175 protein-coding genes (1 of these 175 only partly in view) are annotated in these 179248 nt (G+C 73.3%); 94 read left to right on the forward strand and 81 right to left on the reverse strand.

Annotated elements, in window-relative coordinates; genetic code table 11:
* Positions 1-89 carry the 5' end (the start) of a phytoene desaturase family protein gene (locus tag DZA62_RS20135; protein WP_116950707.1) on the reverse strand. 1045 nt of this gene lie to the left of the window's left edge, so only the first 89 of its 1134 coding nucleotides appear in the window; the start codon lies at positions 87-89; its stop codon lies off the left edge, out of view.
* Positions 90-92: 3 nt separating this feature from the next.
* The gene (locus DZA62_RS20140) at positions 93-593 is read right to left on the reverse strand and encodes a YbaK/EbsC family protein (protein ID WP_198663996.1); all 501 of its coding nucleotides are present in this window, start codon (positions 591-593) and stop codon (positions 93-95) included.
* Between the two features lie 108 nt (positions 594-701).
* Between DZA62_RS20140 and DZA62_RS20145 the strand changes: the two genes are divergently transcribed.
* Complete coding sequence (locus DZA62_RS20145) at positions 702-1217, forward strand: SAV_6107 family HEPN domain-containing protein (protein ID WP_198663997.1); 516 nt, start codon at positions 702-704, stop codon at positions 1215-1217.
* A 601-nt stretch (positions 1218-1818) separates the two neighbouring features.
* Positions 1819-2772, forward strand: a complete 954-nt coding sequence (locus tag DZA62_RS20150) for a proteasome assembly chaperone family protein (protein WP_116950709.1) — start codon at positions 1819-1821, stop codon at positions 2770-2772.
* A 3-nt stretch (positions 2773-2775) separates the two neighbouring features.
* On the opposite strand, the gene DZA62_RS20155 is transcribed toward DZA62_RS20150, so the two are convergent.
* Positions 2776-3804, reverse strand: a complete 1029-nt coding sequence (locus DZA62_RS20155; RefSeq protein WP_116950885.1) for a M48 family metallopeptidase — start codon at positions 3802-3804, stop codon at positions 2776-2778.
* Between the two features lie 93 nt (positions 3805-3897).
* Between DZA62_RS20155 and DZA62_RS35825 the strand changes: the two genes are divergently transcribed.
* From DZA62_RS35825 to DZA62_RS20170, 3 genes are read left to right on the forward strand one after another with little or no spacing between them, the layout of a single operon-like run.
* Positions 3898-4944: an efflux RND transporter periplasmic adaptor subunit gene (locus tag DZA62_RS35825; RefSeq protein ID WP_157987790.1), complete on the forward strand. Its 1047-nt coding sequence runs from the start codon at positions 3898-3900 to the stop codon at positions 4942-4944.
* Entirely contained in the window at positions 4941-5663 is a 723-nt protein-coding gene (locus DZA62_RS20165; RefSeq protein WP_116950710.1) for an ABC transporter ATP-binding protein, read from the forward strand. Before DZA62_RS35825 ends, DZA62_RS20165 begins: the two co-directional genes overlap by 4 nt.
* Positions 5660-6859 carry an ABC transporter permease gene (locus DZA62_RS20170; protein WP_116950711.1) on the forward strand — a complete coding sequence of 400 codons (1200 nt, stop codon included), beginning with the start codon at positions 5660-5662 and terminating at the stop codon, positions 6857-6859. The genes DZA62_RS20165 and DZA62_RS20170 overlap by 4 nt, the downstream gene beginning before the upstream one ends.
* A gap of 171 nt (positions 6860-7030) precedes the next feature.
* Here DZA62_RS20170 and DZA62_RS20175 read toward each other — a convergent pair whose 3' ends face one another.
* Positions 7031-10045 (reverse strand): S8 family serine peptidase, encoded by a 3015-nt coding sequence (locus DZA62_RS20175; RefSeq protein ID WP_157987791.1) that lies wholly within the window; start codon positions 10043-10045, stop codon positions 7031-7033.
* A gap of 178 nt (positions 10046-10223) precedes the next feature.
* Between DZA62_RS20175 and DZA62_RS20180 the strand changes: the two genes are divergently transcribed.
* From DZA62_RS20180 to DZA62_RS20195, 4 genes are read left to right on the forward strand one after another with little or no spacing between them, the layout of a single operon-like run.
* Complete coding sequence (locus DZA62_RS20180) at positions 10224-11159, forward strand: ABC transporter ATP-binding protein (RefSeq protein ID WP_116950713.1); 936 nt, start codon at positions 10224-10226, stop codon at positions 11157-11159.
* Positions 11156-11965: an ABC transporter permease gene (locus DZA62_RS20185; protein ID WP_198663998.1), complete on the forward strand. Its 810-nt coding sequence runs from the start codon at positions 11156-11158 to the stop codon at positions 11963-11965. The genes DZA62_RS20180 and DZA62_RS20185 overlap by 4 nt, the downstream gene beginning before the upstream one ends.
* Positions 11966-11998: 33 nt before the next feature.
* The gene (locus DZA62_RS20190; protein WP_232827556.1) at positions 11999-13216 is read left to right on the forward strand and encodes a sensor histidine kinase; all 1218 of its coding nucleotides are present in this window, start codon (positions 11999-12001) and stop codon (positions 13214-13216) included.
* Positions 13213-13818 carry a response regulator transcription factor gene (locus DZA62_RS20195; RefSeq protein ID WP_198663999.1) on the forward strand — a complete coding sequence of 202 codons (606 nt, stop codon included), beginning with the start codon at positions 13213-13215 and terminating at the stop codon, positions 13816-13818. Before DZA62_RS20190 ends, DZA62_RS20195 begins: the two co-directional genes overlap by 4 nt.
* Before the next feature lie 236 nt (positions 13819-14054).
* Here DZA62_RS20195 and DZA62_RS20200 read toward each other — a convergent pair whose 3' ends face one another.
* Positions 14055-15437 (reverse strand): DNA polymerase IV, encoded by a 1383-nt coding sequence (locus DZA62_RS20200; protein ID WP_116950716.1) that lies wholly within the window; start codon positions 15435-15437, stop codon positions 14055-14057.
* A 155-nt stretch (positions 15438-15592) separates the two neighbouring features.
* Here DZA62_RS20200 and DZA62_RS20205 point away from each other — a divergent pair, with 155 nt between their 5' ends.
* From DZA62_RS20205 to DZA62_RS20220, 4 genes are all read left to right on the forward strand, one after another.
* Complete coding sequence (locus DZA62_RS20205; RefSeq protein ID WP_116950717.1) at positions 15593-16003, forward strand: universal stress protein; 411 nt, start codon at positions 15593-15595, stop codon at positions 16001-16003.
* Positions 16004-16020: 17 nt separating this feature from the next.
* Positions 16021-16593 (forward strand): HhH-GPD-type base excision DNA repair protein, encoded by a 573-nt coding sequence (locus DZA62_RS20210; RefSeq protein ID WP_116950718.1) that lies wholly within the window; start codon positions 16021-16023, stop codon positions 16591-16593.
* A gap of 5 nt (positions 16594-16598) precedes the next feature.
* Positions 16599-18203: a SpoIIE family protein phosphatase gene (locus tag DZA62_RS20215; RefSeq protein WP_116950719.1), complete on the forward strand. Its 1605-nt coding sequence runs from the start codon at positions 16599-16601 to the stop codon at positions 18201-18203.
* A 62-nt stretch (positions 18204-18265) separates the two neighbouring features.
* Positions 18266-19840: an RNA polymerase sigma factor gene (locus tag DZA62_RS20220; protein ID WP_408619275.1), complete on the forward strand. Its 1575-nt coding sequence runs from the start codon at positions 18266-18268 to the stop codon at positions 19838-19840.
* Positions 19841-19897: 57 nt separating this feature from the next.
* On the opposite strand, the gene DZA62_RS20225 is transcribed toward DZA62_RS20220, so the two are convergent.
* Together DZA62_RS20225 and DZA62_RS20230 are read right to left on the reverse strand one after the other, a co-directional pair.
* On the reverse strand, positions 19898-20287 hold the full coding sequence (locus DZA62_RS20225) for a hypothetical protein (protein ID WP_116950721.1): 390 nt from the start codon (positions 20285-20287) through the stop codon (positions 19898-19900).
* Between the two features lie 71 nt (positions 20288-20358).
* Positions 20359-20934, reverse strand: a complete 576-nt coding sequence (locus DZA62_RS20230; RefSeq protein WP_116950722.1) for a dihydrofolate reductase family protein — start codon at positions 20932-20934, stop codon at positions 20359-20361.
* Positions 20935-21042: 108 nt separating this feature from the next.
* On the opposite strand from DZA62_RS20230, the gene DZA62_RS20235 reads away from it, so the two are divergent.
* Positions 21043-21783 carry an arginase family protein gene (locus DZA62_RS20235; protein WP_116950723.1) on the forward strand — a complete coding sequence of 247 codons (741 nt, stop codon included), beginning with the start codon at positions 21043-21045 and terminating at the stop codon, positions 21781-21783.
* Here the strand turns inward: DZA62_RS20235 and DZA62_RS20240 are convergent.
* Positions 21780-22562 carry a GNAT family N-acetyltransferase gene (locus DZA62_RS20240; protein WP_157987793.1) on the reverse strand — a complete coding sequence of 261 codons (783 nt, stop codon included), beginning with the start codon at positions 22560-22562 and terminating at the stop codon, positions 21780-21782. The genes DZA62_RS20235 and DZA62_RS20240 overlap by 4 nt on opposite strands.
* Positions 22563-22629: 67 nt before the next feature.
* Here DZA62_RS20240 and DZA62_RS20245 point away from each other — a divergent pair, with 67 nt between their 5' ends.
* On the forward strand, positions 22630-23226 hold the full coding sequence (locus tag DZA62_RS20245) for a rhomboid family intramembrane serine protease (RefSeq protein ID WP_116950725.1): 597 nt from the start codon (positions 22630-22632) through the stop codon (positions 23224-23226).
* Here DZA62_RS20245 and DZA62_RS20250 read toward each other — a convergent pair.
* Complete coding sequence (locus tag DZA62_RS20250; protein WP_157987794.1) at positions 23180-23605, reverse strand: hypothetical protein; 426 nt, start codon at positions 23603-23605, stop codon at positions 23180-23182. The genes DZA62_RS20245 and DZA62_RS20250 overlap by 47 nt on opposite strands.
* Positions 23606-23664: 59 nt before the next feature.
* Here DZA62_RS20250 and DZA62_RS35830 point away from each other — a divergent pair, with 59 nt between their 5' ends.
* Both DZA62_RS35830 and DZA62_RS35835 read left to right on the forward strand, forming a co-directional pair.
* On the forward strand, positions 23665-23961 hold the full coding sequence (locus DZA62_RS35830; protein WP_157987795.1) for an ArsR/SmtB family transcription factor: 297 nt from the start codon (positions 23665-23667) through the stop codon (positions 23959-23961).
* Positions 23958-24368: an SRPBCC family protein gene (locus DZA62_RS35835; RefSeq protein WP_157987796.1), complete on the forward strand. Its 411-nt coding sequence runs from the start codon at positions 23958-23960 to the stop codon at positions 24366-24368. The genes DZA62_RS35830 and DZA62_RS35835 overlap by 4 nt, the downstream gene beginning before the upstream one ends.
* A 14-nt stretch (positions 24369-24382) precedes the next feature.
* Here DZA62_RS35835 and DZA62_RS20260 read toward each other — a convergent pair whose 3' ends face one another.
* Complete coding sequence (locus DZA62_RS20260; protein WP_232827545.1) at positions 24383-24655, reverse strand: DUF7455 domain-containing protein; 273 nt, start codon at positions 24653-24655, stop codon at positions 24383-24385.
* A 211-nt stretch (positions 24656-24866) separates the two neighbouring features.
* Between DZA62_RS20260 and DZA62_RS20265 the strand changes: the two genes are divergently transcribed.
* The 8 genes from DZA62_RS20265 (at position 24867) to mnhG (ending at position 33777) form a co-directional block, all read left to right on the forward strand.
* Positions 24867-26966, forward strand: a complete 2100-nt coding sequence (locus tag DZA62_RS20265) for a DNA gyrase/topoisomerase IV subunit B (protein WP_116950728.1) — start codon at positions 24867-24869, stop codon at positions 26964-26966.
* A gap of 158 nt (positions 26967-27124) precedes the next feature.
* Positions 27125-27529 carry a hypothetical protein gene (locus tag DZA62_RS20270; RefSeq protein WP_116950729.1) on the forward strand — a complete coding sequence of 135 codons (405 nt, stop codon included), beginning with the start codon at positions 27125-27127 and terminating at the stop codon, positions 27527-27529.
* A 91-nt stretch (positions 27530-27620) separates the two neighbouring features.
* Entirely contained in the window at positions 27621-30527 is a 2907-nt protein-coding gene (locus DZA62_RS20275) for a Na+/H+ antiporter subunit A (RefSeq protein ID WP_116950888.1), read from the forward strand.
* The gene (locus tag DZA62_RS20280; RefSeq protein WP_116950730.1) at positions 30524-31003 is read left to right on the forward strand and encodes a Na(+)/H(+) antiporter subunit C; all 480 of its coding nucleotides are present in this window, start codon (positions 30524-30526) and stop codon (positions 31001-31003) included. Before DZA62_RS20275 ends, DZA62_RS20280 begins: the two co-directional genes overlap by 4 nt.
* Positions 31000-32589 carry a Na+/H+ antiporter subunit D gene (locus DZA62_RS20285; RefSeq protein ID WP_116950731.1) on the forward strand — a complete coding sequence of 530 codons (1590 nt, stop codon included), beginning with the start codon at positions 31000-31002 and terminating at the stop codon, positions 32587-32589. The genes DZA62_RS20280 and DZA62_RS20285 overlap by 4 nt, the downstream gene beginning before the upstream one ends.
* Complete coding sequence (locus DZA62_RS20290; RefSeq protein ID WP_198664001.1) at positions 32586-33164, forward strand: Na+/H+ antiporter subunit E; 579 nt, start codon at positions 32586-32588, stop codon at positions 33162-33164. Before DZA62_RS20285 ends, DZA62_RS20290 begins: the two co-directional genes overlap by 4 nt.
* Positions 33161-33433: a monovalent cation/H+ antiporter complex subunit F gene (locus DZA62_RS20295; RefSeq protein WP_116950732.1), complete on the forward strand. Its 273-nt coding sequence runs from the start codon at positions 33161-33163 to the stop codon at positions 33431-33433. The genes DZA62_RS20290 and DZA62_RS20295 overlap by 4 nt, the downstream gene beginning before the upstream one ends.
* A complete protein-coding gene (mnhG, locus tag DZA62_RS20300; protein ID WP_116950733.1) occupies positions 33430-33777 on the forward strand; it encodes a monovalent cation/H(+) antiporter subunit G in 348 nt (115 codons plus the stop codon). Before DZA62_RS20295 ends, mnhG begins: the two co-directional genes overlap by 4 nt.
* A gap of 14 nt (positions 33778-33791) precedes the next feature.
* On the opposite strand, the gene DZA62_RS20305 is transcribed toward mnhG, so the two are convergent.
* Positions 33792-34274 carry a GNAT family N-acetyltransferase gene (locus tag DZA62_RS20305; RefSeq protein WP_116950734.1) on the reverse strand — a complete coding sequence of 161 codons (483 nt, stop codon included), beginning with the start codon at positions 34272-34274 and terminating at the stop codon, positions 33792-33794.
* A gap of 61 nt (positions 34275-34335) precedes the next feature.
* On the opposite strand from DZA62_RS20305, the gene DZA62_RS20310 reads away from it, so the two are divergent.
* Positions 34336-35184, forward strand: coding sequence for an LLM class F420-dependent oxidoreductase (locus DZA62_RS20310; protein ID WP_232827547.1), 849 nt, complete (start codon positions 34336-34338; stop codon positions 35182-35184).
* Here the strand turns inward: DZA62_RS20310 and DZA62_RS20315 are convergent, their stop codons facing one another.
* From DZA62_RS20315 to DZA62_RS20350, 8 genes are all read right to left on the reverse strand, one after another.
* A complete protein-coding gene (locus DZA62_RS20315) occupies positions 35185-35814 on the reverse strand; it encodes a response regulator (protein WP_116950736.1) in 630 nt (209 codons plus the stop codon).
* Positions 35811-37076 (reverse strand): sensor histidine kinase, encoded by a 1266-nt coding sequence (locus tag DZA62_RS20320; protein ID WP_198664002.1) that lies wholly within the window; start codon positions 37074-37076, stop codon positions 35811-35813. The genes DZA62_RS20315 and DZA62_RS20320 overlap by 4 nt, the downstream gene beginning before the upstream one ends.
* 4 nt (positions 37077-37080) lie before the next feature.
* Positions 37081-37821: an ABC transporter permease gene (locus DZA62_RS20325; protein ID WP_116950737.1), complete on the reverse strand. Its 741-nt coding sequence runs from the start codon at positions 37819-37821 to the stop codon at positions 37081-37083.
* Positions 37822-37831: 10 nt separating this feature from the next.
* A complete protein-coding gene (locus DZA62_RS20330) occupies positions 37832-38734 on the reverse strand; it encodes an ABC transporter ATP-binding protein (protein WP_116950891.1) in 903 nt (300 codons plus the stop codon).
* 293 nt (positions 38735-39027) lie between these two features.
* Complete coding sequence (locus DZA62_RS20335; RefSeq protein WP_116950738.1) at positions 39028-39528, reverse strand: beta-class carbonic anhydrase; 501 nt, start codon at positions 39526-39528, stop codon at positions 39028-39030.
* A gap of 10 nt (positions 39529-39538) precedes the next feature.
* A complete protein-coding gene (locus tag DZA62_RS20340) occupies positions 39539-40459 on the reverse strand; it encodes a sucrase ferredoxin (RefSeq protein WP_116950739.1) in 921 nt (306 codons plus the stop codon).
* The gene (locus DZA62_RS20345) at positions 40456-42198 is read right to left on the reverse strand and encodes an MFS transporter (protein WP_157987797.1); all 1743 of its coding nucleotides are present in this window, start codon (positions 42196-42198) and stop codon (positions 40456-40458) included. The genes DZA62_RS20340 and DZA62_RS20345 overlap by 4 nt, the downstream gene beginning before the upstream one ends.
* Positions 42182-42898: an LppX_LprAFG lipoprotein gene (locus DZA62_RS20350; RefSeq protein ID WP_157987798.1), complete on the reverse strand. Its 717-nt coding sequence runs from the start codon at positions 42896-42898 to the stop codon at positions 42182-42184. Before DZA62_RS20350 ends, DZA62_RS20345 begins: the two co-directional genes overlap by 17 nt.
* A gap of 215 nt (positions 42899-43113) precedes the next feature.
* Here DZA62_RS20350 and DZA62_RS20355 point away from each other — a divergent pair, with 215 nt between their 5' ends.
* Positions 43114-44700 carry an MFS transporter gene (locus DZA62_RS20355; protein WP_116950741.1) on the forward strand — a complete coding sequence of 529 codons (1587 nt, stop codon included), beginning with the start codon at positions 43114-43116 and terminating at the stop codon, positions 44698-44700.
* A gap of 6 nt (positions 44701-44706) precedes the next feature.
* Positions 44707-45306: a TetR/AcrR family transcriptional regulator gene (locus tag DZA62_RS20360; RefSeq protein ID WP_116950742.1), complete on the forward strand. Its 600-nt coding sequence runs from the start codon at positions 44707-44709 to the stop codon at positions 45304-45306.
* Positions 45307-45485: 179 nt separating this feature from the next.
* On the opposite strand, the gene DZA62_RS20365 is transcribed toward DZA62_RS20360, so the two are convergent.
* Genes DZA62_RS20365 through DZA62_RS20400 form a run of 8 tightly spaced genes read right to left on the reverse strand, consistent with a single transcriptional unit; the run spans position 45486 to position 53229 of the window.
* Positions 45486-48008: a DNA gyrase/topoisomerase IV subunit A gene (locus DZA62_RS20365; RefSeq protein WP_116950743.1), complete on the reverse strand. Its 2523-nt coding sequence runs from the start codon at positions 48006-48008 to the stop codon at positions 45486-45488.
* Between the two features lie 55 nt (positions 48009-48063).
* Positions 48064-48660: a hypothetical protein gene (locus DZA62_RS20370; RefSeq protein ID WP_157987799.1), complete on the reverse strand. Its 597-nt coding sequence runs from the start codon at positions 48658-48660 to the stop codon at positions 48064-48066.
* A gap of 26 nt (positions 48661-48686) precedes the next feature.
* Positions 48687-49271, reverse strand: a complete 585-nt coding sequence (locus tag DZA62_RS20375; protein ID WP_116950745.1) for a hypothetical protein — start codon at positions 49269-49271, stop codon at positions 48687-48689.
* A gap of 56 nt (positions 49272-49327) precedes the next feature.
* Entirely contained in the window at positions 49328-49906 is a 579-nt protein-coding gene (locus tag DZA62_RS20380; protein ID WP_116950746.1) for a hypothetical protein, read from the reverse strand.
* Positions 49907-49949: 43 nt separating this feature from the next.
* On the reverse strand, positions 49950-50540 hold the full coding sequence (locus DZA62_RS20385; RefSeq protein ID WP_116950747.1) for a hypothetical protein: 591 nt from the start codon (positions 50538-50540) through the stop codon (positions 49950-49952).
* Positions 50541-50576: 36 nt separating this feature from the next.
* Positions 50577-51155 carry a hypothetical protein gene (locus DZA62_RS20390; protein ID WP_116950748.1) on the reverse strand — a complete coding sequence of 193 codons (579 nt, stop codon included), beginning with the start codon at positions 51153-51155 and terminating at the stop codon, positions 50577-50579.
* A 9-nt stretch (positions 51156-51164) separates the two neighbouring features.
* Positions 51165-52532 carry a sensor histidine kinase gene (locus tag DZA62_RS20395; RefSeq protein ID WP_116950892.1) on the reverse strand — a complete coding sequence of 456 codons (1368 nt, stop codon included), beginning with the start codon at positions 52530-52532 and terminating at the stop codon, positions 51165-51167.
* A gap of 19 nt (positions 52533-52551) precedes the next feature.
* The gene (locus tag DZA62_RS20400) at positions 52552-53229 is read right to left on the reverse strand and encodes a response regulator transcription factor (protein WP_116950749.1); all 678 of its coding nucleotides are present in this window, start codon (positions 53227-53229) and stop codon (positions 52552-52554) included.
* Between the two features lie 146 nt (positions 53230-53375).
* Here DZA62_RS20400 and DZA62_RS20405 point away from each other — a divergent pair, with 146 nt between their 5' ends.
* The 7 genes from DZA62_RS20405 (at position 53376) to DZA62_RS20435 (ending at position 61693) form a co-directional block, all read left to right on the forward strand.
* Positions 53376-54572 carry a LolA family protein gene (locus tag DZA62_RS20405; RefSeq protein ID WP_116950750.1) on the forward strand — a complete coding sequence of 399 codons (1197 nt, stop codon included), beginning with the start codon at positions 53376-53378 and terminating at the stop codon, positions 54570-54572.
* Positions 54573-54785: 213 nt separating this feature from the next.
* Positions 54786-56234: a uracil-xanthine permease family protein gene (locus tag DZA62_RS20410; protein WP_116950893.1), complete on the forward strand. Its 1449-nt coding sequence runs from the start codon at positions 54786-54788 to the stop codon at positions 56232-56234.
* A 4-nt stretch (positions 56235-56238) separates the two neighbouring features.
* Positions 56239-57114, forward strand: coding sequence for an FAD binding domain-containing protein (locus DZA62_RS20415; protein WP_116950751.1), 876 nt, complete (start codon positions 56239-56241; stop codon positions 57112-57114).
* On the forward strand, positions 57111-57611 hold the full coding sequence (locus DZA62_RS20420) for a (2Fe-2S)-binding protein (protein ID WP_116950752.1): 501 nt from the start codon (positions 57111-57113) through the stop codon (positions 57609-57611). The genes DZA62_RS20415 and DZA62_RS20420 overlap by 4 nt, the downstream gene beginning before the upstream one ends.
* Positions 57608-60013 (forward strand): aerobic carbon-monoxide dehydrogenase large subunit, encoded by a 2406-nt coding sequence (cutA, locus tag DZA62_RS20425; protein WP_116950753.1) that lies wholly within the window; start codon positions 57608-57610, stop codon positions 60011-60013. The genes DZA62_RS20420 and cutA overlap by 4 nt, the downstream gene beginning before the upstream one ends.
* Positions 60010-60666, forward strand: coding sequence for an SRPBCC family protein (locus DZA62_RS20430; protein ID WP_116950755.1), 657 nt, complete (start codon positions 60010-60012; stop codon positions 60664-60666). The genes cutA and DZA62_RS20430 overlap by 4 nt, the downstream gene beginning before the upstream one ends.
* A gap of 127 nt (positions 60667-60793) precedes the next feature.
* A complete protein-coding gene (locus DZA62_RS20435) occupies positions 60794-61693 on the forward strand; it encodes a carbon-nitrogen hydrolase family protein (protein WP_116950756.1) in 900 nt (299 codons plus the stop codon).
* Here DZA62_RS20435 and DZA62_RS20440 read toward each other — a convergent pair.
* Complete coding sequence (locus DZA62_RS20440; RefSeq protein WP_116950757.1) at positions 61680-62489, reverse strand: MerR family transcriptional regulator; 810 nt, start codon at positions 62487-62489, stop codon at positions 61680-61682. The two genes, DZA62_RS20435 and DZA62_RS20440, sit on opposite strands and share 14 nt — an antisense overlap.
* A gap of 59 nt (positions 62490-62548) precedes the next feature.
* Positions 62549-63427, reverse strand: coding sequence for an LLM class flavin-dependent oxidoreductase (locus DZA62_RS20445; RefSeq protein ID WP_157987800.1), 879 nt, complete (start codon positions 63425-63427; stop codon positions 62549-62551).
* 87 nt (positions 63428-63514) lie between these two features.
* On the opposite strand from DZA62_RS20445, the gene DZA62_RS20450 reads away from it, so the two are divergent.
* The 3 genes from DZA62_RS20450 to DZA62_RS20460 are packed head-to-tail and all read left to right on the forward strand — an operon-like array spanning position 63515 to position 65661.
* Positions 63515-63853: a winged helix-turn-helix transcriptional regulator gene (locus DZA62_RS20450; RefSeq protein ID WP_116950761.1), complete on the forward strand. Its 339-nt coding sequence runs from the start codon at positions 63515-63517 to the stop codon at positions 63851-63853.
* A 43-nt stretch (positions 63854-63896) separates the two neighbouring features.
* Positions 63897-65108, forward strand: coding sequence for an SLC13 family permease (locus DZA62_RS20455; protein WP_116950762.1), 1212 nt, complete (start codon positions 63897-63899; stop codon positions 65106-65108).
* A gap of 13 nt (positions 65109-65121) precedes the next feature.
* Positions 65122-65661, forward strand: coding sequence for a universal stress protein (locus DZA62_RS20460; RefSeq protein WP_116950764.1), 540 nt, complete (start codon positions 65122-65124; stop codon positions 65659-65661).
* A 61-nt stretch (positions 65662-65722) separates the two neighbouring features.
* Here DZA62_RS20460 and DZA62_RS20465 read toward each other — a convergent pair whose 3' ends face one another.
* Positions 65723-66913, reverse strand: coding sequence for an MFS transporter (locus DZA62_RS20465; protein ID WP_198664004.1), 1191 nt, complete (start codon positions 66911-66913; stop codon positions 65723-65725).
* 67 nt (positions 66914-66980) lie between these two features.
* On the opposite strand from DZA62_RS20465, the gene DZA62_RS20470 reads away from it, so the two are divergent.
* The 4 genes from DZA62_RS20470 (at position 66981) to DZA62_RS20485 (ending at position 73159) form a co-directional block, all read left to right on the forward strand.
* Entirely contained in the window at positions 66981-68057 is a 1077-nt protein-coding gene (locus DZA62_RS20470; RefSeq protein ID WP_198664005.1) for an ArsR/SmtB family transcription factor, read from the forward strand.
* Positions 68048-70117 carry a hydantoinase/oxoprolinase family protein gene (locus tag DZA62_RS20475; RefSeq protein ID WP_116950766.1) on the forward strand — a complete coding sequence of 690 codons (2070 nt, stop codon included), beginning with the start codon at positions 68048-68050 and terminating at the stop codon, positions 70115-70117. Before DZA62_RS20470 ends, DZA62_RS20475 begins: the two co-directional genes overlap by 10 nt.
* The gene (locus DZA62_RS20480) at positions 70114-71967 is read left to right on the forward strand and encodes a hydantoinase B/oxoprolinase family protein (RefSeq protein ID WP_116950767.1); all 1854 of its coding nucleotides are present in this window, start codon (positions 70114-70116) and stop codon (positions 71965-71967) included. Before DZA62_RS20475 ends, DZA62_RS20480 begins: the two co-directional genes overlap by 4 nt.
* A gap of 316 nt (positions 71968-72283) precedes the next feature.
* Positions 72284-73159 (forward strand): MHYT domain-containing protein, encoded by an 876-nt coding sequence (locus DZA62_RS20485; protein WP_198664006.1) that lies wholly within the window; start codon positions 72284-72286, stop codon positions 73157-73159.
* Here the strand turns inward: DZA62_RS20485 and DZA62_RS20490 are convergent.
* Positions 73123-73857, reverse strand: coding sequence for a carbonic anhydrase (locus DZA62_RS20490; protein ID WP_157987801.1), 735 nt, complete (start codon positions 73855-73857; stop codon positions 73123-73125). The two genes, DZA62_RS20485 and DZA62_RS20490, sit on opposite strands and share 37 nt — an antisense overlap.
* A 24-nt stretch (positions 73858-73881) precedes the next feature.
* Between DZA62_RS20490 and DZA62_RS20495 the strand changes: the two genes are divergently transcribed.
* Positions 73882-75063 carry a CaiB/BaiF CoA transferase family protein gene (locus tag DZA62_RS20495; protein ID WP_116950772.1) on the forward strand — a complete coding sequence of 394 codons (1182 nt, stop codon included), beginning with the start codon at positions 73882-73884 and terminating at the stop codon, positions 75061-75063.
* Positions 75064-75433: 370 nt separating this feature from the next.
* On the opposite strand, the gene DZA62_RS20500 is transcribed toward DZA62_RS20495, so the two are convergent.
* Together DZA62_RS20500 and DZA62_RS20505 are read right to left on the reverse strand one after the other, a co-directional pair.
* On the reverse strand, positions 75434-75904 hold the full coding sequence (locus DZA62_RS20500; RefSeq protein ID WP_116950774.1) for an NUDIX hydrolase: 471 nt from the start codon (positions 75902-75904) through the stop codon (positions 75434-75436).
* Positions 75901-76998: a M48 family metalloprotease gene (locus tag DZA62_RS20505; protein ID WP_198664007.1), complete on the reverse strand. Its 1098-nt coding sequence runs from the start codon at positions 76996-76998 to the stop codon at positions 75901-75903. The genes DZA62_RS20500 and DZA62_RS20505 overlap by 4 nt, the downstream gene beginning before the upstream one ends.
* A 113-nt stretch (positions 76999-77111) precedes the next feature.
* On the opposite strand from DZA62_RS20505, the gene DZA62_RS20510 reads away from it, so the two are divergent.
* From DZA62_RS20510 to DZA62_RS20535, 6 genes are all read left to right on the forward strand, one after another.
* Positions 77112-78086 carry a carbamate kinase gene (locus DZA62_RS20510; RefSeq protein WP_116950778.1) on the forward strand — a complete coding sequence of 325 codons (975 nt, stop codon included), beginning with the start codon at positions 77112-77114 and terminating at the stop codon, positions 78084-78086.
* Positions 78079-79188 (forward strand): barbiturase, encoded by a 1110-nt coding sequence (bar, locus tag DZA62_RS20515; protein WP_116950780.1) that lies wholly within the window; start codon positions 78079-78081, stop codon positions 79186-79188. Before DZA62_RS20510 ends, bar begins: the two co-directional genes overlap by 8 nt.
* Before the next feature lie 231 nt (positions 79189-79419).
* A complete protein-coding gene (gene fmt, locus DZA62_RS20520) occupies positions 79420-80349 on the forward strand; it encodes a methionyl-tRNA formyltransferase (RefSeq protein ID WP_116950781.1) in 930 nt (309 codons plus the stop codon).
* The gene (locus DZA62_RS20525) at positions 80346-81695 is read left to right on the forward strand and encodes an RsmB/NOP family class I SAM-dependent RNA methyltransferase (RefSeq protein WP_232827549.1); all 1350 of its coding nucleotides are present in this window, start codon (positions 80346-80348) and stop codon (positions 81693-81695) included. Before fmt ends, DZA62_RS20525 begins: the two co-directional genes overlap by 4 nt.
* A gap of 1 nt (position 81696) precedes the next feature.
* On the forward strand, positions 81697-82239 hold the full coding sequence (locus tag DZA62_RS20530; RefSeq protein ID WP_116950783.1) for a GNAT family N-acetyltransferase: 543 nt from the start codon (positions 81697-81699) through the stop codon (positions 82237-82239).
* The gene (locus tag DZA62_RS20535) at positions 82236-82886 is read left to right on the forward strand and encodes an NUDIX domain-containing protein (protein WP_116950785.1); all 651 of its coding nucleotides are present in this window, start codon (positions 82236-82238) and stop codon (positions 82884-82886) included. Before DZA62_RS20530 ends, DZA62_RS20535 begins: the two co-directional genes overlap by 4 nt.
* Here DZA62_RS20535 and DZA62_RS20540 read toward each other — a convergent pair.
* Positions 82814-83470, reverse strand: coding sequence for a hypothetical protein (locus DZA62_RS20540; protein ID WP_116950787.1), 657 nt, complete (start codon positions 83468-83470; stop codon positions 82814-82816). The genes DZA62_RS20535 and DZA62_RS20540 overlap by 73 nt on opposite strands.
* Before the next feature lie 156 nt (positions 83471-83626).
* On the opposite strand from DZA62_RS20540, the gene ald reads away from it, so the two are divergent.
* Genes ald through ligD form a run of 12 tightly spaced genes read left to right on the forward strand, consistent with a single transcriptional unit; the run spans position 83627 to position 94127 of the window.
* Positions 83627-84742 carry an alanine dehydrogenase gene (gene ald, locus DZA62_RS20545; RefSeq protein ID WP_116950788.1) on the forward strand — a complete coding sequence of 372 codons (1116 nt, stop codon included), beginning with the start codon at positions 83627-83629 and terminating at the stop codon, positions 84740-84742.
* Positions 84743-84791: 49 nt separating this feature from the next.
* Positions 84792-85811: a site-specific tyrosine recombinase XerD gene (locus tag DZA62_RS20550; RefSeq protein WP_116950789.1), complete on the forward strand. Its 1020-nt coding sequence runs from the start codon at positions 84792-84794 to the stop codon at positions 85809-85811.
* Between the two features lie 29 nt (positions 85812-85840).
* A complete protein-coding gene (locus DZA62_RS20555; protein ID WP_408619278.1) occupies positions 85841-86755 on the forward strand; it encodes a ParA family protein in 915 nt (304 codons plus the stop codon).
* Positions 86752-87603, forward strand: coding sequence for a segregation and condensation protein A (locus DZA62_RS20560; protein ID WP_198664008.1), 852 nt, complete (start codon positions 86752-86754; stop codon positions 87601-87603). Before DZA62_RS20555 ends, DZA62_RS20560 begins: the two co-directional genes overlap by 4 nt.
* Complete coding sequence (gene scpB, locus DZA62_RS20565) at positions 87581-88156, forward strand: SMC-Scp complex subunit ScpB (protein ID WP_232827551.1); 576 nt, start codon at positions 87581-87583, stop codon at positions 88154-88156. Before DZA62_RS20560 ends, scpB begins: the two co-directional genes overlap by 23 nt.
* Entirely contained in the window at positions 88149-88889 is a 741-nt protein-coding gene (locus tag DZA62_RS20570; RefSeq protein WP_116950791.1) for a pseudouridine synthase, read from the forward strand. Before scpB ends, DZA62_RS20570 begins: the two co-directional genes overlap by 8 nt.
* Positions 88890-88939: 50 nt before the next feature.
* The gene (aroH, locus tag DZA62_RS20575; protein ID WP_116950792.1) at positions 88940-89305 is read left to right on the forward strand and encodes a chorismate mutase; all 366 of its coding nucleotides are present in this window, start codon (positions 88940-88942) and stop codon (positions 89303-89305) included.
* Positions 89305-90387, forward strand: coding sequence for a prephenate dehydrogenase (locus DZA62_RS20580; protein WP_116950793.1), 1083 nt, complete (start codon positions 89305-89307; stop codon positions 90385-90387). Before aroH ends, DZA62_RS20580 begins: the two co-directional genes overlap by 1 nt.
* 26 nt (positions 90388-90413) lie before the next feature.
* Positions 90414-91118: a (d)CMP kinase gene (gene cmk / locus DZA62_RS20585; RefSeq protein ID WP_198664009.1), complete on the forward strand. Its 705-nt coding sequence runs from the start codon at positions 90414-90416 to the stop codon at positions 91116-91118.
* Positions 91115-91771, forward strand: a complete 657-nt coding sequence (locus DZA62_RS20590; RefSeq protein WP_116950794.1) for a lysophospholipid acyltransferase family protein — start codon at positions 91115-91117, stop codon at positions 91769-91771. The genes cmk and DZA62_RS20590 overlap by 4 nt, the downstream gene beginning before the upstream one ends.
* Positions 91768-93144: a ribosome biogenesis GTPase Der gene (der, locus tag DZA62_RS20595; protein ID WP_116950795.1), complete on the forward strand. Its 1377-nt coding sequence runs from the start codon at positions 91768-91770 to the stop codon at positions 93142-93144. The genes DZA62_RS20590 and der overlap by 4 nt, the downstream gene beginning before the upstream one ends.
* Entirely contained in the window at positions 93141-94127 is a 987-nt protein-coding gene (gene ligD, locus DZA62_RS20600) for a non-homologous end-joining DNA ligase (RefSeq protein WP_198664010.1), read from the forward strand. Before der ends, ligD begins: the two co-directional genes overlap by 4 nt.
* Here ligD and DZA62_RS20605 read toward each other — a convergent pair whose 3' ends face one another.
* The 4 genes from DZA62_RS20605 to DZA62_RS20620 all read right to left on the reverse strand — a co-directional run bounded on the left by DZA62_RS20605 (position 94128) and on the right by DZA62_RS20620 (position 98398).
* Positions 94128-95990: a TNT domain-containing protein gene (locus DZA62_RS20605; RefSeq protein ID WP_116950796.1), complete on the reverse strand. Its 1863-nt coding sequence runs from the start codon at positions 95988-95990 to the stop codon at positions 94128-94130. It abuts the gene before it with no gap.
* 29 nt (positions 95991-96019) lie between these two features.
* Positions 96020-96715 carry a hypothetical protein gene (locus DZA62_RS20610; RefSeq protein ID WP_116950797.1) on the reverse strand — a complete coding sequence of 232 codons (696 nt, stop codon included), beginning with the start codon at positions 96713-96715 and terminating at the stop codon, positions 96020-96022.
* Entirely contained in the window at positions 96712-97206 is a 495-nt protein-coding gene (locus DZA62_RS20615) for a DUF4279 domain-containing protein (RefSeq protein WP_116950798.1), read from the reverse strand. Before DZA62_RS20615 ends, DZA62_RS20610 begins: the two co-directional genes overlap by 4 nt.
* Positions 97207-97297: 91 nt before the next feature.
* On the reverse strand, positions 97298-98398 hold the full coding sequence (locus DZA62_RS20620) for a winged helix DNA-binding domain-containing protein (protein WP_116950799.1): 1101 nt from the start codon (positions 98396-98398) through the stop codon (positions 97298-97300).
* A gap of 587 nt (positions 98399-98985) precedes the next feature.
* On the opposite strand from DZA62_RS20620, the gene DZA62_RS20625 reads away from it, so the two are divergent.
* On the forward strand, positions 98986-101031 hold the full coding sequence (locus DZA62_RS20625) for a GTP-binding protein (protein WP_116950800.1): 2046 nt from the start codon (positions 98986-98988) through the stop codon (positions 101029-101031).
* Between the two features lie 5 nt (positions 101032-101036).
* On the opposite strand, the gene DZA62_RS20630 is transcribed toward DZA62_RS20625, so the two are convergent.
* Positions 101037-101864, reverse strand: coding sequence for a MerR family transcriptional regulator (locus DZA62_RS20630; RefSeq protein WP_116950801.1), 828 nt, complete (start codon positions 101862-101864; stop codon positions 101037-101039).
* 42 nt (positions 101865-101906) lie between these two features.
* Entirely contained in the window at positions 101907-104186 is a 2280-nt protein-coding gene (locus DZA62_RS20635) for an exo-alpha-sialidase (RefSeq protein WP_157987802.1), read from the reverse strand.
* Between the two features lie 407 nt (positions 104187-104593).
* Between DZA62_RS20635 and DZA62_RS20640 the strand changes: the two genes are divergently transcribed.
* The gene (locus tag DZA62_RS20640) at positions 104594-104839 is read left to right on the forward strand and encodes a hypothetical protein (protein WP_116950803.1); all 246 of its coding nucleotides are present in this window, start codon (positions 104594-104596) and stop codon (positions 104837-104839) included.
* The gene (locus DZA62_RS20645) at positions 104830-107913 is read left to right on the forward strand and encodes a BTAD domain-containing putative transcriptional regulator (protein ID WP_116950804.1); all 3084 of its coding nucleotides are present in this window, start codon (positions 104830-104832) and stop codon (positions 107911-107913) included. Before DZA62_RS20640 ends, DZA62_RS20645 begins: the two co-directional genes overlap by 10 nt.
* Here the strand turns inward: DZA62_RS20645 and DZA62_RS20650 are convergent.
* Together DZA62_RS20650 and DZA62_RS20655 are read right to left on the reverse strand one after the other, a co-directional pair.
* On the reverse strand, positions 107895-108656 hold the full coding sequence (locus tag DZA62_RS20650; protein ID WP_116950805.1) for an ABC transporter permease: 762 nt from the start codon (positions 108654-108656) through the stop codon (positions 107895-107897). The genes DZA62_RS20645 and DZA62_RS20650 overlap by 19 nt on opposite strands.
* The gene (locus DZA62_RS20655; protein WP_116950806.1) at positions 108653-109591 is read right to left on the reverse strand and encodes an ATP-binding cassette domain-containing protein; all 939 of its coding nucleotides are present in this window, start codon (positions 109589-109591) and stop codon (positions 108653-108655) included. Before DZA62_RS20655 ends, DZA62_RS20650 begins: the two co-directional genes overlap by 4 nt.
* Before the next feature lie 124 nt (positions 109592-109715).
* On the opposite strand from DZA62_RS20655, the gene DZA62_RS20660 reads away from it, so the two are divergent.
* Positions 109716-110729, forward strand: coding sequence for a hydroxyacid dehydrogenase (locus DZA62_RS20660; RefSeq protein WP_198664011.1), 1014 nt, complete (start codon positions 109716-109718; stop codon positions 110727-110729).
* On the forward strand, positions 110726-111490 hold the full coding sequence (locus DZA62_RS20665; protein ID WP_116950807.1) for a sugar phosphate isomerase/epimerase family protein: 765 nt from the start codon (positions 110726-110728) through the stop codon (positions 111488-111490). The genes DZA62_RS20660 and DZA62_RS20665 overlap by 4 nt, the downstream gene beginning before the upstream one ends.
* 170 nt (positions 111491-111660) lie before the next feature.
* Here DZA62_RS20665 and treZ read toward each other — a convergent pair whose 3' ends face one another.
* Genes treZ through DZA62_RS20695 form a run of 6 tightly spaced genes read right to left on the reverse strand, consistent with a single transcriptional unit; the run spans position 111661 to position 120152 of the window.
* A complete protein-coding gene (treZ, locus tag DZA62_RS20670; RefSeq protein WP_116950808.1) occupies positions 111661-113415 on the reverse strand; it encodes a malto-oligosyltrehalose trehalohydrolase in 1755 nt (584 codons plus the stop codon).
* The gene (treY, locus tag DZA62_RS20675) at positions 113412-115679 is read right to left on the reverse strand and encodes a malto-oligosyltrehalose synthase (RefSeq protein WP_116950809.1); all 2268 of its coding nucleotides are present in this window, start codon (positions 115677-115679) and stop codon (positions 113412-113414) included. Before treY ends, treZ begins: the two co-directional genes overlap by 4 nt.
* Positions 115676-117817 (reverse strand): glycogen debranching protein GlgX, encoded by a 2142-nt coding sequence (glgX, locus tag DZA62_RS20680; RefSeq protein ID WP_116950810.1) that lies wholly within the window; start codon positions 117815-117817, stop codon positions 115676-115678. Before glgX ends, treY begins: the two co-directional genes overlap by 4 nt.
* 54 nt (positions 117818-117871) lie before the next feature.
* Positions 117872-119131 (reverse strand): RNA polymerase sigma factor, encoded by a 1260-nt coding sequence (locus DZA62_RS20685; RefSeq protein ID WP_116950811.1) that lies wholly within the window; start codon positions 119129-119131, stop codon positions 117872-117874.
* A complete protein-coding gene (locus tag DZA62_RS20690; protein ID WP_116950812.1) occupies positions 119128-119541 on the reverse strand; it encodes a YciI family protein in 414 nt (137 codons plus the stop codon). The genes DZA62_RS20685 and DZA62_RS20690 overlap by 4 nt, the downstream gene beginning before the upstream one ends.
* Positions 119538-120152 (reverse strand): DUF998 domain-containing protein, encoded by a 615-nt coding sequence (locus DZA62_RS20695; protein ID WP_116950813.1) that lies wholly within the window; start codon positions 120150-120152, stop codon positions 119538-119540. The genes DZA62_RS20690 and DZA62_RS20695 overlap by 4 nt, the downstream gene beginning before the upstream one ends.
* Positions 120153-120256: 104 nt before the next feature.
* Here DZA62_RS20695 and DZA62_RS20700 point away from each other — a divergent pair, with 104 nt between their 5' ends.
* Positions 120257-120805: a GNAT family N-acetyltransferase gene (locus DZA62_RS20700; protein WP_116950814.1), complete on the forward strand. Its 549-nt coding sequence runs from the start codon at positions 120257-120259 to the stop codon at positions 120803-120805.
* A gap of 105 nt (positions 120806-120910) precedes the next feature.
* A complete protein-coding gene (locus DZA62_RS20705; RefSeq protein ID WP_116950815.1) occupies positions 120911-121576 on the forward strand; it encodes a pyridoxamine 5'-phosphate oxidase family protein in 666 nt (221 codons plus the stop codon).
* Here DZA62_RS20705 and DZA62_RS20710 read toward each other — a convergent pair.
* Complete coding sequence (locus DZA62_RS20710; RefSeq protein WP_116950816.1) at positions 121548-122582, reverse strand: TetR family transcriptional regulator; 1035 nt, start codon at positions 122580-122582, stop codon at positions 121548-121550. The two genes, DZA62_RS20705 and DZA62_RS20710, sit on opposite strands and share 29 nt — an antisense overlap.
* A gap of 80 nt (positions 122583-122662) precedes the next feature.
* Between DZA62_RS20710 and clpX the strand changes: the two genes are divergently transcribed.
* Complete coding sequence (clpX, locus tag DZA62_RS20715) at positions 122663-123901, forward strand: ATP-dependent Clp protease ATP-binding subunit ClpX (RefSeq protein ID WP_116950817.1); 1239 nt, start codon at positions 122663-122665, stop codon at positions 123899-123901.
* Here clpX and DZA62_RS20720 read toward each other — a convergent pair.
* From DZA62_RS20720 to DZA62_RS20740, 5 genes are all read right to left on the reverse strand, one after another.
* Positions 123807-124763, reverse strand: a complete 957-nt coding sequence (locus DZA62_RS20720) for a 5-oxoprolinase subunit C family protein (protein WP_116950818.1) — start codon at positions 124761-124763, stop codon at positions 123807-123809. The two genes, clpX and DZA62_RS20720, sit on opposite strands and share 95 nt — an antisense overlap.
* On the reverse strand, positions 124760-125521 hold the full coding sequence (locus DZA62_RS20725; RefSeq protein ID WP_116950819.1) for a LamB/YcsF family protein: 762 nt from the start codon (positions 125519-125521) through the stop codon (positions 124760-124762). Before DZA62_RS20725 ends, DZA62_RS20720 begins: the two co-directional genes overlap by 4 nt.
* Positions 125518-126159 (reverse strand): 5-oxoprolinase subunit B family protein, encoded by a 642-nt coding sequence (locus DZA62_RS20730; RefSeq protein WP_198664012.1) that lies wholly within the window; start codon positions 126157-126159, stop codon positions 125518-125520. The genes DZA62_RS20725 and DZA62_RS20730 overlap by 4 nt, the downstream gene beginning before the upstream one ends.
* Positions 126160-126258: 99 nt before the next feature.
* On the reverse strand, positions 126259-127125 hold the full coding sequence (locus tag DZA62_RS20735; protein WP_116950820.1) for a helix-turn-helix domain-containing GNAT family N-acetyltransferase: 867 nt from the start codon (positions 127123-127125) through the stop codon (positions 126259-126261).
* A gap of 78 nt (positions 127126-127203) precedes the next feature.
* The gene (locus DZA62_RS20740; protein ID WP_116950821.1) at positions 127204-128385 is read right to left on the reverse strand and encodes a DUF4232 domain-containing protein; all 1182 of its coding nucleotides are present in this window, start codon (positions 128383-128385) and stop codon (positions 127204-127206) included.
* Between the two features lie 12 nt (positions 128386-128397).
* Here DZA62_RS20740 and DZA62_RS20745 point away from each other — a divergent pair, with 12 nt between their 5' ends.
* Positions 128398-130044, forward strand: a complete 1647-nt coding sequence (locus DZA62_RS20745) for an alkaline phosphatase D family protein (protein WP_116950822.1) — start codon at positions 128398-128400, stop codon at positions 130042-130044.
* A 1-nt stretch (position 130045) separates the two neighbouring features.
* Here the strand turns inward: DZA62_RS20745 and DZA62_RS20750 are convergent, their stop codons facing one another.
* Positions 130046-130933 carry a diacylglycerol/lipid kinase family protein gene (locus DZA62_RS20750; RefSeq protein ID WP_198664013.1) on the reverse strand — a complete coding sequence of 296 codons (888 nt, stop codon included), beginning with the start codon at positions 130931-130933 and terminating at the stop codon, positions 130046-130048.
* A 79-nt stretch (positions 130934-131012) separates the two neighbouring features.
* Here DZA62_RS20750 and DZA62_RS20755 point away from each other — a divergent pair, with 79 nt between their 5' ends.
* From DZA62_RS20755 to DZA62_RS20790, 8 genes are all read left to right on the forward strand, one after another.
* Complete coding sequence (locus DZA62_RS20755; protein WP_116950823.1) at positions 131013-131354, forward strand: ArsR/SmtB family transcription factor; 342 nt, start codon at positions 131013-131015, stop codon at positions 131352-131354.
* The gene (locus tag DZA62_RS20760) at positions 131341-131817 is read left to right on the forward strand and encodes an SRPBCC domain-containing protein (RefSeq protein ID WP_116950824.1); all 477 of its coding nucleotides are present in this window, start codon (positions 131341-131343) and stop codon (positions 131815-131817) included. Before DZA62_RS20755 ends, DZA62_RS20760 begins: the two co-directional genes overlap by 14 nt.
* Positions 131818-131824: 7 nt before the next feature.
* Positions 131825-132286 (forward strand): SRPBCC family protein, encoded by a 462-nt coding sequence (locus DZA62_RS20765; RefSeq protein ID WP_116950825.1) that lies wholly within the window; start codon positions 131825-131827, stop codon positions 132284-132286.
* A gap of 30 nt (positions 132287-132316) precedes the next feature.
* Positions 132317-133228 carry a hypothetical protein gene (locus tag DZA62_RS20770; RefSeq protein ID WP_116950826.1) on the forward strand — a complete coding sequence of 304 codons (912 nt, stop codon included), beginning with the start codon at positions 132317-132319 and terminating at the stop codon, positions 133226-133228.
* Positions 133225-134157, forward strand: coding sequence for a hypothetical protein (locus DZA62_RS20775; protein WP_116950827.1), 933 nt, complete (start codon positions 133225-133227; stop codon positions 134155-134157). The genes DZA62_RS20770 and DZA62_RS20775 overlap by 4 nt, the downstream gene beginning before the upstream one ends.
* Positions 134154-135083 (forward strand): hypothetical protein, encoded by a 930-nt coding sequence (locus tag DZA62_RS20780; protein WP_116950828.1) that lies wholly within the window; start codon positions 134154-134156, stop codon positions 135081-135083. The genes DZA62_RS20775 and DZA62_RS20780 overlap by 4 nt, the downstream gene beginning before the upstream one ends.
* Complete coding sequence (locus DZA62_RS20785; RefSeq protein WP_116950829.1) at positions 135080-136015, forward strand: hypothetical protein; 936 nt, start codon at positions 135080-135082, stop codon at positions 136013-136015. The genes DZA62_RS20780 and DZA62_RS20785 overlap by 4 nt, the downstream gene beginning before the upstream one ends.
* A gap of 87 nt (positions 136016-136102) precedes the next feature.
* Positions 136103-136834 (forward strand): erythromycin esterase family protein, encoded by a 732-nt coding sequence (locus tag DZA62_RS20790; RefSeq protein WP_116950830.1) that lies wholly within the window; start codon positions 136103-136105, stop codon positions 136832-136834.
* Position 136835: 1 nt separating this feature from the next.
* On the opposite strand, the gene DZA62_RS20795 is transcribed toward DZA62_RS20790, so the two are convergent.
* Together DZA62_RS20795 and DZA62_RS20800 are read right to left on the reverse strand one after the other, a co-directional pair.
* Positions 136836-137630 (reverse strand): SDR family NAD(P)-dependent oxidoreductase, encoded by a 795-nt coding sequence (locus DZA62_RS20795; RefSeq protein WP_116950831.1) that lies wholly within the window; start codon positions 137628-137630, stop codon positions 136836-136838.
* Positions 137631-137644: 14 nt separating this feature from the next.
* Entirely contained in the window at positions 137645-138568 is a 924-nt protein-coding gene (locus DZA62_RS20800; RefSeq protein WP_116950832.1) for a DMT family transporter, read from the reverse strand.
* A gap of 81 nt (positions 138569-138649) precedes the next feature.
* Here DZA62_RS20800 and DZA62_RS20805 point away from each other — a divergent pair, with 81 nt between their 5' ends.
* Positions 138650-139546 carry a LysR family transcriptional regulator gene (locus tag DZA62_RS20805; RefSeq protein ID WP_116950833.1) on the forward strand — a complete coding sequence of 299 codons (897 nt, stop codon included), beginning with the start codon at positions 138650-138652 and terminating at the stop codon, positions 139544-139546.
* A gap of 3 nt (positions 139547-139549) precedes the next feature.
* Here the strand turns inward: DZA62_RS20805 and DZA62_RS20810 are convergent, their stop codons facing one another.
* Positions 139550-140689 (reverse strand): epoxide hydrolase family protein, encoded by a 1140-nt coding sequence (locus DZA62_RS20810; protein ID WP_116950834.1) that lies wholly within the window; start codon positions 140687-140689, stop codon positions 139550-139552.
* Between the two features lie 64 nt (positions 140690-140753).
* Between DZA62_RS20810 and DZA62_RS20815 the strand changes: the two genes are divergently transcribed.
* From DZA62_RS20815 to DZA62_RS20825, 3 genes are all read left to right on the forward strand, one after another.
* Positions 140754-141737, forward strand: coding sequence for a helix-turn-helix transcriptional regulator (locus DZA62_RS20815; RefSeq protein ID WP_116950835.1), 984 nt, complete (start codon positions 140754-140756; stop codon positions 141735-141737).
* Between the two features lie 103 nt (positions 141738-141840).
* Positions 141841-143286 (forward strand): RNB domain-containing ribonuclease, encoded by a 1446-nt coding sequence (locus DZA62_RS20820; RefSeq protein WP_198664014.1) that lies wholly within the window; start codon positions 141841-141843, stop codon positions 143284-143286.
* Positions 143287-143491: 205 nt separating this feature from the next.
* Positions 143492-145636, forward strand: coding sequence for a Xaa-Pro dipeptidyl-peptidase (locus DZA62_RS20825; RefSeq protein ID WP_198664015.1), 2145 nt, complete (start codon positions 143492-143494; stop codon positions 145634-145636).
* A 67-nt stretch (positions 145637-145703) separates the two neighbouring features.
* On the opposite strand, the gene DZA62_RS20830 is transcribed toward DZA62_RS20825, so the two are convergent.
* Positions 145704-147380, reverse strand: a complete 1677-nt coding sequence (locus DZA62_RS20830) for a purple acid phosphatase family protein (RefSeq protein ID WP_116950837.1) — start codon at positions 147378-147380, stop codon at positions 145704-145706.
* A 254-nt stretch (positions 147381-147634) separates the two neighbouring features.
* Here DZA62_RS20830 and DZA62_RS20835 point away from each other — a divergent pair, with 254 nt between their 5' ends.
* From DZA62_RS20835 to DZA62_RS20860, 4 genes are all read left to right on the forward strand, one after another.
* Entirely contained in the window at positions 147635-148117 is a 483-nt protein-coding gene (locus tag DZA62_RS20835) for a hypothetical protein (protein ID WP_157987803.1), read from the forward strand.
* A 37-nt stretch (positions 148118-148154) separates the two neighbouring features.
* The gene (locus DZA62_RS20840; RefSeq protein WP_116950839.1) at positions 148155-149333 is read left to right on the forward strand and encodes an epoxide hydrolase family protein; all 1179 of its coding nucleotides are present in this window, start codon (positions 148155-148157) and stop codon (positions 149331-149333) included.
* Between the two features lie 775 nt (positions 149334-150108).
* Positions 150109-150927: a non-homologous end joining protein Ku gene (ku, locus tag DZA62_RS20855; RefSeq protein ID WP_116950842.1), complete on the forward strand. Its 819-nt coding sequence runs from the start codon at positions 150109-150111 to the stop codon at positions 150925-150927.
* Between the two features lie 35 nt (positions 150928-150962).
* Positions 150963-151622, forward strand: coding sequence for a dihydrofolate reductase family protein (locus DZA62_RS20860; RefSeq protein WP_116950843.1), 660 nt, complete (start codon positions 150963-150965; stop codon positions 151620-151622).
* Here the strand turns inward: DZA62_RS20860 and DZA62_RS20865 are convergent.
* Both DZA62_RS20865 and DZA62_RS20870 read right to left on the reverse strand, forming a co-directional pair.
* The gene (locus DZA62_RS20865) at positions 151612-151878 is read right to left on the reverse strand and encodes a DUF6295 family protein (RefSeq protein WP_116950844.1); all 267 of its coding nucleotides are present in this window, start codon (positions 151876-151878) and stop codon (positions 151612-151614) included. The two genes, DZA62_RS20860 and DZA62_RS20865, sit on opposite strands and share 11 nt — an antisense overlap.
* Before the next feature lies 1 nt (position 151879).
* Positions 151880-152623, reverse strand: a complete 744-nt coding sequence (locus DZA62_RS20870; protein ID WP_116950845.1) for a dienelactone hydrolase family protein — start codon at positions 152621-152623, stop codon at positions 151880-151882.
* 17 nt (positions 152624-152640) lie between these two features.
* Here DZA62_RS20870 and DZA62_RS20875 point away from each other — a divergent pair, with 17 nt between their 5' ends.
* A complete protein-coding gene (locus tag DZA62_RS20875; protein WP_116950846.1) occupies positions 152641-153435 on the forward strand; it encodes a pentapeptide repeat-containing protein in 795 nt (264 codons plus the stop codon).
* Here the strand turns inward: DZA62_RS20875 and DZA62_RS20880 are convergent, their stop codons facing one another.
* The 4 genes from DZA62_RS20880 to DZA62_RS20895 all read right to left on the reverse strand — a co-directional run bounded on the left by DZA62_RS20880 (position 153436) and on the right by DZA62_RS20895 (position 156263).
* Positions 153436-153711 (reverse strand): hypothetical protein, encoded by a 276-nt coding sequence (locus DZA62_RS20880; RefSeq protein ID WP_116950847.1) that lies wholly within the window; start codon positions 153709-153711, stop codon positions 153436-153438.
* A 203-nt stretch (positions 153712-153914) separates the two neighbouring features.
* Positions 153915-155111: an RNA polymerase sigma factor gene (locus DZA62_RS20885; protein WP_116950848.1), complete on the reverse strand. Its 1197-nt coding sequence runs from the start codon at positions 155109-155111 to the stop codon at positions 153915-153917.
* 47 nt (positions 155112-155158) lie between these two features.
* On the reverse strand, positions 155159-155515 hold the full coding sequence (locus DZA62_RS20890) for a YciI family protein (RefSeq protein WP_116950849.1): 357 nt from the start codon (positions 155513-155515) through the stop codon (positions 155159-155161).
* Positions 155516-155702: 187 nt separating this feature from the next.
* Positions 155703-156263: a helix-turn-helix domain-containing protein gene (locus tag DZA62_RS20895; protein WP_116950850.1), complete on the reverse strand. Its 561-nt coding sequence runs from the start codon at positions 156261-156263 to the stop codon at positions 155703-155705.
* A 70-nt stretch (positions 156264-156333) separates the two neighbouring features.
* Here DZA62_RS20895 and DZA62_RS20900 point away from each other — a divergent pair, with 70 nt between their 5' ends.
* Together DZA62_RS20900 and DZA62_RS20905 are read left to right on the forward strand one after the other, a co-directional pair.
* Positions 156334-157038, forward strand: coding sequence for an AzlC family ABC transporter permease (locus DZA62_RS20900; protein WP_116950851.1), 705 nt, complete (start codon positions 156334-156336; stop codon positions 157036-157038).
* A 2-nt stretch (positions 157039-157040) separates the two neighbouring features.
* The gene (locus DZA62_RS20905; protein WP_116950852.1) at positions 157041-157361 is read left to right on the forward strand and encodes an AzlD domain-containing protein; all 321 of its coding nucleotides are present in this window, start codon (positions 157041-157043) and stop codon (positions 157359-157361) included.
* Positions 157362-157365: 4 nt separating this feature from the next.
* On the opposite strand, the gene DZA62_RS20910 is transcribed toward DZA62_RS20905, so the two are convergent.
* The 3 genes from DZA62_RS20910 to DZA62_RS20920 are packed head-to-tail and all read right to left on the reverse strand — an operon-like array spanning position 157366 to position 159185.
* Complete coding sequence (locus DZA62_RS20910) at positions 157366-157914, reverse strand: TrmH family RNA methyltransferase (protein ID WP_116950853.1); 549 nt, start codon at positions 157912-157914, stop codon at positions 157366-157368.
* A gap of 1 nt (position 157915) precedes the next feature.
* Positions 157916-158530 carry a class I SAM-dependent methyltransferase gene (locus DZA62_RS20915; RefSeq protein WP_116950854.1) on the reverse strand — a complete coding sequence of 205 codons (615 nt, stop codon included), beginning with the start codon at positions 158528-158530 and terminating at the stop codon, positions 157916-157918.
* A gap of 43 nt (positions 158531-158573) precedes the next feature.
* The gene (locus tag DZA62_RS20920; RefSeq protein ID WP_116950855.1) at positions 158574-159185 is read right to left on the reverse strand and encodes a pyridoxamine 5'-phosphate oxidase family protein; all 612 of its coding nucleotides are present in this window, start codon (positions 159183-159185) and stop codon (positions 158574-158576) included.
* A 110-nt stretch (positions 159186-159295) separates the two neighbouring features.
* On the opposite strand from DZA62_RS20920, the gene DZA62_RS20925 reads away from it, so the two are divergent.
* Positions 159296-159946 (forward strand): LysE family transporter, encoded by a 651-nt coding sequence (locus DZA62_RS20925; RefSeq protein ID WP_116950856.1) that lies wholly within the window; start codon positions 159296-159298, stop codon positions 159944-159946.
* 10 nt (positions 159947-159956) lie between these two features.
* Complete coding sequence (locus DZA62_RS20930; protein ID WP_116950903.1) at positions 159957-160481, forward strand: GNAT family N-acetyltransferase; 525 nt, start codon at positions 159957-159959, stop codon at positions 160479-160481.
* 29 nt (positions 160482-160510) lie between these two features.
* Here the strand turns inward: DZA62_RS20930 and DZA62_RS20935 are convergent, their stop codons facing one another.
* Genes DZA62_RS20935 through DZA62_RS20945 form a run of 3 tightly spaced genes read right to left on the reverse strand, consistent with a single transcriptional unit; the run spans position 160511 to position 163784 of the window.
* Positions 160511-161995, reverse strand: coding sequence for a cation:proton antiporter domain-containing protein (locus tag DZA62_RS20935; RefSeq protein WP_116950857.1), 1485 nt, complete (start codon positions 161993-161995; stop codon positions 160511-160513).
* Between the two features lie 5 nt (positions 161996-162000).
* Positions 162001-162228, reverse strand: a complete 228-nt coding sequence (locus DZA62_RS20940) for a potassium transporter TrkA (protein ID WP_116950858.1) — start codon at positions 162226-162228, stop codon at positions 162001-162003.
* 53 nt (positions 162229-162281) lie between these two features.
* Positions 162282-163784: a methionine--tRNA ligase gene (locus DZA62_RS20945; protein ID WP_116950859.1), complete on the reverse strand. Its 1503-nt coding sequence runs from the start codon at positions 163782-163784 to the stop codon at positions 162282-162284.
* Positions 163785-164476: 692 nt separating this feature from the next.
* Here DZA62_RS20945 and DZA62_RS20950 point away from each other — a divergent pair.
* Positions 164477-164992, forward strand: coding sequence for an SDR family NAD(P)-dependent oxidoreductase (locus DZA62_RS20950; protein ID WP_116950860.1), 516 nt, complete (start codon positions 164477-164479; stop codon positions 164990-164992).
* Between the two features lie 49 nt (positions 164993-165041).
* Here the strand turns inward: DZA62_RS20950 and DZA62_RS20955 are convergent, their stop codons facing one another.
* From DZA62_RS20955 to DZA62_RS20985, 7 genes are all read right to left on the reverse strand, one after another.
* The gene (locus DZA62_RS20955) at positions 165042-166451 is read right to left on the reverse strand and encodes an HAD-IG family 5'-nucleotidase (RefSeq protein WP_116950861.1); all 1410 of its coding nucleotides are present in this window, start codon (positions 166449-166451) and stop codon (positions 165042-165044) included.
* A 10-nt stretch (positions 166452-166461) separates the two neighbouring features.
* Positions 166462-166860: a rhodanese-like domain-containing protein gene (locus DZA62_RS20960; protein WP_116950862.1), complete on the reverse strand. Its 399-nt coding sequence runs from the start codon at positions 166858-166860 to the stop codon at positions 166462-166464.
* Positions 166857-167369: a cysteine dioxygenase gene (locus DZA62_RS20965; RefSeq protein WP_116950863.1), complete on the reverse strand. Its 513-nt coding sequence runs from the start codon at positions 167367-167369 to the stop codon at positions 166857-166859. The genes DZA62_RS20960 and DZA62_RS20965 overlap by 4 nt, the downstream gene beginning before the upstream one ends.
* Positions 167370-168622: 1253 nt before the next feature.
* Positions 168623-169465, reverse strand: coding sequence for a carbohydrate ABC transporter permease (locus DZA62_RS20970; protein ID WP_116950864.1), 843 nt, complete (start codon positions 169463-169465; stop codon positions 168623-168625).
* A complete protein-coding gene (locus DZA62_RS20975; RefSeq protein ID WP_198664016.1) occupies positions 169462-170409 on the reverse strand; it encodes a carbohydrate ABC transporter permease in 948 nt (315 codons plus the stop codon). The genes DZA62_RS20970 and DZA62_RS20975 overlap by 4 nt, the downstream gene beginning before the upstream one ends.
* On the reverse strand, positions 170406-171773 hold the full coding sequence (locus tag DZA62_RS20980; RefSeq protein WP_116950865.1) for an ABC transporter substrate-binding protein: 1368 nt from the start codon (positions 171771-171773) through the stop codon (positions 170406-170408). The genes DZA62_RS20975 and DZA62_RS20980 overlap by 4 nt, the downstream gene beginning before the upstream one ends.
* On the reverse strand, positions 171770-172771 hold the full coding sequence (locus tag DZA62_RS20985) for a zinc-dependent alcohol dehydrogenase family protein (RefSeq protein WP_116950866.1): 1002 nt from the start codon (positions 172769-172771) through the stop codon (positions 171770-171772). The genes DZA62_RS20980 and DZA62_RS20985 overlap by 4 nt, the downstream gene beginning before the upstream one ends.
* A gap of 141 nt (positions 172772-172912) precedes the next feature.
* On the opposite strand from DZA62_RS20985, the gene DZA62_RS20990 reads away from it, so the two are divergent.
* Positions 172913-173863, forward strand: coding sequence for a sugar-binding transcriptional regulator (locus tag DZA62_RS20990; protein WP_116950867.1), 951 nt, complete (start codon positions 172913-172915; stop codon positions 173861-173863).
* A 64-nt stretch (positions 173864-173927) separates the two neighbouring features.
* A complete protein-coding gene (locus DZA62_RS20995) occupies positions 173928-175151 on the forward strand; it encodes an endonuclease/exonuclease/phosphatase family protein (protein WP_116950868.1) in 1224 nt (407 codons plus the stop codon).
* Here DZA62_RS20995 and DZA62_RS21000 read toward each other — a convergent pair.
* From DZA62_RS21000 to DZA62_RS36435, 3 genes are all read right to left on the reverse strand, one after another.
* Positions 175148-175495: a hypothetical protein gene (locus tag DZA62_RS21000; RefSeq protein WP_157987804.1), complete on the reverse strand. Its 348-nt coding sequence runs from the start codon at positions 175493-175495 to the stop codon at positions 175148-175150. The genes DZA62_RS20995 and DZA62_RS21000 overlap by 4 nt on opposite strands.
* 298 nt (positions 175496-175793) lie before the next feature.
* Entirely contained in the window at positions 175794-178247 is a 2454-nt protein-coding gene (locus DZA62_RS21005; protein ID WP_198664017.1) for an ATP-binding protein, read from the reverse strand.
* Positions 178248-178369: 122 nt separating this feature from the next.
* On the reverse strand, positions 178370-179248 hold an 879-nt coding region (locus tag DZA62_RS36435; protein WP_198664018.1), incomplete at its 5' end, for a twin-arginine translocation signal domain-containing protein.

The raw sequence follows: 179248 nt of genomic DNA on the forward strand, positions 1-179248 counted from the left end.
AGCACCGTGACGTCGTGGGCGAAGTCGGCGAGGGCGAGCGCGGAGCAGAGCCCCGCCAGCCCCGCCCCCACGACGACGACGCGTGCCACGCCTCAGCCGGCGACGTCGACGGGGGTGCCGCCGGTGACCCGGACCAGCTCGTCGAACGTCGTCGGGAAGACCGTGTGCGGGTGGCCGGCCGCGGCCCAGACCTGGTCGTGCTTCTCCAGCCAGACATCGACCAGCGTGCGCACCTGAGCCGGGTGCCCGACCGGGGCGACGCCGCCGATCGGCTGGCCGGTGTGCGTGCGGACGAACGTCGGATCGGCCCGCCCGACCGAGGTGGCGCCCGCCGCGCGGGCCAGCGCCGCGACGTCGGCCCGGTGCGCTCCGCTGGTGAGGACGAGCAGGGGAGCGCCGTCGCAGTCGAAGATCAGCGAGTTGGCGATGGCGCCGACCTCGCAGCCGAGCTGCTCCGCCGCGGCGGCCGCCGTCGGCGCGGAGTCCGAGAGGGCGACGATCTCGGGGGTGGCGCCGGCTGCCGTGAGCGCCTCGCGGACGCGCTGGACGTTCGGATGAGCGAGGACCTTGTCGGCACTGTCAGGGCTGGTCACAGGGGTCGACCCTACCGCCTCCGCCCTCATCCCCGACACGTTGTCGGTGCCGGGGTGTACATTTCTCCATAGGTCGAACAGTCGTTCGAACATGATGCGGAGGCGGCCATGACTGTCGAGATTCAGGAGTCCAGCAGGGTGGCGGGCGGCCACGGCCTGCCGGTCCCGCGCACGCGGCCGCCCATGGGTCACGCCGCCCTCGATCTCATCGAGCACGCGCGGCTGTGCCTCGCCGAAGCCGCCTCGACCGGCCACGCGGGCGACCGCTTCGCCGCGGCCCACCTCGCGGCCCTGCGCGCTGCGGCCGCCGTCCTGGCCGCGAAGGCCCGGCCGGCCGCGTCCGGGCGGGGCCGTGGGCGGCGTGGGCACGGTCCCCGCAACGTGTGGGAGCTGCTGCCCGGCGTCGCGCCGGAGCTGGCCGAGTGGGCCGCGTTCTTCGGCGCCAACGCCGGCAAGCGAGCCGCCGCCCAGGCCGGCCTGCCGGGCGCCGTCACCCCGCGCGAGGCCGACGACCTCCTCCGCGAGGCCGACGTGTTCCTCGGGATGGTCAGCGTGCTGCTGGGTCTGCCGTACCAGGAGCCGCTCGACGGCCCGGTGGTCGCGCTGGTCCCCGGGGCGGCCTGACCGGCGCGGCTCGCGGTGGCCGGGGCTGCGCGGTCCGGGTGGCGTGCCTCGCGTGGCGTGGTCCGGCTGCGACGAGCGGTGCAACTGTGGTGGCCGGGGCTGCGTGCTTCGGTTGGTCGCGGTGATCTGTGCCGACCGGCGCGACCTGGCAACGGCCTGACCCGGGCGGCTGGCTCACCTGTCCCGGTCGACGTCGCTGGGGTGGCTGACGTGGCCGATGTAGCTGAACCGGCATCGGCTGGCGGACGTGAGCCGACCGGCGTAGGGCTTTTTCGGACTGGCCCGACCCGGGCGCTGTGGCCCAGCAAGCCCCCAGCATCGCCTAGCCGCCGGCGTGCCTCCGGCCTCCAAGGTGCCAGTGGCGTCGGGCACGTCAGAGCACGGCGGCGTCACCCGCTCAGCGCCGGCGCCGCCCCTCGCATCCAACGTCACGCCGCCGCCGCGCCAGCCCATCACGCGAGCCGCCGCGCGGCAGGTCACCCGTCCGCCCCTCCCGCTCGCCGCCGCACCCGAAGTGCGCTCGGGGCCTCGGGAAGTCCTGAGGCGGCCGCCGCGTTATGTCAGTTGTCTTGTAAGTAAGTCTGATGTCGGGAGAGCCGCCATGCCGAGCCGCAGTGAGCTGTACGAGCTCGTCGAGGAGCCGTCCGAGCTGGAGTCCCCAGTTCTGGTCTACTGGTTCGACGGTTTCGTGGACGCGGGCCGAGCCGGCGGCGGTCTGGTCGACCACCTTCTCGCGACCCTCGACACCGAGGTCGTGGCGCGCTTCGACGTCGATTCGCTGATCGACTACCGGTCCCGTCGTCCGGAGATGCGCTTCTCCGACGGCGCGTTCCAGGACTACGACGCGCCCGAGCTGACGCTGCGGCTGGTCCGCGACGACGTCGGCGCGCCGTTCCTGCTGCTGTCGGGCCCGGAGCCGGACGTGCGGTGGGAGGCCTTCGTCTCCGCCGTCACCGACCTCATCGAGCGGCTCGGCGTGCGCCTGGCGATCGGCGTGCACGGCATCCCGAACCCGGTGCCGCACACCCGCCCCCTGAGCGTCCTCACCCACGCCAACCGTCCAGGCCTGCTCGACGAAGCGGCGCTGGTCGACGTCGAGCTGAGGGTGCCGGGCAACGTCGCGTCGCTGCTCGAGTACCGGCTCGGCCAGACCGGCCACGACGCCATCGGGCTGGTCGCCCGCGTCCCGCACTACCTCGCCGAATCCGAGTACCCGCAGTCGTCGCTGACGTTGCTGCGGGCGCTGAGCGCCACCACCGGGCTGCTGCTGCCGTCCGGTGAACTGGCCGAGGCCGCCCGCCGCACCGACGAGCTGGTCCGCGAGCAGGTCGAGGGCAACGATCAGGTCGCCAAGGTCGTCCACGCGCTGGAGAACCAGTACGACGCGTTCGCCGGCGGCGACGCTCGCGGCAGCCTCATCGCCGAGCAGCGGGCCGTGCCCAGCGCCGACGAGATCGGCGCCGAGCTCGAGCAGTTCCTCGCCGACCTCGACGACCGGGCCGATGACGACGAGGACGGCGACGACCTCGGCGACGAGGACCGCGGCGACCGCTGAGCGCTACTCGCCGTCCGACGGGCGGCGCATGCGGTTGGCGATGTTGTCGAACAGCTTGCCGCCGGCGTCGCCCACGCCGTTGACGATGTCGCGCAGCGAGCTGATCAGCGGGTCGGACGTGCGGGTCCACGACTCCTGGTACGACTTCGCCGCGTTGCGGACCTCTTGGCTGATGGAGGCGTCGCGGTCGTCGGAGCGGCGCGGATAGTCGCCGGCGAGGATGCGGCTGTACTCGCCCGACGCCGCCCAGCGGTCCAGCTCAGCCAGCCGCACCACGGACTGCGGGTGCGTGCGGCCCATCAGGCTCATCAGCTTGATGAGGCCGTCGCGGGCGTCCTCGCCGGCGTCGTACTCGCGGGCCTGCTGCAGGAACGCGTCGACGTCCATCTCGGCGAGCCGCGAGCCGCCGGCCAGCTTCATCAGCGAGCGCTTCGCGGCGTCGGGGTCCTGCGACGACAGCAGGCCGGCGCGGTCGGCGGACAGCTCGGACTTGCGCTGCCACTCCTCGAGCGCGAACACGATGGCCCGCAGCCCGACGTAGCCGAGCGGGATCCACGCGACCCGCAGCGCCAGCTGGGTCAGCATGAGGAGCAGCGTGCGGTAGACGGCGTGCCCGGACAGGATGTGCCCGACCTCGTGGCCGACGGCGAACCGCCGCTCCTCGGCATCGAGCAGATCGAACAGCCCGGTGGTGACCACGATGAACGGCTTGTCGGTGCCGATGGCCATCGCCCGCGGCTGCGCGTCCTGGATGACGTAGAGCTCCGGCCGCTGGACGTCGAGGATGTGGGCGGCGTCGACGACGTCCTGGTAGACGTCGCGGAACTGGGTCTCGCCGACCCGCACCGCGCTGGACAGGTAGTGCAGCCGCAGACTGCGCTCGTTGAACAGGCCGGACATCTTGCGCAGCACGGTGTCGAACCCGCGCAGCGACCGCATGGCGACCAGCGCTCCGCGATCGGCCGGGTGCTCGTACGCACGCGAGCTGATATCGGGGAAGCGGACGCGGCTACGGTCGGGCTCAGTCGTCATGCTGTCCATCGTAGACCGCCCTATTGACAATGCACATACTCGGTATACATGCTGTGCTCCCACCGTCATCGGAGCCCGAGAGGGAGCACGTTCGTGGGCGTCACGCGCCGCATCGTCCTGCCGACGATCAAAGTCCTGCTGCTGGCCGTCATCGCCGTGGCGGCGGTTCGCCTCGCCTTCGGCGGCGACGAGCAGTCCACCGCCGACGACGACCCGGCGATGCCGTCCGTCGACATCGTCCAGCCGGAGATTCCCGCCAGCATCGGCACCGTCGTCAACACCGTCGAGGTCGAGGCCACCATCACGGCCGACGCTCCGACGGCGGTGCGCGCGACCGACGCCGGCGAGGTGACGGTGTTCCTGGCCGACCCCGGCGACGTCGTCGAGGAGGGCGACCCGCTGGTCGAGGTCGTCTTCGAGGAGGAGGGCGAACCGACCACCGAGACCGACGACGAGGGCAACGAGGTCGAGGTGCCGGGCGAGCCGGTCCGCCGGTTCCGCACCATCGAGGCGCCCGCCCCCGGAACGGTCGGCGAGTACGACGTGCTGGCCGGCGAGACCGTCGCGGTCGGCGACACCCTCGGCAGCATCGCCACCGGCGGTTTCACGGTCTCCGGATCGCTGTCCGCGGAGCAGCAGTACCGGCTGGTCAGCGGCCCGACGTCGGCCGAGGTGCAGGCTCGCGGCGGCCCGGCCCCGTTCGCCTGCACCGAGCTGCGCACCGGCCGGTCCGCCTCCGGGAGCGGCGAGGACGGCGGCGGCGCCGTGTCCCAGGACCCGATGATGCCGCCCGACCAGAGCGGTGGCGGCTCCAGCACCGCCATCTCGTGCACCGTCCCGCCGGGCGTGACGGTGTTCGACGGGCTGGCCGCGACGATGGTCATCGAGGCCGGCCGGGCCGAGAACGTGCTGGTCGTTCCGGTGACGGCGGTCGAGGGTGCGTTCGAGTCCGGCAACGTGTGGAAGGTCGGCCCGGACGGCGCGCCGGTGGAGACGCCGGTGACCCTGGGGCTCACCGACGGCGAACTGGTCGAGATCCGCGAGGGCCTGGCCGAGGGCGACGCCGTCCTGGAGTTCGTTCCCGGCGGCTCGCCCGACGAGGAACTGCTCGGTCCCGACATGATCGGCGAGGCCGGATGAGCCTCATCGAGCTCGACGGCGTCGGCCGGACGGTGCTCCTGCCCGACGGCGACCGCCTCGAGATCCTCCGCGACGTCACCCTGACCATCGAGGTGGGCGAGCACGTGTCGATCGTCGGCCGGTCCGGGTCGGGCAAGTCGACGCTGCTCAACCTCATGGGCCTGCTCGACACCCCGACCGAGGGGGAGTACCTGCTGCAGGACCGGCCCACTCGCGGGCTGTCGCAGCGGCAGCGGGCCAAGCTGCGCGGCGCCGGGTTCGGCTTCGTGTTCCAGCAGTTCAACCTGCTGCCCGGGCGCACGGCGCTGCAGAACGTCGCCGCGCCGCTGCTGTATTCGGGCGGCCGCGACTTCTGGCGCCGGAACAGGCTGGCGGCGGACATGCTCGAGCGGGTCGGCCTCGGCGAGCGCGCCGGCACCATGCCGGAGAAGCTGTCCGGTGGCGAGCAGCAGCGGGTCGCCATCGCGCGCAGCCTGATCCGCTCGCCCCGGGTCATTCTCTGCGACGAGCCCACCGGCGCGCTGGACGTGCAGACCGGCACCGAGATCATGGACCTGCTCGACACCGTGGCCGCCGAGTCCGGCGCGACGCTGGTCACCATCACGCACGACACGATGGTCGCCGCGCGGGCGCATCGGCACTACCGCCTCGACGCGGGTCTGCTCGGCCCGCTGGACCCCGCCACGCTGCCCGCGCCCCGTCCGGTGGTCGCGTCGTGACGGGACTGGTCGCGGCATTCGCCGAGGCGTGGGACGAGGTCCGCATCCACAAGGTCCGCGTCATCGTGTCGCTGATCGGCGTCCTGATCGCCGTCGCCGCGATGACGGTGATCACCGCACTGGGCGACATGGCCCGGCAGGCCAACGCCGAGCACTCCGAGCGCACCAGCGGCCGCCCGGCGACGCTGCAGGTCAGCGCGTGGAGCATGGACGGCTCGTTGGTCGCCTCGGACACGCTGACCGGCGCCTACGCCGAGATCGTCGAGCGGCACTCCGTCACGTACTCGTCGGTGCTCAGCACGAACGAGCAGTTGTTCCGGTTCACCGACGGCGTCGAGCCGGTGTGGACGACCTACATCGACCGGTCCTACGGCGAGATGCACCGCATCGAGCCGCGGGAGGGCCGTTGGTTCACCGCCGCCGACGAGCGCCGGTTCGCGCCGGCGGTCGTCGTCAACGAGGCCTTCCACCAGCGGATGGGCGCGCCGGACCTGCGTACGAACCCGACGGTGGTGATCGGCGGCGAACGGCCGGTCCGCGCGACGGTCATCGGCGTCACGCCGGACGCGTACAGCGACGAGTCGCCGTCGGCGTTCCTGCTCAACTCCCACCAGGCGCAGTGGGGGATCCAGGGCGCCTATCCCGGCGCGCCGATCCTGGAGCTGTGGGTGCCGCCGGAGGCCGCCGACGAGCTCACCGGCGTCGTCACGTCCGACCTCGCCAGCCTGGTCGGCGTCGACCTGCAGGTCGACGTCTACCGCATCGACCCGTCCGACTTCGACGTCATCGACGGCCAACTGCAGTGGGTGATCCGCGGCGTCAGCGTCATCGCGCTGGGCATGGGTGCGCTGGGTCTGGTGAACATCGCTCTGGTGACGGTGCGGTACCGGGTCCGCGAGATCGGCGTGCGGCGCAGCTTCGGCGCGACGTCGGGCCGGGTGTTCTTCTCGGTGATGATGGAGAGCGTGTTCGCGACGGCGGTCGCCGGGCTGGCCGGCGTGGTGCTGGCCGTCGCGATCGTGAAGAACGTGCCGATCGAGGAGCTGATCGGCGGCAGCGTCACCGACGTGCCGGCGTTCCCGGTCCGGGCCGCCGTCGAGGGTCTGGTCGCGGCGACGGCGATCGGCGCCCTGGCCGGGATCGTCCCGGCCACCGTCGCCGTCCGCGTCAAGGTGATCGACGCGATCCGCTTCTGAATGATCACGTTCAGTTGGCGTGTTCACGCTCACCCAGGCATGCATGCCTGGTGAAGCGAGTACACGCCGGCCCGACGCCGAACACAGGACTCCTCCCGCTTACCCAGGCATGCATTCCTGGGTGAGCGGGAGTAACCCCACTGAACGTGATCATTCCGGGGCGGGCGCGGGTCAGTCGACGGCGACCACCGTCGTGCTGGTGGTGGCGGCGTAGCCGACCAGCCCGAGGTACGGCACGCCCGCGCCGAGGCCGCTCCACGAGACCGTCACCTCGGCGGGGTCGCCGGCTCGGGCGGGCAGCGGATCGGGCGCGACCGTCGCGTTGCCGGCCGAGTCGGCCCCGACGGCGAAGTCGCGCAGGCTGAAGTCGACCGCCGACCCGTCCGGGCTGGAGAACAGGTGCACCAGTACCTGGTACGTCCCCGGTTCGGGCGCGGTCAGGTCGACCCGCTCGCTGGCCGCGCCGGTCGCGCCGTTCACCGGCAGCTCGGCGCCGTCGGGGCCGTAGACGTAGAGGTCGTAGTCGGCCGATTCCTGACCCGCGACCAGGTCGAACCGGGCCAGTGACGTCCCCTCGGGCACCTCGAACGACACCAGCCGCGACGACGTGTTGCCGGCGGGGTCCGGTGCCTCGCCCGGCGTCAGCGCACCGTCGGTGACCTCGCCCGGCGCCAGGCCGCGCAGCGTGAGGTCGACGTCGCCGGTCGTCGACGTCGTCACCGAGTACGTTGCCGAGCCGTCCGCGGCCGTCGCTGCCACCTCGGAAGGCGCGGCGACGGCGACCGGGCGGGCCACGATCGGGCTGCGCACCGTGGTTCCCGCGCCGCTCCAGGTCAGCGTGCCGTGCGCGTACTCGTCCAGGGCCGCACGCGTCCGGGTGAGCGTCACCTCGAACGTCTTGCTCTGCCCGGGCCGGCCGAAGTACAGCACCGACGGGGTGACCCGCGCGGTGAAGCCGGGCACCGAGATCGACGCGCGGTACAGCCCCGGCGTGACGGCGGTGACGGTGCGGGTGACGGTCTGCCGCCCGGCCAGCGCGCCGACGGCGATGGAGGGCTGGTTGAGGTCGGACGGGTCGATCGGCTCGACGCCCGGGACGCCGGTGTCCTCGCCGGTGCCTTCGAGGAACGCCAGCCAGTCGGCGGTGCCGGACTCGTACACCAGACCGGGGTCGAGGAACCGGGCCGGGTCGACGTGCCCGGCGCCGGCGTGGAAGCGGTCGCGGTCCGGCTCGCCCGACGCGACGAGCAGGTCGTAGGCGGTCGTCATCATCGCCGACCTGATCGCCGCCGCCGACCACTCGGGGTGCTCGGCGCGGACCAGCGCGGCCAGCCCGGCGATGTGCGGCGCCGCCATCGACGTGCCGGAGAGGAAGTCGAAGTCGTTGCCGTCGTGCGGCCCGGGCGCGACGGCCGCGAGCACGTCGACGCCCGGCGCCGAGATGTCCGGCTTGAGCAGGTCACCGCCGTTGGCCAGCGCGGGGCCGCGGGACGAGAACCCGGCCAGCACCGGCTTCGGCGTCGGCGGCAGTTCCGTCTGGTCGCCGGGCAGCAGCGCCGCGGTGGCGCCGTCGCCCGCCGCGTACTCCCGGATCGCCTCGGCGTCCTCGGCCCCGACGTGCGTCGCCGGGAGGACGTGGAAGTCGGCGTTCAGCGTCTCGGCCGGGTCCAGGTTACCCAGCACGACGCCGACGCCGCCCGCCCGCCGCACCTCGGCCGACTTCGCGACGCGGTCGTAGACGCCGCGGTCGCAGATGACGACGGCACCCGCGGCGGCCGCGTCGTCCAGCGACGACGGCCCGCACAGCGCCGCCTCGCCCGGTTCGACGCCGGACGCCGCGATGTCGCGGGCGTACACCAGCGGGGTCTGTTCCGGGACGCCCGCGTCGTTGATCATCGACCCGCGGAAGAGCCTGCCGTCGCCCAGTTCGACGGTGCCCTCGTAGATCTGGTGCGTGCTGGCCGCGACCGTCGTGACCCACGGGCTGTTGTGCGCGACGGTCGACTCGCCCGGCCCGGAGTTGCCGGCCGACGCCGACACGAAGATGTTCGCCGACGCCGCCGAGAGGAAGGCCAGCTCCACCGGGTCGACCAGCGTGTCGGTGGCGCCGGAGATCGAGTAGTTGATGACGTCGACGCCGTCGAGGATCGCCTGGTCGACGGCGGCCACGGAGTCCGACGGATAGCAGCCGCCGGTGTTCTCGTCGTCGTCCTGCCAGCACACCTTGTACGCCGCGACCGACGCGCCCGGCGCCATGCCCGACCCGTCGCCGAACGCGCGGCCGTTCACCGTCATCGGCACGCCGTGGTTCCCGGCCGCCGTGCTGGCGGTGTGGCTGCCGTGGCCGTCGCCGTCGCGCGTGGACAGGTGCTCGTTCGGGTCGCGATGCTCCGGCGGCACGTTGGCGACGAAGCCGTCGTCGAAGTAGCGGGCCGAGACGAGCTTGCCGTTGCACAGGTCGGCGGTCCAGTTCTCGCCGGTCTCGCACTCGCCGGTGAACGTGTCGCCGTTCGCCTTCAGTACCGCCGTGCCGGTGTCCGACGTCCGGTAGGCGGCGCCCGGCTCGCCGGTGGGGCCGTCGGCCAGGTCGGGGCCGGCGAACGACGCGCTCTCCGGCCAGATGCCGGTGTCGATGACGCCGACGACGACGCCGCGCCCGGCCTCGGCCGTCCCGCCCAGCGCGGCCCACACGCCGTCGTCGCCGGTCAGGCCGAGGAACTCGGGCGACGCGACGGTGTCGACGGCGCGCGGCACGTCCGGCACGACGGCGAGCACCTGCGGGTCGGCGGACAGCTCGGCCGCCTGCTCCGCGGTGAGCTCGGCGGCGAACCCGTTCACCGCGACGGTGTACTGGTACCGCGGCTCGGCGCCGACCTCGCCGGCCACCTCGCGCTGCCGCTGGTCGAGGTGCGTGCGGTAGTCGCGGACGGCGTGATCGCCGGCCCGCAACCGCTCACCGTCGCCCGGAGCCGTCGCGTCGAGGCCGCGCACCCCGCCCTCGTAGGTGGCCGCGGGCGCCCCCGTCAGGACGACGACGTAGGAGCCGTCGGCGAAGTCGCGCGGCGCGGGCGCCGCCGGTGCGGACGGAGTGGCGCCGGCGACGACGGTCGAGGCCGCGGCCGTCGCGACGACGCCGGCCAGCGCGACGAGCAGACGGGTGCGTGGACGGCGGATCGGGTGCGGCACAGGCGGTCCTCCGGGTGAGCTGGGCCGGGCACAGGCGTGCCCGTGACATTCGTCATGGCCGGGCCCCGCATCGGTCATCGAGGCCGGTGACATCGCCCACCGGGTCCGGCCGCGTGCCCCGGCCACGATGGGGTCATGGCAGACATCGAACCATTCCCGGCGGCTCGAGGAGGCGGACATGGCTGAGGTCGTCGAGGTCTCCGACGTGCGCCGCAGCTACGGCGACTACGAGGCCGTGCGCGGCGTGACGTTCTCCGTCGCGCGCGGCGAGCTGTTCGCGCTGCTCGGCACGAACGGCGCCGGCAAGACGTCCACCCTGGAGGTGGTCGAAGGGCTGGCCCGGCCCAGCGGCGGCCTGGTCCGGGTGCTCGGCCGCGACCCCTATGCCGACCGCGCCGCCGTCCGGCCGCGTATCGGCGTCATGCTGCAGCAGGGCGGGTTCCCGGCCGACCTCACGGTGACGGAGACGGCGGCGATGTGGGCGGGGACGCTCACCGCGCCGCGCCCGGTCGCCGAGGCGCTGGACCTGGTCGACCTCGCCCATCGCACGAACGTCCCGGTCAAGCAGCTCTCCGGCGGCGAGCGGCGCCGGCTCGACCTCGCGCTCGCCGTCCTGGGACGGCCGGACGTGCTGTTCCTGGACGAGCCGACCACCGGGCTGGACCCGGAGAGCCGGCGCAACACCTGGGAGCTGGTCCGCACGCTGCTGGACGACGGCGCCACGGTGCTGCTGACCACCCACTACCTGGACGAGGCGGAGGAGCTGGCCGACCGGCTGGCGATCATGCACCAGGGCCGGATCGTCCGCACCGGCACGGTCGCGGAGGTGGTCGCCTCGCAGCCTGCGACGGTGTCGTTCGCGCTGCCGCCGTCGGTGCCGCGGGACCGCCTGCCCGACCTGGCAGGGACGCTCGTCGTCGACGACGGCGACCGGCTGGAGATGCACACGGACACCATGCAGGCGACGTTGACCGGCCTGCTGGTGTGGGCCCGTGACCACGGCGTCGAGCTGCGGGAGCTGTCGGCCCGGCCGGCGTCGCTGGAGCAGGCGTTCCTGGCGGTGGCGTCGTCGCCGTCGTCCCCGGAGCCGGAACGAGCGGAGGTGGCGGCATGAGTGCCGTGATGACGGCCGGATCGGTGCGCCGGGTGCGCGCGCTGGCGACGGCGGAGGTGCGGCTGCTGGTGCGCAACCGCACGGCGATGTTCACGGCGCTGGCGCTGCCGGTGCTCACCGTCGCGGTGCTCAGCTCGATCGGGTTCGGCGAGGAGACCGACCTGCCGCTCGGCGCGGTCGTCGTGACGATGCTGGCCGGGTTCGCGCTGCTCTACGTCGTCTACTACAACCTGGTGTCGGCGTACGTGGCCAGGCGCGAGGAGCTGGTGCTCAAGCGGCTGCGGGTCGGTGAGCTGCGCGACGGCGAGATCCTGGCGGGGACGGCGCTCCCGTCGATCGTCGTGGCGGTCGCGCAGGTCGTGCTGACCGCCGTCGTCTCCGCCATCGTGTTCGGGCTGGACGCGCCCCCGAACGTGGTGGTCGCGGTGCTGGCGATCGTCGCCGGTGTGGTCATGTTCGTGCTGCTGGCCGCCGCGTCGACCGCGTTCACCCGCAACGTCGAGATGGCGCAGGTCAGCACGCTGCCGGTGCTGTTCCTCTGCATGGGCAGCCTGATCTTCTCCGGCGTCGTGGTCCCGGCCGACTCGGTGCCGGACCGCGTACGCGAGGTCGCGCAGTTCATCCCGCTGACGCCGGTCGTCGATCTCGTGCAGCTCGGCCTGACCGGGCAGACGCCCGACGGCGACACCGTCGGGTTCGGGGCCAGCTGGGCCGAGGCCGTCAGCCCGGCGGCCATCCTGGTCGCCTGGATCGCGATCGGCGTGTGGGCGTTGCGTCGCTGGTTCCGCTGGGAGCCGCGAGGCTGATGCCGGCGGCGTGACAAGCTGATGTCCGTGTCGATGGTGAGCCGGTGGTGGGAGGAGCGCAGCGCGCCGCAGCGTTTCGACCTCTACACCCGCGGCACCCTCTACTCCATGCTGGCGGCCGAGCCGCTGCTGGCCCTGCTGGTGGCGTCGTCCAGCGAGGACCTCGGATCGGGCGCCGCGCTCGCCGTCTTCGTCGGCCTGGCCACCGCGCACGCCGTGCTCGGTCTCGTCGTCGTGCGGGGCGGGGTGGAGTGGTACCTCGGCCGCGGCTCCTGGCCGTACCGGTGGACGGTGGTGCTGCTGGTGGTGACGGTGTGCGCGGCGGCATCGGCGGTGTGGGCGTTCGGCTGGGAGCCCCCGTCGGAGCCGGGCGTCATCAGCGGCGCCGTGGCCACGCAGTTCGCCGTCATCATGCTGTGCGGCTTCACCGTCGGAGCGCTGACGCCGCGGCTGGACAGCCCGCGGCTGGCGCTGCTCGCGCTGGTGCTCGGCGGGGGCGCGGCGGTCGTCGGGCTCCTCAGCGACTGGCCGCAACCCAGCGCCGTCGGCACCGGGTTGGCCGGGGTGTTCGCCTACCTCGGCGGCTGGTCGGCCTTCCGGGCGTCGATCTGGATGCTCGGCATCGTGTGGGAGCTGGACCGGTCGCGACAGGTGCAGGCCGACCTCGCCGTCGCCGAGGAACGGCTGCGCTTCGCCCGCGACCTGCACGACATCCTGGGCCGCAACCTGTCCGTCATCGCCGTCAAGAGCGAGCTGGCCGCCGCGCTCTCCCGGCGCGGGCGCGACGAGGCGGGCGACGAGATGATGGCCGTCCGCGACATCGCCCAGGAGTCGTTGCGCGAGGTCCGCGACGTCGTCCGCGGCTACCGCGAGGCCGACCTCACGACCGAGCTGGCCGGCGCGCGCTCCGTGCTCCGCTCGGCCGGCGTCTCGACCCGCGTCGTCGGCGAGGTGGACCAGCTGCCGCCGGACGTGCAGGCGGTCCTCGGCTGGGTGGCCCGCGAGGGCACCACCAACGTGCTGCGGCACAGCTCCGCGTCCACCTGTGTCATCACCGTCGCCCGGCTCGATGGGAGCGTGACCCTGACCATGGAGAACGACGGTGTTCGCGCGCCGTCCGGCGCCGCCGGCTCCGGACTGTCCGGGCTGGCGGAACGGCTGGGCGAGCTGGGCGGCTCGCTGACGGCCGACCGGATCGACGGCGGCCGGTTCCGGCTCGCCGCCCGCGTGCCGTCGGAGGTGACCTCGTGATCCGTGTCCTGCTCGCCGACGACGAGAACCTCATCCGCTCCGCGCTGCGGGCGCTGCTGTCGCTGGAGGACGGCATCGAGGTGGTCGCCGAGGCCGCCACCGCCGACGAGGCGCTGGCCATGGCCCGGGCGCACACCCCCGACGTGGCCGTGCTGGACCTCCAGCTGCCGGATCGCGACGGCATCGCGCTCGCCGCCGACCTGCGGCGGGAGCTCCCGTCGTGCCGGACGATGATCGTCACCAGCCACGGCCGGCCCGGCTACCTCAAGCGCGCGCTGGCCGGGGGAGTCGGCGGCTTCCTGCCCAAGACCGTGTCGGCGTCGGTGCTGGCGCAGGTCGTCCGGACGGTGCACGAAGGTGGCCGCTACGTCGACCCGGAACTGGCGGCCGAGGCCATCAGCGCCGGCGACAGCCCGCTGACGGCGCGTGAGGCGGACGTCCTGGAACTGGCCGCCGAGGGTGCGCCGGTCGAGGAGATCGCTCGCCGGGCCGCGTTGACGCCCGGGACCGTGCGCAACTACCTCTCGTCGGCGGCGTCGAAGCTCGGCGCCGCCAATCGGCACGAGGCCGTTCACGTCGCTCGTCGCCACGGGTGGATCTGAGTTGATCACGTTAAGTGGGGCTACTCCCGCTCCAGTAGGCATGCATGCCTGGTGAACCGGGAGAACGCCTGGGGCAGGGGCGGGCAATCGCTTTCCGCGTCGCGCGTCGACCCGGCCTAGGCGGGCAATCGCTTTCCGCGTCGCGCGTCGGCCTGGCCCAGGCGTTCTCCCGCTTCGGTAGGCATGCATGGGTGGTGGAGCGGGTGCACCCCTACTTGACGTGATCAACTCCGGGCTCAGGCGGCGGGCACGGGGTCGGTGGGGATCGGCGGCGGGGGAGCGGGCGTCAGCTCCGGATCGTCGGCGGCGAAGGTCCGGACGGGGCCCGGCGGGGTGGCGGCGGTTTCGAAGCGGACCGTGACCCGCCCGCGTCCGGACCCCCACACCCAGCCCGCGCCGTGCTCCGCATGCACGACGTCCATGCCGGGGGACCAGCCGCGCCGCTCGTGCAGGACCTCCTCGACCTGGCCGGCCGGGTCGACGGCGGCACCGGCCGCACCGGCCGCACCGGCCGCACCGGCGGCACCGGCGTCGTCGGCGGGAGCGGCGGGAGCGGCGTCGGAGACGAACAGGTCGTCCTGGACCCAGTCGGACAGGCCCGACACGCCGACGCCGAGCAGGCGGACTCCGCCGGTCGTGTCGACGTCGGCGAGCAGGCGGGTCGCCACACGCGACATGACGCGGACGTCGTCCGTGGGGGCGGGCAGGGTGGCCGAGCGGGACAGGGTGGTGAAGTCGTGCAGCCGCGTCTTCAGCGTGATGGTGCGCCCGGACAGTCCGGCCTTGACCAGTCGCGAGGCCACCCGCTCGGCCAGCCGGGCGACGATCGCCACCAGCAGCGCGGGGTCGGTGAGGTCGCGGTCGAAGGTGTCCTCGACGCTGACGGACTTGGACTCGCGGTCGGCGCTGACGGGGCGGTCGTCGCGCGCGAGCGAGAGCCGGTGCACCGAACGGCCGTGCGCCTCGCCGAGCAGGTCGACGAGGTCGGGCTCGGTGATGCGAGCGAGGTCGCCGACGGTCTTGACGCCGAAGCGGGTGAGCCGGGCGGCCGTCGCGGGGCCGACGCCGGGCAGGGCGCGGATCGGCAGCGGGTGCAGCAGGTCGAGCTCCGTCCCCGGCTCGATGACCAGCAGGCCGTCGGGTTTGGCCTGCTCGGAGGCGATCTTGGCCATCAGCTTGGACGCGGCGACGCCGACGGAGGCCGTCACGCCGGTCTCATCGACGATCGTCGATCGCAGGGCGGCGGCGAGCGCGCGGACCTCGGCGGCGGACGTGGGGACGCCACCGTCGCGGGCGGCGAGGTCGACGAACGCCTCGTCCAGCGACAGCGGCTCGACCACCGGCGACAGCGTCCTCAGGCGCGCCATGACCACCGCGCTGACCACCCGATAGACGCCGAACCGGCCGGACAGGTAGGCGGCGTGCGGGCAGCGCGACCGAGCCTCGCTCATCGACATGGCCGACCGGACGCCGAAGACGCGCGCCTCGTAGGACGCCGTCGACACCACACCGCGCGGCCCCAGCCCGCCCACGATGACCGGTTTGCCGCGAAGGGACGGCTTGTCGCGCTGCTCGACCGAGGCGAAGAATGCGTCCAGGTCGAGATGGAGGACGCGCATGTCCCGATCGTCGCACGCCGCAACGGGACCGGGCCAACGCCGACCGCGAGGTCACAGCGGCAGCGATTCCCGCAAGGGAAAGGAAAACCCGCGCCGATGCCTGCGGTACGGTTGCGCCGCGACCGGAGTTCACGCCGGAGTGAGAGAAGGTTCCGATGACCGCGATCGTCGTGGGCTACGTCCCCAAGTCCGAGGGCCGGGCCGCACTGCGCCGGGCTGCCGAGGAGGCCCGGCTGCGCGGTGCGCGGCTGGTGGTCGTCAACTCCGCCCGGGGCGGGCGTGACTTCGACGACGAGGACGCCGTTCGCGCCGACGCCGAGCTGGCCGCCGTCAGCCAGCAGCTGAAGGACGCCGGCATCGAGGCCGAGGTGCGCCAGCTGGTGCGCGGCATGGACGTCGCCGAGGACCTCATCGCGGTGGCGGAGGAGCACGCGGCCGACATCATCGTCATCGGCCTGCGCCGCCGCAGCCCGGTCGGAAAGTTGATCTTGGGAAGCAACGCCCAGCGTATTCTGTTGGACGCACCGTGCCCTGTCCTGGCCGTCAAGGCCGAGGACGTGGACTGAGAAGGGTTCCCGCGACCGTGACCACCTTGTACCTGGCCGGCACCGCCGACGCCGACGCGCTGCTGGCCCGCGACCCGTTCGCGCTGCTCACCGGCATGCTGCTGGATCAGCAGGTGCCCATGGAGAAGGCGTTCTCGGGTCCGGCGGTCATCGCGGAGCGCATGGGCGTCGACCACCTCGACCCCGCGGCCATCGCCGCGCACGACCCCGAGGCGTTCGCCGAGATCTTCTCGCGCACCCCGGCCGTGCACCGGTTCCCCGGGTCCATGGCCGCGCGGGTGCAGAAGGTGGCCGGGTACGTCGCCGAGCACTACGGCAACGACGCGGCGAACATCTGGGCCGACGCCGCCACCGGCGCCGAGCTGCTGAAGCGGCTCAAGGCGCTGCCCGGGTTCGGCGAGCAGAAGGCGAAGATCATGGTCGCGCTGCTGGGCAAGCAGATCGGCGTGCGGCCCGACGGCTGGCGCGAGGCCGCCGGCGACTACGGCGCCGAGGGCGCCACCCGGTCGGTGGCCGACGTCGTCGACGCCGACACCCTGGTGCAGGTCCGGGCGACGAAGCGTGAGATCAAGCGTGCGGCGAAGGCCTAGCGACGATGCGACCGGCTGACGCCCAGCGCCTGCTCGGTGCGCTGGCCGGCGTCGACGCTCCCGTGGGATTCGCGGTGTTCGACGACGAACACCGTTTCCTGGCCATCAACGCCGCCCTGGCGGAGCGGTCCGGCAAGGGCATCGCCGACCACCTCGGGCGGACGCCGGCCGACGTGCTGCCGCCCGAGCTGGCCGCCCACACCGACGAGATGATCGAGCGGGTCCTGCGCACCGGCGAGTCGGTCGAGGCCGAGGAACCGGCCGTCTCCGGGCGCACCGACACCTACCACCTGCATTCCTCCTGGTACCTGGTCGACGAGGGGCGCGGCCGCGAGGTGGCCATGTTCGTCGTCGACGACACCTCGCACCAGCGCGCCATCTCGTCGCTGCGCCGCAGCCGGGCCCGCAACGCGCGGCTGCTCGAGGTGTCCGACGTGCTGTCGCGGGCGGTGTCGGTGCGCGAGGTCGCCGACGGCGCCGCCGCCATCGGGCGGCGCAACGCGCAGGCGCTGCGGACCGCCGTCACGCTGATCGGCCCCAACGGCCGCCCGTACCCCGTCACCACCGGATTCGGTGAGGACGACCACGTCGTCGCCTGGCCGCACCAGGCCGTCACACCGACCGACGAGGTGCTGCGCAGCGGCTGGCCGATGTTCCTCGGCAGCCGCGACCGCGCCCGGGCCGCCGCGCCCGGCGACCCCGTCTTCGGCGAGTTCCTGGACCACACCGACGAACGCGCCTGGGCGGTGCTGCCGCTGGCCGGCGAGGACGGCTGCGTCGGCGCCGTCCGGTTCTCCTTCGCCACCGAGCAGGAGTTCGACTCCGACCAGTGCCGGTTCCTGCGCGCCGTCGCCCAGCAGTGCTCACTGGCCTTCGCCCGCGCCCGGCTGTTCGAGCGGGAGCGGACGGCGGCCGCGTCGCTCAGCCAGGGGCTGTTGCCGCGCCGGCTGCCGACGGTGGCCGGCATCGAACTGGCGGCGCGCAGCCGCACCGACGTGGGGGAGCACTCCGTCGGCGGCGACTGGTACGACGCGCTGGTCATGCCCGACGGCGAGCTGGCCCTGGTGGTCGGCGACGTCATGGGTCACGGCGTCACCGCGGCCAGCGCGATGGGCCAGATGCGGGCGGCGCTGCGGGCGCTCGCTCTCACCGACCCCGATCCCGCGGCGGTGCTCGGCGGGCTCGACCGGCTGGTCGAGCGCGACGACGCCGTCGAGATGGTGACCGTCGTCTACGCCCTGGTCGATCCCCTCAACGGGACCGTCCGGGTCGGCGACGCCGGTCATCTGCCCCTGATCCGCATCCCCGAGGTGGGCGCCGTCGAGCTCGTCGACGCCGGCGCCGGCACCACGCCGATCGGCGTCACCGAGCCGCGGTCGACGCAGTCCGTGCGGCTGTGGCCGGGTGACGTGCTGATCGCGTTCACCGACGGGCTGATCGAGAGCCGGCTGCGTTCCCTGGAGGAGGGCTTCGCCCAGCTGCTGCGTTGCCTCGAGGAACAACGCGGAGTGTCGCTCGAGCAACTGCTCGACGCGGTCGTCCGGCGCATGCAGATCGACGGCGCCGCCGACGATCAGACGATTCTCGCGCTACGGTGGGCCGGGCGATGACAACTACGGACGTGTGCGGCGGCCTTTCGGGATGAACGGGACCCTGTCGCTGTGCCACAATGATGTGTTGCCGTCGCCACCTCGCGTACTGCGCTGCCCCTAACCAAGACATCGAGAGGTCGTACGTGTCGTCGAGCTCGTCCAGCACCAAGAACGCCCGGATCCTGGAGCTGCCGTCGGTCCAGGCGCTCGTCAGCCAGGGACGGAAGTCGGGCTCGGTCACCGCCGAGGACGTCCGGGTCGCCTGTGGTGCGGCCAACCTGGCGATGAAAGAGAGCCGGTTCGTTGTCGAGCATTTGAAGTCGACCGGTATTACCGTCGAGGTAGCGGCGGCGGACTCGCGGAGTCCGCGCAAGCGTGTCGCTGCGGCGACGTCCACCCGTCCCACCCCGGTGGCGATCGCGGCAGCCAAGAAGACCGAGCCGGCGGCCAGGAAAGGCGAGGGATCTGTGAAAACGGCGGTGAAGAAGGCGAAAGCCGACGTCCACGACGCGGCCGATGCCGGCCTTGCTGAGGAGCCCGCGGCGGCGGCGCCCAAGACGCGGGGTCGCAAGAAGGTCGCGAAGGCGGGCGAAGCACCCGCCAAGGCGGCCGGCGGCACCGGCTCCGACGGCGAACCCGACCCCGGCGAACTGGCCGCCGAGGAAGCCAAGATCGAGGACGAGGGCTTCATCCTCTCCGAGGACGACGACACCGACGAGCCGGAGCAGCAGGTCGCCGTCGCCGGCGCCACGGCCGACCCGGTCAAGGACTACCTCAAGCAGATCGGCAAGGTCCCGCTGCTGAACGCCGGCGAGGAGGTCGAGCTCGCCAAGCGCATCGAGGCCGGCCTGTTCGCCGAGGAGAAACTCGCCGAGGACGCCGACATGCCGGCGAAGCTCCGCAACGAGCTGGAGTGGATCGCCGAGGACGGCCGCCGGGCCAAGAACCACCTGCTGGAGGCCAACCTCCGCCTCGTCGTCTCGCTGGCCAAGCGCTACACCGGCCGCGGCATGCTCTTCCTCGACCTCATCCAGGAAGGCAACCTCGGCCTCATCCGCGCGGTCGAGAAGTTCGACTACACCAAGGGCTTCAAGTTCTCCACCTACGCCACGTGGTGGATCCGGCAGGCCATCACCCGCGCCATGGCCGACCAGGCCCGCACCATCCGCATCCCGGTGCACATGGTCGAGGTCATCAACAAGCTGGCCCGGGTGCAGCGGCAGATGCTGCAGGACCTCGGCCGCGAGCCCACCCCGGAGGAGCTGGCCACCGAGCTGGACATGACCCCCGAGAAGGTGGTCGAGGTCCAGAAGTACGGCCGCGAGCCCATCTCGCTGCACACTCCGCTCGGCGAGGACGGCGACAGCGAGTTCGGCGACCTCATCGAGGACTCCGAAGCCATCGTCCCGGCCGAGGCGGTCTCGTTCACGCTGCTGCAGGAGCAGCTGCACGCGGTGCTCGACACCCTCTCCGAGCGCGAGGCCGGTGTGGTGTCCATGCGCTTCGGCCTCACCGACGGCCAGCCGAAGACTCTCGACGAGATCGGCAAGGTCTACGGGGTCACCCGCGAGCGCATCCGGCAGATCGAGTCCAAGACCATGTCCAAGCTGCGCCACCCGTCGCGGTCCCAGGTGCTGCGCGACTACCTGGACTGACGCCTTCGGCGTTCGACGGCCCCGTCCCGGCCTTCCGGGACGGGGCCGTTTCGCGTTCTAGTCGGTCAGTTCGAGGTCCATCAGGTGCGCCTCGCCGTCGCCGTCGTCGCGGACCAGGCAGCTGTAGCTGGACCGCAGCAGCGCGCCCAGGCCGTTCTCCGAGGCGACCGTGCCCTCGACCCGCCAGCGTCCGTCGCCGAGCGGCGTGACGTCCGGGCGCTGGAAGTCGGCGGTGTCGGGAGCGTCGAGCCGCCCCCGCACGAAGCCCTCGCAGACGTACCGGGCCGCGTGCTCGTCCATGCCGTCGGGTTCGGGGGGACCATCGTCGCCGCGCAGGGCGCCGCCCATGGTCATCATCGTGATGGTGGCGACCACGCCGACCACGCCGAGGCTGGCATACACCAGCCGCGAGCGGGCGTACCACTCCGTTCGCAGATGCTCGCTCATGCCGCCCGACCCCCATCGGCCACCCATGTCCGTGCCTGGGGAGGCTACGCCGGGGCCGGGACACAACTCGTCTAGCGGCCGGCGGGGCGGTAGGTGAGCAGCAGGACGTCGGGGCCGACGGAGCGCGAGGAGACCAGGGCGAGGTCCGCCGGGGCGGCGCCGGCGCCGAACAGGCGCTTGCCGCGCCCCAGCACCACCGGGTGGAGCATCAGCCGGTACTCGTCGACGAGGTCGTGGTCGCGCAGGGCGCCGACGAGGGTGGCGGAGCCGGCGACGAGGATGTCGCCGTCGTAGCGGGACTTGAGCGCCGCGACCGCGCCCGGCAGGTCGCCGGCCACGACCGTGGTGTTCTCCCAGGCCGGCTCGGTGAGCGTCGTCGAGACGACGACCTTGGGCATCTCGTTCATCATGACGCCGAACTCGCCGGTGGTCTCCTTCATGGCCGGCCAGGCGGCGGCGAACTCCTCGTAGGTGACGCGGCCGAGCAGCTGTACGTCGGCGGCCCGCAGCTCCTCGAGCTTGAACTGCTGGCCGTCGGGGGCGGGGAACCGGAACGTCCACCCGCCGAAGTCGGTGCCCTCGGCACCGCCCGGGTCCTCGATGACGCCGTCGAGGGACACGAACTCGCTGACGACTACCTTGCCCATGATCCTTCTCCCATCGGGTGCCGATGGAATCGACGCTAGGACCGGGCACCGGTCCGCCGTCAGGTCCGATCCGTGCGCCGATTCGAGGACCAATGGCACAATCGCCCGATGACGCGCATCCTCGTGCCGTACCACCTCGACGAGCATCGGCCCGGCCTCGACGTGCCGTACGAGGCGGACGCGACGCTGACGCGTGAGCTGGCCGGCGACGACGTGTGGGGACGGCTGGCCGGGCTGTACGCCGACGTCGCCGACGCCGTGGCGGCGGACGTCCGGGGCGGTCAGGTGCCGTTGGTGATGTCCGGCGACTGCATGGTCTCGCAGGCGGTGGTCGCGGGCGTGCAGCGCGCACACGACGGCGTCCCACCCTCGATCGTCTGGTTCGACGCGCACGGCGACGTCCAGACGCTGGAGACGACGGCGTCGGGGTACCTGGGCGGCATGCCGCTGCGCATGCTGGCCGGCTACCGTCCCGACCTGGTCGCCGACGGGCTCGAGCTGGCGCCGGTGCCCGAGGACCGCATCGTCCTGGTCGACGGGCGCGACCTCGACCCGCCGGAGCGCGACTACCTGGCCGCGTCGGAGATCCGGCAGGTCTTCGCCGCCGAGCTCGACGCCGGCACCGTGCCGCCCGGCCCGGTCTACCTGCACGTCGACCTCGACGTCGTCGACGGCGCGCTGCTGCCGGGCCTGCTGTTCCCGGTCGCCGGCGGTCCGTCGGCCGACGAGGTCGGTCAGGCGGTGCGCCGGGTGCTCGACACGGGACGGGTCGCGGCGGTCGGTCTGGGCTGCACCTGGCACGACGGACATGGCGCGGCCGAGCGGGTGCGCGCCGCCCTGCCGTTCTAGCGCGGCCGGCGGACCAACTCGACGGTGCCGCCGGTGCGGCGGGCGCCGAACCTCGCGAACAGCGCGTTGGAGCCGTCGTTGGTCTCGTCGACCTCGCAGACCACCTCGGCGTCGCCGCGCTCGCGCACGACGCCGAGCACCCGCGCCACCAGCGCGCGGGCCAGGCCGCGTTGCCGGAACTCCGGCCGCACGCCGATCAGGCCCAGTCGCGGCACCGCCGGAACCGCCCGGATCCACACCCGCACCAGCCCGGCGTATCCGCCGCTGCCGCCGTCGACCGCGATCAGATAGGTCGACGGGTCGAACTCCGGGTCGTCGAACGTCTGACGGCGGAACGACTCCGGGTCGCTGCGCCAGACCCCGGTGCCGGGGACGTCGCGGCGCAGGTCCTGGTCGAGCGTGTTGAGCCGGACGAGGTCGGCGTCGGCGGCGGAGACCACCGTGAAGCCGTCCGGCCGCGTGTCCGGCCACCCGCCCGCCACGCCCGGCGGCGCCGTGGGCACGGCATACAGGTGCTCGCGCCGGACGACGGCGAAGCCGCGGCTGGTCAGTGCCGCGAGCCGGTCGCCGTCGTCCTCGTCGGCCTGGGCGTAGAGATCGCCCGGCTGCACGACGTCAGCCCCCAGAGCGGTGTCCAGCAGCGGCCCGTCGGCGCCGCCCTGCAGCGCGAGGTACGCGCGGTCGTCGGGACGGATCAGCAGCCGCAGCCCGCCGGCGGCGGTGCCGTCGGAGCGCAAAGCGACCCAGTGGTCCGGCGCTTCCCGCCGCACGGTGATCACGATCGCCGACGCTAGCCGGGCCGCCGTCGCGGCGGCCACCGATTTTCCGCCCGCATAGACTGGCGACATGTCGTCCTCGGGCCAGGTCACGCCGCGTCGATCCGTGCCGCCGGCCCTCGCGGCCACCCTGCCGGTGTTCGTCCTGGTGCTGCTCATGTGGGCCGAGGAGATCATCGACTCCTTCCCGGGCGTCGACCTCGACCAGTACGGCATCCGCCCGCACGACCCCGAGGGCCTCGTCGGCATCGTCACGGCGCCGTTCCTGCACGGCGGGTTCGGCCACCTCATCGCCAACACCGGCGCGTTCCTGGTGCTGGGCTGCCTCATCGCCATGACGACGCGGCGCTTCTGGCCGGTGACCATCGGCGTGGCGCTGGTCGGCGGGTTCGCGACCTGGCTCGCGGCCTCGCCCAACACCGTGCACATCGGCGCCAGCGGGCTGGTCTACGGCTACGCCGCGTTCCTGGTGGCGTGGGGCGTGTTCAGCCGCCGGGCGCTGTCCGTCGTGGTGGCGGTGATCGTGGTGCTGATGTACGGCGGCATCGTCATCGGCGTGCTGCCCGGCCAGCCCGGCATCTCGTGGCAGGGGCACCTGTTCGGAGCGCTGGCCGGCGTGCTCATGGCGTGGCTGTTGCGGGGGAGCGCGACGAAGACTCCCGCGTGAACCGCATGTCCATCCAGTGCCGCCACGCGCCGTCGTCGAGCCGCTCCCATCGGGCCGCCATGCTCGCGCCGTCGTCGGCCACGACGAGCCGCGCGCGCGAATCGGCGCCGGTCAGCGTCAGCACGCCCGGCGACCCGGCCGCGACGGTCATCGTGGCGGCGACGCCGTCACTGTCGTAGGACCGCGCGATGTCGCCCTCGAACACCTCCAGCGCCTGGTAGTGCCGCCCGTCGATTCTGACGTCGACCTGGTGCAGCAGGAAGTGCCGGCCGGGCAGCCACTCGTAGACGTCGCTGCCCTCGATGCGCACGACGGGGTCGTCCACGGTCTCGCCGGCCGATCGCCAGGCCCCGACCAGTGCGTCCAGTCCCTCCACCACGAGATCCTCCGTTAGGCTGTGTAAGCAATGTCTTACACAGACTAACGCCTGGGAGGGACGTGGACGACGCACTGCGCGCGGTCGCCGACCCGACCCGCCGGGCGATCATGGAGTTGGTGCGTGACGGCGAGTGCTGCGCCGGCGACATCGCGACGCGGTTCCCGGCGATGAGCCGCCCGGCCGTGTCGCAGCACCTCAAGGTGCTCGCCGACGCGGGCCTGGTGGACGTGCGGCGCGACGGCAACCGTCGGCTCTACGCGCTGCGGCCGGAGGGCCTGGCCGACGCGGCCGGATTCATCGAGCGCATGTGGTCCACGCAACTGCGGCGGCTCAAGGAAGCGGTGGAGAACGAGTGATCGAGCAGACGATCCGCATCGACGCGCCGCCGGAGCGGGTGTGGGCCTACTTCACCGACCCGGGCAAGCTGGCGCGGTGGTGGGGGAGAGCCGAGGCGGACCCGCGCCCGGGCGGGACCCTGCGCGTCGCGATGGACGGCGGGCCAGAGCCGGTGATGCGGGGCGAGTTCGTCGAGCTGGCGCCGTACGAGCGGCTGGTGTTCACGTTCGGCTGGGAGCCGGGGCCCGGTGTGCCGGACGTCGCGCCCGGCGCCTCGCGCGTCGAGGTCGACCTCCGGCCCGACGGGACCGGCACCGTCGTGACCGTCCGCCACGGTGGTCTGCCGGCGACGCTGGGCGGCGAGACCACCGATGGCTGGCGGATAGTGCTCGGCCGCCTCGCGAAGGAGGCGGCCGCCGGTCTCTGAGAAGAAGCGGGGGGTCAGTCGGTAACGGGGGTGGGCTGGGGCTGGAGGCGGTCGGTCTCGTCGTGCCACTCCACCGCGATGGGGCGGAGCTTGGCCTCGTGCCGGCGGCCGTGGTGACCGCAGAACAGCAGCTCGCCCTCGTTCAGGACGACGCGGATGTACGCCTGGGCACCGCAGCTGTCGCAACGGTCGACGGCCTTGAGAGGGCTGGTAGCGAGAGCCGTAGTAGTCACGTCGCCTGCCTTCCTGATCGTTGGTCCACCGAGAGATCCGGTGGTGTCGTGCATCCGTACCAACATGTAATCACCCCCAGGCGTTCCCGCATCTCGAGTGTGGGGTGGTTCGCTCTGCGCGTAATCGGCGCAGCTGTGACACTGGTCACCTGATCGACTCGTCAACACGTTCGGACGAGACCGCTCCAGCGCGCCTGCGCCGGTTCCGCCGGCCGCAGGGCTTACTCTGGCAACGCATGTGCTCACCGCAAGGAGGAACCGACACGTGACCGCCGAGCGAGCCGAGGCCCCGACCTCCGGTGGCGACTACACCGCCCGCCATCTGTCGGTGCTCGAGGGCCTGGAAGCCGTGCGCAAGCGGCCGGGCATGTACATCGGCTCCACCGACTCCCGCGGCCTCATGCACTGCCTCTGGGAGATCATCGACAACGCCGTCGACGAAGCGCTGGGCGGGTTCTGCGACCGCGTCGAGGTCGTCCTGCACGCCGACGGCTCGGCCTCGGTGGCCGACAACGGCCGCGGCATCCCGGTCGACACCCACGCGAAGTCGGGGCTGTCCGGCGTCGAGGTCGTCTACACCAAGCTGCACGCCGGCGGGAAGTTCGGCGGCGGCTCCTACGCGGCCACCGGCGGCCTGCACGGCGTCGGCGCGAGCGTCGTCAACGCACTGTCGGTCCGGGTCGACGTCGAGGTCGACCGCGGCGCCCGCACGCACGCCATGTCGTTCCGCCGCGGCGAGCCCGGTGTATGGGACGGCGACGGCCCGGCGGCCGCGTTCGCGCCGTTCACCGACCACTCCGAGCTGCGGGTCACCGGCCGGGTCGCCAAGCGGGTCACCGGCACCCGGGTCCGCTTCTACGCCGACCGGCAGATCTTCCTGCGCGACGCCGCGTACTCCTGGGACGACCTCATCTCCCGCGCCCGCCAGACGTCGTACCTGGTCCCGGGCCTGCAGCTGGTGGTCCGCGACGAACGCGCCGACGAGGTCGTCCAGGAGACGTTCCGGCACGACGGCGGCATCAGCGAGTTCGTCGAGTTCCTCGGCCCGGGCGCGGCGGTCACCGACGTCCTGCGGCTCACCGGCGAGCAGACCTTCCGCGAGACCGTCCCCGTCCTCGACGACGACGGTCAGCTGGTCAGCAAGGACACCGAGCGGGTCTGCCAGGTCGACGTCGCGCTGCGCTGGGACACCGGCTACGACACCGTCGGCCGCTCGTTCGTCAACGTCGTCGCCACGCCGAAGGGCGGCACCCACGTCGCAGGGTTCGAGCAGGGCCTGCTCAAGGCGCTGCGCGACCAGATCAAGGTCAACGCGCGGCGGCTCAAGGCCGGCAACGACAAGATCGAGAAGGACGACGTGCTCGAGGGACTCACCTCGGTGGTCACCGTCCGGCTCGACGAGCCGCAGTTCGAGGGGCAGACGAAGGAGGTGCTCGGCACGGCGGCGGTCCGCTCCATCGTCGCCGGCGTCGTCGAGCGCGAGTTGAAGACCGTCCTGACCTCGACGAAGCGGGCCGACAAGGCACAGGCGTCGCTGCTGCTGGAGAAGGTCGTCGCGGCGGCGAAGGCCCGCGTGGCGGCGCGGCTGCACAAAGAGACCGTCCGCCGCAAGAACGCGCTCGAGACCAGCTCGCTGCCGACCAAACTGGTCGACTGCCGGTCCAACAGCCTCGAGCGCTCCGAGCTGTTCATCGTCGAGGGCGACTCCGCGCTGGGCACCGGGCGTTCGGCCCGCGACGCCGAGTACCAGGCGCTGCTGCCCATCCGCGGCAAGATCCTCAACGTGCAGAAGGCGTCCGTCGCCGACATGCTGAAGAACGCCGAGTGCGCCGCCATCATCCAGGTGCTCGGCGCCGGCAGCGGGCGCAGCTTCGACCTCGATCAGTCGCGCTACGGCCGGGTCATCCTGATGACCGACGCCGACGTCGACGGCGCGCACATCCGCACCCTGCTCATCACGCTCTTCTACCGGTACATGAAGCCGTACGTCGAGGCCGGCCGGCTGTTCGCCGCCATGCCGCCGCTGCACCGCATCGAGCTGGCCAACCCGAAGAAGGGCCAGGACAAGTACGTCTACACGTACACCGACGCCGACCTCGACCGCACCCTGCGCGACCTCGCTCGCAAGGGCGTCCGGGTCAAGGAGACCCCGCAGCGCTACAAGGGCCTCGGCGAGATGGACCCGGAACAGCTGGCCGAGACCACCATGGACCCCCGGCATCGCCGGCTGCGGCGCATCAACGCCAAGGACGCCGAGCAGTCCGAGAAGGTCTTCGAGTTGCTGATGGGCAACGACGTCGCGCCGCGCAAGGAGTTCATCATCGCCGGCGCCGCCGAGCTCGACCGCGCCCGCATCGACGCCTGATCCCTGGGAGATTCCTCACCTCGGGGGCCGGAATACCGGTGCCGAGCCGCTGGTGACCGCGAATCCCGTGGTCGGCGCGGCAAGCCGCCGGTCCGGAGGCCGGCCTCCGGACCGGTAGGGTAAGGGCGACGAACGAGCAGCCGGGGGAGGTACGACGCATGGTCAGCGCCTCCCGTGCCGTGCTCCGGGACGTCGTCGCGGCCCTGCTCGCCGCCGGACTCGTCGTCCTGGCGGCCGCCATGGTCACCGCGGGCGGCGACACCGTTCGCGGTCTCGGCCCGGCCATCCACCCGGCCGCCGAGATCACCCCCAACTCCCTGCCGCGCACCGACGCCGACCAGCAACTGCTCGACGACGCCGCCCGGCAGGCCGCCGACGACGGTCCCGCGCCGGCGACCGACCACGCCGGCCCTGACTCCGCCGCGATCGTCACCGACGCCGCGCCGTCCGCTGCCGCCGCCCACACCACCGCGGACAAGGTCCGCGACACCACCGCGCGACCCGCCGCGCCGGCGCCCGCCGGCACGGTCGACGGCCGCGCCCCTCCTGAACCCGGCGTCTGACCGTCCCCGTCCGTGTGAATGTGCCCCTGTGACCGTCCGCAGGCGGCACCATCGAAGGGTTTCCCGTGTCCGACCGTGAGAGCCGCTCATGATGCTGGCCCTGATCGCCGCGCACCTCGTCGCCGCGGCGCTGGCGCCTGCCCTGGTGACCTGGTTGCGCCGCCCGGCGTTGCTGCTGCTGGCCGTCGTCCCCGCCGCCGGGTTCGTCTGGGCCGTCGCGATGACCGGGGAGGTCCGCCATGGCGGCGCCGTCGAGCAGCGCGTCCGCTGGGTCGAGACGCTGGGGCTGGAGCTGTCGTTCCGCCTCACCACGCTCACCTGGGTGATGACCCTGCTGGTGACCGGCGTGGGCGCGCTGGTGCTGGCCTACTGCGCCTCCTACTTCCGCCGCGGCGACGCCGGCCTGCCGCGGTTCGCGGGGCTGCTCACGGCGTTCGCCGGTGCGATGCTCGGGCTGGTGCTGGCCGACGACCTGCTGGTGCTGTACGTGTTCTGGGAACTGACGACGGTCCTGTCGTACCTGCTCATCGGGCACAACCCGGAGCGCAAGGCGAACCGCCGGGCGGCCATGCAGGCGCTCATGGTGACGACGTTCGGCGGGCTGGCGATGCTGGTCGGCGTCATCGTCATCGGCCAGGCGGCCGGGACCTACCAGATCTCCGAGGTGCTGGCGAACCCGCCGGCGGGTGACGCGGTCACCGTCGCCGTCGTGCTGGTGCTGATCGGGGCCGTGTCGAAGTCGGCGCTGATCCCGTTCCACTTCTGGCTGCCCGGCGCCATGGCCGCGCCCACCCCCGTCAGCGCCTACCTGCACGCGGCCGCGATGGTGAAGGCCGGCATCTACCTCGTCGCGCTGTTCGCGCCGGCGTTCGCCGGGCTGATGCCGTGGCGGCCGTTGCTGCTGACCCTCGGCGTGCTGACGATGCTGCTCGGCGGGTTGCGGGCGCTGCGGCAGACCGACCTCAAGCTGCTGCTGGCGTACGGGACGGTGAGCCAGCTCGGCTTCCTGATCGTCCTGGTCGGCGCCGGGACCCGGTCCGCCGCGATGGGCGGCGTCGCGATGCTGGTGGCGCATGCGCTGTTCAAAGCCACGTTGTTCCTGGTGGTCGGCCTGGTCGACCGCGCGACCGGCACCCGCGACCTGCGCGAGCTGTCCGGGCTGGGTCGCAGGCTGCCGTTGCTCATGGTGACGTCGGTCCTGGCAGCCGCGTCGATGGCGGCGATCCCGCCGCTGGCCGGGTTCGTGGCCAAGGAGACCGCGTACGCCGCCGCTGTCGACATCGCCGAGACCGGCGACGGCACGGGCATCGGGGCCTTCGCCGGCTGGGCGCTGGTCGCCGGGCTGGCCGTCGGCTCAGCACTGACCGCCGCCTACAGCATCCGGTTCGTCTGGGGCGCGTTCGCCGTGAAGCCCGGAGTCGCGCCGATCGCCTCGTCCGACTGCCGGTTCCCGACGGCCGGGTTCGCCGCCGCGCCGGTCGTGCTGGCCTTCGGCGGGCTGGCGCTGGGCTTCCTCGGCCCGATCGAGACCGAGCTGCTGGAGCCGTACGCCGACCTGTTCCCCGAGGGTGCGCACGAGCCCGAGCTGGCGCTGTGGCACGGCGTCAACACCGCATTGCTGCTGTCGATCGCGTCGGTGCTGGTGGGCATCGTGCTGTTCCGCTGGCGCGACCGCGTCGACCGGGTCGAGGCCGCGCTCGCGCCGCGCACCGACGCCGAGGCGTCGTACCGAACCATCATGCGCGGCGTCGACCGGCTCGCCGTCGAGGTCACCGGCGCCACTCAGCGGGGTTCGCTGCCCAGCTACCTCGCCGTCATCTTCCTGGTGGTGGTCGCGGTGCCGGGCGGCGTGCTGGTGGCTCAGCAGTTGTGGGCCGACGGCCCCGGTGTGCGCGCGTGGGACAGCGTCGGGCAGGCCGTGGTCGCCGTCATCATGATCGCCTCGGCGGTGCTGGCCGCGCGGTCGCGGCGCCGGCTGAAGGCGGTGCTGCTGGCCGGTGGCACCGGCTACGGCATGGCGATGCTGTTCATCCTGCACGGCGCGCCCGACCTCGCGCTGACCCAGGTGCTGGTCGAGACCGTCACGCTGGTGATCTTCGTGCTGGTGCTGCGGCGGCTGCCGCCGTACTTCTCCGACCGGCCGCTGACGAAGTCGCGCTGGTGGCGCATCGGGCTCGGCGTCGCCGTCGGCATGGTGATGGCCGGGCTGGCGCTGGCCGCGTCCGGCGCCCGCACCGCCCAGCCGGTGTCCGACGGGTTCGCCGAGCCGGCCGTCTCGTACGGCGGCGGGCACAACATCGTCAACGTCACGCTGGTCGACATCCGCGCCTGGGACACGATGGGCGAGATCTCCGTCCTGGTCGTCGCCGCGACCGGCGTGGCCAGCCTGATCTTCCTCATCACCGGCCGCACCGGACGGTGGCGGCCGGACGACGCCATCGCCAGCGCGCCCGCCCCGCACGAGCGCCGCGCGCACCGCAACCTGTGGCTGCGGGCCGGGCGCACGGTCGCGCCGGAGGGCCGCTCGATCCTGTTCGAGGTGGTCACCCGGCTGGCCTTCCACGTCATCATCGTGTTCTCGATCTACCTGCTGTTCGTCGGGCACAACGCGCCGGGCGGCGGGTTCGCCGGTGGCCTGGTGGCGGGGCTGGCGCTGATGGTCCGCTACCTCGCCGGCGGCCGGCACGAGCTGAACGAGGCCGCGCCGGTCGACGCCGGCCTGGTGCTGGGCATCGGGTTGTTCATCGCCACGGGCAGCGGCATGGTGCCGCTGGCCTTCGGCGGCGACGTCCTGCAGAGCGCGGTCGTCGACTTCTCGCTGCCGCTGGTCGGGCATGTGCACTTCGTGACGTCGTTGTTCTTCGACATCGGCGTCTACCTCGTCGTCGTCGGGCTGATGCTCGACGTGCTGCGCAGCCTCGGCGGCGGCATCGACAAGCAGGCCGGCGACGACGCCGAGCCCGGCGAGGCCATCGAGTCCGCGGAGGGGGTGCGATGAGCCCGAACCTGGTCCTGGTCATCGTGGTCGGCGTGCTGTTCGCCGCCGGCGTGTACCTGCTGCTCGAGCGCAGCCTGACCCGCGTGCTGGTCGGCGTCATCCTCATCGGCAACGGCGTCAACACGCTGTTCCTGGTGGCGTCCGGGCCGGCCGGGCGGGCGCCCATCGTCGGCCTCAACGACGTCGACGACATGAGCGACCCGCTGCCGCAGGCGCTGGTGCTCACCGCCATCGTCATCACCCTCGGCGTGACGGCGTTCCTGCTGGCCATGGCCTACCGGGCCTGGCAGCTCAACGGCCACGACGAGGTCCAGGACGACGTCGAGGACGCCTCGATCCGCCGCCGCGCCGAGCGCGACGAGGTGTCGTCCAGCTACGACGACAGCGCCGGCGGCACGATGGACGAGGAAGGCAGTGACGAGACCGCGGGCGAGGGCGAACCGGCCGCCGTCGGAACCGAGGAGGAGCGCCCGTGAACGCGTCCGTGCTCGTCCCGCTGCCCGTCGTGCTGCCGCTGTTCGGCGCCGGGCTGGCGCTCGCGCTGGGCCGCTCGGCCCGGGCGCAGCGCGTGGTCAGCGTCGTCGTCCTCACCCTCGTGGTGGGCATCGCGGCCGTCCTGCTGGCCCGCGCCGACGCCGACGGCCCGCAGGTCATGCACGTCGGCGGCTGGCCCGCTCCGCTCGGGATCTCGCTGGTCGCCGACCGGCTGTCCGCGCTGATGCTGCTGGTGTCGGTGGTCGTGGCGCTCTGCGTCCTGCTGTACTCGCTGAGCCAGGGCCTGGTGGAGTACGGACCCGACACCCCGCTGTCGATCTACCACCCGACGTTCCTGATCCTGGTCGCGGGCGTGTCCAACGCGTTCCTGTCCGGCGACCTGTTCAATCTGTACGTCGGCTTCGAGATCCTGCTGGCCGCGTCGTACGTGCTGCTCACGCTGGGTGGCACGGCCGACCGTATCCGGGCCGGCAGCACCTACGTCGTGGTCAGCCTGGCGTCGTCGATCGTGTTCCTGACGGCGCTGGCGCTGGTGTACGCCGCCACCGGCACCGTCAGCCTGGCGCAGCTGGCCGGGCGGCTGGACGACCTGCCGTCCGGCGTCGCGCTGCTGCTGCAGCTCATGCTGCTGACGGCGTTCGCGATCAAGGCGGCGGTGTTCCCGCTGTCGGCCTGGCTACCGGACAGTTACCCGACCGCGCCGGCGCCGGTCACGGCGGTGTTCGCCGGGTTGCTGACGAAGGTCGGCGTCTACGCGATCATCCGGACGCAGACGCTGCTCTTCCCGGACAGCCCGCTGTCCGACCTGCTGCTGTGGGCGGCGCTGCTGACCATGGTGATCGGCATCCTCGGCGCCGTCGCGCAGGACGACCTCAAACGAATGCTGTCGTTCACCCTGGTCAGCCACATCGGCTACATGGTCTTCGGAGTGGCACTGGCCAGCGACGACGGCCTGTCCGGCGCCATCTACTACGTCGTGCACCACATCGTCATCCAGACCAACCTGTTCCTCGTCGCCGGCCTGATCGAGCGGCGCGGCGGCAGTACGTCGCTGGAGCGGCTGGGCGGGCTGGCGCGACTGTCGCCCGTGCTGGCGCTGCTGTTCTTCATCCCGGCGATGAACCTGGCCGGCATCCCGCCGTTCTCCGGGTTCCTCGGCAAGCTGGGCCTCATGCAGGCCGGCGTCGACAACGGGAGCTGGCTGGCGTACCTGCTGGTCGCAGGGAGCGTCGCCACCAGCCTGCTGACGCTGTACGCCATGGCGAAGGCGTGGAACCGCGCGTTCTGGCAGCCGCCGTCGCCTGAGGCGGAGGCAGAGGCGATCGCCACCGGGGCGACGACGGATCTGCACGGCAAGCCGGTGCGCACCGACGCGCCGCCGGTCTCCGGCAAGGTGGCCGTCGCCCTGCGGGCCGGTATGGCCGGGCCGGCCGCGGTCCTGCTGGCGGTCGGGGTCGCGTTGACGGTGTTCGCCGGGCCGCTGTTCGGGCTCACCGACCGCGCCGCCGCCGACCTGCGCGAACGCACCCCATACATCGAAGCCGTCCTGCCGGGAGGTGCACCGTGAGCACTGACACGTCGAACGACCTGCCGGGCGACGTGCCGTCGCGGCGCACCGGTGTGCAGTGGCCGATGCTGATCGGGCTGACGGTCGTCTGGGTGCTGCTGTGGGGCGGCCTCTCGGTGGCGAACGTGGTGTCCGGGCTGGTCGTGGCCGTCATCGTCACGCTGGTGTTCCCGCTGCCGCCGATCGTGTTCGGCGGCCGCCTCCGGGTGCGCGGGCTGGCCGTGCTGATCGGCCGGTTCGTGGTCGAGCTGATGGTCGCCAGCGTGCAGGTCGCCGGTCAGGCGCTGCGGCTCGGGCGGCAGCCGTTGAACGCCGTCATCGAGGTCGACCTGCGCAGCCACTCCGACCTCTACCTGACGCTCACCGCCGAGTTGCTGTCGCTCGTCCCCGGCAGCCTCGTCGTCGAGGTCCGCCGCTCGACGTCGACGCTGTTCCTGCACGTCCTGGGCGTGCGCAACGAAGCCGACGTCGAGGAGGCGCGGCGGCGGGCGCTGCTGCAGGAGGAACGGGTCATGCGGGCGCTGGCGTCGGACGAGGAACTGGCCGCTTATCTGTCCGAGGGGGTGGGCCGATGACCGTCGTGATCTGGGTGTGTGCGGCCATGCTGAGCATCGCCGCCGTCCTGGTGCTGACCCGGATGGCCGTCGGCCCGACCATGCTCAACCGGGTCGTCGCGATGGACGTGCTGATCGCCATCGTCGTCGCCGGCCTCGGACTGGAGGCCGCGCTGAACCGGCACGCCACGACGTTGCCGATCCTGGTCGTCCTCTCGCTGGTCGGCTTCGTCGGCTCCGTCAGCGTCGCCCGCTTCGCCACCCACGACGACAAGGGGGAGGGCTCGTGAACTGGTTCGACATCGTCTCGGCCGCCTGCCTGCTGGCCGGGTGCGCGCTGTCGCTGATCGCCGCGATCGGCCTGATCCGGTTCCCGGACCTGCTCAGCCGCATGCACGCCGGCACCAAGCCGCAGGTGCTCGGCCTGCTGTTCATCCTCGTCGGCGTCGGCCTGCGGCTGCGCGACTGGAGCGACGTCGGCATGCTGCTGGCGGTCGCGATGTTCCAGCTGATGACCGCCCCGGTGGCGGCGCACATGGTCGGCCGGGCCGCATACCGGCGCGGCGCCGTTCGTCGCGACACGCTGCTGGTCGACGAGCTGACGCCGGCCCTGGAGGCCGAGAACCGCGACTGAGGGTCCGCCCGGGCTCAGAGCGGGCAGGTGTAGTAGCGGACCGACTTGTCCTTGCCGACCAGGTCGGCCGAGCCGACCGCCGCGAACCCCATCGACGTGTGCAGCGCGTCGGACGCCGGGTTCGGCGGGTCGAGGTTGACCTCGGCGCACAGCAGCGACTGGCCCTCGGCACGGGCCGCCGCGATGACGTCGTCGTAGAGCGCCCGCGCCAGGCCCTGCCCCCGCGCGGCCGGCGCCACGACGACTCGGTCGATGTAGGCGAAGCGCGGGTGGCGGGCCTTGAACCAGTCGAAGTTCTGGCTGGACCGCACGGTGTCCTGGTCGAATGCGATGACCATGGCGCTGAGGTCGTCGGTGACCCGGACCCGCCAGGCCACCTTCAGCAGCTCGCGGAGCTCGTCGGCGGTGAGCTCGGACAGCTCGAGGGCGTGGTCGTTGTTCAGCCGCAGCAGAGCGGCCTCGTCGGCTTCGGTGGGGGCGCGGAAGGTGTGCGGCACGCTTCGAGCGTAAGGGAAGACGCCGTGCCGCTCGGCGGTTGCCCACGGTATGACGATCGACGTGGGACGAGCAGGGGTGTGGGTCGGGGCGCGGAACTGGCCCGCCGACAAGGCCGAGGTGAGGGACGCGTTCGCGGAGCTGGAGGGGCTGGGCTACGACGCCGCCTGGCTGGGCGGCGCCGAGGGCGACCTGACCAGGCCGGAACAGATCCTCGCCGCCACGACGCGGCTGACCGCCGCCACCGGCATCGTCAACGTGTGGACCGAGCCCGCGGACCAGGCCGCCGAGGCGTTCCGCCGGGTCGGCGGCTCGTACCCCGACCGGCTGCTGCTGGGCGTCGGCGCGGGCCACGCGAAGTTCGTCGAGCGGAGCGGCCAGGAGTACCACCGTCCGTACAGCAAGGTCGTCGAGTACCTCGACCAGCTCGACACCGCGGGGGTGCCGGCGGCGCAACGCGCCGTCGCCGCCCTCGGGCCGAGGACCCTGCGGCTGGCGGGGGAGCGCAGCCTCGGAGCGCATCCGTACCTCGTCACGCCCGAGCACACCCGCCTCGCCCGCGACATCCTGGGCGACGGGCCGCTGCTGGCGCCGGAGCAGATGGTCATCCTGTCGACGGACGAGGACGAGGTGCTGCGCATCGCCCGGCCGGTGGTGGCGCTCTACCTCGGCCTGCCGAACTACGTGAACAACCTGCGCCGTCTCGGCTTCACCGACGACGACCTCAGCGGCTCGGGCAGTCGCCGGTTGGTCGACGCGCTGGTCGCCTGGGGCGACCCCGACACCGTCGCGCGGCGCGTCGCCGAGCACCACGAGGCCGGCGCCGACCACGTGTGCGTCCAGGTCCTCACCGACCGGCCCGGGCTGCCGCGGGCCGAGTGGCGCGCGCTCGCGCCGGTGCTGGTGCCGTAGTCAGGGGCGCGGTGTCAGGTAGCCGCGGGAGAACGCCGTCGCAACGGCGGCCGCGCGGTCGTTGACGCCGAGCTTGGCGTAGATGTGCAGCAGGTGGGTCTTCACCGTCGCCTCGCTGATGAACAGCTGCCTCGCCGCCTCGCGATTCGTGGCGCCGCCGGCGATCAGCTCCAGAACCTCCAGTTCGCGCTGCGACAGCGGCTCCGACGCCGGCTGCCGCAGCCGGCCCATGAGCCGGGACGCCACGGCGGGGGACAGCACCGCCTGGCCCTGCGCGGCGGCCTCGACCGCGCGGAACAGCTCGTCGCGCGGCGCGTCCTTCAGCAGGTAGCCGGTGGCGCCCGCCTCGATGGCCGGCAGCACGTCGCTGTCGGTGTCGTACGTGGTGAGCACCAGGATCCTCGCCTCGACGCCGCGCCGGGCCAGCTCCTCGATCGCGGCGACGCCGTCGGTGCCGGGCATGCGCAGGTCCATCAGGATCACGTCGGGGCGCAGCCGCTCGCCGACGGTGACGGCCTCGGCGCCGTGGGCCGCCTCGCCGAGCACCTCGAAACGCGGGTCGGCGCTGAACATGCCGCGCAAGCCGTCGCGCACCACCGGGTGGTCGTCGACGATCAGCAGCGAGATCACCGCCCACCTCCGGCCGGGATCGCCGGGACGGTGGCCGAGATCGCCGTGCCGCCGCCCGGCTCGGACTCGACGTCGAGCCGGCCCGCGAGACGCTGCACCCGCTGGCGCATGCCGGCCAGGCCGAACCCGCCGCCCGTGCCGCCGGTGCCGCCGGTGCGCAGGGTACCGGGCGCGAAGCCGACACCGTCGTCGCGTACGTCCAGGGTCACCACGTCCTCCATGTACGACAGTGTCAGGCCGACGCGTCCGGCCCGTGCGTGCTTCGCGACGTTGGTTAGGGCCTCCTGCGCGGCCCGCAGCAGCGTCACCTCGACGTCGGCGTGCATCGGCCGGGGATCGCCGGTGGTGGTGAGCACGGCGTCGACGCCGTTCACGTCGGACCAGCGCCGCACGACGTCGCCGATGGCGTCGGGCAGCCGGGCGCCGGCCAGCACCTCCGGCTGCACCGCGTGCACCGTCCGGCGGGCCTCGGTGAGGCTCTCGCGAGCCAGATCCATCGCGTTCGTCACGTGCCGCCGCGCCGTCACCGGCTCGCCCAGCGTCTGCTCGGCGGCCTGCAGCTGCGTGACGATGCCGGCCAGTCCCTGGGCGAGCGTGTCGTGGATCTCGCGCGCCATCCGCTGCCGCTCGTCGTGCACGCCGGCCTCCCTGGCCTGGACCAGCAGCTGCGCGTGCAGACCGGCGTTCTCCGCCAGCGCCGCCTCCAGCTTGACGTTGGCCTCGTGCAGGTCGGCGAGGGCCTGCTTCTGCGCGGCGCCGCGCCGGTCGGCGGCGTCGGCGAGGTGGAAGAAGATCGACGACAGTACGGTCGCGACGACCGAGACCACGGCCCACTGCCACCATCCGCCGGGCCGGATCGCCTCGATGCCGCCGACGTAGGTCACCGCGGTGATGGCCGACGTCGCGGCCACCCCGACGTAGCGCCAGGGCCCCCTCAGGCACACCGCGGCGTGCACGTAGCCGGTGAACGCGAAGATGCCGTACCAGGGGGCGAGCAGCACCAGGCCGGCCGACAACACCGTCAGGCCGACGTAGTAGAGCGCCATGAGCCGGTGGTGCCGCAGCCAGTCGGGGTGCAGCGTGACGAACCAGGCCACCCAGAGCGCCGTGACGAGCGTCAGCCCGAGCACCGCCGGGAGGTGCACCTCGAGGTCCCAGACCGGCAGCAGCGCCATGACGGTGCTGACGGCCAGCAGCGCGTACGGCGCGGCGGCGAGGAACGCGGTCTCGCGGCGCTCCCCGCGGTCGGCCTCGACGCTCAACGACTCACTCCCAGCGGAAATACCGCGCGGCCAACCCGCCGGCCACGACCGTCCACCCCAGCAGGACGGCCACGTGCAGCAGTTGCGGCCAGTCGCCGGCGGCGGCGTCCTGCAATGATTGCACGCCGGCCCCCAGCGGCGTGGCGTCACTGATCCGCAGCAGCACGTCGTTCATCGATTCGCGCGGGATCCACAGGCCGGCGAAGAACAGCAGCGGGAACAGCAGCACCATCCCGATCGACCCCGCGCTCTTCCCGTTCGGCGCCAGCGACGCCACGAGCAGGCCGAGCGCGAACATCGCCAGCGCGCACAGCACGAACGCGACGAGGTACGCCACCGGCTGCTCCGGCAGCCGCACGTCGAACACCAGCCGGGCGATGGCCAGCACGGCCAGTGTCGCCACGGCCGACAGGACCGTGCTCATGATCAGCTGGGCGGCGAGCATCCCGCCGGGCTTCACCGGCGTCGTGCGCATGCGGCGCAGGATGCCCTTCTCGCGGTAGAGGGCGAACTGCTGCGGCAGTCCGGTCAGCGCGAACATGGTGATCGCCGTCACGACGAGGATCGGTGTGTACAGGTCGATCACCCGCAGGCCGCCGAGGTCGGCCTCGTGTTCGCGGAACGCCGGGATGGCGCCGAGGATGACGAACAGGATCGGGGGGAACGCGAGCGTGAAGAACACGCTCATCGGTTCGCGGAAGAACAGCCTGGTCTCGGTGGCGGTGAGCCGGGTCACGGCAGACATGTGGTCTCCTTCAGGACGGGATCGGGCGGCCGGTGAGAGCGACGAACGCGTCGTCCAACGACGCCTGCTCCACCCGCAGCTCGGCGGCGGTGATCTGTGCGGCGGCCAGCGTCGTCGTCACGGCGAGCAGCAGGTTGCCCGTCCCGGTCACGACGAGCTGGGCGCCGGCTCGCTGGACGTCGTGCACCTCGGGCAGGGCGGCGAGGACGGCCGGGTCCAGCGGCGCGGACGGCCGGAACCGGATGCGCTGGCGGTCGTCCACGCGGGCCACCAGCCCGGCGGGCGTGTCCAGCGCGACCAGCCGCCCGGCGTCGATGACGGCGAGCCGGTCGCAGAGGCGCTCGGCCTCCTCCATGAAGTGCGTGACCATGAGGATCGTCACGCCACGGTCGCGGATCGCCTCGATCAGCCCCCATGCGTCGCGGCGCGCCTGCGGGTCCAGGCCGGTCGTCAGCTCGTCCAGCACGGCCACCCGCGGGTTGCCGACCAGCGCCAGCGCGATGGACAGCCGCTGCTTCTGCCCGCCCGACAGCCGCCGGAACTGGGCGCCGGTCTTCGCGGTCAGGTCGAGCGTCTCGAGCAGTTCTCGCCAGTCGGCGGGCTCGCGGTAGAACGAGCTGTACAGCTCCATCGCCTCGCCGACGGTGAGCTTGTCGGGCTGCTCGCTCTCCTGCAGCTGCGCGCCGAGCAGTTCGCGCACCCTGTCGTCGCGAGGATGGAGGCCGGCGACGCTGATGCGGCCGCCGTCCGGTGTCCGAAGCCCCTCGATGCACTCCACGGTCGTGGTCTTCCCGGCGCCGTTGGGCCCCAGGATGCCGAAGATCTCACCCTCCTCCACGTCGAAGCTCACGCCGTCGACCGCCGTGTGCTCGCCGTAGCGTTTGACCAGGCCTTCTACTTCGATGATCGCCATGCCCACCAGCCTGCCCGCGGGCACCGGGGTGGCGTATCGACCGCCGGGCCAGAGTGGCGATCAACCGATCGGTGGATGCGCCATCAGCCGCGGCGCCGAGGTGAGGGAACCGCGATCATGAAGCTGACGACATGACTCGCTCGCGGTCGCCGAGGGCCACACTGGGTCTTCGCGGGCGGGCTCGCGGACACCGACGCGGCCACGGTCGTCGACAACCGGGGCGACGACGTGGTGTTCGGCGACGGGCCCTTCGTGGAGTCGAAGGAGTATCTCGCCGCTGCCCGCGGGAAGCCTCAGGCGTGCTGGTCGAGCCGCCCGGTGTCGACGTCGTAGAGGAAGCCGCCGACGGGGACGCCGGCGGGCAGGAAGGGCCAGGAGCGGATCTTCTGCACGTCCTCGGCGAGGGTCGCGCGCTGGTCGGCGATCAGGTGGAAGTCGAGGCTGCGGACGTCGATGCCGGAGGACTGCTCGATCGCCACGACCACCTCGTCGGCCGTGGCGCTGGCCATCTTGCACCTCGTGTGCGCGACCACCATGATCCGCGTGACGCCGAGCAGGTGCGTCGCGAGCGCCAGCGTGCGCAGCACGTCGGTGGTGACGCGGGCGCCGGCGTTGCGCATGATCTTCGCGTCGCCCGGCTTCAGGCCGAGCATGGCCAGTGGCTCGATGCGGGAGTCCATGCAGGTGACGACGGCGAGGCCGCGCGCGGCGACCGGCTCGAGGCCGGCCAGCGCGAACCGGGTCGCGTAGTCGTCGTTGCCGGCCAGGACGTCGGCGAACTCCTCGGACTGCATCGGGCTCCTCTCACTGCGGAACGGGGACACCAGAAACGTACGCGATGGGCGTGACGGCCGGCTTACCGCACGACTCCGGACGGGGCGGTCGCTGCTCCTCGGCGTGGACGGCGACCGTCCAGCCGCGCCCGTCGCGGTGGGCGACGACGGCGTTCCAAGCGCGGTCGGCGGCCGCCGACACCGACGGCACCGACAGGTCGTCCAGCCCGGTGTCGCCGAGCAGACGGCGGACGGCGGCCTCGGCGGCCTGGCCCGGCCGGTCGAACGTGCTCCGCCCGCGGTACCCGTCGTCCAGGAAACGCCCCTCGCGCGCCGACTCGACCAGCAGCAGCGCCTGCTTGTCGTCCAGCCGTCCGTACGCGACGCCGTGCGGCAGCAGCACCGCCGTCGGCGCGAACCGGTGCCCGCCGAGGTGCGTCGTCTCCCAGACCCGGCCGAGGACGTCGTCGCGCAGGCCGGCGACGAGTTGCCGCCCCTTCGCGGCACAGCAGAGGTCGCGCCGTCCGTTCGTGCAGACGAGCAGCAGCGGCTCGGTCTCGTGGCGCAGTTCCGGCGCCGCGGCCAGCACCGCCCGCTCGTCGCCCGAGCGCAGCGCGGCCCACGGCAGCGACCGCAGCACGTCGACCGTGCGCAGCCAGCCGCCGAGCAGGAACGTCGCACCGGGCGTGGTGCCGGCCAGCCAGACGCGGTGAGCGGCGGGGTCGTGGGTGTCGGGGTGCCGGCGCGGCCGCCGCACCAGCGCGACCCGCCCGCCGTGGTCACCGGCGGCGGCGTCGAGCGCGGCCCCGAGCACGGGATCGAGGTGCGACTGCGTCAGCGCCTTCGCGCCCCACGGCCCGGGCTGCTCGACGACCAGCCACCAGGCCGCGACAGGTGCCGTGCCGGCCAGCGGCTCGGACAGCTCGCGGCCGATGTCCGAGCAGAGCGTCACGCCTCCACGGTACGGGGCCGGTGCCGAAGCAGCAGCACGGCACCCACGGCGGCCGCCGCCGCGCACACGGCCGCCCCGGTGAACGTCGCCTGCAACTGCTCGACGATCGCCTGCCGGACGGCGTCGTCGTACGGGCCGCAGTCGGTGGGGGAGTTGGGGCACAGGACGGCCGGCGACGCGATGTCCGCCTGCACGGAGTAGAGGCGCCGCAGCCCGATGGCGGTCAGCGCCGACAGTCCGGCCAGCATGCCGATCATCCGCGCGACGACGAGCAGCGCGCTGGCCACTCCGTGGGTCTCGCGCGGCGCCGCGGCCAGCAGCGCCGCGTTCACCGGCGCGATCGCCAGCCCGAACCCGAGCCCGGCCGCCACCAGCACCGCGTCGTCGCCGATGCCGTCCAGTGATCCGACGCCCCACGTCGCCATGACCGCGAGCCCGGCGGTGCCCAGCGCCATGCCGGCGCCGGCCAGCAGCGCGGGGCCGTACCGGCGCAGCAGCCAGCCGCCGAGCACCGCGCCCACCGGCAGCGCGACCAGGAACCGCAGCAACACCAGCGCGGCGTCGAGTTGGTCGGCGCCCTCGAGCACGGTGCGGGCGAGGATCGGGACGTCGACGACGACGGAGACCAGCGACGCGCCGATGAACAGGCTCACGACCAGCGCGCCCCAGGCGGGCATCGCCTTGACGGCGGCGGGCGGGACGAGCGGGGCGGTGGCACGGCGCTGCCGCCAGGCGAACGCCGCCAGCGCGACCGCGGACCCGGCCAGCAGCCACGGTCCGGACGGCGCCATCAGCTCGACCGCGGGGTCGGCGACGGCGAACGTCAGCACGATCCCGCCGAGCGCGACGCCGAGCAGCAGCGCCCCGGGCAGGTCGGCCGCCCGCAGGATCGCCGGGGTGCGGCGCAACGGCAGCAGCGGCCGGCGCGCCGTCAGCTCGCGGGCGACGAACGCCGCGAGCAGCACGAACGAGGCCAGCGCGAGCGGTGTCGTCCACTCCTGGCCGTCGGCGCGCGGGACCAGCAGCTCGCCCCAGCGGACGCTGCGTTCCAAGGAGGCCGGCCGGGTGACGGCGACGCCGGCGCAGGCCAGCGCGCCCAGTCCGAGGACCAGGCCGATGACGTCGAAGCGGCCGCGTGGAGCGTCCGGCTCGCCCGCCGGCCGGTCGTGGCGCGGCCCCGCCGCCGTGCCCACGAACAGCGCGGCACCGACCGCGAAGTTCACCCAGAAGATCGCCCGCCAGTCCGCCACCGCGAGGATCGCCGCGCCGAACAGCGGGCCCAGCACCGACCCCAGCTCCTGCACGGCGCCGACCAGCCCGAGCGGCACCCCGCGCCGTTCAGGCGGCCACAGGTCGGCGACCAGCGCGAGTGTCACCGGCACCAGCGCACCGCCGCCCGCGCCCTGCAGGAACCGGCCGACGATCGCGCCCGCGACACCGTCGGCCGACGCCGTCAGCAGCGACCCGGCGGTGAACACCAGCAGCGAGCCGGTCAGCACGGGCAGCCGCCCGGTGACGTCCGACACGCGCCCGACCAGCGGCAGCACGACCACGTAGCCGAGCAGGAACATCGACACCAGGGGAGCGGCGCGCTGGAGTTCGTCGACGTCCAGCCCGACGCCCACCATCATGTCCGGCAGTGCCAGGACGATGACGTACGTGTCGGCGGCGGCCAGCAGAACGCCGACGACCCCGAGGGCGAGTGCGGCGCGGCCGGTTCGGTCAGCTCTCTGGAGCACTGATCTCGGCGGGCTCGTCGTACTTGTCGAGGCGGACGGTGTAGGTCTGCTCGTCGCCGCTCTCGTAGAACGGGCCGGTCAGCGTGGCCTGGCGCAGCTGGCCGGTCTCGGAGTCGAGCGCCCACACGGCCTGGACCTCGGCGGAGGGATCGGCGATGGTGAGCACCTCGCCGACCAGCTCGCCCGGCAGCACCGACTCGACCTGGTCGTAGACGTCGCCGTCGACGCGCACCTGCTCGCCGGCGGTGATCTCGGTCCCCGACGTCAGCAGCTGGCTGACGCCGTGGTCGGGGTCGATCAGCAGACCGGGGTCGCCGAACCCGAGCTCCTCGGCGTTGACTTCGTCGAACCCGCTGGTCAACGGCAGCTGCGCCCAGAGCTTGCCGTCGACGGAGACGATCTTGATGGTGGCCGGCAGCGCGCCCGCGCGGATGCGGATCTCGCCCTCGAACGACGACGGCGGCACTGCGACCCCCTCGCCGCCGACGACGACCGTGCCTTCGTCGGGGAGGTCGTCGCCCTCCAGCTCGAACGTGACGCTGGACGCCTCGTTGAGTAGATCGGCGGCGGTCTCGAGTTGCGCCTGCGGGTCGCTCTCCGGCGTGCTTCCGCCGCCGTCGCCGTCGTCGCTGCACGCGGTCAGGGCCAGCGTGGCGGCGACGAGCGCGGCGGGCAGGACGCGGCGGGCGACGTTGCGCATGACGGCAGTCTGCCAGCCTTTCCACGCCCCGTGACCCGCGACACCCGACCTGGACATCGACAGCTCTCCTCCCGTTCGGTGCGCGGCCACGATGCGAGGTCGCGGCTGTGATTTTGCTGAGAGTTCCCGAAATTGCGATACGGGGCTGTTGCGTATCGCTGGCGATGGGTCTACGGTCGAGCCGAGAAACGATACGGAACGGATACGTATCGAAAATGTACAGCAGGGAAGGACCCGCCATCGTGGACCAAGCGACGATCCACAACCGGCGATGGAGCATCCTCGGCGTCCTCGTCGTCAGCCTGCTCGTCGTCGTACTCGACAACACGGTGCTCAACGTCGCGCTCCGCACGATCCAGGACGATCTCTCGGCCACCCAGGGCGAGCTGGAGTGGGCGATCAACTCCTACACCCTCGTCTTCGCCGGACTGCTGTTCACGTTCGGCCTGCTCGGTGACCGGTTCGGCCGCCGGCGCATCCTCATGCTCGGGCTGCTGCTCTTCGGCATCGCGTCGGCCGTCTCCGCGTACGCTCAGTCGCCGGAGCAGCTGATCACCGCCCGGGCGTTCATGGGTGTCGGCGCCGCGGCCGTCATGCCGGCGACGCTCGCCATCATCACCAACGTCTTCGAACCGGAGGAGCGCGGCCGGGCCATCGGCATCTGGGTCGCCTCCGTCGGGATCTCGATCGTGCTCGGACCGGTGCTCGGCGGCGCGCTGCTGGAGCGGTTCTGGTGGGGCTCGGTCTTCCTCATCAACGTGCCGGTGGTCGTGATCGGCCTGGTGCTGATCGCCTGGCTGGTGCCGGAGTCGAAGAATCCCGTGCCCGGCCGGCTGGATCCCGGCGGCGTGCTGCTGTCGATCATCGGCCTGACGCTGCTCGTCTACGGCATCATCGAGGGCGGTGAGCGGGCGACGGTGACCGACCCGCTGGTCTGGGGCTCGGCACTGGCGGGGCTGGCCGTGCTGGCGCTGTTCGTCTGGTACGAGCGGCGCTCGTCGCATCCGGCACTCGACATCGAGCTGTTCCGCAATCCCGTGTTCTCCGCGTCGGTGACCACCATCGGGCTGGTGTTCTTCGCCATGCTCGGGACGTTCTTCTTCATGACGTTCTACCTGCAGATCGTCCGCGGGTACACGCCGCTGCAGACCGGCCTGATGTTCCTGCCGTTCGCGGTGGCGCAGACGGTGTTCTCGACGCTCTCCGAGACCATGGTGCGCCGGTTCGGCATCCGGGCCGTCACGGCGACCGGGCTGAGTCTGGTCGCCATCAGCCTGCTCGGCATGGCGTTCGTCGGCATCGACACCCCGCTGTGGATCCTGCTGACGTTGTTCTTCATCCAGGGCGCCGGCATCGCCAACGTCATGCCGCCCGCGACGACGGCCGTCATGGGCGCCGTCCCGCGCGAGAAGGCCGGTGTGGGCTCGGCGGTGAACAACACGATGCGCCAGGTCGGCGGCGCGCTCGGGGTCGCCGTCCTGGGTGCGGTGCTGTCGGCGCGGTACCGCGCCGGTGTCGACGACGCGGTCAACGCCCTGCCCGCCGGGGTCCGGCACGCCGCCGCCGAGTCGCTCGGCACCACGATGCTGGCGGCGGAGCGGGCCGGCGTCGTCGCCCAGGTGCGTGGCCCGGCGTTCGCGGCCTTCGTCAGCGGCATGCACTGGGTAGCCTTCTTGGGAGCCGCGGTCGCGGCGCTGAGCGTGATCGTGGTCGCGGTGTTCCTGCCCGGCCGGTCGGCACGCGCGGCGCCCTCACCGTCGGGGGCTCCGGAATCGCCGGAGCCGGAGAGAGCGAGGACGTGACCTGACATGACGGAGATCGCTCGGGTGGAGCGGCGCAGCGGCCGGCCGCGCAGTGAGGGCGCCGACCGGGCGATCATCGAGGCGACCCTCGACCTGCTCGCGGCGTCCGGCATCGCCGGGACCACGATCGAGGGCATCGCCGCCCGGGCCGGCGTCGGCAAGACCACCATCTACCGGCGGTGGAAGGGTCTGGAGAGCCTCATCTGCGACGCTGTCGCCGAGCTCAAGGGCCCGCTGCCGACGCTGCCCGGCACGTCCATCCGCGACGACCTCCTGGCGCTCGCCGAGGCGGCGGCGCGCGGTCGCGAATCGGCGCGCAACCGCAAGGTGTATGCGTGCTTCATCGGCGAGATGACCCGCTACCCGGCGCTGGACGCCCAGTACCGCGAGTCGGTCATCCGCCCGCGCCGGGCCCTGACCCAGTCGGCTCTCCAGCGCGGCGTCGAGCGTGGTGAGCTCCGTGACGATCTCGACCTCGAGGTCATGGCCGAGATCGTCACGGCGCCGACGCTGCACTGGATGCTGCACAACCCCGACCTCAACCCGACCCGCGAACAGCTGGAGCAGTTCCTCGACGGCGTCCTCAACGGCGTGGCCCGGAAGTAGAGCCGCGGGGAGTGGTCGGGGCACCTCGCTCGGGTGGGGCGGGACGTCACTCGTCGGGGAGCCGTACTGGGGTCCGTTCGGTCTGAGTGCGGGCCTTGGAGGCCTGGGCCATCTTCCGGCCGGCCCTGACGCTGCCTTCCCCCCGATGATCGAGAGCAGCTGGGGGCCGGCCGGCCGCGCTACTCCAGCTCCAACGTCCCCTGTTCTCCGTCGCCGGCCGGTTCGGGCGCGGGCGGGGCCACCTCGGCATCGTCGCCCCCGGCGAGCGGGCCGGCGATCGCGGCGATCGGCTGCGCCACCGCGATTCCGGAGCCGTCGCGACGACCGGTCGCCGGCGGCAGCTCGATCGGCACGCCGCTCGCGGCCGCCGCCCGGGCCGGGGCCACCCCGGCCCACGCGAGCAGGAGGGTGTCCTCGCCCTTGAGGAACCGGTGGCAGCGCACGCCGCCGGTCGCCCGGCCCTTCGCGGGGTACTCCGAGTAGGGCGTCACCTTGACCGCCCCCGGCTGCGTGCCGGGCAGCGCCGTCGACGAGCCGGAGACGGTGACGACCGCGCCGGACCTCGACGCGTCGGCCGAGCCGAAGAACGTGACCTTGGCCCCGGCCGCCAGTTTGATGCCGGCGATGCCTCCGCCTGCCCGGCCCTGCGGCCGGACCGACGAGGCGGCGAAGCGCAGCAGCTGCGCGTCGGAGCTGATGAAGACGAGGTCCTCGTCGCCGGTGCGCAGCTCGACGGCGCCGACGACGCGGTCGCCGTCGTCGAGGCGGATGACGTCGTAGGCGTCCTTGCCGGGGTGGTCGGGGACGACGCGTTTGACGACGCCGCGTTCCGTCGCCAGCGCCAGGCCCGGCGACGAGTCGGAGAACGTCGTCAATGCCAGCGCCCGCTCACCGGGCTCGAGCTCGATGAACTCCTTCAACGCCGCGCCGCCGGCCAACGTCAGCGCCGCCGTCGGAGGCAGCGCCGGAAGGTCGAGCACCGACAGTCGCAGCACCCGGCCGGCCGACGTGACGACGCCGACCTGGCCGCGCGCCGTGGCGCCGGCCACGGACACGACGACGTCGTGCTTGGACCGCTTGTCGCCGTAGACCAGCGGCTCCTCGCCCGCTGTGCGGGCCAGCAGGCCGGAGGACGACAGCAGCACCTGGCACGGGTCGTCGGCGATCTCGAGCGAGGTGGCGCCCGCCCGCGAGGTGACGGCGCCGGACTCCTCGAGCAGGACGGTGCGTCGCGGCGTCGCGTGCGCGGCGGCGATCTCGGCCAGCTCGTCGGAGACCGCCTTGCGCAGCAGCGTCTCGTTCTCGAGCAGCGCCGTGAGCTCCTCGATGGTGCGGCGCAGCTCCTCGCCCTCCTTCTCCAGCTCCAGCCGGTCGTACCGGGTGAGCCGGCGCAGCGGGGTGTCGAGGATGTAGCGGGCCTGGATGTCGCTGAGGTCGAAGACGGTCATCAGGCGCTCGCGCGCGGCGCTGGCGTCGTCGGACGAGCGGATGACCGCGATGACCTCGTCGATGTCGAGCAGTGCGACCATCAGGCCGTCGACCAGGTGCAGCCGGTCGGCCGCCTTCGTGCGGCGGAACTCGCTGCGCCGCCGGACGACGTCGAGGCGGTGGGCGATGAAGACCTCGAGCAGCTCCTTGAGGCCCAGCGTGCGCGGCTGGCCGTCGACCAGCGCGACGTTGTTGATGGAGAACGAGTCCTCGAGCGGGGTGAGGCGGTACAGCTCTTCCAGCACCGCCTCGGGCACGAACCCGCTCTTCAGCTCGATGACCAGGCGCAGCGCGGTGTTGCGGTCGGTGTAGTCGACGACGTCGGCGACGCCCTGCAGCTTCTTGTTGCGGACGAGCTCGACGATGCGCTCGCGGACCCGCTCCGGGCCGACCATGTACGGCAGCTCGGTGATGACGATGCCCTTGCGGCGGGCGGTGATGTTCTCGACGCGGGCGGTCGCGCGGGTCTTGAACGCGCCCCGGCCGGACTCGTAGGCGTCGCGGACGCCGTCGAGCCCGATGATGCGCCCGCCGCTGGGGAGGTCGGGCCCTGGGACGAATCGCATGAGGTCGTCCAGCGACGCCTCGGGGTGGGTCAGCAGGTGCCGCGTGGCGTCGATGACCTCGCCGAGGTTGTGCGGCGCCATGTTCGTCGCCATGCCGACGGCGATGCCGGTGGCGCCGTTGACCAGCAGGTTCGGGAACGCCGCCGGAAGCACCTCGGGCTGCTCGAACTGCCCGTCGTAGTTCGGCACCATGTTGACGACGTTCTCGTCGAGCGACCTGACCAGCAGCATCGCCGGCTCGCTCATGCGGCACTCGGTGTACCGGTATGCGGCCGGACCGGCGTCGAGCGAGCCGAAGTTGCCGTGCCCGTCGACCAGCGGCACCCGCATGGCCCACGGCTGCGCCATGCGCACGAGGGTGTCGTAGATGGCGCCGTCGCCGTGCGGGTGCAGCTTGCCCATCACGTCGCCGACGACGCGGCCGCACTTGACGTGCGGGCGGTCGGGGCGCAGACCCATCTCGTTCATCTGGAACAGGATCCGGCGCTGCACCGGCTTCAGCCCGTCGCGGGCGTCCGGGATGGCGCGGGAGTAGATGACCGAATAGGCGTACTCGAGGAAGCTGCCCCGCATCTCGTCCGAGACGTCGACGTCGAGAATGACTTCCTCGAAGTCCTCGGACGGGGGTGTCGTGGTCCGGCGTGCCATGCCATCCATTCTCGCCCCCCGAGGGCCGTGCTCCGTGCAGCGACCCGCGCGCAGGTCAGGACGACATCTCGATCGAGATCACGAAGATGGCGGCCACGGAGGGCACCACGACGAGCACCCCGGCGAGGACGGGATAGCGCTCGAGCAGGGGGACGGCGTGCGGGTAGCGGCGGGCGAGAGCGCGCGCCGAGGCCAGCCGTCCGAGTTTGTGGGTCTCGACGCCGAGCACGGCGAGGAGCCGGCGCATGTCGTCCTCGACCCAGCGGGCGCCGGACATGCGGGCGAGCCGCCGGCCGCCACGGTCCAGAACGTACAGGTGGGCGAGGCTGCGGCTGTTCTTGTGCGTGCGGGGGAGCGCCGCGGTGACGATCGACCCGACGGCGTCGCGGGGGACGCGGCGCGTGCGCAGCAACCCCGTGACGGCCAGCTCGGACGGCGTGACGGTGATGGCGGCGCGCCGGAACCAGGCCGGCGCGATGCTCGACACCAGCACGATGACGCTCAGCGACACGATCGCGCCGAATGCGCCACCACGCAGCAGCAACGCCGCCAGCAGCACCACGATCGGCAGCAGCGACCACTTGACGGTGCTCAGGTAGCGGCGCAGCGACGGCCGCAGTACGAGCGCCGCTGCGGGCAGGGGTCCGGGCACGGCCAGCATCATAGGCGTGGACGGGGTCAGCCCGACAGGGCCGCGATCACGGTACCGACGACGACCGCCACGACGGCGAAGCCCAAGGCGCAGAGCAGGATGAACGCGAGCATGTGCCGCTCGACCCAGCTGCTGGCGCCGGGCTGCTCGCGGGCGAACTGCCCGGCGCTGACGGGACCCTCGGACCCGGCGACCGGCAGGTCGAGGTGGTCGACCAGCCGGTCCAGGTCGGCGACGGAGAAGAGAGCGCCGTTGATGCGCAGCAGGGCACGCTGGTCTGGATCGAAGAGGACGATGGTCTCGGCGGGTGCGGCCCCGGGCTGGACCACCTTGGTCCGGAGGATCGAGGCGGCGTCCGCGCGGTCGCGGCGGCGGTGGAACCACAGGCCGCGCACCGAGATCTCGGTGGGGGTGACGACGATGTGGGAGCGCCGCAGATAGACGGCGATGGCGGCGGCCAGCAGCAGGGCGAGGCCGATGCCGGTGAACAGGGCCGGCCTGCCGCCGGCCATGACGCCGCCGATGACGAGGACGACGGCGATCACGGCGGTGATCGCGAGGGCGTGCCGGCGCGGCCCGGGAGCCGGCCGGAGGACGAGAGCGTTGGACACGGCCCCGACCCTAGAACACGGCGAGGGGCGCTTCGGTCGTGGCGCGCTCGGCCGGGTCAGGCCGACAGGACCACGGCCGCGGTGCCGATGAGGATGACCAGCACCACGGTGCCGCACCCGACCGCGAAGGCGAAGGAATACGGCCGCCGCTCGGGCCACCGCACGATGCCGGGGTGCTCGCGGTCCAGCTGGGCCGCGGTCATCGGCCGGTCGTGCTCGACGGCGGGCCGGCCCAGCCGCCGGACCAGCTCGTCGAGGTCGTGGGTCTCGTAGTGCCCGGCGTTGATCCGCATCAGGACCTGGTCGCCGGCCCCGCGCAGGAAGAGCGTCGGCGCCGCCGGGCCGCGGGGCGGGATCACGGTGGCCCGGACGATGGTCGTCACGTCACCCAGCGGCTGCATGCGGGCGCCGAACAGCCCGGTGACCGCGACCTCCGACGGTGTGAGGACGATGCGCGATCGCGACAGGTAGAAGAAGCCGATGCCCAGGCCGGCGGCGCCGATGATCAGCGAGACCAGCAGCCCGGCGACCCCGCCGGCGATCGTCGCCGCCATGACGAAGACGGCGAGGACCAGTCCGGCGGTGACCATGACGGTACGCCGGCGCCGCGCCGACGGCCGCAACTCCAGCAGCATGGCCTGGAACCCTAGGGCATGAGTGCCGCGCTGCGCGCCCGGGTCAGCGGGTGCTGCTGACGACCGCGAGCACGATGATCAGCAGAGCCATCGACCCGAAGGCGACGAGCAGCGAGAACGCGATGGGCCGCCGCTCGGCGAACGGCACGATGCCCGGGTACCGGCGGGCCAGCTGCGCGGCGGTGACGGGCGCGCCCGGGCCGCCGGTGGGCAGCCCGAGTCGTGCCACCAGCTGGTCGAGGTCGGCGGTCTCGTAGTTGCTGCCGTGGATGCGCAGCAGGACGTGGTCGTCGCGGTCGCGGACGAAGACGGTGTCGGCCATCGAGCCGCGGACCGGGATGACGACCGCCCGGACGACCGACGCGGCCCGGGCGCGGTCACGTCGCCGGTGGACGACGAGGCCACGAACGGCGATCTCGGAGCGGGTGAGGACGACGCGGGCCCGCCGCAGATGACCGTGGAGGATCGCCAGCACGACGGCCGCGAGCACGAGTCCGCCGAGCAGGCCGACGATGCCGCCGGGAATCGCGAGGAACACGGTGATCAGGCCGGTGACCACCACGCCGAGCACCAGAGCGGACCGGCGCCGTCTCGACGACGGGCGCAGTTCGAGATCGTCCAGGCCGGCTGACATCGCCGTCGATCCTAGGGGACGCTCCTGGGCGGCCGCTCAGAGCATGGTGGCCGCGATGATCAGCGAGATGACGGTCACCAGCACGACGATCGCGCCCACCACGGCGAAGCCGAACTTGTACGGGTGCCGCTCGATCCACGGCACGATGCCGTGGTACTGCTTGGCCACCTGGTTCGCGGTGAGCGGCCGGTCCGCCGTCACGGTGGGCAGGCGGAGGTGCTCGACCAGCCGGTCGAGGTCGGCGGTGGGGTAGTTGACGCCGTGGATGCGCAGCAGCAGCTTCTCGTCGCGATCCAGGACGAAGAGCGAGTCGTTCGCCGGGGCGCGCGGCGCCACCACCGTGGCCCGCACGATCGACGCCGCCTGGTAGCGGTCGGCCCGCTTGTGCGTGACGAACCCGCGGACGGAGATCTCCGACGGCGTGACGACGATGCGCGAGCGCAGCAGGTGGCCGGCGACGGGCACCACCACCAGAGAGGCCACGGCCAGCCCGGCCAGCACCCCGGTCGTGCCGCCGGCGGCGCCCGCGTAGACGCACAACCCGACGAAGACGATGACCGGAATCAGGGCCAGGGGCCGGTGCCGAACGGTCGGCCGCAGGACGAGCTCCGTCATGCCCAGACCCTAGGACACGGCCTCGGGCGCGCCGATGGTGGCCTTGGCGGCCGGCAGTGTGACGACGAACCGGGCGCCGGGCGCGGCGTTCTCGACGACGATCGTGCCGCCGTGTGCGACGACGATCTCGCGGGCGATCGCCAGCCCCAGCCCGGACCCGCCGGCGTCGCGGTCGCGGGCGTCGTCGAGGCGGGTGAAGCGCTCGAAGATGCGTTCGCGGTCCGCCTCGCGCACACCGCTGCCGTCGTCGGCGACCGCGACCCGTGCCCTGCCGCCGGAGGTCGTCACGACCACCTCCACCTGCGACGACGCGTGCCGGACGGCGTTGTCGACGAGGTTGCGCAGCACCCGGGAGAGGGAGTCGCGGTGACCGCGCGTGTAGACGTCGTCGCCGGCGTCGACGCGCACCTCGACCCGTCCGTCGCGCACGCCCTCGGCCACCTCGATGGCCAGCTCGCCGAGATCGACCAGCTCGTCGCGCCGTACCGGCCGCGGGCTGTCCAGATGCGCGAGCACCAGCAGGTCGTCGACCAGCCGGGCCATGCGCTGGACCTCGACCAGGGCCTCGCGGGCGGTGTCGTGCGGGTCGACGGCGTCGGGGTGCGCCAGCGCGACCTCCAGCTCCGTCCGCAGCACGGCGATGGGACTGCGCAGCTCGTGGGCGGCGTCGGCGACGAACGCGCGCTGCCGGGCCGCCGCCGCGTCGAGCCGGCCGAGCATGTCGTTGAGCGTCACCGCGAGCCGGCTGAGCTCGTCGCCCCCGGCCGGGACCGGCAGCCGGTGCCCGCCGCCGGCGCCGGTGATCTCCTCGGCGCCGCCGCGCAGCCGGTCGACCGGGCGCAGCGCGCGAAGGATGACCAGCCAGCTCAGCACCGCCAGAGCGGCCGTGACGGAGAGGCCGCCGGCGAACACGCCGATCTTCGCGAACCGGACGGAGCGCTGCTGCTCCTCGAGCGACACGGCGACGATGACGGTGCGCGGCTCGCCCGCGTCGTCGGTGGGCACGCCGACCACGCGCAGCGGTTCCGGCTGGCCGAGCCGGGTGCCGTCGAGGCCGATCGCCTCGCCGGCCCGAACCGCGGCGAGGTCGTCGCCCGCGACCACCGGCGTGAGGCGGTCGCCGCCGGGCGTCGAGGCGACCACGCGATCGTCGTCGTCGAGCACCTGCGCGACGACGGCGCCGAAGCCGGGCAGCGGGTCGGGCAGCCGGCCGGACTCGACCAGCGTCGCGATGTCCTCGCCCTGCCGCCGCGCCGTCTCGTCCAGCGCGCCCAGCAGCGCGCGGTCCAGCGCGACCAGCAGCAGCACGCCGCCGATGCCCAGGCCCACCGCGGCCATCGCGGTGGCGGCCAGGGTGAGCCGGGCACGCAGGCTCATGCGGCCGAAGACGGCCACCTCAGCCGCCGTCGCCGCTCAGGCGGTAGCCGGCGCCGCGCACGGTCTGCACCGCGGCCCGGCCGAACGGGGTGTCGATCTTGCGCCGGAGGTAGCCGACGTAGACCTCGACGACGTTGGGGTCGCCGTCGTAGTGGGCGTCCCAGACGTGTTCGAGGATGTCGCGCTTGGACACGACCTCGTCGGCGCGGCGCATGAGGAACTCGAGCACGCCGAACTCGCGCGGCGTCAGCGTGACCTCGGCGTCGCCGCGGCGCACCGTCTTCGCGCCCGGGTCCAGCTCGAGGTCGCCGGCGCTCAGCACGGCCGGGCGGGCCGGCGCGCCGCGGCGCAGCAGCGCTCGCAGCCGCGCGACCAGCACGACGTAGGAGAACGGCTTGGTGAGGTAGTCGTCGGCGCCGACGTCGAGGCCGTCGGCCTGGTCATACTCGCCGTCCTTGGCCGACAGCATGAGGATCGGCACCCAGTTGCCCTCGGCCCGCAGCGTCTGGCAGATGCGATAGCCCGACAGCGATGGGAGCATGATGTCGAGCACGATGACGTCGTAGGCGTTCTCGCGGGCCAGGTGCAGGCCGTCGAGGCCGTCGTGGGTCACCTCGACGGAGAACCCCTCCGCCGACAGCCCGCGGTGCAGCGCGCGGGCCAGCCCGCGCTCGTCCTCGACCACCAGCACCCGCATGTCGTCAAGCATGCCCTGCCGCACGCGACGCCGGTCGGCGGCTCTCAGGGATCTCACAGCGACGGCGAGGCAACCTGGGTGTCATCGGGGTGAAACCCGACGCACCGAAGACGCACCGAAACGCACTGAGCACGTCAGGAGACGACATGCCGAACTCCCTTCTCAGCACCCCGGCCAGGCGGTGGGCGACCGGTGCCACGGTCGCGACCGTGGTCGTCGGCGCGGCCGTGGCCGGCCCGCTGATCGCCGGTGCCGACTCCGAACTGCCCGACCGCACGGCCGCCGAGCTGCTCGTCGACCTCGCGAGCCTCGACGTCCAGCCGTTCGCCGGCACCGTCGTGCAGTCCGCCGACGTCGGCCTTCCCGAGCTGGCCAACAGCGACACCACGTCGCTGCCCACGGCCGCCCTGTCGCTGCTCAACGGGTCGTCCACGGCTCGCATCTGGTACACCGACGGCGACACCTACCGCTTCGCGCTGCAGGACGACCAAGCCGAGTCCGACCTCATCCGCAACGGCCAGGACCTCTGGTTCTGGAGCAGCGAGGGGGCCAGCGCCTCACACCTGGTCCTCCCCGAGGACACGGGCGACGACGCCACCGGCGGCCCGTTCGGCGGCGACAACCCGTTCGGCGGCGAGGGCATGGAGGGCCTGCCCGAGGACCTCCCGGCCGACGTTCCCACCGCGGCCGCCTCGCTGGCGCTGGCGATGATCGAGCCGTCCACCCAGGTCGACGTCGACGGCACGGCCACCGTGGCCGGCCGGCACGCGTACGAACTGGTGCTGCGGCCCAAGGACGAGCAGTCGCTGATCGGCTCCATCCGGCTGGCCGTCGACGGCGAGACGTCCATGCCGCTGCGGGTGCAGTTCGTCGCCCGCGACGCCAGCGAGCCGTCGTTCGAGGTCGGCTTCACCTCGATCTCCTTCGACGAGCCCGACGCGTCGACGTACGAGTTCGCCCCGCCGCCCGGCACCACGGTCGACGAGATCCAGCCCGACGAGCTCGACGACGCCGCCGCGCAGCACCACCCGGGCGCCGGCGCCGGCCACGAGGGCATGGACCAGTCCGACGTGTCCGTGGTCGGTTCCGGCTGGAGCAGCGTCTTCGTCCTCCGCGGCGTCGACCTCGACCAGCTCACCGCCGGCCTCGACGGCGACGCCGCCGCCATGGCCGACGCCTTCCTGGCCGACTTCCAGGACGTCAGTGGCCCGTACGGCACCGGCCGGGCCATGACGAGCGACCTGTTCACCGTCCTCCTCCTCGACGACGGCCGGCTGCTCATGGGCGCCGTCCCGCTGGAGGTCCTCGAGCAGGCCGCGCAGGACCCCGCCGCCGCGCTGTAAGGCACCGGCGGAACGCACGGGGGCCGGAGGCCGCCGCGGGACAAGACCCCGCGGCGGCCTCCGCATGTCCGGGCCGAGCGCAGACGTTGCCGATGATCAGGTGATCTCCTCGGCACTTCGTGCCCATGCCCCGGAAACGTGTGATGCCTAAGTTGCCTCCAACGTGTCCGCACGGGTGACTTGGATCACCCGACCCACGTGGAGGAGGCCTCCGTGGCGCTCGGCTGGAAGGTGGTCTACGAGGGCAAGACACCGCCACCGGGGGCGGTGGTCCGGCCGGACGAACGGTTGTCGTGGGGGCGCACGGCCGGCCTCGGTGCACAGCACGTGGTCGCGATGTTCGGCGCGACGTTCGTGTTCCCGATCATCATGGGGCTGAATCCGCAGCTGGCCATCATGATGAGCGGCATCGCGACGATCTGCTTCCTGCTCATCGTCAAGGGCAAGGTGCCGAGCTATCTCGGTACCAGCGCGTCGTTCGTCGGCGGCGTGGCGGCGATCAGGGCGCAGGGCGGTGACTCCGCCGACGTGACCGGCGCCATCCTGGTGGCCGGCGTGGTGCTGGCGCTGTGCGGCGTGCTGATCCACTATTTCGGCTCCGGCACCCTCCACCGTGTGCTGCCGCCGGTGGTGACGGGCGCGGTCGTCATGCTGATCGGGTTCAACCTGGCGCCGGTGGTGGCGACGGTGTACTGGCCGCAGGACCAGTGGATCGCGCTGATCGTGATGACCGCCGTCATCCTCATGGCGGTCGGGCTGCGCGGCTTCCTCGGCCGCATCGCGATCTTCGTCGGGCTGGTGTTCGGCTACGCGTTGTCGTGGATGTTCGACCGGATGTTCGGCATGATCACCTCGCCCGACGGCGCCGGCGAGGTCGTGACCCGCGACCGGGTGAACTTCGACGGCGTGCGCGAGGCGTCCTGGCTGGGCTTCCCGGACGAGACGTTCGTGAACTCCCAGGGCGTCGAGATCCCGGGCTGGCACGTGCCGACCTTCAGCGTCACGTTCATCCTGCTCGTGCTGCCCGCCGTCATCGCGCTGATCGCGGAGAACGCCGGCCACGTCAAGGCCGTCGCCGAGATGACCGGCAAGGACCTCGACCCGGTCATGGGCAAGGCGATCGCGGCCGACGGCGTCGGCACGGTCATCGCGACGTCCGTCGGCGGCTCGCCGACCACGACGTACGCCGAGAACATCGGCGTCATGGCGGCGACCCGCGTGTACTCGTCGGCGGCGTACTACGTGGCGGCGGCGGTCGCGATCCTGTTCGGGTTCTCGCCGAAGTTCGGCGCCCTGATCGCGGCGACGCCGGCTGGTGTGCTCGGCGGCATCACCGTCGTGCTGTATGGCATGATCGGCCTGCTCGGCGCCCGCATCTGGATCGAGAACCGGGTCGACTTCGCCAATCCGGTCAACCTGGTGCCGGTCTCGGCCGGCATCATCATCGCCATCGGCAACACGTCGCTGGAGATCACCGACGACTTCGTGCTGTCCGGCATCGCGCTGGGCACGATCGTGACGATCGTCGCGTACCACCTGGCGCGGGCCGTCGCCCCGCCGCACCTGCGCGAGGGCGGCGCCGTCCTCACGGTCGGGCCGCCCGGCGTGCACGAGGTCGACGACGATCCGCCGGGCGAAACGGCGCGCGGCGAGAGAGGATGATGCCGTGAAGCCAGCGGGGTTCACCTACCACCGGCCGGTCACCGTCGACGACGCCGTCGCGGTCCTGGCCGAGGTGAGCCCTGCCGGAAAGGTGCTGGCCGGAGGCCAGAGCCTGGTCCCGCTGCTGAACATGCGGCTGGCCGCGCCGGAGCACCTGGTCGACATCAATCGGCTGTCCGAGCTGGCCTACGTGCGCGCCGGTGGCGACGCCGTCACGGTCGGCGCGCTGGCCAGGCACGCCGACGTCGAGCGCGACGACGCCGCGTACGCCGTGCTGCCGCTGCTGCGCGACACCCTGCGCCACGTCGCGCACCCGACCATCCGCAACCGCGGCACGACGGTCGGCAGCATCGCGCACGCCGACCCGGCCGGCGAGCTGACGGCGGTGCTGGCGCTCCTCGGCGGGACGGTCACGTTGCGCTCCGCGGCGGCCGAGCGCACCGTCACCGCGGCCGACTTCTTCACCGGACCCATGTCGACCTGCGCCGACGCCGGCGAGCTGGTCACGTCCGTCACGTTCCCGGTGCCGGAGGGCCGCACCGGGGCCGTCTGGACGGAGGTGGCCCGGCGGCACGGCGACTACGCCGTCTGCGGCACCGGAACGGTGGTGACGCTCGACGACGACCTGCGGGTCGCCGGTGCCAGAGCGGCCTTCGTCTCGATGGGCCCGGAGCCGGTGGTGCTCGACGTCACCGACGCGGTCGCGGGGGCGACGCACGACACCGCGGACTGGGCGGCGGCCGGGCGGCTGGCCGCGGGCCGCCTGGACCCGGAGGACGATATCCACGCCACGGCCGACTACCGCACGCACCTGGCCGAGGTGCTGACGACACGAGCGCTGCGCGACGCGGCGCGGCGCGCGGCTGAGGTGGCGCCATGAGCGCCGTCGAGGAGCTGTTCGAGGTGACGCTCGTGGTCAACGGCGTGCCGCGGTCGGCCACGGTGCCCGCGCGGCGGCTGCTGTCGGACTTCCTGCGCCACGACCTCGAGCTGACCGGCACCCACGTCGGCTGCGAGCACGGCGTCTGCGGCGCCTGCACGGTGCTCGTCGACGGCCGGCCGATCCGGTCCTGCCTGCAGTTCGCCGTCACCGTCGACGGCGCCGAGGTCACGACCGTCGAGGGCTGCGGGGGAGCCGACGGCGAACTCGGCCCGGTCCAGCAGGCCTTCCGCGACTGCCACGGCCTGCAGTGCGGGTTCTGCACGCCCGGCTTCGTCACGACGATCACCGCGTACCTCGAGGAGCACCCGGCGCCTTCCGACGACGAGGCGCGCGAGGCCATCGCCGGCAACCTGTGCCGCTGCACCGGCTACCAGAACATCGTCGCGTCGGTGCTGCGCGCGGCCGAGCTGCGCGCGGAGGAGGCGGGCCGATGACGACGAAGACGTTCGGCGAGCCGATCGCGCGGCTGGAGGACCCGCGGCTGCTCACCGGGCAGGGCCGGTTCCTCGACGACATCGGGCACCGCGCGCTGGCAGCGGCGTTCGTCCGCAGCCCGCACGCGCACGCCCGCATCACCGGCATCGACGTCACCGACGCGATCGGCGTCGACGGGCTGGTCGCCGTCTACACGCACGAGGACCTCGACGGCCGCGCCGGCGAGCCGCTGCCGCTGCTCATCCCGCACGAGGCCCTGACCCACGGCCGCACCGGGTACGCCCTGGCCAAGGACGAGGTCAACCACGTCGGCGAGCCGATCGTCATGGTCGTCGCCACCGACCGGTACGTCGCCGAGGACGTCTGCGCCCGCATCGGCGTCGACTACGAGTTCCTGCCGCCGGTGGTCGGCATCGAGGCCGCCCGCGACGGCGACCTGCTCGTGCACGACGACGTCCCCGGCAACGTCGCGGCCCGCATGGTGCAGTCCCGGGGCGACGCCGCGGCCGCCATCGACGCCGCGCCGCACGTCCTCGAACTGGACCTCGACATCGAGCGCAGCGCGTCCACCCCGCTGGAGGGCAAGGGCGTGCACGCGCGCTGGGACGCCGACGACGCCAGCCTGCGCGTCTACACGTCCACCCAGGCGTCGACGTCGGTGCGGGCGGCGCTGGCCGCGCGGCTGGAGCTGCCGCCGGACCGCGTCGAGGTCATCGCGCCCGACGTCGGCGGCGGGTTCGGCGTGAAGATCGTGCACCCGTGGCCCGAGGAGGTGCTGGTGCCGTGGGCGGCGATCCGGCTCGGCCGCGAGGTCAAGTGGACCGAGGACCGCCGCGAGCACTTCGTCGGCGCCACCCACGAACGCGGCCAGCTGCAGCACGTCAGGGTCGGCTTCGACGACGAGGGCCGGTTGCTCGGCCTCGACGTCACCGTCTGGCACGACAACGGCGCCTACACGCCGTACGGCATCATCGTCCCGATCATCACGACGACGCAGCTGCTCGGGCCCTACAAGCCGGGCGCGTACCGCGCGGAGTTCTTCAGCCTCTACACCAACACCGTCTCGGTGACGCCGTACCGCGGCGCCGGCCGGCCGCAGGGGTGCTTCGCGATGGAGCGCACCATGGACGCCGTCGCCGCCCACCTCGGCCTGGACCGCACCGTAGTGCGCGAGCGCAACTTCATCCGGCCCGACGAGATGCCCTACGACCACGGCCTGATCTTCCAGGACGGCCGGCCGCTGGTGTACGACTCCGGCGACTACCCGGCGACGCTGGAGAAGCTGAAGAAGCTGGTCGGCTGGGAGGAGTTCGAGGCCTACCGCGACGAGGCGCGGGCGGCCGGGCGGCGGGTCGGCATCGGCATCGCCTGCTACGTCGAGGGCACCGGCGTGGGCCCGTACGAGGGCGGCTGGGTGAAGGTCGAGACCGACGGCAGCGTCGTCGCGGCCACCGGGCTGACCACCCAGGGGCAGGGCCACCGGACGGCGTTCGCCCAGGTCGTGGCCGAGGAGCTGGGGGTGCCGGTCGACCGGGTCAACGTGACGACGGGCGACACCCGCCGGTTCGGCTACGCCGTCGGCACGTTCGCCTCTCGGGCGGCCGTCATGAGCGGCAACGCGCTCGCGGCGGCGGCCCGTAAGGTGCGCGACAAGGCGCTGCGGATCGCCGGCGAGGCGCTGGAGGCCGACCCGCGCGACCTCGAGATCGTCGACGGCGTCGTCCGGGTCATCGGGTCGCCGGCGAGCGCGCCGGGCGGAAGCATCCCGCTGGCCACCGTCGCCGTGCTGGCCAACCCGCTGCGCTACGCGTTCGACCGCGAGGCCGAGCGGGCCACCCAGTTCGGCGGGCCGGTCGACTTCTCCAAACCGCCGGTCGCCGAGGGCGAGTCGCCCGGCCTGGAGGACACCGGCTTCTACTCGCCGCCGCGCTCGACCTTCGCCAACGGCATGCACGCGGCCATCGTCGAGACCGACCCGGACACCGCCGAGATCACCATCCTGCGCTACTGCGTCGTGCACGACTGCGGCACGCTGATCAACCCGCGCATCGTCGAGGGCCAGATCCACGGCGGTGTCGCCCAGGGCGTCGGGGGAGCGCTGTACGAGCGCATGGTCTACGACGACGCCGGGCAGCTGCTCAACGCGTCGTTCATGGACTTCCTCATGCCGTACGCGACCGAGGTGCCGGTCGTCGAGACCGACCATCTCGAGACGCCGTCGCCGCTGAACCCGCTCGGCATCAAGGGCGCGGGCGAGGCCGGCGTGATCCCCGGCTCCGCCGTCCTCGCGTCGGCGATCTCCGACGCGGAGGGGTTCGCGATCACCCGCATGCCGATCTCGCCGTCGGACCTGTACTCGCTCCGGTCGACATCTACACGCATGGGGGAGACGCCGCGATGAAGGTGACTGGAACCGCCGTCCTGCAGGCCCCGCGGGCCGACGTATGGAAGGCGCTGAACGACCCCGCCGTCCTGGTGCGCACGATCCCCGGCTGCCAGCGGCTGGAGGAGGCCGGGCCGGACCAGTACCGCATGACGGTGAGCGCGGGCGTCGGCACGATCAAGGGCACCTACGCCGGCGACGTGCGGTTGCACTCCCAGGAGGAGCCGGGCTCGTTCGTCATGACGGCCTCCGGCGCGGGCGCGCCGGGAACGGTCAGCGCCGACGTCCGAGTGACGCTCGCTGACGACGGCACCGGCGCGACGCGGCTGGACTACGCCGCCGACGCCATCGTCGGCGGCATGATCGGCGGCGTCGGGCAGCGGATGCTCGCCGGCGTCGCCAAGAAGACGGCGGGCGAGTTCTTCGCCGCGGTGAACGACGTGCTGACGGGCGCGGCGCCGGCTCCGGCCGTCGCTGGGGTTGCGACGCCGGCAGCGTCCGCCGCGTCCGCCGCGCCTGCCGCGGCGCCGGGCGTGTACGAGGCGCCGCTCGCCGAGCGTCCCGCTGCCGCGCCCGCCGACTTCACCCGCGGCATCGTCGTCGGCGCCGCGGTCGCGTTGGCCGGCGTCGCCGTCGGCGGCTGGCTGTCCGGCCGCTCCCACAGAAGTTGATCTTGGAGTTCTTCGGCCATCTAACGGACATGTCGGACGTGAAGACCGAACAACTCCAAGATCAACTGCGTGTGAGGGGCGGTTTGTGGTGCGACAGTGGAGGTTCGAGCGCTGAGGAGGTGCCGTCATGCGGGCGTTCACCGCGGCCGCGGTCCAGGTGCGGCCGCTGGCCGAGCCGCTGACCGTGCAGAGCATCAAGGCCAACGTCGAGCACGCGCTCGACTACGTGGAGCGCTGCGCCGGCGACACCGGCGCGGAGCTGATCGTGCTGCCGGAGTCCGTCACCACCGGGTTCACCCCGGCGCTGCCGGCCGACGACCTGTGGGAGCTGGTCACCGACGTGCCGGGCGCGCTGGCCGAGCCGTTCCAGGAGGCGGCCCGCCGGCTGGGCGTCCACTTGGCATGGGGGACGTACGAGCGCGGCGCCGGGCGTGGCGTCGTCCACAACTCGGCCGTGCTGGCCGGCCCGGACGGCGAGATCGCCGGCGTCTACCGCAAGACGCACCCGTTCTGCACGGAGCTGGCGTCGCGCGGCGGCTGGGTGACACCCGGCGACGACGTGTGCGTGGCCGACACCGCGCTCGGGAAGATCGGCATGATCATCTGCTTCGACGGCGACTATCCGGAGCTGTCGCGCATCACCGCCGTCCGCGGCGCCGAGGTCATCCTGCGCCCATCGGCGCTGCTGCGCTCGGCCGACCTGTGGGAGCTGACCAACCGGGCCCGTGCCTACGACAACCACGTCTTCGTGGTGGGGGCCAACGCCACGGGCGCCGACCCGGCCGGCGTGCTCTACTTCGGCAACTCGATGATCGTCACCCCGATCGCCGAGGTCGTCGCGCGCGCGGCCAGCCACGAGTGCTGGGTCTCCGCTCGGCTCGATCCTGACGCGGCGCTGCGGTCGCTCACACCGGGATCCAGCGTCGGGCAGGGCTTCGACCATCTGGCCGACCGCAATCTGGAGCTGATCCGGCGGCACACGGACGAGCTCACCCGCCCGGCCGCCAGCTCGTTCAGGAGGGCCTGACCGGCCAGACGATCTCGGTCTCGAGCTTCGACGGGTCGCTCACCTGCGACGGGTCGTTGAGGTACACGTCGTAGGGTGCGCCGTTCGACGTCAGCCCCTGGGTCTCGAGCCACGCCTCGACCTCGCGGTAGGCGAGGCCCAGCTCTTCGTACGGACCGACGTGACGGGTGACGGCGGCAAGCCCGCCGGGCTGCCGGTGCAGGCTGAACCCGTCGGGCGCCGCAGGCAGCCCGGCGACCGGCACGCACGCCTCGATGGTCCACGTGTCGTCGGCCATCTCGAGGTACACCATGCGCGGCGGGCCCGCGGGCCGCCCGCCGGCCGCCTGGACGGCGGCGAACAGCCGGTGGTAGGCGACGGCGCTGGTTTCGGCCAGGGTGTCCGGCGTGGCCGGGTAGGTGGTGCCGAGGACCTCGGCGGGCGCGGTGTCGCGGGTGCTGATCTGGTAAGCCATGACGGCTCCCTTCCGGATGAAGGTCTCGACACGGTCGAGCATGTGCCGATGACGGTCGATGCGCCGCTCGAGCACCTGCCGGTAGTCGTCGAGGAGATCGCGGACGCGGTCCGGGTCGGACTCGGCCAGCACCTCCCGGATCGACGACAGCGGCATGTCGAGCGAGCGCAGGGTGGCGATGACCCGAGCCGTCGCCGCCTGTTCCGGCGCGTAGTACCGGTAGCCGGTGTCAGGGTCGACGTGCGCGGGGCGCAGCAGGCCGGTCTCGTCGTAGACCCGCAGTGCCTTGATGCTCAGCCACGTCAGCCGGGAGAACCGGCCGATCGTCAGGAGCTCGTCCATCGCCACCTCCTCTCACGTCAGGGAGCCTGGAGTCTTCCCCCGGGGACGAGTCAAGCACCTCAGCGGAGCTTGGGTACCACCTCCAGCGCGAGCCGCTCGAACCGTTCGACGTCCGCGGGCAGCGGCCAGCCGACGACGAACTCGGTGAAGCCGGCCGGGGCGTACCGATCGACCAGCTCCTCCAGCTCCGCCGGCCCGCTCAGCGCGTCGGTGCCGGCCCAGAGCAGCACCGACCTGCGGATCGACGCCGGGTCGCGGCCGGCCGCCGCGGCGAACTCGTCGACCCTCCGGCTCCACTGCGTGGCCAGCGCGACGTTCTCGTCGAGGCTCGCGTCGGGGCGGCCGTTGGTGTTCCAGACGTCGGCCCGCTCGGCCGCCACCCGCAGCACCGTCGGTGCCTGGCCGCCGACGATCAGCGGCGGGCGCGGCCGCTGCGCCGCGGGCGGGCCGGTCGGGAGGTCGCGGACGGTGTACCAGTCGCCCTCGAACGTGTACGGCCCGCCGTCTCGGCGCAGCACCTCGTCGAGGACCCGGACGTACTCGGGGTACCGGGCGACCCGCTCCTTGACCGTCCACGGCGCGGTGCCCGTGGCGTGGTGGTCGACCTCCATGATGCCGGCGCCGATGCCCAGCTCCAGCCGCCCGCCGGACAGCTGGTCGACCGTGAGCGCCTCCTTCGCCAGCACCGCCGGCGGACGGAGGATCGGGTTGCTCACGAGCGTGCCGACCCGGATGGCCGACGTGGTCAGGGCGGCTGCGGTGGTCATGGTCCAGCCGTCCAGCCAGGGCGGCTCGGTGGCGAAGATGTTGCCGATGTGGTCGGGGAGGAAGAGCTGGTCGAAACCGAGCTGCTCGACCCGGCGGAACCGGTCGAGCAGCGTGGGCGCGTCGGCGTCGGGGAGGACCAGGACGCCGAAGCGGCGGGGGTGCGTCGTCATGATGCGATCGTCGGCGCACACTTGCCGATGATCAAGTACTGACTATATTGTCAGGTACCCACCAGATGGTAAGTATGGGGAGAGCGCATGGCCCGGAACCGGCCCTACACCTGCGGCCTCGACGCCGCCATCGACGTCGTCGGGGGCAAGTGGAAGGCGACGGTGCTGTGGATGCTGGAGGACCAGGGCCCGCTGCGTTTCGGTGAGCTGCGCCGGCGCATCCCGGGGGTCACCGAGAAGATGCTGGTCCAGCACCTGCGCGAGCTCGAGTCCGACGGTCTGGTGCACCGCGAGGCCTACCACCAGGTGCCGCCGAAGGTGGAGTACTCGCTGACCGACTACGGCCGCACGCTCGAGCTGGCACTGCGGCCATTGGGCGACTGGGGGCACGCGAACATGGCCCGGATCGAGGCGACGCACGCCTGACCTCGCGAGCGTCCCAACGGCGGAGGTCGTCTCCGTCGGGGCGCTGCTGCTCGTGCTGGCCGCCGCCGTCGTGCGCCCGTTCGGCTGGCCGGAGGCGGCGGTCGCGGTGCCGGCGGCGGCGCTCGTGGTCGCCACCGGGGCGATCTCGCTCGACCACGTCCGTGCCGAGACCGACCGGCTCGGCGACGTCGTCGTGTTCCTGGCGGCGGTGCTCGTGCTGGCGCAGCTCTGCGACGACGACGGGCTGTTCCGCGCGTGCGGGGCGTGGCTGGCCCGGGGCGCGGCCGCCCGGCCGCGTCGGCTGCTGGGCCGGGTGTTCGTGGCCGCCTCGGCGATCACCGTCGTGCTCAGCCTGGACGCCACCGTCGTGCTGCTGACCCCGGTGGTGTTCGCCACCGCGGCGCGGCTCGGGATGCGGCCGCGGCCGCACCTGTACGCCTGCACCCACCTGTCGAACACGGCGTCGCTGCTGCTGCCCGTCTCGAACCTGACCAACCTGCTCGCGTTCGCGGTCAGCGGGCTGACGTCCGCCCGGTTCGCGGCGCTGATGGCGCTGCCGTGGCTGGTGGCGGTCGCGGTGGAGTACCTGGTGTTCCGGCGCTTCTTCGGCACCGACCTCGACGCGGCGCCCCCGCCCGTCGTCACCGGGGAGACGCCCGAGCTGCCGGTGTTCACGCTGGTGACGCTGGCGGTCACGCTGGCCGGGTTCGTGCTGACGTCCGCGCTCGGCATCGGCCCGGCCTGGGCGGCGTGGGCCGGCGCGCTGGTGCTCGCCGTCCGCGCCCTGGTCCAGCACCGTACGACGTGGAGGCGGCTGCTGCGCTCGCTGTCGCTGCCGTTCCTGGCCTTCGTGCTGGCACTGGGCATCGTGGTGCGGGCGGTCGTCGACAACGGGCTCGGGACGGCGCTGGGCGCGCTGGTCCCCTCCGGCACCGGCCTGCTCGCCCTGCTCGGCATCGCGGTGCTGGCGGCCGTGCTGGCCAACGTGATCAACAACCTGCCGGCGGTCCTGGTGCTGCTGCCGCTGGCCGCGCCGTCCGGTCCGGGCGCCGTGCTGGCGGTGCTGATCGGGGTCAACATCGGGCCGAACCTCACCTACGCTGGGTCCCTGGCCACCCTGCTGTGGCGGCGCGTCGTGCACGCCCACGACACCGAGGTGAGCCTGCGAGAGTTCACCAGACTCGGCCTCGCCACCGTGCCCGCGTGCCTCGTCGCCGCGGTGCTGGCACTGTGGGTGTCGCTGGCCGTGGCCTGAGGAGGCGGAGCCGATGCGCGTCGTGGTCTGGGTGGTCGAGGGCACCTGGCCGGCCTGCGTCGACGCCGCTCGTGCCTACGCGTCGCAGGACGCGGAGCTGGAGCTGCTGCACGTCACCCCGGCCGACCTGTCCGGGGCCGCGCACGGCGCGTTCGCGGGCCTGCTCGGACGCGGCCGCGCCGACCTCGACCCGGGCAGCCGGCTGGAGGACCTCGCGGCCGGTTCCGCGGAGCGGCTGCTGGCCGGCGCGGCACAGCGGCTGGGCCGTCCGTGCACCAGGGTGGCGCGCACCGGCCGGGTGGAGCAGGAGGTCGTGGTGGCCGCCGACGGCGCCGGCCTGCTGGTCCTCGCCCGCGACGGCGACCTGACCCACCTCGGGCCGCACAGCCTCGCACCCGCCAGCCGGTTCGTCGTCGACCATGCCCCGTGCCCCGTCCTGCTGGTCTGGCCCGAGGCCGCGCCCAGCGCCGCTACCCTCCCGCCGTCTCCTCCACCGCCTCCGCCGCACCCGCCACCGCCCGCCCCGCCGCCGCCGCGCGGCCAGCCACGTTGATCTTGGAGTTGTTCGGCCATCAATCGGGCGAATCGGACCGCATGGCCGAACAACTCCAAGATCAACGTCGGTCGTGGAAGGCGGCGAGCAATGCCGGCAGCGCCACCAGCAGCGCGGCCGCCCGGATCGCGCCGGCCAGCGGGTACGGCGCCCGCAGTCCGAACGCGTGCGCGATGACGCCGCTGACCAGAGCGCCCGCCGGGATCAACCCCCAGCCGACCAGGCGGTGCACGCTCATCACCCGGCCGAGCAGCTCTGCCGGCGCCAGCCGCTGCCGCAGCCCGATGCTCACCAGGTTCCACAGGGTGACGCCCAGCCCGGTGGCCGCCAGCAGCGAACCGAGCACGACGGCGTTGGGGCTCAGCCCGATCGCGGCCACGGCGGCGGCGTTCACAGTCAGCGCGGTGAGCAGCACCGCCCGGTCGCCGAAGCGGCGCAGCAGCCGTGGCCCGGCCACCCCGCCGATCAGGCTGCCGACCGCCGCCGACGCCAGCAGCAGGCCGAACCCGCGCGTCGACACCCCCAGCTCCGTCGTCGCCAGCAGCACCAGCGTCGCGTTGCCGAGCTGGAAGCAGAACGTGTTCACCGCGGCCAGCAGCGTCAGCGTCCGCAGCAGCCGGTGTGCGGCCAGCCAGCGCAGCCCGGCCCCGATCTCCGAGCGCAGCGACGTCGACGCCCGCCCGGCGACGCGGTCCCGGGGTGCCTGCCGGAGGGTCGCCAGCAGCGCCGCCGCCACCGTCAGCATGACCGCGTCCGCCCCGAACGGCAGCCCGATCGCGACGGCGAACAGCAGGCTGCCCAGCGGCGGGCCGAGGAACTGCTGCCCGACGACGGCGATGGTCTGCTGGTAGCCGTTGGCCGACGGCAGCCGCTCGGGCGACACCAGCGAGGGCAGCAGCGCCTGCGCCGCCGTCCCGGTCACCACCTGGGCGGCGCCCAGCCCGAAGGCCAGCGCCGTCAGCCCGGCCACGCCCAGCCGACCGCTCGCGGCCAGCACGGCGGCCAGCGCCGCGATCGCCGCCTGCGCCGCGACGCCGCGCCAGAGCAGCGCGGCCCGGTCGTGCCGGTCGACCAGCGCGCCGGCCGGCAGCGAGAACAGCAGCCACGGCAGGTAGGTCGCCGCGGCGACGACGGAGACCAGCCGCGGATCGCGGGTCAGCGTCGCCGCCAGCAGCGGCACGGCCGCCGCGAACATGCCGTCGCCGGCCGTCGTCAGGCTGGTGGCGGCGGCGAACCGGCGGTAGCGGGTCATGGCGGGGATCGTCCAGGGCGGGCGCGCCGAACGAGCACCATGTAGCGCTCTGCTACACACTGGGACGATGGCGCTGACCGTCGAGCTGAGCGTGGACGAACTGGCCGACACCCGGTTCGCGGTGTCGGCGCTGTCGGAGACGGTGGCCGCCCTGCAGCAGCTGGCCGGGCAGGACCGCCAGGCCGTGCACGACCGCTGGCTGCGCTGGGCCCGGTCCGAGCTGGCTCGCGCGCCGCTGGCGTTGCCGCTGACCTGGCCGCTGCTGTTCGGCACCGGGCCGGGCTGGCCGGAGTTCCTGGTCCCGGCGCCGGCCGGGCCGGGCGGCACGATCGACGACGACCTGGCCGCGCTGTGCCGCACGCCGCCGGGGAACGTGCGGGCGAACCTGCGCCGGAGGTTCGCGGCCGGGTACCCGTCGGAGGCCGTCGCCGGTCTCGCCGCGGACCCCGCGGCCGGGCTGGCCGAGCTGGCCGCCGAGCTGCGCGCCGTCCACGACCGCCTGATCGAGCCGCACTGGCCCCGCATCCGCGCCGTCCTCGAAGCCGACGTCGCGCATCGCGCCCGGCGGCTGGCCCGCGGGGGAGCGGCGGCGCTCTTCGCCGACCTGCACCCGGACCTCAGCTGGCGCGACGGCCGGCTCCGGCTCGGTGGCGACCGCTGGCGCGAGGACAGCTCCGTCGACCGCGGGCCGGGCGGGCTGGTGCTGATGCCGGTCGTCCTCGGGTCGGCGTACGTGCTGATCAAGCGGCGAACGTCGACCCAGACGACGGTGCGCTACCCGGCCCGAGGTGTCGGCGCGCTGTGGAGCGTGCGGCTCGGGGCGCCGCCGGCCGGGGCGACCGTCAGGCTGCTCGGCCGGGCCCGTGCGGAGCTGCTCGACGCGCTGCGCTCGCCCGCGTCGACCACCGACCTCGCCCGCGCGCTCGGCGTCACACCCAGCGCCGTCGGCCAGCACGTGCGGGTGCTGCGCGAGAACGGGCTGGTCGCGGGCGAGCGCCACGGCCGGTCCGTCCTCTACCGCACGACGGCGCTCGGCGCTGCCCTGCGCGACGGAGCGGTTCACGAGGGCGACGGCGCACCGTTGGCACCAGTTGCCGACGCCGGGCCCGGCGCCGCGCCGGTTGAATCGACCGCATGCCCCTGATCCGCATCGGCATCGACACCGGTGGCACGTTCACCGACGTCGTCGCCGTCGACGAGGAGACCGGCCGGCAGGCGAGCACGAAGACGCCGTCGACGCCGGGCGACCCCGCCGAGGGGTTCATGGCCGGCGTGCACAAGATCCTGCGCCTGCTCGGCGCGGCCGGCGACGACGTCGGCGCCGTCGTGCACGGCACCACCGTCGCGACGAACCGGCTGCTGGAGGGGAAGGTCGGCCACCTCGGCTTCGTCACGACCGAGGGGTACGCGCATGTGCTGGAGATCGCCCGGCAGTCGGTCCCGGACGGCTACGGCAACAGCTACTTCTGGGTGAAACCGCCGCGCATCGTCCCCGCCGACCTCGTCCGCACCGTCGGCGGCCGGCTCGCCCACGACGGCAGCGAGCTGCGCCCGTTCAGCGAGGACGACGCCGTCGCCGCCGCCCGGTTCTTCCGCGACCGCGGCATCACCACCGTCGGCGTCTGCTTCCTGCACTCCTACGCGAACCCGGAGCACGAGCTGCGCATGCGTGACGTGCTGGCGCGGGAGCATCCGGACGCCGTCGTGTCGATCTCGGCCGAGGTGCTGCGGGAGTACCGCGAGTACGAGCGCAGCGTGACGACGCTGGTCGACGCCGCGGTGAAGCCGAGCATCGCCCGCTACGTCGGGACCATCGCGTCCCGGCTGGCGACGCTGCGCGACGACGGCGACGCCGTTCCGTTCTACGTCATGAAGTCCAACGGCGGCGTGCTGTCGGCCGACGAGGTGGTCCGGCAGCCGATCTCGACGGTGCTGTCCGGCCCGGCCGCCGGCGCTCTGGGCGCCGCGGTCGTCGCGGAGGCGGCCGGGTTCGGCAGTGTCCTCACGCTGGACGGCGGCGGCACGTCCACCGACGTCGCGGTGGTCGTCGACGGGCATCCGGCGCTGACGACCGAGGGCAGCGTCGGCGCCTTCCCGAGCAAGATCCCGATGATCGACGTCGTCACCGTCGGCGCCGGCGGCGGGTCGGTCGCCTGGCTCAGTCCCGAAGGGACGCTGAAGGTGGGGCCGCGATCGGCCGGCGCCGATCCGGGCCCGCTCTGCTACGGCACCGGCGGCACCGAGCCGACCGTCACCGACGCGCACCTGCTGCTCGGCCGCATCCCGCCGCACCTGCTCGGCGGCGAGATCCCGCTGGACATCGACGCCGCTCGATCGGGTGTCGCCGCGCTGGCTGCCGAGCTCGGGCTGACGCCGGAGCGGTGCGCCGCCGGGATCCTGGAGATCTCCACGTGGAACCAGGCGAACGCGCTGCGGCAGGTCACCGTCACCCGCGGGCTGGACGTGCGCGACTTCCACCTGGTCAGCTTCGGCGGGTCCGGGTCACTGCTGGCCTGCCGGCTGGCCGACGTGCTCGGGCTGGCCGGCGTGCTGGTCCCGCCGGACCCCGGCAACCTGTCCGCATACGGGCTGCTCACCGTCGACGTGCGCAACGACTACGTGCGGACGGCGGTCGCCCGGCACGCGGTGCTCGACCCCGACGCCGCCGGGAAGACGTTCGACGACCTGCGGGCGGAGGCGTCCGCCGCGCTGGAGCGGGAGGGTTTCGCGGCGGGGGAGCGGCGGTACCTGCGCACGGCCGACCTGCGCTACTTCGGCCAGGCGTCGGAGGTGCGCGTCGAGGTGCCGGACGGCCCGGTCACCACGGCGCTCGCGGACGCCGTCGCCGCCGCCTTCCACGCCGCCCATCGGCGGCTCTACGGCTACGACTTCGCCGGCGACGCCCGTCAGGAGGTCGAGTGGGTCAACCTGCGGGTCACCGGCGTCGGCCCGATCGCCCGCCCGGCGCCGCGGTTCGCGCCGCGCGGGACGGGGGCCGTGCCGCGGACGTCGCGGCCGGTCGACTTCGGCGACGGGTGGGCGGACACCCCGATCTACGACCGCGCCGCGCTGGGCGCCGGCGACATCGTCGCCGGGCCGGCCGTCGTCGAGGAGTTCGGCTCCACGGTCCCGGTCCACCCGGGCTTCCGCGCCGTCGTCGACGCACACGGGAACCTGCTGATCACCCGGGAGGGGCACCAGTGAGCGCCGACCCGATCCTGGTCGAGATAGTCGAGGGCTATCTGACGTCGGTCGAGAAGGAGGTCGAGACCGCCATCGGGCGCACGTCCCGCTCGCCGATGATCCGCGACGCGCACGACTACCGCGCCGGCATCCACGACCGGCGGCTGCGCAAGCTGACCGGCCGCTCGTACTCGGCGCTGGTCGATCCCGTCGTCCGCGACTACCCGATCGAGACGATGCGGCCGGGCGACGTGTTCTTCCACAACGACGTGTACCTGTCCGAGGGCGGCATCGGTCACCTGCCGGACCTGTGCGTCACCGCCCCCGTCTTCGTTGAGAACACAGCGGGGGAGCCCGAGGTCGTTGCCTTTGTCCAGGCGTTCGGGCACCACGACGACATCGGCGGCACCGTCCCCGGCTCGATGCCGTCGCACGCCACCAGCGTGTTCGAGGAGGGCCTGATGGTCCCGCCGATCCGGCTGTGGGACCAGGGCGTGCCCAACGAGGCCGCGCTGAAGATCATGATCCGCAACTCGCGGATGCCGGAGTCGCTGGCCGCCGACCTCGACGCCGAGTGCGCGGCCTGCCTCATGGGCGCGCGGCGGCTGGCCGAGCTGTTCCAGCGCTACGGCCGGGCCGACGTCGAGGCGTGCTTCGACGCCATCCTCGACAAGACGACGCAGACGTTCCGGCGGGAGATCCTGGCGAAGATCCCGGCCGGCACCTACGTCTGGGAGGACTACGCCGAGCACGACGGCGTCGACCCGCCGAGGCTGCACACGCAGCGCATCACCCTCACCAAGCAGGACGACCGGCTGGTCATCGACTTCGCCGGCACCGGCCCGCAGGCGAAGGGGCCGATCAACCACTGCGGCGACTACGCCGACGGCGCGTTCCTGAAGAAGTGGCTGGCGCCGATCCTGCGCAACCTCGCCGACTCGCCGGAGCGGATGGCCGAGCTCGAGGTCAACGAGGGCGTCGTGCCGCTGATCGAGCTGCGCTTCCCGCCGCCCGGCACGCTGCTGACGCCGGTGTTCCCGGCGCCGACGAACGCCCGGACCTTCGTCATCCTGCGGCTGCTCGGCGTCCTGGCCGGCGTGCTCGCGAAGGCGGTCGACGGCCGGATGCCGGCGGACCAGGAGACGATCCGCTACACCGGCGTCTACGGCGACGACGCCGAGGGGCGGCCGTACCTCATGCGCGAGGTGCTGGGCGGCGGCTCGGGCGGGCGGTACTACGCCGACGGCGAGGACACCATCCACGTCGTGCCGGACTCCCGGAACCTGCCGACGGAGTTCAGCGAGTCGCGCTTCCCGTTCGTCGTCGAGAAGCTGGGCCTGGCGCTGGACTCCGGCGGGCCGGGCCGGTACCGCGGCGGCCTGGGCTACGAGAAGCACGTCCGGATGCTGCGCGACGCGCACTTCATGTCGATCGCGGACCGGTCGATCCTGTCCTGCTGGGGCGTGCGGGGCGGGCGGGCCGGGCGGCCGTTCTCGGTGACGATCGACCCCGGCGGCCCGCGCGAGCGCGAGGTCGACGCCCTGGCCGACGGCGAGCCCGTGCGGGCCGGCGAGGTGATCCGGATCCGTACCACCGGCGGCGGTGGCTGGGGCGACCCGCTGGACCGCCCGGCCGGCGAGGTGCTGCGCGACGTGCGCTGGCGGAAGGTCTCGGTGGACGGGGCGCGAGCCGACTACGGGGTCGTGGTGAGTGGGCCGGCGGACGACCCGGTCGTCGACGAGGCGGCGACGCGAGGGCTGCGGGCGACGCTGCTGGCGGAACGGACCGGCGACGAGCCGTTCTTCGACCGCGGTCCCGGCTACGCCCGCCTCTCCGGCGGCGCCACGTCGGCCGCCGTCGACCGGCTCTGATCGAGCGCGGCCCGGCCCGCGCGGCGGCCTGACCTGCGGCGAGACGGTCCCCAGGCGCCGTCTGTCGGTGCGGGCGCGACCCGACTCGCCGAACGTGACCATCCGGCGACAGCACCCATAGCGACAATCTGGACAAAGCCGGTATTGACGGCGATGCCGTTGATATCACATGCTCCCCTTTGTGGCTTCCGCGAGAGGCCACGACGTAGATATTCATCCGGGGGGCTGAATCTTGTCGTCGACGAGCCATGTCGATCATTTCACGCATGGTCTGACCACGCCTGCGATCGGGTACGCGTTCATGGTGATGGCGGCCGTGATCGGACTGATGTGCACCGTCCGCGCCCGAGAGGCGACCGGGGCCGCCAAGCGGAACTGGCTGATCACCGGCGCCGCGTCGCTGGCCGCCGGGATCTGGACACTGCACTTCATCGCAATGCTGGGATTCCGGGTATCCGGAAGCCCGATCCGTTACAACGTATCGCTGACCTTGATCAGTTTGATCGTCGCGTTCCTCGTCGTCGGTGGCGGGGTGCTGATGGTCGGTTACGGGAAAGATCGAAATCGCGCGCTGCTGTTCGGCGGGCTGGGCACCGGCATCGGCGTCGCCGCGATGCACTACACCGGAATGGCGTCGGTGCAGATCGACGGGTCGGTCGGATACCGCGCGGAGCTGGTGGTGGCGTCGCTGGCGATCGCCGTCGGGGCCGCGACCGCGGCGTTGTGGCTGGCGTTCACCATCCGCACGCTGTGGGGTGCGGTGGCCGCCGCGCTGGTCATGGGCATCGCGGTGAGCAGCATGCACTACACCGGCATGGCGTCGGTGTCGGCGCGGCTGGCCGCGGATCCCGGACCGGTCACCGGCGCGTCGGCGGGGGAGTTCGTGGTGCCCCTGACGATCGGGCTCGGGGCGCTGCTGCTGGCCGGCTTCACGGTCATCGCGGTGTCGCCGGTCGAGCTCGGTCCTCCGGACGACGACGAGGACGAGCCGTCGGCCGAGGTGGAGCGGGAGAACCTGTTCGCGCCGCCGCGCCGCCCGTCACCGGAGGAACCGGGCCAGCCGCCGGCCCCGGTGCGGCGGGCCGCGCAGACCCGCCCGCTGCCCAGACGGCCACTGGGCGACGACGAACCGGCGAAGGCCGATCCGGCGGTCGTTCAGAGCTGGCTGACCCGCCCGGACTCGAGGTCGTAGACCCCGGCGACGACCGTGGTGCGGCCGGCGGCGACCGCCTCGTGCACGATCGGCGACGCGCCGGTCAGCGCCGCCGCGGCACTGCGGACCTGCGCCTCGACGCAGGCGGCGAGGTACGCGGCCTCGTCGCCGCCGGCCGTCACACCGCGGACGGCCGGCTCGATCGCCTGCACGAGCGCCGCGATGGAGCCGTCGGGCGCCGGGCCGCCACGCACGACGTCGACGGTGGCCTGGACGGCGCCGCAGCCCGCGTGCCCGAGCACGACGACCAGCGGGACCGCGACGTGCTCGACGGCGTACTCGATGCTTCCCACGACGGCGTCGTCGAGCACCTCGCCGGCGGAGCGGACCGTGAACAGGTCGCCGAGGCCCTGGTCGAACACCAGCTCCGGCGTGACCCGCGAGTCGGCGCAGCTGAGCACGCAGGCGATCGGGTGTTGCCCGGCCACGAGCGACTCGCGGTAGGGCTCGTCGTCGTGCGGGTGCTGCGACTCACCGGCCGCGAACCGGTCGTTTCCGGCCGCGAGCACCGCCCAGACGTCATCGGCGCTGGTGGGTGCGGTCCGCGGTGTCGGCGTCGCCGCCGGGCCGGAGCCTTCCGGTCCGGACGAGCAGCCGGCCAGGCCGGTCGCCGTGAGGCCGACGAGACCGAACAGGCCGAGGGCGCGGCGCCGGGTCAGCCGGCCGTCGTTGATCACGATCGCTCAGCGTAATCTGTGAGGATGTCCGACACGCAGGAGTTCGCCGATGCCGGACCGCTGGCCGGCTACGTCGTGGTCGACCTCAGCCGGGCGCTGGCCGGGCCGCACGCGGGCATGATGCTCGGCGACCTCGGCGCCCGCGTCATCAAGGTCGAGGCGCCCGGCCACGGCGACGAGTCGCGTACCTGGGGCCCGCCGTTCCTCGGTTCCGACGACCAGCCGGTGTCGTCGTACTTCCTGTCCGCCAACCGCAACAAGGAGTCGGTCACCGCCGACCTCAAGTCCGAGGCCGGCAAGGACCTGCTCGCCCGCCTGGTCCAGCGGGCCGACGTCCTCATCGAGAACTTCCGCACCGGCGTGCTCGACCGCCTCGGCTTCGGCGTCGAGCGGTTGCACGAGCTCAACCCGCGCCTCGTCGTGCTGTCCATCACCGGGTTCGGGCCGGACGGTCCCGAGGCGGGCCGGGCCGGCTACGACCAGATCGCGCAGGGCGAGGCCGGCGTCATGAGCCTCACCGGCGAGCCGGACCACCCGACGAAGGTCGGCGTCCCGATCGGCGACCTGCTGGCCGGCATGTACGGCGTGTCAGGCCTGCTCGCGGCGCTGCTCGAGCGGGAGCGGACGGGGCGCGGCCGCGTCGTCCGGGTCTCGCTGCTGTCGGCGCTGGTCGGGGTGCACGCGTTCCAGGGCACCCGGTGGACGGTGGCCGGCGAGGTCCCGCACGCCATCGGCAACCATCACCCGTCGATCGCGCCGTACGGACTGTTCAACGCCGCCGACGGCGCCCTGCAGGTCGCCGTCGGCAACGACGCGTCGTGGCGGGCCTTCGCCGTCGTCGCCGGTCTCGACCCCGACGAGCCGCGCTTCGCCAGCAACCGGCTGCGGGTGCAGCACCGCGACGAGCTGGTCGGCGCCATCGAGAAGGCGTTCGCCGCGCATCCGCGCGACCACTGGCTGGCCCGGCTCGACGACGCCGGCATCGCCAGCGGCAAGGTGCGCACCGTCGACGAGGTCTACGAGTGGGAGCAGACCCGCTCGCAGGGCCTTCTGGTCGACGTCGAGCATCCGCTGCTGGGCACGGTCCAGCTGCCCGGCCCCGCCGTCCGCTTCGACGACGCGCCGCCCAAGCACCACACCCCGCCGCCGCTGCTCGGTGAGCACGACGCGTCCGTCCGCGCCTGGCTCGACCAGGACGAGACGTGATGCCCAGGTAGGTGGTTCAACCGGTTGATGGGTGGCTGACGGGCAAGACGCAAACGGTGCGTTCACCCCTCGTCTGCCGGCTACGGACCGGGGTGGCGTGGCGGGATCTGCCTGATTCCTTCGGTCTGCGGTAGACGATCTGGAGCGCCACGAGCGGTTCGGCACCGACGGCACCTGGGACAAGACCCACGCCCGGCTGTCCTGGCCGTCAAGTGTGTCGGCCCAGGCCGTCCGCGCACCCGCGTTCGACGCATCGATCTACAAGGGGTGCAACGTCGTCGAGCGATCACACGCTCCAGACCCGCGGCGTGGTTGGCGGTTTGATGGCGCCAGGGCCCCACCACACCGCCAACCATCCCGCTCCGCCCGTTCAGTGCTGGATCAGCCCGCCGACCGGGACCGGGTCGACGTGGCCGGTGGGTGGGACGATCCGGGCCAGCGCCAGCCCGACGTCGACGAGCGACGACCGGCGCCGGGTCGCGACCTCGGGGATCGGCGTCCACACCGATTCGGGGACGTCGCCGTTCGGCTCGGGCCGCGGCTCGCCGCCGGTGATGCGGACCCGGTAGAAGACGCCGACGTTCTGGTGCTCGATCCCGCGTACGGCCTCGGCGGCCGGGATGACCCGCGAGTCGACGCCGAGCAGCCGCTCGACCACGGCGTCGTAGCCGGTCTCCTCGGCGACCTCGCGGATCACGGCGTCGAACGGATCCTCGCCCTGCTCGACGCCGCCGCCCGGGAGCGTCCAGTGGGGCGTGGTGGGCGACGACGGCGCGTGCCGGGCGAGCAGCACCTTCCCGTCGTCGACGCACACCGCGTAGGCGGCCAGCCGGCGGCTCATCGGCCGAGGTCGCGGGAGAGGGCGGCCAGCCGGTCGAGGCGGGCGGCGAGCGGCGGGTGGCTGGCCATCATGCGGTCGAGCAGCCGGGAGAACGCGTCGGTGCCGGTGTCCTCGGCGTCCTTCGGCAGCGCGGCGATCGTCATCGAGGCCATCGTCCGCAGGTCGCGCAGGTCGCGCAGGTCGTTTGCCGGGATGGCCGGGCCGCCGGCCTCCAGGGCGGTGAGAGCGGCCGCCAGGGCGGCCGGCTGGCCGGCGAGCTCGGCCGCGCCACGGTCGGCGGCCAGTTCGCGGTAGCGGCCCAGCCGGGCGATGATCCCCGCCGCCGGCAGCGCGAGGATCAGCATCGGCGGCAGCAGCACCAGCCCGAAGCCGAGGAGCAGCAGGAAGACGGCCGCCCGCGCCAGCACCAGCAGCGGCAGGACGGCCGCCGCCAGCGGCAGCGGCACGTCCTGGCGGGGCGGCGGCATCGGGAAGTCGTCGTCCTCGGTGGCCGGCTTCCACGCCCGCCCGCACCAGCGCGCCGCCCGGCACAGCGGCACCTCCAGCGCCATGATCGGCGCCAGGACCGCCATCGGGGCCAGCGCCAGCGACGTCGACAGCGCCAGCGCGACGGTCATGGCGGCGGCGTCGCGGTGGGCGATGTGGGCCAGCTCGTGCGCCAGCACCGCGTCGAGCCGCTCGTCGTCGGAGCGGTCGAGCAGTCCGCGGGTGACGGCGACGGTCGGCATGCGGCCGGGCAGCCGCAGCGCGATCGCGTTCGGCCAGGCCACGTCGATGACCTTGAGCTTCGGCCGGTCCATGGCGGCCAGCGCGCAGAGCCGGTCGACGGCGGCGAGAAGGCGGTGGTCGGCGATGGGGTCGGGGTCGGCCACCGGCAGCCGGCGCGGCAGCACCGTCCCGCCCTCGATGGCGTAGACGAGGGCGCCGCCGGCCAGCGGGGCGAACAGCGCGAGCCACCACGGCCAGCCGGCCAGCCACTGGACCAGCAGCCCGAGCAGCGTCGCGTACCCGAACGCGAGCAGCAGGACCAGCAGCCAGGTCTCGGCGATGCGCAACGTCAGCCTGGTGTCCGGCGGGAAGCCCGTGCCGGCCATGGGAACCTCCGGGGGTCGAACGGACCGTGACGGCACATCATGCCGAACCCGCTGGGTCGATTGGGCGAACGTCACCGTCGTGGCGGGACCGGCGGGGTCCATAAGCTCGGCGCGTGCGGGTGCTGATCGCGCTGGGTGGCAACGCCATGACGTCGCCGGACGGGCGGGCTCGGCCGGGCGACCAGATCGCCGCGGTCACCGTCGCCATGGAGCCGGTCGCCGACCTCGTGGCCGCCGGCTACGACGTCGTGCTGACCCACGGCAACGGGCCGCAGGTGGGGAACCTGCTGGTCAAGAACGAACTCGCGGCCGCCGTCGTGCCGCCGGTGCCGCTGGACTGGTGCGGTGCGCAGACACAGGGGACCATCGGCTTCATCGTCATCGACGCGCTGGAGCGCGCGCTGACCGACCGCGGGGTGCGCCGCCGGGTCGCGGCCGTCGTCACTCGGACGCTGGTCGACGCCGCCGATCCCGGCTTCGCCCGGCCGACCAAGCCGATCGGCCGGTACCTGCCGCGCGACGAGGCGGCGGTGCTGATCGACCACGGCGAGACCTGGGAGGACCGCGGCGAGCGCGGCTGGCGGCGGGTCGTCGCCAGCCCGGAGCCGCTGGAGGTGCTGGACGCTCCCGCCGCGACCGCTCTGCTCGCCGCCGGGTTCGTCGTCGTGGCGAACGGGGGCGGCGGGATCCCCGTCGTGCGCGAGCCCGACGGGTCGGTCCGCGGGGTCGAGGCGGTCATCGACAAGGACCTGGGCGCTGCGCTGCTCGGCCGGGCGCTCGGCGCGGAGACGCTGGTCATCGCGACCGACGTCGACGGCGCGGTGCTCGGCTTCGGCACGCCGCACGAGCGCGCCGTCGGCACCGTCGACGTCGCCACCCTGCGCGGGTACGCCGTGGAGGGGCACTTCGCGTCCGGGAGCATGGGTCCGAAGGTGGAGGCGGCCTGCCGTTTCGTCGAGCAGGGCGGCCGGCGCGCCGTCATCACCACCCTCACTCGAATCGCCGACGCCGTCCGCGCGGATACGGGTGGTGCCGGGACGACCGTACTGCCAGCAGACATCACACGAGAGGTGGCCGGGCATGCCTGAGCCGATCGAGGTCCGCAAAGTGCCGATCACGCACGTCAGTGACGCCTCCGGGCTCGCCGAGCTGATCGACTCCGGAGTCATGGAGGCCGACCGCGTCATCGCCGTCGTCGGGAAGACCGAGGGCAACGGCGGGGTCAACGACTACACGCGGATCATCGCCGACCGCGCCTTCCGCGAGGTGCTGGTCGACCGCGGCACGCGCACGCCCGAGGAGGTCAAGCAGATCCCGATCGTGTGGTCCGGCGGCACCGACGGCGTGCTCAGCCCGCACGCGACGGTGTTCGCGACGCTCCCGGCCGAATCCGCGGAGGCCACGGACGAGCCGCGGCTGTCTGTCGGCTTCGCGATGAGCGAGGCGATCCTGCCCGAGGAGATCGGCCGCCGCGGCATGATCGAGAAGGTCGCCGCGGCCGTCCGGGTCGGTATGGGACGAGCCGGCATCACGGACCCCGCCGACGTCCACTACGTGCAGACGAAGACGCCGCTGCTGACGATCCATACGATCCGCGACGCCAAGGCGCGCGGCAAGTCGGTGTGGACGGAGAACACGCACGAGTCGATGGACCTGTCCAACGGCGCGACGGGGCTCGGCGTCGCCGTCGCGCTGGGCGAGATCGCCATGCCTGACGACGACGCCGTTCTGCACGACCGGTCGCTGTACTCGTCCGTCGCGTCCTGCTCGTCCGGTGTCGAGTTGGACCGCGCGCAGGTGGTCGTGGTCGGCAACGTGCGCGGCGTGGGCGGGCGGTTCCGCATCGGGCACTCCGTCATGCGCGACGCGATCGACGCCGACGGCATCTGGGCCGCCATCCGCGACGCCGGGCTGAAGCTGCCGGACCGCCCGCACCCGGACGACCTCGACGACCGGCTGGTCAACGTGTTCCTCAAATGCGAGGTCAGCGAGGACGGCGTCGTGCGCGGCCGCCGCAACGCCATGCTGGACGACTCCGACGTGCACTGGCACCGCCAGATCAAGGCCGCCGTCGGCGGCGTCACGGCGTCGGTGACCGGCGACCCGGCGGCGTTCGTGTCGGTGTCGGCCGCCCACCAGGGCCCCGACGGCGGTGGCCCGGTCGCCGCCATCGTCGACCTCGCCGAATGACGCCCCACCCGCCTCGGCGGCACCTCACTCCCGTGCGGACCGGACGACCTCCGGCGACCTGGGCAGCCTGGTCGCCGGGCGGGTGAGGTGCGCGCCGGCCTGGATCGTGAGTTCGCCGCACGAGGACCCCGGTAGAGACACCACACGTCCCTCGATCCGTGGGGAGGGCGGTTCGGCGACCTCGTCGACCTCGGCGAGCCGTACGCCGCGGGACCGATAGGCTCGGCGACCATGCGTGTGCTGTTCGCCGGTACCCCTGATGTCGCCGTCCCGTCGCTGCGGGCGGTGCTTGGGTCGCGGCACGAAGTGATCGCCGTCCTGACCCGTCCCGACGCGCCGGCGGGACGGGGCCGGAAGCTGACCCCGTCGCCGGTGGCGGAGGTGGCGGCCGAGGCCGGCGTCGAGGTGCTGAAGCCGCTCAAGCCGCGCGATCCGGAGTTCCTCGAGCGGCTGGGCGAGCTGGCGCCCGACTGCGCGCCGATCGTCGCGTATGGCGGGCTGATCCCGAAGTCGGCGCTGGACGTGCCGAAGCACGGCTGGGTGAACCTGCACTTCTCGCTGCTGCCCGCCTGGCGGGGCGCGGCTCCGGTGCAGCACGCCGTGCTGGCCGGCGACGACATCACGGGCGCCTGCACGTTCCAGCTGGAGGAGGGCCTCGACACCGGGCCCGTGTACGGCCTGGTCACCGAGGAGGTGCGACCCACCGACACCAGCGGCGACCTGCTGCACCGGCTGTCGCTGTCCGGCGCCGACCTGCTGGTGCGCACGCTCGACGGCATCGACGACGGCTCGCTGCAGCCGCAGCCGCAGCCGGCCGACGGCGTCTCGCTGGCGCCGAAGCTCACCGTCGAGGACGCGCGGGTCGACTGGACGACGCCGGCCATGCGCGTCGACCGGGTGGTCCGCGGCTGCACGCCGGCGCCCGGTGCCTGGACGACGTTCCGGGGCGAGCGGCTGAAGCTGCGCCCCGTTCAGCTGGAGCGGGGCCGCGACGGCCTGGCGCCCGGCGAGGTCGTCGTCGAGAAGTCCGGCGTCCGGGTCGGCACCGGCAGCCACGCCGTCGTGCTCGGCGAGGTGCAGCCGCAGGGCAAGAAGGCGATGCCGGCGGCCGACTGGGCCCGCGGTGTCCGGCCGGAGCCGGGGGAGCGGCTCGGCGCGTGAAGGGCGACTCCTCCCGCGAGGCCGCGTTCGAGGTCCTGCGCGCGGTCTCGGGCGACGACGCTTACGCCAACCTCGCCATGCCCGCGGCCCTGCGCCGGCACGAGTTGCGGGGCCGCGACGCCGCGCTGGCGACGGAGCTGGCGTACGGCGCGCTGCGCGGCCAGGGCACCTACGACGCGATCATCGCGGCGTGCGTGACCCGCCCGCTGGACGGCCTCGATCCGCCCCTGCTGGACGCGCTGCGGCTCGGTGCCCACCAGCTGCTGGCGACCCGCGTCCCGGCGCACGCGGCGGTGTCGACCAGCGTGAACCTGGTCCGGAGACACGTCAACGAGGGCGCGGCCCGCATGGCCAACGCGGTGCTGCGGCGGGTCGGCGAGCGCGACCTCGCCGGCTGGACGGCCGAGCTGGCGCCGTCGCGCGACGCGGACCAGACCGGCCACCTGGCCTTTCGGTACGCACACCCGACGTGGATCGTCCGGGCGCTGCGCGACGCCCTGGGCGGCGACGACGCGGAGCTGGAGGCGGCGCTGCGGGCCGACAACGAGCCGGCCGAGGTGACGCTGGCGGCGCGGCCCGGCCGGAGCACCGTCGAGGAGCTGGTCGAGGCCGGCGCCCGCCCGGCCCGCTGGTCGCCGTACGCCGCCGTCGTCGAGTCCGGGTCGCCCGGGCGGCTGGCCGCCGTCCGCGAGGGCCGCGCCGGTGTGCAGGACGAGGGCAGCCAACTGGTCGCGCTCGCACTGGCCGCGGCTCCGGTCGAACCGCCGGACGAGCGCTGGCTGGACCTGTGCGCCGGTCCCGGCGGCAAGGCGGCCCTGCTGGCCGGCCTGCTGACGCGGCACGGCGGCCGGCTGCTCGCCGTCGAACAGCACGAGCACCGCGCCCGGCTGGTCGCACAGGCGCTGGCCGGCGACCTCGGCGAGCACGAGGTGCTGGTCGGCGACGCCACGCGGCCGAGCTGGCCCGAGGCCGACTTCGACCGCGTGCTGCTCGACGCGCCGTGCACCGGGCTCGGCGCCCTGCGGCGGCGGCCCGAGGCGCGCTGGCGTCGCAGCCCGGCCGACGTCGCGGCCCTGCGGCGGCTGCAGGCCGAGCTGCTGCGCTCGGCGCTGTGGTCGGTCCGGCCCGGCGGGCTGGTCGCCTACGTCACCTGCTCGCCGCACCTGGCCGAGACGGTGACGGTCGTCGACGAGGTTCTGGCCGGCCGCGACGACGTCGAGCGGGTCGACGCGCGGCCGTACCTGCCCGGCGTCCCCGATCTCGGTGACGGGCCGGACGTCCAGCTGTGGCCGCACCGGCACGGCACCGACGCGATGTACCTGGCGCTGCTGCGCCGGACGGAGTGAGATGACCACCGTGACCTACCGCTACGACCTGGCCGCCGACGGCGACGCCGCGGCCATCGCGGAGCTGCACGCGCGGAGCTGGCAGGCCTCCTACCGCGGCATCCTGCCCGACGCATTCCTCGACGGCGACGTGGTGGCCGAGCGCACGGAGAAGTGGACGGCCCGGTTCGCCGACCGCGCCGGCACGCTCACCGTCGTCGCTCGCGACGACGCCGGCCGGCTGGCCGGGTTCGCGCACTCCGTCCTCGACGACGACGCCGCATGGGGCACGCTGCTCGACAACCTGCACGTCCGCCCCGACCTCAAAGGGCAGGGAGTCGGCCGCCGCCTGGTCGCCGAGACCGCGGCCCGGCTGGGCGTCGTCGCGCCCGGCCGGGGCCTGTACCTCTGGGTGATCGAGGCCAACGAGCCGGCCCGCCGCTTCTACGCGGCCGCGGGCGGCGAGGAGGCCGGCCGCGACGTCTGGGACGAGTACGGCGTCGATGTGCCGATCGTGCGGATGAGCTGGCGGTCGCTGGACGCGCTGGCGGGAGCGGGCCGGTGAGCGCGCCCCGGGACGAGCCACTGAGCTGGCCGGTCGTCGCCTCGACCACCGAGTTCGAGGGCCGGGTCATCGGTGTGCGCAGCGACACCGTGCGCTCGCCCGTCGACGGCAGCGAGTTCGTCCGCGACGTCGTCGTGCACCCGGGCGCGGTCGCCGTCGTCGCCGTCGACGATCGCGACCAAGTGCTGGTCGTGCGGCAGTACCGGCACCCCGTCGGGCTGCGGCCCGTGGAGCTGCCGGCCGGGCTGCGCGACGTCGACGGCGAGCCACCGCACGAGGCGGCCGCCCGCGAGCTCTACGAGGAGGGGCACGTGCGGGCCGCCGACTGGCGGGTGCTGGTCGACCTGCTCGTCTCGCCGGGCATGACGAACGAGGCGCTGCGGGTGTTCCTCGCCCGCGGCGTCGAGACGCTGCCCGACGACGCCCGGTTCGCCGGCGAGCACGAGGAGGCCGACCTCGGGGTCGCCTGGGTGCCGCTGGACGATCTCGTCGCGGCCGCCCTGGCCGGTGACGTGCAGAACGCCACGCTGGTCGCCGGCGTGCTGGCCGCCAAGGCGGCCCGCGACGGCGCGGGCTACGACGCGTTGCGCCCGGTCAGCGCGCCCTGGCCCTCGGGTGACAGGTCAGGGGAGAGGTCAGCCGGGTAGTCCAGCCCCAGCCGGTCCAGCTCGGCCCGGACCAGGGCGCCGACGGCGGCGGTGTCACCCGCGCGCCACCCGGCCACCAGCCCGCCGCCGATCCGCGGCAGCCGCACCGCCGCCAGCGCCCGCGCCGACAGCAGGTCGTCGCGGTCGGGGAAGGCCAGGACGGCGCGGGCGTCGGAGGCCTGCCGGTACCAGATCACCCGCGGCCGCACCCACACGTACGCCGCCGCGGCCAGCGCCAGCACGATCACGACCAGCCCGATGACGTCGCCGGCCCGCTCGATCGACGCCGCCGTGCTCGCGCCGGACGCGCTCATGCGGCCCGCGGCGTCGGCGGCCCGCTGCAGCGACTCCGACAGCGCGTCGCCGACCAGCGGCACTCGGGCGATCGACTCGGCGGTGTCGGCGAGGGCGGCGGCCAGCGCCCCGGCGGTGGACTCGACGAACGTGGCCGGGCGGGTGCGGGACCGGATCGAGTGCCGGATGGCCAGCCCGGCGACGATCATCCCGGCACACCACAAGGGGCCGAGCACGTCGGCGACGATCTGTTGTCTCCGCCGTTGGGGGCGGTCGGCGTAGAAGCGCATGGCAGTGGTCTACCGCAGCAGGGCCCATGAATGTCGTTGGTCACTTGTCATGACAGCACCGAGACGGCATGACACGAGTCGATTTAGACTCGCCCCGCCGTCCACAGGGGGTGGCGGCCCGACAGCGTCGTCGGGAGTACCGAGAGGGTGGGGCCAGTGCTCGTCGGCATACCAACCGAGGTCAAGAACAACGAATACCGCGTGGCCATCACGCCGGCCGGTGTACACGAGTTCGTCCGCAACGGCCACGACGTGCTGGTCCAGGCCGGTGCCGGCGACGGCTCGTCGGTCCGCGACGAGGAGTACGTCCGCGCGGGCGCCCGCGTCGCCCCGGACGCCGACTCCGTCTGGGCGGCCGCCGACCTGGTGCTGAAGGTCAAGGAGCCGGTCGCCGAGGAGTACCACCGCATGCGCCGCGACCAGGTGCTGTTCACCTACCTGCACCTCGCCGCGTCGCAGGAGTGCACGCAGGCGCTGCTCGACTCCGGCACCACGGCCATCGCCTACGAGACGGTCGAGACGGCCGACGGCCACCTGCCGCTGCTGGCGCCGATGAGCGAGGTCGCCGGGCGCATGGCGACGCAGGTCGGCGCGCACGTGCTGGAGCGGGCACAGGGCGGCCGGGGCATCCTGCTCGGCGGCGTGCCCGGTGTGAAGTCGGCGAAGGTGGTCGTCGTCGGCGCCGGGATGGCCGGCATGAACGCCGCGGTCATCGCCATGGGCATGCAGGCCGACGTCTGGGTGCTGGACAAGAACGTCGCCCGGCTGCGCGACGTCGAGGAGCTGTACGGCGGCAAGGCACAGACCATCGCGTCGAACCTGTTCGAGATCGAGACCGCGGTCGTCGACGCCGACCTCGTCATCGGCGCGGTGCTGGTGCCCGGCGCGAAGGCACCGAAGCTGGTCTCCGACGACCTCGTGGCGCGCATGCGCCCGGGCAGCGTGCTGGTCGACATCGCCATCGACCAGGGCGGCTGCTTCGAGAGCTCGCGGCCCACCACACACGACGACCCGACCTTCCGCGTGCACGAGTCGATCTTCTACTGTGTCGCCAACATGCCGGGCGCGGTGCCGCACACCTCGACGTACGCGCTGACCAACGTCACGCTGCCGTACGCCGTCGAGCTGGCCAACCGGGGCTGGCGCCACGCCGCGCGGGCCGACGCGGCGCTGGCGAAGGGCGTCAACGTGCACGACGGCGCTATCGTCTACGAGCCGGTCGCCGAGGCGCACGGCCTGCCGTCCGTCCCGCTGGAGAAGGTCCTGCACTAGAACCGCGGGCCGGCCCCAGCACCAGCAGCATCCACGGGAGCCGCCACCGATGGACACCACCGAGTCCGCGCTGGAACGTGCCGTCCGCGGCTACCTCGACCACCTCGCCGTCGAGCGCGGGCTGGCCGCCAACACCCTCGCCTCCTACCGGCGCGACCTGCGGCGCTACACCGAGTTCCTGCGCGATCGCGGCCGCGACGCCCCGGACAAGGTCGAGGAGGAGGACGTCACGGCGTTCCTGCGCAGCCTGCGCGAGGGCGACGAGGGCCGGGTCGCGCTGGGCGCCAGCTCGGCGGCCCGCACCGTCGTCGCCGTCCGCGGGCTGCACCGGTTCCTGCACCGCGAAGGGCTGTCCGACGGTGACCCGGCCGGCGCGGTCCGCCCGCCGACGCCGCCACGGCGGTTGCCGAAGGCGATCCCGCTGGCCCAGGTCGAGCGGCTCCTGGACGCGGCGTCGGTCGGCGAGGGCCCGCGGGTGCTGCGTGACCGCGCGCTGCTGGAGGTGCTCTACGGCTGTGGCGCCCGCATCTCCGAGGCGGTCGGCCTGGACCGCGACGACCTCGACGCCGAGTCCGGGACGGTGCTGCTGCGCGGCAAGGGCGGCAAGGACCGCGTCGTCCCGCTGGGCAGCTACGCCTGGGAGGCCGTCGACGCCTACCTGGTACGGGCCCGGCCCGCGCTGGTCGGCACCGGACGAGACACGCCTTCTCGTCGAGGGCCGGACATGCCTGGCCGGGGGGCACATGCTCTCTTTCTCAACGCCCGCGGCGGACGGCTGTCGCGGCAGAGCGCGTGGTCGGTGCTGCGGACGGCGGCCGCGCGGGCCGGGCTGTCGACGACGGTCACCCCGCACACGCTGCGGCACTCGTTCGCCACGCACCTGCTCGAGGGCGGCGCGGACGTCCGGGTGGTCCAGGAACTCCTCGGGCACGCCTCGGTCACGACCACTCAGGTGTACACGCTGGTGACCGTCGACCAGCTCCGCGAGGTCTATGTGGCGGCGCACCCGCGCGCCCGCAGCTCCGCGCCGCCGTCGCGAGGTAGGCTCCGGTCCCAGGACGAAGCGTAGAAGGCCACACAAACGACCATCGAGGAGCTCTGAACGACGTGGCACCCTCGAAGCCGGACGCCGCGGGCGTGCTGCCGTTCGACACCGAGCCTGAGCTCGATCTCGGACCCACGCGCCGTCCCCCGGTCGACTTCCCGAAGCCCAAGCGGCTGGACCACCACGGCCCGGCGCGCATCGTCGCCATGTGCAACCAGAAGGGCGGCGTCGGCAAGACCACCACCACCATCAACCTGGGTGCCGCGCTGGCCGACTACGGCCGCCGGGTGCTGCTGGTCGACTTCGACCCCCAGGGCGCGCTGTCGGTCGGCCTCGGGCTCGACGCTCACGACCTCGAGCTGTCGATCTACAACGTCCTGATGGACCCGTCGCTGCGGGCCGGCGACATCGTGCAGAAGACGCCGATCGACGGCATGGACCTCCTGCCGGCCAACATCGACCTCTCCGCGGCCGAGATCCAGCTGGTCACCGAGGTCGGCCGCGAGCAGGCGCTCGGCCGCATCCTCAAGCCGCTGGCCGGCGAGTACGACCTCATGCTGATCGACTGCCAGCCCTCTCTCGGCCTGCTGACCGTCAACGCGCTCACCGCCGCCGACGGCGTCATCGTGCCGCTGGAGTGCGAGTACTTCGCGCTGCGCGGTGTGGCGCTGCTGCAGGAGACCATCGAGAAGGTCCGCGACCGCCTCAACCCGCAGCTCGAGATCGAGGGCCTGCTGGCCACCATGTACGACTCCCGCACGGTGCACGGCCGCGAGGTGCTGTCGCGACTGGTCGAGGCGTTCGGCGACAAGGTCTTCCACACCGTCATCGGCCGCACGGTCCGGTTCCCCGAGACCACCGTCGCCGGCCTGCCGATCACCAGCTTCGCCCCGTCCTCACGCGGCGCGTCGGCCTACCGCCAGCTGGCCCGCGAGGTCCTGGCGCGCTGGGAGCCGGCCCGGCCGTGACCGACGCCCCCACCCTGCTGATCGAGCCGGAGCAGGACGAGAGCTCGAAGTTCGAGGTGCACCTCGCGAACTTCGAAGGGCCGTTCGACCTGCTGCTCACGCTCATCGCCAAGCACAAGCTCGACGTCACCGAGGTGGCGTTGTCGCAGGTCACCGACGAGTTCATCGCCTACATCAAGGTGTCGGACTGGGACCTCGACGAGACCAGCGAGTTTCTGGTCGTCGCCGCCACGCTGCTCGACCTCAAGGCGGCCCGGCTGCTGCCCAGCGGCGAGGTCGAGGACGAGGACGACCTCGCGCTGCTCGAGGCGCGCGACCTGCTGTTCGCCCGGCTGCTGCAGTACAAGGCGTACAAGGAGGTCGCCGGCGTGCTGGCGGCCCGGTTCGCCGCCGAGGCGCTGCGCTTCCCGCGCGCCGTCGGGCTGGAGGAGCGGTACGCGTCGCTACTGCCGGAGGTGGTCGTCGGGCTGGGGCCCGAGGAGCTGGCCATGCTGGCGGCCAAGGTGCTCACGCCCAAGCCGCCGCCGCTGGTCGGCCTGACCCACCTGCATCAGCCGCGGGTCAGCGTCCGCGAGGAGGCGCTGGTCGTCGTCGATCGGCTGCGTCGTTCTCGCATCCTGACCTTCCGCACCCTGGCGGCCGACTGCCCCACGACGCTGCACGTCGTCGCCCGCTTCCTGTCGCTGCTGGAGCTGTACCGCGAGAAGGCGGTCGCGTTCGAGCAGGTCGTCGCGCTGGGCGAGCTGACGGTGCGGTGGACCGGCGACGACGACGAGGACGTCGCGGTGAGCGACGAGTTCGACGCATCGGATGAGGAGAGGACCGTTGACGCAGCCGACGCTGACTGACGACGAGCCCGGCCTGCGTGCGGCCGTCGAGGCGATCCTGCTGGTCGTCGACGAACCCATCGACGTCGTCACGCTCGCGCAGGTGCTGGAGCGCCCGCGCGGCGAGATCACCGACGTGCTCGAGGTGCTGCGCGACGAGTACGCCCGGCCCGGCCGCGGCTTCGAGCTGCGCGAGATCGGTGGCGGCTGGCGGTTCTACACGCACGCGTCCTGCGCGTCCGTCGTCGAGCGGTTCGTCCTCGACGGCCAGCAGGCCAAGCTGACCCAGGCGGCGCTCGAGACGCTCGCCGTCGTCGCCTACCGGCAGCCGGTCAGCCGGGCCCGGGTGTCGGCCGTCCGCGGCGTCAACTGCGACGGCGTCATGCGCACGCTCACCGCCCGCGGACTGGTCGCCGACGCCGGGGTCGACCCGGAGTCCGGCGCGATCCTGTACCGCACCACGTCATACTTCCTGGAGCGCCTCGGCATGGCCTCGATCGACGAGCTGCCGCCGCTGGCGCCCTACCTGCCCGACGCCGACGCCATCGAGGAACGTGACACCGAGAATGCCTGACGACGCCGAAGGTGTCCGACTCCAGAAGGTCCTCGCCTCCGCCGGGGTGGGCAGCCGCCGGGCCAGCGAGGCGCTGATCGCGGCCGGCCGGGTCGAGGTCGACGGCAAGGTCGTGCGCACGCTCGGCACCCGGGTCGACCCCGCGACCGCCGTCATCAAGGTCGACGGCTCGCGCATCACCACCACCGAGGCCGGCCAGGTCTACCTCGCGCTGAACAAGCCGGTCGGCGTCGTCAGCACGATGAACGACCCCGAGGGCCGGCCCGACCTCACCGGCTACGTCCGCGGCCGCCGCGAGCGGCTGTTCCACGTCGGCCGGCTCGACGCCGACACCGAGGGCCTCATCCTGCTGACCAACGACGGCGAGCTGGCACACCGCCTCGCGCACCCCTCGTACGAGGTGCTGAAGACCTACGTCGCCGAGGTGCCCGGGCCGGTAGCACCCGTCCTCGGCCGCGAGCTGCGCGCCGGCATCGAACTCGACGACGGCCCGGTGCGGGTCGACTCCTTCCGGGTGGTCGGCCGCTCCGGCACCCGCGTCATGGTCGAGGTCGTGCTGCACGAGGGCCGCAAACACGTCGTCCGCCGGCTGCTCGAGGCCGTCGGCCACCCGGTGAAGCGACTGGTCCGCACACACATCGGTCCGGTGGCGATGGGCGACCTGCGGCCCGGCAACACCCGCGTCCTGACGAAGGCCGAGATCGCCGCGCTGTACCACGACGTCGGTCTGTAGTCCGGGCCGGTGACGCCGTCACCCGCCCCCGGCGGGTACCTTGCTGTCCTGTGACTGTACGCGCGATACGGGGGGCCACCCAGCTCGACGCCGACGACGCCGAGCACCTGCTGGAGCGGACCGCCGAGCTGATGACCACGGTGCTCGACCGCAACGAGCTGACGCCCGACGACGTCATCAGCATCTTCCTCACCGCCACGCCGGACCTGCGCTCGGCGTTCCCGGCCGTCGCCGTCCGCCGGCTGGGCATCACCGACGTGCCGATGATGTGCGCCCAGGAGATCGGCGTCGCCGGCGCGCTGCCGCGGGTGGTGCGGCTGATGGCGCACATCGAGACCACGAAGCCGCGCTCGCAGATCCGGCACGTCTACCTGCACGGCACGACGGTGCTGCGCGACGACCTCGCGGACCGGTGATGGACCCGTTCGAGGGTCGCGGCGTCCTCGTCGTCGGTACCGGGCTGGTCGGGACGTCGGCCGGGCTGGCGCTGACCCGCGCGGGCGTCGACGTGCGGCTGGCCGACGCGAAGCCGGAGGTCCTCGCCGAGGCGGTCCGGCTGGGCGCCGGACGCCCGGAGGGCGACGCCCCGGGCGAGCCGGCCGCGCTGGCCCTCGTCGCCGTCCCGCCGGAGGCCGTCGCGGCGGTCGTGGGCGAGGTGCTGGAGACCGGCCGGGCCGAGTACGCCACCGACGTCGCCAGTGTGAAGGTGCTGCCGACGACGCAGGTGCGCGAGCGGGTCGCCGACCCGGGCCGCTACGTCGGCAGCCACCCGATGGCCGGCCGCGAGATCAGCGGGCCCAACGCGGCGCTCGCCGACCTGTTCGAGGGCCGCCCGTGGGTGATCTGCCCCGACGACGGCACCCACCAGCAGGCGGTCACGCGCGCGCTCGCGGTCGCCCGGCTGGTCCGCGCCGTCCCGATGACGATGACGGCGGCCGAGCACGACGCGGCCGTCGCGCTGGTGTCGCACACGCCGCACGTGGTCGCCGCGTTGATGGCCGGGCGCCTCTCCGGTGCGACGGGCCACGAGGTGCGCCTCGCGGGTCCGGGCGTCACCGACGTCACCCGCATCGCGAGCGGTGACCCGGAGCTGTGGACCGAGATCCTGACGGCCAACGCGGCCGCCGTCCGTCCCGTCCTCGAGGGGCTGCGCGCCGACCTGGACCGCCTCATGGCGGCGCTGGAGTCGCCGCCGGCCGGCCAGCCGGTGTTGCGCGAGCTGCTGCGCGACGGCGTCGACGGCCGGTCCCGGCTGCCCGGCAAGCACGGCGCCGCGCACACCGAGTTCGTCACCGTCATCGTCGCCGTCGACGACCGGCCCGGCCAGCTGGCCCGGCTGTTCGCCGACGCCGGGGCCGCCGGCGTGAACGTCGAGGACGTCCGCATCGAGCACGCCGCCGGTCAGCCGCTCGGCCTGGTCGAACTGGACGTCCGGCCCGGCGCCGAGGACGAGCTCGCGTCGTCGTTGCGCGAACGCGGCTGGACGATCCGCGGGTGAGCGCGCCGGCCGGTAATCTTCTGGACGTGCCCGATACCCCTGCTGACGTCAGCATCACCGATCTCGTCGTCGCCATCGACGGCCCGTCCGGTTCCGGGAAGTCCACGGTCGCCCGCCGGGTCGCGGCGGCGCTCGGCCTGCGCTATCTCGACACCGGCGCGATGTACCGGGCGGTCACCTGGTGGGCGCTGGAGCAGGGGGCCGACCTCGCCGACACCGAGCGGGTGGCGCAACTGGCGCGCGACCTGCCGCTGGAGCAGGGGCTCGACCCCGCCGCACCGACGGTGACGGTCGGCGGCACCGACATCGCGGCCGCCATCCGCACCAGCCGCATCTCGGCCGCCGTCAGCGCCGTCGCCACCAACCTGGGCGTCCGCGCCGAGCTGGTGGCCCAGCAGCAGGCCGTGGCCCGGGCAGGCGGCGTCGTCATCGAGGGCCGCGACATCACCACCGTCGTCGCGCCCGACGCGCCGGTGCGCGTGCTGCTGACCGCCGACGAGCAGGTGCGGCTGTCGCGCCGCGCCCTCGAGGTCCACGGCAGCGACGACGCCGCCGCCGTCGACGCCACCCGCGACCAGGTGGTGCGCCGCGACGCCGACGACTCCACCGTCTCCAGCTTCCACGAGGCAGCCGACGGCGTCGACGTCGTCGACTCCTCGCTGCTGTCGCTGGACGAGACCGTCGCCGCCGTGCTCAAGCTGGTGGAGGCCCGCACGGGGGTGCGGACGTGAGCGAGGCGCCGCGGCCGCCGACGCCCGTGGGCGCCGTCTTCGGCAAGTTCGCCGCCGCCACCCTGGCCCGATTGCTCTACCGGGTCACGATCACCGGCCGCGAGAACGTGCCGCGCACCGGCCCGGTCATCCTGGCGCCCAACCACACCAGTTTCCTCGACGCGCCGCTGCTCATGGGCACCTGCCCGCGCCCGGTGCACACACTGGCCAAGAAAGAGCTGTTCAAGGGCCCGCTCGGCTGGCTGCTGCACGCCGTCGGGCAGATCCCGCTGGACCGCGACGATCCCAGCCGCGGCATGATCAAGGCGGGCACCGGCGTGCTCGACGTCGGCCGGGTGCTCGTCGTCTTCCCCGAGGGCACCCGCGGCGCCGGCGACTTCGCCGAGCTGCGCACCGGGCTGGCCTGGTTCGCGCTGCGCTCCGGCGCGCCGGTCGTTCCGGTCGTCTTTGCGGGAACAGCCGGCCGAGGACGTACATTGGGTGGGATGCCCGGCCTGCGGTCCCGGGTCGAGGTCGTCTTCGGTCGCCCGGTCACGCTGCCGGCGGGCGGCGGGCGCACACGCTCGGCCCTCGACGCGGCGACCGAACAGCTGCGCGAAGCCCTGGTGGCTCATCGCGAGGCCGTGGCGTCCCGAACCGAGGAGCACAAGTGACTGAGCAGTTCCCGGCGGAGGCCCTCGAGGCCGACGTCGAGGTGAGCGACGCCTACACCCCTGTGGTGGCCGTCGTCGGCCGGCCCAATGTCGGCAAATCGACCCTGGTCAACCGCATCCTCGGCCGCCGCGAGGCGGTCGTCGAGGACGTACCGGGGGTCACCCGCGACCGCGTCGCCTACGACGCCGCGTGGGCCGGGCGCTCGTTCACGCTGCTCGACACCGGCGGCTGGGACCCCGAGGCCAAGGGCATGGCGGCGCGCATCACGGCGCAGGCCGAGGTCGGCATGGTGGCCGCCGACGTCGTCATGTTCGTCGTCGACTCCACCGTCGGGGCCACCGACACCGACGAAGCGGTCGCGAAGCTGCTGCGCCGGTCCGGCAAGCCGATCATCCTGGTGGCCAACAAGGTCGACGGCTCCAGCGGCGAGGCCGACGCCACGGCGCTGTGGAACCTCGCGCTGGGCGAGCCGTTCCCGGTGTCGGCGCTGCACGGCCGGGGGAGCGGCGACCTGCTCGACGCCGTCGTCGCCGCGCTGCCCGAGGCGCCGCCCGAGTCGTTCGACGGCCTCGAGGGCGGCCCGCGCCGGGTCGCGCTGGTCGGCAAGCCCAACGTCGGCAAGTCCAGCCTGCTGAACAAGCTGGCCGGCGAGGACCGCGTCGTCGTCGACTCCGTCGCCGGCACCACCGTCGACCCGATCGACGAGCTGATCGAGCTGGGCGAGCGCGAGTGGCGGTTCATCGACACCGCCGGTATCCGCCGCCGCGTGCACGAGGCGTCCGGCGCGGAGTACTTCGCGTCGCTGCGCACCGCGTCGGCGCTGGAACGCGCCGAGGTCGCCGTCGTGCTCATCGACGCCAGCGAGCCGCTGGCCGAACAGGACCTGCGCATCATCTCGATGGTCGTCGACGCCGGCCGGGCGCTGGTGCTGGCGTTCAACAAGTGGGACCTGCTCGACGACGAGCGCCGCGATGTGCTGGAGCGCGAGATCGACCGGCAGCTCGACCGCGTCGCGTGGGCACCCCGGGTGAACGTCTCCGCCCGCACCGGCTGGCACGTCGACCGCATGGTCCGGGCGCTCGACACCGCGCTGGAGGGCTGGGAGCAGCGCATTCCGACCGGCAGGCTGAACTCGTTCCTCGGTCAGCTGGTCGCGGCGCACCCGCACCCGGTGCGCGGCGGCAAGCAGCCGCGCATCATGTTCGCCACCCAGGCCGACACCCGGCCGCCGCGGTTCGTGCTGTTCACCACCGGGTTTCTCGAGCCGTCGTACCGCCGGTTCGTGGAGCGGCGGCTGCGCGAGGAGTTCGGCTTCGAGGGCACGCCCCTGGACATCGCGATGAAGATCCGAGAGAAGCGCTCCCGGTCATGATGCCGCGGCCGGACACCATCACCCCGATGATGGCGTCGCTGTCACCGCAGCTTCCGGCCGACGACGGCGGCTGGGGCTTCGAGGTGAAGTGGGACGGTGTCCGGACCATCGCCTACGTCGAGGACGGCCGCATCCGGCTGTCCAGCCGCACTCTGCGCGACGTCACCCGGGTCTACCCGGACGTGCACGGCGTCGCGGCCGCGCTGGGTGGTCGCAACGCCGTGCTCGACGGCGAGGTCGTCGCGTTCGACGACACCGGGCGGCCCAGCTTCGAGAAGCTGCAGTCGCGGATGAACGTCGAGGTCTCCGGGCTGTCCGACCCGCTGGTCACGGGCGCGCCGGCGGTCTACGTCCTGTTCGACCTGCTCCACGTCGACGACCGCTCGCTGCTGAACGCCCCGTACGAGGTGCGGCGCGCCGAGCTCGACGCGCTGCTGCCGGCCGGCGGGCCGGGGTGGACGGTGCCGGCCTACGTCCCCGGCGACGGTGCGGCCATGCTGGCCGCCACGAAGGCGCAGCGGCTCGAGGGGGTCATCGCGAAGCGGCTGACCAGCCGCTACCTGCCCGGCAAGCGCGGCCGCGACTGGCTGAAGGTGAAGAACGTCGACCGCCAGGAGGTCGTCATCGGCGGCTGGCTGCCCGGTGAGGGCGGCCTGACCGGCACGCTGGGCGCCCTCGCCGTGGGTGTCTACGACGACGGCGGCGACCTGCGCTATGCGGGCCGGGTCGGCACCGGGCTGACGCTGGCCGAGCGGCACCGGCTGGCCGGACTGCTGGCACCGCTGACCACTGACACCAGCCCGTTCGTCGGCGCTCAGCCCGACAAGCCGGGCTGCGTGTTCGTCCGGCCGGAGCTGGTCTGCGAGGTCGCGTTCGCCGAGTGGACCGCCATCGGAACGCTGCGCCACCCCGCGTACAAGGGGCTGCGGCACGACAAGCCGCCGCGCGACGTCGTCCGGGAGATCGCCGGCCGCCGCGGCTGATCAGCCCCCGGTCGCCGCGATGTCGGTCACGTCGGTGAGGCTGCCGTCCGCGAGGTGGCCGGCGACCGACCCGGGCAGCAGGTAGGCGGACCCGCCGCCGGGCTGGTCGTGCCAGGGGACCGTCTGCCCGGCGAGAACGCGCAGCTCGCGTTGTACGCGATAGCGCCGGGGTCCCTGGTGCTCCCGCTCCGGCCGCAGCGACATGGCGGTGAACCCCGTGCCGGCGGCGAACGTCAGGTTGCCGCCGTCGGCGCCGTGGCGGACCAGCTCGCGGCCCGGCATCAGGACCGCGATGTGCTTCTCGGCGAGCAGCGTCAGCGGCGGCTCGCCGGGCAGTGGCTGGATCGGCCAGTCGTTGAGGGCCTGCGCCGTGTTGCGGTCCGGCCCGCCACCCCGCAGGCTCGACGGGATGATCGTCAGGCTGCCCAGGAGGAACGCGCCCGCGTCCCACAGCTGGGCGAACCGCTTGGGGCCGCGCGGCTCGCCGCGCTCGTAGTCGGCGACCTGCCATTCGTCGCCGACCCGCTCGAGGCAGGTGGCGCCCTCGGCGGAGCCGAGGATCCGGTAGGCCTCGGGGATCGCGCCCGCCTCGCTCACACGCTGCTCGATGATCGCGAGGACACGGTGGTCACGCTCGGAGAGCGGCGGCGCCGCCGGGAGCTCACCCGTGAGCGCGAGGTAGGCGGCCTCCCTGGTCTCCTGATCGAGCTGCGGAAGGGCGAAGTCGTGGCGCCGGACGTGCTCGACGAGGTCCGGCTCCGGTGCGATCGCGTGCTTCGCGAGATAGTGCGGCACCGACGCCGTCCAGATCCACACCCCGTCCGTGTGGTAGCCCGACGGCACGTCCTGCGCGCCGTCCGGGTCGAACACGTCGGGATCGAAGCCGCGGCCGCTCACGATCACCGGGGCGGTGTTCAGGTAGTCGAGCAGCCGCTGCCGCTCGCCATCGGGGACGGCGGGCCGGTCGGCCACGGGCCGGCCGTCGCCGTTCCGGCGGTCGAAGATGCGCGCACGCCGGAACCGTCCCGCCACCTCGGCCACCCGCCGCGCGTTCGGGAGCGCGGTCGTCATCCAGTCCGGGACGTGGTCGGCCGTCCTCGGGTACAGCTCGAGCTCGTCGAGCACCTCCCAGCGCGACGGCTCCCGGTGCCAGCGGGTCTCGTTCCGATAGTCGATCGAGAGCTTGATCGGGTACTCGACGACGGTGCTGGCCGCCGCCCACGTGCCGGCGCCCTCGGCGTACATGCCGGCCCGCAGCCGCCGGAAGTACGGCGTCAGCTCCGGCGGCGCGTCCCACTCCCGCAGTTGCCCGTCGATCCCGAGGACGTGTCCGACCAGCTCCTCGTGGTGGCCCACCGCGTTGTACATGACGCGGAGCTGGTCGCGGTCGGCGGGTGCCCGCACGACGAGCAGGTCGGCGATCTTCCGGTGCAGGGCGCGCTGTTCCTCGATGCCGATGCGCGCCGAGCCGGTCGGCTGACCCGGTGCCTCCGGCCGCGGCACCTCGGCCGGGACCGGCGGGTCCCACAGCGGGTCGTGGTCGTAGTTGTAGAAGACCTGGAACGCGCTCGGCGGGTCGATCGTGTAGCGGGCCGACAGCCAGGCGCCGCGCTGCTCGTCGTCCATCACCTGGCGCAGTTCCACGAACGCCGCGGTCAGGTGTTCCGGCGGCGCGACCCGGGCGTCGGAGAAATCGGACCTGATCACGGTGAGGCCGAGGTCCTGCACGCCCTCGGCGATCTTCGCGATCAGGTCCATCCGGCGCCACCCCGGCGGGGCGGCGTCCAGCAGTGCGCCGCCGATCTGTTGCAGCAGTTCGCCGTAGCGCTGCTGCCGGGCGTCCATGGTGCCTGGTTCGGACATGTCTCGTGGTCTCCGGTGGGGTCGGGTCGTCAGGACGTGAGGGACTGCCAGGGCACGCGGTGGCGCAGGTCGGTCATCAGGTCCGCCAGCGACATGGCGCCGTCGGGCGTGAGCGGCCCCGGCACCACCGCCATCAGCTCCGCCGGTTCGAACACGATGATCGCGGCCGTGGCGCGCGGATCGGACACCAGCCAGCTCGTCAGCGGCGGGCGCAGCACGAGCCGGGCGAAGTCCGGGGTGTCGGTGCTGACGTGGAAGACCTCGTCGAACCGTGGATCTCCGACCTCGGTGTCCCGGCGGAGCACGGTGGCCCACGACAGCCGCTGCGGGGCCAGCCGCAACGGGGGACCGGCCACCGGGCGTGGAACCAGCACCACCGTGTACTCCGGGGTGCGGGTGGAGACCTCGAAGGTGATCGCGTGCTGACGTGGTGGCGGACGACGCACCTGGAACGCCTGGAACGGCACGTCGCGCAGGGTTCCGTCGAGGTGGAAGTCCAGGTAGATGAGCGGATCGCCGACGATGTCGTTGATGCTGGGCGCCCTGGCCGGCAGATTCGGCTCGGAGCGCCCGAACCGCATGCCGTTGCGGGCGGCGAAGTCGGCCATCACCGCGGCGGTCCCTTCCAGCTTCTGCCGCTTGCGCACCCTGATCGGGATCAGGATGGCCAGCGCGACCAGGAACGCGGCGAGGACCAGCAGCAGAGCGATCCCTCCGGGACTCATCCGCGGTCCTCGACTCGGCCGCCCGCGTATTCGTCGACGTCCAGTTCCGCCCGGGTGGCGCGGAGGAAGTCCACCGTCCGCGCGTCGACGTGCCAGCCCAGCAGCTGGTGTTGTCCGGCGAGCTTCGTCAGGCCGCCGATCGGTGGGGGCACCTCTTCCTCCTCACCGTCCGGATGGTCGAAGATCCGGACGACCTGCAGCGTACTGACGGACGGCCAGTCGTCGAGCGTACGCAGCTCGGTCACCAGCTCGCCGATGCGGTCGGCGTGCTCGTCCAGCCGATCGACGACCCGGCGCAGCTGCTCGTCCACGGTGCGGCCGGGCTCGCGGCAGACGACGCGCCACCGGTGCGCGGCGGGCCGGGGCGGCTCGGCCCGCCGGCTGCCGCGGGTCGTCACCTCGTCCGGCTCGATGCCCAGCCGCGTCGTGATCTCGGCCGCCGGCATCCGCGTCGAGGCCAGAGCGAAGTAGACGTACTGGTGGACGCGCACCCCCGACACCCTAGAGCGAGGCCGGCGGAGATCGGGGTTCGCGGCGTGGACGCGCGGGGTGTGTCGCGCTGCTGGTCGCTGCCGGCCGCCGCTAGGCCTGCCCGGCAGGGACCCGGAGGCGGACGTCGCGGCGGTCGGCCTCCGGCGCGGCGAACGCCAGCAGCCGTGCGGCCTCGGCCTCCAGCTCGGCCTCCTGCTCGTCGCTGAGCGGGCGCAGCAGGTCGGTGGTGAGGACGGCGCCGTTGTCGTCGTCGTGGGTCATGGTCCAGAAGCCGCCGACCTCGCCGTCGATCAGCACGGCCGCCTCCCAGCCCACCCGCGCCGCCGCGTCGGGGCCGACCAGGCGGCCGCGGTCGGCGTAGGCGAGCACGACGTTGTCGACGAGGGCGAGCAGCCGGATCGGCGCGGGCGTGTCCGGATCGGGGCGGGGCGCGTCGGGGAGGTCGAACAGTTCCTCGCCCTGCTCCCCGGTGAACGTCACCAGCTCCGGCCGCATCGCCTCGACGACCTCGCGCAGCCGGGTCAGCCCGCTCCACGCCTGGACGTCCTTGACGGTGGCCGGTCCGAACGCGGCGAGGTAACGGCGGACCAGCGTGCTCGGCGGGACGCCGGGGGACAGCGGCCGGCCGAGCCAGGTCTGGGCCAACGCGACGTGCGCCGGGCCGTGCCGGTGCCACAGGCCGTCCGGCGGCGGGTGCACGACCGGGAGCAGCCCCTGCACCGAGCGGGCCAGCGCCGTCGAGTTGTGCTCGGGCCAGCGGGCGGCCAGCGCCCGGCTCAGCCGTGGTCGCGTGAGCCGGCCGTCGTCGAGCAGCCGCTCCGCGACCTCGGCCAGCTCCTCCACGTCGACGCCGTCGAGGGCCTTGCCCCAGGCGCCGCGTTGCCAGCGCTCCAGCATCGGCTGCAGCAGCGGCCGCAGCCACAGGTAGTCGTCGGTGGCGACGAGGTGCAGCGTGCCGCGGAACAGCGTCGCCCGGACGACGCTGCGGTCGAGCTGCAGCGTGGTCAGCTGCCCGACGGTGAACGCGTCGATGCGGTTCCACAGCATGACGTACGGCGGGTCGGCGTCCTGGCCCTGCAGCCCCATCAGATCGCGGACGACGTCCAGCGCCCGCCGGTCGGTGCGGCCGAGCAGGTGCTGCCGGGCGAGGGTCGCCCGGTTCAGCCGCCGCCCGTCGAGTCGCTGGTGCATGTCAGCACCGTAGGCCCGAATGAGGCCGTCCGGTGCCGGCGACGATGTCCCACCTCGAACCGTGACACGGCTCAGGCCTTTCGGGAGTACTGGTGGCCGGTGGGGCTGTGCCATCGGGTGGTGCCGCCGGGCTCTCGGCGGACGGTCCGGTGGCCGCGGTGTTCTGAGCAGGTGGTGTCTCGCAGAGCGCCTGGCAGTTGGCTCGGCTGGTGGCAGCCAGGGGCGCGGCAGGTGCGGTCGCGGGCGGTGCTGAAGCCGGCCAGTGCTTTGGCCGGCCAGGTAGGTGGCGCGGCTCCAGCCGCACGCGGTCGAAGGTGTCCGGATGCACCCCACCAGCCGCCCCGCCACCGGGTCGACACCCGGCGACGCGACAGCGTGTAGCGCTTCTTCGAACATGCAGCTGATCTTACTTCGCCCCATCGTCAAGATCAACTCGACCGAGGCCGGCCGGGATAAACCAGTTGCCCGCCACCGTGCCCGCGTGCTCGACTGACCTCACCGATCAGCGAGAAGGGAGAGCGCCATGCGGCGAGCTTTCGGGTCCACCCCAGTGACTCCATTCGTCCGAGCAGAGGACTCGAAGCTCATTGCGTACGCTCAACCTGGGAATCCTCGCGCATGTCGACGCCGGTAAGACCAGTCTGACCGAGCGGCTGCTGTACGCCGCCGGGGTCATCGACGAGGTCGGCAGCGTCGACGCCGGGAGCACTCAGACCGACTCCCTCGCGCTGGAACGCCAGCGCGGCATCACCATCAAGTCCGCCGTCGTCGCGTTCACCGTCGGCGACACCGCGGTCAACCTCATCGACACGCCCGGCCACCCCGACTTCATCGCCGAGGTCGAACGGGTGCTCAGCGTGCTCGACGGCGCCGTGCTGGTCGTGTCGGCGGTCGAGGGGGTGCAGGCGCAGACGCGGGTGCTGATGCGCACGCTGCGGCGGCTGCGCATCCCCACGCTGATCTTCGTCAACAAGCTGGACCGCGCCGGCGCCGACCTGGACGGCGTCACCGGGCAGATCGCGGCGCGGCTCACCCCGCACATCGTCACGCTGGGCACGGCCGTGCGGCAGGGCGGCAGGGACGCCGCGTTCCGCCCGTTCACGGCGGCCGACGACGGGTTCGGCGCCCGGCTGGCCGACGTCCTCGCCGACGGCGACGACGCGCTGCTCGCCGACTACGTCGAGAATCCGGCCGGCGTGACGCACCGGCGGCTGTTGCGGTCGCTGGCCCGGCAGGCGCGGCGGGCCGACGTCCATCCGGTCTTCGCCGGCTCGGCCATCACCGGCGCCGGCGTCGCCGAGCTGACGGCCGGCATCGTGCGGCTGCTGCCGTCGACCCCGTCACCGGACGGCGCGGGCGACGGTGGCGGCGACAGCGGTGGTGGCGACGTCAGCGACCTCAGGGCCCACGACGGCAGGCACGACGCCGGGCCCGCGTCGGGCACCGTCTTCAAGGTGGAGCGCGGCCCGGCGGGGGAGAAGATCGCCTACGTCCGCATGGTCGCCGGCACGCTGCGCGTCCGCGACAAGCTGGCCGCCGGCAAGGTCACGGCGCTCAGCGTCTTCGACGGCGGCGGCGCCCGGCCGCGCCCGGACGTCACAGCCGGGCGGATCGCCAAGGTCTGGGGCCTCGGTGGGGTGCGGGTCGGCGACACGCTCGGCGACGCCGCCGGCGGCGAGGGGAAGCACCACTTCGCCCCGCCCACACTGGAGACCGTCGTGGTGCCGCGCCGGGCCCGCGAGCGGGGCGCGCTTCACGCGGCGCTGGCCCAGCTGGCCGAGCAGGACCCGCTGATCGACCTGCGCCAGGACGACCTGCGGCAGGAGGTGTCGGTGTCGCTCTACGGCGAGGTGCAGAAAGAGGTGCTGCAGGCCACGTTGGCCGGCGAGTACGGCATCGACGTCGGCTTCCGCGAGTCCACCACCATCTGCGTCGAGCGGGTCGTCGGCAGCGGCGAGTCGGTCGAGCTGATCCAGCAGGACGGCAACCCGTTCCTCGCCGGCGTCGGGCTGCGGGTCGAGGCGGCGAGGTGGCGGTCCGGGGTGACGTTCGAGCTCGAGATCGAACTGGGGTCGCTGCCGCCGGCGTTCCTGCGGGCCATCGACGAGACCGTCCGCGAGTCGCTGCGGCAGGGGCTGCACGGGTGGGACGTGCCGGATTGCCGGGTGACGCTGATCCGGTCGCAGTACTGGCCGCGGCAGAGCCATTCGCACGCGACGTTCGACAAGAGCATGTCGAGCACCGCCGGCGACTTCCGGCTGCTGACGCCGCTGGTGCTGATGTCGGCGCTGGCGCGGGCCGGGACGCAGGTCCAGGAACCGATCCACCGGTTCGAGCTGGAACTGCCCGCCGACTGCCTCGGTCAGGTGCTCCCGGCGCTGGCCCGGTTGCGGGCGGTGCCCGGCACGCCGTCGCCGTCGGCGTCGGGCTACCAACTCGACGGCGACCTTCCGGCGGCGCACGCGCACGAGCTGCAGCAGCAGCTTCCCGGCCTGACCCGTGGCGAGGGCGTCCTGGAGACCCGGTTCGACCGCTACCAGCCGGTCGCCGGTCCGCCGCCGGAGCGTCCGCGCACCGACCACGACCCGATCCACCGCGACGAGTACCTGCTGCACGTCGTCCGCCGGGTGTGAACCGCTCACCCGGCGGACGGGATCGTCTCCAGGTCGCTGAGCAGCAGCTCGCGGTCCTCGTCCGTCGTGATGTCGGTGCTGGCCAGTCGCGCCTGTGCGACGTGCCGGCGGGCCTCCTCGTGGTCGCCGGCGACGGCGTGCGCGCGGGCCAGGGCCTCATAGGCGAAGGCGAGATCCCAGTCGCCGATGCCGTGCTCCTGACACGTCGAGAGCACCAACCGGGCGTGGAACAGCGCCGGCTCGGCCCGCCCGACGACGCAGTAGACCCGTGAGCACAGCCAGTGACTGCGCGCGACGTGGTTCGGCGTGCCGATCTGGAGCCAGTGGTAGGCCGAGGCGTGCGCCTGGTGGATCATCGCGACGTCGTCGGCGGGGGAGCGGTCCTCCAGCTCCATCAGCCGCCAGGTGTCGTTGAACAGGTCGGCGCCGAGCCGGCGGTGCAGCTCCGGGTCGGCCGCGGGTGCGGTGGGTGCGCTCATGGTCCAGTCCTCGTCCGTCAGCGCGTGGTCGATGGTGTGCAGGATCCCGCGGAGCCGGGTGACCCGCGCGTCGATGCGACGGCGGTGCTCGGCCAGCGTCGACCGGAACGCGTCGCGGTCGCCGGCCAGCGCCAGCAGCCGGCGGACCTCCTCCAACGGCAGTTCGAGCGCGCGCAGCCGGCGCACCAGCCGCACCTGCTCGACCTGCCCGGGCAGGTACCACCGGTACCCGGTCATGGGATCGACGTCGGCCGGCCGGAGCACCCCGAGACGGTCATAGTGCCGCAACGTCTTCGGGGTGACCCCGGCCAGCCGGGCCACCTGCCCGATGGACAGCCGCCGTGCGTCCTCCACGTCCGGAACGCTAGGCCCTGCCCCACGGGCAAGGTCAACGGGTCAGTCCAGCGGCGTGATGAGGACGTCGTCGTAGGCGTGCTCCATGTTGCCGACGTCCTCGGGGAGCAGGCCGGTCTCGGCGCGGAACCCGGTGAACTCCTCGACCTCCGCCAGCCGGAGCGACGTGCTGCCCATGACCGTCCCGTTCAGGCTTACCGTCGTCTCCGTGGCGGTGCTGTCGATCGTGACGGTCATCCAGGTCTTGTTCGCCGGCACCGGCCCCACCAGGCCGACGTCGACCCAGGAGTCGCCGTCCCACGCCCGGACCTTCATCTTGTTCGCCGTCCAGTCCGGCGCGAAGTGCAGACGGAACGCCGCGACCTCCTCGCCGTCGGCGTTCGTGCCGAGGACGTCCCACAGTGCGCCGCTGCCGTACCCGTAGCCCTCGAACCCGAACGAGACGTGCTGGGCGGCGGCCGGCCGCTGCGCCGGGAACGTCGCACCCGCCCGGGCGCCCATGTCGGCGTCGACCAGCGCCATGTGCGTGGCGGAGTGGTCGTAGCTGTCGACGATGGTGTCGACGACGAACGCGTAGCGGGTGTCGGTCAGGGTCCTCGGCACCTCGTTGATCGCGTCGTTCTCGAAGGTCAGCAGGTCGGCGGCGTACAGCTCGACCTCGGTGACGGCGGTCAGGGGCGCGCCGCCGGAGCCGCGGTTGATCCGCACGTAGCGCGCCTTCACCGGCTCGATGTCGGTGTAGGTCATCGCGTAGTCGGTGCGCGCGCCGGTGTCGAGGACGGGACGGGTCCAGCGGCGGCCGTCCTCGGACACCTGGACGCGGGCGCTGTTCTCCTCGCCGCGCGCCAGCATGAGGCCGATCCGGTCCAGCGTGTAGACGCGGTCCAACTCGATCGTGAGGCCGGCGTCTGACGACAGCCGGGCGGCCGCTCGGTACTCGGAGCTGCCGTCGACGGCGCCCTCGAGACGCTGTTCGGCGAAGCGGCCGTCGGCCGGGACGACGGCGCCGGTCAGGGTCGCGGCGCCGGTGCGGACCTTCGTCGCGAGGTCGATCCGGCCGACACCGGCCGAACGGGCCTCGACCTTGCGGGTCCAGATCTTGTTGTCGTGGCCGTACTCGCGGCACCACCAGATGTTGTGGCAGGTGTCCCCGAAGGCCAGCGACGCGCCGCTGTTCAGCGCGATGATGTCCATGTTGCCGCTGCTGCCCATCCAGCGCCGCAGCGGGTCGTCACCCGGGTGCCGCGAGTAGACGACCGTCCCGGCGTCCCAGGTGCGGCCGGTGCCGTCCTCCGACACCACGACGTTGTTGTCCGGACGGCCGTAGGCCAGCAGCAACTGCCCGTTGGGCTGCAGCGTCAGCTTCGGCGACACGCCGTTGTCCGGCAGGCCCTCCGGCGGCACGTACGGCTGCACCGCCGACCACGTGACGCCGTCGTCGTCGGAGAAGCTGACGGTGAGCGGCATCGCCGGCGGCCGGGCGACGGTCTCGGAGCCGCGCATGACGGCGATGAGCCGGCCGTCGCCGGTCCGGCTCAGGCCCAGCTCGTTGGTGCCGTACCGGGAGCCGGCGTTGACGGCGGCGCGCTGCCGGAACGTCTGCCCGCCGTCGCTGGACTCCAGGACCAGGCTGTACTCCTTCGTGACGCCGTCGATGGTGCCCTGTCCGTAGGCGCCCATGAGGAGGGTGCCGTCGGCCAGCTCGATGAGGTCGCGGTGGATGCGGTACCAGTTCAGCCGCCACTTGTTCTCCACCAGCTGGGCGGTGTACGTGCTCCAGGACCCCGCGGTGTCGGTGGAGCGGGCCATCGGGATGCCGACGCGGTTCGGCGTCGGCGGGTTCAACGTCGTCGGGACGAAGCTGGCCGACAGCACCGACCCGTCGCGCAGCCGCGTCGTCGCCGTCATGGTGAACGTCGACGGGAGCCCTTCGTACGGGACGAACACCTGGCCGTTGTCCTCGGCCACGGCCCGCCCGCTGCGCAGCGGCGCGTTGGAGCTGTCCTCGTTGCGTCCCCACGAGGCGACGACCAGCTTGGCGGTACGACCGTCGAGCACGTGGTCGATGGCGAACGCCGACGGCACCGCGCCGAGCTCGCCGGGACCGGGCGACCACGGGTACCACATGGCGCCGGCGGAGAGCGACGGCTCACCGCCGGGCGCCCCGTCGACGAGCTGGGGTGGCGCGGCCGACGCGGGCCCGGACGAGCCGGGCGTCAGCGCCGATCCGATGACGATGCCGACGGCCAGCAGAGCCAGGGCGAACGCCCCGAAACTCCAGCGACCGCCCGGCGACCCGGGTGTGCGACGGAACCAGCTCATCAGCGCCTCCAAGGTGCGGTGCACAGCATGGAACGATTTGCCATCCGATGTCGCGCGGCTCGTGCCAGCCGAACGCTGCCGGCCGATGATGGCCTGGCAGGGCGTTCCATGTCTATGCCTGCCTTCCAGGACGGAGCCGGAACTCTGCCCACGGGTGGCGTCGAGTTTGCGCTGCCCGGCCGGGCGGGAACCTCGGCTGGCCGGCGCTGACCGGACCGGACGTCGAGCTGCTCCCGCCGGGCACGACCGTCGTCGGGCTGCGGCTGCGGCCCGGCGCTCTGGCAGCGATCCTGGGCCGGCCGGTCGCGGACCTCACCGGGCACGTCGTCGACGCCGCGGAGCTGTGGGGGACGGCCTCGGCGGCCGCCGGCCCCGAGCCACTGCTCGCCGAGGCGACCAGACAGCTGATGCCATGGCACAGCGCCGAGGTCCGCGCCGTCAGCGCCGACCTGTACGTGTCCGAGCGCGGCTTCCGGCGGCACTGCCTGGGCGGCGTGGGCATGGGGCCGAAGGCGCTGCTGCGCATCCTGCGGTTCCAGGGCGTCCTGGCCCGCGCTCAGGCGTCGGCGGGCGCGGAGGGCGGCGGGCCGGCCCGGCTGCCGTCGAGGCCGGCTTCGCCGACCGGGCGTGACAGGCTGGGTTCGTGCAGGTAGGCATTCTCGGGCCGGTCCGGCTGAGCGACGGCGACACCGTCGTCGCGGTGGGTGGGGCGCGGCTGCGAGCGCTGCTCACCCGGCTGGCCCTCGAACCGGGCACCGTCGTGGCGGTGCCGGCCCTCGTCGACGCGGTCTGGCCCGACCAGCCTCCCGGCGACCCGGTCAACGCCGTTCAGACACTGGTGTCGCGGCTTCGCCGGCTGCTGCCCGCTGGGACGCGGGTGCGGCAGGTCGCCGGCGGCTACCGGCTGGAGCTGGCCGCCGACGACGTCGACGCGGAGCGGTTCGAACGGCTGGCGCGCACCGGTCGCGACCGCCTGAGGGCCGGCGCCCCGGCCGACGCGACGCCGGCGCTGCGGGAGGCGCTCGCGCTCTGGCGCGGCCGTCCGCTGGCCGATCTCGACGGCGCGGCGGTGGCCGGCCCGGTGGTCGCACGCCTGGACGAGCTGCGGCTGGCCGCGGCGGAGGATCTGGCCGAGGCCGAGTTGACGGCCGGCCCCGGAGTGACGCAGGCCGCCGACGTCGCCGTGCGGTTGCGTGCCCTGATCGCCGAGCAGCCGCTGCGCGAACGGTTGCGGGCGCTGCACGTGCGCGCCCTGGTCGCGGCCGGCCGCCGCGCTGAGGCACTGGCCGCCGTCGAGGACGCTCGCGCGTTGCTCGCCGACCAGCTGGGCACCGACCCGGGCGCCGAGCTGCGGGCCGCCCACCTGGACGCGCTGCGCGACGACGAGCCGGCGGCGTCCCGGCCGGCGCTGCCGGTGCCGCTCACCCCGCTGATCGGCCGCGACGGCGACGTCGCCGGCGTGACGACGGCGCTCGGCCGGGCCCGCCTGGTGACGCTGACCGGCCCGGGCGGGGCCGGCAAGACCCGGCTGGCGGTCGCGGCCGCCGCGACGCTGCCAACACCGGTCCGGCTGGTCGAGCTCGCCGCGGTCGCCGACCCGGACGACGTGGCGCAGGCGGCCGCCGACGCCCTGCTGGCCCAGGCGCCGCCCGGCACCGTCGAGCCACCCGCCCGCACCGCCACCGAACGCCTGGTCGAGACACTGGGCGGCGGCGAGTCCGTGCTGCTGCTGGACAACTGCGAGCATCTCGTCGACGCCGCCGCAGCGCTCGCCGGTGAGCTACTGCGGCGCTGCCCGCGGCTGCGGGTGCTGACGACCAGCCGGGAACCGCTCCGGCTGCCGGGCGAGGCGCTGTACGAGGTCCGGCCGCTGGCCGAGGCCGACGCCGTCCGGCTGTTCACCGAGCGGGCCCGCGACGTCCGGCCGGAGCTGGAGCTCGATTCCACCCTGGTCGCGGAGGTCTGCCGGCGCCTGGACGGGCTGCCGCTGGCGGTCGAGCTGGCCGCGGCCCGGCTCCGCTCGCTGCCGCTGCCCGAGCTGAGCCGCCGGCTCGGCGACCGGTTCGGCGTGCTGACCCGCGGCGCCCGGACCGCCGACCAGCGGCACCGCACGCTACGCGACCTCGTCGCGTGGAGCTGGGAACTGCTGACCGAGCCGGAGCGGACGCTGCTGGAGCGGCTCGGCGTCGTGCCGGTCGTGACACCGGCGACGGCGGCCGCGCAGGGCGGCCCCGACGCGCCCGACCTGCTGGCGGCGCTGGTCGACAAGTCGCTGCTGCAGCTGGCCGACGACGGGCCGGAGCCGCGGTACCGGATGCTGGAGACGATTCGCGAGTTCGCACTGGCCCGGCTGACGGAGTCCGGCGCCCGGCCCGCCGCGGAGGCCGCGCTGGTCGCGTCGGTGCTGGACCTGCTCGAGCGGGCCGAGCCGCGACTGCGCACGCCGGACCAGCTGCGCCAGCTGCCGGTGCTGCGGGCCGAGCGCGAGAACCTGCGCAGCGCCGTGCAGGTGGCCACTGCCGCCGACGTCGCCACCGCGGTCCGGCTCGGGGCCGCGCTGGCGCAGTTCTGGACCGTCTCGTCGGACCACTCCGCTGCCGCCCATCGGCTGCGCCGACTGCTGGACCTCGACGGTCCCGCCGACCCCGACCATCGCGGCATCGTGGCCACCTACTACGTGTTCAACGCCCTGCTCGGCGGCCACAATCCGGAGGCGCTGGCGATCGCCGCCCGGCTGCGCGCCTGGGTGGGCGCGGCCGGGTCCGGTGCGCATCCGGTCCTGACGCTGGCCGAGCCGCTGCTGGCCCTGCTGACCGACGACATCGAGACCGGCCTGGCCGCGACGGACCGACCGGCTGGCGGCGCCGACGACTGGACCCGCGGCGGGCTGCTCCTCGTCCGCTCGATGCTGCGCGGGACCAGCGGCGACATGCGCAGCGCGAGCGCGTCGCTGGCCGAGGCCGCGCGGGCCTACCGGGCCGCGGGCGAGCTCTGGGGTGAGTCGACGTCGCTCACGTTCCTCGCCCTGATGCAGACCATGTACGCCGATCCGCGAGCGGCGGAGGCGCTGGACCGGGCGATCCGGCTGCGTCAGGTGTTCGACCCGGCCGACGAGGCGATCGAGCAGCGCGCCTGGCTGGCCCAGCTGCACGCCTGGACCGGAGCGCCGGAGCGAGCCCGCACCGAGCTGACCGCGCTGCTCGACACCGACGCCGCCGCCTCGGTGCACTGCGTCATCCTGGTGCGGGTGCTGCTCGGCGACCTCGACCGGCTGGCCGGCGACCTCGTCGGAGCGGGGCGCTGGTACGAGGCCGCGGCCGAGCAGGCCGCGCGTGCCGCCGAGCCGATGTTCGCCGCGATCCTCGGTACCTCCGCCGCGCACCTCGCGGTCGCCGAGGGCGACCTCGGCCGCGCCGTCCGTGAGCTGGCCGTGGCCGATGACGGCGCCGCCCACATCAAGGACCTGCCGCTGGTCGCGGCCGTCGGCGTCGGCGCGGCCGCGCTGCGGGCCGCCTCCGGCGAGCCGGGGCGGGCGGCCGAGGCGCTCGGCGCCGCGCATGCCCTGCGCGGCGCCGCCGACGGCCTCAACCCCGACGTCGTGCGGCTCACCGCCCGGTTGCGCGACGACCTGGGCGACGACCGGTTCGCGACGGCGTACGAGCGGGGGCGGGCGCTGGCCGGCCCGGATGCCGCCGCGCTGGTCAGCGACTACGCGCGGCGGCGGTAGGCCCGCACCGCCAGGGGGACGAACACCGCAAGGAACCCGGCCGACCACGCCAGCGTCGCCAGCACCGCGTCGCGCACCGGCCCGCCCAGCAGGAGCCCGCTGGTCGCGTCCATCGCGTGCGTGACCGGGTTGACGTCGGCCCACGCCTGCAACCAGCCGGGCAGTGTGTCCGCCGGCGCCACCATGTCGGTGCCGAAGGCCAGCGGGAAGATGCCCAGGAACGCCACTGTCGTCACCAGCGTCTCCTCCTTCACCACCACGCCGATCAGCACGTTCACCCAGCTCAGCGCGAAACCGAAGAGGATCGCGAGCCCGGCCGCCGCCAGCGCCGACGGCAGACCGGCCGACGGGCGGAAGCCCAGCGCCAGGCCGAGCGCGAACAGCGTCGCCACCGCCACCGCGTACCGGACGGAGTCGCCGAGCACCGCGCCGAGCAGCGGCGCCGACCGGGGGATCGGCAGGCTGCGGAACCGGTCGAACACGCCCTTCTTGATGTCCAGGTTGATGCTCAGTCCGGTCGACGTGAGGCCGGCCAGGATCGCCGTCATCACCAGCACGCCCGGGAACACGTAGTGCAGATAGTCTCGCGTCGACCCGGCGACGGCGCCGCCGAACAGGTAGACGAACAGCAGCAGGAAGACCACCGGCGGCAGGATCGCGTCGAGGAACAGGCCGGGGTTGCGGCGGGCCTTCGTCAGGCCCCGTCCGGCCAGGACGACGGCGTGCCGTGGGAGCCCGCTCATGCGGCCACCCCCGCCCGTCCGGTGAGGGCGAAGAACACCTCGTCGAGGCTGGGCAGGCGCAGCGCCAGCTCCGTGACGGCGATCCCGGCGGCCGCCAGCGCCGGCACCGCCGCGCCCAGCACGCCGTCGCCGTCCACCGCGACGGTCAGCAGCTCGCCGGCCACATCGGGCGGCCGGCCGGCCACCCGCTCCAGCAGCGCGGCGGCGTCGGCCAACCGGCCGGGGTCGGCCGGGCGGACGGCCAGCGTCTGGCCGCCGACGATCCGCTTCAGCTCGGTCGGCGTGCCGTGCGCGATCACCGTCCCGTGGTCGAGGACGGAGATCTCGTCGGCCAGCGCGTCGGCCTCCTCCAGGTACTGCGTCGTCAGCAGCACCGTGCCGCCGTCGGCCGTCATCGACCTGATCATCCGCCACACGTCCTCGCGCTTGCCCGGGTCCAGCCCGGTGGTGGGCTCGTCCAGGAACACGACCCGCGGCCGGGCGACCAGGCTGGCGGCGAGGTCGAGCCGCCGGCGCATCCCGCCGGAGTAGGTCGACACCCGCCGGCCGGCGGCCTCGGTCAGCTCGAACCGTGCGAGCAGCTCGTCGGCTCGCCGCCGCGCCTCGGCTCGCCGCAGGTCCAGCAGCCGGCCGAACAGCACCAGGTTCTCCCGGCCGGTGAGGTCCTCGTCGACCGAGGCGTATTGCCCGGTCAGCCCGATGCGACGACGGACGGCGTCGCCGTCGCGGGTCACGTCCAGCCCGTCGACCAACGCCCGCCCGCCGTCCGGCCGCACGAGCGTGGCGAGGATCCGCACCGCCGTCGTCTTGCCGGCGCCGTTCGGGCCGAGCACGCCCAGCACGGTGCCCGGCGCGGCGCCGAGGTCGACGCCGGCCAGCGCCGTGGTGTCGTCGAAGCGTTTGACCAGTCCTTCTGTCCGGATCGCGTACGTCATGCCGGCAGCCTGCGGCCCGCCGCTGGCAGATCGCGCACAGTTCCCTGGCAGCCGGCTGAGTGTGAACCGTGGTGAGCAAGCGCTTACCCTGGACCCGAACCGCCACCGACAAGGGGGAGCTGCGATGGCCGCCGAGCGGGTCAGCGCCATGCTGGCCATGTCCGACACCGCCTACCGTGACCTGTTCGACGACGAGTTGCGGGCGCGGCTCGAGGCGCTGACCGACCTGGTCCTGCCGGAGCCGGTCGCGACGTTCGCCGACCCCGCGGTGCGGGCGGCACTCGAGCGCACGGACGTGCTGGTCACCTCATGGGGGTGCCCGCCTCTGGACGCCGGCGTGCTGGCCGGCGCGCCCCGGCTGCGGGCCGTCTTCCACGCCGCCGGGTCGGTCAAGCACCACATCACCGACGCCTGCTGGGAGCGTGGGCTGGCCGTCACCACCGCGGCCGCCGCGAACGCCGTCCCAGTGGCCGAGTACACGCTGGCCGCGATCCTGTCGGCGGGGAAGCGGGTGCCGCAGTTCGCGGCCGGGTTCCGCGCGCACCCGGGCGAGTTCGGCTGGCGCGCCGACGTCGCCGACGCGTCCAACTACCGGCGGGTGGTCGGCGTCGTCGGCCTGTCCCGCATCGGCCGCCGGGTCGTCGACCTGCTCCGGCCTTTCGAGCTGACGGTGCTGGTGGCCGACCCGTACGCCGACCCGGTGGCGGTCGCCGCCATGGGTGCGGAGCTGGTGGAGCTCGACGACCTCCTGGTCCGCAGCGACGTCGTCACACTGCACGCGCCGTCGCTGCCCGAGACCCACCACCTCATCGACGCGCGTCGATCGGCCCTGATGAAGGACGGCGCGACGCTGATCAACACCGCCCGCGGCGCCCTGGTCGACCACACCGCGCTGACCGCCGAGTGTGAGCGCGGCCGGCTGCACGCCGTCCTCGACGTCACCGAGCCCGAGCCGCTGCCGCCCGACTCCCCGCTCTACCGGCTGCCCAACGTCGTGCTGACGCCGCACGTCGCCGGTGCCATGGGCACCGAATGCCGCAGGCTGACGGCGCTCGCGCTCGACGAGCTGGAGCGGTTCGCGGCCGGCGTGCCGTTGGAGCACGAGGTGCGGCACGCGGACCTGGTGATGCAGGCATGAGCGTCCGGACGGGCCTGGTCTCGATCACGTTCCGGCAACTCGGCGTCGACGACGTGCTCGGCGTCATGCGCCGGGCCGGACTGGCGGCGGTGGAGTGGGGCGGCGACGTACACGTCCCCACGGGCGACGTCGCCGTGGCGAAGCGCACCGCGAAGGCGAGCGCCGACCACGGCATCCGGGTGGTCGCGTACGGCTCGTACTACCGGGCCGGCGACCACGATCCGGGCGACTTCGACGACGTGCTGCGGACCGCGGTGGCCCTGGGCGCGCCGCGGATCCGGATCTGGGCCGGGTCGGCGGGTTCGGCCGGCGCGACGGCGGAGGGGCGCGACCGGGTGGCCGCCGACCTGCGCCGCATCACCGAGCTGGCTGCTCGCGACGGCGTCGAGATCGCCGTCGAGCACCACCCGGGCACGCTCACCGACACCCTCGACTCCGCGCTGGCCCTCTACGCCGCCGTCGACCACCCGGGGCTGCGGCCGTACTGGCAACCGAGGATCGGGCTCGAGTCGGACGAGGCGCTGCGCGAGACGGCGGCGCTGCTGCCGGGGCTGGTGACGGTACACGTGTTCACCTGGGCCGCCGACGGCGCCCGGCTGCCGCTGGCCGACGGCGCGGCCCTGTGGACCCCGGTGCTCGGCACACTGGCGCGGCGCGACGACGCCGAGCGGTACGCGCTGCTGGAGTTCGTCGCCGACGACGACCCCGAGGTGCTGATCCGCGACGCCGTCACCCTGCGGGAGTGGCTCGCCGGGTCCTGACGACGGCGGCCGAATCTGGGCCCACCCCGACGCTTCGCCGTGACTATCCAGGTTCCGCGGCGTGATCACACCCCGAAACCTGGATGATCATGGAACGACCGCCGGGGAGTGGTCGCCGTGGCGGGTGACGAACGTCGTCGGTGCCACCCGCCGGCCACGGAATGCCGGACTCACTCAGCTGGCCGGGTCCTGACGACGGCGGCCGTCTCGGCGCCCAGCTCGACCGCGGCGCCGTCGGCCGTGGGGGTCAGCGGTCCGGTCGCCAGCAGCACCTCGCCGGCGGTCGCGGACAGCGGCACTCGCCGCGTCTCGCCGGCGAGATTGACCGCCACCCGCAGCGCGCCGCGGTGCAGCACGAACCACTCGGCGTCCTCGTCGAACCCGGACGCGACGGCGGTGAGGTCACCGTCGCGCAGCTCCGGCTCGGCGGCGCGCAGCGCGATCAGCCGCCGGTAGAGGCCGAGCATCTCCGCGTGCCCCGGCCGCGTGAGCTCGCTCCAGTCCAGCCGGGCGGCCCGGAACGCGGCCGGGTCCTGGGGGTCGATCATCGCCGACGTGTCCCACCCGTGCCGGCCGAACTCCTCCAGCCGGCCCGGCCCGATGGCCGCGGCCAGCACGGGGTCCGGGTGCGAGGTGAAGTACGGCCAGCGCGTCGCGGCCGCCCACTCCTCGCCCATCCAGAGCATCGGCGTGAACGGCAGCGACAGCAGCAGCACGGCGCCGATGCGCAGCCGCGCGGGCGAGGTCAGCTCGGGCAGCCGCTCGCCAGCGGCACGGTTGCCCACCTGGTCGTGGTTCTGCAGGCAGACGACGAACTGGTGGCCGGACGTGCGCGCGCGGTCGATCGGCCGGCCGTGCCGGCGGCCACGGAACGAGGAGAACCGGCCGTCGTGCAGGAACGCGTCGCGCACGACCTTGGCGAGCACCGTCAGGGAGCCGAAGTCGCCGTAGTAGCCCTGCCGTTCCCCGGTGAGCAGCGCGTGCAGCGCGTGGTGGACGTCGTCGTCCCACTGCGCGTCCAGGCCGTACCCGCCCGCCTCGCGCGGCTCGATCATGATCGGGTCGTTGAGGTCGGACTCCGCGATCAGCGGCAGCGGCCGGCCGAGCTCGCCGGCGAGCCGCTCGACCGCCGCGGACAGCTCGGCCAGCACGTGCGGGTGCCCGCGCCCGGCCAGCGGGTCGACCAGCGCATGGACGGCGTCCAGCCGCAGGCCGTCGACGTGGTAATCGCGCAGCCACATGAGCGCGTTGTCGACGACGTACCGGCGCACCGTCGCCCGGCCGAGGTCGAGGACGTCGCCCCAGGCGGTGCCGGCGTGGTCGGTGAGGTACGGGCCGAACCGGGGGAGATGGTTGCCGCTGGGCCCGAGGTGGTTGTAGACGACGTCGAGCAGGACCGCCAGCCCGCGCGCGTGACAGGCGTCGACGAACCGCTTGAAGCCGTCGGGCCCGCCCAGCGGCTCGTGCACGGCGTACCAGCCGACGCCGTCGTAGCCCCAGTTCCACTCGCCGGCCAGTGCGTTGACCGGCAGCACCTCGACGTGCGTCACGCCCAGCCCGACCAGGTGGTCGAGCCGTTCGATGGCGCCGTCGAAGGTGCCCTCCGGGCTGAACGTGCCGATGTGCAGCTCGTAGAGGACGGCGCCGGCCAGCGGGCGGCCGGTCCAGTCGCCGTCGGTCCACGGGAACGCCGCGTGGTCGTACACGCGGCCCCGGCCCTCGACGCCGTGCGGGAGCCACGCCGCGCGGGGATCGGGCAGCACGTCGGGGGAGTCGTCGAGCTGCCAGCCGTAGTCGGTGCCCGGCGGCGCCGGCGCGTGCGCCGTCCACCAGCCGCCCGGCGCCCGCACCGCCCGCGCCGTGCGCCCGCCGGCCCGCAGCACCACGCGGCGGGCGGCCGGAGCCCAGACCAGGAACGTCGTCATGCCGTCGGGGCGAGCAGCGCGACGGGGTAGGTGGCGAGCAACTCCGCGAGCGGCACCGTGCCGTCGTACGGCCGGCCGGTGAGCTGGTCGACCAGGCCGCCGGGCAGCTCGGCGACGGTGTCCGCCCACCCACCCCGCCCCTCCAGCCGCACCGGCAGCCGCGTCGCCACCGTCACCGCGCCACCACGGTCGAACGCGACGACGTGATCGGCGGCCGCGCCGTGCGCCGGGAGCGGCCGGTACGCCGTGAACAGCTCCGGCCGGTCGCGCCGCAGCCGCAGCGTCCGCGAGACGACCCACGCCTTGGCGGCGCCCGTCTCGTCGACCGGGGGAGGCGTGGTCGGCCCCGCCAGCAGCGACCGCAGCCGGGTCCAGTCGACCGGGCGCCGGTTGTCGGGGTCGACCAGGGAGTCCTCCCAGCCCTCGGTGCCCTGGTAGACGTCGGGCACGCCGGGCATGGTCAGCTGGACGAGCTTCTGGCCCAGCGCGTTGGACCAGCCGTACGGGCGGATCAGGTCGACGAACGCCTCGACGGCCGCCCGCAGGTCCGGCCGGTCCGCCAGCGCGTCGAGCGCGGCGTGCGCGGCGGCCTCGACGCCGGTGTCGGGATCGGCCCAGCTGGTGACCGTGCCGGCCTCGCGCAGCGCCTTCGTGGCGTAGGCGTGCAGACGTTCGGGCTGGTCCAGCCCGATGCCGGCCACCGTCTGCCAGAGCAGGTAGCCGGCCGCGGCGTCCGGGAAGGGCGCCTCGGCGGCCAGCAGCCGGACCAGCCGCGCCCATTGGTCCGGCACCTCGGCCAGCACGGCGAGCCGGGCCCGCACGTCCTCGCCGCGCTTGGTGTCGTGGGTGGACAGCGTGGTCATCGAGTGCGGCGCGTGCCGCTGCCGCCGCGCCTGGGCCGTGTGGAAGTCGTCCGGGCCGTGGCCGAACCGGGCAGGGTCGCCGCCGACCTCGTTGAGCGCGACGAACCGGGTGTACCGGTAGGCGGCGGTGTCCTCGACGCCCTTGGCCATGACCGCGCCGGTGGTCTGCTGGAACCGGACGCACAGCTCGTCGGCGGGGTCGGTGAGCCGCGGCTCCAGCGCGTCGAACGCCTCGGCCAGGTGCGGCCGCTCCCGTCGCGCCGCCGCGAACGCCGCGCCGAGATGGTCGGCGCCCGACGCCGGCAGGTACGACCGGTAGACCGGGAACGCCACCGCCAGGAACGTCAGGGCCGCGAACGCGTGCGGGACGTCGGGCGCCAGCCGGGCCAGCCGGTGGAACTCCGAACGCAGGATGGTGGTGGCGACCGCCCGCTTCCCGATCTTCGCGTGCGTGGGCCAGTCGTGCACGTCGCCGGTGATCGACCGGTACAGGTCGTCCAGCGCCGGTTCGGCCGCGGGGTCGACGAACAGCGGGCCCACCTCGGTCAGCGCGTCGTACCCGGTGGTGCCGTCGACCGGCCAGTCCGCCGGCAGCGCCTCGCCCGGCTCCAGGATCTTCTCGGCCAGGATCCACGCGCCGGGCGCGTGCGCGCGCAGCCAGCGCAGGTAGCCGCCGGGGTCGGCCAGCCCGTCGGGGTGGTCGACCCGCAGCCCGTCGACGTCGTGGTCGTCGATCCAGCGCAGGACCCGCTCGTGCGTCGCCGCGGCGACCTCGGGGTCCTCCACCCGCACCCCGGCCAGCGACGACACCGCGAAGAACCGCCGGTAGGTCAGGTGGTCCGCGCCCCGCCGCGCGTCGGCCAGCTCGTAGTGCTGGCGGGCGTGCACGTCGGCCGCGGTGTCGCCAGGCCGGGGCGCGGTGCCCGGCGCCAGCGGGTAGCGCACCCCGCCGGCCAGCAGCGCGTCGCCGGTCAGCTCGACGGCGTCCGGCTCGCCCAGCACCGGCAGCAGCAGCCGTCCGGCCGCCCAGTCGACGTCGAACCAGTCGGCGTACTTCGACGCGGGGCCGTGCCGCAGCAGGTCCTGCCAGGCCGGGTTCTGCTCCGGGTCGGCGACGCCCTGGTGGTTGGGTACGAGGTCCGCGACGACGCGCAGTCCGTGTGCCCGGGCTGCCTCGACCAGCGCACTCCAGCCGGCCTCGCCGCCGCGATCGTCGTCGAGCCGGGTGGCGTCGACGACGTCGTAGCCGTGCGCCGACCCGGCGGCGGCGCGCAGCACCGGCGACAGGTAGACCGCACCGGTGCCGAGGTCGCGCAGGTACGCGGTCAGGTCGGCGGCCGCGTCCAGCGGGAACGCGGCGCTCAACTGCAGCCGGTAGGTGCTCGCGGGCCGGGCGCTCACGGCGCCGCGTCCCGGGGCGTCAGCAGGACCAGCAGTGACCGTGCCTGGACGGTGACGACGCTACCGGCGGGGCGTGGGCCGCCGCGATCGCCGGCGTCGTCGTCGGCGGTGTCGAGGACGGTGTCCCAGGCGGCGCCGAACTCCGGACCGGGCAGGGTGAACTCCAGCGGCTCGTGGTGGGCGTTGAAGCAGAGCAGGAAGGAGTCGTCGACGACTCGTTGCCCGCGCCCGTCGACCGCGGCGATGCCGTTGCCGTTGAGGAAGACCGCGACGGCCCGGCCGAACCCGGCGTCCCAGTCGGCCTCGGTCATGGGGCTGCCGTCGGGCCGCAGCCAGTCGATGTCGGGCAGCCCTTCGACGCCCAGCCGGCGCACCGGCAGGCCGTTGAAGAAGCGGCGCCGCCGGAACGCCGGGTGGGCGGCACGCAACGCCATGACCCGCCGGGTGAACTCCTGCAGCGCGAGGTCGGCGTCGTCCCAGTCGACCCAGGAGAGCTCGTTGTCCTGGCAGAACGCGTTGTTGTTGCCGTCCTGGGTGCGGCCCAGCTCGTCGCCGTGGCCGATCATCGGCACGCCCTGCGACAGCAGCAGCGTGGCGAGGAAGTTGCGCTGCTGGCGGGCCCGGACCGCGTTGACCTGCGGGTCGTCGGTGCGGCCCTCGACGCCGCAGTTCCAGGACCGGTTGTGGTTCTCGCCGTCCTTGTTGTCCTCGAGGTTGGCCTCGTTGTGCTTCTCGTTGAACGAGACGAGGTCGCGCAGGGTGAAGCCGTCGTGCGCGGTGACGAAGTTGATCGACGCGACCGGGCGGCGGGTCGACTGCTCGTAGAGGTCGGCCGAGCCGGTGATGCGCGACGCGAACTCGCCCAGTGTGGCCGGCTCGCCGCGCCAGAAGTCGCGGACGGTGTCGCGGTACTTGCCGTTCCACTCCGACCACTGCGGCGGGAAGTTGCCCACCTGGTAGCCGCCCGGTCCGAGGTCCCATGGCTCGGCGATCAGCTTGACCTGGCTCACCGTGGGGTCCTGCTGCACCAGCTCGAAGAACGACGACAGCCGGTCGACGTCGTAGAACTCGCGGGCCAGTGTGGCGGCGAGGTCGAAGCGGAAGCCGTCGACGTGCATCTCGGTGATCCAGTAGCGCAGCGAGTCCATGATCAGCTGCAGCGTGTGCGGGTGGCCGACGTTGAGCGAGTTCCCGGTGCCGGTGTAGTCGAGGTAGTAGCGCTTGTCGTCGTCGACCAGCCGGTAGTAGGCGGCGTTGTCGATGCCGCGGAAGGACAGCGTCGGGCCGAGGTGGTTGCCCTCGGCGGTGTGGTTGTAGACGACGTCGAGGATGACCTCGATGCCCGCCTCGTGCAGCGCCCGCACCATCGCCTTGAACTCGCCGACCTGCGCGCCGGGTGTGGCGGCCGCGCTGTACTTCGGGTCGGGCGCGAAGAAGCCGATGGAGTTGTAGCCCCAGTAGTTCGAGAGGCCCTTCTCCATCAGCGTGGCGTCGTTGGCGAAGTGGTGCACCGGCATCAGCTCGAGCGCGGTGACCCCCAGCGCCTTCAGGTGGTCGAGGACGACGGGGTGCGCGATGGCCGCGTAGGTGCCGCGGATCTCCTCGGGGATGTCAGGGTGGGTGCGGGTGAGGCCCTTGACGTGCGCCTCGTAGATGACGGTCTCGGCGTACTCGCGGCGTGGTGGGCGGTCGGTGCCCCAGTCGAAGAACGGGTTGATCACCACCGACTTCGGCATGTGCGGCGCGGAGTCGTCGTCGTTGCGGCTGTCGGGGTCTCCGAACTGGTAGCCGAACAGCGACTGGTGCCACTCGAACGTGCCGTCGATGGCCTTCGCGTACGGGTCGAGCAGCAGCTTCGCCGGATTGCAGCGGTGGCCGGCCTTGGGCTCGTTCGGGCCGTGGACGCGGAAGCCGTAGCGCTGGCCGGGCTCGACGCCGGGCAGGAACGCGTGCCAGACGAAGCCGTCGACCTCGGTCAGCGTCAGCCGCGTCTCGGCGCCCGCGGCGTCGAAGAGGCACAGCTCGACGCTGTCGGCGACCTCGCTGAACAGCGCGAAGTTGGTGCCGGAGCCGTCATAGGTGGCGCCGAGCGGGTACGCCGCCCCCGGCCACTGCGGCATGGGCTCGGCAGAGGTCATCGGTGGCCTTTCGTCGCGGTTCCGTGTGGTGCTCGCTGCGCCGCGAGTCAGGTGTCAATGTTCCCGGCTCGGGCCGTTCGAATCCACCCGGTCCGCCCGGCTGGTGAGGTAACGGCGCAAGGAAGGGCCTGTGGCCAGCCGTGCGGCGGCCAGGTAAAGCGCCCGGGCGCCGGGCGCGTCGCCGACGCGTTCCAGCAGGTGCGCCCGGACGGCGTGCAGCCGGTGCCCGGCGGCCACCTTCCCGGCCGCCTCCAGTTCGGCGAGCAGCGCCAGCCCGGCCAGCGGGCCGCGGGCCATGGCGACCGCGACGGCGTGGTTCAGCCTGACCACCGGGCCGTCGTCGATGCGCAGCAGCAGTTCGTAGAGCGCCTCGATCTGCGCCCAGTCGGTCGCCGCGGACGTCGGCGCCTCGTCGTGGACGGCGGCCACGGCGGCCTGCAACTGGTACGGGCCGGTGACGCCGCGGGGGAGCGCGGCGGTGATCAGCGCCGTCCCCTCGGCGATCGCCGAGCGGTCCCACAGCGAGCGGTCCTGCTCCTCCATCGGGACCAGCTCGCCGTGCGGCCCGGTACGGGCCGGCCGGCGGGCGTCGGTGAGCAGCATCAGCGCCAGCAGCCCGGCGACCTCGCCGTCACCAGGCAGGAGGCCGTGCAGCAGCCGGGTCAGCCGGATGGCCTCGGCGATCAGGTCGACGCGGAACAGGACCGGGCCGGAGGTGGCGGCGTATCCCTCGGTGAAGACCAGGTAGAGGACGTGCAGGACGGCCCGCAGCCGGGCGTCGCGGTCGGCCGCGGCCGGCGGCGCGAACGGCAGGCCGCTGTCTTTGATGGTCTTCTTGGCCCGGCTGATGCGGCGGGTCATGGTGTCCTCGGGGACGAGGAACGCGCGTGCCACCTCCGCCGTCGTCAGGCCGCCGACGGCGCGCAGGGTGAGCGCGATCTGCCCGGCCGTCGTCAGCGCCGGGTGGCAGCACAGGAACAGCAGCACCAGCGTGTCGTCGCCGTCGTGCCCGTCACGGTCGGCGGCGGGCGCGAGCCGGTCCTCCGGAATCGTCCACCGGGCGATGGCGTCCTCGCGGCGCCGCCGGGCCTGCTCGCTGCGCAGCAGGTCGGTGAGCCGGCGCGACGCGACGGTGATGAGCCAGGCCCGCGGCTGGTCCGGGATGCCGTCGCGCGGCCACTGGGTGGTCGCGGCGAGCAGCGCCTCCTGGACGGCGTCCTCGGCGGTGTCGAAGTGCCCGTACCTGCGCACGAGCGCGCCGAGGACCTGCGGCGCGAGCGCGCGCAGCAGGTCCTCGACGCCGGTCACCGTCAGAGCTCCGGCTCGCCGCCGAACTCGTCGACCGGCCGGATGTCCGCGACGGCGTCGGCGAAGATGCCGCCCGGGCTCGGGCAGGCCGCCAGGCGCGCCGCGATCTCCGTCGCGCGGTCGAAGCTCGCGACGTCGACCAGCCAGTAGCCGGCCAGCACCTCCTGGGTCTCGGCGTACGGCCCCTCGGTGACCACCGGCACGCCGGCTTGCAGCTGGACCCGCCGCGTGTGCACCGGAGCGGCCAACCCCTTGGTGTCGACCAGTTCGCCGGACCTGGCCAGCTCGGTGGCGAACTCCTGCATGAACGCGTGCATCGGCGCGAACTCCTCCGGCGCCGGTCCGGTGCCGGCGCCGGCACCGGACATCAGGTCGTAGTCGCGCTGGGTCCCGTAGGTGAGGATCAGGTACTTCATCGTGCGGTCCTTCCGTGTGCGGCGAGGGCTGCGACGAACCCGAACAGAATGGCGGACGCGGCGACCAGCCGCAGGCTCAACCCGTCAGGCGACGGGATGACCAGGAGCAGACCGGCGGCGACGGCGGCCAGGACGCAGCCGGACGCCGCCCGCCGGTCGCGCCGGGCGCGGAACGCCTTGGCGTAGACGATCGCCGCGGCGATCCCGCCGAGCATCGCCAGCCCGGCGCCGGCGCTGTGTACCAGCGCGTGCCAGCTGACCTCCTCCGGCGCGCCCGGAGGCGCACCGGCCGGGAACCCGGCGCCGGGGTCGGTGACGAACGCGCCGCCCACCACCAGCCCGGTGCCGAGCAGGGCGATCAGGCGCGGGCCCCACCTCGTCCCGGGGACCGGCGTCCGGTGCAGCCCGACGGCGCAGGCGACGACCAGCACGCCCGTGACGACGAAGGTGGCGATCTGCACCCAGCCGCCGTCGCCGAGGGCGAGCAGGCTCGGCGGATGGCGGCGCGGGTCGAACCCGTCGCGGGTCAGCACCTGCGCCAGCCAGACGACGACGAACACCGGGCCGGCGACCAGACCGGCCGTGAGCAGGGACCGAGTGGTCAGGGTCATCGTGCTCTCCTCTCTCTCGCCCTGGACGTCGGTGCCGCCCGCCGATTCCGGACACGGGGGTGGGACGTGCCGGCGCCACGAGACGGGCGGTTACGGTGGAGCCGATGAGGATCCGCCCCCGCACGCCCGCCGACCTGCCCGGCCTGGCCGGCGTACTGGTCCGGGATCACACGGTCACCGGCTATCCGTACGACCTGCCCGACAGTCCGGCGGAGTGGATCGGGTCACCCGACGACCTCGCCGCGTTCGTCGCCGCCGACGAGGAGGACCACCCGGCCGGTCACGTCAGCGTCGGCGCGGCCGCCGGCATCGACCACGGCGCCGGTACCGCGTTGCAGGAGGCCTGGAGCGCGGCGCACGGCCGCCCTGTCGCCGGCTGCGCCGTCGTCGGACGGTTGTTCGTCGCGGCCGGCCGCCAGCGGCACGGGACCGGCGCGGCGCTGCTCGGCACCGCCGTCGGGTGGATGCGCGAGCGCGACCTCGCGCCCTGCCTGGACGTGCTGCCGATCGGCCCGGCCGCGTCGGTCGTGTCCTGGTACGAGGCGCGCGGCTGGGTGGTGGCCGGCGAGGCCAGCCCGGTGTGGCGGCGGCCCGGCTGGCCGCCGTTGCTGGCGCTGGTGCTGCCGCCGGAACCGGGCGACGGCGCACCGTGATGAGTCGTGGCCCACTATGTGTCACCGCGATACCGGTCGTCATGGTGGGTGGGCGATCATGGTGGGTCATACGCACCCGGGGGCGGGGGACGTGGAGGTAGACACATGGATCATGCTGCGCACGAACGGCCCGGATCGGCCGGCGAGCACGCACTGCAGGAGGCGAACGGCAGCCGGGAACGGGCCGACCGCTTCTACCGTGAGCAGGTGGCCGACCATCTCAATGGTCACATGCGCGAGTTCGTCGGCCGCATGGAGATGATGTTCGTCGGCACGGCCGACGGCGGCGGCGAGTGCGACGTCACGTTCCGGGCGGGTCCGCCGGGCTTCGTCCGGGTGGTCGACCCACGGACGCTGGCCTGGCCGGAGTACCGCGGCAACGGCGTCATGGCCAGCGCCGGCAACATCGTCGAGAACGGCCACGTCGGCCTGCTCTTCATGGACTTCGTGCGCGATCTCGTCGGCCTGCACGTCAACGGCGAGGCGGCGCTGCTGTCGGCGTCGGAGTTCGACGAACGGCACCCCGAGGAGCCGGTCGACGCCGACGTGCCCGGCCGCCGCCCCGAGCGGTGGGTGACGGTGCACGTCGAGGAGGCCTACATCCACTGCTCGAAGCACGTGCCGCGGCTGATGCCGGTGCCGCGGAACCGTCAGTGGGGCACCGACGACCGCAAGGCCAAGGGCGGCGACGCGTTCGGGGTGGCCGCGTCGCGCGGGCTCGGCGCGCACGCCAAGCGGGCGCTCAGGCAGGGCGCGCCACGGCTCTCGTGACCGCACCGGCGACCACCGCGTACCCGGCGCCGCGGCCGTCCGCGCGGGCGACGAGGCGGCCGGCCTCGACGCGCACGGCCGCCTCGGTGTCGTCGGCCGGCTCGGTGACGCCGGCCGCCGCGGCCAGGTCCGCGGCCGCGGGGCCGAGCAGCAGCCGCAGCGGCGGCCGGGCCGGCTCGGGGATCGCCTGGCGCAGCGTGCCGTCGAGCCGGGCCAGCACCAGCCGGGCCAGCGGCTCGAGGTCGTCGGGCCGGCCCGCCACCAGCGCGACGGTGACGTCGGCGCCGGCGGGCGCGGACCGGACGGACTCTTCGGCCGCCTCGAGCCGGTGCAGCCCCAGCACGTGCACGATGCCGTCGCGCGGCGCCGGCGCACCGGGCCACGGCTCGTCCACCGGCCGGGCGGGGGCGACGTGCCGGAGATAGGGCCGCGGCCCGCCGCGGTCCGGCGGCAGACCGGCCAGCAGCTCGCACGCCGCCACGACGTCGAACGGGTCGGCGAAGCCGGGCGCGCTGGTGGCGAGCCCGTCGGCGCCGGCCAGCAGCGTCAGCGCCGACGCCGCGACCCGGGTGCCGCGTCCGCGCCGGCCCAGGCGTTCCAGGGCCAGCCCCAGTACCACCGCCTCCAGCGTCAGCAGCTGCGCGTGCGCCGTGCGCACCCGGTCGTCGTCGAGGACCTCGGCCGGGAGCTCGGCGCCGGTCAGCGCCCGGCCGGACAGCCGGGCCCGGGCGATGGCGGCGAGCGCCTCGCGTGGCGAGCGCACCTGCGCGGCGCCGGCACCGCTCCTCCGCGCGGCCCGCTCCGCGTCGGCGGCCAGTACCGAGAGGTAGAGCGCCCGCTTGCCGGTGAAGTTCGCGTAGATGGCGCCCCGGGTGAGGCCGGCACGTGCGGCGATGCCGTCGATCTTCGCGTCGCCGTAGCCGTGGGCGGCGAACTCGGCGCGGGCCGCGGCCAACACGCCGGACCGGGTCCGCTCCTGGGTCTGCGCCCGTGTGAGCCGTACCATCGGCGCCTCCCGTTGTCTCCGGTCGCCAACCAAGATACCGTCACCATCCAGATGGTCCGAACATCTGAAATGTGGTCTGAATGTTGATGACGTGCGCCTTCTGCGGCAAGAGCCAGAAGCAGGTGAAGAAGCTGATCGCGGGGCCGGCCCGCGTCTGCATCTGCGACGAGTGCGTCGAGCTGTGCAACGAGCTGATGGACGACGAGGCCACCGCCGACGAGGTGGGCGGGCCGGGTGAACCGCCGAAGCCGCGCGACATCCACGAGTTCCTCGACCGGTACGTCGTCGGTCAGGACGCGGCCAAGAAGGCGCTGGCGGTCGCCGTCTACAACCACTACAAGCGGGTGCGGGCGCCCGCGTCGGACGTCACGGTCGCGAAGTCGAACGTCCTGCTCATCGGCCCGACCGGGTGCGGGAAGACGTATCTGGCGCAGACGCTGGCGAAGATGCTGAACGTGCCGTTCGCCATCGCCGACGCCACCGCGCTGACCGAGGCCGGTTATGTCGGTGAGGACGTCGAGAACATCCTGCTGAAGCTGATCCAGGCCGCCGACTACGACGTCAAGAAGGCCGAGACCGGCATCGTCTACATCGACGAGGTCGACAAGATCGCCCGCAAGAGCGAGGGCGCGTCGATCACTCGCGACGTGTCGGGCGAGGGTGTGCAGCAGGCGCTGCTGAAGATCCTCGAGGGCACCACGGCGTCCGTGCCGCCGCAGGGCGGGCGCAAGCACCCGGGCCAGGAGTTCATCCAGATCGACACCACGAACGTGCTGTTCATCGTGGGCGGCGCGTTCGCCGGGCTGGACGACGCGATCCGGTCGCGCACGGGCCGGCGCGGGCTGGGTTTCGGCGCCGACCTGTCGCGTCCGGCGTCGGACACCGACCCGTTCGGCGCGGTCATGCCGGAGGACCTGCTCAAGTTCGGGCTGATCCCGGAGTTCGTCGGGCGTCTCCCGGTCATCACCACGGTGTCGCCGCTGGACCGCGCCGCGCTCATCCGCATCCTGTCCGAGCCGCGCAACGCGCTGGTGAAGCAGTACATGCGGCTGTTCGAGATCGACCACGTCGAGCTGGAGTTCACCGACGACGCGGTCGAGGCGGTCGCCGATCTGGCGTTGCTGCGCGGCACCGGCGCGCGCGGGTTGCGGGCCATCCTCGAAGAGGTGCTGCTGCACGTCATGTACGAGGTGCCGTCGCGCGACGACGTCGCCCGGGTGGTCATCACCCGCGACGTGGTGGAGACCAATGTGCTGCCGGCCCTGCTCTCACGAGGCCGGGCGCCGGGGCGCCGGCAGCGGCGGGAGCGGTCGGCCTGAACCGCACCGTGTCGCCGGGCCGCAGCTGCGCGGCCGGCGACACGTCCGCCGCCGCGACGACGCCGATCACCGGGTAACCGCCGGTCACGGGGTGATCGGCCAGGAACAGCACCGGGCGGCCGTTCGGCGGCACCTGCAGTGCCCCGGTCACCATGCCCTCCGGTGCCAGCTCCGCGGCCGCGCCGGGCGCTCGGCGCAACGGCGGCCCGGCCAGCCGCAGCCCCACCCGGTCGCTGTCCGCCGTCACCTCGTACGCCGACCCGAACAGCCGGTCCAGGGCGGACGGCGCGAACCGGCCGGCCCGCGGCCCGGGCAGCACCCGCAACGTGACGTCGCCCGACGGGGGCGGCACCGGAGCGACGTCGACAGACGGCTCGCCGGCGTGGTCGGCGGCCAGCGGCAGCAGGTCGCCGGACCGCAGCGGCGGCGGGCCGATCCCGGCCAGCGAGTCCCACGACCGCGACCCCAGCACCGGCGCGACGCCCAGCCCGCCGCGCACCGCCAGGTACCCACGCAGGCCGCGCGCAGGCCGCCCCACCCGCAGCACCTCACCGGCCCGGACGGCGAACGGGGCGTTGAACGCGGCCGCGCGGTGGCCGGCCCGCACGTCGGCCGGTGCGCCGGTGAGCGCGACGGTCGCCGTCCGGCGGAACCGGACCGCCAGGCCGCCGAGCACGAACTCGATCGCGGCGGCCCGTTCGGCGTTGGCGACCAGCCGGTTCGCCAGCCGGAAGCTGGCCTCGTCGGCCGCGCCGGACCGCCCGACGCCCAGCGCGCCCAGCCCCGGCCGGCCGAGGTCCTCGACGATCGCCAGCATGCCCGGCTCGACGATCTCGAGCACGGGGGCGGTGGCGGCGGTCATGCGAACGCGGCGATCGGGACGCCGTTCTCGGTCAGCACCTCGCGGACCCGGCGCATCAGGTCCACGGCGCCGGGGGTGTCGCCGTGCACGCACAGCGACCGCGCCGAGACGGCGACCGGCTCGCCCTCGATGCTGGTGACCTGTCCGGTGGTGACGATCTGCAGGCACCGCGCCGCGACCTCGTCCGGGTCGGTGACCAGCGCGCCCCGCCGGCGCCGCGACACCAGCCGGCCGTCGGCGTGGTAGGCGCGGTCGCCGAACGCCTCGGCCGCCGTCGGCAGCCCGTGCACGGCGGCGATGCGCAGCACCTCCGAGCCCGGCAGCCCGAGGATCGTCAGCGTCGGGTCGTAGGCGCGGGCGGCGTCGACGACGGCGGCGGCCTGCTCGGCGTCGCGGACGATGGTGTTGTAGAGGGCGCCGTGGGGCTTGACGTAGCGGACCCGGGTCCCGGCCACGCGGGCGATGCCGTCGAGCGCCGCGAGCTGGTAGAGCACGTCGTCGGCCAGCTGGGTGGCCGGCATGGCGATCTCGCGGCGGCCGAACCCGGCGAGGTCGCGGTAGCCCACGTGCGCGCCGACGGTGATGCCGCGGGCGGCAGCGACCTCGCAGACGCCGCGCATGATCGTCGGGTCGCCGCCGTGGAAGCCGCAGGCGACGTTCGCGCTGCTGACGACGGCGAGCAGGCCGTCGTCGTCGCCCATGGTCCAGGCGCCGAAGCCCTCGCCCAGGTCGCAGTTGAGGTCGATCGGAGTCGTCACCGGCGCTCGTCCCGCCCCTGGACGGTGAACCGCACGCGGGTGCCCGGCAGCAGCGCCGCCGGCGGCGTCCGGTCGAGGTCCCACAGCACCGCGTCGGTATGACCCAGCAGGTGCCAGCCACCCGGCCCGGAGCGCGGGTAGACCCCCGAGTAGCGGTCGGCGATGGCGACCGAGCCGGCCGGCACCCGGGTGCGCGGGTTCTCGCGCCGGGAGAGGACCAGCCGCTGGTCGAGTCCGGTGAGGTAGGCGAAGCCGGGCGCGAACCCGGTGAACGCGACGGTGTAGACGGCGCCGGAGTGCCGCCGGACCACCTCGTCGGCGGACAGCCCCGCGGCGTCGGCGACGGCGTCGAGATCGGGGCCGTCGTAGCCGACCGGGATCTCGACCAGCGGCGGCTCGTCGGTGGCCGGTCGCTCGTCGGGCAGGTGCGCGAGGTCGTCGGTGAGCCGCTGCGCCGACGTCACTCCCGGGTCGAACGTGATCAGCAGCGTCTCGGCCGCCGGCACGACGTCGACCAGTCCGGCCGGCTCGTGGTCGCGCAACGCCGCGTTCAGGGCGAGGACGTCCTCGAGGTCGTCCAGCTCGACCAGGATCGCGTGGTCTCCGCACGGGAGAACGTGCAACTCGCTGGTGCGCATGGTCTCGCCTCTCCACACGGCTCGACGCTCGTTCGGCGCTGCTGAACCGCGCACCTCCGAGCGTCCCACGGCCATTGAAGGGAGGGCGAACCGATCATGTCAAGATGCTGCCCGCGGGTGCGGGACGGCGGCCGACGCGCGGCGTTCCAGGAGGACGCAGTCGTGCCACACGCCGTCGCGCTGGGCGAACTTCTCCCGGAGGCCGACGGTGCGGTATCCGGCCTGGTGGTGCAGCGACAGCCCGGCCCGGTTCGCGCTGAACACCGACGTCTGCAGCGTCCAGATGCCGGCTCGGTCGGCCGCCGTGACCTGGCGGAACAGCAGCGCCTTGCCGATGCCGCGGCCTCGGTGCGCCCGATCGACGTAGACCGATGTCTCGCCGACCCCGCGCAGCGGCTCGCGCTGCGACGCGTGCGCGACCGTCGTCCAGCCGACGACGGAGCCGTCGAGCTCGGCGACCCAGCGGTGGCCGGGCAGCCAGCGGGCGGCCAGCCGGGTGCTCGGCGCCACGGTGGTGTCGAACGACGCGATGCCGGTGTCGAGGCCCTCCTGGTAGATGCGCCGCACCGCCGGCCAGTCGTCCAGCCGGAGCTCGCGGACGGTGATGCCGGCGGGGACGTCCTCGGGGTGTCGCGGCCGCGTGGCCAGCGCCCCCATGACGACGTCGGCCATGTGCGGCAGCCCGATGATGCAGGCCTCGTTGACGGTGACCCGGCTGAACGGGCCCTGGCGGTCGACGTGGACGAAGCCGACCTCGGCGAGCTTGCGCACATGGTGCGAGCAGGTCGACTGACTGATGCCCAGCCGCTCGGTCAGCTCACCCACCGTCCGGCCGGCGGGCGCGGTCGCGACGGCGTGCAGCAGCCGGACCCGGGTCGGATCGGCCAGACAGGCGAAGGATTCGGCGAAGCGGACGACGTCATCGGTGGGGAGCAGATCGGGGTGCGCGAGCGTGCCGGCGGTCATGGCAAGTGAGCTTATTGAGCCCGATCGATGCTCGCGTGATGTTCGCGTATCGCTGAGGTTTCTTCGGACGGAACAGGGTCAGAACGCCGCGCCGTCGGGCCGCCACTCGGTGATCGCGACCTCGCCGCCGTCGACGATGTCGAGGTAGGTGTGCGGCCCGTAGCCCTCGACGACCCAGGAGGTCAGCGGCAGCTCGGTGGCCGGCGCGCCCGGAACGGCGGCCAGCACGACCTCGTAGGTGAGGTCCGGGTTGTCCGCCGTGGGCATGGCGTTCCAGTCGACCACCGCCATGGCTCGGGCGCCCGGCGGGATCACCACCCGCGCGGCGTCGGGCGTCGGGACGACGGTGACGGTCAGCGGCTGCTCGGCGAGGGTGCGGAAGGTGACGTCCGGGTGACCCTGGACGGCACACGGCGCCGGGCCGGTGTTCGTCGCGCCCAGGAACAGGTACCGCGAGCCCAGCGCGGCGTCGCTGCCGGTGATCTCGAGACGCAGAGCGGCCGGGTCGCACTCGGGCGCGGACGGATCGGCGGGCCAGCCGGCGCTCGGGGTGTACGGCGGCCGTGGCGGCACGTCGGCGACGGCGAGCTCCGCCGAGTCGAGGGTGCGGATGACGTCCACCCCGGCGCCCTGCACCGCCGCGACGTCGGCCACCTTCGCCAGGTCCGATGGGTCGCCCACCCGGACGTCCGCGGTCTCGCCGTCGAACACCGCCCGCACGACCCCCGGCGTGCCGGCGAAGAGGTACGCGTCGCCGATGGGCCCGCCGACCGCGTCGCGCACCTGCGGCAGCGGGTACGCACGGACGGTGATCTCCGACCCCGTCGGCGTCACCGGGTGCAGCCAGATCTCCAGCCGCGGCACGGGTAGCGGCGTCCCGGTCGCCCACGGTGTGGGTACCGTCCCCGGCGTCGTGGTGGGCGGCGCCGTCGACAGCAGCTGCCAGGCCTCGTGCAGGTCGTCCATCGCCTCGACCGTCGAGCCCGCGCCCTGCTCGGCGCGGTTCACGATGTCGAGCCGCATCGTCCAGGCCGCCCACTCGGCGGGATCGGCGGGCAGTTCCGCGTGCTCTTCGCCGTCCGGATCGCGATAGTGGAACGTGACGTCGCCGACGCCCGGGAGCGCGCGGGCGTCGGCGACGATCGTCTCGGGATCGGGGGCGCCGCCGGCGTCGGCAGGTCCCGTGCTCGTCGAACCGCAGGCGGCGAGACCGAGGGTGAGAAGTGCGGCGAGGAGGGTACGAATCGGCGCGGACGACACGAAGCAGACCCTATGTCCACGAAGGAGGCGCCGGTGCCGGACTCGCTCGTCCTCGGGCCGTTGCTGCGTCACGTCGACCAGAACTCGGCCCTGATCTGGGTCGAGACCGACCGCCCGGCGACCGTCCGGGTGCTCGACGCCGCCGCCCGCACGTTCACCGTCCACGGCCACCACTACGCGCTGGTCGCCGTCGACGGCCTCGCGCCCGGCACGTCCACGCCGTACGCCGTCGAGGTCGACGGCGAGCGGGTGTGGCCGGAGCCCGGGTCGCCGTTCCCGCCACCGGTGATCCGCACGCGCGGCGACGGGCCGGTGCGGCTGACCTTCGGCTCCTGCCGCATGAGCGTCCCACACGACGCGAAGCACGACCGCGTGTACGGCGCCGACGCGCTGCGCGCCCTGGCGCTGACGCTCGCCGGCGCCGACGAGTCGGACCGGCCGGACGGGCTGGTGCTGCTGGGCGACCAGGTCTACGCCGACGAGACCTCCGAGGCGATGCGCGAGTTCATCGCCGAACGCCGCGACGTCGACGAGGCGCCCGGCACCGAGGTGGCCGACTTCGAGGAGTACGCGCACCTCTACCGGCTGGCCTGGACCGACCCGGCGGTGCGCTGGCTGCTGTCGACCGTGCCGGCCGCGATGATCTTCGACGACCACGACATCCGCGACGACTGGAACACGTCGCACGCCTGGCGGCAGACGATGGCGGGGCAGGCGTGGTGGCGGCGCCGGATCACCGGCGGCATCGCCGCGTACTGGCTCTACCAGCACGTGGGCAACCTGTCGCCGTCCGAGCGGGCCGCCGACCCCGTGCTGGCCGCCGTCACGTCGGCCGACGGCGACGCCGGCGCGGTGCTCGACGAGTTCGCCTGGCGGGCCGACCAGGACCCCGCGTCGTACCGGTGGAGCTTCACCCGCGACCTCGGGCCGGCCCGGCTGGTGATGATCGACTCGCGCTGCGGCCGGGTCCTCGATCCGGAGAAGCGGACGATCGTCGACGACGCCGAGTGGGACTGGATCGCCGGTCAGGTCCGCGCCACCGAGCACGTCGAGCACCTGTTCCTCGGCACGTCGCTGCCGTACCTGCTGCCGCGCGGCCTGCACGACCTGGAGGCGTGGAACGAGGCGACGGCCGCCGGCGCGTGGGGCGGCCGGTTCGCCCGCGGCGCCGAGTCGCTGCGGCAGGCCATCGACCTGGAGCATTGGGCGGCGTTCGGCCGGTCCTTCGACGCGATGGCCGAGTTGGTGACGTCGGTGGCGACCGGGCCGGACGGGCGGCGGCCGCAGACGATCTCGTTCCTCTCCGGCGACGTGCACTATTCCTACGCCGCTCGGCTGGACTACCCGGGCCGGACGTCGCGGACCAGCCGCGTCCACCAGCTGGTCTGCTCGCCGGTGCGCAACCCGCTGAGCCGGACGCTGCGCTACCTCAACGGCGCCGCGGCCTTCGCCGTCGCGCGCGTCGCCGGGACCGCGCTGGCCCGGCTGGCCAGGGTGCCGAAGCCGCCCGTGCGCTGGTCGATCGAGGCCGGGCCGCGGTTCGACAACGCCCTGGCCACGCTCGAGGTGACCGACGGGACCGCCCGGGTGCGCTGGGAGACCGGCCGGGTCGACGGCGACACCGCGACGATGTCCGAGGTGCTGTCGGCCTCGCTGTGAGTCAGTCCGCGACGGTGACGCGCAGCGCGTGCGGCCGCACCGTCCACGTCCGGGCGCCGGCCAGTTCGGCCAGCTCGCCGTCCGCGTTCAGCGGCACCGGTCCGCCGGCGACGGTCACCTCGTGGCCGCGCGCCTCGATGACGTCGTGGCGCTCGGGGTGCCGGCCGCGGACCAGAGCGGCCGCGAACGCCAGCCTGGCCCGCCACCCGGTCGAGAACGACACCACGACGTCCACCCGGCCGTCGTCCGGCCGCGCCGAGGGCGTCACGGGGGCGCCGCCGCCGATCGTGACGCCGTTGCCGAGCGCGACCATCAGCGAGCGCCGGTCGCCGCGGGCCACCACCTGGCCGTCGACGGTGACCCGCAGCTTCCAGCCGCGCGCCGCCGCGCCGGCGACCGCGCTGCCCACCGGGTAGGCCAGCCGGCCCAGCCGCGGCTTCAGCGGGAGGGCGCGCCGGCCGGCCTCCGCGCCCACGCCCAGGTGCACCGCGTTCACCACCACCCCGCCGGCGTCGTCGGTCAGCACGTCCAGCTCCCGCGCCCGGCCGTCCAGCACCACCTCGGCGGCGCGGGCCGGGTCCAGCGGCAGGCCGAGCGTGCGGGCGAGGTCGTTGCCGGTGCCCAGCGGCACCAGCCCGAACCCGAACGGCCGGTCCAGCCGGCCGAGCCGCAGCGCGGTGGCGACCAGCAGGTGCACCGAGCCGTCGCCGCCCAGCACCACCGGCCGGTGCTCGGGATGGCGGTCCAGCACGCCCGCCATCGCGTCAGGGTCGAGATCGGCCACCTGGACCTCGTCGGCGCCGGCGCGCAGCACGCCGAGCACGGTCTCGACCGCCTCGTCGCGCGCGCCGCCGGCGCGGGTGTTCGTGATGACCAGCAGTTTCGTCACGCGAGCGATTGTGCCCCGTTGACATGAGAACAATCTGAGCGATAATCAACCTATCGGTTTATCAACTAGGTGGTTGTCTATGAGCGACGCTCTCAGCCTGGTCTTCGGCGCGCTCGCCGACCCGACCCGGCGCGGCATCCTCGCCCGGCTGGCCGAGGGGCCCGCGCCGGTCACCGAGCTGGGCCGCCCCTTCGACATGACCGCGCAGGCGATCTCCAAGCACCTCAAGGTGCTCGAGCGGGCCGGGCTGGTCACGCGCGGACGACAGGGCCAGTGGCGCCCGTGCCGGTTGGAGGTCGAGCCGCTGGACCGCGCCACCGGCTGGATCGAACAGCACCGCGCGGTCTGGGCCGACTCCCTCGACCGCCTCGAGCAGGAGATCGTCAGGATCCAGGAAGGACGGCACCATGACCAGGACTGAGGTCGAGTTCGCGCGCGGCCGGCAGGACATCGTCGTCACCCGCCAGTTCGCCGCGGCGCCGGACGTCGTGTTCGCGGCCATGACCGACCCGGAGCTCATCCCGCGCTGGTGGGGGTCGCGCCGGTTCGACACCACTGTCGAGGAGATGGACGTCCGCCGCGGCGGGCTCTGGCGGTTCGTCACGCGGCACCGAGAACCCCCGGCCACGCCGTACACCTTCTGGGGCGTCTACCACGACGTCGTGCCGGGTTCGCTGGTCGTGTCGACGCTGGAGTTCGCCATGGGCGGTCCGGGGCGGCTGCAGCTGGTCACCGACCGGTTCGAGGCCGGCCCGGACGGTGGCACCCGCTACACCAACGTCGCGCTGTTCCAGTCCGCGGAGGACCGCGACGGCTGGATCCCCACGGACATGGAGTCCGGCATCCGCGAGTCGCTGGACCTCGTCGACGGCCTGATCGGGTGATGCGCTGATGGACCTCACCGTGACGCGCGGGTACGACGCGCCGCCCGCCCGGGTCTGGGCGGCTCTGACGGACTCCGGCCTCGTCCGGCGCTGGTGGGGCCCCGACGGCTTCACCGCGCCGGTCGCGCGCATGGACGTGCGTCCCGGCGGCACGTCGCTGGTGGCGATGCGCTCGCCCGGCGGCGTCGAGCTCTACAACACGTGGACGTACGGCCTGGTCGATCCGCCACACCGGCTCGAGTACGTGATGGGCTTCTGCGACGCGTCCGGCCGGCCGGTGCCGCCGTCGTCGCTCGGACTGCCCGCCGACATCCCCGAGACCGGGGTCCCGCACGAGGTGACGCTGACTCCGTCGGGCGGCGGGACGGAGCTGACGGTCACCGAGCGCGGCTACGGCGCGCCGGACACCGCGCGGCTGTCGCGGCTCGGGCTGGAGCAGACCCTGGACAAACTCGCCGCCGTCTTGTGAGGGGCGCCGCTACTCGGCGACAATCCACGGATGACGCAGGGTGACGAGCCGCTCGACCTCGGCGTGGTGGGCATCGACGACGATCCCGCGCCGGACGAGCCGCCGCGCGGTCCCGGCCGGTGGCGGTGGACGATCGTGCCGTTGGCGACGTTCGCCGCGGGCGGGGTGCTCGGCCTGGTCGTCGCCGACACCCGCGGCGAGGCCGCCGAGTACGCCGACGTCCGGCTGGTGGGTGGCGCGGTCCAGAGCGTGTCCGGCTGGTCCGAACCGGACGCGCCCGGCCGGATCGAGCTCGACCTGTTCAATATCGGCGAGCACGAGGTCGAGATCCTGGGGCTGGAGCCGGCCGGCATGACCCTCGACCCCGGGGTGGAACCGGCCGAGCCGGTCCCGGCGCCGCCTGGCGCGTGGGTGACCGCCGGCCAGGACGGGCTGGTCGTCGACTGCGAGGCCCCGGTCGGCGACGGCGTGCTGGTACGGGTCCGCGATGCCGGCGGCACTGAACGGCTGGTCGAACCCGACCTGCGACCCGGCTCCGGCGGCCTCCAGGTCGCCTGGCTGACCGCTTGCGGGCCGCCTCACGCCATGTTCCCCGCGCCCGTCTCGACGGTGACGGCGACCGACGCCGAGAGCGTCAGCACCGACGTCCGGCTGGCGAACACCGGCACTGAGACCATGGAGGTGGTCGAGCTGGCGGCCCTGACCCCCGGACTGGACATCACGGGACCCGAGGTGCCGTTCGACGTGCCGGCGGGCGAGTCGGTGACCGTGCCGGTGACCTGGACGGTCGCCAACTGCAGCCTGGCCCTGCTCTGGCCGGAGCCGCGGCTCCTCTATGCGATCGCCGGGGAGGAGTCGTCGCGCGGCGAGTACCCGGTGGAGGGGCCGGTCCAGGCCGAGCTGGTGCTGCTGGTCGACCGCGTCTGCGGGAGCGGGTCGTGACGGACGGCGACGAGCCGCTCGACCTCGGCGTGGTGCGCGGCGGCCAGGACCGGGAGCCGCCGGCGGACCCGGGCGATCGGCCCGGCCGTCCCGGCAAGCGTTCCGCCCTGCGGCGCTGGGCGGCGGTCGCGGCAGCGTTCGTCGTCGGCGGGGTGCTGGGGTTGGTGGTGGCCGACGCCCGCGACGACGCGGCCGGGTACGCCGACGTCCGGCTGGTGGGCGGTGCCATCCAGGGCATGTCCGACCACGCCGACGAGACCGCACCCGGTTTCCTCGAGATCAGCCTGCTCAACCTCGGCGAGCACGAGGTCGAGATCCTGGGTCTCGAGCCGCACGGCATGACCGTGGCCGCCGCCGACGAGCCCGCCGAGCCGCTCCGGGCGCCGCCCGGCGAATGGGTGACCGCGCGGCAGGACCGCCTGATCGCCGACTGTGCCGGTCCGTCACGTGACGGCCTGCGGGTGCGGGTGCGCGACGCCGGCGGCACGCAGCGCGTGGTCGAGGCGGACACACTGCCCGAGTTCGGTGGCGTCGCCGGGCTGGTCGACTACGTCTGCCGGCCGGTCGACCTGGTCTTTCCCGCCATCGGCGCCACCATCGTGAGTCGCGAGTCCGGCAGCGTCACCATGGAGCTGCGCGTCGCGAACGACGGTACCGGGCCGCTGCCGGTGTCCGCCTTCGAGCCGGACACCCCGGGCATGGTCGCCACCGGCCCGGAGGTGCCGTTCGAGGTGCCGGCGGCCGGCTCCATCTCCGTCCCGCTGACCTGGACCGTCACCGACTGCCGGCTGGCGACGGGCTGGCCGGGGGTGCAGATCGCCTACACCGTCGGCGCCGACGGGCAGTCGCGCGGGCACTACCAGCTCGACGGCACGGCCCGGGCCGAGCTGGTGCTGCTGGTCGACCGCGTCTGCGGGAGCGGGTCGTGACGGACGGCGACGAGCCGCTCGACCTCGGCGTGGTGCGCGGCGGCCAGGACCGGGAGCCGCCGGCGGACCCGGGCGATCGGCCCGGCCGTCCCGGCAAGCGTTCCGCCCTGCGGCGCTGGGCGGCGGTCGCGGCGGCGTTCGTCGTCGGCGGGGTGGTCGGGCTGGTCGTCGCCGAGGCGCGCGACGACGCCGACGGCTACACCAGCATCGAGCTGTTCGGCGGCCCGGTGCCGCAGGTGTTCACCGGCGACCGGCCGCGGGGCGAGCTGACGGTGGACCTGCTCAACGCAGGCGACCACGCCGTCGAGATCCTCGGTGTCGAGATCGAGGGGACGACGGCCACCGAGACCGCCGAGCCCGTGGCGGCCGAGCCCGGCGTCTGGACGACCTACGTGCAGCGCGGCCTCGAGGTCGACTGCGCCCGGCCGCTCCCCAGCGGGTTGCAGGTGCGCGCCCGCACCTCGTCGGGCCAGGAGCGACTGGTCGACGTCGAGCCGCCGGACGACAACGAGGGCCTGCGCGGCTTCTGGTACCTCGAGTGCCAGCACCCGTACCATGTCGGGCTGCAACTGCGCGACAGCGCCGTGGTGCGCAGCGGCGACGGCGCCGTCACCCTGGGGCTGGAACTGGTCAACAATGCTCCGGACGACCTGCGTATCGGCACCGTCGCGGCGCGAGCGCCCGGTTTCAGCCTGACCACCGACACGGCCGAGCAGGCCATCCCGGCCGGGCGGAGCGTCGCCGTCATGACCACGTGGACGGTGACCGACTGCGAGCGGGCGCTGAACACCTCCGGCGGGTCGATCGCCGTCCGCATCCTGCACGGTTCGGGCGAGACGGAGCAGATCATCGTCCTCCCGAACATCGCATTCACCGCGCTGGCCCGGTTGTCCGGGCAGTCGTGTCCGGCGACAATCCAGGAATGACAGCGGGGGATGATCGCGGCGACGAGATCCTGGACCTCGGCGTCGTCGGCCCGCCCGGCGACGATCCCGCCCCCGCCGGCCACGACGATCCGGGGGAGCGGCCGGCGCACCGCTGGCGGCGCTGGGCCGTCCCCGTCGCGGCGCTGCTGGTCGGCGGCCTGCTCGGCACCGTCGTCGCCGACGCCCGGCACGACGCGGCCGAGCTGGCCCGGGTCGGCATCGTCAGCGGCCCGTCGAGCTGGACGCCGGAGACCGGCGGCGACGCGTCGATCAGGGTCGACCTCCAGCTCATGAACATCGGGTCGCGGCCGGTGGAGATCGTCGGCGTCGAGGTCGACGGTTTCGGTGTCATGCCTGGCACGGAACCGATCGAGTCGGTCGACGCGGCGGTCGGCGACTGGGTCGTCGTCCAGCAGGAGGGCATGGTCGCCGACTGCACGGCCGCGGCGCCGGCGACCCTGCGGGTGCGCATCCGCGACGCCGACGGCGGTGAGCGCACCGTGAGCGCCGAGCAGAACGTCGACTACGGCGGCATCGGCATGCTCTGGACCGGGCAGTGCGAGTTCGGGGAAGGCTTCGTCCATTTCATCGGCCCGGTGGACACCAGACTCGCCGACACCAGCGTCACGGTGACGCTGCCGCTGCTCAACTACTCCGGCCGGTCGGTGCAGGTCACGCACCTGGTGCCGATGGCGCCCGGAATGACGGCGACGCTGCCGGAGCTGCCCATCTCGTTGCCGGGCCAGGGCACCGCGCAGGTCGAGATCACCTGGACCGTCGACGACTGCTACGCCGCGATGAGCATGAGCGGCGACGCCGGGAAGGTCGAGTACACCGTCACGAACGGCACCATGGAGGTGCCCGAGGCGTACACGCTGGACGGCCCCATCATGGTCGAGCTGGTCCGGCTGGCCGCCCGTGTCTGCGGCTGACGCGCGGGTGTACGCGGGCCTGCGTAGGCGGCGGATCAGCGGCTGAGCGGACGAGCGCGACCGGTTCCCGCGGCCAGGCTGCTCGGCATGAGCATCGTCGACGCACCGCGGCTGTCCACGTACGTCCGGCACACGCCGTTCGCGCTCGAGCGCCGCACCGCCCGCCATCTCGTCGAGGAGCTCGGCTTCCGCACCGTCGCGTGCGACGAGAGCTGGGGGAGCGGCGTGGTCCTCGACCGCTACGTGCGCGGCGACGGCACCGACGCCCGCTCCGCCGTCGGGCAGGCGGGGCCGAGGTTCCGCGGCCGGACGATGCTCGACCTCGTCCGGTGGATGCGTGAGTTCAACCGCGGCCGCGCGGACTGGGACCAGGTGCGCTTCCTCGGCGTCGGTGTGCTGGAGCCGCGGGTGACGCAGCACGTGGAACTGCACCGTTTCGTCGCCGCCGTCGCGCCGGACCGGCTGCCGCGGGCGCACGAACTGCTGACGGCGTTGGCCCTGCGCGGCACGCCGCGTGAGCATGGCGCCTGGTACGCGCACCGGCTCACCGAGGACGAGCGGCGCCCGCTCGTCGCCGCGGCCCGCGAGATGCACGACCTGGTCCGCGACCTCGCTGCCAGCCGGGCCGCCCGCCGCGGCCGGCCCGTCGTCGACCCCGACGACGCCGTCCTGCACGCGTTCGCGCTACGGGGCTTCTACGAGTCGGGCGCCGCCGGCGGCGGCACCCTGCGCGACCGGTACGTCGCCGGCCTCATCACGGCCTGGCACGAGCGGACCGGGCACCGGATCGTCTACAGCACCGGCGACGCGACCGGCTGAGTCACGGCAGGATCGAGTCGACGTAGCCGCCGTCGACGCGAACCGCGGCGCCCGTCGTCGCCGACGCCTGCTCGGAGCTCAGGTAGACGACGAGGTTGGCGATCTCGTCGGGCTCGATCAGCCGCTGCAGCAGCGACTGCGGCCGGTGCAGCCGCATGAACTCGCGCTGCGCCTCGTCCCACGGCAGGCTGCGATCGACGAGCTGGTAGACGAGGTCCTCGACGCCGCCGGTGTGGGTCGGCCCGGCGATGACGCTGTTGACGGTGACGCCGCTGCCGGCCGCCTCCTTGGCGAATCCGCGCGACACCGCGAGCAGGGCCGTCTTCGTCATGCCGTAGTGGATCATCTCGGCCGGGATGACCACGGCGGAGTCGCTGGCGATGTACTGCACCCGGCCCCAGCCGCGCTCGCGCATGCCGGGGAGGTAGGCGCGGGTGAGCCGCACCGCCGCCAGCACGTTGACCTCGAAGTACCGCCGCCACTGCGCGTCGGTGATCTCCAGCGCCGGCGTCGCCTCGAAGATGCCGAGGTTGTTGACCAGGATGTCGGCGGCGGGCAGCGTCTCGAGGACGGCGGCGGCACCCTCGTCGGTGGCGACGTCGGCCGGGACGGCGACGACGTCGGCGCCGTCGACCTCGGCCCGCAGCCGGTCGACCGCGGCGCCGACGCTCTCGGCGCTGCGTCCGTTGACGCCCACCCGGGCGCCGGACCGGGCGAGCCCGGCCGCGACGGCCCACCCGATGCCCTGCGTCGACCCGGTGACGAGGGCCGTCTTCCCGTTCAGCTCCAGCCGCATGCCTCGATCCTGCCTCAGGCGCGGCGCCTGCGGCGGGAGATCGCGACGCCGACGAGGCTGATCGCGCCGCCGACGAGGCCGAACACCGTCGGGACCTCGCTGAGCAGCGCCCACGACATCAGGACGGACACCGTCGGGACCACGTAGGTGTTGGCGCTGAGCCGGCCGGCGTCCATGCGCTTGAGTGCGTACGCCCACGTCGTGAAGCCGATCGCGGTCGGGAACAGGCCCAGGTACACGGCCGACAGCACCGCGCCCAGCGACGCGTCGGCCAGTTCCGACACCAGCTGCGGCGTCCAGGGCAGCAGCACCGCGGTGCCGACGACGCAGGCCAGCCAGGTGGTCGTCAGGCCGTCGGTGACCCGCAGCACGACCTTCTGGATCAGGGCTCCGGCGGTGTACAGCACCGCGGCCAGGAGGCACAGCGCGACGCCCAGCCCGTCGCGGTCGCCGGTGGAGCCGAGCGAGATGACCGCGACGCCGCCGAGCGCCACCAGCGAGCCGGCGATCAGCGCGCGGGGGAACCCCTCGCCGAGGAAGAACCCGGCTCCGAAGGCGATGAGCAGCGGGGCGACGTTCACCAGCAGCGCAGCGGTGCCGGCGTCGACGTGCTGCTCGCCGGCGTTGAGCGCTACGGTGTAGCCGGCCAGCCAGAGCACGCCGCAGGCCGCGATGAGCGCGTGTGTCCGCCGCGACAGCGGCACCGGGACGACCCGGCGGCCGCGAGTCGCGAGCACGATCGCCGTGAGCGCCACCGTGGCCACGGCCAGCCGGATCAGTGCGAGCGGCGCGGCCGACAGCGTGTGCCCGACGTCGCGGATCGCGACGAACGCCGACGACCAGAGCAGGACGGTGACGGCGGCGGCGAGGGCGGCCTTGCGGCTCTCGGTGAGACGGGGTGCGGAGGCGGGAGGAGTCGCCGGGAGGGTCTGCGTCACTCGGCTATGGTGCGGCCCGCTGATTCGACAGCACAAGCACGTATTTCTGCCTGATCGTTAAGTCATGCTTATGCTAGAGCCATGCTGGACGTGCCTCGCCTCCGACTGCTCCGCGCCGTCGTCGCCACCGGCTCCGTCCGGGCCGCCGCCGATGCGCTCGGGTACACCCCGTCCGCCGTCAGCCAGCAACTGGCGGCGCTGCAGCGGGAGACCGGGCTGCGGCTGTTCGACCGCGCCGGCCGCGGCATCGAGCCGACGACCGCCGGTCGCACGCTGGCGGCGGAGTCCGAGCCGCTGTTCGAGGCGCTGAGCCGGCTCGACGGGCTGGTCGGCGATCTGCGGGCCGGCCGGGTCGGCAGCCTGTCCATCGGCTATTTCGCCTCGGCCGGCGCGGTCTGGCTACCGCCCGTCGTCGCCGCGCTGCATGCGCAGTTCCCGGAGCTGCGGCTGGACCTGCGGATGACCGAGGTGAAGCTGCCGGACAGCTACGAGCCCGACGTCGACATCTTCGTCGAACGGCCGGAGTGGACGCCGCCGGCCGGCGCCGACGTCCGGCACCTGGTCGACGATCCGTTCCTCGCGGTCGTGCGCGCCGACGACCCACTGGCCGAGCGGGGCGAGGTGCCGCTCGCGGAACTGGGCGGGCGGCGCTGGATCGACAACGACCTCAACGACGGCGCCTGCCGGCGGGTGCTGCTGCGGGCCTGCGCCGAGGCGGGCTTCTCGCCGGAGTTCGCGGTCGAGACGCACGACTACCACACGGCGATCCCGTTCGTCGCGACCGGTATCGGGCTGACCGTCGTCCCCGAGCTGGGCATTCGCGACCTGCCGCCGGGTGTGACGACGGTGCGCATCGTCGCGCCGACCCCGGTGCGGCGCATCTCCGTCGCCGTCCGCAAGTCCGCCGCCCAGCACCCGGCAGCGCAGCGCGCCGTCGACCTCCTCAGCGAGGCGGTCGACGGCGCGCTACGCGGCTGAGCGTCAGCCCCGGAGACCGGCGAAGAACGCCCGCAGGTCCCCGACCAGCACGTCCGGCCGCTCCAGCATGGCGTAGTGCCCGCCGTCGGGGAACTCGTTGTAGTGGACGATGTTGTCGTTGTCGCGGTCGGCGAACGCCCTGATGGTGCGGAAGTCGTCGGCGAAGACGGCGACACCGGTCGGCGCGTGGTTCACGGCCGGCTCCGCGCCGGAGTGCGCCTCCTCGTAGTGGTATCGGCCGGCCGACGCCGAGGTGTTGGTGAACCAGTACAGCGACACCTGGGTGAGGATCTGGTCCTGGGTGACCAGGCTGGTCCCGTTGCCGAAAGAGTTGAACAGCTCGTTCCAGGCCAGCTGGCCGACGGGGGAGTCGGACACGCCGACGGCCACCGTCTGCGGACGCGAGGCGTTGATCGCGTTGTAGCCGCCCACGGCCTGGAACCACTCCAGGTGCTTCAGGCCGGCGTAGTCGGCGGGCGACAGGTTCTCGAACTCGGCCGGGTCGCCCGACGGGAACGAGAACAGCTGCAGCACGTGCAGGCCGAGGAACCCGGGCGGGTTGAGCAGGCCGAGCTCGCGCGACACCATGGCGCCGCCGTCGCTGCCGTGCGAGCCGTAGGACTCGTAACCGAGCCGGCGCATCAGCGTGTCGTAGGTGCGGGCGACCCGGGCCATCGTCCAGCCGCGGTCCTCGAGCGGCGTACTGAAGCCGAAACCGGGCATCGACGGCACGACGACGGAGAACGCGTCCTCGGCCCTGCCGCCGTGCGCGACGGGGTCGGTGAGCGGGCCGATCATGTCGAGGAACTCGGCGAACGAGCCGGGGTAGGAGTGCGCGAGCAGTAGCGGCGTCGCGCCGGGCTCGGCCGACGGTACGTGGATGAAGTGGATCGTCTGGCCGTCGATCTCGGTGACGTAGTGCGGGACGTCGTTGATCCGGGCCTCCTGCTCGCGCCAGTCGAAACCGTCGCGCCAGTGGTCCACCATCTCGCGCAGGTAGTGGTTCGGGGTGCCGTAGTCCCAGTCGTCGCCGGGCGCGGGCTGCGGAAGCCGGGTGCGGGACAGACGCTCCTGGAGGTCGTCGATCTCGGCCTGGCTGATCTCGATGCGGAAGGACTGGATGGGTGCGGTGGTGTTCGTCATGACAGCTACGCTAGGGGCCTTATAGGCAAGCTACGTTCCTAATCAACCGGCAGAATGCAGAAATATGAGAGAGACCTCCGCCCGCATGCTCGCGCTGCTGTCCCTGATGCAGTCGCGGCCCGCCTGGACCGGTGCTGAGCTGGCCGAACGCCTCGGGGTCAGCCCGCGGACCATCCGCAACGACGTCGACCGCCTGCGCGAGCTCGGCTACCCGGTCGACGCCGCACGCGGCCCGGCCGGGCACTACCGGCTCGGCGTGGGCGCCCGCCTGCCGCCGTTGCTGCTCGACGACGAGGAGGCGGTGGCCGTCGCCATCGGGCTGCGGGCCGGCAGCGGCGTCGCGGGCATCGAGGACAGCAGCGCACGGGCGCTCGCCAAGCTCGAGCAGGTGCTGCCGCACCACCTGCGCCGGCAGGTGGCCGCCATCCACGACGCGATGTCGCGCGGCCCCGAGAACACCGGCAGCAACGTCGAGGACCCGGTCGTCGACGCCGCGGTTCTGACGGCACTCGCGGCGGCCATCCGCGACCACGAGTGGGTGCGCTTCGACTACCCGGGGACCGCCGAAGGGCCGCCGCTGGTGGTCGAGCCCTACCGGTTGGTCAGCTGGCAGCGGCACTGGTATCTGGTCGGCCGCGACCCGGTGACGGGCGAATGGCACCCGTACCGGGTCGACTGGATCGAGCTGCGCATGGCCACCGGCCGGCGGTTCCCGCCGTCTCCGCTGCCGGGTGAGGACTACACGGCGTTCGTGCTGCGCGAGGTCGCGTCGACCGGCTGGTCCGTGCACACCCGGATCACGGTGTTCGCGCCGGCGGCGGAGGTGCTGTCGCGGATCAACCCGACGGTCGGCGTCGTCGAGTCGGTGGACGAGGCGACGTGCGTGCTCGTGACCGGTGCCGACTCGCTGGAGATGATCGCCGTCTACATCGGGATGCTCGGGCTGGACTTCCAGGTCACGTCGCCGCCGGAGCTGGTGGAGCACCTGCGGGTGCTCGGGGACCGCTATCGCCGCGCGATCGAGCCGTCCTCGGCCGGCCGAACCTGAGCGACGTCCGGGGTTCGGTCGGCGCCCGGCATTCCGCGGGCGGTTCGTGACCCCCCGTGAGAGGCTGTGCAGGCCCGAATCGAGCGACCACGGGAGGACCGCGGTGCCCAGACGTGTGGTGCGGTTGCGTGACGAGGTGCTGTCCGCCGACGGCGAGACGCTGCGGGCGGGCATCGCGGCCATCCAGGCCGAGCTGGACGTGACGCCGCAGTTCCCGCCGAAGGTCGAGCAGGCGGCGCAGCAGGCCGCGAAGAACCCGCGTCTGCCGGACCTCGACCGCACCGATCTGCCGTTCGTCACCATCGACCCGGCGACGGCGATGGACCTCGACCAGGCGCTGCACATCGAACGCAAGGACGACGGCTTCGTCGTCTCCTATGCCATCGCCGACGTCGGTGCGTTCGTCAGCCCGGGCGACCCGATCGACGAGGAGGCGCACCGGCGCGGCGCGACGTTGTACGGCGCGGACTCGAAGGTGCCGCTGTACCCGAAGGCGCTGTCCGAGGACGCCGCGTCGCTGCTGGCCGACCAGGTGCGCCCGGCGCTGCTGTGGACCATCGAGCTGGACGGCGACGGCGGCACCGTCGCGGCCCGGGTCGAGCGGGCCCGTGTCCGCAGCCGCGCGAAGCTGTCCTACACCGAGGTGCAGGAGCAGTTGGACGCGGGCACGGCCGACCCGGTGTTCGCGCTGCTGAAGGAGGTCGGCGAGCTGCGCCTGGCGAAGGAGGCCGAGCGCGGCGGCGTCTCGCTGCCGCTGCCGGAGCAGGAGGTGCGCATCGACGGCGAGCACTGGTCGCTCGCGTTCCGGCAGCAGCACCCGGTCGAGCAGTGGAACGCGCAGATCTCCCTGCTGACGGGCATGACGGCGGCCGCGTTCATGGTCGAGGCCCGGACCGGCCTGCTACGCACCCTCGCGCCGGCCGACCCGCGCGACGTGAAGCGGCTGCGGCGCACTGCGAAGGCGTTGCGCATCGACTGGCCCGACGGCCAGAGCTACCCCGACTTCGTCCGCTCCCTCGACCCCGCCACGCCGAGCCACGCCGCCATGCTCGTCGCGTGCACCCGGCTGCTGCGCGGCTCCGGCTACGTCGGGTTCGCCGGCGAACTGCCCGAGCACACCGGCCATTCCGCCATCGCCGCCGACTACGCGCACGTGACGGCCCCGTTGCGGCGGCTGGTCGACCGCTACGCGGGGGAGATCAGCGTCGCGCTCAGCGCGGGCCACGAGGTCCCCGGCTGGGTCGTCGATCGCCTCGGTGAGCTGCCGAAGACCATGCAGGGCTCCACCCGCCGCGCCAACCAGTACGAACGCGCCGTCCTCGACCTCGTCGAGGCGGCGGTGCTGCACGAGTACGTCGGCGAGAGCTTCGACGGCGTCGTCGTCGAGGTGAGCGACCGCGATGCGCGCAAGGGCGACGTCACCATCCGCGAGCCCGCCGTCGAGGCCTCCATCAGCGACGGCGCCGACCTCCCGCTGGGCACCGACGTCCGTGCCCGGCTCGCCGCCGCCGACCCGTCGACCCGGACCATCCGCTTCGAACTCGCCTGAGCGCGGCCGTCCATGATCGACGCCCGGGCCAGGCGCGCCGACGACGCTGCTGTTCGGCGGCGCGGAGGTTCGCGTTGAGCGGCCGGTGCCGGGCCCCACGCAATGTCGGTTGAGCGCCGTCCGGAATGCGACACCTGTCTGATGACATCGCCGTGAGCCACCGCTAGCGTCCGAGCGTTCCCCGCCCTTCGAGGAAGGACCGCTCATGGCCCTGCGCGGACACCGGACCAGAGCCGGCGCGGCACTCGCCGCCGCCGGCGTCTGTACCGCCGCACTGCTCACCGCCGCCCACGGCGCCGCCGGCGCCGCACCCGCGCCGGCCCCCGCGCCCGCTCCCGCCGAGCCGACGTTCGTCGACGGCCTGGCGCAGCCGGTCTTCACCGGGCCGTTCATCCAGCACGAGCTCTGGGTCGAGACCGAGTTCGACACCGACGGCGACGGCCGGCTGGACCGCATGCACGTCGACGTCACGCGGCCGGCCGAGACCGACGGCGCCGGCCTGGACGTGCCGGTCGTGTACGAGTCCAGCCCGTACTACTCGGGCACGGCGAGCACACAGGCGAGGTTCTTCTGGAACGTCAACGTCGAACTGGGGCAGCAGCCGCCGCTGCGCACGTCGCCGGACACGCTGCCCGACGCGGCCCGCGCGCCGGGCAGCACCAGCCCGATCATCTCCACCAGCCTGATCAACACGTGGGTGCCGCGCGGCTTCGCCGTCGTCCACTCCGAGTCGCCCGGCAGCGGCCTGTCCGACGGCTGCCCGACGGTCGGCGGGCCGAACGAGTCGCTGGCGCCGAAGGCGGTCGTCGACTGGCTGAACGGCCGCGCCCGCGGCTTCACCAGCGCCGACGGCGACGAGGAGGTGACGGCGTACTGGTCGACCGGCCGGGTCGGCATGACCGGCACGTCGTACAACGGCACGCTGCCGCTGGCGGCCGCGACGACCGGCGTCGACGGCCTCGAGGTGATCATCCCGGTCGCGCCGAACACGTCGTACTACCACTACTACCGGTCCAACGGCCTGGTGCGGAACCCGGGCGGCTGGGTCGGTGAGGACCTCGACTACCTGTTCGACTACATCAACAGCGGCGACCTGGACAAGCGGCAGTACTGCCGCGACACCGTCCGCGACGTCATGCAGGCCGAACACGACCGCGCCTCCGGCGACTACAACGACTTCTGGGCCGGCCGCGACTACCTCAACCAGCTCGACGACGTGAAGGCCGCCGTCCTGATGGCGCATGCGTTCAACGACTGGAACGTCGTGCCGGAGCACAGCGTCCGCATCTCCGAGGTGCTCGAGGCCAAGGGCCTCACCGTCCACGAGTACTTCCACCAGGGCGGACACGGCGGCAACCCGCCCACCGACATGATGAACCGCTGGTTCTCGCAGTACCTCTACGGCCAGGACAACCGTATCGAGGACGACACCGACACGGCGTTCATCGTGCGCAACGAGCTCGGCGGCAGCACGCTGACGCCGTACGCCGACTACCCGAACCCGGCGGCCTCGGCGGCGACGCTGAACCTGCAGGCCGGCGGCGCGGCGGAGGGTGGCCTGACGTCGCTCGCGCTGGCCGGCGACGCCACCGAGACGCTGGTCGACGCAGGCGTGAACGCCTGCAACGCCGGTGCGCTGGCGACGACGCCGTCGGAGAACCGGCTGCTCTACACGACGCCGACGCTGACGGAGAACGTGCATCTGTCCGGCACGACGCAGGTCACGGTGCGGCTGGCGTCGTCGAAGCCGCGGGTGAACCTGTCCGTCGCGCTGGTGAAGCTGCCGTGGACCAGCGCCGCGGGCTGCACGTCGTCCACCCGCGGCACCACGACCAGCGTCATCACCCGCGGCTGGGCCGACCCGCTGAACCGCGACTCGCTGACCGCCGAGAAGCCGCTCACGCCCGGCAGGTTCGTCGACGTCACCGTGCCGCTGCAGCCGGACGACCAGGTGATCCCGGCCGGCTCGCGGATCGGCCTGATGATCTGGTCGACCGACCCGGAGTTCACGCTGCGCCCGCAGCCGGGCACCGAGCTGTCCGTCGACCTCGCGGGGACGACCGTCGAGCTGCCGGTCGTCGGCGGCCCGCTGGCGCTGCCGATCTGCGGTGACGAGGACACCCGCGCGACCGTCGTCATCGACGGCGTCGACACCGGCGTCGCGAACGCCGGGCTGGCCGGCACGTGCACCGTCAACGACCACGTCCTCGACGACCAGGACTGGCCGAACCACGGCGCCTTCGTCCGGCACACGACCGAGCTGGCCGACCAGCTGGCCGCCGCCGGGCTGATCAGTGGCCGCGAGCGCGGTGTGCTGGTCCGCACGGCCGCGCAGTCCGACGTCGAGTAGGTCCCGGAACGCACGCGGCGGGCCGCCCCCTGTGCTGGGGCGGCCCGCCTCTGTGCGTGGTGGAACGTCACCGGTTGACGGTGATCTCCGGGCTGGTGATCTGCTGGTTCACGCTCTCCAGGTACACGACGTGCGTGCTGAGCTTCTTCGCCGACGACGGGAACGTCACCGGCAACTCGAGGATGCGGCCCAGCTCGTCCGCGGTCGCCTCGCCGACCAGGACGTCCTGGCCGCGCTCGACGTTGCGGACGTAGACGTTCACCGTCTCGCCGGGGTCGTAGCCCCAGGCCGAGACGCCGACCGTGCCCTTGAAGTCCACCGCCGGCGTGTCGACGGCGACCTGCTCGCCGACGGTGTTGTCCGGTGTGCGGATCTCCTGAACGGTGCGCTCACCCGCGTCGTTCTTGCGGATGGTGACGCCGTCGTGGTGCTCACCGTTGGCGTAGCGAGCCTCGTAGGTGATGCTGTCGGCCGTGACGTCGATCATCTGGTAGAGCTGCATGTCCTGGCCGACGGACATCTGGTCGGCGCCGTTGTCGACCCAGTTGCTGTCGACGGCGTCGTACATCTTGCCGCCCGACACCGACGTCGCGTAGACGGTGCTGTCGTGGACGGTCACCGACCGGCGCGAGGCGGTGGTGCTGCCGCGGCCGTAGGTGTGGTCGTGGCCCTGAAGGACGAGGTCCACGCCGTACTGCTCGAACAGCGGGCCCCACTGGTTGCGGACGACCGGGTTGTTGCGGCCGGACGCGACCGAGTAGACCGGGTGGTGGAACGTCACGACGGTCCACTTGTTCGGGTTGTTCGCCAGCTGCTGCTCCAGCCACGCGGTCTGCGCGGCCATGATCGGCGCCTGGCTCTGGACGTTGGTGTTCAGGCCGATGAAGCGGACGCCCTGGTAGTCCACCGAGTAGATGGTGTTGCGCAGGGCGGCGTTCGTGGCGTCGCTACCGAAGTCCGGGCCGTTCTCCGGGTTCGGGAACGTCGGCTGCCAGAACGTCGACAGCTGGCCACCGCTGTACTCGTGGTTGCCGGTGACCGAGATGTTGTTGATCTGGCTGTTGATGAAGCCGTCGGCGGCATGCCACTGGCCCCACTCGAGCTCGCTGTTGGCCGTGTTGACGAGGTCACCGGCGTTGATGATGACCTTCGCCTCCGGGCGGTCGGCGAAGGCCTGCCGGAACACCCGCGGGCCGGCGGAGTCGATGTAGTTCTGCATGTCGCCGTAGTAGATGAACGAGAACGGCTCGAACCCGGCTGCGGCCGTGGTGAAGTCGATCCACTCGCTCCAGTTGACGCCGTCGCCGACGCGGTAGGTGTAGCGGGTGTTCGGCACCAGGTCGGTGAACTCGACCTGGTGGTAGACCGAGGCGTAGCCCAGGCTGGTGTTGACCGGGTTGGTCGAGCCGGCCATGACGGTGCGCACGGCGCCGTCCGCGGGACGCACGTCGCCGAGGGCGATCGGGGCCTTCAGGAGCTGGGCCTGCGCGTACTCGCCGCCGACCTCGGAGCGCCAGGTCACCTTCTGCGAGGTGGCCGGGGTCGCCGTCGGGACCAGGATGACGCGGTCGGGCAGCGCCGACGGCTCGTACACCTCGGCGTCGGGCACCTTGACCGGGGGCTCGCTGTCGGCACCGACCGCCGCCGGAACGGCGATCAGGCCGCCACCGAGCAGCGCGGCGCCGATGGCGGCACCGGCCGCACGGCGGGAGCCGAACGGCCCGCGCTTCCTCACATCACTCACGTTGAGTCTCCTCCCAGGACACTCTCGGGGGGCTGCCGGCGGGACGCGCGGCAGCCTGATCGATTCATCCCAGACCAGGCGGAAACGGCGAGAACGGGCAGGTCACGGCTCGTTGACCCCACGATGAACACCTGAAAACGATTCTCTTGTTGCGACGAGGTCGCAGGGTGCGACGGCCAATGGCCACGGCCGGGCGGCCACGCGGGCACCCGGACGTCATGTCGCGTTCATCCGCGGATGCCTACGATCCGGCCGTGCCCGACCCGTCCGCCGCCCGCCGTCCGACGCTCGTCGCGCTGCTCGTCCTGGCCCTGTCCGCTTGCGGCGGGCCGGCGCACAAGGACGACGCGTTCGTCGACGCGGGGGTCACCGGGCTGCTGGACATCGAACTCACGGAGTGCTTCTCCGACCCCGAGTACTCTGAACTCGCCGGCGAGGACGTCGTCCTCTATCTCGCGTGCGACGAGGGTGCGGACAACCAGTCGTTCATGTTCGTGCAGGCGCCCGACGGCCCCTGGGACCGCGACGCCGTCGCCGAGCTGGGCTGGGACGAGTGCGGCAGGGGATTCGAGCAGCAGTGGTCCAGCCAGGACGAGTCCGGCCTGGACTTCTACCCGATCCTGCCGACGCCGGAGACCTGGGCCGACGGCGACCGCGCCGTGATGTGCGCGGTGTACGACCCGGACGGCCGGCTGGAGGACTCGGTGCTGCCGCGGTCGGACGGCGTCACCCTGTAGCCGCGGGTTTGTCGGTGGCGGCTCCTAAGGTGTTGGCATGACCGAGGACCAGCCTCGCCCCCAGCCGTTCGCCCCGCGCGCCACCGCCGCGGAGCTGGACGACCTGCGCGCCCGGCTGCGGGCCACCCGCTGGCCCGACACACCCGAGGACGCCGGCTGGTCCCTCGGCACCGACGTCGGTTACCTGCGCGAACTGGTCGCCTACTGGGCCGACGAGTTCGACTGGCCGGCGCGCGAGGCGGAGCTGGCCCGGCTGCCCCGCTTCCGGGCGTCCGTCGGCGGGCTGGGCATCCACTACGTGCACGCGCGCGCCGTCGCGCCGTCCGGTCCGGTGCTGCCGCTGGTGCTCACGCACGGCTGGCCTGACTCCTTCTGGCGCTACACCAAGGTCATCCCGTTGCTCACCGACCCCGGCGCCCACGGCGCCGACCCCGCCGACGCGTTCGACGTCGTGGTGCCGGACCTGCCGGGGTACGGCTACTCCGACCGCCCGGCCCGGCCACTCGACTCCCTCGCCGTTGCCGGGCTGTGGGCGCGGCTGATGACCGTGGCCGGTTACGAGCGGTTCGGCGCGGCGGGCGGCGATCTCGGCAGCCACGTGAGCCGCTACCTCGCGCTCGACCACCCCGATCGCGTCGTCGCCGTCCACCGCATGGACGCGGGCGTGCCGGTCTTCGGTGGCGATCCGGCCGAGCTGACGACCGAGGAACGCCGCTGGATCCAGGGCGCCGCCGCCTGGGGCGCGGCGGAGGGCGCCTACGCGGCGATGCACCGCACGAAGCCGCAGACCGCGGCCGCCGGCCTCACCGACTCGCCCGCGGGCCTCGCCGCCTGGATCGTCGAGAAGCTGCGCTCCTGGAGCGACTGCGACGGCGATGTCGAGCGGCGGTTCAGCAAGGACGACATCCTCACCAACCTCACCATCTACTGGCTCACCGCGACCATCGGCTCGTCCATGCGCATGTACCAGGCCAACGCCGCCATCGCGCCGGAGCAGCTGGCCCGGCGGGTCGAGGTGCCGTCCGGGTTCGCGCTGTTCAAGGGCGACCTCGTGCGGGCGCCCCGGGCCTGGCTCGAGCGCACCACCAACCTCGTCCGGCTCACCGAGCCCGACGAGGGTGGGCACTTCGCGCCGTTCGAGGAGCCCGAGCGCTACGCCCACGAGCTGCGAGCGTTCTTCCGCCCGTATCGTGCGGCGGCGCCGATGGGCAGCTGACGACACGCCGAGCCGCCGACTCGGTGAGCGAAGCGAGCGCGCAGGCCTCGGGGCCCGCGCCGCCGGCCTCGGCGGAGGCCGGGTTGACGCCTGACCGGCCGGCGTCGGCTTGAACGCCCGGCGCGTGCAGGATGTGGCGCACTGCGTGCTGGCTTCTGGGTGCGGGGTGGTAGGTGCCGCGTCGGCCCCGACCGGCGCGTCGGGTCACGGCCGGCCGGCACGCCGGGATCACAGCTGGTGGCCTTCGGTCGCGCGGGAGAGCGGGCGCGTGTCTGGGGCAGACAGGTGCGCCGCAGCAACCCCCGGACGCCAGCCGGACGGCGGGAGCGCGCCGACCCCCAATGCCAGCCAGGCGGCGGGGGCAGTCCCGACGTCAAACCAGGCGAGCCGGGGCGGCGGCCGTCGGCCTCAGCCAGGTGGGGCGGGGCGTGGGTCCGCGGCGAGTGCCGGTGATCATCGCGTCCATCCGCTCCAGCGCCCGCTGCGCCGGCGACGACGGCCGGCCGACCCAGGTGGGACTCGCCACCACCGGGATCTCGGCGCCGACGATCACGTCGTGCGCCCGAGGCTAGTCGTCGCCGGCGCCGAGGTCCGTTCGACACCGGGCGGAACGGACAGGTCAGCGAGCCGGAACGCCCTGACGTCGACCCCGTCAGTGCGGTGTTCCACGGCCGCGGTGACGGTGTCAGCGTGCAGTTCAGGACGGCCGCTCTCATGTCGGTCCGCTACCCGGCTGCCGCGCATGTCATGCGCCGGGCCCGGGTATTGGCCGGTCATGGCACGGTCGATCTGGAGTGGGTTCCTGAGCTTCGGGCTGGTCTCGATCCCGGTGCGGCTCTACTCCGCCACACAGGAGCACGAGGTCGACTTCCACCAGTTCGAACGCGGCACGTCCGATCGCATCCGGTACCGGCGGGTGAACGAGCGCACCGGCGACGAGGTCGGGTACGACGACATCGTCAAGGGGCACGACGTCGGGGGCGGCGAGTACGTCATCGTGGAGCGGGACGAGTTGGAGGAGATCGCGCCGGGGCGGTCGCGGTCGCTGGAGATCGAGCAGTTCGTCGAGTTGGCCGAGACCGACCCGGTCCACTTCCAGAAGAGCTATTACCTGGGCCCGGCCGACGACGACACCGCCCCGTCGTACGCGCTGCTGCGCACGGCGCTGGAGAAGACCGATCGCGCGGCCGTCGCGACCTTCGTCATGCGGGGCAAGGAGTACCTGGCCTGCGTCCGCGCGTCCGGCCCGGTGCTCGTGCTGGAGACGATGTACTTCGCCGACGAGATCCGCGACCCGGTGAAGGAGCTCGGCGACCTGCCCAGAGCATCGTCGAAGGGCAAGCAGCTGGGCATGGCCGTCGACCTCGTCGAGGCGATGACCGAGCCGTGGAAGCCGGAGCGCTTCCGCGACACCTACACCGAACGGGTCGAGGAACTGGTCGAGGCCAAACGCGAGGGCAAGGAGGTCGTCGCCGAGAGCGCGCCGGCCGCCACGGGCGCGACCGACCTGCTGACGGCGCTGCAGGAGAGCGTCGCGGCCGCGCGCAAGAAGACGGCCCCGCGCAAGACGGCGCGAAAGAAGTCCGCCGCCTGATGTCGAAGACCCGACGCTGACTCCGACCTACGAGCATGACCACCACACAGAAGCTCCGCGTCCACACCTACTCCGTGTCCGTCGACGGCTACGGCGCCGGACCCAGCCAGAGCCTCGACGCTCCGCTGGGCGTCGACGGCGAGCGGCTGCACGACTGGGTCGTCCAGACCCGCACCTTCCACGCGATGACCGGTGAGGACGGCGGCAGCACCGGCGTCGACGACGAGTTCGCCCAGCACCTCTGGCGCAACGTCGGTGCGACGATCATGGGCCGCAACATGTTCGGCCCGGTCCGCGGCCCCTGGCCGGACGAGAGCTGGACCGGCTGGTGGGGCCCGAACCCGCCGTACCACCACCACACGTTCGTGCTGACCCACCACCCGCGCCCGTCCGTCGAGATGGAGGGCGGCACGACGTTCCACTTCGTCACCGACGGTATCGAGGCGGCCCGGGAGCGGGCGCTCGACGCGGCCGGCGGGCGGGACGTCATCGTCGCCGGCGGCGCGTCGACGATCCGGCAGTACCTGCGGGCCGGGCTGATCGACGAGATGGAGATCGCGATCTCGCCGGTGCTGCTGGGCGGCGGCGAGCGACTGTTCGACGACGGCGTCGGCGCGCCGGGCTACACGTGCACCGGGTTCACCGCCGGCGAGAACGCCGTGCACGCACGCTTCGAGCGCGCCGCTACGTCGTGAGCTCGGGCGGCGCGGAGTCGAGGGCAGCCTGGACGGCGGCCATCAGCTCCCGCGCGGCCGACGCCGTCAGCTCGACGGCGACCCGGGCGGACGGTCCACGGGACGGGTCGGAGAGGTCGATGTTCAGCGTGTGCTCGGCCATCGCGTGCACCGGATGGTCGAAGTAGACGGTGGCGTCGGTGACGTGGAACCAGGCACCGCCCGGACCCTTGGCGCTGCCGTCGGTGGGGATGCGGACGGTGGCGTACGTGCACATGTCAGGCTCCCAGGTGAGTGGCGAAGAACGCACCGACGCGCTCCCAGCCGTCGTTCGCGGCGGCGACCACGTAGGACGGCCGGTCGACCGCGAAGAATGCGTGCCCGGCGCCGTCGTAGCGGTGGAACTCGTGCGGCTTGCCCAGGTCGGTGAGCCGCCGGTCCAACTCGTCGACATGCGCGGGCGACGGGTAGCGGTCGTCGTTGCCGAACAGTCCGAGCAGCGGCGCCCTCAGCCGCGGCAGCTGGTCGACCAGGTTCGGGACCTGCAGCGGATGGCCCTCGGGTGGGGTGCCGGTGACGAACGCGCCGTAGCAGTCGACGGCGGCGTCGAGGTCGACGTGGCAGGCGGAGAGGACCGACTGACGGCCGCCGGAGCAGTAGCCGATCGAGCCCACACGGCCGTTCGACGTCGGTAGCGCCCGCAGGTACGCGGCCGCGCCCGCGACGTCGCCGACCAACCGGTCGTCGGGCACGCCGCCACGGGCCCGCGAGACCGCGGCCGCGTCGTCAGGGGCGGCACCGGGCGCCTCGCGGTAGTGCAGGTTCGGGCAGAGCGCGTCGTAACCCAGCTCGGCGAACCGGCGGGTGATCTCCTTGGTGGCGCGGTCCCAACCGGGCATGTGGTGGATGACGACGACCCCGCCGCGGGGGTCGTCGCCGCCGGGCCGGGCGAGGTAGCCCTCGATGTCGTCGCCGTCGGCGCCCGGCAGGTGGACGGTCCGCGCGCTCAGGGAGTCGGTCACGTCCGTATGCTACGGACGTGCTCGAACTGCGCGCCGACTGCGCTCGCTGCGCCGGAGTGTGCTGCGTGGGGCCGGCGTTGACGCGCTCGGCCGACTTCGCCATCGACAAGCCGGCGGGGGAGCCGTGCCCGAACCTGCGCGACGATTCCCGCTGCGGCATCCACGCCGAGCTGCGGCCGCGGGGGTTCCCCGGCTGCACGGTGTACGACTGCTTCGGCGCCGGCCAGCAGGTGGTGCAGGTGACGTTCGGTGGCGCGACCTGGCGGTCGGGGCCGGCCGTACGCGAGGAGATGCTCGCCGCGTTCGCCGTCTTGCGGCCGCTGCACGAACTGCTCTGGCACCTCGACGCGGCCCGCGGGATCGCCGCGGCGGCGTCCCTGCTTCCGGCGTTGGACGAGCAGGCCGCCCGGGCCGCGCGGATCGTCGGGGCGCCTGCTGCCGAGCTGGCGGACGTGGACGTCGCGGCGCTGCGGGCCGACGCGGACGTCCTGCTGCGCGAGGCGTCCCGGCTGGCGCGCGCGGGCACGCCGGCCCGCGACCTGCGTGGCGCGGACCTGATCGGGAAGAAGCTGCGCGGCGCCGACCTCACCGGCGCCGACCTGCGCAGCGCCTACCTCATCGGCGCCGACCTCCGTGGTGCGACACTCGACCGTGCCGACGTCATCGGCGCCGACTTCCGGGCGGCCGACCTGCGCGGCGCCGACCTCTCGGCCGCGCTCTTCCTCACCCAGCCCCAGGCAGCTGCGGCCGTCGGCGATGCCGCGACCCGGTTGCCCGCCGGCCTGGACCGCCCGCCGCACTGGACGAGCTGATCAGGGAAGGCCGCTCTCGACGGTGCTGCCCGGGTGAAACAGGGCGATCTGGTCACGGGTCAGGTAGCCGCCGCTGCCGTTGACCGCCCCACCGACCGAGACCGCCTCGCCGTCGGGGAGGACGACGGCGGGCGGCTCGGCCTGCCAGTGGGCGCCTTCGGGCCAGACGACCGGTGTGCGGCCGCCGTCGAGGACGAGCTCGCCCAGCACTTGGGCGTCGTGCCCGCCGTCGAGCCCGCCGCCGGCCGACAGCACGGCGACCGCGAACCGGTCCATACAGGTGGGACGGGGTCGGCCGGCCCCCGGTTCCTCACCGGCGCTCAGCCGCTCCCGACCGTGCTACCCGGTGTGAAAAAGGCGACCTCGCCGCTCGTCCTGCAAGCGGGTGCCGGCGGCCAGATCACCTGAGTACGCACGCCGTCGCGCACCACTTCGCCCCGCAGGAGGGCGGGCGCTCGTCGCCGTCGGGCCGCGCCGGCTCATGGCGGCAGCGTGCGGCTCAGGCGGTCCTGCAGGAACTCCTGCTCGGCGGCGTTGTCGCTCAGGGCCAGCGCCGCCCGGTAGGCCGCGGCCGCCTCGGCGTGCCGGCCCAGCCGCGTCAGCAGGTCGGCCTTCGTGGCGGGCAGATAGCGGTAGCCGGCCAGCCGGCCGTCCTCCTCGAGCTCGAGCACCTCCGCGAGCGCGGCCGCCGGTCCGTCCACCATCGAGACGGCGACGGCGCGGTTCAGCGCGACGACCGGCGACGGCCAGCGGCGGAGCAGCTCGTCGTACAGGGTGAGGATCTGCGGCCAGTCGGTCTCGGCATAGCCGGGCGCCTGAGCGTGCAGCGCCGCGATGGCCGCCTGGAGCGTGAACCGTCCCGGCGGGCCGGCCCGCAGCGCGCCCACCACCAGCCGGTCCGCGTCCTCGATCAGCGCGGCGTCCCAGACCGACCGGTCCTGCTCCTCCAGCCGCAGCAGCCGGCCGTCGGCGTCGGTGCGGGTGGCGCGGCGGGCCTGGTGGACGAGCAGCAACGCCAGCAGCCCGGCCGTCTCCGGCTCCGACGGCAGCAGCGGGCGCAGCATGCGGGCGAGGTCGAGAGCCCGGCCGGTGAGCTCGTCGCGGACCAGGTTCTCGCCGGAGTGCGCGGTGTGCCCGGTCGCGTACAGCAGGTGGATGACGGTGAGGACGGCGTCGACGCGGGCCGGGAGGTCGGCCGCCGCGGGAACGACGTAGGGGATGCGCGCCGCGGCGATCTTCTTCTTGGCCCGGGTGATCCGGGCCGCCATCGTCGGTTCGGTGACAAGGAACGCGTGCGCGATGTCGGGGGTGCTGACGCCGCAGACCAGCCGCAGCGTCAGAGCGACCTGCGCCTCCTGTGACAGCGCCGGGTGGCAGCAGGTGAAGATCAGCCGCAGCCGGTCGTCCGGAATCGGCGCGGCGTCGTCGAGCACCGCGGCCTCCACGGACGCGGAGTCGTCGACGTCCATCAGCAGCAGCGGCAGCTTCGCCCGCAGGGTCCGCTGCCGCCGCAGGTTGTTGAGCGCGGTCCGCCGGGCGACCGTCGTCAGCCACGCGCCGGGCCGAGCCGGGACGCCGTCGCGGCCCCACCGGGTCAGCGCCTGCACGTAGGCGTCCTGGACGGCCTCCTCGGCAGCGTCGAGGTCGCGCGTGACGCGCACCGTCGCGGCGAGCACGAAGGCCCACTCGCGACGGTGCGCGTCGGCGACGGCGGACTCGACGGTCAGGACGTCAGCCCGGAGAAGTCGAGCCCGACCAGCGGCCGCACCTCGACGCCGCCGCTGACGATGGGCGTCAGGGCGGCCAGCTCGATGGCGTGGTCGAGGTCGCGGGCCTCGATGACGAACACGCCGGCCAGCGCCTCCTTGGTCTCGATGAACGGGCCGTCGGTGACGAGGTCGCCGCGGATCGTCGTCGCCGTGGCGCTGGGCTCCAGTGCGATGCCGCCGAGCTCCTTGCCGCCCTTCTCGACGATGCGGCCGGGCAGCGCCTCGTGCGCCGCGATGATCTCCGGCGGCAGCTCGGCCGTCTGGCCGCCCTCGGCCTCGCGCTCGAAGATGAGAATCGCGTACTGGGTCATCAGGACTCCTCTGTGGTGTCGGTGCGGGTGGGGTGGAGGTCGTCGAGCGAGGGCAGGGCGGGCCTCCGGCCCGTCCAGGTGGACTGACACTGCTGAGTCATCTCTCTCGATCGTCTCCTTCGGGTGTCGCCTTACACACCCTCGACACGCGACCGGACGGCGAATCGACAACCCGGCGGAGAAATCTTCAGTGATGTTCGGAGACGAGCACGGCCACGGTGTCCGGCTCGAGCGCACGGAACACGTGCGGGAGGTCACCGGGGTAGCTGACGTAGTCGCCGGGCGCCAGCTCGACCGGGTCGTCGGTGAGCCCGACCAGCGCCCGGCCGGTGCTCAGCACGACGTGCTCGACGACGCCGGGCATGTGCGGGTCGGAGGCGCGCGGCTCGCCCGGCTGCGCGGTGACGAGGTAGATGTCGCGGCGCGCGTTGGGCGGGCTGGCGGACAGGACGGTCGCGACGTAGTCCGAGCGCTCGGACGCGACGGCCGGGCCCTCGCCCCGGCGGATCACCTGGACGCGGGGCCGCGGCGGCTCGACGAGCTGCGCGAACGGCACGTCCAGCGCGACGCTCAGCGCCCACAGCGTCTCGACGCTCGGGTTGCCGGCGCCCGACTCCAGCTGCGACAGCGTCGACTTCGCGATGCCCGCTCGCCGGGCCACCTCGGCCAGCGACAGGCCGGTGCGGCGCCGTTCGCGCTGGAGGGACGCGGCGATGACGGCGAGCGGGGCGCCGGGCGGCTGGCTCATCGGATCGTTCGCTCCATCGGTCTATCGTTCGTCTTGACGAACGATTGTCGGGTCGTTCAATCTAGTGGCCATGCGTTCGATCTACCGAACACTACGCGCCGATCGGGCGCTGGCGCGAGACATCGCGCTCGTGTGTGTCGCCGACGCGGTGGTGGGGCTGTCCTTCGGCGCCATCGCCGTCGGCGAAGGGCTGCCGGTGTGGGCGCCCATGCTGCTGTCGGTCGTGGTGTTCGCGGGTGCGGCGCAGTTCATGTTCGTCGGGCTGGTCGCATCGGGCGGCAACCCGGTCGCCGCGGTGCTGGCCGGGCTACTGGTGAACGTCCGGCACGTCGTGTTCGGCTTCACCGTCGGCGACGTCGTCGGCCGGGGCTGGCAGCGACTCGCGGGCAGCCACGTCATGGTCGACGAGTCGGTCGCGTTCGCGCTGGCCCAGCCGGCCGGGCAGCGACGGAGGGCGGCCTACTGGGGCTGCGGGGTGGCGCTGTTCGTCTGCTGGAACGTCGGCGTGCTGGCCGGCGCGTCGATCGGGACGGTGGTCAGCGACCCGGCCGCGCTCGGGCTGGACGCCGCGTTCCCGGCGGTGCTGCTGGCGCTGGTGCTGCCGGCGCTGCGGGACCGGACGACGGCGCTCGCGGCGGGCACCGGTGTGGCGATCGCGCTGGCCACGGCCCCGTTCCTGCAGGCCGGGCTGCCGGTGCTGCTGGCGCTGGCCGGGGTCGTGGTCGCGCTGGCCCGGCCGGGGTCGACGTCGCGGCCCGAGGAGGTGACGGCATGACGATGTCGGAGACGACGCTCGTCGCGGCGGTGCTCGTGCTGGGCGTGGGGACGTTCGCGTTCCGCTACGCCGGACCCGCGTTGCGCGACCGGGTGACGCTGCCGCCCCGGGTCGAGCGGCTGCTGGGGGTGTCGACTGTCGTGCTGCTGGCCGCGCTGGTCGCGACCGCCACCATGCTCGACGGCGGCGAGTTCGACAGTGTCGCCCGCCCGGCCGGCGTGGTGGTCGGGGCCGTGCTGGCCTGGCGGCGGGCGCCGTTCGTCGTGGTGGTGCTGGCCGCGGCCGGGACCGCCGCCGTCCTGCGGCTGCTCGGCCTCCCGTGAGCGGCTACTCCGCGTCCGGCGCGGCCGGCGCGTCGGCCCAGGCCTGCCGGCGCACCTCGTAGCAGGCGACGGCGGCCGCGGCGGCGACGTTGAGCGAGCCGACCCGGCCGGTCTGCGGCACGTAACCGACCGCGTCGCACAGGCTCAGGCAGGTGGCCGACAACCCGCGGTCCTCGTTGCCGAGCACGATGCAGACGTCGCGCCGCAGGTCCAGCGCCGCCAGCGGCTCGGCCTCGTCGGCCAGTTCCAGGCCGACCACGAGATAGCCGTCGGCCCGGGCGGCGCCGACCGCCGTCGTGACCTCCTCGTGCGTGCTCCACGACAGGTAGCGGCCGGTGCCGAGCGCGGTCTTCTGCGCCTTCGGCGAGCTCGGCGCGGCGGTGCGCCCGACGACGTACAGCTCGCTGACGCTGAGCGCGGCCGCCGTCCGCATGATCGAGCCCACGTTGAACGGCGACTGCACGTCCTCCAGCAGCAACGACAGCCGGAAGGAGTCCTTCCGCCGCCACGACCGGTGCAGTCGCTTCAGTTCCGTTCCGCCGAGCTGTCGCACGCTACTCCGATCGCAGGGGTTGGACCTCGAGCACCCGGTAGCCGGTCCGGGAGACCAGCCGCCGGGTCGGGAAGCCGGCCTCGGCCAGCCAGTTCGCCAGCGAATCGGCGCCGAGATTGCGCTGCACGACGAGGTACGCCGCGCCGCCGGGCAGCAACCGCGGCAGCCAGCGCAGCAGCAGGTCGTGCAGGGCGGCCTTGCCGACCCGGATCGGCGGATTGGAGTACACCGCGGCGAACCGCACGTCCTCGGGAACGTCGTCGGGCAGCGCCGCCCGGACGCCGCCCAGACCGGCCGCGGCGGCGTTCTCGCGCACCAGCTCCAGCGCCCGCTCGTTGACGTCGACGGCCCAGACCCGGCGGCGCTTGCGCCGGTGCGCCAGCGCGAGCGCGATGGGACCGTAGCCGCAGCCGAGATCGAGCAGGTCGCCGCGGACGGCCGGCGGCGGCGCGTTCTCCAGCAGCACCCGGGTGCCGGGGTCGAGCTGGCGGAAGGAGAAGACCCCGGTGTCGGTCAGGAGTCGTAGCCGCAGGTCAGGCAGTACGACGTCGATGGTCCGCCTCGAGCTGGCCACGCCGGGCTCACTCGCGTAGTAGTGCTCGGGCGGTTCGGGCAAGGCTGGGCCTCCATCGATCGGACGGGATGGCTCACAGGGTAGGTCACGGGAGGACGAACCGACGCGTCCACCCGCCGCCGACGCGGTCGAAGCGGACCCGGCTGGGCGGGCCGGCGTCGTCGGGCATCCACCACACCTCGACGCGGTCCGGGCGCAGGGCGAACGTCGTCCACGACGGGGGCGGCGCCTGGGGGTCCAGCTCCAGGTGACGGGCGAACACCGGCCGCACCTCGCCCGGCCCGGCCGGCGCACGCCCGCCGAGCTCCTCGTACACCCAGGCCAGGGCGCGTAGCTGGGGCGAGCGCCGCGCGTAGGCCGCGCGCACCTCGTCCGGCGGCAACTCGGCGGCGTGGCCGTGCAGCGTGACCTGCCGGGTCAGCGTCGGCCAGTGGAAGACGCCGGCCGCGCGCGGGTTCTCGGCGAGGTCGGCGGTCTTGACCGACGGACGCGACGTGGTGAACCGCACCGACGTGTCGTCGACGCCGGTGGCCAGCACCGTCCGCGCGTGCGGCGTGCCGTCTGCCGAGGCGGTCGCGAGTGTGAAGCAGCGCGGGTCGCCGGCGCCCGCCGCGGCTGCCTCGGCCAGCCAGCCCGCGAGCAGTTCCAGCGGCGGGCCGGAAACTGCGTTGAACGCGCCGTCGTCGTTTGCCATCATCCGTCCATGATCTCGACTTCCGGTGTCCGTCCGCTGCCCGTCGTCGCCCGCCGCGCGGTGACGAAGCAGCAGCAGACGCGCCGGGGCTGGAGGCCGTTCACGGCTGCGCGATGACCTCGGCGATCGTCGCGGGGTTGCTGGCCGGTTACGGCATCGCGATCCCGGTGGGCGCCGTGGGCGCCTACCTGGTGGCCCTGACGGCGCGCACCTCGCTGACGGTGGGCGCGGGCGCGGCGCTGGGCGTGGCGGCCGTGGACGGCGGCTACGCCATCGCCGCGGTGCTCGGCGGCGCCGCGCTGGCCGGTGCCGTCGAGCCGTACGCGGTCCCGCTGCGCTGGGCCTCCGCCGTCGTCCTGCTGGTCATGGCCGCGGTCGGGGCGATCGCCGCGTACCGCCGGCACCGTGCCGGTGCGGCCGCGGCGGGCCCCGGCGCCGGTCGCGACGTCCGCGCCGGCCGCGTCACGCCGGTCGGGGCGTTCGTCACGTTCGCCGGCATCACCGTGATCAACCCCCTGACCGTCGTCTACTTCGCCGCGCTGGTCATCGGCAGCGGCGCCGAACTGGCCGGCGGCGCCGAGGCGGTGGCGTTCGTCGCCGCCGCGTTCGCCGCGTCCGCCAGCTGGCAACTGCTGCTGGCCGGCGGGGGAGCGCTGCTCGGACGGTACGTGACGGGCCCGCGCGGGAGGCTGGTGACGGCGTTCGTGTCCAGCGCTGTCATTCTCGTGCTGGCCGTTCGCATGGTCGGCACCAGTGGCGGGTAACGTCGCGTCGGTGAGGGACGCCGGGCACGCGACGCTCGTGACGGACCGGCTGCTGCTCCGGCGGCCGCGGGCCGACGACGTCGACGTCATCTTCGACATCTACCGCGACCCGCGGGCCAGCGAGCACAACCCGTCCAACCTGCTGCGCGACCGCGACGGCGCGGAGAGCCTGTTCCACAGCTGGGACGAGCACTGGCGCACCGAGGGGTTCGGCTACTGGACGGTGCTGCGGCGTGAGTCCGACCGGCCGGTCGGCTTCTGCGGACTCAAGTACATGTGGTTCCACGACGACCAGGTGACGAACCTGTTCTACGGCTTCGACCCGGCGTGGTGGGGGCGCGGGCTGGCCGCCGAGGCCGCCCGCGCCGCCGTCGAATGGGCCGCGAAGCACCTGCCGGGCGTGGCCGTGGTCGCCCGGATCCGGCCCGACAACCACGCCTCGCAGCGGGTCGCCGTCCGGGCCGGGCTGGCCAGGGCCGAGCACCTCGACGGGCTCGGCTTCGACGGCCTCGAGTGGATCTATATCGCTAGCTGACTCAGGGCGTGCCCTTGGGAGACAACGCCCTAGCCGCCGGTCCGGGCCTGACCCAGGGGCTCGCGCACGAGGATCTCGTCGACGTAGCAGTACTGCCAGTCCGCGCCGGGCTGCAGCGACTGGATGATCGGGTGGTGCTCGGCCTCGTAGTGCGCCCGCGAGTGCCGCCGGGGCGAGTCGTCGCAGCAGGCGACCGTGCCGCACTTCATGCACAGCCGCAGCTGCACCCAGGTGCCGCCCTCGTCGACGCACTGCTGGCAGACGTCGACGTCGGTGTCGGTGACCTCCATCTGGTCCTGGTGGATGCAGGCGGTGCTCATGGTCTCGGACTGGACGTACTTCCAGCGCGAGCGCAGCAGGCGGTCCGGCACGAACCGGGCGAAGTGCTGGGACTGCGACGCGAGCAGCGGCGCCGCGATGGCCAGCACCAGCACGTACAGCGCGACGAAGGGGCCCATGCGCTCGTCCAGGCCGGCCGCGATGGCCAGCGTCGCCAGGATCAGCGAGAACTCGCCGCGGCCCAGCACCGTCAGGCCGATGTTCGTGGCCGCGCGCTGGTTGAACCCGAACAGCCGGGCCGTGAAGATCCCGGCGGTGAGGTTGGTCAGCAGCGTGACACAGACGGCGACCGCCACCGGCACCGCGACGGTACCCAGGTCGCCGATGTCGATGGTCAGCCCGAACGACACGAAGAAGATCGCCGCGAACACGTCGCGCAACGGCAGCACGAGCTGCTCGACCCGCTCCTTGAGCGACGTCCGCGACACCACCAGGCCGATCATCAGCGCGCCGATGGCCTCGGAGACCCCGACCTCGAGCGCGACGCCTGCTACCAGCACGACCAGCCCGACCATGATGATGGCCAGCAGCTCGTCCTCGCGACAGTCCAGGAGCAGGGCGATGGCCCGCGCGCCCCACCGGGCCAGCGCGAACAGCGCCACCAGGAAGCCGAAGCTGACGAGCAGGTCGACGACGAAGTCGGCGGTCGAGCCGGAGTCGTTCAGCACCGGCGCCAGCAGCGCCAGGTAGAACGCGAGGAACATGTCCTCGATGACGATGACACCGAGGATGATCGGCGTCTCGGCGTTGGTCAGCCGGCGCAGCTCGATCAGCAGCTTCGTCGCGATGGCGGACGACGAGATGCCGAGCGCGCCGGCGATGACCAGCGCCTCGGACGTGCCCCAGCCCAGCGCGAAGCCGAGCGCCAGGCCGGCGCTGACGTTGAGCGCGATGTAGACGCCGGCGGCGATGAACAGCCGCCTCCCGCTGCCCAGGACCTGTTCGGCGGGGAATTCCACCCCCAGATGGAACAGCAGCAGCACCAGGCCCAGCGACGCGAGCAGCGCGAGGTCCTCGGGGTGATCGATCAGCACCGGGCCCGGCGTTCCCGGGCCGAACAGGATGCCGATGAGCATGTAGCACGGCACCGTCGGGAAGCCGTACCGGCGGCCGATCCGGGCGACCAGCCCGGCGAGCAGAACGATCGCGCCCAGCCCGATGAGGTCTGCGTGCACCGGCGTTAACCCTCGAAGAACGTGCCGGTGAGCACGGCGCCCAGCTTCAGCGCCTGCTCGCGGCTCAGCTCGAGGACGGCGGTCGGCTCGTCGCCCTTGCTGGTGAAGACGTAGAGGTCGCGGATGTCGCCGCGGCGGACGACGACCGAGACCCGCTGCGTCGGGCTGCCGAGGTCGATGTCGTACCGCTTGCCGATGCCCGGCAGTTCCTGCATGTGCACGCCCTGGCCCATGATGGGTCCCCTTCCTTCCCTGCGACACCGTTCCCGGCGAACAGTGACCGAGTCTAGGGTCGTGGGGCGCCGGATGGCGCCAGCCGTCCGAAGGCCGGTTCGGGCCGGGCCACCCCGGGGTCGCCGGGCGCGCCGAGCTGGGCTCGCAGCCGGGCCGCGCCGCCGGGCACGAACGGTTCCAGCTCCGCGGCGACGACCCGGCACGCGTGCACCAGCCCCGCCAGGACGGCGCCCACCTCGGGGCGGCCGCGGCGGTCCCGCTCCCAGGGCCGGTCCGCCTCGATGACCCGGTTCCCGAGGTCGACGACGGCGACCAGCGCGGCCGTCGCGGCCCGCAGGTCGAACCCGTCCAGCGCCCGGTCGACGGCGGCCGGCAGCGCGCCGGCGGACGCGACCAGCTCGCTGCCGGGGTCGGGCGCGCCGACCACGCCGTCGTGCAGCCGGTGGGCCAGGGTGAGGGTGCGCTGCACCAGGTTGCCCAGTCCGTTGGCCAGCTCGAGGTCGTGCCGGGCGACCAGCCGGTGCTCGGTGAAGTCGGTGTCGCCGGTGCGCGGGACCTCGCGGACGAACCACCAGCGCAGCGCGTCGGCGCCGTACCGCCGCGCCAGGGCGGCCGGGTCGGCGGTGCCGCCGCTGCTCTTGGCGATCTTCGCGCCGTCCACCGTGAGGTAGTCGTGCACGAGGATCGCGGTCGGCAGCGGCAGCCCTGTGGAGAGCAGCTGGGCCAGCCAGTACACCGCGTGAAAGCGCACGATCCCCTTGCCGATGACGTGGACGCGGTCGGCTGAGCCGGTCCACCAGTCGCGGTAGGCCTCGTCCGCGCCGCCGTAACCGAGCGCCGTCACGTAGTTGGCCAGGGCGTCCCACCAGACGTAGACCACCTGGGCCGGGTCGCCCGGGACCGGGATGCCCCAGCCGCCGGCCCGTTCGGCCGGCCGCGACACGCTGATGTCGCGCAGGCCGGCCCGGACGAACGCGAGCACCTCGGCGCGCTTGGCGGCCGGCTCGATCCGGACCGCGCCGGACTCCAGGACGCGCAGCAGCTCGTCCTGGTAGCGGGACAGCCGGAAGAACCAGTTCTCCTCGCTGACCTGCTCGGGAGCGACGCCGTGCTCCGGGCAGGCACCGCCGGGCAGTTCGGACGCGGTGTAGAACTGCTCGCAGCCGGCGCAGTACAGCCCGGTGTAGCGGCGCCGGTAGAAGTCGCCGCGGGCGGCGCAGCGCTCCCACAGCAGGCGGACGCCCGGCGGGTGCCGCTGGTCGGCGCTGGTCCGGATGACGTCGTCGACCGAGAGCGCCAGCGGCTCGTGCAGCGCGACGAACCTGGCGGCGTTGGCGTCGACGAACTCCCTGATCGGCACACCCGCCGACCGCGCGGCGACGACGTTCTTCAGGGCGTTGTCGTCAGTGCCGGTGAGGAACCGGACCGATCGCCCGCGGTGGCGCCGGTGCCGTGCCAGGACGTCGGCCTGGACCAGCTCGAGCGCGTGTCCGAGGTGCGGCGCGCCGTTGACGTACGGGATTGACGTGGTGACGTAGTAGCGGTCGGTGGTCATGGTGAACTCCCTCGCCCTGGCGCGGCGGGGGAGTGCGGACACCCGAAACGCCCCCGCTGAGCAGGGGCTTCGCTGGTGGTGTGGTGACGGTGTCAGCGCACGCCGAGAGACCCCTGGACGGGGCGCATCATCGACCGGGTGCACTGGGTCATGGCGTCAAGGATACGTGTGACCTGCGCCGAACCCCAGCGACTAACTGTGACAACTCGGTGATGCCGCGTGTCAAGACAGGTATGTCCGTCTTTGAACGGCATTCTGTGCGTCGAGAATGCCTATTGGGCGACACGCAAGGAAAGATTTCTTCGTTTCTCCTTGCGCAACTACTTTCGCTGCTTAGACTCACAGTCAAGAACTCGGGGTCGTCCGGACAAGAGCTTGGCCCCGCGGTTCGCCACCGAAGGTCTTCATCCGAAGGAGTCACGATCATGGACGCACTCTCCGGCCTCCTCGACAGCATCGTCGCGCTGGTCAACCAGCTTCTGGGGACCGTGACCGGCCTGCTCGGCTGAGAAACCGGCACGTAAGCCCTTCTCCATCCGGTGGGCGCTTGGCGGCTCCCCACCACCCGTCCGCGTATGCCTCTGGGATTTCCCCGGGCATACGCGGACGGTTTTTTCACGGCTATTCTCCGGGCGGGATGTCCGGATTAAACTGGTTGCACCTGGGTCGGCTTTTCGATCAGGCTTGACGGTGTGATCGATACCGGATTGAGCGGAAAGGTCGTGCTCGTCACCGGCGCCGACGGCGGCATCGGCGAAGCCACCGCGCGGGCGTTCGCGGCACAGGGCGCACGCGTCGCCGTCCATCATCACGACGGGGGAGTGCCGGCACCCGAGGGCGTTTCGTTCGAGCACCGCCTGGGCGACGCCGAGGCGGCGGCCCGGGCGGTGGTGAACATCTCGACCGACGCGGCGCAGTGCTTCCCCGGTCAGGTCGGCTACGGCAGTTCGAAGGCGGCGCTCGAGGCGTTCACCCGGGCCGCGGCCGTCGAGCTGGGTCCGGCCGGCATCCGGGTCAACGCCGTCGCGCCGGGCCCGGTCCAGACCGGCTGGATGTCCGGCGAGCTGGTCGAGAGCCTGCTGCCGCACCTGCCCCTCGGCCGCGTCGGCCGTCCGTCCGACATCGCCGACGCCGTGGTCTTCCTCGCCTCCGGCCAGGCGTCCTGGCTCACCGGCCAGGTCATCAAGGTCAGTGGCGGCCACCACTGAGCGGGCTGCGGGACGACTTCGCCTGACTCGGCCGGCCGGTCCCGTCCGACTACTCCGGCGCGATCTCGCGGGGCATGAGGTCGTGCGGCAGCGACGTCCGTGCCGCGCGGAGGAACGCGAACGGCGTGCGCAGCCCCAGGTTCGCCACGCGCGACGTGTAGATGTCGGCGTACTTCTCGACCTGGCGGGCGAAGAGGCTCTTGTCGTTGCCGGCGCGCATCATCGGGCCCCACGTCGGGTTGCCGAGCTCGGCGGCGGCGCGGGCGAGCGGCACGATGCGCTCGTCCAACGTGCGCAGCGACTCGCGCAGCGACTCGACCGCCTCGCGCGACGCGGAGGAATCGGGACGCAGCAGCGCCATGCGGGCCTGCGCGAGCCGGTCCTCCAGGACCGCCTTCTCGACCATGAGGCGGCGCAGTTCGGCCTCGTCGGGGGCGAACGTCTGCGCGGCCGCGATCTCGGCCTCCAGTTCGCGCATGATCAGCGCGGTGCGCCAGCGCAGCGCGGACTTGGTGACATGGACGTCGCCGAAGAGGTGGTCGCCGACGTAGAGGATCTCGGCGCCGGTGAGGCCGAGGCTCTGCTCGACCTGCCGGGCGCAGCCGCCGTGGTAGACGTCGCCGGTCTTGAACGGGCCCCAGTGCGGCTGCAGCAGGCCGCGGTCGGCGTCGACGACGCGGTACACGGGTTCGACCTCGGAGAAGAACCGCGGCTTCGCGGCGGCCACGACGACGATGTCGAACAGGTCGCGCCACGACCCGGACGGCACGTGCCGGTCGAAGGCGTAGCTCATCATCGCCTTCGTGTACGACCAGTCGCTGTTGGTGATGAGCAGCAGCCGCTTCCCGGCCAGCCGCTGGTCGATGAGCGTCTGGGCGGTGTCGGGATCGATGTCGCAGAAGCGGTCCGGGTCGGCGACGATCTCCGCCTTCAGCGCGCCCGTGGTGTGCGACTCGTCCAGGGCGGCCGACACGATGCGGTACAGCTCGTCGTAGCCGAGCGGACCGGGGATGGTGCCGTCGTCGAGGCGGTCGACGAACTGGGCGTAGAGCGCGGACTCGGAGATGGTGAACAGCGTGTTCATGAACCGGAACCGCGGGTTGTTGAGGTCGACGGTGACGCCGTTGTAGGTCGTGCGCAGCTCGTCGAAGGAGAGCTGACGGGTGCCGTGCTGGGCCTGGATGACGTAGCCGAACCGGGTGGCCTTGACCAGATTGCCGAGGTCGAGGTCGATGACCAGGCCCTGCAGGTACCGGTCGGGCTCGAACACCAGGCCGGCGACGGGGTAGTCGCCGGCCGCGAGCACCCGCGTGGCGTGCTCGAAGGCCGTCCGCTCCCACGCGTCGGTGCGGTAGTGGATGAGCGTGTAGTCCATGTCGTAGCCGATGGCCTGCACCGAGCGCAGGTTCAGTGTGCGGTTGGCGTAGACACCGCGTTGCAGCCCGTCCGGAGGCGTCATGTCCCCGAGACTAGGGGGTGGCGGACGCTCCCGTGACCGGAAGACCCGCCGCAGCCCAGGCGTGAAATCCGCCGACCAGGTCGGTCGCGTTGACCAGTCCGAGGTCGCGCAGCGACGCGGCGGCGAAGCTGGACGCGTAGCCCTCGTTGCAGAACACGATGACGGTGCGCCGCGGGTCGTCGGCCTGCTCGAGCCGGTGCGGGCTGGTCGGGTCGAGTCGCCACTCCAGCACGTTGCGCTCCACGACCAGCGCGCCTGGGATGGCACCGAACCGTTCGCGGTCCGCGGCCGGGCGGGTGTCGACCAGGAGCGCCCGCTCGTGGGTGACGGCGTGCGCGGCCTGCTCCGGGTCGAGCCGGACCAGTTGCGACCGAGCCGTGTCCAGCAGCGTGTCGACGCGGGGGCTCATCGGGCCGGCTCCGGCTCGTCGGTGAGGACGGTCCGCACCCGCCGCAGCGCGCCGGCGCCGTCGACCTCGTAGTAGCCCATCGCGGTGAGCGGCGGCGAGTACGCGTGCACCGTCACGGCGGGCGCGGGGTCGGTGTTGACGACGTCGTGCACGTGGCCGACCGGGAACCCGACGCCCCGGCCGTCGCGCAGCCGCCGCTCGCGCAACCCCGACTCGGACGGCGTCCAGAACCGCTCGGTGACCACGCCGGACACGACGGTCAGCGCGCCGAGCGAGCCGGCGTGGTCGTGCAACTCGGTGGACTGCTCCTGCGTCCAGCTGATCAGCCAGACGTCGGTGTACGGGTCGCTGGACAGCCGGACCGACCAGCGGTCGTCGGAGTCGAAGTGGACCGGGTGCCGGCCCTCCCGCACCTGCGCGGCGACGATGCGGGTCAGGTCGACGAGGTCGTGCAACGAGACGGGTGTCGGCCCGTCGTGGCGGGCGGGACGAGGCAGGGCGATGGTCATGGCCGATCTCCGGTGGACGCGCCGAAAGGGATGCTGAAGGAACCGGAGGTCAGCGACAGATGGCCGTGCAGGTGCGCTTGAGGTCGATGTGCCGTCGCATGACGAGCACCAGCGCGGAAGCCTGCATGCGCACGATAATCCCCAGCGACTCGCTAGGAATCAAGTGGTGTCCACATGCTGGACTATGGGGTGCGGGGCTGGGCGGCTGTGGGCTCTTGTGGCGTCTCCACGTTGCCGGGCTGGTGAAGCACGGGGTCGGCGGTGGGATCTTTCGGGGACTTCTGGGTCCGGGGGTGATCTCGCCTGGAACTGACGCTGTGGGTGTCGTCGGTCGGTTCGTCGCCGGTGGCGGCGGCGGTGGCGACCGTTGCTGGCGTTGCTGGGTTGTTCGGTGGTCGGTCGTCGGGGGTCGGTTGGCCGTGGGGTCGTGGGGTTGGCTCGGGACTGCGCCGTTGGCCGGGGGCGACGGTTGGTCGTCCCTCTGCTGCCCATGGTCTGAGCCGCGCAACCGCGCCTCAAGCGGACTGACGGGCGCTTCGCGCCGGCGAAGGACCACTTGACCCACGGCCGCGGGGTCTCAGAACGTGGCAGCTGTCACGGGGACGGGGGAGGTGTGGGCACGCCTCGTGCTCCGCAGCCGACGCCACGGTCATTCGCGGACGTCGACCGGCTCATCGGCGGGCGTCGCCTCGACGCCACCGGTGCCGTTGGGGCTGTTGGGGCTGTTGGTGGCTGTGGGCTGGGGTGATCATCAACGATCGCCTACTTCACTAGGCGTTCTCCCGCTCTGCGAGGCGTGCATGCCTGGTGGAGTGGGAGAACGCCTGGTGAAGTGGTGCGTGAACCGGTGCTCACGGGCGTTTGGTGTGTCCGGGGGCACTTGTGAGCCGTCTTTGATCACTGTTCTCACCACGGCGCACGTCTCGTCAAGGGGGCAACGGCGGGCAGCGGTGGGGCGGCGGTCGCCGCCGCCGGGTCGGCGCCGGGCACGGTCGGGCCGACGGTCGCCGCGGCCAGACCGACGGCCGGCCTGCACGAGTGGACCAGGGCGACTGGGCCGCTGGATCTCTGGACCACGTCAGAGCGCCTGACGTCTGTCCAGCTTCGCCCCGTCCCCGATAGCTGCCCGTTCTTGGCCGCGGGCGTGCGGTCGGCCGGTCGGCGACGGCCGACCGAGTCGGCACCGAGTGAGCCAGGCGCCCGGCGCCCGACCCGGCCCGCGGTTCGGGTTGGGCGCCGCACCCACGGACGGCCTACTTGATGGCGCCCATCGACAGGCCGCGGACGAGCTGTTTCTGCGCCACCCAGCCGGCCAGCACCACGGGCAGCGAGGCCAGCGTGGCGGCCGCGGCCAGCTGCGCCCAGTAGAGGCCCTCGCTGGTCATGAAGCCGACGAGGAACAGCGGCACCGTCGCGGCCTGTGAGGCGGTGAGGTTGACGGAGAAGAAGAACTCGTTCCAGGAGAAGATCACGCAGATCAGCGCCGTCGCTGCCAGCCCGGGCGCCACCATCGGCAGCATGACGCGCAGCAGCGTCTGCCGCAGCGACGCGCCGTCCATCGCGGCCGCCTCGAGCACCTCGGCCGGGATCTCCTGCAGGAACGAGCGCATCATCCATACCGCGATCGGCAGGTTCATCGCCGTGTACAGCACGACCAGCGTCCAGATGTTGTCCAGCGCGCCGATGCGCCCGGCGATCACGTAGATGGGCACGATCACCGCGACGACCGGCAGCATCTTCGTCGAGATGAAGAAGAACAGCACGTCCTGCGTCTTCTTCACCGGCCGGATCGCCAGCGCGTACGCGGCCGGCACCGCGAGCAGCAGCACCAGCAGCGTCGACATCGTTGTGGCGAACAGCGAGTTGAGGAAGTACGGCCAGGCGCCGGCGTCGAACAGCGCGCGGAACTGCTCCAGCGTCGGCGTGAAGATCAGGCTCGGCGGGTCGGTGTAGGCGTCGGCCTCGTGCTTGAAGGCGGTGATCACCATCCAGAGCACCGGGAAGAAGAAGACGATCCCGATGATCCAGGTGAGGACGGTCAGCAGGGCGGCGGACCGGCGGCGCGGGCCGGTGACGGCGACGGCGGCGGTGGTCATCGGTCCTCCTGGGCGAACGAGCGGAACAGCAGGCGCAGCGCGAGCGTCGCGACGACGATCGTGCCGATGACGACGACCACGCCCATCGCCGCGGCCTGGCCGACGTCGAAGCCGAGGAACGCCCGCTGGTAGATGTAGAAGGGCAGGTTGGCGCTGGCGGTGCCCGGACCGCCCTGCGTCATGATGTAGATCTGGTCGAACGTGTTGACCACGTAGATCGCGCCCAGCAGCACGCCCAGCTCGATGTAGCGGCGCAGGTGCGGCAGCGTGATCGAGCGGAACATTCGGACCGCCCCGGCCCCATCTATCTGTCCGGCTTCCAGAACGTCGCGGCCCTGGCTCTGCAGCCCGGCCAGTACCAGCAGCGCCATGAACGGCGTCCACTGCCACACGAGCGCCGCGATGACGGAGACCAGCGGCGCGGAGCTGGTCCAGTCGTAGTCACCGGCGCCGAACGGCGACAGCACGAAGTTGACGATGCCGAACAGCGGGTCGAGCATCGTCGTCTTCCACACCAGTGCGCCGGCCACGGGCATGATGAGGAACGGCGTGATGATCAGCGTCCGCACGACCGACCGGCCGACGAACCGGCGGTCCAGCAGCAGCGCCAGCCCGACGCCCAGCAGCATCGCGACGATCACGCAGCCGGCGGTGATGACGATGGTGTTGAAGGCGGCCTGGCGGAAGACCCGGTCGGCGAAGACGTCGGCGTAGTTGGACAGCCCGACGAACCGCTCCGAGCCCGGGCGGACCAGGTTCCACGAGTTCAGCGAATACCAGAGCGTGACGAGGAACGGGATCTGCGTCACGAGGATCGCGAAGACCAGCGCGGGCAGCAGGGGCGCCCGCCGCCGCCAGCCCTCGCGGCGCGCGGAGCGGACGGGCTCGCGTGACGGGGTGGCCGGCCGCGGCGGGACGGCGGTGGTGGCGACGTCGGTGGTCACGATGCGGCCTCCTGCTCGTCCTGATACGACTCGCCGACGGTCTCGGCGTAGCGTTGCGCCTGGTCGAGGGCCTCGTCGATGCTGATCTGGCCGGCGATGGCCGCGGAGATCTGCTGGCCGACGCGGGTGCCGAGGTCCTGGAACTCCGGAATGGCGAGGAACTGGAGGCCGTCGTAGGGGACCGGCGCGGTCATCGTGTGGTCCTGGTCGGCGGCCTCCATCGACGAGAGCGTCGGCTCGGCGAACGCCGCCGCCACGTCGGCGTACTCGGGGATCTCGTAGGTCGACGTGCGGCTGCCCGGCGGCACCCGCTCCCAGCCCAGCTCGTCGGCGACGAGGAACGGGTAGTCCTTGTCGGTCATCCAGGCGATGAAGTCCCAGGCCTCGTCCGGGTGGTCGGACGACGCCGGGATGCCCAGCGACCACGTGTACAGCCAGCCGCTGGCGTCGGTCTCGACCACCGGCGCCGGCGCGTAGCCGTTGTGGCCGGCCGTGACGGAGTCCTGCGGGCTCTCGACCACGTTGACCATCGACGTCGCGTCGTACCACATGGCCGCCTGGCCTTGGCCGTAGCGCGTCGCGCAGTCGGCGAACCCGCTGGTGGCGGCGCCGGCCTGGCCGTGCTCGCGGACGAGGTCGACGTAGAACTGGACCGCCTCGCGGACCTCGGGGGAGTCCAGCTGGGCGTTCCAGTCCTCGTCGAACCAGCGGCCGCCGAACGTGTTGATGACGGTGTTCAACGGGGCCAGGTTCTCGCCCCAGCCGGCCAGCCCACGCAGGCAGATGCCGCTCATGCCCGGGTTGGCCTCCTCGACGGCGGCGGCCAGCTCGCGCACCTCTGGCCAGGTCGGCTGCTCGGGCATGGTGAGGCCGGCGGCGTCGAACAGGTCCTGGCGGTACACCAGGAACGACGACTCGCCGTAGAACGGGACGGAGTACATGTCGCCGTCGTAGGACAGCGACTCGCGGACCGGCGCGATGAAGTCGTCGGTGTCGTAGTCGTCGGTGGCGTCGGCGTACGGCTGCAGGTCGACCAGCCAGCCGTTCTCGGCCCACATTGCGGTCTCGTAGTTGCTGACCATGATGACGTCGAATTCGCCGCCGCCGGTGGCCACGGACGCGGTGATCTTCGCCCGTGACTCGTTCTCCGGCAGCGAGACGAAGTCGACGTCGACGTCGGGGTGCGCCGCCCGGAAGTCGTCGGCCAGCGCGATCGCGTCGGTCATCTGCGGGTTGGACACCACCGCGACGACGATCGTCGTGCCGGAGCCCGAGCCGGAGGTCAGCGCGCCGGCCCCGGCGCAGGCGGGCAGGAGCGCGAGCGTGCCCAGGCCCGCAGTCAGCCGCAGTGTCCGCCGGCTCATGCCGCACCGCCCGGCGCCACCTGCGCCTTGATCGTCGCGCCGGAGCGGACGAGGTCGAGGACAGCGGGGAACTCGTCCAGACCGACGGTGTGCGAGACCAGCGGCTCGGTGTGTACCTGCCCGGACGTGACCAGGTCGACGGCGTCGCCGAAGCTGTGCAGCACCGCCATCGAACCGACGACGGTGATCTCGTCGTTGTAGATGCGGAACGGCGACAGCGCGATGCGCGCCTCGGCCGGCGCGACCCCGAACACCTGCAGCCGTCCGCCGCGGTCGAGCGCGCCGAACGCCGCCTCCAACGCGGGCACCGCGCCGGTGACGTCGACCGCGGCGTCGAACCGCTGGGTCGGCAGCTCCGGCACCGACGTGGCGACCTCGGCAGCGCCCAGTTCGGCGGCCAGCGGCAGCTTGCCCGCCGCGAGGTCGACGACGCTGACCCGGGCGCCGGCGGCGGCCAGCAGCTGGGTCATGATCAGGCCCATCGTGCCGGCGCCGAGAACGAGCACCCGCTCGCCCGGCTCGGCGCCGAGCCGGCGCAGGCCGTGCACGGCGCACGACACCGGCTCGATCAGCGCGCCCTGAGCGAAGGTCAGCTCGTCCGGCAGCCGGTAGCAGGACGCGGCCGGAACGGCGACGTACTCGGCGAACGCGCCGTCGACAGTGTCGCCGACGGCGCCCCAGTTCTCGCACAGGTTGCCGCGGCCGCGTCGGCACTGGCGGCAGTATCCGCAGAACAGCGACGGGTCGACGGCGACGCGGTCGCCCACCGCGAGGCCGGTGGTGACGCCGGGGCCGACCTCGGCGACGACGCCGGCGAACTCGTGCCCCGGGACGAGGGGATAGGGGCTGGGCGGGAACTCGCCCGCCGCGATGTGCAGGTCGGTGCCGCACAGCCCGCACGCGCCGACCGCGACGATCACGTCGCCGGTTCCGGGGACCGGGTCGGGCACGTCGCGGACGGTGATCTCGCCGGGCTTCTCGATGACGACGGCGCGCATGCAGCCTCCTTGCTGTCGCTCATATGAGCGAATTTAGCGCTCATATGTGTACAATGAACGTTGTATCGCGGTGTCACGGAAACGGTCAAGGGGGTTGTCATGCCACGCAGGGGCAGGCCGCCGGCAGGCGGCGGTCCGGCGATGGGCCCGTCCGACCTGGTGCTCGCGGGCGCCGTGGCCCGCCGGCACTACGTCGACGACCGGTCGAAGGTCGAGATCGCCGAGGAGTTCGGGTTGTCCCGGTTCCAGGTGGCCCGCATCCTCACCGAGGCGCGGGCGCGCGGCTGGGTCCGGGTCGAGATCACCCTGCCCGGCCACCTCGACGACGAACTGTCGCTGGCGCTGCGCGACGCCACCGGCGTGCGCGAGGCGGTCGTCGTCGAAGCGCCCGCGCAGCCCGAGACGGCCACCCGCGACGAACTGGCCGCCGTGGTCGCGGAGCTGATCGCCGAGACCGTCCGGCCCGGCCAGGTGCTGGGGCTGACCTGGAGCCGGACCATCGAGGCGATGTCGCGGCGGCTGCACCGGCTGGCGCCCTGCACGGTCGTCCAGCTGGCCGGGTCGATCTCCGTCGAGGGCTCGTCGGCCAGCACCGTCGAGGTCGTCCGGTCGGTCGCGGCCTCGGCGGGCGGCGAGGCGCTGCCCGTCTACGCGCCGCTGGTGGTCGAGGACGCCGCCACGGCGGCCGGGCTGCGGCGGCAGCGCGAGATCGCCCGCGCCCTCGACCGGTCGAAGGCGCTCGACGTCGCCGTCGTGTCGGTCGGCGGCTGGGGTCCCGGCCTGTCGACGGTGTGGGACGCCGTCACCGAGCCCGAACGGGCCGAGGCGCTGGCACGCGGGGCCGTCGGCGAGTCCGGCGCGCGGCTGTTCGACGCCGCCGGGCACGACGTCACCGGCGACTTCGACGAACGCGTCGTCGGCGTGACGCTGCAGGAGCTGCGCGACACCCCGGTCGTCATCGCCACCGCGTACGGCGAGCGGCGGGCCGAGGCCGCGCTCGCGGCGGCGCGCGGCGGCTTCGTCACCACACTCGTCACCGACGCCGCCCTGGCCCGGCGGGTGCTGGAGCTCGTCGGCCCGTCATCGCCGTGACGCCTGGTGTTCGCCGCCGGGGTCTAGGGTGTGCCCGGTTCGGTCCACCACGGGAAGGACACCCATGCGCATCTCGATCCGCGCCGTCGCGGTGACGGCGGCCCTGACCACTGCGGCAGCGGTGCTGGCGACGGCACCGGCGAGCGCCGGGCGGCCCGGCGACAAGGCCGGCGGCGGCGCCGCGGCGATCCGCGTCGCCACCTACAACCTGAGCCTCAACCGCGCCGTCGAGGGCGAGCTGGAGGCCGACCTCGCCAGCGGCGCCGACACCCAGGCGCAGGCCGTGGCCGAGGTCATCCAGCGGACCCGGCCCGACGTCATCCTGCTCAACGAGTTCGACTACGTCGAGGGCGGCGTCGCGGCCGACCTGTTCCGCGCGGACTACCTGGAGGTCGGCCAGGGCGGCGCCGACCCGATCGAGTACCCGTACGCGTACGTGGCGCCGTCCAACACCGGCCTCCCCAGCGGCTTCGATCTCAACAACGACGGCACCGTCGGCGGCGGCGACGACGCCTACGGGTTCGGGCTGTTCCCGGGGCAGTACGGCATGGCCGTCCTGTCGAAGTACCCGATCCTCGAGGACGACGTCCGCACGTTCCAGAACTTCCTCTGGAAGGACCTGCCCGGCGCGCTGCTGCCGCCGGGCTGGTTCTCGCCCGAGGAGCTCGAGGTCGTCCGGTTGTCCAGCAAGTCGCACTGGGACGTGCCCGTCCAGGTCGGCCGCCGGGTCGTGCACGTGCTGGTCTCGCACCCCACGCCGCCGACGTTCGACGGCCCCGAGGACCGCAACGGCCGCCGCAACCACGACGAGATCCGCTTCTGGGCCGAGTACGTGGGCCCGGGCCGGGCGAACTGGATCTACGACGACGAGGGCGGCCGCGGCGGGCTGACGCCGGGCTCGTCGTTCGTGATCCTCGGCGACCAGAACAGCGACCCCGTCGACGGCGACTCCGTGCCGGGCGCGATCCAGCAGCTGCTCGAGCACCCGCGCATCGTCGACCCGCTGCCCACGTCCGACGGGGCGCCCGAGGCGGCCGTCCTGCAGGGTGGCGCGAACGCGACGCACGGGGGCGACCCCCGCTACGACACGGCCGACTTCGCCGACACCGCGCCGGGCAACCTGCGCGCCGACTACGTCCTGCCGTCGCGGCAGCTGCGCACGCTCGGCGCGGGCGTGTTCTGGCCGGTGCGCTCGGACCCGCTGTCGCGGCTGACCGGCGAGTTCCCGTTCCCGACGAGCGACCACCGGCTGGTCTGGGTGGACGTCCGGGTGCCGGGCGGGCGTTAGAGCTGCCCCACCCACAGCACGACCCACACCGCCGCCAGCGCGACGGCCAGCGCCGCCACGGGCCGGGCCCACCACGCCGCCGGTTCGCCCTGCTCCTGCAGGACGAGCCGGCGGCGCAGTCGTTCCGATGCGACCAGCAGCGCCCCGGCGACCAGTCCGATCGGCACCGCGAGGGCCGCGTGCACCAGCCACGCGCCCGACCGTGACGGCCCGCCCCAGGCGCCGTCGTAGGGGCCGGACTCGACCAGGCCGTAGAAGGGGCCCCGCACGATCAGCAGGGCGATCATGGCGATGAGCAGCAGCTGGACCAGCCGGAGGCCGCCGCGGAAGGGTGCGGTCGTCATGCCGCGGACGGTACGGACGGCGTCGGTGCGCGTCGTCACTCCACGGAGCCATCGTGGACCCCGTACCACAGGGGTACGGGCGGACGCACATTGTCAGGGAGTTGTCAGGGTGCTGTAGCTGTTGCGGATCGCTCCGGCACGTCATTGTTGTTCCCGCGGGGGGAGGAGTGCCGGATCCCGAAGCAGATGTGGGTGGACACAGCAAGGCGCCGGCGCCGCACAGCTTGGCCGGCAGCGCGTCTAGCGGGGGGCAAGACCGCTGCCGGCCGGGCCCCTCCCCGTACACCGCGCCCCGACCTCACCAGGGCGCGTCGAGAGTGCTGAGGGTGTCCGGCGGGTAGCCGTCGGCCACCGCGTGCAGGGGCGTGGCCTGACCGGCGCCCCAGGCATGGGCGAACGCGCGCTCGCCCAGCTTCTTGCGGACGGCGGTCGTGGTGAACTCGATGTCCGGACGTTCGCACAGCGGCACCGGGGTGCCGATGGTGTCGCGGACGGCCGCCGCGGCGCCGAGCAGGAACGCGGCGTACGCGGTGTTCTCGTGCTCCTGCGCCACCGACGCCAGCGCCTCCAGGACACTCGCGGCCCGCCACTTGTCGCCCAGTTCCTGCTGCTCGGCGAGGCTCTCGTCGAGCAGATGGATGGCCCGTTCGAGCCGGCCCTGGCGGCGGGCCACCACCCCCAGCTGGTTGAGCGACCAGCCGACGCCCTCACGGAAGCCGAGGCGTTGCGCCCGGCCGAGGCTCTGGTGCAACAGCCGCTCGGCGGTGTCGAGATCGCCGCTGTAGAGGGCGACGACGCCGAGGTTGAGCTGCGACCACGTGATGCCCTCGCCGTCGCCGGCGTGCTGGAAGTAGGCGAGCGCCGCCTCCGAGTAGTCGCGGGCGCCGTCGAGGTCCATGCGCAGCCAGGACATGAAACCGAGGTAGTGCCGGGCCCATGCGATGCCGGCTTTGTCGCCCAGCTGCTGGTAGAGATTCAGGCTCTCGACGTGCAGCTCGTGGGAGACGTCGTAGTCGGCGCGCTCGCGGGCGATGCTGCCGAGGTGCCGCAGGGTGAGGGCGGCGCCGGCGGTGTCGCCGAGCCGGCGGTAGAGCGCGAGCGCCTCCTCGAGCCGCTGCGCCGACACGTCGTACTCGCACTGCAGGAAGGCCAGGTACCCGGCGCCGCGGGAGGCGCCGGCGAGCGCGCCCGGCTGGACCGGATCGGGCGTGATGTCCGGTGCGGTGCGGGCGATGCGCAGCGCCGACTCCAGCCAGTCCCGGCCTTCGGAGTAGTGGCCGCGCAGGTAGAAGTACCGCCACAGCGCGGCGGCCAGCCGCATCGACTCGCCGCCCAGCTCGCGGCTGATCGCCCGGCCGAGCGCCACCCGCAGGTTGTCGAGCTCGATGTCGAGGTGGTTCAGCGTCGCGACCTGCTGGTCGGTGCCGAGTTTGCGCTCGGCCCGCTCGGCCAGCTCGACGTAATGGCGCAGGTGCCGCTGCTCGATGGCGGTCCGCCGGCCGCCGTCGTCGAGCCGCCGGTCGGCGTACTGCCGGATGACGGAGAACATCGAGTAACGCGCCTCGGCGGCGTCGCGGTCGACGAGGATCAGCGACTTGTCGATCAGCCGGCCGGTGAGGTCGAGCACCCGCTCGTGGCAGGCGTCGGTCTGCTCGGCGCAGAACACAGCGACGGCGGCGGACATCGTCCAGCCGCCGGAGAACGTCGACACCGCCTCGAAGAACTCCCGCTCCTCGGCACCGAGCAGCTGGTAGCTCCAGTCCAACGCGGCGTCGATGGTCTGCTGCCGCAACGGCGCGGTGCGGCTGCCGCCGGACAGGATGCGCGACGACGTGTCCAGCTCGTCCGCGATCTGCTCGATGGTCAGCACGTTGACGCGCGCGGCCGCCAGCTCGATCGCCAGCGGGATGCCCTGCACGCTGCGGCACACCCGGCTGACCTGCAGCAGGCGCTCGTCGTTGGGGTGCACACCGTGCGCGGCGGCGCGGGCCAGGAACATCCGCACGGCGTCGGCGTCGCGGATCTCCTCGGGCTGTGCGCGTGACGGCGGCACCGCCAGCGGCTGCACCTGCCGGACCACCTCACCGGGCACGCGCAGCAGCTCGCGGCTGGTGGCCATGATGGTCAGCTGCGGGCAGCGCTGCAGCAGGAGGGTCGACAGCCACGCGCTGGTCTCGACCACGTGCTCGCAGTTGTCCAGCACGACCAGCAGCTGCCGCGAGCCGATGTGCTCGGCCAGCGCGTCGACCTCGGCGGCATCGGAGGCGGGTCGCAGCCCGACGGCGGCCGCCACGGCGTCGATGACCTCCGGTCCGTCGGGACGGGCGGCCAGCGGCACCCAGCAGACACCGGCCTCGAACCGCAGCCGCACGTCGTTGGCGACGGCGACCGCGAGCCGGGTCTTGCCGACGCCGCCGAGCCCGGTGAGCGTGACCAGCCGCACACCGCCGTGACCGAGCAGCGACGACAGCTCGGATAGCTCGGCGGTCCGGCCGATCATCGCCTCGGGCGGCAGCGGCGGCCCCTGGACCTGCGGCGCGTAGGCCGCCGGGGACCGGCGCAGCGACTCGGTGAACTCGGCGAACTCGGCTTCGGAGAGATTCAGCGCGGTGGCGAGCAGCCGCACCGTCAGCGGACGGGGTGCGCGGCGGCGGCCGCGCTCGAGGGCGGCCACCGCGTCGGAGCTGAGACCGGCTTTCTCGGCAAGCTCCTCCTGCGACAGGCCGGCCGTCAGCCGATGCTGTCGCAGCAAGCTCGCAAAATCGGTCGCGTTGCCGCCCGTCACGCCTTGTTACCTCCGAGATGACCCGGTAGCTGTGAAATCGTACCGGGTGATCTTGGAGGTATCAGATGCGGTGGAGCAAGTGATTGCGCTCAGAACCTCCATACCTCTGCTACGGCGACGAAGGCACTGGAGGATGGGCGCTCGGGGGTGCCGGACCGTACCACCTGCCCGGGCAGCCGCCGTCCGCGCACTTCGATGGACGCGACGGCGCTCGGTCCGGTCACCAGACTGAGGCTGTGCACGCGGCCGCCGAGGTCGAACTCGTCGGTGGCGAACGCCCGCCGATCCAGTACGTCGGCGATCCGGACGGCGACGTCGCCGGCCCGGGCGTGGGTGCCGCGGGCGAGGTCGTTGGTGACGTGGACGGCGCGTCGCTCGATCCGCGGTTCGGGCCAGGGCAGCCCGTCGGCCTCGGGGAAGAACCGGGTGAACGTGCGTTCCAGCCAGGACCCGAGCTCCGGGTGGTCGGTGAGCACCCGCACCCGGCCGTCGTGCCAGAGCACGATCGCCGCGCCGGCGCCGTGGGTGGACCAGTCCACCGTCCAGACCGAGGCGTAGGCGCTGACGACGTCGCGGTGGAACAGCTGGACGCCCGGGTTGGCGCCGACGAGGACGACCTTGCGCTGGGCCGGGTCGGTGGCGGCGTCGGCGATGGAGGGGAGGGCGACGCCGGCCGCGGGACCGCTGGCGCCGGCCGCGAGACCGCTGCTGGTGGCGGCGTCGGCGATGGAGGGGAGGGCGACGCCGGCCGCGGGACCGCTGGCGCCGGCCGCGGGATCGCTGCTGGTGGCGGCGTCGGCGATGGAGGGGAGGGTGACGCCGGCCGCGAGACCGGCGGCGGTGGCGGCGCCGGCCCGCAGGACCCGGCGGCGGGAGAGAGGTTCGGTGGTGTCATGGGGGCCAGCCGACCGGGGCGGGCGGTGGCGTCGCCATGAATTCGAGTAGGTTCGAATCGTGACGGTCCGGAT

This window comes from Jiangella endophytica (genome assembly GCF_003427025.1).
GTDB classification, from domain to species: domain Bacteria; phylum Actinomycetota; class Actinomycetes; order Jiangellales; family Jiangellaceae; genus Jiangella; species Jiangella endophytica.

What these genes read in the sequence shown, in the direction of transcription:
- DZA62_RS20145 (WP_198663997.1), top strand. Translation starts at nt 702, where the DNA reads ATGACTGTCGAGATTCAGGAGTCCAGCAGGGTGGCGGGCGGCCACGGC.
- DZA62_RS20150 (WP_116950709.1), top strand. Translation starts at nt 1,819, where the DNA reads ATGCCGAGCCGCAGTGAGCTGTACGAGCTCGTCGAGGAGCCGTCCGAG.
- DZA62_RS20155 (WP_116950885.1), bottom strand. Translation starts at nt 3,804, where the DNA reads ATGACGACTGAGCCCGACCGTAGCCGCGTCCGCTTCCCCGATATCAGC.
- DZA62_RS20165 (WP_116950710.1), top strand. Translation starts at nt 4,941, where the DNA reads ATGAGCCTCATCGAGCTCGACGGCGTCGGCCGGACGGTGCTCCTGCCC.
- DZA62_RS20180 (WP_116950713.1), top strand. Translation starts at nt 10,224, where the DNA reads ATGGCTGAGGTCGTCGAGGTCTCCGACGTGCGCCGCAGCTACGGCGAC.
- DZA62_RS20185 (WP_198663998.1), top strand. Translation starts at nt 11,156, where the DNA reads ATGAGTGCCGTGATGACGGCCGGATCGGTGCGCCGGGTGCGCGCGCTG.
- DZA62_RS20190 (WP_232827556.1), top strand. Translation starts at nt 11,999, where the DNA reads ATGGTGAGCCGGTGGTGGGAGGAGCGCAGCGCGCCGCAGCGTTTCGAC.
- DZA62_RS20200 (WP_116950716.1), bottom strand. Translation starts at nt 15,437, where the DNA reads ATGCGCGTCCTCCATCTCGACCTGGACGCATTCTTCGCCTCGGTCGAG.
- DZA62_RS20205 (WP_116950717.1), top strand. Translation starts at nt 15,593, where the DNA reads ATGACCGCGATCGTCGTGGGCTACGTCCCCAAGTCCGAGGGCCGGGCC.
- DZA62_RS20215 (WP_116950719.1), top strand. Translation starts at nt 16,599, where the DNA reads ATGCGACCGGCTGACGCCCAGCGCCTGCTCGGTGCGCTGGCCGGCGTC.
- DZA62_RS20220 (WP_408619275.1), top strand. Translation starts at nt 18,266, where the DNA reads ATGTGTTGCCGTCGCCACCTCGCGTACTGCGCTGCCCCTAACCAAGAC.
- DZA62_RS20225 (WP_116950721.1), bottom strand. Translation starts at nt 20,287, where the DNA reads ATGAGCGAGCATCTGCGAACGGAGTGGTACGCCCGCTCGCGGCTGGTG.
- DZA62_RS20230 (WP_116950722.1), bottom strand. Translation starts at nt 20,934, where the DNA reads ATGGGCAAGGTAGTCGTCAGCGAGTTCGTGTCCCTCGACGGCGTCATC.
- DZA62_RS20235 (WP_116950723.1), top strand. Translation starts at nt 21,043, where the DNA reads ATGACGCGCATCCTCGTGCCGTACCACCTCGACGAGCATCGGCCCGGC.
- DZA62_RS20245 (WP_116950725.1), top strand. Translation starts at nt 22,630, where the DNA reads ATGTCGTCCTCGGGCCAGGTCACGCCGCGTCGATCCGTGCCGCCGGCC.
- DZA62_RS20260 (WP_232827545.1), bottom strand. Translation starts at nt 24,655, where the DNA reads ATGCACGACACCACCGGATCTCTCGGTGGACCAACGATCAGGAAGGCA.
- DZA62_RS20270 (WP_116950729.1), top strand. Translation starts at nt 27,125, where the DNA reads ATGGTCAGCGCCTCCCGTGCCGTGCTCCGGGACGTCGTCGCGGCCCTG.
- DZA62_RS20275 (WP_116950888.1), top strand. Translation starts at nt 27,621, where the DNA reads ATGCTGGCCCTGATCGCCGCGCACCTCGTCGCCGCGGCGCTGGCGCCT.
- DZA62_RS20280 (WP_116950730.1), top strand. Translation starts at nt 30,524, where the DNA reads ATGAGCCCGAACCTGGTCCTGGTCATCGTGGTCGGCGTGCTGTTCGCC.
- DZA62_RS20295 (WP_116950732.1), top strand. Translation starts at nt 33,161, where the DNA reads ATGACCGTCGTGATCTGGGTGTGTGCGGCCATGCTGAGCATCGCCGCC.
- DZA62_RS20325 (WP_116950737.1), bottom strand. Translation starts at nt 37,821, where the DNA reads ATGTCTGCCGTGACCCGGCTCACCGCCACCGAGACCAGGCTGTTCTTC.
- DZA62_RS20330 (WP_116950891.1), bottom strand. Translation starts at nt 38,734, where the DNA reads ATGGCGATCATCGAAGTAGAAGGCCTGGTCAAACGCTACGGCGAGCAC.
- DZA62_RS20335 (WP_116950738.1), bottom strand. Translation starts at nt 39,528, where the DNA reads ATGCAGTCCGAGGAGTTCGCCGACGTCCTGGCCGGCAACGACGACTAC.
- DZA62_RS20350 (WP_157987798.1), bottom strand. Translation starts at nt 42,898, where the DNA reads ATGCGCAACGTCGCCCGCCGCGTCCTGCCCGCCGCGCTCGTCGCCGCC.
- DZA62_RS20355 (WP_116950741.1), top strand. Translation starts at nt 43,114, where the DNA reads ATGTACAGCAGGGAAGGACCCGCCATCGTGGACCAAGCGACGATCCAC.
- DZA62_RS20360 (WP_116950742.1), top strand. Translation starts at nt 44,707, where the DNA reads ATGACGGAGATCGCTCGGGTGGAGCGGCGCAGCGGCCGGCCGCGCAGT.
- DZA62_RS20365 (WP_116950743.1), bottom strand. Translation starts at nt 48,008, where the DNA reads ATGGCACGCCGGACCACGACACCCCCGTCCGAGGACTTCGAGGAAGTC.
- DZA62_RS20380 (WP_116950746.1), bottom strand. Translation starts at nt 49,906, where the DNA reads ATGCTGCTGGAGTTGCGGCCGTCGGCGCGGCGCCGGCGTACCGTCATG.
- DZA62_RS20385 (WP_116950747.1), bottom strand. Translation starts at nt 50,540, where the DNA reads ATGTCAGCCGGCCTGGACGATCTCGAACTGCGCCCGTCGTCGAGACGG.
- DZA62_RS20390 (WP_116950748.1), bottom strand. Translation starts at nt 51,155, where the DNA reads ATGACGGAGCTCGTCCTGCGGCCGACCGTTCGGCACCGGCCCCTGGCC.
- DZA62_RS20395 (WP_116950892.1), bottom strand. Translation starts at nt 52,532, where the DNA reads ATGAGCCTGCGTGCCCGGCTCACCCTGGCCGCCACCGCGATGGCCGCG.
- DZA62_RS20400 (WP_116950749.1), bottom strand. Translation starts at nt 53,229, where the DNA reads ATGCGGGTGCTGGTGGTCGAGGACGAGCGCGGGCTGGCCCGCGCGCTG.
- DZA62_RS20405 (WP_116950750.1), top strand. Translation starts at nt 53,376, where the DNA reads ATGCCGAACTCCCTTCTCAGCACCCCGGCCAGGCGGTGGGCGACCGGT.
- DZA62_RS20420 (WP_116950752.1), top strand. Translation starts at nt 57,111, where the DNA reads ATGAGCGCCGTCGAGGAGCTGTTCGAGGTGACGCTCGTGGTCAACGGC.
- cutA (WP_116950753.1), top strand. Translation starts at nt 57,608, where the DNA reads ATGACGACGAAGACGTTCGGCGAGCCGATCGCGCGGCTGGAGGACCCG.
- DZA62_RS20430 (WP_116950755.1), top strand. Translation starts at nt 60,010, where the DNA reads ATGAAGGTGACTGGAACCGCCGTCCTGCAGGCCCCGCGGGCCGACGTA.
- DZA62_RS20435 (WP_116950756.1), top strand. Translation starts at nt 60,794, where the DNA reads ATGCGGGCGTTCACCGCGGCCGCGGTCCAGGTGCGGCCGCTGGCCGAG.
- DZA62_RS20440 (WP_116950757.1), bottom strand. Translation starts at nt 62,489, where the DNA reads ATGGACGAGCTCCTGACGATCGGCCGGTTCTCCCGGCTGACGTGGCTG.
- DZA62_RS20445 (WP_157987800.1), bottom strand. Translation starts at nt 63,427, where the DNA reads ATGACGACGCACCCCCGCCGCTTCGGCGTCCTGGTCCTCCCCGACGCC.
- DZA62_RS20450 (WP_116950761.1), top strand. Translation starts at nt 63,515, where the DNA reads ATGGCCCGGAACCGGCCCTACACCTGCGGCCTCGACGCCGCCATCGAC.
- DZA62_RS20460 (WP_116950764.1), top strand. Translation starts at nt 65,122, where the DNA reads ATGCGCGTCGTGGTCTGGGTGGTCGAGGGCACCTGGCCGGCCTGCGTC.
- DZA62_RS20465 (WP_198664004.1), bottom strand. Translation starts at nt 66,913, where the DNA reads ATGACCCGCTACCGCCGGTTCGCCGCCGCCACCAGCCTGACGACGGCC.
- DZA62_RS20470 (WP_198664005.1), top strand. Translation starts at nt 66,981, where the DNA reads ATGGCGCTGACCGTCGAGCTGAGCGTGGACGAACTGGCCGACACCCGG.
- DZA62_RS20475 (WP_116950766.1), top strand. Translation starts at nt 68,048, where the DNA reads ATGCCCCTGATCCGCATCGGCATCGACACCGGTGGCACGTTCACCGAC.
- DZA62_RS20495 (WP_116950772.1), top strand. Translation starts at nt 73,882, where the DNA reads ATGTCCGACACGCAGGAGTTCGCCGATGCCGGACCGCTGGCCGGCTAC.
- DZA62_RS20500 (WP_116950774.1), bottom strand. Translation starts at nt 75,904, where the DNA reads ATGAGCCGCCGGCTGGCCGCCTACGCGGTGTGCGTCGACGACGGGAAG.
- DZA62_RS20505 (WP_198664007.1), bottom strand. Translation starts at nt 76,998, where the DNA reads ATGGCCGGCACGGGCTTCCCGCCGGACACCAGGCTGACGTTGCGCATC.
- bar (WP_116950780.1), top strand. Translation starts at nt 78,079, where the DNA reads ATGCCTGAGCCGATCGAGGTCCGCAAAGTGCCGATCACGCACGTCAGT.
- fmt (WP_116950781.1), top strand. Translation starts at nt 79,420, where the DNA reads ATGCGTGTGCTGTTCGCCGGTACCCCTGATGTCGCCGTCCCGTCGCTG.
- DZA62_RS20530 (WP_116950783.1), top strand. Translation starts at nt 81,697, where the DNA reads ATGACCACCGTGACCTACCGCTACGACCTGGCCGCCGACGGCGACGCC.
- DZA62_RS20540 (WP_116950787.1), bottom strand. Translation starts at nt 83,470, where the DNA reads ATGCGCTTCTACGCCGACCGCCCCCAACGGCGGAGACAACAGATCGTC.
- DZA62_RS20550 (WP_116950789.1), top strand. Translation starts at nt 84,792, where the DNA reads ATGGACACCACCGAGTCCGCGCTGGAACGTGCCGTCCGCGGCTACCTC.
- DZA62_RS20570 (WP_116950791.1), top strand. Translation starts at nt 88,149, where the DNA reads ATGCCTGACGACGCCGAAGGTGTCCGACTCCAGAAGGTCCTCGCCTCC.
- DZA62_RS20580 (WP_116950793.1), top strand. Translation starts at nt 89,305, where the DNA reads ATGGACCCGTTCGAGGGTCGCGGCGTCCTCGTCGTCGGTACCGGGCTG.
- ligD (WP_198664010.1), top strand. Translation starts at nt 93,141, where the DNA reads ATGATGCCGCGGCCGGACACCATCACCCCGATGATGGCGTCGCTGTCA.
- DZA62_RS20605 (WP_116950796.1), bottom strand. Translation starts at nt 95,990, where the DNA reads ATGTCCGAACCAGGCACCATGGACGCCCGGCAGCAGCGCTACGGCGAA.
- DZA62_RS20610 (WP_116950797.1), bottom strand. Translation starts at nt 96,715, where the DNA reads ATGAGTCCCGGAGGGATCGCTCTGCTGCTGGTCCTCGCCGCGTTCCTG.
- DZA62_RS20620 (WP_116950799.1), bottom strand. Translation starts at nt 98,398, where the DNA reads ATGCACCAGCGACTCGACGGGCGGCGGCTGAACCGGGCGACCCTCGCC.
- DZA62_RS20635 (WP_157987802.1), bottom strand. Translation starts at nt 104,186, where the DNA reads ATGAGCTGGTTCCGTCGCACACCCGGGTCGCCGGGCGGTCGCTGGAGT.
- DZA62_RS20640 (WP_116950803.1), top strand. Translation starts at nt 104,594, where the DNA reads ATGCCATGGCACAGCGCCGAGGTCCGCGCCGTCAGCGCCGACCTGTAC.
- DZA62_RS20650 (WP_116950805.1), bottom strand. Translation starts at nt 108,656, where the DNA reads ATGAGCGGGCTCCCACGGCACGCCGTCGTCCTGGCCGGACGGGGCCTG.
- DZA62_RS20655 (WP_116950806.1), bottom strand. Translation starts at nt 109,591, where the DNA reads ATGACGTACGCGATCCGGACAGAAGGACTGGTCAAACGCTTCGACGAC.
- DZA62_RS20660 (WP_198664011.1), top strand. Translation starts at nt 109,716, where the DNA reads ATGGCCGCCGAGCGGGTCAGCGCCATGCTGGCCATGTCCGACACCGCC.
- DZA62_RS20665 (WP_116950807.1), top strand. Translation starts at nt 110,726, where the DNA reads ATGAGCGTCCGGACGGGCCTGGTCTCGATCACGTTCCGGCAACTCGGC.
- treZ (WP_116950808.1), bottom strand. Translation starts at nt 113,415, where the DNA reads ATGACGACGTTCCTGGTCTGGGCTCCGGCCGCCCGCCGCGTGGTGCTG.
- glgX (WP_116950810.1), bottom strand. Translation starts at nt 117,817, where the DNA reads ATGACCTCTGCCGAGCCCATGCCGCAGTGGCCGGGGGCGGCGTACCCG.
- DZA62_RS20690 (WP_116950812.1), bottom strand. Translation starts at nt 119,541, where the DNA reads ATGAAGTACCTGATCCTCACCTACGGGACCCAGCGCGACTACGACCTG.
- DZA62_RS20695 (WP_116950813.1), bottom strand. Translation starts at nt 120,152, where the DNA reads ATGACCCTGACCACTCGGTCCCTGCTCACGGCCGGTCTGGTCGCCGGC.
- DZA62_RS20700 (WP_116950814.1), top strand. Translation starts at nt 120,257, where the DNA reads ATGAGGATCCGCCCCCGCACGCCCGCCGACCTGCCCGGCCTGGCCGGC.
- DZA62_RS20705 (WP_116950815.1), top strand. Translation starts at nt 120,911, where the DNA reads ATGGATCATGCTGCGCACGAACGGCCCGGATCGGCCGGCGAGCACGCA.
- DZA62_RS20710 (WP_116950816.1), bottom strand. Translation starts at nt 122,582, where the DNA reads ATGGTACGGCTCACACGGGCGCAGACCCAGGAGCGGACCCGGTCCGGC.
- clpX (WP_116950817.1), top strand. Translation starts at nt 122,663, where the DNA reads ATGTTGATGACGTGCGCCTTCTGCGGCAAGAGCCAGAAGCAGGTGAAG.
- DZA62_RS20720 (WP_116950818.1), bottom strand. Translation starts at nt 124,763, where the DNA reads ATGACCGCCGCCACCGCCCCCGTGCTCGAGATCGTCGAGCCGGGCATG.
- DZA62_RS20730 (WP_198664012.1), bottom strand. Translation starts at nt 126,159, where the DNA reads ATGCGCACCAGCGAGTTGCACGTTCTCCCGTGCGGAGACCACGCGATC.
- DZA62_RS20735 (WP_116950820.1), bottom strand. Translation starts at nt 127,125, where the DNA reads ATGACCGCCGGCACGCTCGCGCACCCCGATCTGCTCCCCACCGATGAC.
- DZA62_RS20745 (WP_116950822.1), top strand. Translation starts at nt 128,398, where the DNA reads ATGTCCACGAAGGAGGCGCCGGTGCCGGACTCGCTCGTCCTCGGGCCG.
- DZA62_RS20755 (WP_116950823.1), top strand. Translation starts at nt 131,013, where the DNA reads ATGAGCGACGCTCTCAGCCTGGTCTTCGGCGCGCTCGCCGACCCGACC.
- DZA62_RS20760 (WP_116950824.1), top strand. Translation starts at nt 131,341, where the DNA reads ATGACCAGGACTGAGGTCGAGTTCGCGCGCGGCCGGCAGGACATCGTC.
- DZA62_RS20765 (WP_116950825.1), top strand. Translation starts at nt 131,825, where the DNA reads ATGGACCTCACCGTGACGCGCGGGTACGACGCGCCGCCCGCCCGGGTC.
- DZA62_RS20770 (WP_116950826.1), top strand. Translation starts at nt 132,317, where the DNA reads ATGACGCAGGGTGACGAGCCGCTCGACCTCGGCGTGGTGGGCATCGAC.
- DZA62_RS20785 (WP_116950829.1), top strand. Translation starts at nt 135,080, where the DNA reads ATGACAGCGGGGGATGATCGCGGCGACGAGATCCTGGACCTCGGCGTC.
- DZA62_RS20790 (WP_116950830.1), top strand. Translation starts at nt 136,103, where the DNA reads ATGAGCATCGTCGACGCACCGCGGCTGTCCACGTACGTCCGGCACACG.
- DZA62_RS20795 (WP_116950831.1), bottom strand. Translation starts at nt 137,630, where the DNA reads ATGCGGCTGGAGCTGAACGGGAAGACGGCCCTCGTCACCGGGTCGACG.
- DZA62_RS20805 (WP_116950833.1), top strand. Translation starts at nt 138,650, where the DNA reads ATGCTGGACGTGCCTCGCCTCCGACTGCTCCGCGCCGTCGTCGCCACC.
- DZA62_RS20810 (WP_116950834.1), bottom strand. Translation starts at nt 140,689, where the DNA reads ATGACGAACACCACCGCACCCATCCAGTCCTTCCGCATCGAGATCAGC.
- DZA62_RS20815 (WP_116950835.1), top strand. Translation starts at nt 140,754, where the DNA reads ATGAGAGAGACCTCCGCCCGCATGCTCGCGCTGCTGTCCCTGATGCAG.
- DZA62_RS20825 (WP_198664015.1), top strand. Translation starts at nt 143,492, where the DNA reads ATGGCCCTGCGCGGACACCGGACCAGAGCCGGCGCGGCACTCGCCGCC.
- DZA62_RS20840 (WP_116950839.1), top strand. Translation starts at nt 148,155, where the DNA reads ATGACCGAGGACCAGCCTCGCCCCCAGCCGTTCGCCCCGCGCGCCACC.
- ku (WP_116950842.1), top strand. Translation starts at nt 150,109, where the DNA reads ATGGCACGGTCGATCTGGAGTGGGTTCCTGAGCTTCGGGCTGGTCTCG.
- DZA62_RS20860 (WP_116950843.1), top strand. Translation starts at nt 150,963, where the DNA reads ATGACCACCACACAGAAGCTCCGCGTCCACACCTACTCCGTGTCCGTC.
- DZA62_RS20865 (WP_116950844.1), bottom strand. Translation starts at nt 151,878, where the DNA reads ATGTGCACGTACGCCACCGTCCGCATCCCCACCGACGGCAGCGCCAAG.
- DZA62_RS20880 (WP_116950847.1), bottom strand. Translation starts at nt 153,711, where the DNA reads ATGGACCGGTTCGCGGTCGCCGTGCTGTCGGCCGGCGGCGGGCTCGAC.
- DZA62_RS20890 (WP_116950849.1), bottom strand. Translation starts at nt 155,515, where the DNA reads ATGACCCAGTACGCGATTCTCATCTTCGAGCGCGAGGCCGAGGGCGGC.
- DZA62_RS20895 (WP_116950850.1), bottom strand. Translation starts at nt 156,263, where the DNA reads ATGAGCCAGCCGCCCGGCGCCCCGCTCGCCGTCATCGCCGCGTCCCTC.
- DZA62_RS20900 (WP_116950851.1), top strand. Translation starts at nt 156,334, where the DNA reads ATGCGTTCGATCTACCGAACACTACGCGCCGATCGGGCGCTGGCGCGA.
- DZA62_RS20905 (WP_116950852.1), top strand. Translation starts at nt 157,041, where the DNA reads ATGTCGGAGACGACGCTCGTCGCGGCGGTGCTCGTGCTGGGCGTGGGG.
- DZA62_RS20920 (WP_116950855.1), bottom strand. Translation starts at nt 159,185, where the DNA reads ATGATGGCAAACGACGACGGCGCGTTCAACGCAGTTTCCGGCCCGCCG.
- DZA62_RS20925 (WP_116950856.1), top strand. Translation starts at nt 159,296, where the DNA reads ATGACCTCGGCGATCGTCGCGGGGTTGCTGGCCGGTTACGGCATCGCG.
- DZA62_RS20940 (WP_116950858.1), bottom strand. Translation starts at nt 162,228, where the DNA reads ATGGGCCAGGGCGTGCACATGCAGGAACTGCCGGGCATCGGCAAGCGG.
- DZA62_RS20945 (WP_116950859.1), bottom strand. Translation starts at nt 163,784, where the DNA reads ATGACCACCGACCGCTACTACGTCACCACGTCAATCCCGTACGTCAAC.
- DZA62_RS20955 (WP_116950861.1), bottom strand. Translation starts at nt 166,451, where the DNA reads ATGACGCCTCCGGACGGGCTGCAACGCGGTGTCTACGCCAACCGCACA.
- DZA62_RS20960 (WP_116950862.1), bottom strand. Translation starts at nt 166,860, where the DNA reads ATGAGCCCCCGCGTCGACACGCTGCTGGACACGGCTCGGTCGCAACTG.
- DZA62_RS20965 (WP_116950863.1), bottom strand. Translation starts at nt 167,369, where the DNA reads ATGACCATCGCCCTGCCTCGTCCCGCCCGCCACGACGGGCCGACACCC.
- DZA62_RS20970 (WP_116950864.1), bottom strand. Translation starts at nt 169,465, where the DNA reads ATGACCACCGCCGCCGTCGCCGTCACCGGCCCGCGCCGCCGGTCCGCC.
- DZA62_RS20980 (WP_116950865.1), bottom strand. Translation starts at nt 171,773, where the DNA reads ATGAGCCGGCGGACACTGCGGCTGACTGCGGGCCTGGGCACGCTCGCG.
- DZA62_RS20985 (WP_116950866.1), bottom strand. Translation starts at nt 172,771, where the DNA reads ATGCGCGCCGTCGTCATCGAGAAGCCCGGCGAGATCACCGTCCGCGAC.
- DZA62_RS20990 (WP_116950867.1), top strand. Translation starts at nt 172,913, where the DNA reads ATGGGCCCGTCCGACCTGGTGCTCGCGGGCGCCGTGGCCCGCCGGCAC.
- DZA62_RS20995 (WP_116950868.1), top strand. Translation starts at nt 173,928, where the DNA reads ATGCGCATCTCGATCCGCGCCGTCGCGGTGACGGCGGCCCTGACCACT.
- DZA62_RS21000 (WP_157987804.1), bottom strand. Translation starts at nt 175,495, where the DNA reads ATGACGACCGCACCCTTCCGCGGCGGCCTCCGGCTGGTCCAGCTGCTG.